Origin of the sequence: Paenibacillus abyssi, assembly GCF_014640295.1 — a bacterium.
GTDB classification, from domain to species: Bacteria; Bacillota; Bacilli; order Paenibacillales; family Paenibacillaceae; genus Paenibacillus_D; species Paenibacillus_D abyssi.
The window spans coordinates 115,344-346,029 of the sequence record NZ_BMGR01000003.1 but is presented as its reverse complement, the minus strand read 5'-3'; the positions used below and the strand labels follow the sequence as shown (position 1 = coordinate 346,029).

Annotated in this window: 224 protein-coding genes, 5 tRNA genes, 3 pseudogenes and 3 riboswitches (2 of these 235 only partly in view); of the genes and pseudogenes, 66 read left to right on the top strand and 166 right to left on the bottom strand. The window is 49.6% G+C overall.

The features are described 5' to 3' along the window. Both mqnE and IEW11_RS06310 read left to right on the top strand, forming a co-directional pair. Positions 1-302, top strand: partial view of an aminofutalosine synthase MqnE gene (gene mqnE, locus IEW11_RS06315; RefSeq protein ID WP_188530033.1) — the end only. Its footprint begins 802 nt before the window's first position; only the last 302 of its 1,104 coding nucleotides appear in the window; its start codon lies off the left edge, out of view; it ends in the stop codon at positions 300-302. 81 nt (positions 303-383) lie between these two features. Continuing rightward, positions 384-1,445, top strand: coding sequence for an NAD(P)/FAD-dependent oxidoreductase (locus IEW11_RS06310; RefSeq protein WP_188530031.1), 1,062 nt, complete (start codon positions 384-386; stop codon positions 1,443-1,445). A gap of 6 nt (positions 1,446-1,451) precedes the next feature. Here IEW11_RS06310 and IEW11_RS06305 read toward each other — a convergent pair whose 3' ends face one another. Next, the gene (locus IEW11_RS06305; RefSeq protein WP_188530029.1) at positions 1,452-1,721 is read right to left on the bottom strand and encodes a YuzB family protein; all 270 of its coding nucleotides are present in this window, start codon (positions 1,719-1,721) and stop codon (positions 1,452-1,454) included. 81 nt (positions 1,722-1,802) lie between these two features. Here IEW11_RS06305 and IEW11_RS06300 point away from each other — a divergent pair, with 81 nt between their 5' ends. Then, positions 1,803-2,048 carry a NifU family protein gene (locus tag IEW11_RS06300; protein ID WP_188530027.1) on the top strand — a complete coding sequence of 82 codons (246 nt, stop codon included), beginning with the start codon at positions 1,803-1,805 and terminating at the stop codon, positions 2,046-2,048. A gap of 62 nt (positions 2,049-2,110) precedes the next feature. Here IEW11_RS06300 and IEW11_RS06295 read toward each other — a convergent pair whose 3' ends face one another. The 9 genes from IEW11_RS06295 to IEW11_RS06255 form a co-directional block, all read right to left on the bottom strand. Then, positions 2,111-2,881 carry an SDR family oxidoreductase gene (locus IEW11_RS06295; protein WP_188530248.1) on the bottom strand — a complete coding sequence of 257 codons (771 nt, stop codon included), beginning with the start codon at positions 2,879-2,881 and terminating at the stop codon, positions 2,111-2,113. Positions 2,882-2,935: 54 nt separating this feature from the next. Beyond that, complete coding sequence (locus IEW11_RS06290; RefSeq protein ID WP_188530025.1) at positions 2,936-3,646, bottom strand: Cthe_2314 family HEPN domain-containing protein; 711 nt, start codon at positions 3,644-3,646, stop codon at positions 2,936-2,938. Positions 3,647-3,688: 42 nt separating this feature from the next. Then, positions 3,689-4,615: a COX15/CtaA family protein gene (locus IEW11_RS06285; RefSeq protein WP_308422707.1), complete on the bottom strand. Its 927-nt coding sequence runs from the start codon at positions 4,613-4,615 to the stop codon at positions 3,689-3,691. 152 nt (positions 4,616-4,767) lie between these two features. Further along, the gene (locus IEW11_RS06280; RefSeq protein WP_188530021.1) at positions 4,768-5,115 is read right to left on the bottom strand and encodes a thioredoxin family protein; all 348 of its coding nucleotides are present in this window, start codon (positions 5,113-5,115) and stop codon (positions 4,768-4,770) included. 3 nt (positions 5,116-5,118) lie between these two features. Next, entirely contained in the window at positions 5,119-6,723 is a 1,605-nt protein-coding gene (locus tag IEW11_RS06275) for a copper amine oxidase N-terminal domain-containing protein (RefSeq protein WP_188530020.1), read from the bottom strand. Positions 6,724-6,806: 83 nt separating this feature from the next. Next, positions 6,807-8,456, bottom strand: coding sequence for a putative polysaccharide biosynthesis protein (locus tag IEW11_RS06270; protein WP_188530018.1), 1,650 nt, complete (start codon positions 8,454-8,456; stop codon positions 6,807-6,809). Positions 8,457-8,458: 2 nt separating this feature from the next. Further along, positions 8,459-9,181 (bottom strand): ThuA domain-containing protein, encoded by a 723-nt coding sequence (locus IEW11_RS06265; protein ID WP_188530016.1) that lies wholly within the window; start codon positions 9,179-9,181, stop codon positions 8,459-8,461. Positions 9,182-9,208: 27 nt separating this feature from the next. Then, a complete protein-coding gene (locus IEW11_RS06260; protein WP_188530014.1) occupies positions 9,209-9,688 on the bottom strand; it encodes a DUF456 domain-containing protein in 480 nt (159 codons plus the stop codon). A 16-nt stretch (positions 9,689-9,704) separates the two neighbouring features. Continuing rightward, complete coding sequence (locus IEW11_RS06255; RefSeq protein ID WP_188530012.1) at positions 9,705-10,448, bottom strand: Cof-type HAD-IIB family hydrolase; 744 nt, start codon at positions 10,446-10,448, stop codon at positions 9,705-9,707. A 451-nt stretch (positions 10,449-10,899) separates the two neighbouring features. Between IEW11_RS06255 and IEW11_RS06250 the strand changes: the two genes are divergently transcribed. Together IEW11_RS06250 and IEW11_RS06245 are read left to right on the top strand one after the other, a co-directional pair. Beyond that, positions 10,900-12,120, top strand: a complete 1,221-nt coding sequence (locus tag IEW11_RS06250) for a transposase (RefSeq protein WP_188530010.1) — start codon at positions 10,900-10,902, stop codon at positions 12,118-12,120. Positions 12,121-12,237: 117 nt separating this feature from the next. Next, on the top strand, positions 12,238-12,609 hold the full coding sequence (locus IEW11_RS06245; RefSeq protein WP_268237366.1) for a transposase: 372 nt from the start codon (positions 12,238-12,240) through the stop codon (positions 12,607-12,609). 574 nt (positions 12,610-13,183) lie between these two features. On the opposite strand, the gene IEW11_RS06240 is transcribed toward IEW11_RS06245, so the two are convergent. Then, complete coding sequence (locus IEW11_RS06240; protein ID WP_188530006.1) at positions 13,184-14,359, bottom strand: transglutaminase domain-containing protein; 1,176 nt, start codon at positions 14,357-14,359, stop codon at positions 13,184-13,186. Positions 14,360-14,459: 100 nt separating this feature from the next. Next, positions 14,460-14,912 (bottom strand): hypothetical protein, encoded by a 453-nt coding sequence (locus IEW11_RS06235; RefSeq protein ID WP_188530004.1) that lies wholly within the window; start codon positions 14,910-14,912, stop codon positions 14,460-14,462. 160 nt (positions 14,913-15,072) lie between these two features. Here IEW11_RS06235 and IEW11_RS06230 point away from each other — a divergent pair, with 160 nt between their 5' ends. Both IEW11_RS06230 and IEW11_RS06225 read left to right on the top strand, forming a co-directional pair. Continuing rightward, positions 15,073-16,329, top strand: a complete 1,257-nt coding sequence (locus IEW11_RS06230) for an MFS transporter (RefSeq protein WP_188530002.1) — start codon at positions 15,073-15,075, stop codon at positions 16,327-16,329. Positions 16,330-16,434: 105 nt separating this feature from the next. Beyond that, on the top strand, positions 16,435-16,809 hold the full coding sequence (locus tag IEW11_RS06225; protein WP_188530000.1) for a toprim domain-containing protein: 375 nt from the start codon (positions 16,435-16,437) through the stop codon (positions 16,807-16,809). Here IEW11_RS06225 and IEW11_RS06220 read toward each other — a convergent pair. Genes IEW11_RS06220 through cyoE form a run of 3 tightly spaced genes read right to left on the bottom strand, consistent with a single transcriptional unit; the run spans position 16,800 to position 19,273 of the window. Next, positions 16,800-17,741 carry an AEC family transporter gene (locus tag IEW11_RS06220; RefSeq protein WP_188529998.1) on the bottom strand — a complete coding sequence of 314 codons (942 nt, stop codon included), beginning with the start codon at positions 17,739-17,741 and terminating at the stop codon, positions 16,800-16,802. The genes IEW11_RS06225 and IEW11_RS06220 overlap by 10 nt on opposite strands. A 46-nt stretch (positions 17,742-17,787) precedes the next feature. Continuing rightward, complete coding sequence (locus IEW11_RS06215; RefSeq protein ID WP_188529996.1) at positions 17,788-18,384, bottom strand: SCO family protein; 597 nt, start codon at positions 18,382-18,384, stop codon at positions 17,788-17,790. A 28-nt stretch (positions 18,385-18,412) separates the two neighbouring features. Beyond that, the gene (cyoE, locus tag IEW11_RS06210) at positions 18,413-19,273 is read right to left on the bottom strand and encodes a heme o synthase (RefSeq protein WP_188529994.1); all 861 of its coding nucleotides are present in this window, start codon (positions 19,271-19,273) and stop codon (positions 18,413-18,415) included. Between the two features lie 283 nt (positions 19,274-19,556). On the opposite strand from cyoE, the gene IEW11_RS06205 reads away from it, so the two are divergent. Beyond that, the gene (locus IEW11_RS06205) at positions 19,557-19,979 is read left to right on the top strand and encodes a cell wall hydrolase (RefSeq protein ID WP_188530245.1); all 423 of its coding nucleotides are present in this window, start codon (positions 19,557-19,559) and stop codon (positions 19,977-19,979) included. Positions 19,980-20,028: 49 nt separating this feature from the next. Continuing rightward, positions 20,029-20,571, top strand: a complete 543-nt coding sequence (gerQ, locus tag IEW11_RS06200) for a spore coat protein GerQ (protein ID WP_188530243.1) — start codon at positions 20,029-20,031, stop codon at positions 20,569-20,571. A 97-nt stretch (positions 20,572-20,668) separates the two neighbouring features. Here gerQ and IEW11_RS06195 read toward each other — a convergent pair whose 3' ends face one another. Next, positions 20,669-20,896: an alpha/beta-type small acid-soluble spore protein gene (locus IEW11_RS06195; RefSeq protein WP_188529992.1), complete on the bottom strand. Its 228-nt coding sequence runs from the start codon at positions 20,894-20,896 to the stop codon at positions 20,669-20,671. Between the two features lie 126 nt (positions 20,897-21,022). Between IEW11_RS06195 and IEW11_RS06190 the strand changes: the two genes are divergently transcribed. After that, positions 21,023-21,199: a DUF5325 family protein gene (locus IEW11_RS06190; RefSeq protein ID WP_188529990.1), complete on the top strand. Its 177-nt coding sequence runs from the start codon at positions 21,023-21,025 to the stop codon at positions 21,197-21,199. A gap of 27 nt (positions 21,200-21,226) precedes the next feature. On the opposite strand, the gene trpS is transcribed toward IEW11_RS06190, so the two are convergent. Then, the gene (gene trpS, locus IEW11_RS06185) at positions 21,227-22,213 is read right to left on the bottom strand and encodes a tryptophan--tRNA ligase (RefSeq protein ID WP_188529988.1); all 987 of its coding nucleotides are present in this window, start codon (positions 22,211-22,213) and stop codon (positions 21,227-21,229) included. Between the two features lie 485 nt (positions 22,214-22,698). Between trpS and IEW11_RS06175 the strand changes: the two genes are divergently transcribed. From IEW11_RS06175 to IEW11_RS06165, 3 genes are all read left to right on the top strand, one after another. Then, positions 22,699-23,712 carry a permease gene (locus IEW11_RS06175; RefSeq protein ID WP_188530241.1) on the top strand — a complete coding sequence of 338 codons (1,014 nt, stop codon included), beginning with the start codon at positions 22,699-22,701 and terminating at the stop codon, positions 23,710-23,712. A 32-nt stretch (positions 23,713-23,744) separates the two neighbouring features. Next, positions 23,745-24,644, top strand: a complete 900-nt coding sequence (locus tag IEW11_RS06170) for a TIGR03943 family putative permease subunit (protein WP_188529984.1) — start codon at positions 23,745-23,747, stop codon at positions 24,642-24,644. Positions 24,645-24,750: 106 nt separating this feature from the next. Next, a complete protein-coding gene (locus tag IEW11_RS06165) occupies positions 24,751-24,969 on the top strand; it encodes an alpha/beta-type small acid-soluble spore protein (RefSeq protein WP_188529982.1) in 219 nt (72 codons plus the stop codon). An 86-nt stretch (positions 24,970-25,055) separates the two neighbouring features. Here the strand turns inward: IEW11_RS06165 and IEW11_RS06160 are convergent, their stop codons facing one another. From IEW11_RS06160 to IEW11_RS06050, 23 genes are all read right to left on the bottom strand, one after another. Further along, positions 25,056-25,460, bottom strand: a complete 405-nt coding sequence (locus tag IEW11_RS06160; RefSeq protein WP_188529980.1) for an O-methyltransferase — start codon at positions 25,458-25,460, stop codon at positions 25,056-25,058. 224 nt (positions 25,461-25,684) lie between these two features. After that, positions 25,685-26,341, bottom strand: coding sequence for an SGNH/GDSL hydrolase family protein (locus IEW11_RS06155; RefSeq protein ID WP_188529978.1), 657 nt, complete (start codon positions 26,339-26,341; stop codon positions 25,685-25,687). Positions 26,342-26,352: 11 nt separating this feature from the next. Further along, positions 26,353-27,312 (bottom strand): acetylxylan esterase, encoded by a 960-nt coding sequence (locus IEW11_RS06150; protein WP_188529976.1) that lies wholly within the window; start codon positions 27,310-27,312, stop codon positions 26,353-26,355. Positions 27,313-27,450: 138 nt separating this feature from the next. After that, positions 27,451-28,176, bottom strand: a complete 726-nt coding sequence (locus IEW11_RS06145; RefSeq protein ID WP_188529974.1) for a CAP domain-containing protein — start codon at positions 28,174-28,176, stop codon at positions 27,451-27,453. 101 nt (positions 28,177-28,277) lie between these two features. After that, a complete protein-coding gene (locus IEW11_RS06140) occupies positions 28,278-29,429 on the bottom strand; it encodes a DNA sulfur modification protein DndB (protein ID WP_188529972.1) in 1,152 nt (383 codons plus the stop codon). Beyond that, positions 29,429-30,565 (bottom strand): DNA sulfur modification protein DndB, encoded by a 1,137-nt coding sequence (locus tag IEW11_RS06135; RefSeq protein WP_188529970.1) that lies wholly within the window; start codon positions 30,563-30,565, stop codon positions 29,429-29,431. Before IEW11_RS06135 ends, IEW11_RS06140 begins: the two co-directional genes overlap by 1 nt. Positions 30,566-30,765: 200 nt before the next feature. Then, complete coding sequence (locus tag IEW11_RS06130; RefSeq protein ID WP_188529968.1) at positions 30,766-31,287, bottom strand: DUF2179 domain-containing protein; 522 nt, start codon at positions 31,285-31,287, stop codon at positions 30,766-30,768. Continuing rightward, positions 31,284-32,183, bottom strand: a complete 900-nt coding sequence (thpD, locus tag IEW11_RS06125) for an ectoine hydroxylase (RefSeq protein ID WP_308422702.1) — start codon at positions 32,181-32,183, stop codon at positions 31,284-31,286. The genes IEW11_RS06130 and thpD overlap by 4 nt, the downstream gene beginning before the upstream one ends. 80 nt (positions 32,184-32,263) lie before the next feature. After that, positions 32,264-32,644, bottom strand: coding sequence for an ectoine synthase (locus tag IEW11_RS06120; RefSeq protein ID WP_188529966.1), 381 nt, complete (start codon positions 32,642-32,644; stop codon positions 32,264-32,266). 22 nt (positions 32,645-32,666) lie between these two features. Beyond that, positions 32,667-33,983, bottom strand: coding sequence for a diaminobutyrate--2-oxoglutarate transaminase (gene ectB, locus IEW11_RS06115; RefSeq protein ID WP_229724975.1), 1,317 nt, complete (start codon positions 33,981-33,983; stop codon positions 32,667-32,669). A gap of 31 nt (positions 33,984-34,014) precedes the next feature. Then, entirely contained in the window at positions 34,015-34,530 is a 516-nt protein-coding gene (gene ectA / locus IEW11_RS06110; RefSeq protein ID WP_188529964.1) for a diaminobutyrate acetyltransferase, read from the bottom strand. Positions 34,531-34,550: 20 nt separating this feature from the next. Then, complete coding sequence (ehuA, locus tag IEW11_RS06105; RefSeq protein ID WP_308422700.1) at positions 34,551-35,369, bottom strand: ectoine/hydroxyectoine ABC transporter ATP-binding protein EhuA; 819 nt, start codon at positions 35,367-35,369, stop codon at positions 34,551-34,553. Positions 35,370-35,461: 92 nt separating this feature from the next. Beyond that, on the bottom strand, positions 35,462-36,124 hold the full coding sequence (gene ehuD / locus IEW11_RS06100; RefSeq protein WP_188529962.1) for an ectoine/hydroxyectoine ABC transporter permease subunit EhuD: 663 nt from the start codon (positions 36,122-36,124) through the stop codon (positions 35,462-35,464). 5 nt (positions 36,125-36,129) lie between these two features. Further along, the gene (gene ehuC, locus IEW11_RS06095; RefSeq protein ID WP_188529960.1) at positions 36,130-36,780 is read right to left on the bottom strand and encodes an ectoine/hydroxyectoine ABC transporter permease subunit EhuC; all 651 of its coding nucleotides are present in this window, start codon (positions 36,778-36,780) and stop codon (positions 36,130-36,132) included. A 3-nt stretch (positions 36,781-36,783) separates the two neighbouring features. Continuing rightward, the gene (gene ehuB, locus IEW11_RS06090; RefSeq protein WP_229724974.1) at positions 36,784-37,704 is read right to left on the bottom strand and encodes an ectoine/hydroxyectoine ABC transporter substrate-binding protein EhuB; all 921 of its coding nucleotides are present in this window, start codon (positions 37,702-37,704) and stop codon (positions 36,784-36,786) included. 309 nt (positions 37,705-38,013) lie between these two features. Next, positions 38,014-38,823 (bottom strand): alpha/beta hydrolase, encoded by an 810-nt coding sequence (locus IEW11_RS06085; protein ID WP_188529958.1) that lies wholly within the window; start codon positions 38,821-38,823, stop codon positions 38,014-38,016. Next, positions 38,802-39,731 (bottom strand): aldo/keto reductase, encoded by a 930-nt coding sequence (locus IEW11_RS06080; RefSeq protein ID WP_188529956.1) that lies wholly within the window; start codon positions 39,729-39,731, stop codon positions 38,802-38,804. The genes IEW11_RS06085 and IEW11_RS06080 overlap by 22 nt, the downstream gene beginning before the upstream one ends. Before the next feature lie 16 nt (positions 39,732-39,747). Next, positions 39,748-40,737 carry a Gfo/Idh/MocA family protein gene (locus IEW11_RS06075; RefSeq protein WP_188529954.1) on the bottom strand — a complete coding sequence of 330 codons (990 nt, stop codon included), beginning with the start codon at positions 40,735-40,737 and terminating at the stop codon, positions 39,748-39,750. 209 nt (positions 40,738-40,946) lie between these two features. After that, a complete protein-coding gene (locus IEW11_RS06070; protein ID WP_188529952.1) occupies positions 40,947-41,198 on the bottom strand; it encodes a hypothetical protein in 252 nt (83 codons plus the stop codon). A gap of 19 nt (positions 41,199-41,217) precedes the next feature. Continuing rightward, a complete protein-coding gene (locus IEW11_RS06065; protein WP_188529950.1) occupies positions 41,218-42,333 on the bottom strand; it encodes a TolB family protein in 1,116 nt (371 codons plus the stop codon). A 53-nt stretch (positions 42,334-42,386) separates the two neighbouring features. Further along, positions 42,387-43,877: a sensor histidine kinase gene (locus tag IEW11_RS06060; RefSeq protein WP_188529949.1), complete on the bottom strand. Its 1,491-nt coding sequence runs from the start codon at positions 43,875-43,877 to the stop codon at positions 42,387-42,389. Beyond that, complete coding sequence (locus tag IEW11_RS06055; protein WP_188529947.1) at positions 43,874-44,563, bottom strand: response regulator transcription factor; 690 nt, start codon at positions 44,561-44,563, stop codon at positions 43,874-43,876. Before IEW11_RS06055 ends, IEW11_RS06060 begins: the two co-directional genes overlap by 4 nt. A 136-nt stretch (positions 44,564-44,699) precedes the next feature. After that, the gene (locus IEW11_RS06050; protein ID WP_188529945.1) at positions 44,700-46,508 is read right to left on the bottom strand and encodes an MHYT domain-containing protein; all 1,809 of its coding nucleotides are present in this window, start codon (positions 46,506-46,508) and stop codon (positions 44,700-44,702) included. A gap of 545 nt (positions 46,509-47,053) precedes the next feature. On the opposite strand from IEW11_RS06050, the gene IEW11_RS06045 reads away from it, so the two are divergent. Continuing rightward, complete coding sequence (locus tag IEW11_RS06045) at positions 47,054-47,281, top strand: 3-dehydroquinate dehydratase (RefSeq protein WP_188529943.1); 228 nt, start codon at positions 47,054-47,056, stop codon at positions 47,279-47,281. A 180-nt stretch (positions 47,282-47,461) separates the two neighbouring features. Continuing rightward, positions 47,462-47,683 carry a DUF2905 domain-containing protein gene (locus IEW11_RS06040; RefSeq protein WP_188529941.1) on the top strand — a complete coding sequence of 74 codons (222 nt, stop codon included), beginning with the start codon at positions 47,462-47,464 and terminating at the stop codon, positions 47,681-47,683. A gap of 27 nt (positions 47,684-47,710) precedes the next feature. On the opposite strand, the gene IEW11_RS06035 is transcribed toward IEW11_RS06040, so the two are convergent. The 9 genes from IEW11_RS06035 to IEW11_RS05995 form a co-directional block, all read right to left on the bottom strand. After that, positions 47,711-48,727, bottom strand: a complete 1,017-nt coding sequence (locus tag IEW11_RS06035) for a zinc-binding alcohol dehydrogenase family protein (RefSeq protein ID WP_188529939.1) — start codon at positions 48,725-48,727, stop codon at positions 47,711-47,713. A gap of 15 nt (positions 48,728-48,742) precedes the next feature. After that, complete coding sequence (locus IEW11_RS06030) at positions 48,743-49,690, bottom strand: aldo/keto reductase (protein ID WP_188529937.1); 948 nt, start codon at positions 49,688-49,690, stop codon at positions 48,743-48,745. A 14-nt stretch (positions 49,691-49,704) separates the two neighbouring features. Beyond that, positions 49,705-50,535, bottom strand: coding sequence for an amidohydrolase family protein (locus IEW11_RS06025; protein WP_188529936.1), 831 nt, complete (start codon positions 50,533-50,535; stop codon positions 49,705-49,707). Positions 50,536-50,548: 13 nt separating this feature from the next. Beyond that, positions 50,549-50,983 (bottom strand): L-fucose mutarotase, encoded by a 435-nt coding sequence (gene fucU / locus IEW11_RS06020; RefSeq protein WP_188529934.1) that lies wholly within the window; start codon positions 50,981-50,983, stop codon positions 50,549-50,551. 216 nt (positions 50,984-51,199) lie between these two features. Continuing rightward, positions 51,200-52,663, bottom strand: a complete 1,464-nt coding sequence (locus tag IEW11_RS06015) for a tagaturonate epimerase family protein (protein ID WP_229724989.1) — start codon at positions 52,661-52,663, stop codon at positions 51,200-51,202. Between the two features lie 144 nt (positions 52,664-52,807). Beyond that, on the bottom strand, positions 52,808-53,632 hold the full coding sequence (larE, locus tag IEW11_RS06010; protein ID WP_188529930.1) for an ATP-dependent sacrificial sulfur transferase LarE: 825 nt from the start codon (positions 53,630-53,632) through the stop codon (positions 52,808-52,810). A 75-nt stretch (positions 53,633-53,707) separates the two neighbouring features. Then, the gene (locus IEW11_RS06005; protein ID WP_188530231.1) at positions 53,708-55,225 is read right to left on the bottom strand and encodes a gluconokinase; all 1,518 of its coding nucleotides are present in this window, start codon (positions 55,223-55,225) and stop codon (positions 53,708-53,710) included. Positions 55,226-55,251: 26 nt separating this feature from the next. Continuing rightward, the gene (locus IEW11_RS06000; RefSeq protein WP_188529928.1) at positions 55,252-56,529 is read right to left on the bottom strand and encodes a nickel pincer cofactor-dependent isomerase, group 22; all 1,278 of its coding nucleotides are present in this window, start codon (positions 56,527-56,529) and stop codon (positions 55,252-55,254) included. Continuing rightward, entirely contained in the window at positions 56,526-57,293 is a 768-nt protein-coding gene (locus IEW11_RS05995) for an SDR family oxidoreductase (RefSeq protein ID WP_188529926.1), read from the bottom strand. Before IEW11_RS05995 ends, IEW11_RS06000 begins: the two co-directional genes overlap by 4 nt. Positions 57,294-57,459: 166 nt before the next feature. Between IEW11_RS05995 and IEW11_RS05990 the strand changes: the two genes are divergently transcribed. Both IEW11_RS05990 and IEW11_RS05985 read left to right on the top strand, forming a co-directional pair. Then, entirely contained in the window at positions 57,460-58,473 is a 1,014-nt protein-coding gene (locus IEW11_RS05990; RefSeq protein ID WP_188529924.1) for a LacI family DNA-binding transcriptional regulator, read from the top strand. After that, a complete protein-coding gene (locus IEW11_RS05985; protein ID WP_188529922.1) occupies positions 58,470-59,342 on the top strand; it encodes an AraC family transcriptional regulator in 873 nt (290 codons plus the stop codon). Before IEW11_RS05990 ends, IEW11_RS05985 begins: the two co-directional genes overlap by 4 nt. Here IEW11_RS05985 and IEW11_RS05980 read toward each other — a convergent pair. The 6 genes from IEW11_RS05980 to IEW11_RS05955 all read right to left on the bottom strand — a co-directional run bounded on the left by IEW11_RS05980 (position 59,332) and on the right by IEW11_RS05955 (position 65,678). Then, positions 59,332-60,090 carry a DeoR/GlpR family DNA-binding transcription regulator gene (locus tag IEW11_RS05980; RefSeq protein WP_188529920.1) on the bottom strand — a complete coding sequence of 253 codons (759 nt, stop codon included), beginning with the start codon at positions 60,088-60,090 and terminating at the stop codon, positions 59,332-59,334. The genes IEW11_RS05985 and IEW11_RS05980 overlap by 11 nt on opposite strands. Before the next feature lie 21 nt (positions 60,091-60,111). Beyond that, a complete protein-coding gene (locus tag IEW11_RS05975; RefSeq protein ID WP_188529918.1) occupies positions 60,112-61,584 on the bottom strand; it encodes a rhamnulokinase in 1,473 nt (490 codons plus the stop codon). Further along, entirely contained in the window at positions 61,581-62,801 is a 1,221-nt protein-coding gene (gene rhaI, locus IEW11_RS05970) for an L-rhamnose isomerase (protein ID WP_188529916.1), read from the bottom strand. Before rhaI ends, IEW11_RS05975 begins: the two co-directional genes overlap by 4 nt. Before the next feature lie 25 nt (positions 62,802-62,826). Next, positions 62,827-63,198, bottom strand: a complete 372-nt coding sequence (locus tag IEW11_RS05965; protein WP_188529914.1) for a sensory rhodopsin transducer — start codon at positions 63,196-63,198, stop codon at positions 62,827-62,829. A gap of 17 nt (positions 63,199-63,215) precedes the next feature. After that, positions 63,216-65,285: a bifunctional aldolase/short-chain dehydrogenase gene (locus IEW11_RS05960; protein WP_188529912.1), complete on the bottom strand. Its 2,070-nt coding sequence runs from the start codon at positions 65,283-65,285 to the stop codon at positions 63,216-63,218. Positions 65,286-65,483: 198 nt separating this feature from the next. Beyond that, positions 65,484-65,678, bottom strand: coding sequence for a hypothetical protein (locus IEW11_RS05955; protein WP_188529910.1), 195 nt, complete (start codon positions 65,676-65,678; stop codon positions 65,484-65,486). A 331-nt stretch (positions 65,679-66,009) separates the two neighbouring features. On the opposite strand from IEW11_RS05955, the gene IEW11_RS05950 reads away from it, so the two are divergent. From IEW11_RS05950 to IEW11_RS05935, 4 genes are all read left to right on the top strand, one after another. Continuing rightward, complete coding sequence (locus IEW11_RS05950) at positions 66,010-67,329, top strand: DUF2254 domain-containing protein (protein ID WP_188529908.1); 1,320 nt, start codon at positions 66,010-66,012, stop codon at positions 67,327-67,329. Positions 67,330-67,747: 418 nt separating this feature from the next. Continuing rightward, positions 67,748-68,224: a DUF2975 domain-containing protein gene (locus IEW11_RS05945; RefSeq protein WP_188529906.1), complete on the top strand. Its 477-nt coding sequence runs from the start codon at positions 67,748-67,750 to the stop codon at positions 68,222-68,224. Between the two features lie 10 nt (positions 68,225-68,234). Next, entirely contained in the window at positions 68,235-68,465 is a 231-nt protein-coding gene (locus IEW11_RS05940; RefSeq protein WP_188529904.1) for a helix-turn-helix domain-containing protein, read from the top strand. A gap of 15 nt (positions 68,466-68,480) precedes the next feature. Continuing rightward, positions 68,481-69,338: a DUF817 domain-containing protein gene (locus IEW11_RS05935; protein WP_188529902.1), complete on the top strand. Its 858-nt coding sequence runs from the start codon at positions 68,481-68,483 to the stop codon at positions 69,336-69,338. A gap of 359 nt (positions 69,339-69,697) precedes the next feature. On the opposite strand, the gene IEW11_RS05930 is transcribed toward IEW11_RS05935, so the two are convergent. After that, positions 69,698-70,507 (bottom strand): phytanoyl-CoA dioxygenase family protein, encoded by an 810-nt coding sequence (locus IEW11_RS05930; protein WP_188529900.1) that lies wholly within the window; start codon positions 70,505-70,507, stop codon positions 69,698-69,700. 177 nt (positions 70,508-70,684) lie between these two features. Between IEW11_RS05930 and IEW11_RS05925 the strand changes: the two genes are divergently transcribed. Further along, positions 70,685-71,488, top strand: coding sequence for a helix-turn-helix domain-containing protein (locus IEW11_RS05925; RefSeq protein WP_229724973.1), 804 nt, complete (start codon positions 70,685-70,687; stop codon positions 71,486-71,488). 10 nt (positions 71,489-71,498) lie between these two features. Here IEW11_RS05925 and IEW11_RS25300 read toward each other — a convergent pair whose 3' ends face one another. From IEW11_RS25300 to IEW11_RS05900, 5 genes are all read right to left on the bottom strand, one after another. Then, positions 71,499-71,585: a hypothetical protein gene (locus IEW11_RS25300; RefSeq protein ID WP_373289308.1), complete on the bottom strand. Its 87-nt coding sequence runs from the start codon at positions 71,583-71,585 to the stop codon at positions 71,499-71,501. Between the two features lie 254 nt (positions 71,586-71,839). Beyond that, positions 71,840-73,006, bottom strand: a complete 1,167-nt coding sequence (locus IEW11_RS05915) for a glycoside hydrolase family 172 protein (RefSeq protein WP_188529898.1) — start codon at positions 73,004-73,006, stop codon at positions 71,840-71,842. 71 nt (positions 73,007-73,077) lie between these two features. Continuing rightward, positions 73,078-74,370, bottom strand: a complete 1,293-nt coding sequence (locus IEW11_RS05910; RefSeq protein WP_188529896.1) for an ABC transporter substrate-binding protein — start codon at positions 74,368-74,370, stop codon at positions 73,078-73,080. A gap of 103 nt (positions 74,371-74,473) precedes the next feature. Further along, positions 74,474-75,316 (bottom strand): carbohydrate ABC transporter permease, encoded by an 843-nt coding sequence (locus IEW11_RS05905; RefSeq protein WP_188529895.1) that lies wholly within the window; start codon positions 75,314-75,316, stop codon positions 74,474-74,476. Next, positions 75,316-76,200 (bottom strand): carbohydrate ABC transporter permease, encoded by an 885-nt coding sequence (locus tag IEW11_RS05900; RefSeq protein ID WP_188529893.1) that lies wholly within the window; start codon positions 76,198-76,200, stop codon positions 75,316-75,318. The genes IEW11_RS05905 and IEW11_RS05900 overlap by 1 nt, the downstream gene beginning before the upstream one ends. 167 nt (positions 76,201-76,367) lie before the next feature. On the opposite strand from IEW11_RS05900, the gene IEW11_RS05895 reads away from it, so the two are divergent. Both IEW11_RS05895 and IEW11_RS05890 read left to right on the top strand, forming a co-directional pair. Continuing rightward, positions 76,368-78,182: a cache domain-containing sensor histidine kinase gene (locus tag IEW11_RS05895; RefSeq protein ID WP_188529891.1), complete on the top strand. Its 1,815-nt coding sequence runs from the start codon at positions 76,368-76,370 to the stop codon at positions 78,180-78,182. Further along, positions 78,179-79,789, top strand: coding sequence for a response regulator (locus tag IEW11_RS05890; protein WP_188529889.1), 1,611 nt, complete (start codon positions 78,179-78,181; stop codon positions 79,787-79,789). Before IEW11_RS05895 ends, IEW11_RS05890 begins: the two co-directional genes overlap by 4 nt. 40 nt (positions 79,790-79,829) lie before the next feature. Here IEW11_RS05890 and IEW11_RS05885 read toward each other — a convergent pair whose 3' ends face one another. The 19 genes from IEW11_RS05885 to IEW11_RS05795 form a co-directional block, all read right to left on the bottom strand. Continuing rightward, on the bottom strand, positions 79,830-80,570 hold the full coding sequence (locus IEW11_RS05885; RefSeq protein WP_188529887.1) for an urease accessory protein UreH domain-containing protein: 741 nt from the start codon (positions 80,568-80,570) through the stop codon (positions 79,830-79,832). Between the two features lie 12 nt (positions 80,571-80,582). Beyond that, positions 80,583-81,296 carry a cytochrome c biogenesis CcdA family protein gene (locus tag IEW11_RS05880; RefSeq protein WP_188529885.1) on the bottom strand — a complete coding sequence of 238 codons (714 nt, stop codon included), beginning with the start codon at positions 81,294-81,296 and terminating at the stop codon, positions 80,583-80,585. A 206-nt stretch (positions 81,297-81,502) separates the two neighbouring features. Then, on the bottom strand, positions 81,503-82,033 hold the full coding sequence (locus IEW11_RS05875) for a TlpA family protein disulfide reductase (protein ID WP_188529883.1): 531 nt from the start codon (positions 82,031-82,033) through the stop codon (positions 81,503-81,505). Positions 82,034-82,063: 30 nt separating this feature from the next. Next, the gene (locus tag IEW11_RS05870) at positions 82,064-82,915 is read right to left on the bottom strand and encodes a M56 family metallopeptidase (RefSeq protein WP_188529882.1); all 852 of its coding nucleotides are present in this window, start codon (positions 82,913-82,915) and stop codon (positions 82,064-82,066) included. After that, positions 82,912-83,334 carry a BlaI/MecI/CopY family transcriptional regulator gene (locus IEW11_RS05865; RefSeq protein ID WP_188529880.1) on the bottom strand — a complete coding sequence of 141 codons (423 nt, stop codon included), beginning with the start codon at positions 83,332-83,334 and terminating at the stop codon, positions 82,912-82,914. The genes IEW11_RS05870 and IEW11_RS05865 overlap by 4 nt, the downstream gene beginning before the upstream one ends. A 119-nt stretch (positions 83,335-83,453) precedes the next feature. Further along, complete coding sequence (locus tag IEW11_RS05860; protein WP_188529878.1) at positions 83,454-83,924, bottom strand: C40 family peptidase; 471 nt, start codon at positions 83,922-83,924, stop codon at positions 83,454-83,456. Positions 83,925-83,928: 4 nt separating this feature from the next. Further along, positions 83,929-84,063: riboswitch (cyclic di-AMP (ydaO/yuaA leader) on the bottom strand. A 199-nt stretch (positions 84,064-84,262) separates the two neighbouring features. Then, positions 84,263-85,390, bottom strand: coding sequence for a glycoside hydrolase family 88 protein (locus IEW11_RS05855; RefSeq protein ID WP_188529876.1), 1,128 nt, complete (start codon positions 85,388-85,390; stop codon positions 84,263-84,265). 22 nt (positions 85,391-85,412) lie between these two features. Beyond that, a complete protein-coding gene (locus IEW11_RS05850) occupies positions 85,413-86,765 on the bottom strand; it encodes an FAD-dependent oxidoreductase (RefSeq protein WP_188530227.1) in 1,353 nt (450 codons plus the stop codon). Between the two features lie 237 nt (positions 86,766-87,002). Next, positions 87,003-89,819 carry a heparinase II/III family protein gene (locus tag IEW11_RS05845; RefSeq protein ID WP_229724988.1) on the bottom strand — a complete coding sequence of 939 codons (2,817 nt, stop codon included), beginning with the start codon at positions 89,817-89,819 and terminating at the stop codon, positions 87,003-87,005. Positions 89,820-89,862: 43 nt separating this feature from the next. Next, the gene (locus IEW11_RS05840; RefSeq protein WP_188529872.1) at positions 89,863-95,619 is read right to left on the bottom strand and encodes an S-layer homology domain-containing protein; all 5,757 of its coding nucleotides are present in this window, start codon (positions 95,617-95,619) and stop codon (positions 89,863-89,865) included. 134 nt (positions 95,620-95,753) lie between these two features. Continuing rightward, positions 95,754-97,280, bottom strand: coding sequence for an extracellular solute-binding protein (locus tag IEW11_RS05835; RefSeq protein ID WP_188529870.1), 1,527 nt, complete (start codon positions 97,278-97,280; stop codon positions 95,754-95,756). A gap of 98 nt (positions 97,281-97,378) precedes the next feature. Next, entirely contained in the window at positions 97,379-98,293 is a 915-nt protein-coding gene (locus IEW11_RS05830) for a carbohydrate ABC transporter permease (protein WP_229724972.1), read from the bottom strand. Between the two features lie 11 nt (positions 98,294-98,304). Then, the gene (locus IEW11_RS05825) at positions 98,305-99,225 is read right to left on the bottom strand and encodes an ABC transporter permease (RefSeq protein ID WP_229724971.1); all 921 of its coding nucleotides are present in this window, start codon (positions 99,223-99,225) and stop codon (positions 98,305-98,307) included. Between the two features lie 344 nt (positions 99,226-99,569). Further along, positions 99,570-100,004 (bottom strand): PHP domain-containing protein, encoded by a 435-nt coding sequence (locus IEW11_RS05820; protein WP_308422699.1) that lies wholly within the window; start codon positions 100,002-100,004, stop codon positions 99,570-99,572. Positions 100,005-100,037: 33 nt separating this feature from the next. Next, on the bottom strand, positions 100,038-101,768 hold the full coding sequence (locus IEW11_RS05815) for an alpha-glucuronidase family glycosyl hydrolase (RefSeq protein WP_188529869.1): 1,731 nt from the start codon (positions 101,766-101,768) through the stop codon (positions 100,038-100,040). 50 nt (positions 101,769-101,818) lie between these two features. Next, positions 101,819-102,844, bottom strand: a complete 1,026-nt coding sequence (locus tag IEW11_RS05810; protein WP_188529867.1) for a LacI family DNA-binding transcriptional regulator — start codon at positions 102,842-102,844, stop codon at positions 101,819-101,821. 232 nt (positions 102,845-103,076) lie between these two features. Further along, a complete protein-coding gene (locus IEW11_RS05805; RefSeq protein ID WP_188529865.1) occupies positions 103,077-103,382 on the bottom strand; it encodes a Dabb family protein in 306 nt (101 codons plus the stop codon). A 223-nt stretch (positions 103,383-103,605) separates the two neighbouring features. Then, positions 103,606-103,824 (bottom strand): hypothetical protein, encoded by a 219-nt coding sequence (locus IEW11_RS05800; RefSeq protein WP_373289307.1) that lies wholly within the window; start codon positions 103,822-103,824, stop codon positions 103,606-103,608. A 35-nt stretch (positions 103,825-103,859) separates the two neighbouring features. Continuing rightward, a complete protein-coding gene (locus IEW11_RS05795; protein WP_188529863.1) occupies positions 103,860-104,117 on the bottom strand; it encodes a hypothetical protein in 258 nt (85 codons plus the stop codon). Positions 104,118-104,199: 82 nt separating this feature from the next. Here IEW11_RS05795 and IEW11_RS05790 point away from each other — a divergent pair, with 82 nt between their 5' ends. Further along, positions 104,200-104,670 carry an Hsp20/alpha crystallin family protein gene (locus tag IEW11_RS05790; RefSeq protein WP_188529861.1) on the top strand — a complete coding sequence of 157 codons (471 nt, stop codon included), beginning with the start codon at positions 104,200-104,202 and terminating at the stop codon, positions 104,668-104,670. Between the two features lies 1 nt (position 104,671). On the opposite strand, the gene IEW11_RS05785 is transcribed toward IEW11_RS05790, so the two are convergent. Further along, positions 104,672-104,899: a hypothetical protein gene (locus IEW11_RS05785; protein ID WP_188529859.1), complete on the bottom strand. Its 228-nt coding sequence runs from the start codon at positions 104,897-104,899 to the stop codon at positions 104,672-104,674. Between the two features lie 99 nt (positions 104,900-104,998). Here IEW11_RS05785 and IEW11_RS05780 point away from each other — a divergent pair, with 99 nt between their 5' ends. After that, positions 104,999-105,436: a hypothetical protein gene (locus IEW11_RS05780; protein WP_188529857.1), complete on the top strand. Its 438-nt coding sequence runs from the start codon at positions 104,999-105,001 to the stop codon at positions 105,434-105,436. Positions 105,437-105,474: 38 nt separating this feature from the next. Here IEW11_RS05780 and IEW11_RS05775 read toward each other — a convergent pair whose 3' ends face one another. The 6 genes from IEW11_RS05775 to IEW11_RS05750 form a co-directional block, all read right to left on the bottom strand. Next, positions 105,475-106,644, bottom strand: coding sequence for a response regulator (locus tag IEW11_RS05775; RefSeq protein ID WP_188529855.1), 1,170 nt, complete (start codon positions 106,642-106,644; stop codon positions 105,475-105,477). A 28-nt stretch (positions 106,645-106,672) separates the two neighbouring features. Further along, the gene (locus tag IEW11_RS05770; protein ID WP_188529853.1) at positions 106,673-108,505 is read right to left on the bottom strand and encodes a cache domain-containing sensor histidine kinase; all 1,833 of its coding nucleotides are present in this window, start codon (positions 108,503-108,505) and stop codon (positions 106,673-106,675) included. Between the two features lie 50 nt (positions 108,506-108,555). Continuing rightward, positions 108,556-109,449, bottom strand: a complete 894-nt coding sequence (locus IEW11_RS05765; protein ID WP_188529851.1) for a carbohydrate ABC transporter permease — start codon at positions 109,447-109,449, stop codon at positions 108,556-108,558. 19 nt (positions 109,450-109,468) lie between these two features. Continuing rightward, positions 109,469-110,362, bottom strand: coding sequence for a carbohydrate ABC transporter permease (locus IEW11_RS05760; RefSeq protein WP_188529849.1), 894 nt, complete (start codon positions 110,360-110,362; stop codon positions 109,469-109,471). A gap of 103 nt (positions 110,363-110,465) precedes the next feature. Beyond that, a complete protein-coding gene (locus tag IEW11_RS05755) occupies positions 110,466-111,800 on the bottom strand; it encodes an extracellular solute-binding protein (RefSeq protein ID WP_188529848.1) in 1,335 nt (444 codons plus the stop codon). Positions 111,801-111,984: 184 nt separating this feature from the next. Then, positions 111,985-112,935 (bottom strand): C40 family peptidase, encoded by a 951-nt coding sequence (locus IEW11_RS05750; protein WP_188529847.1) that lies wholly within the window; start codon positions 112,933-112,935, stop codon positions 111,985-111,987. Between the two features lie 186 nt (positions 112,936-113,121). On the opposite strand from IEW11_RS05750, the gene IEW11_RS05745 reads away from it, so the two are divergent. From IEW11_RS05745 to IEW11_RS05725, 5 genes and pseudogenes are all read left to right on the top strand, one after another. Continuing rightward, positions 113,122-113,433 (top strand): ArsR/SmtB family transcription factor, encoded by a 312-nt coding sequence (locus IEW11_RS05745; protein ID WP_188529846.1) that lies wholly within the window; start codon positions 113,122-113,124, stop codon positions 113,431-113,433. 16 nt (positions 113,434-113,449) lie between these two features. Continuing rightward, positions 113,450-114,862: an arsenic transporter gene (locus IEW11_RS05740; protein WP_188529845.1), complete on the top strand. Its 1,413-nt coding sequence runs from the start codon at positions 113,450-113,452 to the stop codon at positions 114,860-114,862. Positions 114,863-114,883: 21 nt separating this feature from the next. Continuing rightward, positions 114,884-115,309, top strand: coding sequence for an arsenate reductase (thioredoxin) (gene arsC / locus IEW11_RS05735; RefSeq protein WP_188529844.1), 426 nt, complete (start codon positions 114,884-114,886; stop codon positions 115,307-115,309). Positions 115,310-115,327: 18 nt separating this feature from the next. Next, positions 115,328-115,633, top strand: a pseudogene (locus tag IEW11_RS05730) (VOC family protein); the annotation flags it as partial. 12 nt (positions 115,634-115,645) lie between these two features. Then, positions 115,646-116,080 (top strand): protein-tyrosine phosphatase family protein, encoded by a 435-nt coding sequence (locus tag IEW11_RS05725; RefSeq protein WP_188529842.1) that lies wholly within the window; start codon positions 115,646-115,648, stop codon positions 116,078-116,080. A 269-nt stretch (positions 116,081-116,349) separates the two neighbouring features. On the opposite strand, the gene IEW11_RS05720 is transcribed toward IEW11_RS05725, so the two are convergent. Further along, positions 116,350-117,540: a KamA family radical SAM protein gene (locus IEW11_RS05720; RefSeq protein ID WP_188529840.1), complete on the bottom strand. Its 1,191-nt coding sequence runs from the start codon at positions 117,538-117,540 to the stop codon at positions 116,350-116,352. Positions 117,541-117,668: 128 nt separating this feature from the next. After that, positions 117,669-117,812: riboswitch (cyclic di-AMP (ydaO/yuaA leader) on the bottom strand. A gap of 136 nt (positions 117,813-117,948) precedes the next feature. Next, positions 117,949-119,022 (bottom strand): hypothetical protein, encoded by a 1,074-nt coding sequence (locus tag IEW11_RS05715; protein ID WP_188529839.1) that lies wholly within the window; start codon positions 119,020-119,022, stop codon positions 117,949-117,951. A 246-nt stretch (positions 119,023-119,268) separates the two neighbouring features. Next, positions 119,269-119,354: riboswitch (cyclic di-GMP riboswitch) on the top strand. A 126-nt stretch (positions 119,355-119,480) separates the two neighbouring features. Here IEW11_RS05715 and IEW11_RS05710 point away from each other — a divergent pair. Further along, a complete protein-coding gene (locus tag IEW11_RS05710; protein ID WP_188529837.1) occupies positions 119,481-121,064 on the top strand; it encodes an ATP-binding protein in 1,584 nt (527 codons plus the stop codon). Positions 121,065-121,135: 71 nt separating this feature from the next. On the opposite strand, the gene IEW11_RS05705 is transcribed toward IEW11_RS05710, so the two are convergent. The 6 genes from IEW11_RS05705 to IEW11_RS05680 form a co-directional block, all read right to left on the bottom strand. Further along, positions 121,136-121,221, bottom strand: a tRNA-Leu gene (locus IEW11_RS05705). A gap of 48 nt (positions 121,222-121,269) precedes the next feature. Beyond that, positions 121,270-121,345: transfer RNA gene (locus tag IEW11_RS05700), tRNA-Lys, on the bottom strand. 1 nt (position 121,346) lies between these two features. Beyond that, a tRNA-Glu gene (locus IEW11_RS05695) sits at positions 121,347-121,421 on the bottom strand. A gap of 198 nt (positions 121,422-121,619) precedes the next feature. Next, positions 121,620-121,710, bottom strand: a tRNA-Ser gene (locus tag IEW11_RS05690). A 5-nt stretch (positions 121,711-121,715) separates the two neighbouring features. After that, positions 121,716-121,791: transfer RNA gene (locus IEW11_RS05685), tRNA-Asn, on the bottom strand. 48 nt (positions 121,792-121,839) lie between these two features. Continuing rightward, on the bottom strand, positions 121,840-122,322 hold the full coding sequence (locus IEW11_RS05680) for a SprT family protein (RefSeq protein WP_188529835.1): 483 nt from the start codon (positions 122,320-122,322) through the stop codon (positions 121,840-121,842). A 104-nt stretch (positions 122,323-122,426) separates the two neighbouring features. Between IEW11_RS05680 and IEW11_RS05675 the strand changes: the two genes are divergently transcribed. Further along, a complete protein-coding gene (locus IEW11_RS05675) occupies positions 122,427-122,780 on the top strand; it encodes a hydrolase/acyltransferase (protein ID WP_188529834.1) in 354 nt (117 codons plus the stop codon). 90 nt (positions 122,781-122,870) lie between these two features. Then, positions 122,871-123,014, top strand: coding sequence for a cortex morphogenetic protein CmpA (gene cmpA / locus IEW11_RS05670; protein ID WP_188529832.1), 144 nt, complete (start codon positions 122,871-122,873; stop codon positions 123,012-123,014). A gap of 58 nt (positions 123,015-123,072) precedes the next feature. Here the strand turns inward: cmpA and IEW11_RS05665 are convergent, their stop codons facing one another. From IEW11_RS05665 to uptA, 6 genes are all read right to left on the bottom strand, one after another. Next, the gene (locus tag IEW11_RS05665; RefSeq protein ID WP_188530220.1) at positions 123,073-123,711 is read right to left on the bottom strand and encodes a nitroreductase family protein; all 639 of its coding nucleotides are present in this window, start codon (positions 123,709-123,711) and stop codon (positions 123,073-123,075) included. Positions 123,712-123,928: 217 nt separating this feature from the next. Further along, a complete protein-coding gene (locus IEW11_RS05660; RefSeq protein ID WP_188529830.1) occupies positions 123,929-124,363 on the bottom strand; it encodes an RrF2 family transcriptional regulator in 435 nt (144 codons plus the stop codon). A gap of 123 nt (positions 124,364-124,486) precedes the next feature. Then, a complete protein-coding gene (locus IEW11_RS05655) occupies positions 124,487-126,709 on the bottom strand; it encodes a Tex family protein (RefSeq protein ID WP_308422706.1) in 2,223 nt (740 codons plus the stop codon). Between the two features lie 171 nt (positions 126,710-126,880). Further along, positions 126,881-127,522: an MBL fold metallo-hydrolase gene (locus IEW11_RS05650; protein WP_188529827.1), complete on the bottom strand. Its 642-nt coding sequence runs from the start codon at positions 127,520-127,522 to the stop codon at positions 126,881-126,883. 1 nt (position 127,523) lies between these two features. Next, positions 127,524-128,090 (bottom strand): thioredoxin family protein, encoded by a 567-nt coding sequence (locus IEW11_RS05645; RefSeq protein WP_188529825.1) that lies wholly within the window; start codon positions 128,088-128,090, stop codon positions 127,524-127,526. Positions 128,091-128,164: 74 nt separating this feature from the next. Continuing rightward, positions 128,165-128,773, bottom strand: coding sequence for an undecaprenyl phosphate transporter UptA (gene uptA / locus IEW11_RS05640; protein WP_188529823.1), 609 nt, complete (start codon positions 128,771-128,773; stop codon positions 128,165-128,167). A 153-nt stretch (positions 128,774-128,926) separates the two neighbouring features. Between uptA and IEW11_RS05635 the strand changes: the two genes are divergently transcribed. Continuing rightward, positions 128,927-129,376, top strand: coding sequence for a cupredoxin domain-containing protein (locus IEW11_RS05635; protein WP_188529821.1), 450 nt, complete (start codon positions 128,927-128,929; stop codon positions 129,374-129,376). A 184-nt stretch (positions 129,377-129,560) separates the two neighbouring features. Next, positions 129,561-129,776 (top strand): hypothetical protein, encoded by a 216-nt coding sequence (locus tag IEW11_RS05630; protein ID WP_308422697.1) that lies wholly within the window; start codon positions 129,561-129,563, stop codon positions 129,774-129,776. 492 nt (positions 129,777-130,268) lie between these two features. Here IEW11_RS05630 and IEW11_RS05625 read toward each other — a convergent pair whose 3' ends face one another. The 6 genes from IEW11_RS05625 to yyaC all read right to left on the bottom strand — a co-directional run bounded on the left by IEW11_RS05625 (position 130,269) and on the right by yyaC (position 137,787). After that, complete coding sequence (locus IEW11_RS05625) at positions 130,269-132,374, bottom strand: O-antigen ligase family protein (protein ID WP_188529819.1); 2,106 nt, start codon at positions 132,372-132,374, stop codon at positions 130,269-130,271. Between the two features lie 303 nt (positions 132,375-132,677). Next, positions 132,678-134,357: a histidine kinase N-terminal 7TM domain-containing diguanylate cyclase gene (locus IEW11_RS05620; RefSeq protein ID WP_229724970.1), complete on the bottom strand. Its 1,680-nt coding sequence runs from the start codon at positions 134,355-134,357 to the stop codon at positions 132,678-132,680. A gap of 151 nt (positions 134,358-134,508) precedes the next feature. Continuing rightward, the gene (locus IEW11_RS05615) at positions 134,509-135,681 is read right to left on the bottom strand and encodes a class I SAM-dependent methyltransferase (protein ID WP_188529818.1); all 1,173 of its coding nucleotides are present in this window, start codon (positions 135,679-135,681) and stop codon (positions 134,509-134,511) included. A gap of 10 nt (positions 135,682-135,691) precedes the next feature. Then, positions 135,692-136,342 carry a DUF6483 family protein gene (locus IEW11_RS05610; RefSeq protein WP_188529816.1) on the bottom strand — a complete coding sequence of 217 codons (651 nt, stop codon included), beginning with the start codon at positions 136,340-136,342 and terminating at the stop codon, positions 135,692-135,694. 11 nt (positions 136,343-136,353) lie between these two features. Beyond that, complete coding sequence (locus tag IEW11_RS05605) at positions 136,354-137,181, bottom strand: alpha/beta fold hydrolase (RefSeq protein ID WP_308422696.1); 828 nt, start codon at positions 137,179-137,181, stop codon at positions 136,354-136,356. Between the two features lie 3 nt (positions 137,182-137,184). Then, positions 137,185-137,787, bottom strand: coding sequence for a spore protease YyaC (yyaC, locus tag IEW11_RS05600; protein WP_188529814.1), 603 nt, complete (start codon positions 137,785-137,787; stop codon positions 137,185-137,187). A gap of 144 nt (positions 137,788-137,931) precedes the next feature. Here yyaC and IEW11_RS05595 point away from each other — a divergent pair, with 144 nt between their 5' ends. Then, positions 137,932-138,159: a DUF1128 domain-containing protein gene (locus tag IEW11_RS05595; protein WP_188529812.1), complete on the top strand. Its 228-nt coding sequence runs from the start codon at positions 137,932-137,934 to the stop codon at positions 138,157-138,159. Positions 138,160-138,260: 101 nt separating this feature from the next. Here IEW11_RS05595 and IEW11_RS05590 read toward each other — a convergent pair whose 3' ends face one another. Then, positions 138,261-138,743, bottom strand: a complete 483-nt coding sequence (locus IEW11_RS05590; RefSeq protein ID WP_188529810.1) for a hypothetical protein — start codon at positions 138,741-138,743, stop codon at positions 138,261-138,263. A gap of 326 nt (positions 138,744-139,069) precedes the next feature. On the opposite strand from IEW11_RS05590, the gene IEW11_RS05585 reads away from it, so the two are divergent. Beyond that, a complete protein-coding gene (locus IEW11_RS05585; protein ID WP_188529808.1) occupies positions 139,070-139,606 on the top strand; it encodes a PilZ domain-containing protein in 537 nt (178 codons plus the stop codon). Positions 139,607-139,718: 112 nt separating this feature from the next. Here IEW11_RS05585 and IEW11_RS05580 read toward each other — a convergent pair whose 3' ends face one another. The 3 genes from IEW11_RS05580 to IEW11_RS05570 are packed head-to-tail and all read right to left on the bottom strand — an operon-like array spanning position 139,719 to position 143,548. Continuing rightward, positions 139,719-141,326, bottom strand: coding sequence for a UDP-glucose--hexose-1-phosphate uridylyltransferase (locus IEW11_RS05580; RefSeq protein ID WP_188529806.1), 1,608 nt, complete (start codon positions 141,324-141,326; stop codon positions 139,719-139,721). Positions 141,327-141,359: 33 nt separating this feature from the next. Continuing rightward, positions 141,360-142,352 (bottom strand): UDP-glucose 4-epimerase GalE, encoded by a 993-nt coding sequence (gene galE / locus IEW11_RS05575; RefSeq protein ID WP_188529804.1) that lies wholly within the window; start codon positions 142,350-142,352, stop codon positions 141,360-141,362. 23 nt (positions 142,353-142,375) lie between these two features. After that, a complete protein-coding gene (locus IEW11_RS05570) occupies positions 142,376-143,548 on the bottom strand; it encodes a galactokinase (RefSeq protein WP_188529802.1) in 1,173 nt (390 codons plus the stop codon). Positions 143,549-143,790: 242 nt separating this feature from the next. Between IEW11_RS05570 and IEW11_RS05565 the strand changes: the two genes are divergently transcribed. After that, complete coding sequence (locus IEW11_RS05565) at positions 143,791-144,666, top strand: AraC family transcriptional regulator (RefSeq protein ID WP_188529800.1); 876 nt, start codon at positions 143,791-143,793, stop codon at positions 144,664-144,666. 111 nt (positions 144,667-144,777) lie between these two features. Here the strand turns inward: IEW11_RS05565 and IEW11_RS05560 are convergent, their stop codons facing one another. Further along, positions 144,778-145,863, bottom strand: a complete 1,086-nt coding sequence (locus IEW11_RS05560) for an asparaginase (RefSeq protein WP_188529798.1) — start codon at positions 145,861-145,863, stop codon at positions 144,778-144,780. A 253-nt stretch (positions 145,864-146,116) separates the two neighbouring features. Between IEW11_RS05560 and IEW11_RS05555 the strand changes: the two genes are divergently transcribed. The 3 genes from IEW11_RS05555 to IEW11_RS05545 all read left to right on the top strand — a co-directional run bounded on the left by IEW11_RS05555 (position 146,117) and on the right by IEW11_RS05545 (position 148,265). Then, a complete protein-coding gene (locus tag IEW11_RS05555; RefSeq protein ID WP_188529797.1) occupies positions 146,117-146,650 on the top strand; it encodes a YtxH domain-containing protein in 534 nt (177 codons plus the stop codon). 59 nt (positions 146,651-146,709) lie between these two features. Beyond that, positions 146,710-146,910, top strand: coding sequence for a hypothetical protein (locus IEW11_RS05550; protein WP_188529795.1), 201 nt, complete (start codon positions 146,710-146,712; stop codon positions 146,908-146,910). 131 nt (positions 146,911-147,041) lie between these two features. After that, positions 147,042-148,265, top strand: a complete 1,224-nt coding sequence (locus IEW11_RS05545; RefSeq protein ID WP_373289305.1) for an NAD(P)/FAD-dependent oxidoreductase — start codon at positions 147,042-147,044, stop codon at positions 148,263-148,265. 110 nt (positions 148,266-148,375) lie between these two features. Here IEW11_RS05545 and IEW11_RS05540 read toward each other — a convergent pair whose 3' ends face one another. Further along, positions 148,376-148,915: a general stress protein gene (locus IEW11_RS05540; RefSeq protein WP_188529793.1), complete on the bottom strand. Its 540-nt coding sequence runs from the start codon at positions 148,913-148,915 to the stop codon at positions 148,376-148,378. A gap of 66 nt (positions 148,916-148,981) precedes the next feature. After that, entirely contained in the window at positions 148,982-149,140 is a 159-nt protein-coding gene (locus IEW11_RS05535; protein ID WP_188529791.1) for a hypothetical protein, read from the bottom strand. A 214-nt stretch (positions 149,141-149,354) separates the two neighbouring features. Between IEW11_RS05535 and IEW11_RS05530 the strand changes: the two genes are divergently transcribed. The 4 genes from IEW11_RS05530 to IEW11_RS05515 all read left to right on the top strand — a co-directional run bounded on the left by IEW11_RS05530 (position 149,355) and on the right by IEW11_RS05515 (position 152,228). Then, complete coding sequence (locus IEW11_RS05530) at positions 149,355-149,687, top strand: STAS domain-containing protein (protein ID WP_188529789.1); 333 nt, start codon at positions 149,355-149,357, stop codon at positions 149,685-149,687. Between the two features lie 28 nt (positions 149,688-149,715). Continuing rightward, positions 149,716-150,195 (top strand): anti-sigma B factor RsbW, encoded by a 480-nt coding sequence (gene rsbW / locus IEW11_RS05525; protein ID WP_188529787.1) that lies wholly within the window; start codon positions 149,716-149,718, stop codon positions 150,193-150,195. Further along, the gene (locus IEW11_RS05520) at positions 150,192-150,968 is read left to right on the top strand and encodes a sigma-70 family RNA polymerase sigma factor (protein WP_188529785.1); all 777 of its coding nucleotides are present in this window, start codon (positions 150,192-150,194) and stop codon (positions 150,966-150,968) included. The genes rsbW and IEW11_RS05520 overlap by 4 nt, the downstream gene beginning before the upstream one ends. Positions 150,969-151,166: 198 nt before the next feature. Beyond that, positions 151,167-152,228: a magnesium transporter CorA family protein gene (locus tag IEW11_RS05515; RefSeq protein WP_188529783.1), complete on the top strand. Its 1,062-nt coding sequence runs from the start codon at positions 151,167-151,169 to the stop codon at positions 152,226-152,228. 107 nt (positions 152,229-152,335) lie between these two features. Here IEW11_RS05515 and IEW11_RS05510 read toward each other — a convergent pair whose 3' ends face one another. After that, positions 152,336-153,499: a PP2C family protein-serine/threonine phosphatase gene (locus tag IEW11_RS05510; protein WP_188529781.1), complete on the bottom strand. Its 1,164-nt coding sequence runs from the start codon at positions 153,497-153,499 to the stop codon at positions 152,336-152,338. A gap of 48 nt (positions 153,500-153,547) precedes the next feature. Next, entirely contained in the window at positions 153,548-154,099 is a 552-nt protein-coding gene (locus IEW11_RS05505) for a DUF948 domain-containing protein (RefSeq protein WP_188529779.1), read from the bottom strand. A gap of 232 nt (positions 154,100-154,331) precedes the next feature. On the opposite strand from IEW11_RS05505, the gene IEW11_RS05500 reads away from it, so the two are divergent. Further along, a complete protein-coding gene (locus tag IEW11_RS05500; protein ID WP_188529777.1) occupies positions 154,332-154,499 on the top strand; it encodes a DUF1328 domain-containing protein in 168 nt (55 codons plus the stop codon). 84 nt (positions 154,500-154,583) lie between these two features. On the opposite strand, the gene IEW11_RS05495 is transcribed toward IEW11_RS05500, so the two are convergent. Beyond that, positions 154,584-155,558 (bottom strand): Gfo/Idh/MocA family protein, encoded by a 975-nt coding sequence (locus IEW11_RS05495; RefSeq protein WP_188529775.1) that lies wholly within the window; start codon positions 155,556-155,558, stop codon positions 154,584-154,586. Between the two features lie 227 nt (positions 155,559-155,785). Between IEW11_RS05495 and IEW11_RS05490 the strand changes: the two genes are divergently transcribed. After that, a complete protein-coding gene (locus tag IEW11_RS05490; RefSeq protein WP_229724968.1) occupies positions 155,786-156,577 on the top strand; it encodes a lipase family protein in 792 nt (263 codons plus the stop codon). Positions 156,578-156,667: 90 nt separating this feature from the next. Next, positions 156,668-157,525 carry an SDR family oxidoreductase gene (locus tag IEW11_RS05485; RefSeq protein WP_188529774.1) on the top strand — a complete coding sequence of 286 codons (858 nt, stop codon included), beginning with the start codon at positions 156,668-156,670 and terminating at the stop codon, positions 157,523-157,525. Here the strand turns inward: IEW11_RS05485 and trhA are convergent. The 3 genes from trhA to IEW11_RS05470 all read right to left on the bottom strand — a co-directional run bounded on the left by trhA (position 157,522) and on the right by IEW11_RS05470 (position 159,520). After that, positions 157,522-158,166, bottom strand: coding sequence for a PAQR family membrane homeostasis protein TrhA (gene trhA, locus IEW11_RS05480; RefSeq protein ID WP_188529773.1), 645 nt, complete (start codon positions 158,164-158,166; stop codon positions 157,522-157,524). The genes IEW11_RS05485 and trhA overlap by 4 nt on opposite strands. Positions 158,167-158,201: 35 nt before the next feature. Next, positions 158,202-158,429 (bottom strand): hypothetical protein, encoded by a 228-nt coding sequence (locus IEW11_RS05475; protein WP_188529772.1) that lies wholly within the window; start codon positions 158,427-158,429, stop codon positions 158,202-158,204. A 62-nt stretch (positions 158,430-158,491) separates the two neighbouring features. After that, entirely contained in the window at positions 158,492-159,520 is a 1,029-nt protein-coding gene (locus IEW11_RS05470) for an NADH:flavin oxidoreductase/NADH oxidase (RefSeq protein WP_188529771.1), read from the bottom strand. A 120-nt stretch (positions 159,521-159,640) separates the two neighbouring features. Here IEW11_RS05470 and IEW11_RS05465 point away from each other — a divergent pair, with 120 nt between their 5' ends. Further along, the gene (locus IEW11_RS05465; protein WP_188529770.1) at positions 159,641-160,603 is read left to right on the top strand and encodes a D-2-hydroxyacid dehydrogenase; all 963 of its coding nucleotides are present in this window, start codon (positions 159,641-159,643) and stop codon (positions 160,601-160,603) included. On the opposite strand, the gene IEW11_RS05460 is transcribed toward IEW11_RS05465, so the two are convergent. From IEW11_RS05460 to IEW11_RS05435, 6 genes are all read right to left on the bottom strand, one after another. After that, positions 160,600-160,953, bottom strand: coding sequence for a hypothetical protein (locus IEW11_RS05460; RefSeq protein WP_188529768.1), 354 nt, complete (start codon positions 160,951-160,953; stop codon positions 160,600-160,602). The two genes, IEW11_RS05465 and IEW11_RS05460, sit on opposite strands and share 4 nt — an antisense overlap. A gap of 37 nt (positions 160,954-160,990) precedes the next feature. Further along, complete coding sequence (locus tag IEW11_RS05455) at positions 160,991-161,689, bottom strand: pirin family protein (protein WP_188529766.1); 699 nt, start codon at positions 161,687-161,689, stop codon at positions 160,991-160,993. 25 nt (positions 161,690-161,714) lie between these two features. After that, positions 161,715-162,440, bottom strand: coding sequence for an alpha/beta hydrolase family protein (locus IEW11_RS05450; RefSeq protein WP_188529764.1), 726 nt, complete (start codon positions 162,438-162,440; stop codon positions 161,715-161,717). A gap of 176 nt (positions 162,441-162,616) precedes the next feature. Beyond that, a complete protein-coding gene (locus IEW11_RS05445) occupies positions 162,617-163,570 on the bottom strand; it encodes a TRM11 family SAM-dependent methyltransferase (RefSeq protein WP_188529762.1) in 954 nt (317 codons plus the stop codon). A 73-nt stretch (positions 163,571-163,643) separates the two neighbouring features. Further along, positions 163,644-164,147 carry a ferritin gene (locus tag IEW11_RS05440; RefSeq protein ID WP_308422705.1) on the bottom strand — a complete coding sequence of 168 codons (504 nt, stop codon included), beginning with the start codon at positions 164,145-164,147 and terminating at the stop codon, positions 163,644-163,646. 120 nt (positions 164,148-164,267) lie between these two features. Continuing rightward, entirely contained in the window at positions 164,268-164,492 is a 225-nt protein-coding gene (locus IEW11_RS05435; protein ID WP_188529758.1) for a DUF1450 domain-containing protein, read from the bottom strand. 209 nt (positions 164,493-164,701) lie between these two features. Between IEW11_RS05435 and IEW11_RS05430 the strand changes: the two genes are divergently transcribed. Continuing rightward, on the top strand, positions 164,702-165,400 hold the full coding sequence (locus IEW11_RS05430) for an MBL fold metallo-hydrolase (protein WP_188529756.1): 699 nt from the start codon (positions 164,702-164,704) through the stop codon (positions 165,398-165,400). A gap of 71 nt (positions 165,401-165,471) precedes the next feature. Here IEW11_RS05430 and IEW11_RS05425 read toward each other — a convergent pair whose 3' ends face one another. Both IEW11_RS05425 and IEW11_RS05420 read right to left on the bottom strand, forming a co-directional pair. Further along, on the bottom strand, positions 165,472-166,431 hold the full coding sequence (locus IEW11_RS05425; protein WP_188529754.1) for an acetylxylan esterase: 960 nt from the start codon (positions 166,429-166,431) through the stop codon (positions 165,472-165,474). An 18-nt stretch (positions 166,432-166,449) separates the two neighbouring features. Then, positions 166,450-166,911 carry a MarR family winged helix-turn-helix transcriptional regulator gene (locus IEW11_RS05420; RefSeq protein WP_188529752.1) on the bottom strand — a complete coding sequence of 154 codons (462 nt, stop codon included), beginning with the start codon at positions 166,909-166,911 and terminating at the stop codon, positions 166,450-166,452. Between the two features lie 168 nt (positions 166,912-167,079). On the opposite strand from IEW11_RS05420, the gene IEW11_RS05415 reads away from it, so the two are divergent. Beyond that, entirely contained in the window at positions 167,080-167,577 is a 498-nt protein-coding gene (locus tag IEW11_RS05415) for a glutathione peroxidase (protein ID WP_188529750.1), read from the top strand. Positions 167,578-167,630: 53 nt separating this feature from the next. Here IEW11_RS05415 and IEW11_RS05410 read toward each other — a convergent pair whose 3' ends face one another. Further along, entirely contained in the window at positions 167,631-167,828 is a 198-nt protein-coding gene (locus IEW11_RS05410; RefSeq protein ID WP_188529748.1) for a YwbE family protein, read from the bottom strand. 96 nt (positions 167,829-167,924) lie between these two features. Here IEW11_RS05410 and IEW11_RS05405 point away from each other — a divergent pair, with 96 nt between their 5' ends. After that, positions 167,925-169,304, top strand: coding sequence for a Glu/Leu/Phe/Val family dehydrogenase (locus tag IEW11_RS05405; protein ID WP_188529746.1), 1,380 nt, complete (start codon positions 167,925-167,927; stop codon positions 169,302-169,304). Between the two features lie 618 nt (positions 169,305-169,922). On the opposite strand, the gene IEW11_RS05400 is transcribed toward IEW11_RS05405, so the two are convergent. The 12 genes and pseudogenes from IEW11_RS05400 to IEW11_RS05345 form a co-directional block, all read right to left on the bottom strand. Continuing rightward, on the bottom strand, positions 169,923-170,444 hold the full coding sequence (locus IEW11_RS05400; protein WP_229724986.1) for a DUF4362 domain-containing protein: 522 nt from the start codon (positions 170,442-170,444) through the stop codon (positions 169,923-169,925). A gap of 229 nt (positions 170,445-170,673) precedes the next feature. Next, a complete protein-coding gene (locus IEW11_RS05395; protein WP_188529744.1) occupies positions 170,674-171,144 on the bottom strand; it encodes a GNAT family N-acetyltransferase in 471 nt (156 codons plus the stop codon). Between the two features lie 242 nt (positions 171,145-171,386). Further along, positions 171,387-171,800, bottom strand: a complete 414-nt coding sequence (locus tag IEW11_RS05390; protein WP_188530208.1) for a DUF4279 domain-containing protein — start codon at positions 171,798-171,800, stop codon at positions 171,387-171,389. Between the two features lie 184 nt (positions 171,801-171,984). Then, positions 171,985-172,149 (bottom strand): annotated as a pseudogene (locus IEW11_RS05385) (IS1182 family transposase); the annotation flags it as partial. Positions 172,150-172,480: 331 nt separating this feature from the next. After that, on the bottom strand, positions 172,481-175,081 hold the full coding sequence (locus IEW11_RS05380) for an exo-rhamnogalacturonan lyase family protein (RefSeq protein WP_188529743.1): 2,601 nt from the start codon (positions 175,079-175,081) through the stop codon (positions 172,481-172,483). 3 nt (positions 175,082-175,084) lie between these two features. Beyond that, a complete protein-coding gene (locus tag IEW11_RS05375; protein WP_229724966.1) occupies positions 175,085-175,771 on the bottom strand; it encodes a DUF1961 family protein in 687 nt (228 codons plus the stop codon). Between the two features lie 48 nt (positions 175,772-175,819). Continuing rightward, positions 175,820-178,030 carry a glycoside hydrolase family 88/105 protein gene (locus tag IEW11_RS05370; RefSeq protein ID WP_188529741.1) on the bottom strand — a complete coding sequence of 737 codons (2,211 nt, stop codon included), beginning with the start codon at positions 178,028-178,030 and terminating at the stop codon, positions 175,820-175,822. After that, positions 178,027-179,316: an FG-GAP-like repeat-containing protein gene (locus IEW11_RS05365; RefSeq protein WP_229724965.1), complete on the bottom strand. Its 1,290-nt coding sequence runs from the start codon at positions 179,314-179,316 to the stop codon at positions 178,027-178,029. The genes IEW11_RS05370 and IEW11_RS05365 overlap by 4 nt, the downstream gene beginning before the upstream one ends. A 225-nt stretch (positions 179,317-179,541) precedes the next feature. Beyond that, positions 179,542-181,119 carry an extracellular solute-binding protein gene (locus IEW11_RS05360; protein ID WP_188529739.1) on the bottom strand — a complete coding sequence of 526 codons (1,578 nt, stop codon included), beginning with the start codon at positions 181,117-181,119 and terminating at the stop codon, positions 179,542-179,544. Between the two features lie 122 nt (positions 181,120-181,241). Next, positions 181,242-182,126: a carbohydrate ABC transporter permease gene (locus tag IEW11_RS05355; RefSeq protein ID WP_188529737.1), complete on the bottom strand. Its 885-nt coding sequence runs from the start codon at positions 182,124-182,126 to the stop codon at positions 181,242-181,244. Between the two features lie 24 nt (positions 182,127-182,150). Then, on the bottom strand, positions 182,151-183,068 hold the full coding sequence (locus IEW11_RS05350; protein ID WP_229724985.1) for an ABC transporter permease: 918 nt from the start codon (positions 183,066-183,068) through the stop codon (positions 182,151-182,153). Between the two features lie 186 nt (positions 183,069-183,254). Beyond that, a complete protein-coding gene (locus IEW11_RS05345; protein ID WP_188529735.1) occupies positions 183,255-185,618 on the bottom strand; it encodes an AraC family transcriptional regulator in 2,364 nt (787 codons plus the stop codon). Between the two features lie 377 nt (positions 185,619-185,995). On the opposite strand from IEW11_RS05345, the gene IEW11_RS05340 reads away from it, so the two are divergent. After that, positions 185,996-186,391 carry a (deoxy)nucleoside triphosphate pyrophosphohydrolase gene (locus tag IEW11_RS05340; protein WP_188529733.1) on the top strand — a complete coding sequence of 132 codons (396 nt, stop codon included), beginning with the start codon at positions 185,996-185,998 and terminating at the stop codon, positions 186,389-186,391. On the opposite strand, the gene IEW11_RS05335 is transcribed toward IEW11_RS05340, so the two are convergent. Further along, on the bottom strand, positions 186,388-186,960 hold the full coding sequence (locus IEW11_RS05335; protein WP_188529731.1) for a TetR/AcrR family transcriptional regulator: 573 nt from the start codon (positions 186,958-186,960) through the stop codon (positions 186,388-186,390). The genes IEW11_RS05340 and IEW11_RS05335 overlap by 4 nt on opposite strands. Positions 186,961-187,213: 253 nt before the next feature. Here IEW11_RS05335 and IEW11_RS05330 point away from each other — a divergent pair, with 253 nt between their 5' ends. Continuing rightward, positions 187,214-187,483, top strand: coding sequence for a hypothetical protein (locus tag IEW11_RS05330; protein WP_188529729.1), 270 nt, complete (start codon positions 187,214-187,216; stop codon positions 187,481-187,483). 68 nt (positions 187,484-187,551) lie between these two features. Here the strand turns inward: IEW11_RS05330 and IEW11_RS05325 are convergent, their stop codons facing one another. After that, positions 187,552-188,280: a ThuA domain-containing protein gene (locus IEW11_RS05325; protein WP_188529728.1), complete on the bottom strand. Its 729-nt coding sequence runs from the start codon at positions 188,278-188,280 to the stop codon at positions 187,552-187,554. Positions 188,281-188,431: 151 nt separating this feature from the next. Between IEW11_RS05325 and IEW11_RS05320 the strand changes: the two genes are divergently transcribed. Continuing rightward, the gene (locus IEW11_RS05320; RefSeq protein ID WP_188529727.1) at positions 188,432-189,331 is read left to right on the top strand and encodes an AraC family transcriptional regulator; all 900 of its coding nucleotides are present in this window, start codon (positions 188,432-188,434) and stop codon (positions 189,329-189,331) included. A 35-nt stretch (positions 189,332-189,366) separates the two neighbouring features. Here the strand turns inward: IEW11_RS05320 and IEW11_RS05315 are convergent, their stop codons facing one another. From IEW11_RS05315 to IEW11_RS05295, 5 genes are read right to left on the bottom strand one after another with little or no spacing between them, the layout of a single operon-like run. Further along, positions 189,367-189,975 (bottom strand): ABC transporter ATP-binding protein, encoded by a 609-nt coding sequence (locus tag IEW11_RS05315; RefSeq protein WP_188529726.1) that lies wholly within the window; start codon positions 189,973-189,975, stop codon positions 189,367-189,369. After that, on the bottom strand, positions 189,965-190,888 hold the full coding sequence (locus tag IEW11_RS05310; protein WP_188529725.1) for an ABC transporter ATP-binding protein: 924 nt from the start codon (positions 190,886-190,888) through the stop codon (positions 189,965-189,967). The genes IEW11_RS05315 and IEW11_RS05310 overlap by 11 nt, the downstream gene beginning before the upstream one ends. A gap of 47 nt (positions 190,889-190,935) precedes the next feature. Next, positions 190,936-191,799 (bottom strand): ABC transporter permease, encoded by an 864-nt coding sequence (locus tag IEW11_RS05305; protein WP_188529724.1) that lies wholly within the window; start codon positions 191,797-191,799, stop codon positions 190,936-190,938. After that, complete coding sequence (locus IEW11_RS05300; RefSeq protein ID WP_188529722.1) at positions 191,796-192,785, bottom strand: ABC transporter permease; 990 nt, start codon at positions 192,783-192,785, stop codon at positions 191,796-191,798. The genes IEW11_RS05305 and IEW11_RS05300 overlap by 4 nt, the downstream gene beginning before the upstream one ends. A 24-nt stretch (positions 192,786-192,809) precedes the next feature. Beyond that, the gene (locus tag IEW11_RS05295) at positions 192,810-194,411 is read right to left on the bottom strand and encodes an ABC transporter substrate-binding protein (protein ID WP_188529720.1); all 1,602 of its coding nucleotides are present in this window, start codon (positions 194,409-194,411) and stop codon (positions 192,810-192,812) included. A gap of 266 nt (positions 194,412-194,677) precedes the next feature. Here IEW11_RS05295 and IEW11_RS05290 point away from each other — a divergent pair, with 266 nt between their 5' ends. From IEW11_RS05290 to IEW11_RS05280, 3 genes are all read left to right on the top strand, one after another. Further along, complete coding sequence (locus IEW11_RS05290; protein ID WP_188529718.1) at positions 194,678-195,349, top strand: cell wall hydrolase; 672 nt, start codon at positions 194,678-194,680, stop codon at positions 195,347-195,349. A gap of 31 nt (positions 195,350-195,380) precedes the next feature. Next, on the top strand, positions 195,381-195,599 hold the full coding sequence (locus IEW11_RS05285; protein ID WP_188529716.1) for a hypothetical protein: 219 nt from the start codon (positions 195,381-195,383) through the stop codon (positions 195,597-195,599). Positions 195,600-195,771: 172 nt separating this feature from the next. Beyond that, positions 195,772-195,978, top strand: coding sequence for a YrzA family protein (locus IEW11_RS05280; protein WP_188529714.1), 207 nt, complete (start codon positions 195,772-195,774; stop codon positions 195,976-195,978). Positions 195,979-196,135: 157 nt separating this feature from the next. Here the strand turns inward: IEW11_RS05280 and IEW11_RS24790 are convergent. Continuing rightward, positions 196,136-196,282: pseudogene (locus IEW11_RS24790) on the bottom strand (AraC family transcriptional regulator); the annotation flags it as partial. Between the two features lie 135 nt (positions 196,283-196,417). Between IEW11_RS24790 and IEW11_RS05275 the strand changes: the two are divergent. Continuing rightward, a complete protein-coding gene (locus IEW11_RS05275; protein WP_373289306.1) occupies positions 196,418-197,380 on the top strand; it encodes an MraY family glycosyltransferase in 963 nt (320 codons plus the stop codon). A gap of 181 nt (positions 197,381-197,561) precedes the next feature. On the opposite strand, the gene nikR is transcribed toward IEW11_RS05275, so the two are convergent. The 13 genes from nikR to IEW11_RS05210 form a co-directional block, all read right to left on the bottom strand. After that, positions 197,562-198,014 (bottom strand): nickel-responsive transcriptional regulator NikR, encoded by a 453-nt coding sequence (gene nikR, locus IEW11_RS05270; RefSeq protein ID WP_188529712.1) that lies wholly within the window; start codon positions 198,012-198,014, stop codon positions 197,562-197,564. Between the two features lie 49 nt (positions 198,015-198,063). Next, on the bottom strand, positions 198,064-198,852 hold the full coding sequence (locus tag IEW11_RS05265; RefSeq protein WP_188530199.1) for a nucleotidyltransferase domain-containing protein: 789 nt from the start codon (positions 198,850-198,852) through the stop codon (positions 198,064-198,066). Positions 198,853-198,869: 17 nt separating this feature from the next. Further along, positions 198,870-199,964, bottom strand: coding sequence for an AbrB family transcriptional regulator (locus IEW11_RS05260; protein ID WP_188529710.1), 1,095 nt, complete (start codon positions 199,962-199,964; stop codon positions 198,870-198,872). A gap of 331 nt (positions 199,965-200,295) precedes the next feature. Further along, a complete protein-coding gene (locus tag IEW11_RS05255) occupies positions 200,296-208,584 on the bottom strand; it encodes a glycoside hydrolase family 94 protein (protein WP_188529709.1) in 8,289 nt (2,762 codons plus the stop codon). A gap of 280 nt (positions 208,585-208,864) precedes the next feature. After that, positions 208,865-209,410: a GNAT family N-acetyltransferase gene (locus IEW11_RS05250; RefSeq protein ID WP_188529707.1), complete on the bottom strand. Its 546-nt coding sequence runs from the start codon at positions 209,408-209,410 to the stop codon at positions 208,865-208,867. Between the two features lie 52 nt (positions 209,411-209,462). Then, the gene (locus IEW11_RS05245; RefSeq protein WP_188529705.1) at positions 209,463-210,173 is read right to left on the bottom strand and encodes a class I SAM-dependent methyltransferase; all 711 of its coding nucleotides are present in this window, start codon (positions 210,171-210,173) and stop codon (positions 209,463-209,465) included. Between the two features lie 113 nt (positions 210,174-210,286). Further along, a complete protein-coding gene (locus IEW11_RS05240; RefSeq protein WP_188529703.1) occupies positions 210,287-211,123 on the bottom strand; it encodes a sugar phosphate isomerase/epimerase family protein in 837 nt (278 codons plus the stop codon). Positions 211,124-211,405: 282 nt separating this feature from the next. Beyond that, entirely contained in the window at positions 211,406-212,569 is a 1,164-nt protein-coding gene (mmsB, locus tag IEW11_RS05235; RefSeq protein WP_188529701.1) for a multiple monosaccharide ABC transporter permease, read from the bottom strand. After that, positions 212,562-214,103 carry a multiple monosaccharide ABC transporter ATP-binding protein gene (gene mmsA / locus IEW11_RS05230; RefSeq protein WP_188530197.1) on the bottom strand — a complete coding sequence of 514 codons (1,542 nt, stop codon included), beginning with the start codon at positions 214,101-214,103 and terminating at the stop codon, positions 212,562-212,564. Before mmsA ends, mmsB begins: the two co-directional genes overlap by 8 nt. 98 nt (positions 214,104-214,201) lie before the next feature. Continuing rightward, positions 214,202-215,284 carry a multiple monosaccharide ABC transporter substrate-binding protein gene (gene chvE, locus IEW11_RS05225; RefSeq protein WP_308422695.1) on the bottom strand — a complete coding sequence of 361 codons (1,083 nt, stop codon included), beginning with the start codon at positions 215,282-215,284 and terminating at the stop codon, positions 214,202-214,204. A gap of 261 nt (positions 215,285-215,545) precedes the next feature. Continuing rightward, entirely contained in the window at positions 215,546-216,772 is a 1,227-nt protein-coding gene (locus tag IEW11_RS05220) for a response regulator (RefSeq protein ID WP_188529700.1), read from the bottom strand. A gap of 3 nt (positions 216,773-216,775) precedes the next feature. Continuing rightward, positions 216,776-218,578, bottom strand: coding sequence for a cache domain-containing sensor histidine kinase (locus tag IEW11_RS05215; protein WP_188530194.1), 1,803 nt, complete (start codon positions 218,576-218,578; stop codon positions 216,776-216,778). Positions 218,579-218,628: 50 nt separating this feature from the next. Beyond that, complete coding sequence (locus IEW11_RS05210; protein ID WP_188529698.1) at positions 218,629-219,636, bottom strand: substrate-binding domain-containing protein; 1,008 nt, start codon at positions 219,634-219,636, stop codon at positions 218,629-218,631. A 236-nt stretch (positions 219,637-219,872) separates the two neighbouring features. On the opposite strand from IEW11_RS05210, the gene IEW11_RS05205 reads away from it, so the two are divergent. Beyond that, entirely contained in the window at positions 219,873-222,248 is a 2,376-nt protein-coding gene (locus IEW11_RS05205) for a beta-propeller domain-containing protein (protein WP_188529696.1), read from the top strand. Positions 222,249-222,308: 60 nt separating this feature from the next. On the opposite strand, the gene IEW11_RS05200 is transcribed toward IEW11_RS05205, so the two are convergent. The 3 genes from IEW11_RS05200 to IEW11_RS05190 form a co-directional block, all read right to left on the bottom strand. Further along, a complete protein-coding gene (locus tag IEW11_RS05200) occupies positions 222,309-223,415 on the bottom strand; it encodes an N-acetylmuramoyl-L-alanine amidase family protein (RefSeq protein WP_188529694.1) in 1,107 nt (368 codons plus the stop codon). A gap of 136 nt (positions 223,416-223,551) precedes the next feature. Beyond that, positions 223,552-224,958 carry an MFS transporter gene (locus tag IEW11_RS05195; RefSeq protein WP_188529692.1) on the bottom strand — a complete coding sequence of 469 codons (1,407 nt, stop codon included), beginning with the start codon at positions 224,956-224,958 and terminating at the stop codon, positions 223,552-223,554. Between the two features lie 32 nt (positions 224,959-224,990). Further along, positions 224,991-225,578: a TetR/AcrR family transcriptional regulator gene (locus tag IEW11_RS05190; RefSeq protein ID WP_188529691.1), complete on the bottom strand. Its 588-nt coding sequence runs from the start codon at positions 225,576-225,578 to the stop codon at positions 224,991-224,993. A gap of 220 nt (positions 225,579-225,798) precedes the next feature. Here IEW11_RS05190 and IEW11_RS05185 point away from each other — a divergent pair, with 220 nt between their 5' ends. From IEW11_RS05185 to IEW11_RS25115, 5 genes are all read left to right on the top strand, one after another. Continuing rightward, positions 225,799-225,972: a hypothetical protein gene (locus tag IEW11_RS05185; protein ID WP_188529689.1), complete on the top strand. Its 174-nt coding sequence runs from the start codon at positions 225,799-225,801 to the stop codon at positions 225,970-225,972. Positions 225,973-226,117: 145 nt separating this feature from the next. Continuing rightward, complete coding sequence (locus tag IEW11_RS05180) at positions 226,118-227,257, top strand: phosphodiester glycosidase family protein (protein ID WP_188529687.1); 1,140 nt, start codon at positions 226,118-226,120, stop codon at positions 227,255-227,257. 182 nt (positions 227,258-227,439) lie between these two features. Then, the gene (locus IEW11_RS05175; RefSeq protein ID WP_188529685.1) at positions 227,440-228,519 is read left to right on the top strand and encodes a lactonase family protein; all 1,080 of its coding nucleotides are present in this window, start codon (positions 227,440-227,442) and stop codon (positions 228,517-228,519) included. Positions 228,520-228,727: 208 nt separating this feature from the next. Next, positions 228,728-229,696, top strand: a complete 969-nt coding sequence (locus IEW11_RS05170) for a DUF4097 family beta strand repeat-containing protein (protein WP_188529683.1) — start codon at positions 228,728-228,730, stop codon at positions 229,694-229,696. Further along, positions 229,696-229,830 (top strand): hypothetical protein, encoded by a 135-nt coding sequence (locus IEW11_RS25115; protein ID WP_268237359.1) that lies wholly within the window; start codon positions 229,696-229,698, stop codon positions 229,828-229,830. Before IEW11_RS05170 ends, IEW11_RS25115 begins: the two co-directional genes overlap by 1 nt. Before the next feature lie 46 nt (positions 229,831-229,876). Here the strand turns inward: IEW11_RS25115 and IEW11_RS05165 are convergent, their stop codons facing one another. After that, positions 229,877-230,686: the 3' portion of an endo-1,4-beta-xylanase gene (locus IEW11_RS05165; protein ID WP_188529681.1), read on the bottom strand. Its footprint extends 225 nt past the window's final position; only the last 810 of its 1,035 coding nucleotides appear in the window; its start codon lies off the right edge, out of view; the stop codon is at positions 229,877-229,879.

The following is a 230,686-nucleotide window of genomic DNA, read 5'->3' as shown; positions in this document are numbered from 1 at the left end:
GCCGGCGCAACTCCGCCTATGAGGATCTGAAGACCATCGCGATCAGCAGGCTGATGTTGGATAATTTCCCGCATATTAAAGCTTATTTCATTAATATCGGCACACAACTGACCCAGATTTCTTTGACCATGGGAGCAAATGATGTGCACGGTACGATTGTTAAGGAACGGATCAGTCATGCGGCAGGCGCGCTTACACCTGAGGGTATTACGCGCGAAGACCTGATTTGGCTCGTTAAAGGAGCAGGGCGAATTCCAGTTGAACGAGATACATTTTACAATGAAATGAAAGTGTACGAATAATCAGTTTTTGTGCATACTAAGCCGCAACGAACTGAATACAAATGCTCATTTCGTGAGGCTTGAAGATAAGGTTGGGATACCATGAAAAGATTTGTTATTGTTGGAGGCGGCTATGGCGGCTTAACGATCGCTCAGCATTTATTGGAAGGCTCAATCCCTGATGATACCATGGTCATGCTCATTGACCGGATGCCGTTTCAAGGATTAAAAACGGAATATTATGCACTGGCTGCAGGCTCTGTTGCGGATGTCGATCTTCGGGTCGCCTTTCCCTCCGATCCCCGGCTGGTGATCACCTATGGCGAAGTAACGGATATCGATCTGGAGAATAAGCTGGTTCTGCTTCAAGGACAAGACCCGATCTCCTACGACTGGCTGGCAATTGGGCTTGGCTGCACAGACCGGTATCACGGCATCGAGGGAGCAGAGCAGTATTCCACCTCGATCCAAACGTTCTCCTCTTCAAGAGAGACGTACCGGCTGCTCGGTGATGTAAAGCCTTATGGACAGGTAACCATCGTCGGTGGCGGTTTAAGCGGTGTTGAGGTCGCTTCAGAGCTGCGGGAAAGCCGTCCCGATCTGAATATCCGCATCCTGGATCGTGGTCCGAGCATCCTGTCTGCTTTTCCAGACAAGCTGCAGGGATATGTTTCCTCTTGGTTCCGCGACCATGAAGTTGAGATGCGCGGCCATATATCGCTCACCCGTTTGGAACAAGGGGTGTTATATGACCAAGGCAATCCGATCGTAACGGATGTAACCGTATGGACAGCCGGCATTCAGCCTGTATCCATCGTACAGCGGCTCAACAAGCCGAAAGATTCCCAAGGCCGGTTGATTATCAACAAATATCACCAACTGCCCGACCATCCGGAAGTATTTATCGTGGGAGATTGCGCAAGCTTGCCATTCTCACCTAGCGCCCAAGCCGCTGAAGCGCAAGGAAAGCAGATCGCCGAAGTGATGTTTGCGTTATGGAATAACAAAACACCCCGGCTTGGTCAAATCAAGCTCAAGGGTGTTTTGGGATCGTTAGGCAAAAAAGCCGGATTTGGCATGATGGGCCGAAGGGCAATCAGAGGATACGTGCCACGAGTGCTAAAAAGTGGTGTATTGTGGATGTCCAAACGCCATTTCGGCTAATCCGTACTACATGTCATCCAGCAGCTTGTCCAGCGCGTCGCGCTCCGCTTGCTGCTCATTAATTGATGCCATAATTTTTTCGTACAGTTCATCTGCAGTCTCGGCTGCAACAATTTCACCGTTGACAAGAGCATACGGGAAAAGATAACATTCTCCACAATTGCCTAGACAGCCATATTCGATAACATCTAATTCCGGATCCTGCTCTAACTTTTTCATCACCTGATCGGTACCGTGATGCATATTAGCAGAGCAGAATTCAACGATTGATTTCATTAATTATCACCTAACCTTGTGAGATCCATTTTCATTTGGTCTGTTTTGTACTATAATAAAGAAAGAAAGGAGTTGATGGCAATGAGCGAGAACGCACAAATGACCATGTACGATGAAGTACTGGACGTGCTTGATAAACTTCGTCCGTTCCTTCAGCGCGATGGCGGCGACGTCGAATTAGTTGATGTAGAAGACGGCATCGTTAAGCTGAAGCTGGTAGGAGCTTGTGGCAGCTGCCCAAGTTCAACCATTACTTTAAAAGCCGGTATCGAACGCGCACTTCTTGAAGAAGTTGAAGGCGTTCAAGAGGTCGTACAAGTATTTTAACAATAAAGAGTCTTGCCTCGGAGAGGCTTTGCCAATCCGATGTGCGAGACTCTTTTTTTGTGTTATCCTTTTAAAGTACGTTTGATCGGATCAAGGCCCCCGGTAACATCCAGTATATTGCCGGTTATGAAATCTGATTTCGAGTCACACAGAAAGCCGATCGCTCTCGCAACATCCTCACCGGTTCCCGGTCTTCCGCGCGGTGATTCATCATCGATTTGCCATTGCACATCTTCAATCGACTTTTCCTTATTTACACCCCTGATATCACCAGGACAGACCATATTCACCGTAATGCCATGCGCAGCTTCTTCAACCGCCAGCGTCTTCGTGAACGATACGAGACCCGTTTTAGCCGCAGCATATACCGCACGATGTGGCCAAGCTCTGGCTTCGCCTGCATGGCCAAAGCCAAAATGAATGATTCTACCCCATTTGCGTGAACGCATCCCAGGCAGAACCCGGTGATCGAGCAGCATTACACCAAGCAGATTCCCATTAAGCAAGCCTACGATTTCTTCACGCTCATATTCAAGGAACACTCTCCGTTCCCGAATGAACGGCCCCGCGTTATTAATCAGAATATCGATACCCCCGTAAGCCGCTTCTGCCTGTTCTGCGAGCTGTTCCACTTGTTCCGGCACGGAAATATCCGCACGCAGCGCTGTTGCGCTGACGCCCAGTTGTTCAATTTCATCCTTCAGTTGAAGCGCTTCACTCTCACTGTTCACATAGTTCAACACGATATTGCACCCTTGGCGCGCTAACAGCATTGCCGTACTTTTCCCCAAGCCTTTGGCGCTTCCTGTAATCAAAGCTGTTCTGCCCTTCAATTCCACGGGCGCACTCCCCCTCGCGATGACCGTATGCTTCCAAGTATACCATATTTATTTTGTTTTCCTCATCATTCGGTGAGCATACTCAAATGTAAGCCGAAGCGTATCCATTACCATCTCACAGCCTTTGTCCAAATCGGCAAGCTGCAGCCCGATGTTTTCCAGAGGAACGTCTTTATCCGTCTTGATGTGCAGCCGCTGCAAATCATCATGCATTTCACTATTCATATAGTGGATTTCAGTATTTCTGCGTTTGCGAAGCCGGGCCATCGGTTCCTTATTCCGCTCTTTGATCTCATTTAGAGCCAACGTCAGTTCCATATGCAGGCTCCGGCCCCGCATGTTGCGCAGAACAGTGAAATACGAGAAATGCGCCTTAATGCGCCCCGTTTCCAGCTTAAACATCTCGTTCATCAGGGTACCCAGCTTGTCGAGCAGCGCAAAGATGCGAATAAACGCATTTTTATCATAATAGATGTGGCGGGAGTAGCTCATCAATTCCGCTTCGGATAGGTTGATCAAATAGGTCGACTTGATCTGCTCCGCATAACGATGAGCGGCATATTGGCTTTGTTCGAGCTCATCGAGCGATCCGATGAGTCCCAGCGTCCATATCTCATATTTCCTAAGCTTGATGTCCCCATCAAGCCCTTCGGAAATTTGCCGCTGAAGCAAGGAGACGAACCTTTCCATCGCTTGCAGTGCTTCCGCTAAACGTCCTTGAGCAATTCTAGGCGGTTCGTTAAACAACATGCGCAGCATCTCGCGGGGGCAGCCCCTTTCACTCTGTATTAGCGGAACTATCTATATCCGGCCTTCCCGATATTTCCAAGAACGTATGCACAGATCGGCAATAATCCCGAAGTAAGCTGAAACAATCAAATTATGAAGCAAGCCTGTAAAGATGAACACATTATCATTTGTCACAGTCATCGTCAGCAATGCCCCGCTGAAGATCTGGAACACAACGAGCCCGACGGTCCACTTGCTCGTTAACTTCAGTCCATCATGTCCGCTTACTTTATGAATATGGACCGCAAGTCCGATAACGGCTAATGCCAGGATTAACGCGGCTACACGATGGACGAATACAATTCCAGTTGCCCCGCTCATCTCAGGAATGACTTGGCCGTTGCAAAGCGGCCAACCAACGCAGCCACCGGCAGCATCCGTATGACGAATAAATGCACCGATGTAAACAACGACATACGTATATACAAATATGATCCATGACCAGCGGTATACTGAACGTGGCACACTAATCCTCACTTGATCGCTCTTTGCCTTTTTATTACGGTAAGCCCACATGACGATGAGCATTGTACTTGCAAGTGCAAGCAAGGAGAACCCAAAATGCAGTGCCATGACGGGTGGAGATTGCGGCCATTTCACGGCAGCTGCTCCCAATAGCGCCTGCAGAACGGTGAAAAATAATGCACTGGACGTATAGATGACAGCTTCTTTTGATTTACGATGATACATCATCGTTACAATAAACAATGCCAGAACAAGAAAGCCTACAATGGCACTGACGGCACGGTGTGAATACTCGAGCATGGATTCAAGCGTATAAGCCGGTATGAATTTACCGTGACAGAGCGGCCAATCATCCCCGCAGCCCCGGCCAGAATCCGTGTTTGTTACAAGTGCGCCAGCCAAGAGGACAAGCAGCATTCCCACACACGCTGCGATAGTAAGCATACGATAGCGGCTGGATACCAAATTGATCACCACTTTTCACAATTTAACCACACTCCATTATATCGATAAAAAACAGCAAAATCCATGTTGAAAATGTGACAATCCCCTATACATGGACAGAACGCCCGCATAGGATCGAATGAATCGATACCTGCGCGGGCGTTCTAGGTCAATGTATCTAATTAACTGCTTGGCAGTCCTGCGGACACTTCGATCGCCCGGTTAACGAACTGCTCGATTTCTTCACGCGTTTTCCGAAGCTTGCTGACAAAGCGAACCAGCTCTTTGCCATTGCGGAACGCAATAAAGCTCGGTATGCCAAGAATATTCAACTCACTGCATACATCAGGCATATCATCACGGTCGATCTGTAGGAAGGTGACTTGCTGTGCATATTGCTTCTCTAGATCCGGCATGAACGGTTCGATGAAATGACAATCTTTGCACCATGTTGTTTTAAATACGATAATTGTCAACGCATCACGTTGAATCTGCTCTCGATATTCAGCTTCCGTACGGATTGGTTCCATGTACTACAACTCCCTTTCGAGCAAAAGAATTTTCTCATCCATATAGAATGTGTCCCATTTAATCGTACCGCCAACCGAGGTGATGAAATCTCGGGCAGGCACGTACAATGTTCCGCCGATATTCGCGGCCGGGAAGGACCATGTTTTCTGCTCATTGTTTATCGTTACTTTTTTGCTGCCTCTGCTGAGCACGATTTTCGTGTTGGTTCCTTTATCGAGAATCGTATACTTCTTTGAGGATGCATCATAAGAAAGAGTGGCACCCAACTGGTTAAGCGTATCACGCAGCGGAATGAGAGTGATGCCGTCAGGCGTGATGATCGGTGGGTTTACTTCATACACCGGATGCATCATAACCGTCTGCTTCGTCATTCCCATATCCTTAAGTAGATTATAAACGACAGAGTCCGAATTAAACAAGCGCACAACCTCATAGGATTGCTTCTCCATCAATTCATCCAGTGTAACAGCATTAGCCGTTTGAACAGGCTGCACAGGCGAGACATTCCCATTGACATTCCACATCTCGCTTGTAGAGCGAATAAGGATTCCTTCAAATGGAATCTCGGCAAGCATCTCTTCATCGTCTTGCACTGTCATAGAAGGCTTAATAACAGCTTCCAATACCGACTTGCGAATGTCCAGCTTGGAATCCACATAAAGGTCAGCTTTCATGTACGTATCTTTATTAAGGATAATGCCTAATGATTCTGCTTCTTCTTGCTCTAAAGCAGTAAGCTCCATCTTGACATCATCGAGCAGTGTCAAAATGATTTCAACGTTCTCTTCAATGAATTCTTCCTTCGTCTGTCCTCCAGGATCAGCTTCCGCGAACGGGTTCGAAGTCCCCAGTGATTCCCAGATAGCAGATTCTTTAGACAGCGATTCGAACAGACCGGTCAGCATCGCCGACAGTCCTTCACGGTCGGCAATCAGTGCATCCAGATAGGAATGCAGCCAACCGACCAACTCTTCGCCGTTGATCTCAGCCTGTACGTGGAATACACTCAACGATTCGCCATTGATTGTTTCTTGTACAGGGTTGACTGAAAGCTTCGATGGATTCGGAAGATTATCAATCACATACCCGCCGACGTGATCGATAATCTGTCTGCCGATTTCAGTCAGCTCCGCTTGCGTTTCAGCATCAACAGAAGGCGCAGGCTCTTCCGCCATCGGCAGTATACCACCGAGTGATGCATCTGTCATATCCATTTCAAATGCACGATCCGAGCCTTCAATCTTCAGCACTGCCAGTTGTTCGGACATTTGAAGCGAGAAGCCGATATTGGATTCACCAAGCCACAATTGTCCATTTAGCGACATGTTCTGGGCATCCTTCATTTTAATATCGTTAAACTCCAATTTCATATTGGACAGCATATTCATCAATGCAACTTCTTCTTCGGGCATCCCCTCCGCCGCTCCATCCTTCAGCAGCAGTTGAAGCTCGATGCTTTGCTTGCCTTCCATTGAAGTTACCTTCAAGGATTGCTTAAGCATCTGGTTAAAATCAACGCCGCCTACCGCCTGACACCCCACTGCGATAACCAGTACTGCCGCCAGTAATAGCGCTAATAAGCTTTTCTTCCCCATACTTTTTTTCAATAGATAAATCCCCTCTCCTAGTCAGATATACCTATTTATAGTAGCATGAAAAGGGGATTTCTGGTAGAACTAATAATTAATGCTTAGCGGCTTTCCCTAACCGGGAACCTCCGCAGCAGTATACCGAATAGTTTGCGCAGCGGTCCTGGATAACTCTTCGCATCTTCTGCCGTGACGACTTTCAATGCTACAAGCAGCACCAGATAGAGGGTCAAAATGACTAAGCCCGTTAGGGCTGCCGTCACAAAGTACATCAGCTTGTCCGGCAGCGGCTGCAGCAGTGTCCGGCCGGCCGCATCCAATCCGAAGCCTACGCCTGCCGTAATAGCGATAACTGACGCATATCGCAGCCAACGGCCGCTGAGCACGTTCAGCGTGACCTCTCCACGGATCGTCCGCATATTCAGTACCGTTATGAGCAGAAAACATAAAGTCGAGGCAATAATTAAGCCATATACGCCAAGCAGAGGACCGAGGATCATACTGGCCACCAATTTGACGGCCATTCCCGCGATCGTGTGTCGCATTGGCGCCTTCGGATTGCTCAAGCCGAACAAGACAGAGTTAGTTGTCATCATTGTAATTTGAAAGACCGTACCTGCCGTCAATGCAGCGACAATTCCGCTGCCCCCCGTATCGGTAAATATGAATCCTGTTACGGAGATGGAAGCAACCGTAAGTGCGATGGAGACCGGAATTCCGGTAAACAACACGATGCGCATGACAACGGAACCCTGCCGCTGCACTTCGTTCATGTTGCGGACCGCAAAGGCTGATGAAATAACAGGTATAATCGACTGGCTGAGTGCGATCGCTAGAATAGGCGGGATTCCCGCTAATGCCTGAGCACGGTTAACAAGCCAGCCCAGAATATCCATACTCTCTGTTGCCGAATACAAAGAGCCTGTCAGACGAACAAAGAAAAAAGTATCAACCAAATAAAGGAACTGTACGGTCAATGCCGTAAATACAATAGGCAACGACATCCGAAAGATCTCGCCGTAAATACGACGAAGCTTAAGCTTGACGACTGCGCCGCTTATGGCACCCTTCTTCGCCTGAGCATCCTTAAGCTTTTCCGCAGCATCCTGCCGTTTCAGCTTGCGGGCGTACCAGAGCATGACCGCAAACGCGCCAATGCTGCCGAATACACTGCCTGCTGCGGCGCCCGCTGCAAGCCATTCATTGTCATATCCCCAGGACAAGAAAATAAACGCTAAAGCGACCCCGGTTATAACGCGCAGCACCTGCTCGATGATTTGCGAGATGCCCCCGGCTGTCATCATCTGGCGTCCTTGAAAATATCCGCGCATCATCGCAATGATCGGGAATAATAGAAGTGCCGGAGCGATCGCTTGTACCGCTAATTCAGCCCCCGGTTTCATGGCAATATTCGCTGTTGCAAATGGCGCCAATAGATATAAAGAGGCAGAGATGATCAGCCCCGTAACCGCCCCAAAAAGCAATGCCGCCCGATAAATTTGCTGGGCTTCCTCGATTCGGCCCCGCGCATATCGCTCGGATACCATCTTGCTGATCGTACTTGGAATCCCTGCTGTGGCAATGACCAGCAGGAACAGATAAACGTTGTTGGCCAGACCAAAATAGGCTCTGCCCGCCGAATCAAGCATGTAGTCAAGCGGTACCCTTTGAAACAAACCTAAAAAACGGGCGACCAGTGCGGCCGCCGCCAAAACAATCGTGCCTTTTAGCAAAGAATCTTTTTTAAGCATGTTCATTTCGCCTTAATCGGTTCTAATGGTTGATGATTTCCACGGATCGGCGCTGCTGTTTGCGATGGAGCCGCCCACTGAACACCGTTACGGATCACCTGCAGCACCTGCGGGTTGTAATAGGTCGGGTAGGTTTCGTGTCCTGGACGGAAATAGAAGATTTTGCCTTGGCCGCGATAGAATGTACAACCGCTGCGGAACACTTCCCCGCCTTCAAACCAGCTGATAAATACAAGCTCATCCGGCGCTGGAATGTCAAAATGCTCCCCGTACATTTCCTCGCTCTCAATCGTAAAATGCTCCGGCAGCCCAGCTGCAATCGGATGTGCGGGATTCACGACCCAGATCCGCTCTTTCTCGCCAGCTTCACGCCATTTCAGATCACAGCCCGTGCCCATCAGCACTTTGAAGATCTTTGAGAAATGTCCGGAATGCAGTACAATCAGGCCCATTCCCGCCAGTACCCGATCCTGCACACGCTTGACGATCGCATCGTCCACCTTGTCATGCCCCATGTGACCCCACCAGATAAGCACATCAGTATTGGCCAGCACTTCCTCAGTCAACCCATGCTCTGGCTGCTCCAGCGTCGCTGTTCGCACTTCAACCCCATCTCCTGTGATACCGCTGGCGATCGCTTGATGAATGCCGTCAGGATATACCGCTTTAACCTCTTCATGAACTTTCTCGTGCAGAAATTCATTCCATACTGTTACTCTAATCATCGTTCTCTGCCACTCCTCGTTAACTTGTTATATAATCCAAATGATAAATAAGACAATCATCACCAGCTGCAAAATGATCTTCACAACAATACTGGAAAACAATCCGACAACCGATCCAAACCCAACGCGCAATGATTGTCCCGTATTCGAACCGGCAAACAGCTCGCCAATGACAGCGCCAATAAACGGACCTAGCAATAGGCCGATGCCCGGTATGACAAATGGTCCCACAATCACGCCAACCGTACTCCCGATCACCGATGCCCGCGAACCGCCGTATCGCTTAACTCCCCATGCATTAACCGCATAGTCAGCCAGAAACAACACGGCAACGATTAACGTTTGCAGTGTCCAGAAAACCCATCCGAACGGCTCAAAGCTAATAAAAAAGCCGTAGATGAAAAATGCGAAATAAATTGCAAGCGCTCCAGGAAGAATAGGAAAAATCGCTCCCGCCATGCCTATGGCAAACAGAACGATAATGAGAATCCATCCTACGATCTCCATTAAGCTATATCACCTCTCAAAGGACATACTGCTCTATAACACGGGCAATTGCATCTTCGTTGTTCGTTACGGTCACGACATCAGCCGCCGCTTTTACTTCGTCCTGGGCATTTCCCATCGCTACGCCAAGTCCAGCCTCACGAATGGCCGCCAGGTCGTTTAGGCTGTCTCCAACCGCAATGACCTGCGACATATCCACATCCAGCAAACGACAAACCTCACGAATGGCATTAGCCTTCGAAACACCTTGCGGATTGATCTCAATGTTGGTCGTTGAAGAGTTAGTAATCTCCAAGCCTCCCCAGCTTTCAATCTCGCGGCGAATTTTGGCTCGCACCGCATCGTCGGGCGTATCAAAGCCGAATTTCAACCAGTGCTTTTCCTCCAGCGTCTCATCCGATCCGATCCATTTCTCCTTGTTGTATACATCTTCAATGGTATACGCCCAATACCACGTTTCATACTGCTGAGCCAACTGCTGCAAACGCCCCAGAACAGCCTCACTCATATACGTTCGTTGATGCAGCACATGCGGCTTATGCCATATCTCGCTGCCATTGACTGTTATCATCGGGGTATCCAGTTCAAGCTGTTCTGCATAAGGCAGTGCGCTTCGAAAGCCTCTGCCCGTGGAGAAGCATACGGTAACACCGGAATCCAGCGCCTTATGTATCCAAGCTGCGTTCTCTTTACTAATTTCACTACGATCATTAAGCAGCGTCCCATCCATATCCAATGCAACTAATTTATATTTACCCATCTCCGCCTCCTTGACTACAATACAGCCATTTTATCACATTTGAGCGATAAGCAAACCTCTCCCCCGGACATATCTTTAAAATATTTACACCTCACTCAAACATTTAAATTCAATTCGCGCAGACATAATGATTGCCTTTTTTATGCTGACAGTCTGCTAAAGTGATTGTTCACGCATCGCCATTTAAAGTGTATACGTCATAGTGTCACGCATCACTGTCTGTATTGTTACGTTTCATCGTTTGTATTGTTATCCATCACCGATTGTATTGTTATCCATCACCGTTTGTATTGTCACGTATCACCATTTAACCACTATCCCTTTTGCGCAGGAGACCGAAGTTACACTACTTAGTATAAATTTTTTTATGACAGAAGCTTCGAATATAGACAAAAGAACGTATGTTCTGTATAATATAAACAAGAACAAATGTTCCTATTTGGAGGTCTGTATGGGTAACAATCCTGCGAATAACGTGATCCCGGATCATGATTACAGAGTCAGATTCTCTGTGAAGAGCAAAGTTTCAGATCGCATCAAAGATAGGCTTGCCATGAATGCCGATAATTCAGATTATTCCTTTTCAGATCGCATTTCTGGGAATACTAACAATTCAGATTGTACTCTTTCAGACCTCATCTCTAGGGATACTGAAAGTTCAGATTGCGCTCTTTTAGTTCACATTTCTGGGAATACTAATAGTTCAGACTATACTCTTTTGGATCACATCTCCGTGGATGCTGATCATTTAGATCATGTTTTCAAGACCTTCCACAGTGTGTTCCCTTCAGAAGACGCTTGTGCCGCTTTTTTATACAATCTCAAATGGCCCTCTGGCTTCATTTGTCCACATTGCTCGCATAAAACCAGCTATCTCATTACATCACGCAGATCGCCGCTGTATGAGTGCCAAGCATGCCGCCATCAAACGACACTTACAGCCGGGACGATCATGGAAAGAAGCCGTACTTCATTGCGTAAATGGTTGTTCACGCTATTTCTTGTCTCCAGAGGTGAGTATATAAATGCTGTCAAACTCTCCGTCCTCTTAGAGGTTACCTACAAAACTGCTTGGTTGATGCTGCATAAGTTACGCCAAGCCATCAGCCTGACGGATACAGCTGTCTTGCTCAACGGTACTGTAAACGCCTCTCTTAGTATCTATGCAAGAAAAATGTACAGCCCTACATTCGCCATTGAGCCCCAGGAACAACCGGTGCTTGTCGGCCTGTCACAACCTGCAGATGCACCTCCTTATGTAAAGATGAAACTAATCCCGCATAACCATATGAACAGCAAATTTTCTATTCTTCCTATGGGTGTACAGGCCATTAAATCCCTATACTTATCCGATAAAGCGAGCCAATTAAATTTAATTACCAAACGCCAACCTATTTACTGCAAGGAAACAGAAATATCAATCCGAGACCAAAAGCTGAATCAAAACGTTTTTAATTTAGATCCGATCAAATATATTTTCAAAAGCGCTGTATCCTGGATTAATGCTATGTTCCACGGGATCGGTCCAAAATATCTGCAACATTACTTGGATGAATACTGTTTTCGTATGAATCAATCGTTTCGTCAGGTATCAGCTTACAACAGTCTTTGTGCGTTGTCTTCTCTATGCCTTAACAGCAGCGCATACTCTAATGCGATTCGCATGATTTAGTGGCTCTAAGCTTGTTTGCTAGCTGGTGTATCCTTCTGATTTAGGTCAGAGGAAAGGCTAAAGCGTATTGAAGTCAACTTGCTTGAATTGGCGAGCGAAGGTTCGCATGCGGTCATTGTGAAGGCTCTGCAGAGTTTGCGTGGGATGGCATTCCTCACGGCTGTCTCGTTAGCTGCAGAGATCGGAAGTTTCCGGCGTCTCGGTTCCCCGATGCAGCTTATGGCTTACTTGGGACTCGTGCCTCGAGAATATTCCTCAGGCCAGCTCATTCGCAGAGGGAAGCTTACCAAAGCGGGGAATTCGCATGCTCGCCGATTGTTTGTTGAGGCTGCGTGGAGTTGCAGGCATCGGCCTGCTGTAAAAGGGGAATTGTCCGAACGGCTGTCGGGAACGGATTCTGAAATGCAAGCAATCTCTTGGAAAGCGCAAAATCGTCTACACACGAGCTCTCCTGACGAAGCATATCCTGTGGACCCAATCCACGAATAGCAGAGTGCTAGCCGTCGACTTGTATTTTTGCCACCGTGCTCAGTAATTCAGGAAGTAAAGTAGTTAATTTGCTATGGGGTTGACAATTTCGTTCATAGCAGCTGGTGTATTTGCCTTCTGATTTAGTTATGCTTGTGTACAAGCTGTTGTATTTGCTAACCTATGCTTGTTTGCTAACTAATGTATTTGTTAACCTATGCTTGTTTGCTAGCTAATGTATTTGTTAACCTATGCTTATTTGCTAGCTAATGTATTTGCTTATACTTTCGTTACAAGCAGATTATATTTTCTTTCGATGATAGCCTTCTGGATTTAGTACCTTCTGATTGTTTGTCTTGTGATTGTTAGTCTTCAAGCTATTGTAACACCGCTTTGTTTCCTGAGTTAAAGGGATAGTGATGCAATGAGCGCTACAACGTTTGCCTGTACACCTAGAGTTTCAATGTAAGCCTCAACTCAAGTTCAGATCAGAGATGAACATAGCCGGCAAAAAACCTCTTTACCCGAACGAAACAGGTTCCTGTTCCGTTGCTTGTTACTGTTGGTTGACTTGTTATGCCAGTCCACTCACTTGTTAAATCTCACTTTCGGGGATATGCGTCGCATCGAAATCCGGTGGATTAAACCAATCTCCCGAGCTGGCCCAAGTTGCATCAAGCGGTATCCACTGTCTTGTTTCGCTTAGCAGCACCTCGTTCCAAGCATGCGGCCCATAACCACCTCGGCCGTCGGCCCCCAAACCCGTTACAACCTTAACCTCCAACCCCACGCTTCTCGCCATCATAGCATACAATCTTGCTACGTCAATGCAAACCCCTTTACGCGTTGCGAACGTTTCTTCTGGCGTCTGCTCCTTCCAAATCCCGCGTTCTTCGTAATTGCGAGCCTTATCCCAATCATAAGCAATGCGCGTGCCTGCCCAATCGTATAAGGCTCGCGCTTTATCCTCATCACTTTGAAGATCCTTAGTAATATGTGCAGCCGCTTGTTCAATTTCTGCAGGCACCGCATAATCGATAATCTCGTATTTACGCTGCAGAATCAGCCTAAACTCCGATTCCACCGCCTCCGTCAACACAGGTCCTTGCTCTGCAATCATATTGCCCGCAACAGGCTCAATCAGCTTTACAGCAGCTTCCTTGTATACAGGTGAACTTTGAATCGAGCTTACAAAGGGACCTGATGGCAGTAAAGATACATAAATGAACAGTACGGCCATTACTACCAAAGCCCGACCAATCCCGTGAACAGCGCCGATCGTTGCACCAGTTACACGGCTGGTCACAGCATGAAGCCAGCTTGGTTGATCGCCAGAGCCCCCCCACAGCCTCCTCATGCCCGAAAGACCGTTGAGCAATAAGTAAACCAGCGGTGTGAGCAGACTGAGCAGTAACCGCAGAAGCATATAGACCACTAAAAAGACGACGCCGAACCGCAGCAGTGAAAAATCTCTTAAGCCTGTCACAAATGTATACCATAGCTGAGAGAATGTGTTCAACTGCTCCTGCGGAACCGTGACATTCCGTTCAATCAACCACGACTGAAGTAGAGGAGATAGCACGGATGCCATACGGCCGGCAAGCACTAACGAGACAATGATTAATAAACCGTCCCAAATAAAATAAAAGAGGCGCCTCGCCGATCCCGATGCGCCCCTCATCATGCCTTGGATCAAAGATCCGATAAGCAGCAGCAGGATCAGAACGGAAACCGGTTCTACAACCGTAAACGCCTTTATCCAGTCCGTCATCCCGTTCCCTCCTCGGCTAATAATGAACTCTTGTTTGCCCCTTAGTCTTAGTAATCCTTGTTAACCAGTAAAAAAATCAAAATGTAACGCTGCAGCAGGTTTATCCGTTTGCCTTGGATTGATCAATCAATGCTTGAATGGTTTCATCAATCTTCCATTTGCCAAGCGGTGCGCCGCGGTAAGAGACGGCTACCTCGTTGTCTCCCAACTTGCCGTTCAATTCCAAATTATTAGTCGTAATCGTAAACGTTCCGTCATCATTCTGGATGTAAGCAGCATCCTCCGCTTCACCGACCATCGCCTGAATCGCTTCCTGCTTCACCGTATCCGCTACCTGAGAGCCCATTGTTTTGATTTCATCAAAATTATTCTCCAAATCTTCCAGGTTGTATCCACTATATACAACGATAGCAATAATAATGACGGCAACAATTGCCCATTTAATAACCGTCTTGACTACGCGCACCACAATGAAAAGCACGATGAGCGCGACAAGCAGCACCAACCAATTTTCTTGAAAAAACTGCGACCACATTTCCCAGTTATAGTCCATCTCTGCTCCCCCATTTTCTCTATGATTCTATCATCATTATACCCTACACAGCATGGACCGTAAACGAACAGGAAAGTTATGTATCTTCCAAGGCATAACCCGTCCGATTCTGACGTACAAGTTAGCTATAGGGAATGATGACCGACAGGAGGTAAGAAACGTGAGGACAGCCATATGGCTTTACTTGTTCTTGTTTGTGGCTTTTTTTGATTTGCATGCGCAGTATCCGATTCTAACACCGTTCGCGTTATCGCTTGGTGCCGCTCCATCCTTTATCGGATTGATGATGGGGTTATACTCCATTACTCACCTGCCGGGAAATTTGATCGCAGGCTTCAGCGTAGACCGCTTCGGCAGCCGGCTCTTTATCGTCTTCAGCTTGCTGCTTGCCGGCATTATACTGCTGCTTCAATCACAGGTTACCGACCCATGGCAGCTCTTGGTACTTCGTTCAATCAGTGGATTTGTGCTCGCGTTTTTATCACCTGCCTGTATGGCACTGCTCGCAAAAATCGGCAGGAACCAACTTGAGCAAGGCAAGCTGATGGCCGGCAACGGACTTGTTCATACGCTTGCATCCGTGGTGTCCCCAGCCGCGGGCGCTTTCCTGGTTGCTCAAATCGGATTCACAATGGCATTCTATGTGCTGGGCTGGATTCTCATCGTAACCGCATTATTCGCACTGTTATTCATTCGCGACAATGTTCATAACAGTTCGGCAAGCTTAAAATCGAGTGCCGCAAAACCCGAAGCCGTTACTTCAAACCAAGAAATGCCATCATCTGCTGCTTCAAGCCTTGAAAAACCATCATCTGCAGCTTCAAGCCTTAAAATACCATCATCTGCTGCTTCCAAGGATGAGCAGTCTGAGCAAGCCACGCCATGGCTCATTTATTCGCTGCCCATCGCAATGGCATGTGCCCAGGGCATTCTTTCGTTCGAGCTGCCGTTCATGGCCGTAACTGCCAATGCGATGATGACGACGGGGCTTCTGTTTTCCGTTGTCAGCCTCGGTGCGCTCATCACGTTAAGCATGCTCTTCCTTAACCGGTATTCCGCTTTTTATAGATCGCTGTGGGGTGCTGTGCTGCTCGCGATCACCTATTTCTTTGTTGCCGCACAAGCTCCGCTTCCGCTTGCGGTGTTATTGCTGTTCTTAGGTATGGCCAAAGGAATCATCTTCCCTGCTTTGACTACACTGCTCATCCAATCAAGCGGAGGTAAACGATACGGCCGCACGTTCTCGATCCTGTCAATTGCCTTTTCCATCGGCGCTTTTCTAGGGCCGATGCTCGCCGGTCAGCTGAGAGACTACATATCGCCTTATTTTATCGCTTTTCTTGTGTTGATGATTGCAGCTTTGATTTTACCTTTTCATTCGACACGCCAACCATCGGCAAATACCCATTTCACATGATTTCACATGAACCGCGCATATGCATAATCAACGCGGTCTGTTCGCTAACCCGCTAATTCGACATTTCCCAGGATTTCGTTACAATAAGGGGGAGGTGAAGAATCGATGGACATTGCGATCATCGTAGAAGGGAAAAACGACCGCAGCCGCTTAAGAAGAGTACTATCCGACGAGGTGCCGATCTACTGCACCTTTGGCACTCCCGGAACGCAGCAAATTGAGAAATTGAAAAAGCAGGCAGGCGACAGCGATGTATTTTTGTTTATGGATAACGACGCTTCAGGCAAACGGATTCGCGGCATGCTGAAAGACGCATTCCCCGATGCCGATCACATCTATACCCGCAGAGGCTACCCCGGCGTAGAAGGAACGCCTGAAGATTATTTGATTGAGCAGTTGGAAAAGGCAGGGCTGGAAGCGTACATCCTGTACCCTGAACCAGACCCTGCCTCCCGCTGGAGCAAGGACGATCAAATTTGAAGCATATAAATGACGACCGTAACCGTGACAATACTCAGTAAGGTGGATACAAATACGGACTGGGATGCGAACTCCGGCTCATTATCAAACTCCACGGCAAGCAGAACGCTGCTGAGCGAGGTCGGCACCGCGGACGATACGATCAATGCCGCTGCCATGAGCGGAGATATCTCCATGACCCATGCGTCCAAGCACCACACAACGATCCACGCCAATGCCGGACCGGCGAGCAGCCTGAGAAAGCAGGACAAGCCCACATCAGCCAACATGGAGCCGCGCAACTGCCATTTCATGCTGCCCAGCTGCACGCCCAGCGTAATGAGCGCCGTGCCGATGAACGCGCCTGCCAAATAAGTGATCGGCGTATCGATAAAACTTGGAATCGGCACCTGCATGCCCCGCAGCGCGAATGCGAGCGGTATGACATAGATTACCGGCATCGACGCAATCGTCCGCCATATCGCACGCAGATCGCTGCGATGAGCATTCACGCTATAGATGCCATATGTATTAGGGATGAGCGATTGCATCATCATGATCAATACCTGTATCGACAACGTATACGGATTGCCGGCAAAAGCCAATTGATTGAGCGGAATCCCGTAATTCGCGCTGTTATAAAACAATACGCTGTTGCGCATCGCAGCGCGCATGCCGCCTTGATAACCGCGTAACCGTACCACAATCTCCAGCACTACGTACTGCAGCAGCATGAACAGCATAAAAAACAACAGCACTTGGCCGATGACTTGCAGTGAGATATCGGTTTTGTATAGTAAATCAAAGATGATCGCCGGAGAAAATAGATAAAAGTTCAGCTTGGATAATGTTTTGATATCCAAAGAAAAAGCCCGCTGCAGAATGATGCCAATAGCAATCATGACCGACAGCGGGAGTACATTGTTCCATAAAATATGCCAAAATATCGTCATATTTCTGTCCCTTTTCTGTTATTCTTTTGAAGCTGCCCCGCAATTCCTATAATAAAGATTCGACATCTTGAATAATCTGTTCCGTTGTCAAGTCTTCATTAGCCATTAAATACTTCCTGATTTTCCCCTCTTGATCCACCAGAAAAATAATGTTTGTGTGGGAGTAGTTGCCATCCGCCTTAATGACGCTAAGTCCGAATTTCTGAGCAACTTCATGGGTATACTGCTCATCTCCGCGCAGCCAATTCCAACCGGCATAATCCACACCGAATTGATCGGCGAATTCCTTAATCCGCTCAGGCGTGTCGCGCTCAGGATCAATCGTGATCGAGGTGATCATGACATCCTTGCCAAACCGGCCCTGGCGTATCATTTCGTCCTGAACCTGTGCTAACTGGGCAGTCGTAGGCGGACAGACATCCGGACAATAAGAGAAATAAAAATAATAAAGCCGTACTTTCCCATTCGTATCCTCAAGTGTCACCTTGTTGCCTTCGAGATCGCTTAATTCAAACGAAGGGGCAGGACCAAAGTCTTTCAACGGTTCGACATCGCTCTTCATGGACAGCAGCAAATAGACCGCCATCGCAGCGCATAATGCAAGCACAGCGATTTTAAAGGAATGTTTTCGTATAAAAGCCATATACTCCGCTCTCTCCTTACTTCAGTTTTTAGGCAGTACCCGTTGTATTAAGAATCATGACAAGGAAGGCAAGCATCAAATAGTTGACTGATATCATGAAATTGGCCTTTGCCCATTTCTCATCATCTTTAGCCTGCAGCCCGATCAAGGTATGCCATAGCCACACAAGTCCGCCCAGTACGCTTACCACTAAAAACACATAGCCGACATAGTCATAATAGAACATCGCGATGCCCGTCGGTATGAGAAGCAGTACATAAGGCACCATCTGGAGCTTTGTACGGCGAATCCCCTTTACAACCGGCAGCAACGGAAATCCTGCAGCGCGGTATTCTTCCACACGTCTAATGGCAAGGGACCAAAAATGCGCCGGCTGCCATAAAAATAACAGGGCGAATAATAACCATGCGCCTGGGTCCACCGCTTCAGTTACAGCACAATAACCGATAACCGGCGGCATAGCGCCGGAAATGCCGCCTACCGAAGTGCTCCAAGTCGATGTTCGTTTCAGCCACATCGTATAGATGACAACATAAACAAACATCCCGAGCAAACCGAGCCAGCCTGTCAACGGATTGACCAGGACGAACAGGACAATTAAACCCAGCACCCCCAAAATGATGCCATAGGCCAGCACAACTCCCGGGCTGATTCTGCCCGTTGCCGTGGCGCGATCCTTCGTGCGGTCCATCTTCTGATCCAGCTCGCGGTCCCAATAATTATTGATGACGCATGCGGATGCCATTGTCAGAGCCGATCCGATCAACATGTAAATAAGCAACAACCAATCAATATTCCATTTGGATGCCACCCAGAAGCCACCGAAGCCGGCAATCAGGTTTAAACGTATGATGCGCGGTTTCGTTAGCGCTATAAAATCCTTAAGCACGGCAAGCCTCCCAATTCTAATGCATAAAAGCGCAATTCACTCGCGTTATTTGGTCTTGAATCGTACTTAATCATACCGAAAAAACAACCCTTTGACAATGTTCGCTCCAGGTGTTCATCATTTTGCCACGTATCGACATTCAATCCTTCGCCATAATCGGAGGAACTTACAATTGAACTGGAACCAAATGAACAGGAGGTCAATACAATGACTATGTAGATTTCAGCCTATCAACTAACGCCTACGGATCTCAGGCAAGTGGAGGGAAGTGAATAAAAGAAATATGGCAGTCATCAAAACAAACACGGAAGATACCAAAATGCTTGCCCGTTTGATGCGGGCCGAAGCCGAGGGCGAAGGCGAGCTTGGCATGCTGATGGTTGGCAACGTCGGGGTCAATCGCGTTCGGGGAAACTGTATTGATTTCCGCAATATCCGTTCCATTCCGCAAATGGTGTTTCAAAGCCCCGGAGGGTTTGAAGCGACACAAAAAGGTTATTTCTATCAGGGAGCTCGGGATAAAGAAATCCGGCTAGCCAAACGGGTCATTAATGGCGAAAGGCAGCATCCTGCTTCCAATGCGTTGTGGTTCTTCAGACCGGCGGGAGATTGCCCTCCCCAGTGGTATAACCAGCCCCACACTGGTCGATTTAAAGCGCACTGCTTTTTCGCCCCACGGCCGGAGGATTGTCCGAATGTTTATTAACTGGTTGTTGTCCATTATTTCCCCCAAATGAAAGCGAGGAATTTTTGTGATGTACAGTCCTTACAATTACAGAAATGTGCAAGGGAGCTATAACGCGCCATACACCGCCTATGCGCAAGGAAACGCTAACCTGCCTTCCGCTCCCCCTGCTGCACAACCGGTACCGACACCTTATATGGCGCAGGGAAAAATGATGCAGCAAGCACAGATGATACCGCCGCCTGTCCCAAGCGGCGCCACCGTAACGCCGAGCGGCACTACGATTGTAACCGCCCCTGCTGTTGAGGAATCCTACGTCGAGAATATTCTGCGATTAAACCGCGGGAAAATGGCGACCGTATATATGACCTACGAAAACAACCGGGAATGGAATGCCAAGATTTTTAAAGGCGTTATTGAAGCTGCAGGCAGGGATCATCTCATTCTCAGTGATCCGGTTACAGGAATGCGGTATTTACTGTTAACCTTGAATCTCGACTACATCACGTTTGATGAACCGATAAAATACGAATATCCGTTCCACGGCGGCATAGTAACGGATACAAGCCCCATCGGGACAACATCTGCAAGATCGCTCAAACCATCTCGCTAATCGTTCGCAGTTCCATTCCTTCATATAATAATTCCGGGCCTATTGACGGCAAAAGCCCCTTCCTGCACAATAGAAGGGGCTTTTGTATGAAAATTTATTAACGGGATTGACCCGCAAGTTGTTGTTCCGCAATTTGGACAAGCTTTCTAGTGATGTATCCCCCCAGAGAGCCTGCATCGCGTGTTGCAATGTTGCCGTAGTATCCGTCTGCAGGAAGCTGGATACCTAACTCTTGCGCCGCTTCCATTTTCATCTGGTTAAGCGCTTGGGTTGCTTGAGGTACCACCAATGTGTTGCTGTTACGGGATGAGCCTGAGCCTGCCATATGAATTCTCCTTTCGTCCTCTGCACGTTTAGTGTAATTCAAGCTTGCAAACTTATTATGCGACAGGATCGTAGAGAATATGCTGAAAAATAAAACAATCTTAAAATCAATAAGGAGAGATTTGAAATGTCCAAACCTTTATCGTTGTTATTCGCTGTTACTTCAGTGTTATTGATGAGCGCAACGGCTATTGCCATCAGCTATAACGGTTGGTTCGCCCTGCTGTTTTTCGCGCTTACAATCTGCAATATTGGCGCCGGTTTTATCGTGCGCGCCAGAATGCGGCGTAAAAACAATACATAACTTAACTGAAACGCTTCCTCCTGTCCATTACCGTGGCAGGAGAAATCCCATTCTTTCCTTCACCTCGAGCAGCGTTTTATCGGCAATTACCGCTGCCTGTTCGGCGCCGCTCTTAAGAATGTCATGAATTTGTCCGGAGCTGCGAATGTCATTGTATTTTGCCTGCAATGGTTCAATCACTGAAACGACATGCTCTGCTAAATCCTTCTTAAACGCTCCGTAGCCCTGCCCTTCGTATCTCGCTTCAATCTCTTCCAGCGTGAGCTCCGCGCAGTGGGAGTAGATACTCATCAAATTGCTGATTTCCGGCTTGTTGATCGGATCGTACTTCACTTCTTTACCTGAATCCGTCGTTGAACGGCTGATTTTTTTGCGGATGACATCCGGAGGATCAAGCAGCGCGATATAACTTCCCGGATTCGGATTGCTCTTGCTCATTTTTTTGCTTGCATCGTCTAATGACATGATCCTTGCGCCAACCTTTGGAATATACGGCTCCGGTACGGTAAAATAGTCGCCGAATCGGCTGTTGAAGCGCTGCGCAAGATCACGCGTCAGCTCCAAATGCTGTTTCTGATCGTCGCCTACCGGCACCAAATCCGCATTATAGATCATAATATCTGCAGCCATTAAGGTAGGATAGACAAATAATCCGGCACCGACGGAATCTTTCCCGGCCGATTTATCCTTGTACTGCGTCATCCGCTCCAGCTCGCCCATATAAGCCAACGTCGTAAACAACCATCCCAGCTCGGCATGCGCCCGTACATGGGATTGCATGAATACACTTGCTTTGGCAGGATCGATACCCGCAGCGACAAATAATGCGGCAACAGCCTCCGACTGCTCCCGCAGCGCTGCCGGCTCCTGCGGCACGGTAATCGCATGCAGATCAACGACCATAAAGAAGCATTCATGCGTTTGCTGCAGCTTTACAAAATTTTGCATTGCACCAATGTAGTTTCCGAGTGTTAACTGGCCGCTTGGTTGAATGCCGGACAATACACGTTTCATATGAAACGACCTCCTTCTGGATTTCCCGTTTTTAAACGCAAAAAAACCCTCGCCGCAAGGGACGAGAGCTCGTGGTGCCACCCTTATTCGTTCAATCGGCAGCGAAATACAGCACCGACCAAACCTTCAGATCCCTTAACGTGGGACAGCCCGGGAGTAGTATGATGACGGCAAAACGCCACTTTCCAACCCCAGCTCCAGACTCCATTCAGCAGCGGCAGCATGCACCGGTTCGCAGCTTCCACCGGCTCTCTGCTTGCAGCAGACCGCGCTTACTTGTTCCTGTCATCGCTATTTACAACGATTATACTCAGCACAAATAAATTGTCAAGCAAAAACGCAGAAAATACTCCTACAGTTGTCCTATGGACGCTCTTCCCAGCATACACTATAATGATCGTAATCTTTACTGAGAAGAGGTTGTGAGAGTAGTGAGATTCGTCCTGCGATTTGTTCCTCCTATCCTTACCTTATTATGTCTGTTCATGATTGGCCTTATTTTATTTGAACGCCAATTGGCCGGCCTCACGTTAAACGTCTCAGCTTTGCAGTCCTTTAAAATTTTATTTATCAGCTTGATTCTCGAGGCCTTTCCGTTCATCCTGCTCGGCGTAATCGTATCCTCGCTGCTGCAAGTCTTTGTCTCGGATCGGCTTATCCAGCGGTTAACGCCCAAAAATCCGATTGGCGGCGTACTGTTCGGCAGTTTGCTGGGTCTGCTCTTCCCGCTGTGCGAGTGCGGCATGATCCCTGTTGTCAGGCGTTTAATCCGAAAAGGGATGCCCGCCTATATCGGCCTTGTGTTTATATTGGCCGGGCCGATCCTTAATCCGATTGTATATACGTCAACGTACACTGCCTTCCGGTCACAGCCGGAAATAGCTTATTCACGTATGGCACTGGCCTTTGCCGTAACCGTAATGATCGGCCTGCTGCTCTATCGGTTTATGCGTTTTAACCCCTTGAGGCACGATAAGCCAACACTCGGCATCCAGAACGCCGGCCACTCACACAGCCATAACCATTCACACGTACATACACATTCCCATGAGCACGATCATTCCCATGAAATTTCCGGCACCGGCTTCCGTGGCCGTTTTACATCCGTATTATCGCACGCCTCGGATGAATTTTTCGAGATGGGAAAATACTTGATATTCGGCGCGCTGCTAACCGCATGGATCCAAACCTCGATCAGCCGTTCGACTTTGACCGGTATTGGCGACCATCCTTGGTTCTCCCATTTGTTTATGATGGGCTTTGCGTTTATTTTATCGATCTGCTCCACCTCGGACGCTTTCGTGGCCGCTTCATTCGGCGGAACATTCAGCTCCGGCTCGCTGCTCGCGTTTCTTGTGTTCGGACCGATGATCGATCTGAAAAATACATTAATGCTTCTGTCCACCTTTAAAACAAAAGTGGTGCTGTGGCTTATTCTGATGTGCGGCGTGTTTGTTCTGATCGGATCCTATCTCATTGAATATTTTTACCTGAACTGATACGTGACTATAAATTGAAGGGAGAATTATTGATGACAATGTCAGCGGAGGAGCGCCAAAAGATGATCCATCATCTGATTCGCGGTATCATCTTGACAGGTTTCGCTTTCCTAATCGTCTATCTTGTCCGCAGCGACAATCTTACCCTCTACATCGCCCCTCGTATGGCAGGTTATGTTAAGGTGTCCGCTCTGGTATTGTACGCTGCAGCCATTTATCAATTTTATGCGGCATTCCAGACGTGGATGGGACGGACGGCAGCGGTAGACTGCGGTTGCGATCATACCCCGTCCCATTCGCTTCTGAAGAACACGCTAATCTATGGATTATTCGTGTTTCCGCTTGCCCTCGGCTTTCTGCTTCCGGACACGATGATGGGAAGCTCGCTTGCAGCCAAGAAGGGCATTAGCCTAAGCGGGTCGCAAAGCATCAACCGGCCTGACGAGACGGCCTCGGCAAGCAGTCAAGAAGGCCCAATCGACGAATTGGACCGGCTGTTTCCTTCTGATATTTACACCGAGTCGTATGCGAAAAACGGTAAGAAGCTGTACCTGCAGGATGTGATCAAGGTGGAGGAAAAGCAGTTTATAGAGACCCTCACAACAATCGATCTGTATCGTGAGCAGTATATCGGCAAAACAATTGAACTCAGCGGATTTGTTTATCGGGAAGAAAAGATGTCCGAGCAACAATTCGTGGTCAGCAGGTTTGCGATGAACTGCTGCTCCGCGGATTCACTTCCTTACGGATTAATGATTTCATCTCCCGAAGCCATCCATTTCGATAATGATACTTGGCTTCAGGTTAGAGGAACCATCATGATCGGCACTTATAACGGAAATGAGATTATTATCGTCAAAGCGCAAAAGCTGGAGCAGATTGCAGCGCCGGACTCACCTTATGTCTATCCCGATTATGACTTCGGATTGTAATGCGATCCAATGGCAAGCTATCGTGGATGGAAAAAATTTACTTTCTTTCTTTTGTATAAATTGTGTCACTCCAACCATACTAAGGGTACAAAAAGGAGGTGACACGATGGCTAATCAATCCCGCAGCAGCAACACCTTGGTGGTCCCTCAAGCTAGTGCAGCCTTGGACCAGATGAAATTTGAAATCGCGCAAGAGCTCGGTATCCAACTTCCGCAAGACGGATATTACGGTTATATGGCTACACGTGATACGGGCGCGATTGGTGGATACATTACTCGCCGTTTAGTGCAAATGGCTGAGCAACAGCTTGCAGGCAGATACTAGAAAAAATGCATATGTAACGGCCTTCCATGAACATAACGAAACCCAAAAATGCTGCCCGGTGGATGGACAGCATTTTTGCTTACGCTTTAATTGGTTTCACGATACGGCTTGTTCTTCGGCTGATAGCGAAACAGCCAATTTGCTGAATTATAATTAGACTCATATTGAATGCTTGCAGACCACGTGTTAGCGCCCTTGCGAACGGAGAAATCATACATGATCTCGCCGTGCGTCCAGTTCCTTTTAAGCTTGAGCGCGTCAACAGCCATTTGGCGGAAAGCCTTCACCTGTACGGCCGTCATTCCTTTCTCACCTTCTTCCAACTGTCCATCCCGACTCTCAATTGGGTTATGGCGAACTCCAAATTTGCCAATTGTGTTGTTCCGAATCTGAATCGTAACCGTTCCAGCTATAGCGTCGGTCAACTCATCCTCTAACTGGCGAAAAACAAAATCGACTTGTCGCGCTAATGGCATTTCCTCCAAATTCATCATTATTCACCTCCCTCAACCCTTTTTTTCATTTTATTTACAAGTAGTTCACGAGACTCATTATAAATGGGACTTTCATTTTTATCAACCATTATTTTCATGAATAATAGTCCCAAAGACCCTTATTCCGACCTGCTTGGTATTAATGATTAGACAGCTGCGGGCCTTTTTCGACTTACAATGCAAAGCGTGTAGAAAAATGTAGGACATCGTCCTCATTGTCATTATTTTGTTTCGTATTGGTAGCCGATCGCTTTCAGGAATGCGCGGGCGAGCACAGCATGGCCGGTCATGTTCGGGTGAACACGATCCCAGGCTAATGTCGCCGGATAAATAGAAGTCATGACACGGTCGAATGCCGCCTGTGTATCAACAAACAACACCTCATGTTTGACAGCAAGGCGGCGAACGACAGCACCATACTCATCCATAGTTGCGCGCATGAGGTCTTCGCGGTTTGGTTCAATATAGAAAGGCGTCATTAAGATCAGACCTTGAACCTGCGGCTTCGTGCGTAGGATAAGCTCCTCCAGCGTCTGCTCATATTCAACCAGATACACATGCGACTCTGTCATATTCGGTTGATCGAATTGGCGCCATACGTCATTAATCCCGATCATAATCGACAGCCAATTCGGATTCAATTCCGACACATCGCTATCCCAGCGTGCTTTCAAATCCCTCACGGTGTTTCCGCTGGTACCCATATTAACCACCCGAATAGCAAGCTCGGGGTATGTCGATGTTAACAGCGCATCCACTAATGCCACATAACCTTTGCCTACCGCCTCGAACAGCCCTTCCCCTACCGGCTGCTTACGGCCGCAATCCGTAATGGAATCGCCAATCATCACAAGTTTGTCCTGGTAGTTAAGCTTCATACGATTTCCCCCTACTCTTCCAAGAACATTTGAATCGTTTTATCCAAAAATCCCGGCAAATTCTCATGGCCGAAATCGGGGTAGATCTCAAGTCTTTTAGAAGAAGTAATCTTGTTGTAAGCCGCAAATTGTGTTGAAGGCGGACAGATCGTATCCATCAGACCGACCCCCATCATGACATCGCCTTTTACCCGATGTGCTATGTATTGAATATCGATATAGCCAAGCTTGGTAAAAATCTCGTCCTCACGCACATGCTGTGGATCAAAGTGTCTGAAGAAGGTGCGCAGCTCTTGGTATGCATCCTTGGCCAAGTCCATCTGCCAGACTCGCTTATAATCAGAAAGGAATGGAAAAACCGGCGCCAGCTTCTTGATGCGGGGTTCCAAAGCAGCGCATGCAATCGTCAGCGCGCCGCCTTGCGACCCTCCCATTGCATACACACGCTCTGGATCAACCTCAGGCAGTTCCATCGCAATTCCCGCTAGCTGGGCTGTGTCCAGAAAAATATGCCGGAACAATAAGTTATCAGGATGATCATTTAAACCACGAATGATGTGGCCGTGATGCGTGGTGCCTTTAACCCCTCCTGTATCCTCCGAGTAGCCTCCTTGCCCTCTGCAATCCAGAGACAATACAGAGAAACCCAATGAAGCAAAGTTTAACTTATCGTGCCAGTCTCCAGAGCCGCCTGTATAACCATGAAATTGCAGTACTGCCGGGTGAGGCCCTGAGCTCCCTTTAGGACGCACGTATTTGGCATGAATGCGGGCATCTCTCACTCCAGTGAAATACAAATCAAAACATTCTGCATTCGGTGTTTGAAATGAACTTGGCACAAGCTCGACGTTAGGGGTAACTGATCTCATTTCCTCAAGAGCCCGATCCCAGTAAGCGTCTACATCATCCGGTTTTGGATTTACTCCAGCGTATTCGTACAACTGCTGGAGCGGCATATCGATTTGCGGCATGGCAGCTTCTCCTTTTCATTGATAAAATCTGGCACTTCCCTAATGGTAATCCTCTGCTATTGGGTTGTAAAGTGTAAAAAAAGACTTAACCGGCCGAAGCCGGTCAAGTCTTTTTGCACAATGTTTATAATCTGTAAATTAAGCAATGAACATCTGTACCCATTCACCTTTGTAATAGGCGACTCCGATTTTCTTGAAGTTTTTGCTCATAATGTTTGCACGGTGTCCGGAACTGTTCATCCATGAATTCATGACCTGCTGTGGCGATTGTTGTCCACTCGCGATATTCTCGCCCGCATACGAATATTGGATCCCATAGGAGCGCATCATATCAAAAGGCGAACCGTAGGTCGGAGAAGTATGGCTGAAATAGTTATTATTATACATGTCCTTCGCCTTATCCATCGCAACTCGGGTCAAAGCCGGATCAGAGACAAGCGCAGGCAGGCCTGCTTTGGCGCGCTCCTGATTCACTAATTTTACGACTTGCGCGGCAAATGCATCTTGATTCACAACGCTCCCGCTTCCCGCGTTGCCAGCAGGAGGCGTATTCACCGGTTTTTGAGTTACTGGTTTTTGAGTTACTGGTTTTTGAGTTACTGGTTTTTGAGTTACCGGTTTTTGTGTGACGGGTTTCCAATTTGGATTGTTAAGCAGCGGATAAGACGCAATCAGCTTATCCAGATCAACGCCGTATTTGTTTGCCAATTGGTATAACGAGTCACCGCTTGTTATCGTGTACGTATAAGGATAAGCGTTCACTGCCGCTGCAGCTTCCACAGGCTTTGCAGCCACTCCCCCTCCGGCCACGATCATCCCTGCGACCAACATACCCGCGATTCCACGATTAAGTTGTTTTTTCATGAAGACCTTCCTCCTCGTGTTCTGTGTAGTAGGTTGTCTAACTCGACGTCCTTCATATTAACACGCCAGACGGAAGGTTTCATGCCGTAAATATTGGAAATTTACTGGGAAACTAGATTTTTTTCATGCAAAAATTCGGCAAATCGGCTATGCTTACGCATCGATTTTTCGTGAACCAAATTCAATTTTCCGTTATCCATCCGGCCGAATCGCTGTTCAAGTTCTTCATTTTGATGCGTCCAATCGAAATCGGCGATAACATTCAAACATGCCGTCCAATCCGGATTGTATTTGCCATCCTTATACAGAAAATCATGAGCATATAATGCAATGCTTTCCTGCACAACCCGTGTAGATGTAATATATTGTGACAACCCGGGCTGTTCAGGCAGATGGGGCAGCACACCATTTATAAATTGATGCAGCATCTCCACATGCGATGCAAGATCGGAGCGAATCCGCCGCGCCATTTCATAAGACGGCTGCATTTTTCCCGTGAACAGTAAGGTTGCCGTAGAATAGAGCCAGCTGAAGCACGTATAATTTTTGTTAAATGAAGTCAGATTGTTTCTGCGTTCAATTCCCGCCGATTTGAGCAGTTCGTTATGATCGGCGACCTGCTGCATGACAAGATTCAGCGGATCGGTAGAGTCGAAGGAGTGACCAAGCTCCTTGCTCACAAGCTGCACCTTGGAGTTAATATCGCCGAACAGCTGCTTCTCTTCCTCCTCGTTCAGGCCAATAAATAATTGAACCGACAGCTCGCTTTCGGTTAAGTCCAGCCTTCTTGCCTCAATCTCGGCGATCAGCCCCTCCGTTTGCTCAAGCTCCTCCGCCAACGCAAGGTCCTTCGGTGCCCTGCGGCATTTTATCTTTAATTGGGAAGCTTTGCGCTCTACTTTGCGGACTTCCTTCAATAATTGTTCATTCACATAACCAAGCGCAAGAATACGATGCTGTCCATCGAGTATGCTCAGCTTTGAGCCATGCCTCAGAATAACTTGCTCACCATCGCGCGCAAGCTTGTTCACTTCCCTCAGCGATAAAGTTACCGGTCCGAAGAAAACGTGATCCAACTCCCGTTCCTGCAAATAGTTGGCAATTTTTCTAAGCTGCATCGCACTCAGCTTACGTTGGACCATCGGGTCAACCGAAGTGTAGTTCAACAAATCCTGCACACGCAGTGAGACAGTCGCTACCCCATATTTATCGCAGTATGGATGTATCGCCATTTGCAATCGTAATCCGTCCATTATTCAGCCGCCTCCTTATCAGTGATCAGAGACATATGCTGATCATTATAAAAGCCGCGGATAAACTGATAGGCTTTCATAATCCGGCTTCTGCGGGGCAGCCGGTCCTTCTCGTCATCCTTGTAAATTTCCTGCCATGGTATATGCGGTAAAATTTTCATAGAATGGGCTAATGCGTATTTATTAAACTGCAGCGATTTATAGGCTTCCTCATGAAAGAACAGTGCGAGCGCAATTTGAATATTTTCGGACCAGCATATGACTGATTTTTCGGGCTTAGGCAAATAGTGCAGCAGCATGCCAAAGTACTCGCCGGCTTGATCCATACCTGTTTTTAATTCATGCTCCGTATAATGGTAACCGTTATTCCGGGCCGCCGATTTCAATCTTCCTTCCTGCAGGGCAATGGCCAGTTCGATGACCAGATGGTAACTGAATAAATAGGACGGCGCTTTCCCCCGCTCAGAGTACATATCGATCGGAATTTCCTGCATCACCGGATATTCCTCCACAAGGCGTGTCGCCATGACATGATAATAACGGCGTTGATCACGCAGAACTGCAAGGTTACCGCCAATTTTTCGGGGCAGCTTATTAATGTCGGAGAACAATTGCCGCTCTTGCTTGGCGTTGATGTCCAAATATATCATGACGGACATCGGAAAGTCATACAGCTTGCGCAGCCTCTCCGTAACTTCTTCCATGCGTTCATATTCCCTGCGGTCTTTGGCTCTGGCCATATTGCTTTGAAGCGTTTCCATTAATCTGCGGAATGCAGCCAAACGATGCTGGCCGTCAACGACATAACATTTTTCCATCGGCTGTAAATTCAATGTCTTCGACTCTGCGTCATATTGGCCGGCCCCGCGGGCGGACAAGATAATTCCCGGGAAGTAAACGGTCTGTCTGTGTTCAAGATACAACAGGATGTAGTCCATTAATTTGGATAAATTTTGAGGGATAAGTTGGCGCTGTACTTCCAGATCAATTTCGTAAATGGAAAACAGCTTGCTCATCGGTAAAGTTGTAGACAACGTAGTCTGTCCGAAGGTTCGCGCTAATGCCCCCGGCACTTCCACATACGAGGCGCTCTTATGCTGTGAAATCAGATCGGATAAGGATTCAATCGTATCCAAAATAAATTCACTCCTTTTATATAATCACTGCTTTGCGTCACTCTTTAACTTCCAATTATAATAAAACGGTCTTGATATTTACATCATCATTTTCCGCTTTAGAATACGGATTTGTATGCTGATTTTTGCGCAATTATGATTTTTTAGACAAAAGAAAAAGGCATCCCCTTGGATAAGGATGATGCCCGTATTTCTTCCTATTAACGATTGGTGAGCTTGGCCCAAAAACCGCCCTTAAATTGCTTCGGTTCATGAGAAATGACAAAGGCCTTCGGTGCCAGCTGGTTCAATGTATCCATTAATCTTCGTTCATTGCTGCGCTTTACCAATACCTGCATGACAAGCCGCTTGCCGTCTCTGCCGTCACCTAACCACGACGTGACGCCGTAGCCAAGGTCTCTTAGCCTGTTGGGCAGATCTGTCGCCAATGAATCTACAATCACTTGTACCACCAAGTAACCTAGCGCCAAATATTCTTCAATCTTACTGCCAAGATATACACCTAGTCCAAAACCGATACAGTAAGCGGCCATATTAATCGGGTTATCCAGATTGCTGAGCACCAGATTCAAGCCGGTCAAATAAATGAACACTTCGGCCATAGCTAATAAAGAAGCCGCGCCCTTCCGGCCTTTGATGACCAGAATGAGGCGCAGCGTAAAGATGGAAACATAAACAACGTTAATGGCGACAATGGTCGCAATAAGTGTCCAGGATATCATCGATGTTCACGGGTTGCAATAAACCCGGGGCGTGGCTTCTGGCCGGAGAAAGGCTCTACCAGGCGGTTTTCCACACTATTATAGACCAAAAAAACGTTACTGCGGGGCAGCGGGGTAATATTGCTGTTGGAGCCATGCATCGTATTGCAATCAAACAATACAATCGAACCAGCTTTACCGACAGCGGTATCAATTCCGCCTTCCTGAACGATCTTCGTTAAGCTCTCCGGATCCGGAACACCATAATCCTGACGCCGAAGCGATTCTTTGTAATGATCCTCAGGCGTTTGGCCTACACAGGTAATGAATTTTTTGTGCGAACCGGGAACAACAAGCAGCGGTCCATTGTAGTGATGGTTGTCTTCGAGCGCGATGGAACAGCTGAGCGCCCGCATCGAAGGCATCCCATCCTCAACATGCCACGTTTCAAAATCGGAATGCCAGTAAAATTCTTTTCCAGTGAAGCCCGGCTTATAATTAATGCGGGATTGATGGATATACGTTTCGCCTCCGAGCAAATGCCCGATGACCTTTTTTAATCGCGGATGCTCGGACACACGCTTGAATACTTCATTGCTATAGTGAATGGCAAAGATCGAACGCACCTCATCGCCGCCCGGCTCCCGAATCACTTCATCGGCAGCTTTCGTGCGATATTCTTCCTGAAGGCGGGAGAGCTCCGCCCGCCACTCGGCGATCTCTTCATCAGAGAAGAAGCTCTCGATCATCAGGTAACCGTTCTGCTCATAAAAGTCCGACTGTTCCTTCGTGATCAAGCTGTCCTCCGTCCACTCCGAATAGACAACCGGATCTTTGCGGTCAATCATTTCCGGCTCGGCACTAATTCTCGATGGATACTTATCCACTATAGTTTTAACTTCCGTATTTACAGGCATGTTTTGAACATCCTCCTTTTTTCTTCCTTCAACTAATTAAACGTTTTGACAGAACATTTATATGGTTCAGCACCACTCCTCTAGTCAAGGAGCGGATAGATGCCTTCTTTATCATGTACCTCGCGCCCTGTAAGCGGAGGATTAAAAACGCAGATCATCCGCATCTGCTTTGTCGCTCTAAGCCAATGCTTCTCATGGCCGTCGAGCGCATAGAGCGTGCCCGGACGAATCGGATAAACCGGTCCGCCCTCTGGCTCAATCTCGCCTTCGCCTTCAATACAATAGACGGCTTCTACATGGTGTTTGTACCAGATCCATGTTTCTGTGCCTTCTTTAATAATCGTATCGTGCATCGAGAATCCCATATGATCCTTCTTTAACAACAATCGCCGGGCGTTCCATGTAGCGGTATCGATATCGTCCTGTGTATTGATAATATCTTCCAAATGTTTAACAATCATGCAAAGAATGTCTCCCTCCGATTTAGGTTTGCAGCTGTAGCTCCGGTGCGGACTTCTGTTTTTGCTCCATCATCTCGTTCATTGCTTCTCTCACAACCCGAAGGCCGCGCTCCAACAATTCCTGTTCAATCGTCAGAGGCGGCATAAGTTTGGCAACCTCGTCCCTCGGTCCGGAAGTTTCCATAATAATGCCGCGCTTGAAGGCTTCGGTGCACAGCTCGGAAGCGAGCTCAGGCTCAGCGAATGCGATCCCTTGAATAAGCCCTTTGCCTCTGATCTCAGCATCGACACCCGGATGCACAAGCAGCATTTGCTCAAGCGATCTGCGTATCATATTCGCTTTCCTGGCAATCTGCGGTTCAAAATCACTGTCGACCCAATAATCAAGCGCTTCCGACGCCGCTACAAATCCGAGATTATTTCCGCGGAACGTGCCGTTATGCTCGCCCGGATTCCAAATATCGTACTCCGGTTTGATCAGCGTTAACGCCATCGGCAAGCCAAAGCCGCCGATCGATTTGGATAAGCATACGATATCCGGGTTAATGCCTGCATCCTCAAAGCTGAAGAACGTGCCGGTTCTGCCGCATCCCATCTGCACATCGTCCACAATCAACATAATGTCGCGCTCGCGGCAAATCCGTTCGATTTCACGAAGCCATTCATCGCTTGCGGCATTCAAGCCGCCTTCACCTTGAACGGTTTCGAGTATGACAGCCGCCGGAATTTCAACGCCGCTACCAGGATCGTCCAGAAGCTTCTCCATATAAGCAGCCGTATTCACCGACTGGCCGAAGTAGCCGTCATACGGCATAAAGGTTGCATAAGGCAAATAGACGCCTGCCCCTTTGCGTTTAAATTGGTTGCCCGTCGCCGACAGAGAACCGAGCGACATGCCATGAAAGGCATTCGTAAAGCTGATGATCTCCGTCCGCCCTGTTACTTTGCGGGCGATTTTCATCGCGCTTTCCACAGAATTCGTGCCTGTCGGGCCGGGGAACATGATTTTATAATCCAACCCCCGCGGTTTCAGAATCAAGTTTTGAAAACGACTCAGGAAGGTTTCCTTTGCCTGAGTTGCCATATCTAAACTGTGCGTGACGCCATCCTCCAGCAAATAATCGATCAGCTTTTGCTTGATTCCCGAATTGTTATGTCCATAGTTCAACGCGCCTGCACCGGCAAAAAAATCAATATACTCCTTGCCGTTCGTATCCCATAGTCTGGCGTTCTGCGCCTTATGAAAGACGGTTGTGAAGCTGCGGCAGTAACTGCGCACCTCGGATTCCAGTTGTTCAAACACCTGCATCGACGGTTGTTCTTGCTTTTGGTTGCTCACCAAATCCCTCCAATTAGTTAAAATTTTATTTTCAAGTATTATTCTTATGAAATGGACCGATGCGAAGCAGCGGTTCATCTTCATGGGTATGACCTGACGGAAACAGTCCGGCTGGATAGCCCTCTTCATGTATAACTTCCAATGGGCAGCTGTGTGCTGCTGCGACCGATTGAAACAGCCGCCTGGAAGCTTCATTCGAAGGACTTACCGTTGCTTCCATAAATACAATACGCTGTGCACCGTGACGGCTCAGCAGTTCATTTAACATCGCTTTCCCCAAGCCTCTTCCCCGAACCTCCGGATCGACTGCAACCTGCCACACGAATAGCGAGTTTTCACGATCCGGCGGGAAAAAAGCGGAGACGAAGCCGACGGTTTGACCCTTCTCTTCCGCAATGACACAAGTGTCCTGAAAGAGATTGCAGAACATCAAGTAACAATAGGCGGAGTTCAGATCAAGCGTTCCTGCACTGCTTATGAGCTCCCACACGGCGGCGCCATCCTTCTTATCCGGAGGTCGCAGCGTAATCGTCTGTTCCTGTTGCATACGGCACCCCCTTTCACTACCTAGCGAATCCGTTTTAAGAACGACTGCAGCCGTTCGCTTTGCGGATTCTCGAAAATTTGCTCCGGCGGGCCCTGCTCCACGATATGACCTTCTGCGCCGAAGATGACCCGGTCGGCTACCTCGCGGGCAAAATCCATTTCATGCGTAATGAGCATCATCGCCATTTCGCCTTCCTCAGCGATCTCTTTAATGACGGCGAGCACTTCACCCACAAGCTCGGGATCAAGCGCCGAGGTCACCTCATCGAACACCATGACCTTAGGACGCATAACGAGCGCTCTGGCAATCGCTACACGCTGCTTCTGTCCACCCGATAGTTTGGCCGGATAGACATCCAGCTTATCGGCGAGTCCCACCTTGCGCAGCATTTCGATGGCACGATCATTTGCTTCTTCCTTGGACAAACCGAGCACCTTACGCGGCGCTTCCGTTACATTGCCCAGTACCTTCATATGCGGAAAAAGATTGAAATGTTGAAATACCATGCCGATCTTCGTCCGCATCTGATGTAAATGCGCTTCACTCGCCCGAACCAAACGACCTTTTTTCTCCACATGCCACAGATGCTCGCCCTCGACCTCAATCGTCCCGGATGTCGGTTCTTCAAGCGTCATCAGCATTCGGCCAATCGTCGTTTTCCCTGATCCGCTCGGTCCGATTAAAGCGATTTTCTCACCAGCCTGCATCTCCAGATCGATACCATGCAGCACTTCAAGGTCACCGAACGATTTCATGACATTGGTATATTTCACCATCGGAACTTTATTGACGGAGCCAACTGATACCTGCTTCGCCTGTTCTTCCATAGTCAAGCTCATCAGTCTCACCCCTTCCTTGCCTATACATATACCCAATTATTCAAATTTGAAAACTTAGAATTTGAATGCAAACATTCATTTGGCACTCCGGCTTAGCGGGTATGTCTTTTTCCCAGATGTTTTTCCATTATGCCGACAAGCAATGATACCAGCAGGCTGATCACCAAGAACAGCAAACCAATAATGGTGTATGGCTCAAACGGCCTCCAATCCATCGAGTTGATGTTTTTTGCTGTTGTCAGCAGCTCCACTACCGTTATCGCGGCCAGCAGCGGCGTTTCTTTAAACATGACAATCAAATAATTGCCCATAATCGGCAGAATCGGAGGGAGCGCTTGCGGCAGAACAACCGAGGTCCACGTACGCGCTTTGGAAAAATTGAGCGCACGCGCCGCTTCCCATTGTCCCTTCTCCACCCCGTCTATACCGGAACGATACACTTCCGACATGTACGTACTGTAATGCAGTCCCAGTCCGATTACGCCTGTCATGAACGCTGTCATAGAAAAGCCGAACAAGAGAGGAATACTGTAGAACAAGAAGAACAACTGCACCAGAAGAGGCGTGCTGCGAATAAATTCCACAAATCCGAATACGGCCATACGTATGGCCTTTACACGCGACCGGCCTAACACAGCCAGCAGCAGTCCGAATACACTAGCGAGCAAAAATCCCCAAAACGTAGCGTATAAAGTAACCTTTAATGCGCCTAGCAGCCTTGGAAGGATTGATAGGGCATAATCCCAATCCCACATTCAGATCACATCCTCCCCGCCGACAGTTTGCGCTCAAGCATTCGCGCGATCATTGAAATAATAGAAGCCATGATAAAATAAATCAGAAGCAGCAATCCGAAAATTTGCGCCGTTTGCGGCAGATAGAGACTGCGCAAAATCATCGCTTGATACGTTAAATCCGTAAGTGTAATAAAATAAATGAGTGAGGTGGCTTTCAGTAATTCAATCATCAAATTATTAAACGGCGGCAGCATACGCACCAGAGCCTGCGGGAAGATGACTCTGAACATCCTTTGGGTAGGTGTAAGATTAAGCGCTTGCGCCGCTTCCCATTGTCCTTTCGGCACTGCAAGTATGGAGCTTCGCACGATCTCTGCACCGAATGCGCCGAAATTCAGGCCAATGGCAAGCACCGCAGAGGTCATCTTGGATAGCTCAACGCCCATCAAAGGGAGCGCATAATAAACCCAAAACAGAAGGACAAGCAGCGATACTCCGCGGAAAATCAATACGTAAATATACGATATCCCGCGAATAATTTTAAATTTGGAAAGCCGCATGATTCCTGTCACCGCAGCGAGCAGCAAGGTCACGATTGCGGAGAGGAGGGTCACCTGGGCAGTGATGACCGTGCCCTCCCACAATAGCGGAATCCATTCCCCGATAGACCCCATTTGTTATCCGCACAGCTCCGCGGCGGTCATGTCGCCCGGCAGCTCTTCCTCGGTAAATCCGAACTGCTGGAGAATCGTTAACAGCTCGCCGGAATCCTTCAGCTTCTGCAGCTCCGCATTAAATGCATCGCGGAATTCGGTATCCGCTGGACGGAATGCGGATGCTCCGTAACCTCTAACGCTCTCGCCGTCAATAATGGGCTGCTCAAAATCCATTACCCGCTCAAGGTTATCATCCTGTGCTGCGTCCAAGCGGGACTGCAGTGCAGGGCCTGTCATGGTCATCACGTCTGCTGCGCCGGATTGAAGCGCGCTGACTGCCGCATCCTGATCCGGAACGATAACCATACGATCCTGCGGAATTCCCGATTTTTCGAGATATTCAATTTCAATCGCGCCGGTCATAACAGCAACCTTCGCCTCGCTGTTTGCGATATCTTCATAGCTGTTCAGTCCCAATGGATTGCCCTTTTTCACTGCAATCGCTTCACCGATGCTGTATTCCGGATCGGCGAACGCAACCTGCGCGCAGCGGTTAGGGTTGATGAACATCCCTGCTGTAATCATGTCGAAGCGGTTGGCCTGCAGGCCGCTGATCAAACCGCCGAATTCCGTCAATTCTCCGCGCATCTCCTCAATACCCAGATTGTTAAGAATAACGCGGGCGATTTCTACTGCTTCGCCAGTCAGCGTGCCGTCAGCTTCTTTGTATGCATATGGATTTTCATTAGCAAAACCTACGGTTATGTAGCCCTGCTCAATTGCTTTTGCCAAGGTCCCCTGCTCTCCTGTATTTTCTCCAGACCCCGTTGTGTTTCCATTTCCGTTACCAATTCCATTAGACGTCCCCTCATTGCCATTTCCGCATGCTGCAATCAGTGCGATCATCGACACCAACAGCACCATCCATAATCCCTTTCTCACTTGAATCCCACAACCTTTCTCTATTTTTTGGTTCGCACTAATAATGCTAACATGGATCAACAGGCGAGTCATTTCCAGCAAGTTTCCATATTTCCGGAGAATTTCTCCTCACTTGGTAAGTGAGGAGATTAACTGGCTGAAACTCCTTATTCCTCCAATATATTGCCATATCTTTATAGATACGGCGGTTTACCCCCTGCATAGATCTATGTTATAAAAGCGAGCCATGCTCAGAAAATAAACAAAAAAGCAATGAATTCAACCATAATCGGCTGAATTCATTGCTTTTTTTGTTGTTTTTGAAAAATATTAGCAAAACAATTGCGTTTTCAGCCATTTCCCGCAGACGGCTGTCCAATTCGCGATATGCTCGTCATGTTCGGCCATCCCGAGCCCATGCCCGCCGTGATCATATACATGAAGATCGAACGGTACCTTGGCACGGCTTAGCGCAGAAGCAAACATCAGGCTGTTCTCAACGGGTACCGCCTGATCTTCTGAAGTATGCCACAGAAAAGTGGGCGGCGTGTCTGCGGTTACGTGCAATTCATTACTTAATTGCTGGATGTACTCATCCTCAGGTGCCTCGCCGAGCAAATTCTGCTTGGACCCTTCATGGGTATACGGTGCCTTCATCGTAATGACCGGATAACATAACACGAGCAGATCCGGCCTGCATGATAACCGCTCCATGGGATCATCCGCCTGCTTGTTTCCCAGATCGTAACGGGTGCCTGCCGTAGAGACCAAGTGACCGCCTGCAGAGAAACCGAGAATCCCAATCCGCTGTGCATCGATCTTTAAGTCCGCCGCATGATGGCGAACATACCGGATCGCCCGCTGCGCATCTAGCAGCGCGCATGGATACTTATAAGGCGCCACACGGTAACGAAGCACAAAGGCGGAAATGCCAAGCGAATTCAACCAGCGTGCAATCGGCTCTCCTTCGTGATCGGCACGCCTTCCATATCCGCCTCCAGGGCATACGATAACGGCCGCGTGGTTATCGCCCTCCAGCAGATAAGGAAATAAAGCCGGACGGTCCTCATCCGCTGCTCCTTGAGCAAACGGCGCCCCGTCCGGCCATAATTCAAACATTACGCTCTCAGGTCGAGCCATCGAATTTCCTCGTTTGTCAGCTCGATAAGAGCCGCATCGCGGCAGGATACCATCTCTGCTTCATTGCGCGCGCCAATAATGGCCGCAGTAGGAAACGATTGATTCAGCACATAGGCCAGTGAAATTTGAATGGTCGCCACACCTTTTTCTTTACCGAGCTGCTCGGCCCGGCGGTAGCGTTCCCAGTTCTCATCGTTGTAAAATACGCGTACCAGATCGGCATCGGAATGATCGTCCGGGGAAAAGCGGCCGGTGAAGAAGCCCCTTGCCTGGGAAGACCAGGAGAAGATCGGCATACCGGTGCATTCATGCCACTCCAATATCTCTTGATCGACGCTGACGCAATCATGCCAGTAGGGCTCTTTTGCTTTGGCTAAGCTGAGATTCGGACTGTTAAAGCTAAATCCGCGAAGGCCGTGCTGCTCCGCATAGGCATTGGCCTCTTGAAGACGCTGCCACGACCAATTCGAAGCACCAAACGCCAGGATCCGACCGGCTTCGACATGTTCATTGAGCGCTTCCAGAATAACACCTACCGGAATGTCCGTATCATCGCGGTGCAGCGCATATAGATCAACGTAATCGGTACGCAGGCGGTCCAGGCTGATCATCAATTCTTCCCGAATCGCTTCAGGATTCACCCGCTTGCCGTCTTTGTTCGGATGAGCGCCCTTTGTCCAAAGATTGATCTCTTTGCGGTTTTTGCGCTCCTCCACCCACATGCCGATCGCCTGCTCGCTTTTTCCGCCGCAGTATACGAACGCGGTATCGATCGTGTTCCCGCCGATGGAGACGAATGCGTCCAGATTTGTGCTTACGAGGTCATAAACCTCCGGTGCAAAATAGTCCGACCCCATGATCAAACGGGAAACACCCTGATTCAATCCATCAATATGCAGTGTTTTCATTTGCATTCAGCTCCTTTTAGGATAGAGTAATACGTTTGCGCTCATACGCGGATTGCAAACAAGCATCAATCACCTTCATGCCCGCGACCGCATCGGCAGAAGCGAATTTTGCCGCCTGATCGCCCCACACTACCGAAGTAAAAGCGTCCGCTTGAAGTGCGTATTGGTTCAGCTCCGGCTGTTGTTCTTCGCGGCGGCCATCCTTGGTTGTCACAAAGAAATTCGGATTGCCAATATAAGCCGACGGAACCTCGATAATGCCATCTGTCCCGAGCACCTCAAGCGTATTGCGGAAGGCAGCCCACATGCCGCAATCAAACGTTAATCCGACAGCATTCGGGAATTCGACGATTCCGGAAGCCATCATATCGACATTGTCATGCTCCGGAGACAACAGCGCATGAACGGTGACCGCTTCCGGCTCTGCTTCGAGCAGCATACGAGCGGCACTGATCGGGTAACAGCCAACATCATAGATCGAACCGCCCCCCCAATCCTTACGGTAACGGACATTTGTTTTGTTGCTTGCATTATTAAAAGTGAAGGCGCCATGGATACCGCGTATTTCACCGATTTCACCTGATTGGATAATTTCTTTGATTCGGTCATAACGCGGATGATGACGGTACATAAACGCCTCAGCCAGATGAACGCCTGCAGCTGCACAAGCCTCCACCATCCGCTGCGCTTCCGCTGCATTAAGCGCGATTGGCTTTTCACAGAGCACATGCTTGCCTGCTTCGGCCGCACGAATGGTCCACTCCATATGCAGATGGTTCGGCAGCGGAATGTAAACGGCATCAATTGAATCATCGGCAAGCAGCTCTTCATAGCTTCCATAAGTCTTCGGAATTCCCAGCTTTGCCGCGGTTTCTTGTGCTTTGCTTAACTCCCGGCTTGCAATAGCGGCGACCTCGCCTGTTTCAGATTCCTGGATACCGGGAATTACAGATCGTATTGCAATGCTGGCACAGCCTAAAATGCCCCAACGTAATTTTTTGGCCATGGTACACTTCACATCCTTTCAAGATTTCGACTTTATTATAAAACAACTAACGCCAGCGCGATATAAAAGGGTTTTCATTCCGATAAAACAATATTCATCTCGTATACCTTTCTGACTTTACCATCATCATTGTGATAACGACGAAAAGAGAGCTGCCCCTTCGTAGTTATAAAACAAACTACATGGAACAGCCCTCTATTTACACGTATTTAAGATACCGTTGCCGCCATCGCTGATTCTGTCAATCGATCCATGGACGACCGGACCGCCTCCGCCTTCACAAGCTTTAGCCGCTGCTCATGGGAAGCAGAAGTGAAGAAGTGATCCTGTCTGTATAGACGAAGCAGAGCTTCCTTAGCCGCTTCTGCAGCACAATGCTCCGATTGCAGCAAATGGAAACAGATTCGGTAGCAGTCATTTTCTGCCTCGCGCAGGCATTGGATCCGCTGTGCTTTGTCCATCGCAGGCACTCCTCCTTTATTACTTCAATGTAATGATATGCGTTACAAATTGGTAGGCATTATCCACAATCTTCGTGCTCGTTGTCATAATCTGTTTGCCGGATGGACTCCAGCGCAGCGTATTGGCCGCATACTCCATATCGACGGCGATTTGCGTGATCTTCCCTGTTACCGCATCCGCTACGAATACGCCTTTGTCTCCTCCCGTCTCGGATATTGCATTATAGACCAGCCGAGTGCCGTCAGGCGACCAGCTTGTTCCAAAGATTTGCGTGGTGCTCATCGTCAGCGTTGTCTTCTCTTTTCCATCCAAATCGGTGATAAGCAGCGTCATTTCCGTTTCCGAGGTACGCTTAACAAGCGCCAGCTGCTGGCTATCCGGGGAAGGGATAATCCATACGACTTCATCCATTAATTTGCGCGGCTCTTCAGATTGACCTTCGATCATATACAAGACATTTCCCGATCCAATATAATAAATCCGGTTTCCTACCTTTTGGGCATCAAATGCATAATCGCCTGTATCCGCTGCAAGCTCGGTATCTCCGGTAATATTGGCCGTGTAGAGCTTTCCGTCCACTGTCGAGAAGATCACATTCTCGCTGTCCATCCATTCCCCTTCATAAACAGGAATCGGATCATCACTTAATTTGACGGATTCCTTTGTTGCCATATTCATGATCATGCCATACGCTGTTTCCTCGATCGATTCTTTATAGAACAGAAACTTTTTATCCGGAGACAGCATGGCAAAGCCTTGATTGATGCGTGCCGCCTGGAGCGGACCGGTCGATTCACCTTCGCCACCCAAATGATGGACATACAGGTTTTTCGGATACATCTCTTGGCCCTCTACGTTTAACGGATCCATATCAAAATTATCTTTACTAATAATGATCTCCTCTTCACTGATCCAATCCATCCCGCTTACGCCCTCGATCTCATTAATGTGATCAACGACAACCTCATCCGACCTTTGCTGTTCTTTGTTATCGATTACCGTTATTTCCTTGCCCGGCTTTTCAATGACCTGCCGTTCTTCCGCCTGCGGCTGGCTGCAGCCGGCTGCCGCAGCGGCCATCAGGCACGCTGCCGCACAAGCCAATACCATTCGTTTCATGTTAGATGCTGTCATATTACATACCCTCCTGTTTGTTATGACATCATCATAACCGGCAAATATTTCGTCTACATCTCAGCTTGTTTCGAAGTTGTAAACTTTTCAGCATCAATTGGAAAGGTAATCATAAATATCGTGCCCTGCTGATCTCCACTGTGTATAGTCAGTTCTCCCCGCTGCTTCTCAACCAATCGCTTCACAAGCGATAACCCCAATCCTGTTCCGCCGGAGCCGCGGGAACGATCCTTATTGACGGTGAAGAACGGTTCGAATATTTTGTCTCTTACTTCCTCAGGAATGCCAATGCCCGTATCGATCACCTGAATGCGCACCCGCCCGCTGTCAACCTCACTTTGAACCTTAATATGCCCATCCGGAACATTATATTTGATCGCATTGTCAATGACATTAATGAAGATATGCATGAGGCTCTCCCTGTCGGCCCACAATACAGCCGGCTCAAGCGAGATTTCAAGGCCGAGCCCGAATTTGGCGGCTTTGCCGCGCATTCTGCCGCAAATATCAAGCAGCAGCTCCTTAATTTCTACAGGCTCCGGCTGCATTTCAAAATCGTATTTCTCAAGCGCCGACAGCTGCAGCACTTTCTCCACCATCTCGTGCAGGCGCTCCGTTTCTTTGCCGATATTCATATGGGCTTCCTCAATCAGCTTTGGATCATCACGGTACATATCAAGCAGATCAACATACGCTTTAATCGAGGTCAGCGGTGTCTTAAACTCATGGCTGATATTTCCGATAAATTGCTTCTGCTGCTGCTCCAAGGCCTGCAGCTTCTCAATCGCCAGCTTCAGCTTGCGCTGCTCGTCTTCCATCGCCTTGATATGGTGCTCCATTTCTCTGCTCATATAGAAGATTCCTTGGCTGAGCTCGCCCAATTCGTCTCCGCGCTTGATCGGCTGCTGCTTCAGGAAACTGCCTTGGCGTATCGATTCCGCCGCATTTCGAAGCTTATAGATGACGGCAGCAAACCGGTGAAAATAAACATAACCGAGCAGAAAACCGGCAACCAGCACGACCAGCCCGGCGGTCAGAAACAAACGTTCAATCGCCTGGTAGAAGGCTTGATTGCTTTTTAGCGAGTAATGAAATTGAACGACTCCGATTTGCCCGGATGAACCGTATAAAGGAGCCATGTATACGAGGGATTCCCCTGAAATCTGATAGGCCGTTTTGCCCTGCAGCGCATAGGATAGCGTGTCCTCTACGCTTGGCATCTCGATGAGCTGCAGCGAGTTGCCGACTTCCCGGCCTTCCGCATTATAGATGATGACCGTCAAGCCGGACAGCCGGCTTATATCCATCGCCAGCTCTTGGCCCCGGCGCTGCAAAAAGATTCGATCCTCTACGCGCTCATACATCAAATAAGTTTGCCGGGCCCGCAGATTGGCAATCTCACTGTGCTTGGCCAGTTCATTTTCCACTGCAAGCCGTTGGTTCCTTTCAATCCCCTGCAGCACCAATTGGCTTAACACGCCCACGGTAGCGATCAGCAATCCGGCCAGCACGATACTAAGCTTAAGCTTTATGCTTATCTTCATAGCTGCAGATCTATTGCCTTATACCCCACGCCATATACGGTTTGCAGCAGCTCCTGATAAGTTTGGCCCAGCTTTTTGCGCAGGCGCTGGATATGGATATCCACAGTGCGGGTACCTCCTGCATAATCGATGCTCCAGACGAGCTCAAGCAACTCATCCCGCGTATAGACGCGTTCCAGGTGTGCAGCAAGCAGCGCCAGCAGATCGAATTCCTTTGGTGTTAATTCAATGGGCTGTTCCTTCAAATAAACCGCACGCTGCTGCAGCATGATGCGCAGCTCGCCGATTTTGACCGATAGCGGCGGCTCCTCCTGTGCCGAGCGTTCCATACGGCGAAACAGCGCTTTGGCCCTTGCCACCACTTCTCTCAGATCAAATGGCTTGGTCATATAATCATCGGCGCCAAGCTCAAGGCCGAGCACTTTGTCGACGATATCATTTTTGACGGTTAATAGAATGATCCCTACACCCTTGCGATTTTCAAGCCTCCGGCATACATCGTAACCGTTCAGCTTCGGCATCATCACATCCAGAACAATGACCTGGGGTTTAAAAACGGCTGCCTTGGCCAGCGCCTCTTCCCCGTCATAAGCAATCTCTACATTATATCCTTCACGGCGAAACGCATAAGCAATTGCCCCGGCAATGCTTTGCTCGTCGTCCACGACTAAAATTTTTTTCTCCATTACGTATTGCCCCTTAAGCGTAAACGGCTTTTATCCCAACACAGAATCCGCGCCGCGTTCGCATGTTTTCCGTTGTACGCATCATACAGTAAAACTATATCGCGAAGATGTCCAAAATGTTTCGAACTTGTATCCGTTATAAAGCCGCACTCATGTCATGCCAATTAACGGGAAGGCGGATCTGAATGCTCGTACCGCCGGCCTCTGCAGCCATCTCCAAATTCCCGCCATGTTCAATACAGGTGTGATAAGCAACCATGAACACGACCCCGGTCCCTTGTTCCTTCGTATTATAATGCAGCTCGCCTGCTGCATGACTCATCCAGTTCCCTGAGTCATCCGGGGAGCTGCGAAACCAAATGGACAGCTCCGCTTGGCCTCCTGCAGTCCGGCTTAAAGAAATAATCGGAGGCGATTCATCCGTGTGCATGTCCGATACTTCCATAAATAAACGGTTAAAAACCCGCCCAAGTTTAATTGGATCGCAAAAAACGGACGATGAAGGAAGGCCGGACCCCGGCTCATCTGCCTGGAGCAGCTTTGAAGCCGGGATTCCGGTTCGCTCCAAGGCCTTCAGGATCAGCGCTTTCAAATCCACCCATTCATATTGGGAAGGAGAAGATGCAGCCAGCATCAAAAAATCCGTTACAATCGATTCAATATGCGATACCTCGGACAGAATGGTCTCATAATGCAGAGGCTTTTGCGGTTTTGTTCTCATAAATTGCACGAGCCCTTTAACGGTTGTCAGCGGATTGCGTATTTCATGTGCGATCCCCGCCGCCAAATTGCCGATCACGGCCAGCTTTTCCGCTTTTTTAAGCTTCTCTTCACTCTTCATCTGATCGGTTAGATCCTTGCCGATTAGATGCACGCCTATCACTTTATCCTGATTAATAACGGGAATCGCAGTCATATTCAGATGTATGACCGCTCCTGCTTTATGTACAGCACGGATGTTATAATTTTGCGGAATTCCCCGGTACGTTTGGGATTCGAAGATTTTGAAATGGTCCCGGTCCTCTGGTACAAGCAAGGTCAGAAGCTCGCTTCCATGGAGTTCTTCCACGGTGTATCCGGTTAATTTTGTTACTGCAGGATTGGTCATTGTAATTCTCCCTTTGAAATCAAGAGAAAACAGCATGTCCGGGTGATGTTCAAACAGCGCATTCCAGCGAAGCGAAGAGATCACGGACCGCTCAATGGTGATGCGCCTGTCGAGAAATACGCCCAGAAATAATAATGCTGCCAATACGACCCCGGAAAGTCCCCCGGCTATGGCCAGAAAGCTTAGATTCATGGTATATGCTGCTGAAGACATGTGGCCCGTTTCGCTGCCAGGCACGAACACAGTTGCATAATTGCCCACATAATGCATGCCGGACACCGCTGCCCCCAAGCAAAGCGCATTGACAAGCTTCCATGGCACATTAATCGGCCTGGTTTGTTTTTTAGCCTGATAGAACTTAAATAAAGCCATATAGGAAAAAACAACAGCAAATAGAATGGATAAAAGGAAGGGAACAGGAAGATAAACAATACGTGAAGAGGTCACAATAGCCGCTATTCCTGTATAATGCATCGAGGCGATCGCCGCCCCCATAAACAAACCTGAGAGCAAATAACGCGTGGTGTTTACATTGCACATCAGCCAGAAAGTAATCAACGATACACCAACAGCAATGAACAAGGACGATACAGTCTTGAATAAATCATAATGTACGGGTTGCCCATAATGTTGTGCCAACATGCCGATAAAATGCATCAGCCATATTCCAATGCCCATTGAGGATGCACTGCTGAACAGCCAAAAATGATGATAGCCCGTCATCGACCAACTGCTTGCCCGCCCTGCCAACTCCAACGAAACATAGGCCATAACGATGGATACGACCACAGATAATACAACCAGCGGCACATGATATTCAATGGCATGCAGTTCCAAATTCTCACCCCATCTTCTCCTCGTGCTGAAGAACAATCCTTATCATTTATTGACAAAAGATGTCGAGTGACTCATTATATTACATTATCTATATTAATGAAATGCTATCATAAAGATATTAATGGAAATAACGACTTATGCACCATATGTTTCTATATAGACCAGGACTTTCTCTTCATTTATTCGCTTATGAATCTCCAAATAGCCGCATCGCTTGAACAGCGCTGCGGCTCATTGCAGCCAATCGGGTCCGTAAGCGGGACAGAAACGTCCCTTCCTCCGAGCCGACAACATAGGGACAATAATTGATTATCTCCCGTTTGCCTGGATTATAACAAAATTTTCCTGCTCTGTCTATTGGCTTCATTACAGTGAAAAGGGATTCCCAGGTCCGGAAATACCCAAGAATCACCCTATACGCTTCGTTAATCTGAATTATCACAATATTGTAAATAGTTTTTAAGAATCTTTTAATAATCGTAATGTATACTGTTATCAATTAATAATTGTTATTATGAAAAATTACGAAATTGGAGTGATCACATATGAGAACCATAATTCTATTTCAAAATAAAACAATACCAGTGTATCTTACAGAAGGCAACAAAAAAACAGTGGAAAAGCTCGCCGATACATTAAACCGCAAGTGGAGCACCGGAAAAAATGCGCTTAAGCATTGTCTCCGCTCATTGATCAGCGTAGAAGTTGTCGGCAGCGAAGCGACGCTGCATGCAATCAATGAGAAGGATACATTGACCATCTCTCTTTATTGATCTTTCCGAACCTATACAGGGCGATGCATCTGCCATCGAACGAAAATACAGCCAAGAGTGAAAGCTGTGCCGCATTTGCGGCCAGTAATCCGCTCTTGGCTGTATCTGTTTTTTCATAAGCTTGAGAAGAACTTGTTATATTATATAATAAAGGAAAACAGGAAAGGAGTAATTGCGCTTATGAGTTCCTTCCCCAAACTGCTGATCGTTGCTGGCATCGTCCTAATCGTTGTCGGTGTGATCTGGATGATTGGCGGCCGTTTTTTTAACCTGGGGCGGCTGCCCGGCGATATCGTCGTTGAAAAAGAAAACGTCAAATTTTATTTTCCGGTTGTCACTTGCATTATCATTAGTATAGTGGGCTCGCTGATTCTTTATTTAGTCCGCTTTTTCACGAAATAGGACTCGTATTTGTTATCCCGCAGGCGCTTAATTAAGCTCCACCATCGCCTTGATGACTTTCGATTCCGGCTTAAGCCACGATTCGAAATGCCCGATCATCTCGGAGAAGCCTGCGCGATGCGTAATAAAGCTGTCCACATCTATGCTGCCTGACCTTACCGCCCCGATCACATTGTCGAAGTCCTCCTTCGTCGCGTTGCGGCTGCCTATCAGTGTCATCTCCCGCTTGTGAAATTCCGGATCATTGAAGGAAATATCCGCTTTCACTAATCCGACGTACACAAGCTTGCCTCCGTGCGCCACATAGCCGAACGCATCAGTCATCGATCTTGCGTTGCCTGTCGCATCGAAAACAACGGTCGGATATTCTCCATTGGTTAATTCAGACAGCCGTTCCTTCGACTGCTGCAGCGCATTAACCGAATCGTCGACCTTCGCCCATCCCCTACAGAACTGCAGACGCTCATCGTTAATATCCATCACGATAACCCTTGCGCCCCGATGCTTGGCAAAGGCCATCACACCGAGTCCGATCGGGCCCGCTCCTATGACAAGGGCGGTTTCTCCTGCACGGAGCTCCGATCTTCTTACCGCGTGCGCCCCGATGCTGAGCGGCTCGAGTACGGCCGATTGGTCCAGCGTAAGCCCGTCTGTTCTGATCAGATGGTCGGCAGGCACTGCGATCAACTCGCTCATCCCGCCATCGATATGCACGCCGAGCACCTTCATGTCGGTACAGCAGTTCGTTTTGCCATTGCGGCATGCGATGCAATGCCCGCACTCCATATAAGGAATCACACTCACCTGATCCCCTTTGCGCAAGCTTTGGACATTGTCGTGAACCTCTTCGATGATCCCCGCCAGCTCATGTCCCAGCACGCGCGGGTAGGAGAAAAAAGGCTGATTTCCTTTATAGGCATGCATATCCGTTCCGCATATTCCAATTCGCTTGATCCGCACCAAGGCTTCGCCTGGATTGATAGACGGCGCTTGGACTTCCTCCATGACCAAGCGGTCAGGCTCTTTACATATAATCGTTTTCATCAAGCACTCTCCTTTCTAGGACTGCTCCGAAGCAAGATTATACTCCGGCCTGCCGCTTATCCAGGTTTGATTATGAATCGGCGCGAGTATGCCCAGTACTTCCTTCAGCAGCTGCTCGTCGATCGGCCCTTCTGTCCACTCGATGTTCCGGCGGATGTTATCCGGGTTGGCCGAGCTGACCAAGGTTGTCGGTATTCTTTCATTTGCGGTCGAATACTGGATAGCCAGCTTGGCAATGTCTGTTCCACGCTCCGCGCAATACTCGGCGGCATGATGGCAGATCCGCTTGATCTCTTCCGAGGCCGGGTGCCACTCCGCAGGCTTCCTTAGGTTTAGCAGCCCCATAGAGAGCGGCGAAGCATTAATCAGCCCGACCCCGCGCTGCTCCAGCAGCGGAAGAAGATGAAGCAATGAATGATCGTTTAATGAGTAGTGGCAGTAGGACAGCACCACATCAAGCTCTTTATGGGCGAGCGCCTTTTCGAATAAGCCCAGCGGCAAGCCGGAAACGCCGAAAAACCGGATTTTCCCCTGCTGCTTTAATTTGTCGAGTGCCGGATACGCGCCGTGCAGCACCTGCTCGAACGGCACAAATTCAATATCATGCAGCAGCAGAATATCCAAGTAATCGGTTCCAAGCCGCTGCAGGCTTTCATCCACACTGCTTAAGATGCGCTGCTCCGAGAAATCAAAATCATCGGATCCGTAACGGCCGGCCTTTGAGGAGAGCAGTAACTTGTCACGCGGAAGTTCCCGGATCGCCTCGCCGAGCACGGTTTCAGCCTTGGTCAAGCCGTAAAACGGGGAAACATCGATGAGATTGATCCCTGCATCAACCGCCGTATGTACCGCCCGGATGCCTTCCTCCTTACTGATATCCCGGAATACGGAACCGAGTGCGGAGGCGCCATAGCTAAGCACGGAAACATCTAAGCCCGTCTTTCCAAGCTTTCTATATTTCATCAAAGCACTTCCTTTTATAATTTATAAAATGCCTTCGCATTGCCTCCAAATAAACGTCCGCGTTCCTCATCCGTCATGGACGCAGGCAGCGCTTCAAAGAGCACCTCCATCACTTGATCGTAGCTGGCCGCCATATTGCTGACCGGCCAATCGCTGCCGAACAGGATGCGGTCCGTGCCAAAGTGCCTGATAATATGCTGTATATATTCCGTAAATTGTTCCTTCTTCCAATGCTGATGATCGGCTTCCGTTACCATGCCGGAAAGCTTGCAATGCAATTTGGAATGCGCTGCCAAAGCTTGCATCTGGCTCTTCCATGGGTCCATGATGCCGTCCGCAATTCTTGGCTTTGCGATATGATCGATGACTCCCCTCAGGTTCGGCACCAAATCCAGCAGCTTAACGAGCGCATCCAATTGGCGGGAAACAACCAGCAGATCAACCGGTACATCCAATGCGGCAAAATAATGGACAGCCTCCACAAAATGCGGCCGCAGGATGTCCTGCTCGTCCGCCATTTCCTGAATCATGATGCGAAAGCCCAGAAACTTCGGATGCCGGCTGAACCGCTCGTAGTGTATCCGATAAGCCGGATCGTTCAGATCGAGCCAACCGACAACGCCGGCAATCGTATCATCGGCTGTGCTAAGCGATAGGAGGTATTCCGTTTCTTCCAATGTTGGCGCAGCTTGAACTACGATCGTCTTATCAATTTGATGCTTCTTCAGATGCGGCAGCAGATCTGCCGGCAAATAGTTGCGATAGAGGACCGGCTGTTCGGGAGATAGCCAGCCATAATCGCCACGGTCGATCTTCCAATAGTGCTGGTGTCCGTCAATACGCAATGCAGGCTCCCTCCTAACCGTTCGTAATAACGCCTTTCTTCAATATAATATTCGCATATAGAGCGCTCTCGCCTGTTGCCACGATTGCGTAAGCTTGCTTTGATCTGTCATAGAACTCGAATCGCTCGACCATCTCGAATACCTCTTCGGGTCCGCCATGGCGCGAAATGATGTGTTGATATTCCTTCCAGATTGGCGTCTCCACCTTGTCTCCGGGAACCACTCCCATCAATGCCGCAGGCTTCGCCACATATTGATCCAGTGGGAACAACTGCATAATGGCATCAAGAAGCTCGGGGATGGGATGTCCGTCACAGCGTACTATCCGCTGTGCCATGCTTGCCGCCGGGAAATTGGCGTCTGATAACACAATCTCGTCACCATGCCCCATTTCCATCAAAATTTTTAATAGCTCCGGTGAAATGATCTTTGGGATTCCTTTTAACATCGTTATCGCTCCCTTCTAATTTCACAACCTCACAACCTCATTTTAACGGCAATCACTGATAATGAAATGCTTTATTCTTGCAGATTTATACCTTATTTTGATATTTGGATGGATGTACTACCTCTCGATCTTAGCGTATACATGGGTCAACTTAAAAAAGCAGGAGAGCCCGCTGCTGCGGACTCCCCTTAATTCTATATAGCCTATTATTAGTTATTATTTCCCGAGCAGATCCAAATGGCGTCCGATATGGGAGGATAAGGACTGGTCATACTGCTCCTCCTGCTCGATTAAGGTGCGGAAGAATTCTTCCTTAAATAAAGAGCCGCCTTCGGCGTTTCTGGCTTGCAGCAAAATACCGTACGTGATGTGAATCAACTGGCGGGCGTTATCTTCATTCATATAATCAGGCAGGTCTGCATCGGATACTTCCGACAACGGCTTGATCTTGGAAATGTCAGTTGTGACATGATAGTAGACCGTCGCTTCTTCGAAGTGCTCCAGCGCATACTGATGCATCGCACGGTACAGCCCCGGGTTAACTTTCGCAACGGTACGTACCGCCTCCAGCCAGTTGGTTCCCGCTGTCTTCACGTGGAAGCGTCCGCTGGTGTACTTGCCCACGAGTGGAAATACGCTGAATTTATCACTGCCGGAGTGGATGCTCAGCTTGTAACCGAAATGATCGGCGATCGCCGCGTGCAGCTTAAGCTCTTTTTCGAACTGGGCGATATCGCCGATATAGTCGATCCCTTTTTGGAATTCGCCGCAGAAACGGGGTGCCATGCTGAAAATGTCCACCTGGCGGTCATACAGCTCTTTGGCAACGAAATAATGGGATTCCGGCGCTGTCGGCGTCATCGTCTCGTCGATTGAAATTTCAAAATCGATTTCTCTGCCGGCGTTTTTAATAAACGTATCGTAAATATGCAGCATATACCCTACGGCTGCGTCATAGATCAACACGTTCTTCATCAGGCTGAGTTCGTTGAAGAAAACCGTCTCTGTCCCGATTGCAAAGGATTTGTTCACATATTTCGATTCATAATGGCTTCTTTTTTCTTCCGGCAGCAGGCCGTACTTTGCCTTTAACTCCGCTTCGCTAAGCCCTTCAATGCTGTTGTCGATATGCTCCGAGCAGTCCAGCGTCAACATCGTGAAGCCCAGCTCCAAGGACATCTGGATATCCTGCTCCAGCTTCAGATGATCGCCGTCTGCCCCGAAGCCGTCTTTGTAGCCCTCTTGAAATACAGCGAAGCAAGCCGCGTCGATGACTTGGCGGTAGTCGCGTCCTGTCAGTGCCAGCTCCCGGATGCTTTGCTGCGCCAGGACCGGCTTCACATCTCTGCCGCGGATCGTCTGGATATGGCCCGGGCTGGCCAGTCCAAGACGGTCGCCAAGTCCGAAGGTGGATATTTTCTTGCCGAACGCTTTCGGTACGGTGTAATCAAAATACCGATTCAGCACCAGACGGTTCTCATGCGTCAATGGGCATAATTTGTAGCCGTCCTGCTCCGTTCCTTGAAGCGTTTCGTACAGTTCTCCGCTGCCGCTGGCCAGCAGCTTCTTCTCGATGCCTTCCCGCACCATGACCAGCTTTGTATTTCCATTCTCGGAATAGGATTTCTCGTATACCTTTACTTCCTGTCCCTGAGGAACTGCCTTGCCTTCGGTAGCCATCGTCTGTGCAATCGCTGCGATCGAACTCATCATTATCCACACCTCTCATTAGTAATTAATTGAATGACCATTGACATATCAGTATTAAAATTTAATAACAACGTTGTTATTTTTGATAAAAAGAAGCTGCTTGGTGATAGACTACTACTTCACCAAGCGTTCAGCTTCTTTGTTCAACCCTCTGTTCATGCTGCCGCTTTGATAGCCCAGCAAATCCGCCGTCACATATTGAAATCCATAGGAGACCAGCCTGCTGCCAATCTCCTGATTTCGTTCCAGCAGCGCGCCGATTTCTTCGGGATACACTTCGATTCTGGCAATTACCCCGTGCACGCGGACGCGTACCTGCTTGAAGCCCAGGGAGCGCAGATAAGCTTCAGCCAGCTCGATCCGATTCAGCTTGTCTCCTGTAATCTGCTCTCCATACGCGACTCTGGAGGACAAGCAGGCAAAGGACGGCTTCTCCCAAGTGGACAGGCCAAGCTCGCGGGAAGCATCGCGGATCTCGGCTTTCGTCCAGCCCGCTTCCTGCAGCGGCCCTCTTACACCCAGCTCCTTGGCGGCCTGCACGCCGGGTCGGTGCTCATTCATGTCATCGGCAATTAGGCCGTAAATGATCCCGCCGCCGCCCCGCTGCTGCACGATGGGAAGCAGCACTTCGAATAAATTCTTTTTGCAGAAATAACAGCGGTTTGGCGTATTCTCCGAATATCCCGGAATGTTCAGCTCGCTCGTTTCAACCACTCGATGCGTCACTCCAAGCTCCTGTGCCAGCCGTTTTGCTTCTTCCAGCTCAGTTGAAGGATACGTTTCCGAATCAGCCGTAACGGCGAGCACCTTCTCCTTGCCGAGCGTATCGAGAGCGACCTTCAACAAAAACGTGCTGTCAACGCCGCCGGAGAAGGCGACAACAACGTCATCCAGCTCCAGCAGAATCCCTCTTAACTGTTCCATCTTGCTCATTGTCATCTAGATCACACCTTCGGCCGATATTTTCATGGACCCATCCGAGTTATGGAAACCACCTGTTTTTAACTACTCATTCTACCCCCGAGGCTGAAAACGCACGATCTCTGTAAATTGGCCTTTGAGCTGCTCATAAACCTGCTGGTATAAAGGAAGCAGTTGCCGGTAACGTTCATGGGTAACCGGATTCGGCACATAACGGACGCCTTCACGTTCATCACCGAACGAGGTGAGCGTGTCAACTTCGCCAAGCGCATATAATCCAAGTCTGGCCGCACCAAGGCCTGAGCTGTCCACAACCTTCGGTATGAGAACCGTCATGCCGAAGATGTCCGCCATCATCTGGCACCACAGAGCGGATCTCGCGAAGCCTCCCGAAGCGATAATCTCTTCGCCGGGACCGCTCATTTGCTGCAACAGCTCTTTAATCACCGCCAGTTGGAACATGACGCCTTCCAGTGCGGCGCGCAGCATATGAGCTTTGGTATGGGAAAGGGACAGTCCGAAGAATACGCCGCGTGCATCCGCATTCCAGAATGGCGCACGTTCACCGGTAAGCAGCGGCAGAAACAGCAGTCCGTCCGCGCCAGGATCAATCTTCTCCGCTTCCTTCAGCAGAACTTCATAGGGATCCTGGCCATTGCTTTTGCAAGTCTCCGACTCCATGGCGTACAGCTGTTCAATCACCCACTGCAGTACGATCGCACCATTATTGGAAGCTCCGCCGATTACCCAATGATCCTCCGTAAGAGCATAACAGAACAGCCGCCCCTTCGAATCGAGCGCAGGCCGGGGAACGACCGTACGGATCGCGCCGCTTGTTCCGATGCTCACCGCCATATGACGGGCATCAAGCACGCCTGCACCCAGATTGGCTAACACGCCATCGGATGCCCCCACGACAACAGGGGTGTCCGGTGACAGACCCATGAAATCCGCATACCCATCATGAATGCCAGTCATACAGTGTGTGGTTGGAACCGTCGTCGACAGCTGCTGCTCGCTAATTCCCGCTATGGCGAGCGCCTTGTCGTCCCACTGCAAGGATTCCAGATTGAAAAGTCCCGTAGCGCTTGCCAAAGAGTAATCGATGACATACGTTCCGAACAGCTTATAGAATATATACTCTTTGATGCCAATAAATTTATGGGCGGACTGATAAGCCTTGATTCCCTGCTCTTTCATCCACGCCAGCTTCACCAAAGGAGACATCGGATGGATCGGCGTACCTGTAGCATGGTAGACTTCCAATCCTTCTTCCCCCTGAAGCAGTTGCTCTGCAGCCTTCTGGCTTCGCGAATCCGCCCAAGTAATCATACGCGTGAGGAGCGCATTGTTCTCGTCAACGGCGATTAAGCTGTGCATAGCGGCACTGAACGAGACGCACACGATATCTTCCTTGGATACGTCCGGGGAAGCCATAACCTGCCGGATGCCTTGCAGCACCGCCTGGACAATCTCGTCCGGCTCCTGCTCGGCAATTTCCGGCGATGGCGTATGCAGTGGATAACCCACCGTATGGGATGAGACTACCTGTCCTTCCCGGTCAAGCAGCAGCGTCTTCGTGCTGGTCGTTCCGATGTCAACGGCAATAATCCGGTTCTTTTGCGGTTTCACTGTACTCACTTGTCCAAATATCCTTCCTCATCAAAGGTCCAGTCATAGGGCTCCGATAATATTTCGATTTGGGGATGGCGTCTGGCTTCCTCCAATAGCGTTTCCGAGATTTCAATTTCTCCCAGGTGAAGGGTGTCGCGGAAGCGGATCAAACGGCAGGTTGTGTAATCCAAAATGTTGCATGTTTTTACAGCCGCCTTAATCGCTTCCCTGTCGCTTGGCAGGGTGGTCGCCTGTTTGGTTGGCGCACATACCGTCGAGGTCAAGCCGTTCGCATAAGTCGAAGGCCAATCCGCTTTGTCCACCAGCCGTTGCGTCGTAAAATCCGCGGTTCCAACGCCATTGGCATTGCCCTTGGATTCTTTCGTCAGATCAAGCACGACGATTTTGGATACCTCGGGTCCTCCATGGGCATAAGGCGTAGGATACCGACCGACGACATTCGGATCAAAGCCGTCCCCGCTGATGTTTTTGCCGATGTAATCGATGACCAGCACATCAAGCTGGGAGAACAGTATTTTAGGCAGCCTCTCCTTCGCTTCCGCCAGCAGCCCCTGCTCCTTCGCTTCCATTTCTTCTACGCCGAGCACTTCTATCTTATAGATTTGGTCATAGGCATTCTCAACCACTCCGACCCCGAATACGATCGGCAGCTTGTCGATCATCACCTTGGCCATGGCCGGAACATTCTCCGCCATATATTTAAAGCCGAGCTGATGGCAAGCCTCTGCGCCTTTTTGCTTCCCTAATCCGATCGATATCATCTTCAGCAGGCCGCTCTCGATCGGTCCGCGAAACGCAGTATGCGGTTTGATCCGGTTGATGACGATAATCGCATCGGCTTCCGTTGCCGATATCCGGTCCACATAAACAGGAAGCCCATTCGGCAGATGGTCAAGCAGGATGACATCCATGGAAGACCGCACCGGCGCGCCCATTCTAGCTTCGTCGATGCCAAGATGGGCCAGCACCTCGGCCTGCCCTTCTCCTGTCGCTCCGCCATGGCTGCCCATGCAGGGAACGATAAAGGGCTCCGCGCCGGCTGCTTTTAATTCATCGATGACCGTCTTGGTCAATTCGTCGATCCTTGAGATCCCTCTGCTTCCGACCGCCACGGCTACGCGTTGGCCGCTGCGGATCTTGCTGATCTGGCCGCTGACATGCAGTTTCTCCTTGAGTTCTCCAAGCGGATCATTCAGCTTCGTGCCATCAAACTTCTGACGGATCTTGACCATCCGGGGTACCGGAATATCCGCCAATAACTGGCGCAGCAAATCACTCATATCGTCATCGCTCCAAATCCGCCGTCCACACGAATCAACGCGCCCGTGACAAAAGACGATGCTTTCGACGACGCCAGATAAACGACTGTTCCCTGAAGCTCTTCCGGATCACCGAATCTGCCCATCGGCGTATGGCCCATAATCGACTGCACCCGTTCCTCCGACAGAATCTTGCGGTTTTGCTCCGCCGGGAAAAATCCCGGGATAATTGCATTCACGCGAATCCGGTTCGGCGCGAACTCCCGCGCCAGAAACTTCGTGATGCTGTTTACGCCTGCCTTGGATGCGGAATACGTAAACACCTTCGATAACGGCGGGTCGGATGAAACGGAAGAAATATTAATGATGGAACCGCCCTGTCCCTGCTCGATCATAAACTTGCCGAAGATTTGGCTGGCCAGCACAACGCTCTTCAGATTCACGTCCATGATCCGGTCCCATTCTTCCATGCTGATATCAAAGAACGGCGTCGCGCTGTTCGTGCCGGAGCAGTTCAACAGCGTATCCACACGGCCGCTCCAAGCCAGCACCTGAGAAAGCACAGCCTGCAAATCCTCCGCCTTTGTCGCATCGGCGGCAAAGCAAGCGGCGCTGCCTCCCTTCTCCTCGATGCGCTTCTTCACTTCATTGGCTTTCTCCATATTTCTGCCGACAATGGCCACTTGGGATCCTCCAGCTGCAAGCGCTTCCGCCATGGCGCCGCCTAACACGCCGTTTCCTCCGATGACGACCGATGTCGTGCCTGACAAATCAAACATACTCATTCCTTGCACGTCCCTTCAACAAAATGGCATCCTATTTGCATGAATCATAATCAATGTAGTAGCAACGTTATTATTTTACACATTAAAATGAATAACAACGTTGTTATCTTGATTTTATTTGATATATAATAAAGTTGTCAATGACAGTTTTACTCGGGGGTTTATGATGACAGTTACAATCAAAGATATCGCCCAGCAAGCAGGCGTCAGCTTCTCGACGGTCTCCAAAGCGCTTCGGAACAGCCCTCTCGTACAGGAGAGCACCAAGCGGAAAATACTGCTGCTCGCAGAGGAAATGGGTTACCGGCCCAATACTGCGGCACAACGGCTCGTCTCCAAAAAAAGCTGGGCCATCGGTGTCGTCTGGCCGAGCGTGGAGAGGGTCACCCCTTCCATACTAATTACACTAATTAATGAAGAACTTGAAAAATATAATTACACTACGCTGCTCTCGATGAACAAGATCGAATCGGCGATCGACGTGTTCAACCGGTTCCAGCCCGATGCGATTCTCATCTTCTATGACCGGGATCAATCCTTCATCGAGCAGATGCCTTATCAGACCAATATTCCGATTCTTTATTACGGGATATCAGGGTTAACGCCTTATCCGACCATCGATGTCCTGCGCGGCAAGGCCATTCGCCTGGCTGTAAAACACTTGACCGGGCTTGGCCATCGTCGCATCGCCTATTTAGGCGACATGGCCCACTCCGATCTGCTGCAGAAGGAGAAAATCGCCGCTTATGAAGAAGAAATGAAATCCCTGGACTTGCTGCCGGGCATCGTCCCGATTCAAAGCATGGAATCACATGACGGTTATGTCGCGGCGATCAAGCTACTAGCCTCCGGCAAGCGCCCGACAGCGATCATCAGCGGCAGCTATGACCTGACCAGAGGGATTATCCGGGCAGCAGCCGAGCTAAAACTGGACATTCCAAAACAGCTCTCGATCGTAAGTTATGATCATATTCCGCAAATGGCCGAGTTGGAGCTGCCGATTACGACGGTCGGCGTGGAGGTTGCGGAGATTGCCAGAAGGACGGCCGAGCTGCTCGTACAGCTTGCCTCCAAGGAACCGGATGCCGGCATCGATGATCACATCCGGTTGGAGCCGGTGTTAACGGAGCGCGCCTCCACCTGCCGGGCTGATGAGGGCGATATGGGGAGCGAAACATGAATCCAATCCGGAAAACATTCAACTCCAGCAGCATCTTCCCGTTCGATCTCGCCTACCGGGACACAAAAAGCTCGCAAAGCGAGCTTCCGGATCATCTGCATGATTGGCATGAATTAGTGTATATCTACAGCGGCAAAGGCGTATTTTTCATCGATCAAACCTTATACGATATGGAACAGGGGAATTTGTTCCTAATTCCGGGCAATACGATTCACCGCGCATTTCCCGATCGCGATACGCCCGTAACATCGACCGCCGTCTTCTTTAGTCCGATACTGATCGGGCAAAATTCGCTGGGCGATGCGTTTTCCTACCTGGATCCCTTCGCGAAAAGCAGCAAACGAAAGAGCTACAAGCTCGAATGCTCCGTCTCGTTTCAACAGCGGTCACAGCTGCTGCTTGATGATATCCATGAGGAGATGCAAGCCAAAAAATACGGATACCGCAATGCGATCATACTCGGCCTGCAGCGCTTTTTGCTCGAGCTGTCCCGGGAATTGCAGCCTAACGATCCGCCGGATACCCGTCCATCGACTTCAGGGCCCCTATGGATGAGGGAAATTCTTGTATATATCGATGCGCATATCGCCAGTAACATCGGCTTATCCGCGCTGGCCCGCAGAGCTTCCGTGAGCCCGGCGCACTTTAGCCGCGTATTCAAGCAGCTGACAGGAATGAATGTCACCGAATATATGACAACAAAGCGGATTATTCATGCCATGGAGCTGCTGCTCGAAACCGATCACAACGTGAGTTATATTGCGTCCATGTGCGGCTTCGAAAGCCTGCCGCATTTTCACCGCGTCTTCAAAAAAATAGCCGGCATCACGCCGGCAGCTTACAAATCCAAAACACATATTATGCCCTGATCACGGGAATCCCGCGTTCCTCCAGCCCGTTCATGACCTCCTGTGAAGCTCTGCGGTCCGTAATGATCGTGCCGACTTGATTCAGATCGGCAACATGGGTAAACGCCTGCACGCCGAACTTGCTCGCATCGGCAAGCAGGATCACTTCGTCGGCCATGCCGATCATTTTCTGCTTCACGCGGGCCTGCAGCTCGTTGGATTCGCTGATTCCCCGCTCCAGGTGAACGCCCTTGCAGGAGAGGAACACTTTATCCACATGATAAGCGTCCAGCGACCGTTCCGCAAGCGGCCCAACATAGGACAGCGAGCGTGATGCCAGTTGCCCCCCGGTGGAAATAACCTCCACCTTTTCCTTCCCGCTGAGCTCCATGGCGACCTTAATCGAGTTGGTCAGCACAGTAAGCGGAATGTCAGGCAGATTGGAAGCCATATACCATGCGGTGGAGCTTGCATCGAGCAAAATGCGGTCCTTCGGCTGAATGAGCTTGATCGCTTCTTCAGCGATCCGCCTTTTCTCCTCCGCATGGGTAATTTCCCGTTCAAAGTAGGGTATTTCCGGCTGCTGGTCCTTGATGCTGACTGCCCCGCCATGTGACCGGCGCAGACGGCCCGCCTGCTCCAATCGATCCAGATCCCGCCGGATCGTCTCCTCCGTCACCTGGCACAGCTCACTCAGCTCAGATACCCGAATGCTTCCATTCTCATTGACCAGCTGTACAATTTTTTCGTATCGCTCCGCAACCAGCATACCCTACCTCTTTTCAACTCATTATTCTGAAAGGCCGGCGATAGACAGAAAACGTCCATACGCCTCTTCCCACGCCTGCAGTTGCGCAGGCTCATAGATTGTAACCGGGAACGATTCGCGAATCACTTTGCGCGCTTCCCAGATGTCCGAGAACATGCCCTGCGAGATCCACTGCACGGCGAGATTGCCGATCGCGCTGCCCTCAGCCGGGCCTGCCCATACGGGCTTGCCGATCGCATTCGCCGTCCATTGGCACAGCAGTTCATTCTGAATGCCGCCGCCAACCATATGCAATCCGTTAAATTGCTTGCCCGACAGACGTTCTGTCAATAACAGCACATAACGGTATTTAAGAGCTAAGCTTTCCAATATGCAGCGAACAATCTCACCCGGTTGTTCAGGCGGCTGCTGCCCGGTCTGTATGCAGTATTGGCGGATACGCGGACGCATATCCCCAGGATGCAGAAACAAAGGATCATCCGGATCGATGAACGCTCCGAATGCCGGCGCTTGCTGCGCCAACTTTACTAATTCGGGGAAGGAGTACGAAATTCCTGCTCTGTCCCACTCCCGTTTCATTTCCTGAAGAATCCACAGGCCCATAATGTTTTTCAACAGGCGGTAGCTGTGGCCCACACCGCCTTCATTGGTGAAATTGAGCTGCAGCGCCAGCTCGCTCATCACCGGTTCATCGACTTCCGTGCCCATAAGCGACCACGTGCCGCAGCTCAAATAGGCAAAAGAACGATCCAACGCCGGCACAGCGGCAACAGCTGAACCCGTATCATGCTCCGCGACGGCTATGACGGGAACAGCTCCGATTCCGAGTTCATCGCTCACCGATGGAAGCAGCTCACCCGCATATGTCCCGGAATATACTACACGGCCAAACAGCGAGCTTGGAAGCTCAAGCCTGGCAAGCAGTTCCGCATCCCAACCGCCGGTCCTCGGATTATACAGCTGCGTTGTCGTTGCATTGGAGAATTCGTTCATCATTTCCCCGGTAAGAAAATAACGCAGCAGATCGGGAATCATCAGGAAGCGGTCGGCTTCCCTGAAGATGGCCGGATTGCTCTGCCGATGAGCAGCCAATTGAAATATCGTGTTGAACTGCAGAAACTGGATGCCCGTCCTGCCGAAAATGTCCGCACGCGGAATCGTCCGGAATACCTTCTCCATCATCCCGTCCGTATGCTGGTCACGGTAATGATAAGGATTACTAAGCAGCTCGCCGTTTCTGCCGATCAGACCGTAGTCCACCGCCCAGGAATCGATTGCCATACTCTGCAGCTTGACGCCTTTGTGCTTGGCCTGCAGCAGGCCCTGCTTGATTTCGTGATACAACCGCAGGATATCCCAATGCAGGCGATTGCCTACCTTGACCGGATCATTGGGAAACCGGTGAAGCTCCTCGACCTCGATCTTCCGGTCCGACAAGCGGCCGAGCAGCGCGCGACCGCTGCTCGCTCCCAAATCGAATGCAAGGATGCTCACCAGCTCGCACCGCCCTTGCCTCGGGCCAGGATCTCCTTTGGATAACCGCTGCTCAGATAAGCCTTCATCGGGTCAAGCGGCAGCCCCTGCTCTTCGCGGATTGCGTGCAGCAGCGGCGTCACGTCGAATTCGAACGCCCTGCGGACCGCATCCTCAGCGGCAAGCACATCATTGTTCCGCTGCGCTTCTTCCACTTCCGCGTGGTTGATCAGCAGCGCCTTGGCGTATTGGGTCTGCACGTTCAATACCGAACGGAGCATGGCCGGAATTTTCTGCTCGATGTTGTGCGATTGGTCGATCATGTAAGCGATGTTATCCACGTTCTCGCGCACCGCCGGATCGGCATCCTGGCCTGCGCTCAGAATCTGATAGAAAATCAAGAAAAGTTCGTAAGGGTTCGTAGAACCGACGATAAGATCGTCGTCCGCATACTTGCGGCTGTTGAAGTGGAAGCCGCCAAGCCGCTTCTCGTCAATCAGATAAGCGACGATATGCTCGATGTTCGCTCCCTGCAGATGATGTCCGGTATCCACGAGCACTTCGGCTTGAGGGCCCAGCTTTAATGCCTGATTATACGCCATTCCCCAATCCGCCAGATCGGTATGGTAGAAGGCCGGTTCGAAGCATTTATATTCGATCAGCATACGCATGTGCGGAGTCATCGCTTTATACATTTCCGCGAGCGCTTCATGCATCCATGCTTTGCGCTTGCGGATGTCGCCCTGTCCCGGATAGTTGGTGCCGTCTGCAAACCAGAGGCTGAGATCGCGGGAGCCTGTTTCCTTGGCGATATCCACGCACTCGAGCAGATGGTCGGTCGCTTTGCGGCGGATCGCCGGATCTGCATTTGTCACACTGCCCAGCATGTAATCCTCTTCTTGGAACAGGTTCGGATTGACTGCACCGATCGATAAGCCCAAGCTTTCGGCATGGCTGCGGAATTTACTGTAGTCCTCCACCTTATCCCACGGAATATGGATCGCTACCGATGGACAGAGTCCTGTCAGGGCGTGCACCTGTGCGGCATCCTCGAACTTCTCGAATGGATTGCGGGGTACGCCCACCTTTTGGAATACCTTGAACCTTGTTCCCGAATCTCCGTAGCCCCAGGAGGGAGTCTCGATTTTGAGCGCTTTCAAACTCTTTTTCACTTGCTCCAGATTGATGCCTCTTGCCTGCTGCTGTTCTTCAAATAATTGATATGCGCGGTCCGTCATGCTCTACACCCTTTCCGGATTGTCATTATTTAATGGGAAAAGCCATCGTTGACATCAATGCGTTCTCCGCTTGGGTGGCATCCAAACGGCTGTACTGCACAACAATCGGGATATCGCTGATGACTTCTATGGCGTAGGGCACACCGATCGGTATCGGCGCCCCGTTCTTCATTAATGAGCTGGTTCGGATATGTCTGGTTCGTCTGGGCGGTACGGTTACGAGAATATCTTCCATCGGCTCGCGGTCCTCAAAGAAAATCGTAAACTTCAGCAGCGCCTCCTCGGAGGAACGGTTCAATACGCAGACCGATTCATGACTAGTCAACATGCCCGAGCTTACTTCCGGAATGTAGCCGTCCGGAATGAACCAATGCTTTTCCCCTTTTCCCTGATACATCCGCTATCAACCCTCTCTTATCTTGTAAATGCCGCCGGTACGCCGCCGTCGACGGTCAACATGCAGCCCGTCGTTTTTTCCGATTTGGATGAAGCGAAGAATGCAATGCCTTCGGCAATATCCTTCGGATAAATGTTCACCAGCAGCGTAGTCCGTTTGCGGTAGTACTCTTCCAGCTGATCCGGCTCAATACCGTAAGCAGCCGCCCGCTCGTTCCGCCAGCCTGAATTCCAGATTGCTGAGCCCTGCAGAATCGCATCCGGCAGAATCGTGTTCACGCGAATGCCGTATTCTCCGCCTTCGGCTGCAATACACCGCGCCAGATGGGCCTCCAATGCTTTGGCCGCGCTGTATGCGGTCGCGTTCTTGCCGGCATAGATCGAGTTCTTCGAGCCGACAAATACCATGTTGCCGCCGATGCCCTGCTGCTTCATCAGCTTGAAGGCTTCGCGGGCGACCAGGAAGTAGCCGGTGCCGAGCACGTTGATATTCAAATTCCATTCCTTCAATGACGTTTCATCGAACGGGCTTGAAGTGGCAAGGCCCGCATTGTTGACGATCGTATCTACGCCGCCGTAGGCAAGCGCCGATTCCGCATATGCCGCTGCTACATCCTCTTCCTTCGTTACATCCATTTTAACCGCAATGGCACGACTCTCGCCGTACTTTTCGTTAATTTCGGCAGCAACCTTCTGTGCGCCCTCCAGATTAAGATCCGCGAGCACCACATGCGCGCCCTCCGATACAAGACGGCGTGCTGTTTCGCTGCCGATTCCGCCGGCTCCGCCCGTAATGAACGCCACCTTGCGGGAGAATTCAGCCTCAGCCGGGGCAAGCGACAATTTGTACAGCTCAAGCGGCCAGTACTCCACATTGTAGGATTCATTCTCGCTCAGCGAGACGAATCGCCCCAATGCCGAAGCGCCTCTCATGACCGCAATCGCGCGATGGTATAATGCGCCGCTTACTCTGGACATCGCCCAGCTTTTACCGGTATTGATCATGCCGACGCCCGGGATCAGAATGACGCGCGGCGCCGCTTCGAACATGACGTCGCCTTCATTTTTGTTGCGTTCGAAGTAAGCTTTATATTGTTCTTTATATGCGGCAATGCCTTCCTTCAGCTTTGCTTTCAACCCTTCGATATTCTCTTCATTCGGCTCCCAATCGATATAAAGCGGGACGACCTTCGTATGTACCAAGTGATCCGGGCATGCCGCACCGACCTGGGAAAGCTCCGCTGCATCCCTGCCGCCTACGAACTGCAGCACGTCTGCCTCATCGTCAAAAGTGAGGATCATTTTCTTCGCGTCGCTAACCGCGCCGCGTACGGTCGGCATCACCTCGGCTGCAATCGTTCTGCGGGTCTCTGCCGGCAATGCTTCATATTTTACGCCGCCGAACAGCTTATCTTCATTAACGCGCGACTCTATGAAGCTCTCAGCTTCACTAATAATAGCAATCGTCTTCGCATAACAAGCTTCAGAGGTCTCACCCCATGTTACCAGTCCGTGCTTCTCCATCAGCACGAGCTCCGCATTCGGGTTGGCAAGGACGCCTTCGGCAATCATTTTGGAGAGTGTGAAGCCTGGACGGACATACGGCACCCAGACAAAACGCTCCCCGAAAATGTCACGGGCGATTTCTTTCCCGTTGTCCGCACAGCACAAGCTGATAATCGCATCCGGATGCGTATGATCCACATGCTTGAACGGCAGGAACGCATGCAGCAGCGTTTCGATCGAAGCGCGCGGATGCTTGGCATCGATCATACAGTTCGCCAAGTAAGCGACCATCTCTTCATCCGGCATCTCGCTGCGTTCGAACAAGGGCCTGATATCGTCCATGCGCAATCCTGTGAAGTTGCCCGCTTTCATTGTCGCCAGGTCGGAGCCGCTGCCTTTTACGTACATCACTTCCACATCGCGGCCGCGAAAATCCTTCACAATTGTTTTGCTCGATGTATTGCCTCCGCCCCAGTTGCATACACGGCGATCCGTACCAATAAGATTAGACCGGTAAACAAGCTCATCAAGCCCGCCCTGCAGCTCAGCTGCTTTGGATGTATCCCACAAACTTTGTACCATGATTGTACCTCCGAATTGTTTTGTTTATATGCTTTTTATGTTTTTTTCATTTTATCATCTTTGTTTATCTTTGAATAGCTTTATTTTTATCGGAAACAAACAAAAACAAACAACAAAAAAAACGGTCAGACAGCTGCCCACCAGCATACGTCCATACCGTTCTTCGTTACCGTGCCCTATGCACTATGCGACCAACACTCAAAACAATGCCTCGCCTTCTGCGGTGTACCAATCCCCGTTGACACTCCTATACATGGCTTGACGGTCGCAGATAAAACATTTGATCCGATGCAGCTCGAGCAGCTGCTCTTCCTTGACTAACTGCTTGACCTCGCAGCAGGTATACACGACAAAAAACGTTGCCAGATTCGTTTCGTTCAACCTGACCTTCAAGCCCATCGCCTCCTTAGCCGTTATCCGGTTGCAATTATAAGCGCCTAAAAGAGTGATTGCATCTGCTTCATACAATATATGTTTTAATCATACCATTGTATGCTTGGGGGTTCCATGCTGGTTTGCATTAGCATATTCCAGGAAACTGGAGCTGGTTATTTATTCTGCAAAGGGTTACGTGTAAGAAAGCGTGCATATTCGATCGGCTTACTATAAGAGTGATCTTGAAACGGCGGACCCGCCATCATTATCCGCTTTGGTTCAAAGAGCGTGGAGGAAGGGTAATCAAACAATAGCGAATACCACCTGCGAAAAGAGACGATTTAGTCAGTTGCCGGAAAGCGAGGGCTGCGTTATTTTAAAACTGTTGACCTTACGGATTAGAGAAACCATCTGGCTTACTCCTGCTGTCTACTGCCTGCTATCCTTTATGCTGGCGATTGGGGTCATTTTGGCCGATACGCACTATGCTGAGTATACAAAGGAGCTTGTGCCTTCTTTCCTATTGGTAAAAATCGGGTTGGGGCAAATGATTTTAGGCGTCATCGCCGGCTCGCTGCTGACCATGATCACGATTACGTTCTCCACGATAATGGTGGTTTTGACGACCTACTCCTCCCAATTTTCCCCCCGGACGCTGCCTAATTTCATAACGAACAGAATAACGATGCAAGTGCTTGGAATTTTCATGGGGGGATTTGTTTACTCCATCTTCTCTTTACTATTCATGAGGGAGGGTTATTCGCAAGATGTAATTTCGGCGACAGTCGGTGTCGTTGTCGCTTTTATATGCCTTTCGTTCTTCGCCTATTTTATTCATCATGTGGCGACCTCCATTCAAGTGTCCAATTTGATTGAAGAGCTCGCGGAAGATGCGATTCAAACCATGAACAAAAGCGAAAGAACTGCTTCTGCCGATTGTACAGCCGATATTACCTTTGAAAAGCCCGATCTGAAGGTGAACAGCCTGCTGATGACGCATGCCAGAAGCCGAAGCATCGGTTATATCCAATATATCGATTATTCGAAAATGGTAGCCGCAGCGGAGCAGCACGATTTAGTGATTGAAATGAATCAACCGATCGGCGCTTTCGTTACACCTTCGAAGCCTCTGTTAACGATTTATCACAATAATGATGAAGTCAATTTGGACACTGATTCTTTCATCCAGGTGGGGAGAGAGCGCACAACGTTGCAGGATGTTGAATTTGGTCTGCAGAAAATCGTGGAGATCACGCTGCGCGCCATTTCTCCCGGTATAAACGATCCGAATACGGCTGTAGCCTGTATTCTTCGCTTAGGTACGATTTTGGCAAAGGTTTGCAAAGAGGACGGCAGCTATCTCATCTATCGAAATAAAAAGGGCCGGGTGAGATTAATCGGGCGTCATCATAGTGTAGAGCAGCTTTTGTATTCAACGTTTTACCAGATATGCCATTATGGGCGAAAGGACATTTCCATTTTATTGGCTGTCTACGATGCGATTATATTGGTCGCTGAAGAAAACGCGGATAATATAAGGCAAAAAGTGCTGGCGTTCAGCCAGTATGTGGAGAAGGCGTTCGACCAAAGCGTTCTTCAAGCCTTGGATTTTGAACGCATTGTTGAAAAGAAGCGCCAATTGATGGCGACCGCAAGTCAACATACATAGGGATCCGAAAGATGAGGCGGCTCTTGCAAACCAGAAGACGATGTTTTAATGCTCTTGCGATCAGCAGACTACCCCTTAGTAATAAAATTATTCAATTCCACTACTACCTCTACCTTCGCTTTACCACTATTTGTGATACGGTTCACCTTACTCCCTCTAACGGCGAAAAAGGCACTCGCATGGAGTGCCTTACTTTATTTTTGAAGTATCGATAATAATGCCGCCTGTTTTCATAAAGTCAAAATAGTTTAAAGTAATAAAGCATTTCTTTGTAATGGGAATGCTTTTTATTTTTGTCTATAATCAAAAGGATATATTTATAACAATAATAATGTATTTTTTTACGATTATAATTTATTGTATTTCGATAAATTTTGTGTTAGGATCACATCAACAATACATAAGTGAGGTGCTCTTTATGAAACGAGGAACAACATTGTTTTTAAAGATAGCTGTTTTTCTTATTGGAACGCCAGTTCTTGCTTTGTGTATATTTGGGTTGCCTTGGGTAGCTAATAATCCAGCAAATTCACAATATGCCCATATACTATATCCCATTTTAATAGGTATGTATGTATCAGCGATACCGTTTTACATTGCATTGTATCAGGCTTTTAGACTTTTAAGTTATATTGACAAGAACAAAGCTTTCTCACAAATTTCTATTAAAGCTTTAAAGAATATCAAATACTGTGCAATCACAATCAGTACCTTGTATGTGGTCATAATGCCATTCGTTTATCTCATAGCTGAGAAAGACGATGCCCCAGGCCTCATAATAATCGGAATGGTCCCTATCTTTGCTTCAATGGTCATCGCAGTATTCGCTGCTGTTCTTCAAAGACTTTTACAAGAAGCGATTAATATTAAATCAGAAAATGATTTAACGGTCTGAGGTGAAAACAATGGCGATGATAATCAATATTGATGTGATGTTGGCTAAAAGGAAAATGAGCGTTACAGAGCTTTCGGAGAAGGTTGGAATAACGATGGCTAATCTTTCTATATTGAAAAATGGAAAGGCAAAAGCGATTCGATTATCCACCTTAGAGGCGATTTGTAAAGCTTTAGAATGTCAGCCTGGAGATATTTTGGAATACAAAAGTGATGAAGACACCCAGGGTTCAAACTTATAAAAGGGGAAGAAGCCTATGCAAAGACGCTTAAAGCATGCCCTGCAGCAGCTGGTACGCTTCGGCTGGCAGCAAGCGCTTTCCTGTGTATTTCCCGTGGTCATCTTTGCCTCGCTGGCTCTGACACAGCTCATCCCCCTTCCCTGGCTGACCCGTTACGACTGGCTGCTGATCATCTGCCTGGCCATGCAGTTATGGATGCTACGTTCCGGACTTGAAACACGCGACGAGCTGAAGGTAATCACCGTCTTCCACCTGATCGGCTTGGCTCTGGAACTGTTCAAAGTGCATATGGGGTCCTGGTCGTACCCGGAAGAAGGCTGGACGAAGGTCGGCGGAGTCCCCCTCTATAGCGGATTTATGTATGCCAGCGTGGCCAGCTACCTGTGCCAGGCCTGGCGGCGCCTGAATGTCGACCTTATTCGTTGGCCCCCACTCTGGCTGGTCACTCCGCTTGCCGCTGCCATCTACCTGAATTTCTTCACCCACCATTATTGGATCGACATTCGCTGGTGGCTGTCGGCCTTGGTGCTGATCGTATTTTGGCGAACATGGGTTACCTATCAGGTCGGCCGTCATCGCTATCGGATGCCGCTTGCCCTCTCGTTCGTCCTGGTCGGCTTTTTTATTTGGATTGCGGAAAACGTTGCCACCTTCTTTAGCGCGTGGGAATATCCGAATCAATCCGACACCTGGCGGCTCGTCGATGTCAGTAAGATCAGCTCCTGGCTTCTGCTCGTTATCGTCAGCTTTCTGATCGTCGCCGCGTTGAAGCAAGTGAAGGAGCAGCGACCTGTGGTTGAAAAGGATAGCCGCAGCTCCTCTCGAAATGGCAGCAGCTTGCATCAGAAGCCCGATGAAGCGGTGGACAATTAAGCGCTTTCTCCCAAGCTTATCCCACATTCTTTCATCCCAGCTCCTGCGGGTCGAAACCCATAGGAGCTTCTCAGAAAGCATCAAACTCTTTTTTGACCCGACCACACATAGCCATTTCCCTCGAATTTGTCGTGCTTTTTTGCGGCATTAAAGAGAGCCCGTCAAGGCATGATCTGCGCCTTGACGGGCGTTTTGCTTTCACCCACGCTCGGTTGTGCCCCAGCCTAACGGCTGGGGTTGGCACACCCCGAGTGTGGGAACGCAGGGGGACGGAAGGGGGAGGTTTTAAGGATTTTCCTTCTTATAGCAACCTTGAAAGATGTTGTAAATAAAGCTTCTTCATAAATACTTATCATTTATCAGTGCGGATAGGCGATGTCATATTCAACTCCACAAGGGCCTCCATCCGGATTGGGCTGCATATCGACCGGTGTGCCGTCAGCGCGGAACAAAGGCCGGTAATGCTCGCCGATGCGGGTGGCGGATTCATTGGCATAATGGCATATAAATGCCCGGCGGAAGCGGTCCTTCGTCTTGTTGCGGTATGATCCGTGAATCAGATTGCCGTTGAAGAACAAGACGTCGCCCCTTTCCATGACAGCGGGAATGGCCTTTTCCTCTTTCGGCGGCTTTACGTAATGGGTCGTGAACGATTCATTGGCATCGGCCACATCAGGACAGACAATGTCATACGAATTTGTTTTCGGCACGACAAGCAGTCCGCCGTTTTCCTCATCTGCCTCATCGACGGCTGTCCATGCCGCGATGCAGTTCCCCGGCTCGACCTTCAAATAGAAATTATCCTGATGCAGCGCTTGGCCTCGTGAACCCGGCGGCTTGTAATAGAACATGCTCTGCGCGGCCAGCGCTTCTTCTCCATACAGATCGGCCAATACATCCAACACCGGCTTATGCAGCATATATTTCATCGCGGTTTCATTGTACCGGTGGGGGTGCATGACACGTGGATAACGCCCCAGCGGATCGGACGAATCCGTATCCAGCTCCGGCTCAAAATAGCCGGGAATCACTTGATGGCTGATTTCCTCAAATGTAGCTTCGATCTCTGCAAGATCCTCCTGGCTGAACAATCCTTTGACGATCAAATAACCTTCTTTTTCAAACGTGTCTATCTGCTCTTTTGTTAGCGCGCGATAAGTGCTGGACATCTGAACTCCTCCTTGTAAACAGAGAATCATACTTGATGTCTTCATCATATCGCTTTCACACGTAGGATTGAATAAATAATGATGCTAATTAGTCACACAATCCTGCTATAATGTTAATTAATCTATGAGCCATAAGTAGATGATTGTGCTTAATATAAGCTTGAGGAGGGGAAGCAGGTGAGGGTGAACAGCTCTACGGAATTCGACGGCCAGGCCTACGGCTTTGTCATCGCAGGGCATTTCAATGAGGACGATACCTATGTCACCAAGCGCCCGCAGGGCATGAGTGACTGGCTGATCACCTATACGCTCGGCGGCGAAGGTTATTTCATCACCCCGGGACAGGAAACTATCTGCCGGGCGGGAGATGTAACGTTATTAAAGTCCGGCCTTCCTCATCAGTACGGCACCCGGAAAGGCCAGACCTGGCATTTTGTCTGGGCTCATTTCTCCCCGCAATTGATGGAGCCCAGCCTGCTGCCGGATGAAAACCTTTTTCTGCAATCGGTGACCATTGAATCGACGCGCAAGCGCATCTACCACGCATTCAGAAGAATTCTCTCGGACTCAAGGGCACGCGGCGATTATTGGCACGAGCTTTGCATGAATGCTTTGCGTGAGATCCTGATGCTCGTGGCGCAGAAGAAACGGCAAACCTACGATGACCGGATCGGAGAAACGCTGCATCTGTTATCCCGGCATATGAAGGACCCGCTTCGTATTGAACAGTTGGCCAGAACGATCGGCCTTTCTCCATCGCGGCTGTCCCATCTGTTCAAAGAAAATACCGGACAATCGATTGTCGATGCGCTCAACCAGATGCGGATTCGCCAAGCCGCCCTTCTGCTTCAGCACACGGAGCGCAGCGCTTCTGAAGTCGCACTGGATGTGGGCTTCAACAACTATAACCATTTCATCAATCAATTCCGCAAACGGTTTGGCGTCAATCCGAGCACATTCAAGAAAAAGATACGGGAGTAGTGCCCCCCCCTCATCTCATGATCCGGTAATCCTTGGGCGAGTATCCGGAGAAGGCTTTAAACAACTTGATAAAATAACTGGTATTATCGTATCCCAGTGATTCGGCAATGTGCTCGACCTCAGTACGTAGTCATTCACACCGAGCCTTACTGCTTTTTGCGCATAGTGGAACTCATCATGACAGGAGAGAATGATGACCTGCAAGGCCGGGTGACGGCCAAGAAGGCCTGGTGACGGCCAAGAAGGCCTGGTCGGGCAGGACGTTCCCGATTGATCGCGCGCTATCATAACAAAAACCGTCAGGGAATGTCCCTGACGGTCGAGCTTGTCGATAAACCCGAATGATACTCATTACAAGCTCTGATAAAACCTTCTCGCGCTTTCTTTCTCCGAGAGCGGCAGGCGCTGCTGCACAGGCAGAATTTCCGGGAACGCCTTATGCGGCTCTCTTTGATACCAATAGGCGACCGATGAATAATCATTCGACTGGCAGTTGGCATGGCCGTGCTCGATGCTGAAGAGCAGGGACTTCTCAAACAGAATCGGGTCTGTGATATGGAAGCGGTACGTCGTCCATTTGCCGGAGCAATCATGGAATGGGATGATGTTGCGGTCGCGCCAAGCTTCTCCGTAACCCCGCAGCGGAGCGGCTAAGGAGATGCCGTGAAACGGTCCGTCGTACTTGCCGGACGGATAACCCCATGCCGCGCAGAAATAATCCTCCGTCCCCGTGCCATGCAGCGTCGGCGGCCACGTTTCCCCGTCGATGAAGAACATGTCATCGCCTTCCCCCGGCCATACAAAACCCGGAATCGGATTAATATGATCAACGCTGAGATTGCAGCCGACATAGTGGCCTTCTCCGACCGCATCCAATATGACATAATTCTCTTTGCCGTCCAAATTCGGTACCGCGTTCACCTTGTCCTCCGAATGCCAAGGATTCCCCTGCCCGTCATGCTCCGGTTTCAACGACAGCAAATCCATCGTGCCTATCGTAATCTCCCTGCGCCAATGCGCATGAAAGTAGAAGCTCTCCGCAGGTACAGGCGTTTCCAGATAATCGATATAGAAGTACATAATGAGATCCTGCTCACAATCATTGGTTATCTCGATACGCGCTTCCTTGGCAAACGGCATCTCAAAAAAACAATTCATCGCCGCTTTATTTTCCACCACGCCCTGGGTAGTGATCATATTTAGCGGAAGGGAAACGTAATGGCTGGCTACCCCGTGGCCGACGCCGAAGAAATCTCCGATCGGACTCTCAACGCTGGGCTCGGTTTCGCCATCCCAATACATTTTCAACATCACTTTCCGGAAGGAGTACTGTTCATTAATCGCAATTGTCGTCCAGATATGCTTAATGATGCCTGGCCCCTTGATATCCGCGATAACGGCGGTTTCACCGCTCTTGATCGTGATATTATCTTTATTCCGCCCCGTCTTGTCCCAGCTGGAGACACGTCTGGATTTTCCTTGCTTACGCAAGCTAAGTCCTTGTAGATCGAAACTCATTTAGAAAACTCCTCTCTTGATAACAATCCCTTAAAGCATAAGCCCCAAGGGAATCGTTATTCCATTCAAAATTATTGAGCAGCAAATTCTTCCCACGTCTTTTGAAACTGCTCGAACATCTGCTCCCTGGAAACCTGATTGCCTACAAAGGCTTGCATCGTACTTGCCATTTGGGATGTATTCGCTTCGTAACCCGGATAACGCTGCCACACCCAAGGAATCGCCTTACCGGCGTCGCTGTAGGCGATAATGTCGGCTGCCAGCGGCCCAAGCTGCGACTCATCCGCAGAAATTGTTTTCAATGCAGGGATAAATTTAAATTCTTCAACGATGTATCGCTTTCCTACCTCCGAAGTGACCATCCAATTCAGGAACGTCTTCGCCTGTTCCTTTACCGCTGAATTTTTATGCACAACCCAGTTGTTCGGAACGCCGATCGGAAGCTTATCCATTTTCTCCGCATCATCGTTAATCGGCATCGGAAGGAACCCGTGCTGCAGATCAGGATTAATGTCCAGAAGCTGGATTTGCGTCCAGTTCCCCTGCTGCATCATTGCCGCTTTGCCATTGGCAAAATTAGTAACCTGGGTGTTGTAATCGGTTTGCAGCGAATTAGGCTGCCCGTATTGAACCGTCAACTCAAACAGATTTGCCCATTCATTCAATGTTTGGTTTCCAGTGATCGTCTCTTGACCTTGTTTTACAGCTTCGATATAAGCTACAGGATCATCCTGCTGCGCAAATCCAATGTTCATCAAATGGTTCCCTAGAATCCACCACTCTGCATAACCGTTTATAAAAGGAGTGATTCCGGCATCCTGCAGTTGTTTAGCTGCTGCTTCCAGCTCGGAAATTGTTTTGGGAAGCTCTGTAATTCCCGCTTGTGCAAATAAATCCTTGTTATAGATAAATCCCCAGCCTTCCAAATTGAGCGGCATGCCGTAGACCTTGCCGTCCTTCGTCATTGGAACCTTGGCAAAATCATGAATATCACCTACCCACGGCTGATCGGTCAGATCTTCAAGATGCTCCTCCCACAAATCAAGATCACTGTGTCCTGCCACAAAGAAGATATCGGGCTTGTCTCCAGCGCTGAATTTTGTTTTCAGAGCGGCACTGTAATCGCAGCCCCCGCCGCATGTTTCCGTAACGACTTTGATACCCGGGTTCTCGGCTTCGTATTCCTTGGCCAACCGGTCCAACTGCTCCGCCATTTCCACCTTAAAGTTAAACACTTTCAATGTAACCTCTTTGGTTCCGCTGGCATCTCCGCCAGCCCCTTCGCTTGCCCCATTGTTGCCGTTGCCGCATCCGGCAATAATCAGCGTAATGATCATACTTAGCAATAATAATGTTTTTTTCATCTGTATGCCTCCCTTTTCTTTCTATGATTGTGTGATCATTATATAAGATATTTTTTTCGCCAAATACATCAATTATTGAACAACTTTGTGCAATTTTGTGACGTTATCCTTTGACCGAACCCGCCGTAATCCCTTCTACAATATGCTTCTGCATACTTAAGAAAAGAAGGATAATCGGCAGAATCCCCAGTACCAGCGCTGCAAGAGCCAAATCCCACTGCTTCGTGTACTGCCCGAAAAAATCATAGGTTGCAAGCGGTATCGTCTGCAGCTCTTTCCCGCTCAGAATCAGGGAAGGAAGCAGAAAGTCATTCCATAACCATAAACTGTTCAGCAGTACAACCGTTACCGTCATCGGCTTCAACAACGGAAATACAATCCGCCAAAACACCCCATACGCGTTACATCCGTCAACGACCGCAGACTCCTCGATTTCCTTAGGAATCGATTTAACAAAGCCATGATAAAGGAATAGATTCAGCGGCACGCCAAAACCGAAATAACAAATGATTAAACCCAGATGGCTGTTCATTAATCCCGCTATACTGCCTACCTTTACCAACGTAATCATGATGGATTGAAAGGGAATAACCATAGCCGATACGAACAAAATAAACAGGATATTCATCGCTTTACCAGGTGTACGAACCATCTTGTAAGCCGCCATTGAACTGATGATCACGAGCCCGATGTTACTGAAAATCGTAATAATCAATGAATTAGTAAATGCCCTCGGATAACTCATAATCTCCCAGGCTCTGGAGAAATTCGTGAAATTCAGCTCAGCCGGAAGGCTTGCCGAGTTGGTTAACAGGTCGCCATAGGACTTCAAGGAGTTCACAATGACGAAATAAAAAGGAACTAAAAACAGCAGCGCCAAGCCAATCACAATCATTTGAACGGCAGCTTTTCCAAGAAAGGAGAAACGTTCAGATCGCCCAACCATTAAGCTTGCACCTCCTTCTTCTTGGTGTACATCACTTGAAGGACAGTGACTAACGCGACGATAACAAAGAAGATAAATGCTTTTGCCGTTCCTAATCCATACCGGTTATTCCGGAAGGCTTCATAGTAAATATTGAGCGCCACCGATTCCGTTGAATTAAATGGGCCGCCTTTCGTAAGCGACAAGTTCAAATCAAATACCTTGAAGCACCACGAAATGGAAAGAAAGAAACAGACGGTAAATGCCGGCATGATTAACGGAACCGTAATCTGTTTAAGCATCACCCACTTGCTCGCCCCGTCGATATGGGCCGCTTCGATGAGTTCCTTCGGGACATTAATCAAAGCCGCAATGTAGATGACCATGACATAACCTGCGAACTGCCAGCATTGCACGATGACCAGTCCCCAGAATGCAGTTGCTGCATCCCCTAGCCAGGGAAGTTGAAAAAATCCGATACCCGTTAATTCCCCAACCGTTGCAAAGCCTTTTACGAAAATGAACTGCCAGATAAAGCCCAGCAGTAAGCCCCCGATTACGTTTGGAAGAAAGAAAACCGTCCGGTATACGTTTCGAAGCTTCATTTTCCTTGTTAGCAGCATTGCCAGTCCAAATCCGATTAAGTTGGTCAGCAGCACCGAGACGACCGTAAACCGGATCGTGAACCAAAAATCCTTGCGGAACAAATCGTCATCCATAAATATCTTTTTAAAATTATCGAGTCCGATGAAGGTTGCTTTGGAACTGACGCCATTCCAATCCGTTAAGGAATAATACATGCTCATCAAGAACGGGATGATTACAATGAGCGTGAAAAAAAACATTGCCGGCCCGATAAATACGAGATACTCCGGCCATTTAGAGCGTTTGATTGCTTTTGCCATTCTTCCTCCCCCTTGCTGTCCATCTGAAAGTAAGATCATTATAAAGGAGCGAAGACACGTCAAATACAACCGTATGTGATCGATTTTGTGCAAATTATTGAACTATAGCAAACTATGAACCGAGGTGTTAAACTGGAATACATCTTTGGAAAGCGGGGCGACCACCAATGAAATTACTGACAAGCAGTCTTCGAAATAAGCTCATTTTATTCCTGGTGATTGCAATTGTGCTGCCTATGGTGACTTCCATTGGGATCTCTTACTTCTATACAAGAGAGTCGATGAAAAACGAATTTATTCGTGAGAACTCCAATACCGTCTATCAAGGTAAAATCAATCTCTCCGAATACTTGGAGCAAATGAACCAGATTTCGCTGTCCGCTTATAACAATTTGCAGGAAAAAAACAGCTTGTATAACATAGTCGCGGATGGGCGGGGGGATTACCAAACCGAAAAACAGCTCTATAATGCACTAAACTCCATCGCTTCTGCCAATAAAGATATATTACAGGTCTACCTGCACCGAAAAAAAACAAATGATTCCTTTTTGATTATTGACGGCTTCTTTAAACGCGCCGAAGGAATCGATATTCTGGGTGGCCGTTTCCCCCTGCCGGATAATCGATACGACCCCTATTTCGAATTTGCTCATACGGCGCATAATTACGGGATGAACGATTTCCCTTATGCGCCCTCCGATACGGTCTTTACGTTGCACCGTCCCATATATAGGGCCCCATTAAAAGAATGGATCGGCACCCTCTCCATCGATTTTAAATTAAACGCTCTGGCTAATCTTTCCGACCTGCTCTATATCAAAGGTTCAGAAGAAATCTATATGATGGATATGAATGGCATGGTCATCTATTCCTCGGAAGAGGAGCTTATCGGTACGACCCTTGAGGACAGCTGGACGTTGCACTTAAAGAGTATGACATCGCCCTCCGGTCATTTTGACTGGAGCAGTCAAACCTTTAAAGGCACGACTATCTATGAAACAATCGGCATGTTCAACACGAAATGGCTATTGGCCAAGCGTATTCCTAACGATGTGATGTACCGAAATGCGGAACAATTCGTCAGAATCAATGCCCTTGTCATTGCATTATCGTTAGTTGTTATTGTAGCGGCTGCGGTATATATCTCATTTAAGCTGACCTTACCGATAAAACAGTTAATTGCCTCGGTCAAAAAAATAAAGCTGCGTAATTTAAAATTGGATATCGACTCAAAGAGCACCGATGAAATCGGCTTATTGGCCGACACGATACAAAATATGGTCGGTACAATCGACAGCTTGATTACGAAGGAGTACCGCCTTGAAATCGCGAATAAGGATAACCAGCTAAAGGCGCTGCAGGCCCAGATTAACCCGCACTTTATCTACAACACGCTGCAATCGATCGGCTCAATCGCCTTGCAGAATAATGTACTGAGAATATATGATTTGACTTCTTCTCTAGGTAAAATGATGCGGTATAATATGAACACCAATGAAACCATCGTACCGCTATCCAAAGAAATCGAACATATAACCGCTTATTTGGAGCTGCAAAAGCAACGATTCAAACAGCAGTTAACGTCTCATATGACGATTGATGAACGGGCCAAAGATATTCAAATTCCAAAAATGATCCTGCAGCCGATCATTGAAAACTATTTCAAGCACGGCTTCGATCAGCAAATCGGCGTAGGTGAAATTTGGATTCATATTGAACAGATCGATGCATCCATGCTGAGAATCAATGTACAGGATAACGGCAAAGGCGTAGAAACAAGCCGTTTGCAGCAGCTGCAGCAGCAATTGCTCGAAGGAAATGAACAACCCTCCCATCAGGAGAGCATTGGATTGTTTAACGTATTGTCGAGATTAAAGCTATACTTTCATCCCGAAGCGACAATTGGAATCGCCAATCGTGAGCCGAACGGCTTCTCGGTTACCCTTTGGATTCCTTTACAGGAGGAGCGACAACCAGAATGAAGGTACTAATTATTGACGATGAAGAAGATGTGAGAGAATCGATCCGGCTTATCATTCCGTGGAAAGATTATCAAATCGATACGATATTTGAGGCAGCCGATGGCATCAGCGCACAAGAGATCATCCAAAACGAGAAGCCCGAAATTATTTTTACAGATATCATTATGCCGGGAAAGAACGGACTGGAATTACTCGAGTGGATCCAGCAGTATGCTCCTAAAAGCAAAACAATCGTCATTAGCGGACACGATGATTACCAGTATGTGAGGCATACTCTGCAGCACGGTGGAATGGATTATATTCTCAAACCCATTGATCGGCACGAGATCATCAAATCGCTGCAGCAAGCACTCTCGGATTGGACCAAGGACGAGAGCCACCGCCAGCAATTGCTGGAGAGGAATAAAGAAATGAACCACATCAAGCCCTTCTATTGGGACAAGCTGTTCAGCAGCTTGATCACGAATCCCGAATGGAATCAACAGACTTTACGTGAATTAGACAAAGAATTCAATCTTCAGTCAGCAGATACATGTCAGATCGCAGTGTTGAGCATGCATTCTCTGCACGAAAAAATCATCCGAAAATTCGGAAACAATGTGGATTTACTGTATTTTGCCTTAACTAATATAGGCAACGAAGTGTTGGGGCAAACAAAGGAAGGTTATATGTTTCGGCATGTGAATAAAGATCAAGAAATCGTTCTGCTGATCTGGAAGAACCATAAACAGTTTATCAATAAAATCAGGAAAATGAACGAGACCTTTAAGCAGCTCCTTCATGCTTCCTTTCATTTTGGAGTAGGAGAAATCCAATCGTTCTCCGAAGGATTGGCAGATACATATAAACAGGCAAAACGGGCACTGCGCCAAAGCAATTATTTAGAGGAGCAATCCTATATTCATGAATTTACTGAAACGGAATCGCTCAAGTCACACAAACTGTTTTTCGCCGATTACGCCAAATCGATTACGATTGCGATAAAGAGCAACGAGCTCGAGCAAATTAATCAAGCCGTCGATCAATGGATTGAGGCCGTAAAAGAATTGCGCGTCATCACCCTCGATCAGCTTGAATATTGGCGGCATGAATACCATTTGATGAAAACTTATTTGTTGAAAGAGATGTTTCCGGATGAAGATGAGCATCAGCTCTCCTCTAAAAATCTCTTTTTCCCTTTAAACAGCGACGGCATGTTTTCGATCACGTTATGGCGGGAGGAGCTCATTTCCAATTGTGCGCAATTCGCTGCTATTCTTGTGCAAACGCAGAAAAAAGAGAACAGCGTGATTCATGAAATAAAAAAATATATCGACGACCATTACAACGAGGACTTAATGCTGCAAACCTTAGCCGACCAATTTTTTATAAGCAGAGAATACGTGTCCCGGAAGTTCAAGCAGGAATTCGGACAAAATGTATCGGATTATATCGAGTCCAAACGTGTAGAAAATGCACGAATACTACTGCTAAATGATACGTTCAGCATTTCGGAGATCGCAGCTTCGGCAGGATATCAGGATGCCAGATATTTCAGCAAGGTTTTCGCAAAGGTGGTGGGCGTCTCCCCCATGAAATATCGGAAGAAAATGCGAAACGAAGGATGAGGCAAGAGGGGTCCCCCCTCGCCTCATCCTTCTTCATTCCCTACAATGTCCAATACGTAATGGTATCGCTGATGCCAAGAATCAAGAACAGCACACCTGCAAGCCTTTGAATCCATCTCCCCAGGCTTTTTGCTCTTTTGATCATAAATCGGTCTATGCCGAAGCCTGCGGCAAGCCCGGCAAACAGCAGGAAGGGCATCGCCGTGCCCGCTGCGAACACGGAAGGCAGCACAGCGCCATACGGGGCTTGCAGCGCAAGCGGCATGAGCGAACCGAAGAACAGAATGAACATCGTGGGGCAAAATCCGATCGAGAAGGCGATCCCCATCAAAAAGGCTCCGCCTTTGCCACCCACACGATCAGCCGCACGCTGCAAACCTCCGGACAGACGACTGTGAAGCTGAAAGGGAAGACGCACCCATCCAAGCAAAAACAAACCGATGATTATTAGCAGAGGCCCCAGCAATTTTCTCGCAAATGAAAAGAGCGGAATAAAATCGCGGGCAATCTGCTGTCCGAACATCCAAAACAGGATGCCCAGCAGGCTGAATAATACGATTTTTCCTAACACATACATCGCCGTTTCCGGCCAGGTAAGCTTCGATAACGCGTGGCGGTTCCCAAAGTACGTGATCGCCGCCACATTGGCCGAGATCTGGCAGGGCGCCACCGATCCGACAAATCCCAGCAACAGAGCGGCGATCAGCGCAGTACTTGATTCCGATGCATGCAAGAACGGCTCGCTTAGGAAGGAACTGATTTCACTCCAAAATGAATACATATCCGTCTCCTCTTAGAATCCTGTAAAACCGCCATACAGATCAATAAAGAAAATCGTAATATCGGTCATCTTATCGGTATAGAGCAAAATGCCTGTCACCACCATCAACCCGCCGCCGACTTTCATGAGGGCATTGGAATGCTTCAGCAGCCATCGCATCTTGCCCATGAAGAAGGCCATCACGAAGAATGGAATGGCAAAGCCAATCGTGTAAGCAGTGGTATAGATCATTGATTCACCTGGACTGCTGATTCCCAAGGCAAGCACGGCAGCCAGTATCGGTCCCACGCAAGGCGTCCACCCCGCCGCATAGGTAATGCCCACCATCACGGAACCGAAATAACCTACCGGCTTTTGCTTCCACTCGAACCGCACATTTTTCATAAGAATCTTTGGAGTAAACACTCCGAGCATAACAAGTCCAAAGAGAACGACCATTATGCCACCCAGCTGCCGGATTAAATCCTGATAGTCGGCAAACAGATTTCCGATTAAGCTTGCGGACAAACCGAGCGCGAAAAAAATGATCGAAAACCCGACAATAAAGAAGGCGGTGTGCAAAAGAGCCTGTTTCCTGAACGCCCCTTTGCCTTCTTTCAGATCCTTGACGGAAACTCCGGTTATGTAAGATAAATAAGCGGGATAAAGCGGCAGGCAGCAAGGTGAAATGAACGATAGAAATCCGGCGCCAAATACAATCCACAGCGTTAAATCAGCAGCATTCATGAGATGTCCCCTTTTTCAAACTATTCATTGTAGTGTATTTAAATAAACCCCTTCGCTTACCGCTGGCCTTACATGGAAAACACGGTAACTTGGCTGGGTCGATGCGTTTATTGACACTACAAATTGTAGTATATAAAAATCTTGAAGGTCAATTCTCTTCATTGGATTGGCAAATTTGAAATGACAATTGCGTGAACGTTTAAGCCTCAGGCCTCTTCCTTGGAGGCTTCAATCGTTTTCACGATGATCTGCTCGAGTGTTTCGGGTGAGACAACGCCGTTCATAACGTGGACAATCGTTCCACTGCCGTCGACGAAATAAGTGACCGGAATGGATCTGACATTGTAGAGCTTTTTTACTGTTCCCTGCTCGTCGAGCAGCACTGGAAAGTCGAATTGATATTCCTCCGCGAAAGCGGCCGCCCCTTCAATGCTGTCGTCAGACGTTAAATTAACCGCATAAAACTCCATCTCGCCTTTATACTTGTCATAGAAACGAACGAGATCCGGTGCTTCGATCCGGCAAGGAGCGCACCAGGATGCCCAAAAGTTAATTAGAACCGGTTTGCCTTGAAGAGACTCCAATGCGTAAGATTCGCCGTTAAATCCTTGGAGCTCAAACCCAGGTGAGGGATTGCCAGCTTTGGCAGGCAGATCTTTCTCGGGACGTCCCGATTGAATGACGGCTAAAATAACCAGAATAGCGATAGCGCTTAGCAATAACAGTTGTTTACGCAAGCTTCATGTTCCTCCTTTGTCGATACCGGGCTACATACAGCCGCTGGCCACAATGCTGCTTAGTATGAACATCATGAATGATGAGATGGTTAAAGGCATGAGTTTCAGCAGCGGCACATGTATTTTCTTTTTCGGATCAATTAACCGCAGCATCCGGTAGTTGATGGCTTGATCGGAGACAAAACCAATGCCGACAGGCAGCCTTTGGCTCATCCGGGAAAACCTTAATAATACGCTGGCTAGGTCTACCCGTGTTTGCATTTGCCTAACCGCGTAACCATCCGCCTCCAATTCGATCCATACTTCAATATAATGCGACAATCGTTTGAGGATAGGGATGTAAGGCAGGCTGTCTTTCATGACCTTCATGATTAACATGCGGGCAGGGTCGTAACTGCGGCAGTGGCTGCATTCATGCAGCACGATGGCTTCTATCTCGCGCGCCGAGAATTCGGATAGAAGAGCCGATGAGACAACAATTCGCGGCCGTATAAAACCTGAGGTTAGCGCCAGTACAGCGTTATGGCGGATCACGATAATTTCTTGCCCGTACTGTCTATACTTCCTGTTCAGCTGTTTGGACAACCGGTTATGCCGGGCTGCCTTGACGTAGATGTTCCATCTTCCGGCCAGTACAAGCTGCTTATACAACGACCACAGAAGCATTCCGAAACTGAATGCAATCAAGACGTGGATTCCAAGAACCATCATTTGCTGCGAGAGTGTTTGTCCATTTAATGCGGTAACACAATACTGTACGATGCCCCCTATCGGATCGAATCCGAATAATTCATGGAGAACATAGATTGCCATTTGAGTCCAGACAAAGCCGCTGATCAGCATCATAACAACCAGGACAACGTGATGTTTTTGCAGCTTCATGGCTTTCCACGCTTCCACTCATCCAGCCTGGCTTCCAATAAACTCATCAGCTCGGGGTCAGCTTGTACAGCGGCATCAAACATTTGATTAACGACCAGCTCACCGTATTCATGTACCAGCTCTTCGGTTACGATCCGGGTTTGCTCATGAATGAACTGCGCTTTACTCTGTATCGGCTGGTAACAGCTTGTTCGATTGCGTCCACTGCCGTTTACAGTCTTCTTGAGAAACCCTTTCTCATATAGACGGTTCAAAACAGTCATAACTGTATTAAAAGAAAGCTCTTCATCAAGCAAGGATTGAACCTTCTTGATCGTAATCTCTTCATGCTTCCATACAATCTCCATGATCTGAGCTTCCAGTGAGCCAAAAAAACGGTTCAATCCTTCTTCCCTTAGTTTCATGCGCTGTATTTTCAACGTCTGCGCCTCCTTTCCTTCCCTCGTATCATATCACATCCCATCAGCACACTAATACAATAGGCAAGCCCGCAATGGAACGCAGGCTTGCCTATATGTTTCGGATTATGTAATTGCGTTTAATTATTACCAATCATAGCTTTATAATCCTCTTCGCTCACAACTCGGCGTGCTGTTACATATCTTTTCTCATAATAGGTATCCGACATGTTGCTGATTCTTACGCCTCTACTGCTGGAGGAATGTGCGAATTGGCCGTCTCCTATGTAGATTCCCGCATGCGATACACCTTTGCCGCTTGTATTAAAAAATACAAGATCTCCCGGACGAAGGTTATCTTTGGTTACCCTGGTTCCTGTTTCTGCTTGCGATCTCGATGTTCTTGGAAGCTCTACATTATACTGATTAAAGATGTGCAGGATGAATCCGGAGCAATCAAACCCTGCTGTGGTCGTTCCACCCCATTTGTAAGGTGTGCCTACAACCTCGTCGACTGCATCCCTTAAGTCAGGGCGGTCAGCAAATGCGACTCCTGTGATGGATACAAACAACATCAAAGCTCCTAACAATGACACGACAACTTTCTTCAACGACAAGTTCTCCTTCCGGTGCCTACGAGGTTAGCTAAGGATTCGGTAGAAGGTTCCCTATAATCCCTCAACATCAGGATTAATTCACCCGCAATGGGTCCCCCGTTTTTCATTACTGAAAATTCGGCAATTATTATGTTTTATTTCACATAGAGTAGAATAATTCGGTTTTTGGTGTCGTTTTCCTTCTGAGAAAACATTAGAATACTTTCATTTTTTTCATAATTTTCTAATATAAAAGGCCTATTAAGGGCCTCCCAAAAAGGTGTACAACCTCGAAAATTGAAGCGGCCGGGCAACTGCCCGGCCGACAACTATTGGTTAATGTTCTCATTATTCTAATAAATGCTGATTCCTTCATTTTCCTTAAAAAGTGCTTCAAGATAGAAGTAATCGCCCCAGCTTGTGCATTCTATCTTCCCTTTACCGGCCGGATAATGGTAACAGCCCTCGATCAGCAATCCTTCCTGCCCATCCTCCAAGCTGCAGGCGCATTCCGCCTCCAGCGCTTCTAACATCCTCCTTGCGTGCGTTGCCCAGACCTTGGCATTCGACATAGAGGATTCCTGCTGGGCCAGCTCCAATAGTCCTGCAGCCGCAATTGCCGCAGCGGAAGAATCCCGCACTGTCTGATCCCCCTGCGGCCTGTCGAAATCCCACGGCGGAATTCGTTCATCGCCCTGCAGCAATTGAAGATACTTTTGCGCCGCTTTTCTTGACGCCTCCAAAAAAAGCGGTTCGTGCGTATGTTTATAGGCAAGCGCAAAGCCATAAATCGCCCAAGCCTGTCCTCTTGACCACGTGGAATCGGTGGAATGGCCCTGATGCGTACCAGGCCCGACAGTCTGACCGCTTACCGGATTGAAATCATACGTATGATAAAAAGTGCCATCCTCCCGCATTAAATAGCTCAGGCTTGTGTGGGCATGGCGAAGCGCGATTTCATGCAGGCGTGATTCTCCGCCTTCTTGAGCCGCCCAGAACAGCAGCGGCAAATTCATCATGCAGTCGATGATGATTTTCCCTGCATCCTCATCTGTATCTATAGCCCCCCATGCCCGGATGAAGCCGCCCCGTTCATTGTAGCGCTGAGCCAAATGTCCTGCCGCCTTTAAAGCAAGCTCACGCGCCGCGAGATCTCCTGTAAATTGGTAGTTCGCTTTGGCAGAGAGATAGAATTGAAAGCCGAGATCATGCCCGGAATTCGGACCGGTCCGCTCGAGCCACTCAGACAGGCTGCGCTCGAACACCACAGCCTGCTTCGCATATTCCCGCTTGCCGCCATGTGCGTAAAGCAGCCAAAGCAGGCCCGGCCAGAATCCCGCAGTCCACATTATTTTCCCGTGGAGGCCTTTGCGGTAGGAGTACCCTTCGGAAACATGCGGGTTTTGCAGTCCTGTATACCCTATCGTGTAATCTGCCGCTTTCACGGCACGGCGTATGATTTCAACAGTATTTGATACCATTTCCGACATCTCACTCATTCCATCAAGTTATTTTTGTAAACCCGAGGTTTGCCCTGCCTTCAAGAAGCAATTCTTGTAATTTATCGATCGGCACGTCGCCTGTCTTACAATCCAGCTTTGCCGCAAGCGCTGCAGCCGCTCCTGCCGCTTGACCGATCGCCATACAGCTCGGGGTTAACCGCGTCGTGGCTTGAGCCTCATGGGTGGTAGAAATACAGCGGCCTGCGAGCAGAAGATTTGTTATCGTCTGCGGCACGATACACCGGTAAGGAATATCATAAGCCCCGCCTTCTTTAATAAAATTCGAGGTGATGCCTGTTCCCTCCGGATTGTGGATATCGACAGGATAACCGCTTCTGGCGATGACATCATCAAAACGCCTGGCGCTCAGCACATCTTCCCCATTCAATATATACGCTCCTAATATCCGTCTCGTTTCCCTGATGCCGATCTGCGTCCCAACTTGTGATAGATAGGCATTCTCAAAACCGGGAACAGCATCCCGCAGAAAGCGCTCAAGCATCATCACCTGGTATCTTCCCTCAACCTCCGCGCTCGACAATTCCAATTGATTCAACGGATCCAGCCCCGATACGCGGGATACATTGACAAGCACCTCGTCCTCGCCGGGACCTGTAAATAACAGCACGCCATCCCTTGGGATCGGCAGGTCGGCTTTCTTCCACTGCCGGTAAAATCCCATTACGCCGGTTAATGGCAGTTCGTCGAGCTGGGAGATCAGCGATTTCTCATAAAACTCCTCCGGATGATCCTTCATGTACTGCTTGATTTGATCAATCCGAACGCCGCGCATCCGAAATTTCATCGTCAGGGGCTGAACCTTGTTCTCATCATTGCCTTTTTCCCAAGGCGCCCCAGCCAAATAGGCGACATCTCCGTCACCCGATGCGTCTACATAAGCGGATGCACGTATCGCAAACCTGCCGTTTTTCGTTTGAACCGTCACAAACTTAATCTCGCCTTGCTCCGATTCCACGTCCGCAACCATGGCATGCAGAAGCAATTGCACTTTGGCGTCTTCCAATAATTGAAAGGCTAGAACTTTATATACTTCCGGATTATAGGGTGTAAGCGTATGGACAAAACCAACCGTATCCCGCAAATGTCCGGGAGATGCGTGAAGCTGGATCAGCCGGTCGACAATTTCCTGAGCAATGCCGTGAATCACCTGCTCCCCTGATGCGGAATGAAAGGTCATCCAAGGATACACAAGCGCCAAGGTGGACATGCCGCCTAGGAAACCGTAACGTTCAACGAGAATCGTCTTTGCTCCTGCGCGAGCTGCAGCCAATGCGGCATTAATTCCTGCAGGACCTCCTCCAAGCACCGCTACGTCATAATGATGTTCGAGCATCGACACTTTTTTCAACTCCTCTTTTTTGGAGCGCTCCCATTTTGTTGTGCAGAAAACGGCAGCCGCCATCCCTTAACAGTTAGCGGCACCGTTTCTTGATTCTCACAAATCAGGTTTCCGGCTGCTCCAAAATTCCGAAAACCTGTAGATTCCAGTTATTTTTTACCAGTTAAGCTCCTGAATAATAAATCGGGAGCGCTCCCACATTCTATATTATGCGTGAATTCATCTAGGATGTCAACTCTCAGTTTGCTGGTTGCAAAGCGCTGTCACCCGGGCGGCATAGACATATTCGCCTTTACGCGTAAAGGAGACCTTCTCGCCATTAAGCATTACGCGATTCGCCTTCGGTGCATAAATGGCTATAGCCGTCTTATAATCCTCGTCAGCGATCAACTCTCTGCCGTTGACCGATAAGGTTGTGTCCTCCCATGAGAGGCTCAGATCTTCAATGGGCAGGGAAGATTTAATTATATCCCTATCCTTTTTACACAGTATAGAACCGGATACGATAAGTGCGCTTCTCAGCGCGCCACGGCCTTGTTCCTCTACATAGACGGATTTCCCGTCGAATCTGTAATCACTGAAGCCTCTTTCTCTCGGAGGATCGGCCTGTTTTTCATGAGATAAGTAATAGTAGCCGGTTCGCAGTCCGGCTGCGCTCGCCTTTTCAATTTTCAACGCTGTTGCTGTGCTGCGTTCCACATCCAGATTAAGCCGTTCTACCGTTACTTTTGTGTCATCGTCGTTTCGCACCGGATACAGAACGGTATCAAAAGTAACGTCACCCTCAGCTTGTTTTAGGTAAGACACATACTTGGCATCCGTAACCGTATAGAATCTCTCAGAGTAGTAACCGTTCGTTAAACCAGCATGGATATCCGCCGGATCGGCAGGCACGATCTGAATATTGGGCCCCCCATCCGCAAATGAAGTAGCCGCCGCTTTCGTACCGGGATCTATGGATACGCCTGCTTGTGGCAGCACATGCCAGTTTTGCTCGTAATTGTTTACTCCTGTACCGCCTGTTATATGATCCGATACGATCCAGAAGCCAGGTTTCACAAACAAGATGCTGCGTTCATGCTCATAGCCAGGAGTGCCTAACGTATTCCCCGCCAGGAAATCAAAGCCCTGATTATGAATCAACGTATGCACATCGCCATCACAGCCGACTTCCTGGGCTTTCCCGTTAATTTCGATCGTGTTGTGAGCTTTCGTCGTTTTGCGCAGCCAATTGGAAATATCATCTTCGGAATATGTGTATGCTCCCGGATCAACGATCAGCGGCCTGCCGTAACCATAGACGATCACACTGAGCTTATCCGGATGCTGATGAGCGCCGGCGGCAGTATTGATATGCAAGTACAGATCATTCTCATTCCATCCCGTTCTGAGCACTCCGCTGTTGTGGACAGGGTATAACGTGGAGGTATAAGGAGGCACCGCTCCTTCTTCGCCTCCACTCCCTGCATAGATCAGATAAGGATCATTGGTTTGCCGCCCGATCTCCAGCACCAATGGCTTGTGATCATTATATGCCCCGTCCCCCAGCATCGGATCTCTTCCGTTAGGAAACGAGATATCCATTACATATTTGCCCGCTCTGCGCAGCTGTTTGTCATAATCTTCAGAGAAACGCTTGTTGTTCAGCGTACCGAATCTCTTGATATTCAGAAACTCTTGGATAGCGATCGCCGCATAAGTCGTCGATGATTCGGTATAAGCCCCGTCCTTCAAGTAAATGCTGGAGAACAGGTGCTCAAGTCGCTGGCCGAGCAGCTTCTCCCATCGCTTCGACTGTGCAAATTCCGGAAAGTAAGCCGCGATATGATAAAAGCCTTTGGACTCGATCGCTCCCCAATTCGAGTTATCGGTAAACCGGTTCTCCAGGAATTGCGCTGTTTTCCATAATGTTTTTAAAATCGCAACATTGGAGGAAGGCGTAAGCGAGGGGCTTTCCCTCAGTACTTGGTACGCATTAATCCAGTTGTACGCCCGGATCGCCGAATCCAGCGTCCTCGGGTAGGAGCCCGCGCCCTGCTCCCCGCCATAAGATTCGGTGTCATAGATAAAATCCATCATCATCATGACCAGATGATCAGAATATACCCGATCCGATGTTGCCAGATATTCAGCCATTAACGGGTTCACAAAATAAAATCGCGGGATCTGAAACCCGTATTCCGCATCAGATGCCGGAGGTTCCTTCCAGTCCGTGCCGCCTGTAATGCCTTCCCAGGAAAAGGTCTTGCCATAATGATTATTCCAATTCAGCTCCTGCTCACTCCAGCCTGTGTTGTTCGTGCCGTACACCATCACCTGGAAACCGCCGGTCTGTGAAACATTCACTCCGTATACATGCAAAGATGCGCTCTCCACATCCCCTTCAAGCCCGCTCAAATCGAACTGGATGTAGGATTTGCTCGTCTGAGCACTGAATGGGGCTCCTGCATCCTGCACCAGCAATTCCTTAGCCGTGCCGAAATTAGTGCCGCTTGCTCCAGCCAAAACGTAGGTATCTTTGATCGCGCTGCGTTTATGAATTTGACCGTCGATCATAATCTCCAGCTGCGGCTGGTTTACAGACTGTTTACGGCTGTGGAACTTCGCCAGATCTCCTTTATGCCGGGCCATTAGGAGGAATGACAATTCGTTGCCGGAAGCGACAGCTTGCTTCACATGTTCCGTGACGTCGCCCTGCACGGCCTGATACTCGTTGCCGACTGTGATCGTCGTTGCGTAACTTTCCCCGGACAAGGTCAATATCCAGTCCATGAGCAGCTTCGTCACTTCCGTATTACGAGCACTCTCGAAATCCGCTAATACCCGATATCCGTGACGGGCTTGGTAATACGCGAGAAGAGCGGCTTTGGCTGTTTCATAATTCCCCTGTTTAACCGCAAACTCCACATCAGCAAGACTGAAGCAGTATTGATAATTGATCTTCCCTTCCATCTTCCAGAACTCGGACTGCGTATCCCATATGCCGAAAAATTCGCAGTCCGACATCGCGCTTGGTTCTTCCATATTCCGGTTAACCTTTGTAAACATCAATGAAATAAACCTCCGTCATACGAATGCCCTATTTCAACGATCAGCCCTCGAGAAGCTTCAGGAACCTCATGATGATCATCGCGCCTTGTGCTCGCTGTGCGCCGGACTTCGGAGCAAAAGTGCCGTCTCCCATCCCTTCAATGAGTCCGATGGAAGCCGCAGCCTTTATATCGTTTACAGCCCACACACTGACACTCGCCATATCATCAAACTCGACTGAAGGTGATTGCTCTGCTGCAGTATACAAGCCGCGGTCCGAGGCATATTGCAGCGCTCTAACGGCCATAACCGCCATCTCTTCACGTGTGACGTAATCGCCCGGCCGGAATAAGCCGTTTGCTCCGTGAACCAGCCCTGCTTCAACAGCCGCCTGAACCGGCAGGGCATACCACGCCCCGGGATCAACATCGTCAAACAAAGCGGCATGGTCGGCACCCGGACTCAAATTCAGCGCACGAACGAGCCATGCGGCAAATTGCGCACGGGTTACCCCGTCAACCGGCCCGAAGCGGTTGTCATCATAGCCATCTGTGATGTGTCGTCCGGCCAATAGCTCTACTGCGCTTTGCGCCCAATGGCCCTGAATATCCGAGAAGGTCTTGAAGTAATGAAACACAGCATATTTGCTAAAATGTCGGGCATTAAAGGTAATCCACGCTCCATCCTCACTAACCGAGCCGCCGACATACTCCCAAACGTTAGCAAGCTCATCGAAATGGTAGACGCCTAATTCCCCTCCTGTTCTATCCAAGAACGGATCGGACACAGGAAGCGTCACCTTTACTGCCGGTTCAAATGCTGTTATGAAATGATCGCCTGCAAAGATTTCAAATTCATAGATGTCGCCCGCTGCTTCCAGCTCTGCATAATCGTCCGCTTGATTCCTCCGTGCGGTCTGCGCATCACCAAGCTCCGATTCATCCGGTACAGTCGCACTGAATGTCAATTGTTTACCCATCCGATCGGCTGCTAAACCGGCAGCCAGCGATGGCTCAAGCATAAAGGAAACATTGCCCAATTGCAGATCAAGGGCGATGTTATGCTCCTCCAGACCTTTAAGCTCATCTACGGACAGATCAAGCATGACGCCGGTTTCATGCAGCGGCACTTCGATACGAAGCATTTGTTCCGCAGCCGGCATTAGAACGGAATATCCATTATCGCTTAAAGCCTGCCGTATATCTGCGGCCGTTTCCAAGTATAACTGCAGATGATCGGCCAATACGCCGTTAGGCAATGAAGCGCGGAGCGTTCGTCCTGATCTGTCCGTCCGAATAAGCGCGGCATTCAATGTCCCTGCATGGTTCAATGCGTTTTGCACCGCTTCAAGTACGGCGCCCGCTTCCGATCCTTCGGAGCGGATCAGCTCCAATGCCGATGTTAGAGCTCTTGCCGCTTCTGAAACCGGCGGGTTAATGATCGGTTCCAGGGATGTCGGACGATCTTCAACCGGAACATACTCGAACTTCACCGTATACGTTTTTGTCGTTCTTCCATCTTCAGCAACCACAGTCACGCTCGCCTCTCCAAGAAGAGCGTCCGCTTGCCTTATATGGATCACAGCACGGTCGCTTGATGAAACGGCCTCTACGGTTGGAATTACCGAAACACTGCGTTCCAACCGCACCGTATAGCTGAATTGATCTGCGGAAAATCCTGAGATTTGTAGTCCGTCAACCTTCAACTCAGCCAAATAGGCATTGTTGCTTTTAACCAGCGGAATCCGGTACAGCTTCGAATCCTGTCCATAATATATCGACCCGTCCCTGGCGATCACCATTAATGACACATTGCCCAGGTCATTGAAAACCTTGTGCTGCAGCGTTTCCGGATTGATAACGACCAGCTTCCTGGACAGTGTCGTGTACAACAGGCCGTCGTTGCCCCACCGCAGGTAATGCGGACGCCATTTGCTCGAGCTGTAGGTGCTCGGAAGGATGACCTTGCTCTTAACGACTTGTTTGGTTACCGGATCCATGGCAAATATCGTGCCGTCAACCGCCCCCCACAATAAACCGTCATGGGGACTGAACGATAAGGAACCAATCATCTTCGGTGACTGATCGATGCCGGGAATTTCCGGTGTAAAGGAATCAATAAGCTCGCCTTTCTCGACATCCCAGATGAACAGCTTCGCTTCGCTCTGGGATGGGCTGCCTCCTTGCCCGCCCCACACCGAAGTGCCGCCATAAAGCAAGCCGTTGCGATATGCCAGGCCAATGATGCTTTGATCCTGTACGACATTGCGGTGAGACTCCCAATGATCCCGGGCTTCATCATAAATGGCTAAAGATCCGCCCAGCAGACCATATCCCGGCGCACTTCCGACGAATACATGGCTGCCGCTTGATTCCACCACGAACGGCCGGTCCTGCTGGTCAGGCATTTTGTAGATAAATCCCGGATTATTCAATGGCGACGTTCCGAAATTATCAGGCCGTTCAGGATTATACCGGTAGATCTCAGCGCCTGTGTACGTTCCGAAATAAGCCACATTTCCTTTGAAGCCGATACCCTCGGCTTGACGGAAAATACCGAAGGATTTACCGGTTTGCCCGGTATCAGCGTCGACAATCGCTAATCCCCGCTGATATCCGCCAATATAAAGCTTATTGTCCGGACTGATTTCAAGGGATTGAATACTTACCGCCTGCGACTCGATTTCCAATGGGACGAACCGCAGTGTGTTCAACTGAGGATTATAAATAAAGTACTCTGAATATTGCGAGACAGCCGCAAGCACCGTTTGCCCTGCTTCTTCCCCTTGCGATAGCGTCAGCCACTGCAGGGACTTCATTCTAGGCGTATCCGGCAGGCGTGGAATGCCTTCTACTTTAACGACTTCATTGCTTGCCAGATTATACGTGTGCAGTTCATCTTCGGATTTAAAATAGATCAAATCGGGTTGGACCGGTGACGGCGGCGAGATCTGATCGTTCACGCTAAACGAATTTATAATCTGCAGCGTTGAACGGTCAACCACCAGAATGATGCTTGCGCCTGATTGAAGGAACAAACGGTCTCCATAGATCCACACATCGGAATAAAACCCGCTTTGTCCCGAAGTATGCTCCAAATATTTCGGATCCCCTTTGATGAGCAGCTCTTCTTTCGCCCCGGTAACCCGGTCGATTCGGATCAGATGTTTTGTCGATCCAATCGCCGCATAAATATGCGTATCGGTTGCCGTAATGCCCCGAACATACTGCTCTACCGGATGGACACGGCCATAATTTCTAAATGCGCCCGTTAGGGTGTCATATTCAAAAACTTCCGCTCCCGGCCAAGTACCGCCATAAATTTTGCCCTCCGGTGTCGCAGCTAAATCCCAAACTTTCGTATCCCCTGACGGTATGCTGGCAATGCGATGCAATTTCTTCTCAGCCGGAACATAACGATATAAAATACGTGAGCTTTCGCTGGCAAAGTAAACATCACCGGCGGCATCGATCGCCATCGCCCATACGGTATCGTCCCCGCGCTCCAGCACTTCCTTGAATTTCAAAACGCCTGTCTCGGCATCGTTCACATGAAATACGCCGGGACTGCCGTTGGCAACGACATAGACCTCACGGTCCCCCGAAGGTGTTGTTCCAATTAATCCGCCCTGAGCCAGCGGCACTTTTACCGGTTCCCCAAGCGATACCGGCGTACCCAGATTCGTCTCCAGCTCAGCCTCAGGCACTTGAGCGCTCCACTGCAAGTCGTCAAAGTAAACCTCTGTAATGCTGATTCCGCCCGAGTAGAAGTACAGCTTCGCATATACCGCTCCTTCTGGAGCTGTCGCGCTTATCGGGAGTGGTGTCCATACATTTAATGGCAGGTTATTAAATAGCGAGGTCTCCTTACCGACGGCCTCATCCCTCGCATTATAAAACTCCAGCTCCAGCACGATCCGATGGGATTGATATACGATATTGCTATTGATAGACGCATTGTATGTCAGGCCTGGCGTGACCCCAATCGAAGCACTCTGTACGCGCAGGCCCGCTTCGTTGTGATTATCAAAGAAGTGAAGGCTTTTGCTGCCCTCGCTGGCTCTTTGATCCGTTATGGCTAACGTTGAGTTCGGATGTGTCTCCGTAACCGTCCAACCCGGAATCCCGCCGCCTTCAGTCAGCGTTTCTTCAAAGCTTGGATTGACCGGAGCCTCAGGGTAGATTCCCGGCTCGGGTAGGGTATCCGGACGAGTCTTATCCAGATAGACATTATCGAAATATCCGTTAAGCGGTTCCGTACCGTTCGAAGCGATTGTCAGAGAAGCGAATACCGCACCTGCCGGAACAACCAGTTCCTCTGCCTGGGACCGCCAATTACCCGGCGACTGATCCTGGTTCACATCTATTACAGCCTCGCCGATTTTGGCATTGCCGCTGTCAAAATACGAGATCAGAATACGCGCTTTACTTTCCGGATCACTGAATAAATAACGGAAGGAAGCATAGTATGGCTTGCCGGCTTCCACCATGATCCGATCGCTCACCGCGCTCAGCTGCTCATTCCGCCTGTTATCAAAATGCAGGCTGTAGGTCCCCTCGAATCGCTGCTGGCTGCTTAACCAGATCCCTAATCCGTTTAAGGTCCATTTATGGATTGTAGGCTTCTCCTCAAAATCCAGATTGGGGTGGACAATGGCGGTTTCTGTTCCACCGGAAATTTTTGTGATCCGGATATTATCGACGTAGGCGATCGTTGCTGTCGGCTCACCGGTATACATGCGAAGCATTAGATACTGCGAGTTCGCAGGCAGTGTGGTTTCAAAGGAAATCTCCACCCATTCTCCTTGTTTGAAATCCGCTGCCCGAAACGCTTTACTGCCGCCTCCTATATCTTTGCGGTCGCTGTCATAACCGTGCAGATACCAGACAAAAGAGTTATTGACCATTTGATCCATCTTCACATGCGCATTCACACGGTACGTGGCTCCGCTCTCTGCCGGAATTAAAGGTGTACGCACATCCGTCCAAGTGCCGCTCGTGCTTGTTGCTACGAACTTCAAGCTTTGCGAGCCGGTAAAGGCACTTTCATCCGTCACATAAGGGCCGCCCCGGTCATCGGCAAAGTGCCATCCGGGAACGGTATATGCCGTAAAGCCTCCATTCTCCAGATGAAGCGGGACAGGTTCTATCGGCGGGACAGGCTCCTCAGCTCCTGGATCCGGCGCCGGGTCATTGCCATCCGGGGTCGTGCCGGTGCTCTCAAATCCGCCATTCACTAAAGGAACCGGAATTTTCGACTCGCCTGCTCCCTCGAAAAATTGAACATTATCAATATAACCGATCATCGATGTAGGATCGCCGGTATACATCCGGATGCGGACAGTGGATGCCCCTTCCGGCACCGTAACGGTATGGGCGATTGGCGTCCATTCCCCTGCTTTGAACGCGCTCGGCTGCAAGCCTACCCGGCCGCCGTCCCCAACCTCAGTGCCGGACTCATTATAAGAGGTAATATAAACCCCGAATGTTCCGCCTTTCAGCATTTCCTCCATGTATACGCTTGCAGTGACCGTATACTGCTGCCCGGCTTTAACCGGCACATGCTCGCTTCGCACATCCGTACGCGACTGGCCGGCGACTGTGCTCGCTTCAAACCGCAAGCTCTTCAAGCCCTCGTATGCTTGACTGTCCGTCACCCCAACTAAGCCTATTCCTGCCTCAATCACCCACCCTGGGATGACAAGCTTCGGGTCCGCTTGTTCCGCTTGCGCCTGAGCGCCCATCCAGGTGAACTGTGAAAACATGACTAAAAAGCATAGGCTTACGATTGCACTCCGACGATAGCCTTTCCAGTTCATTCTGTTCCACCCTTCTTATTCATTTTGTATGTTTTTTCCATGAAAAACGCAGCCGGATAGAGGTCAAAATCAGAGATTTTAACAGGTTCTACTCCGGCTGCGCAGCACTTCTTGTTTATAATACTCGTGATGAATTATTTCTTGTTCGCTTGATACCATTCATTAACTTCATCGACAATTTCTTGTCCGCCCCGCTTGTAATATTCTTCGACGAACTCGTCAAATTTGTCGATATCATACTCGCCGGTAATGATTTTCACTGCGTAATCCTGCCACAGCTTCGGTGTGAAGCCTTCGATATCCGGGTATTTCCCAACATGCGGAAGCGGCGGGATGCCTGCGGTCGCCTGGTTGGATATTCCCTCCTGCTCGGTGATTTCATACGTTTGCCTTGCCAGGTCCGCATATTCTTCGCCAAAAATAGATGTGAGCATTTCCGTCGTGTAGCCCGGGCGTTTCATCCAGTCGATATTCCATTTCTCACTAACTTCCGGAGAACCGTTCACATAGAAATCATGGCCTTCATCCGAAACAAACCAATCCAAAAGCTTAATGACATTTTCCGGGTTTTCCGTACCTACAGGAATGATCCACCCGCCTTGCTCAGGAGCTGTAACGATACCGCCGGAAGTCCCCGTCGGCCCGACAGGCGAAGGTGCCGGAACGAATTCCGCATTCGGGTCGCCCTTCTTCACATTTTCAGCCCAATAGGCAACGTCACCCGCCAGATGGCCTACGATACCTACGCGGTTGGTGAATACTTTCTGCTCCATGGACTGACGGTCCTGGGACAAGAATTCCGGATCGATCAGACCTTCTTCATACATCTTGTTCAACCAAGCAAGAGCATCCTTCATGCCAGGCTTCACTTCCGCTGGAAGCAGTACCCCATCTACTTCACTCCACGTAGTCGGCAGGGCGTCAAAAGCGCCGAACCAGATCCAGTTGGTCCAGTGGAAACCGCCGCGACCGGTGAAAGGATACGTGTCATTCTGGCCGTTGCCGTCCGGATCCTGATCCCTGAACGCTACCATGACCTCGTAATATTCATCAAGCGTACGGGGCATTTCGAGTCCTAAGTTATCGAGCCAGTCCTTACGGATAAAAGTGGCGCGGTTGTGGTTGCTGACAACCTGCGGCTTTGGAATAAAGAGGATCTCGCCGTCGTAGGTCGCATTATCCCACATTTCTTGCGGAATGTGCTGTTTCAGGTTAGGACCATACTCATCAATCAGATCATTGAGCGGCATAACCGTCCGATGGTCAGCATCCAGTGCTCCCGGATAATCGGAAATGACATAAATTTTCACCATGTCCGGGAGATTGCTGCCTGCGGCAAGCATTTGCAGCTTTGGTACATATTCTTCTGCCGGGTACATCTCCAAGTCCAATTCGGTATTGGTTTTTTGCTCGATAAAGCTGAAGGTTGGGTGTTCCGCTACATTTGCCGGCAGGTTCTGTGGATCTGTTCCGCCTGATGGAAACAGTGCTTTAACTGCCGCAGGCGCTGCGACGACCGCTTCTCCCCCATTTGCTCCATTCGCGTTCGTATTCGTTCCGGCGGCTTTATTGCCGCCTCCATTGTTATTCGCGCTGCTGCAGCCGGTAATAACCATGGATAAAGTAAGTAATGATGCCGCCCACATTTTCCAAGCTTTCATTGAGACGCTCCCCTTTCTCATAATCGATTCTTAGAATTGTCGTTTCTGTCACTCCCAAACAAGTCTTACGATAAAAATGAGAACAGCTGCTCTTCGAACTACTCTTTGATCGACCCGAGCATCACCCCTTTAGTAAAGTGTTTTTGCAGAAACGGATATACGAATAAAATCGGAACCATCGCAAATACGATCGTCGCGTAACGGATGCCGTCCCGGTTCAAGTACCCGATCCCCTCAACAAAGGCCCCGGCTTGCTCTTCTATCGTAAACAGCATCCGTACCTTGACCTGAAGCGGCCATAAGCTGTGGTCGCTAATAAACAGCAGCGCGTGGTAATAGCTGTTCCATTTCTCAACCGCATAAAACAGCGCGATTGTCGCTAATGCGGGTTTGGAGAGCGACAAGAATATACGGAGAAGAATATGGAAATCGTTGGCGCCATCCATCTTCGCCGATTCTTCCAGCTCCATCGGCACATTCTCGAAAAAAGACTTCAATACAAGCAGGTTAAAGGCGTTAATCGCCGACGGAATGACGAGTGAATGTACATTATCGAGCAGTCCGGTACCCCGAACCGCCAAGAAAAACGGAATAATCGGCGTCCCGAAGATCATGACGAACAATACGGCAAGCAATACCCCGCCCCGTGCGCGCAAGCGCGGCTTCGACAACGGATAAGCCATCAATATCGTACATATCATTGCAAACAGCACACCGGTCACCGTGATGTACACCGTAACCATAAACGATCGCCAAAGCGATAAGTCGCTTAAAATGTACCGGTACGAATTCAGATTAAAATCAACGGGGAATATCGTCACTTTACCGGAAACAATCGCAAATTCAGAGGAGAGCGACCCGGCAAGCACATGCAGAAAAGGAATGAGCATCAGTATGCCGGTTAAAACCAGCAATGTTCCGTTTACGATTTCAAAGAGGCCCGTTCGCTGATCAGGCAGACGATTCCGGGAATGCCGGCCTGAAGTTTTCAATACACCAGTCTTCGCCTTCAAGTTTCATCCTCCTAATACAAGCTGGAACCGGTCATACGCCGACTCATGTAATTCGCGCCCACCAGCAGCACAAACCCTACAACCGATTTGAACATGCCGATTGCTGCCGTGTAGCTGTAAAAGCCCTGCATGATCCCCGTCCGGTAAATATAAGTGTCTATAACGTCGGCTACATCATATACAGCAGGATTATAAAGTACAAAGATTTGTTCAAAGCTCAGATCAAGCAAGTGTCCGATTCGCAGCAGGAACAAAATCATGATCGTAGGCAGGATCGAAGGAATTGTAATGTTCCACATCATCCGCATCCGGCCCGCCCCATCCATCCGTGCCGCTTCATACAAAGCCGGATTCACGCCGCTCATCGCAGCCAAATAAATAATGGTGCTCCAGCCGACTTCCTTCCAAATGGAGGATGAGATGACAATGGATCGAAAGTAAGATGATTCCTGCATGAAAATGGTCGGCTCCCGCCCGAACATGCCCAAAAATTGATTGAGCGGCCCTCCCATCGACAGAAAAGCGGTTACCATACCCCCGACGATGACCCAGGACAGGAAGTGCGGCATATAAATGACACTTTGGATCGTTCTTTTAAACGCCATTGCTCTTACTTCATTCAGCATCAGCGAAAGCACGATCGCCGCCGGAAATACAATGAGCAGATCAAGGCCGCTTAAGATCAGCGTGTTTTTCGTGATGGTATAAAAATCATTGGATGCAAACAGATACTTAAAATGTCTTAACCCTGCCCAATCGCTGTTCATGATTCCCCGGTGAATTTTGTAATCCTGGAAAGCAATAACTAAACCGCCAATAGGGATATAACGGTAGACCAAGAAGAAAAGGATGCCCGGGATGAGCATGAGATACAACAGGGGATTCTTCTTCATGTTTTTCCATACCGATTCCGGCTTTACCGCAGAGATCATCTCATTCCACCCTTTGATTGTACTGTCTGTAAATAAAACGTTTTCACAATCGAGTAATTTTTGGAGCGCTCCCGAAAATTCCGATAAAAAAAGGCTATGATTTCTGTCATTACCTGTTGGATGGCTTTCGTTAAGTTTTTTGAGCGCTCCCAATTGCTATACTAGAATTATATTCTTTTTGTTAAAGATTAGTCAATAACCTTTTTGAATTTTCCTTGATGTTTGTCTGTTTACGGCCATTTATTCCGGTATAGGTACCATAATACGCTTTTTCTTGCGAAAAAATGCCCAATCGCGGTATCCGATTTCGCGCAGCGTCCTGCACACCTTATTCCAATCTCCCATCAAATGCTCCGGACGATGAGCGTCCGACCCGAATGTGACCTGGACCTTGTAATAATGAGCGAGCTCCAAAATTTCAATGGAAGGAAACCACTCAGCCAAACCAAGATAATGTAATCAAACGGATACCGGTCATATTCCTTCGCATATGCTTCGATCCTGCCGGCGATAATATCGGATTCCACCCCAATCAGCACCTCGATGCGTCCTTGGTACTTGGCTTTTAACCGAAGCGCTTCCTGTACATATTCAGGAAAGGCGCTCTTGGCCATCTTCAGCCGTGGAGTGGGGTGGTCTTGCAGGTCGTCGAAGCTTGGACAATGGTCCGAGATGCCGACCGCATCAAGCCCAAGCTCGAGCGCTTGCTCGATATAATCCTCCATCCTGCCGTAAGCATGGCCGCATCGTTCATGATGTGTGTGCAGATCAAAGCGCATAACAGTCCCTCCTAAGCATGGTGTACGATCGGCTTATTCAGCTGCTAACCAATGCTGCTCCAGCTTTCCTGCCTCTTCCTTCAAGCCATTCACATAAACAAGAAAGGCATGAAAAGCCCGCGAAGGTATAACATCCGGCGGTAAGCTTACCTCAGGCAATGATGCAATGCGTCGAAGCATCATTGTTATGCCGGCCCGGTCAGGCTTGCCCGTAATCTTCTCCGGATCAACCGCTCTTGCCGGAAAAAGCGGAATATTCCACTCGGTTACTTCAGACACTCTTTGTTCTATATCCGCCAATAAACGTTTTACTTCCGGCCGCTCGGAAGGCGTAAATACTGACAAATAATGCTGCAGCACCTCTTCAGGGCGATCTCCCCAGGCAAGCCGCGCGAACCCGAAGCTGTTACAGCCGTGCGCCCACCTCCAGTCATAACCGTCGCCCGGGCCGGCGCCGGGCAGATTCGGTTTTGGCACAAAGGGCACAACCAAATTAAGCAGGCCGTCTACACCCAGTTCGTTATATTCCCTCATATCGTGCGCCATCCGGCCCAGTAAGGCTGGAAACAACCAAGTCAGCATGAAATGATCGCTGTAATATTCGAAAACAGTAAAATGGCGTTTACGCGTTTTTGTTTCGGCGCGCCAATCCATCAGGCTATCCAAAGCCCGGCGTTCGAAGGCACTGCTGTTGTTCATCAAGCTTCTCCCGTAGCTGCGTCCCCAATAAGCAAACAGCGTGTCCACAGCGCCGGATCCGGCAATTTCGCCGCGTTCCAGCATATTCCATGATAATCCGGCATTATAAGCGATATGCTCCACCTCAATGTTTAAGCCTTGCCGTTCCAAAGCCTCCTTCAAGCATTCCGTAAATCGTATGTAACCGGACAGAAACCGGGAAGCATCTTCGGGACGATGCGAATTCCGGCCTGTTCTCTTCACGGCAACATCTTCCGGCCATAATGAAATACGCTCCAATCCGGCAATTCCTTCGCAATAGGACATTATCCGCTCACAAACCTCTGTCTGCCATGTCAGGTCATCATAATCAAACTGCCTTTTCACCCCATAAGGATCAGACTCCGTGAGCTCTTCAAGCCCGTCCGGATGCTCCTTGCGTGTGAAAAACTTCATGCTGTGGCCACCAAGCGTAAGCTTCATGCCGCGTTTATTTATTTCCGGAGAGATAGCGTTACGCAAGCGATCCCAGAGCATGAAGGTTACAAAGATTTCCGAAATCCGGTTTTTCGCCAGCCAATCGATCATACCCACCATATAGTCAACGTCATATATCGTTTCGAACACAAATCCGCGCCGTTGGAACAAAGGCGAATAATAAGCCTGTTGATCCCGATCATCGAATAAATCCCTGCCTGTTTCCCGGTCATATCTCATCCCAAACAAGTCAGGATACACGTAAGAACATCCCAAGTAACGCCGCCCATACTCATACACCGCATACAAAGTTGACCGTTCCGTCTTGCCGGCCAATATAATCCTGCCTTTGCCACCGGATTCCACCATCATATAATCATCGTCTCCGGCTTTCTCGGGCGTGTTTCCATTGCCAATAAATTGTTCGCAAGGAATGCCGGCCTGTTTGCAATCCTCCCAGGTGCCCACAAGGATGCTGTTGTCCACCATTACATCTTTACATGAATGGACAGCAGGCTTGATACCAGCTTCCTCAAGCATCCGAGCCAGCTCTTGCATGGCAAAATCCAGTGTTATATGCGACCGCAGTAAAATCAAATCCTTCTGCAATTGAACCCCCCCTTTTTTTGAGCGCTCCCAAATAAAAATAAGGAAAGCGGTTATTGAACAACCGAGCTTTCCCGAATCATTATTTGGTTGTCCACCATGATATCGAAGCCTGCTTCCTGCTCCGTTAATTCATTGCGCATCAGCTTTAACAACAGCTCCGTGGCTCTCTCGCCAAGCGCCTGCTTGTCCTGGCGCACCGTTGTCAGCTTGGGGTTATAATATGCGGCTGCCTGAATATCATCATACCCGACAACCGATACATCACGCGGCACCACCAGCCCACGATCCCGCAGCGCCTCGATCACACCGAATGCCATCAAATCATTGCCTGCAAAGATGCCGTCAATTAGAGTGCCTTGCCCAAGCGCGTTGTTTATCTGCGTCCTCGCGATCTCTTGGCGGGCTTGCCCATCAATGATCAGAGAGAAATCGAGCGGCAGGTCCGCTTCCTTCAATGCCCTTTGGTAACCGGCAAGCTTCTCTCCTTCATGATAGGTGTCCGGGTAGCCCCGAACAAAGGCAATATTGCGCCTTCCTTGTTCAATAAGGTGTTTTGTCGCCTCATAAGCGCCATTGCGGTAATCGGAGGTCGCACAAAATAACGGCACCTGGTGAAAGTGACGCTTTCCTACAAGCACAAATGGCAGCTTTTTCTCGTAGTAATATAACAAGTATTCTTCCCGGATGTTCTCCCCCATCACGATGAGCCCGTCTACCTTTCGTTTATCGCCGATCCGTTTCCAATACTCGTGGTCGCGTTCCGAACGATTCGCAAAGATGAGCAGATCGTATTGATTTTGAACAACCTTGTTCTGAATTCCCTGCAGAACCTCGTAGAAAATGTGATGCGTCAAAAAGTTGGCTTCATTGCCAAACACGACGACACCTATATTTTCAGTTTTGCCTCCGGCAAGACTTCGGGCCTGAGCATTCGGATGATACCCGGTTTCCTTGATGATTTTGATGACCCGATCGCGCACATCAGGCTTAACGCCTTGCTGATTATTGACGACACGGGATACGGTCCCGCGTGAAACACCTGCCAATTTTGCGATTGATTCCAAGGTATGGCTCATGATACTCCACCTTTCCAGACTTTAGAGCGCTCCCATACCTAACATTATCTGCGTCTGGAACGATAATGTCAATCTACCAATAGGACTTAATCCATAGCCGTCAAGTCCTTGGTTGCTTGAGGTCAGGCAGCAAACCTTCCGCTAAGAAAAAAAGGCTACCCCGCAAAATAGATCTCTTTGGAGTAACCTCTTTATCTCAGCTCGGACGTCCATTCACGCCAGCATTCGCTTATTATGGCAGAACCGGATAGTCCACGACAATGACATTGTCTATGATACCGTCAAGCGACTGCACGAACTGCTGATGAACCGGATGCGGCCCGTACTGCCGCAGCGCCTCCTGATTCTCGAACGTGACGCGAAGCCCTAATGTATAACCCTGTTGGTTGTCCGTTTCTTCCGTCACATTAATGCCGGCCGTCAAGTCGACGATGCCCGGGATGTGGCCTTTAAAGGAAAGCAATAAGTGAAGCAGCTCCTGCTGCTTCTGGGGTGTGATCTTGTTGTTGAATTTGAAGGTAACGAGATGCTCAAACATGTTAAAAAATCCACCTTTCTCGCTTATGATCTATTTATATTTCTATCTATTTATATTTCTTGCCGGTAACAGGAAATACCTTCTTCCCGCTTCGTTTTGAAACGTAATGTCACCGTCGTCGTCCCGGACATCTACTACAGCTCCGGACTCCGAGAGCATCGTATCTGCCAGCGATTGAAAACACCCCAGTCCGAACAAGAACAAGGACTGGGGTGTTTTCTTTTTATACGACGCTGCCCTTGGCGGAATTGGAATCATTGACATCCTGATCCAGAATGATCGATAGCGGAAAGAAAATTTGCACCACATCGCCGGTTTCTTCGCCAAACCCCTGATTGATTTTCGTTGAAACAAACAAATCGACCTGATGAGAAGGACCGATGCTCATCTGGGCCGCCCTGTCCATAATATTGATTTTGAACGCCAGCAGATTAACGACCATTGGAGAAAAACTCAACACGATCAACTCCTCCTTAATTATTCGTTATTCACCAGCGGCGCCGGCATCACCGGATGGAAAAACGAAGGCGAGTCGACCCCGTCTTTATCATCGACAAAACAACGCGGCTCCATAAAATCAACGCCGTCCCCGCTGTTTTGCCCGTATCCTTGATTTCGTTTATCCGAATTCGACCACTCGGCAAGAAAATTCTGGCCAATATTAACAGCTGAAGCATTTTCGAAGGAATTAATTTTTAATATAAAAATATTAATAACTGTAGAAGGCGTACTCATGTCATCACCTCATAGCTCAAAGATAGTAATAATATGACGATATCGTCCATCATATGACACAAGAACCGGGCGGGAGGAACGCATGGAAATTAATAAAATGAAGCAGTGGCTGGATATGGCCAAACAGTTTCATCAGGGACAATTTTGGGATAGTGTGTTTGACCAGGACTACACCAAGCAGGTTATGGAACAGTTCACTAATCCGGCAGTCTCCGTCAATCAGGCGGCAGCAGCTCCCTCATTCCCGCGGGCGGAGGTGCTAAAAAGCAATCGCGAAATCGTTATCCTGATCGATCTTCCGGGGGTCCGGAAGGAAGAGGTGGAGTTATCGATCATGGATGGCTCTTTGTATATTAAAGGTGTCTCCAATCAAAGCTATCCGGATCTGCAGGTCGTTCAAGCGGAACGGTTCAAAGGCGAGTTCGAGCGTGCAATACCACTTCCGGATAAGGTCGGCTCAGGGGCGAAAATTTCAGCAAAATTCGACAATGGAATGCTGGAAATCCGAATCCCCAGGCCGCAAAGGCCGAGGGAAAATATTCGGATTGAATAGGTTAAAAGTGATTTCTCATAAAGGCATCGGCATCCAGAATCTCTTGATCATCAATGGCGGTTTGGGGTAACACGATGCTCACGCGGTCACCGGTTTGCTGGCCGAATCCATGGTTTCTTTTATTGCTGTTCGCCTTTCTTACCTGCGATTGCTTACCGATGGCTATTCTACTAGCTCGAACAGCATTAATTTTAACGTCAAATAGATTCAATTCCATTCCTTTATCCATCTCTCACAAGCCTCCCTTGTCTATACATCGAACTGTTTACTGGCAGTATATTTAGGCCATTGGGGAATTATCACTTTAATGAATTGCGGGGTAGTCCATATGAACTTTCAATTGCGTCAATGGTTTCGCCGAAAGGACCCGTTCTCGCTCTACAAAAACAACCGGGAACAAGACAAGCTTTATAAGCAGCTGTTAACCAGGGTCTGTGAAATGGAAAAGGAGCTTTCCTTATTAAAACAAACCAATGGAAGAGAAAAGTCCGACGCGCAAATCGTGATTGAACATCTCCATATTGAACACTTTAAAGTGGACAAGGTCGACTACGAAAACAACTTTGGCGCACTCGGGATCAAGGAATTAAAAGGACAGCTGAACATTGGCGCAAATTACCGGACGGGGATGCCGGGGCAAGCGGAAGAGGTAAAGGAGGCGTCCCAAAAAGCGCCGCAGCCCCCAAAGCCAGGTGAAAGCCCGCGTTATACGATCAAAGCCCGGGAGCAGAAGATTCCCCCACAAAATAAAACAGCTTCATCCTAATTAGCGGACAAGCTGCTTCTGGCGTTCTGGTTATTTCGTTAACCGCTCTTCTCGGCACGGTGCTGGCTCGGCGTCATATTGTAATATTTGCGGAATACTTGCGTAAAATGCCTCACATCCGGGTAGCCCGCCAGCTCACCGATTCTCGTCACAGTCAGTTCCGTCGAAGCCAGCAGCTCCGCCGCGCGTTCCATGCGCAGCTGTGTGACGTATTCTTTATAGCCGGAACCCGTCCTCTGCTTAAACAGCTTGCTGAAATAGACCGGGTTAAGAAACACGACGGAGGCCACCAGTTCAAGCGATAAATTTTCCTGGAAATTGCTCTTTATATACTGCAGCGCAATATCGATCACATCATCCTTTGCCTCAGGTGAAACCGCTCCGATCCTCTCGCCTTCGAAGCCTACGTGAAGCTTACGAAGCTCGGCGGGAATCGCGTAGAAATCAGTGAGCAAGCCGCTCATCAGAAACTGGTAAGGAACCTTGAGACAACTGTTGAGATGCGATACGGCCCCTGATCGGAATTGTTCAGGCTCCACGCCTTCAGCCAGCGTCACAACGCCTGCGAGAAAGTCGCCTTCCACACTAACGATAAAACCTTTACCGTTCATGCCGATATATTCCGACATCACATTCTCGACGATGAAGTTTCGCAGCGTGAGCTCCCGGCTGCTCTCCAGCTTGACGGCCAGCAGATGAAAATGGTCATGTTCTTCCTTAATGGCCGTCAAATCAAAACGGCCGATATCCAGACCCTGAATCCAGCGCCTGAACACGGCTTCACGCAAATACTTCAAATTCGTTTCAAGCAGCACTTGATCTGACATCTGCCGCTGTTCTTCTTTCCATTCCGATTCCAGCACGGTAACCGCCTGAATGATCTGATCCTTCCCGAACGGCTTGAGGAAATAATCCCGCGCGCCCAAACGAATCGCCTCTTGAGCAAAGGCGAATTCGGAATGGGCGGATACGACCATCCATTTAATATTTGAATGCGTGGAACGCACCTGTGCAAGCAGTACAAGGCCGTTCATGCCCGGCATCATAATATCGAGGAAAACCGCATGAATCCGGTTATGCATCAAAACCTGAATAGCCTCCGCAGCGGAAGCGGCCGTACTCACAGTGATTTGTGGAAATGAATGATTGATTGTTCGTTTGATCCCTTCCCGGATCGCTCTTTCATCGTCCACCACCAAGATGTGCACTGGCAGTCCCCCTCTTTTGCAAATCTCTCTATTGCTGCTTCAAGACCGGAATGATTACCGTAACGGTGGTACCCGCATTCTCCTCGCTCTGAATCTGAAGTCCATAACCGGAACCGTATTCCAGAACGAGTCTGCGGTGAACATTGATCATCCCGGCTCCCGAACGTGCAGACTCCCCATAGACTGAAGTCTCTACTGTCTGATTTCGCTCCTCTTCCTCCGCCAGTTGGTTCCACTCCAGCATTTCCGCACGTTTCAATGCGTTTTGGAGCTCTCTCAGCTTTGGCCCGGACATCCCTTTGCCGTTATCATGAATATGAATGCAAAGCGTCTGCCCTTCTTCCCACTCCGTTGTATGGATCCGGATCAGGCCTTTTTCCGAATAATCGGTCAAGCCGTGTATGACGGCATTTTCAATCAACGGCTGAAGCGTCATCTTTGGCATAGAGTTTTGAAGTAGTTCCTCCGCAACCGAAAGCTCGATATCGATACGGCCGTCCGATCTTGCTCTTATGATTGTCATATAATGGTTGATCTGCTCCAGTTCCTGCCCCAAGGTAGCAAAGGAACTCCGCCAATCGCTGCTGTACCGGAACATCCGTGATAAGGAAAGGACCAGATTGGCGAGCCGCTCATCGCGCCGTTCGTCAAGCATCCAATAGATCATCTCTAGCGTGTTGTACAGAAAATGAGGATTGACCTGGGATTGAAGCGCATGAATCTGCGCATTCTTCTCACTCGCGGCCGCAATGCGCACCCGTTCGACAAGCTGGTTGATTTCACCGATCATCCGGTTGAAGCTGTTGTTTAAATAATTGATCTCGTCATAGGATTTTACCGCATCGAGCTGCGTTTCCAGATCACCGCGCTCCACCCGCCTCATCTCATGCACAATCGTCTTGATCGGTTTGGAGACCGACCTTGACAGGAAAGTAGCGAGCACAATGACAATCAGAAGCAAAGTGCCGATGAGAATAATGAAGTAACGGTTGGCCTTCTCCTGCTCCACTTGGGCAACCGGCTTGGGGGTGAGATTCAGCAGCTTCCAGCCGAACCATGGCTCCCGTCCCGTAACAATCATATGGCTGCTGTCGCTGATCACGGAAGCGTGATTGCGGAACGTATAATGCGACAGGTCAGTCAATTCCTCGGAAAATTCATCATCTGCGCTGGACGATACAAGCAACCGGTTGTTGGCCGAATACACGAATGTCCGGCTCTGCGGCGTGATGATCAGGTTGTTCATCGAGGATATGAGCGCCTGCGGATCCGCTTCGACCAACAGGACGCCAAGCGGCTGCCTGTTGTACAGATTGCGTATGACGCGGCCGAACGTAAACACTTTGTCGTCACGCAGCGTAAGCGGCTCATCCAGAATGCCGCCCCACACCATCGTGCCGTCCGTTTGTCCGAGCTTTTCGTACCAATCGCTCTGCAGGAATTTCTCATTAATCGGATAGTTGACGGTCTGGTAATTATACAGATGTCCCGAATTCGTAATGATGTGGATCCCTTTGACATCGTTATAGCTATACATAATCATGCCGAGAGCGCCCATGATCGTTAATTCCTTCTGGAATTGCGCGGCAGGATTCGTCTCCTCCACGGAGATCATGCGCTGGATCTCGACATTGTTCATCACCGATTTTGTCAGGCTGTCATAACTTCTCGCCAGCAGGGAAAAGCTCTCCAGCGCCTGGGACACGTTCCGCTCCGCAGCCTCTCCCACTCGCAGATCGATCTGCTGGGTGGTGTACCGGTAGAAGAGGCCTGACAGGATAGCAAGCAGTGCCATGGTGGAGAGCAGAAACCACAGGAATAACTGGGCGCCGAAAGAATTAAGCCGCAACCGTTTCATCATCGTATCCTCCTACAGCGAAACCAATCCCCTGCTTATCGGCGAAAGCAGACTCAGCCTTTGACTGCGCCGGCTACCATCCCCTTCGTAATTTTCTCTGAGAGAATGAAATAGACGATAATAACGGGCAGCGCCCCGAGCACCAGGAAAGCGCCGATCGCGCCGTAATTGGCTGTATACTGTCCGATAAAGCTGTTTAGTCCGAAAGGAAGCGTCTTAAGCCCTTCCGCAGACAGGAATGTAGCTGCGATAATAAACTCGTTCCAGATCGAGATGAACGTAAGAATCGTTACGGTCATGATCGGAGGTACGGTAATCGGTAAAATAATGAAAGCGAACGTGCGATAGATGGACGCGCCGTCGATCATCGCAGACTCTTCGATCTCATGCGGAATGCCTCGCAAAAAGCCCGACAGAATAAACACCGCAATCGGGATCGAGAAGGCTACATAAGGAATGATAATGGACAGATGCGTATTCAGAATCGACATGTTCTTGAAAATAACCATGAGCGGCAGCAGCGTCGACTGAATCGGGATCATGATGCCGATCATAAACAGCAGCAGCACGGTATTTCCGTAGCGCCATTTGAACCGTGTAATCGCATAAGAAACCATCGCGCTGAACAAAATCGTCAAAATAAGCGTGACGCCCGTTACAAAAATGCTGTTTGAAATATACCGCAAATAATTGCCTGCCGTGAAGGCGTCGGCATAGTTCTGCCACTGCCACTCTTTAGGCAGCGCGAAAAACTGTCCGGACATGATCTCGCTGTTTGTCTTAAATGAGTATAACAGAAGCCAGACAAGCGGGTAAAGCTGTGTGACGGCCAAAATCCCCAAGAAGATCCATGCGCCGGCCTTTCTTAACTTGCGCCGGTTGAAGATGCCGTTCTGTCCGACTGCCGCTTGCGGAGCCTTATTTGCTGCTGCGGTTTCCGTAATCATCGTAAGGCCAACTCCTTTCCTATGAGGCAGATGCCTCGGCACGCTTGAACATCCAGTTCAGCAGTACTGTCATGACCAGACAGAACACAACGAGAAACGTAGAGATCGCGCTGCCATAACCGTATTTAAACGAGTTGAAGGTCATCAGATACATATGGGTCGATATAACCTGCGTACTGTCGGCAGGCCCCCCGCCCGTCATGACCACAATCAAATCGAATGCTTTCAGAGATCCGATAACGGCCAATACGACCGAAATTTTGATAACCGGTGCAAGAAGGGGAAGCGTGATATAACGGTCCGCCTTAAAGCCTTCCGCTCCGTCGATGCTAGCCGCCTCATAAATATCGCTTGAGATATTTTGGACGCCGGTAAATTGAATCAGCACATGATAACCGATGAACTGCCAAAAGATAACGAAACAAAGCGCGAAAATCGCAATATCCGGATCCGCCAGCCACGTTCGCGTCCACGATTCAAGTCCGATCGAGGTTAAAAGCTTATTCAGCATACCGCCAAGCGCTGCCGGGTTGTAGATCGCCTTCCACAGCTGGCCAATGACGACGACCGACAGAATAACCGGCAAAAAGTAACTCGATACAAGAAAATTGGCCCGACGCACATAACGGCTGAGCAGAATAGCCACCACTACGGCAATCGGTATCTGCATGAGTGAGAACACGGAAATATATAACGTCCGCAATACGGATGGCCAGAAAACAGCATCCTGCGTAAACATGACGATAAAGTTTTCCAGACCTATGAATTTCGCTTCCCCCATACCCGACCATTCCATGAAGGAATAATAGACGGATACCAGTATGGGAGCGAAGACGAAGGCCAGGTAGAACAATAAACACGGAAGAACGAATACGGCGATCGTTCCTTTACTTACTCTCAATACACCATTCATCTGTTATTCCTCCCTGGCGATGCGCGTTCATGAAGCATGAACGGGTCTATAGCTTAGTAGCAAAGGGAACCCTTCGGTTCCCTCTGCAATTTTGCAATGCAACTTATTTGTTCGCTTCCCATGTCTTCTGATGCTCTGCAGCAAGTGCCGCCGGATCCGCTTCTTTGACAAGCAGGCCTTGCAGGCCGTTCAGATGAGTTTGCGTCGTTGCAGGCTCGATGACGTTGTCGAAGTTCATGTCGCCGCCTTGTACTTCATTGAACAGCGCCATCGCTTCAATCGCGAGATCGGAGTATCCGGCCGCTTTCATATCGCCTTCCACCTTCTGAGCCAGGCCGACTGCCGCTTTTTTCTCAAACGCGACTTTCGGATAGTTGAGCAGCAGGTATTTCAGGAATGCTTTGCTCTCATCCAGATGTTTGCTGTTCGCACCTAGCGCATAAGCTGTGCCTGGCGCGATGACAAAATCGCTCGCGTTTCCTTTGCCGCCGACAGTCGGGAACGGCAAGAAGCCAATTTTACCTGCGACTTTCTCGGATGAGTCAATTGTGGAGATTTCCCATGTACCCATGTAGTACATCGCGCCGATCCCGTCACGGAACTGCTGGGAGGTCGTGTTATAGTCATACGTCGCTGCGCCTTCTTGATAACCGCCGGCCTGAATCAATTCCTGCAGCTTGGCAATCGCCTCCACAAACACCGGATCGGTAAACTGCTTGTTGCCTGCTACGACATCATCCAGAAATTTAGGTCCGCCATTGACGCGCTGCAAAATGTTCGTAAACATGAAGGACAGCGGCCATCTGTCTTTGCCTGCCACCATCATCGCAGGAATGCCGGCTTCCTTGAACTTTGGAACGGAAGCGATGATGTCTTCGAACGTAGCCGGCGGCTCTACGCCTGCTTGCTCGAACAGCTCTTTATTATAGAAGATTCCTGCGATGTTCATGTTGTAAGGAAGTGCATATACATTGCCGTCGAACGTGTAGTAATCCAGTACGCCTTCGAGGAAGGTTCCCTTCAGTTCGTCATCGAGCATATCGTTCAATGGAGCCAATACTTTTCCATCCGCGAATGGCTGGAGCTGAGCGCCCGGGTTAACCATCGTGATGTCGGCCACTTCCCCGGAAGCCGCTTGTGTCTTCAGCTTCACCTTCTGCTGTTCAATATCCAGGCGGTCCCACTCGATCTTGATGTGCGGGTTTTCTGCCATATAGTTATTTGCGATTTCTTCCTCAACTTGATACTGAGGTGCGGATTTATCCGTCTGCAGCGTCTGGAACGTAATCGTGATGTTCTCTTTGTTCTGGTTTGCCGCCGGGGTGTTAGTTGCACCGTTCTCGCTGGCTGAGCCGCCGCCGTTGCTGCCGCCGCATGCCGTTAAGGTGATTGCCAATACCGTCGACATAATCATGGTTAACGTACGCCGTTTCTTCATTCTGTTTCCCCCTAATTCATATTGTAAACGTTTTATTTCACATTTTAATATTACAAGCTTCCCGCTCTCCGCGAAATGTAAAAATTAAAGAAATCATGTTTAATTTTTTTACTTTTTATAACGGCCAGGTACAGCGCGCTACATAAAAAAACGCTCTGCCTGAGCCTCGACAGAGCGTTTATATTTAATTCACTCGCTTTCCAAAAAGGAAGCGGCCTCTCCAATAATCGTTGAACTCGCTAATCGTTACCCCGGGTTCTCCGTACGTATGGATAATCTTCCCATCACCCTCGTAGATCCCCACATGCCCTACAATACGATTGCTGTCATACCGGCCGGGTGTATAGAAGAACATCAGATCTCCAGGCTGCAGTTGATCGGCGGATACGGTTTGTCCGACTTCCGCTTGCGAACGTGACGTTCTTGGGAGATTCACACCGTAGTGGGCATATACATATTGCACGAAGGAAGAACAATCAAAGGTACGCGCTGCTTCGTAATTACCTGCTGAAAATTGATATGGCGTTCCGATAAACGTCTCTGCAAACTGGATCAAATTATGTTTATCTGCCGTCGGAACGGAAAGGCTCCGCAGCCGGCCTGAGCCTGGCCCGGACTGTTCCGGCCCGGATGCGCTCTGCCGCTTCGGCAAGAAACCATCATCAATCGGAGCAATATTAATTTCTGAATGCTGTGCATCCCATTTTACGGAAGTGCCCAGCAAGACGGAAAATGCCTGCGTGGTCATGTAGGGCCTGCCGGCAATTACTTTGGGCGCATGGGGCAGCTCAATCGGCTGGTCGCCTGCATAGGCTAACTTTCGGTTCACTTTCACCGTATAGGCAGCATCTGTGTTGCCAATAGCCAAACTGTCTTTGGCCTTGTGCACATCTAAACCAAGCGACCTCGCGGATTCCCTGAGCGGAATCCAGACCAATCCGTTCTTTTCTTTAAATACAGGAACGTTATGATAGGCGGCATTATTCGCCACAAGCATGGTGGCGGTTTGCCCCACTGAGAATGCCTTTGGTTCAGCATTGCCTGCGGGCTGCTTGTTTGTACACCCTACGCTGCTGATGGCAATGATACAAAGAGCGACAGCCACCCCGCATTGCGATTTCTTTAGAAACAGCATACAAAAAAACTCCTTTTCCAATTGTTACTGGTTAGTTTTTTCTATATATCGATAATTATGCACGTTACAAACTCTTATCATTTTAATATTAGTATATAATTGAATTATTATATGATTATGTTATAATGCCAATGGTTGATTTTGATAATCTGAACGTTATGGGATTACAAAAGAAAGGAGGCACATATGGATCAAATTGAGGAAATGGCTGATAACTTAAAGCTTCTCGGTGACAAGACCCGCCTTTCCATATTAACGCTGCTGAAGGAAAAAGAGCTTTGCGTATGCGATATTGTTGAAGCTTTAGAAATTTCACAGCCGAATGCAAGCCAGCATCTGCGCAAATTGAAGGCAGCCGGCTTCGTTAATGAAACGAAAAAGGCCCAGTGGGTATATTACTCGCTGAAGACGGACGAGATCCCTTACATCAAAGCCGTTTTGGACCTCGCTCCTTCAATGCAAGAGAAATTAGCTCAATTACAAAACAATCACTGTTGACGTCCTGGAGGAATGTATGGCTTATATCGCATGTATTATTTTTCTGCTGACCTTGGTGTTTGTCATCTGGCAGCCTAAAGGCTTGAACATTGGCTGGTCAGCCACCGGCGGTGCCATATTGGCATTGGCGTTCGGCGTTGTTACCTTCCCCGATGTCATTACCGTTACCGGAATCGTATGGAACGCCACGCTGGCATTTGTCGGGATTATCCTGATCTCACTTGTGCTGGACGAGATCGGCTTCTTCGAATGGTCCGCCCTCCACATGGCCAGGCTGGCAGGTGGTAACAGCACATTAATGTTTGTTTACATTATTCTGCTTGGCGCGGCGGTTTCCGCCCTGTTCGCCAATGACGGGGCCGCGCTGATTATGACCCCGATCGTACTCTCGATGATGCGCGCGCTCAAGTTTGAGGATAAGCTGGTCTTTCCCTTTATAATGGCGAGCGGCTTTATCGCGGACACTGCTTCCCTGCCTTTAGTCGTCAGCAATCTGGTAAACATTGTGTCCGCGGATTATTTCAGTATCGGCTTCGCCGAATATGCGAGCCGGATGATCGTTCCGAACTTTTTCTCGATCATTGCGAGTCTAATCGTGCTGCGCTTGTATTTTAGAAAAAGTTTGCCCGGCAATTATAATTTCGCTGAGCTCAAACACCCCCATGAGGCCATTCGGGATAAGAAGCTGTTCCGGTTATCCTGGGTGATCCTGGCCGTCTTGCTGGCCGGTTATTTCCTTGGGGAGTTCGCAGGCGTTCCCATTTCCTTTGTCGCAGGAGCGGCAGCCATCGTCTTCCTTCTGGTTGCGCGCAAAAGCCCGGCAATTGATACAAGGAAGCTTGTTAAGGATGCGCCATGGGCGGTCGTTGTTTTTTCCATTGGGATGTATGTCGTTGTCTATGGACTTCGAAATGCCGGGCTTACCGATCTGCTTGGCGGCGTCATTGAAGCTGTTGCGGACATGGGCTTGTTCGCCGCTACTGTCGGAATGGGCTTTATCGCCGCGATATTGTCCTCGATCATGAATAACATGCCGACAGTCATGATCAATGCGCTTGCGATTAATGGAACGCAGACGGAAGGAATTATTAGAGAAGCTTTAATTTACGCCAATGTCATCGGTTCGGATTTGGGTCCGAAGATCACCCCGATCGGCTCCTTGGCCACCTTGCTGTGGCTGCATGTTTTATCCAAAAAAGGCGTGAGAATAAGCTGGGGCTATTACTTCAAGGTCGGAATCATCCTGACGGTTCCAACGCTGTTCATTACGCTCGCCGGCCTTTACCTGTGGCTGTATTTCATTTCCAATACCGGGCTTAATATCTGGATTTCAATCGCGGCTGTCACACTCGTTCTGATTATTGCGGGATTCATGCTTAAATTTCTTCAACCCAATCGCCAAAAACGCCAGCAGCGCGTAAACAACTAACATATAAAGGAGTTTTATATCATGGAGAAAAAACCTTTCGTTTACTTTTTGTGTACAGGTAATTCCTGCAGAAGCCAGATTGCCGACGGATTTTTGAAAGCACTGGGTGGTGACAAATACGAGGTGAAAAGCGCAGGACTGGAAGCGCATGGCTTAAATCCACGCGCCGTCCAAACGATGAAGGAAGCCGGCATAGACATTTCAACCCATACGTCGGATGTGATCGATCCTGAGATCTTAAACCGCGCAGACTATGTAATCACGCTTTGCGGACATGCCGATGAGCATTGCCCTGTCATTTCGAACCCGAATGTCGTGAAGTGGCACTGGGGCTTCGAGGATCCTGCCAAAGCAACGGGCACTGAAGAAGAAATTACCGCTCAATTCCGTGCAGTGCGCGATTCCATTCAAGCCCGCATCAAGCAGTTTGTGGAGACAGGCAAATGATGGTCCAGCCGATGCACATTTGAGAAGAATGGCGCATTGAACCATCTCGGTTTTCAAGTGAACAACACGGAAGAGGTTCTGGCTATCGGAGAGCGGCTTCGCCAAGCCGGCCTGCTCACCATTGACGAGATGGGAACGACATGCTGTTATGCGGTTCAAGACAAGGTATGGGTATATGACCCGGATGGGAACGCTTGGGAAATCTTCTTCACTAAAGAGGATTCAGAATTTGAATCCGCAGGAGAGCAGCGGGACTTGTCTCTATGCTGCGCGCCCCCATCCCAACCGATCAACATTGAAATGATGTCATTTAAGAAGAAGTAAGGGGCTGTTACGATGGATAAAAATTATCATAGCTTAATCAGCAACAAAATATTTATGGGCGGGGCTGCGGATATCGAACAGATGATTAAGAACGAGCAGGTCGAGGTCATTGTTGATTTACGGGAGGAATCCACCGGTTGCGCTTATCCGAGCCCAGACGTTCAATGGATACAAGTACCGATCGGCGACAATGCCCAAACCCCTCAAGAGGAGTTGTTTCAAGCAGCCATCGATCATGTGGTCAGTGCTTATAAAAAAGGCAAGAAAGTAGGCTTTCATTGCGGCGGCGGCAAGGGCCGCACAGGGGCCGTTGCGATTGGAACACTGATCTCGCTGGGCTTAAGCGGTACGATAGAAGAGGCTGAGGAAAAAGCTAAAAGCATTCGCCCTGTCATCCAAATTCGTCAGCCGCAAAGAGATGCATTGGAAAAATTGTATTCGAAATAAAACGGTATAAGCAATACTAATGGTTACCGGATGGTTTGTCTGTGACAAGCCTTCCGGTAACCTTTATTGTAATGATCGGTCTGGATCGACATTCACGATGCCATTAAACATAACAAAGAAGTGATTGCAAATCGGGAAGCGTCAATGGGGTTCTCCATCGAAAGAGAGACGTATGTGCTGGAGTTAGTGGCGAAAGAGCTGATCTAATCACCTACTGATAGACCAGCAGGTGATCTTGCAAGCTCCGCAAGTCATTCTAGAGGATTGTATTAATCGCTCATGGCCATAAAATATTGATTTTTCACCGGATACGGTATGCTCGGAAGCTCATTGACCGAAACCGTATCATTGTGCTTCTTCACGGGCTTTTCCCAATGCAGCTCATTTCCGGGAAGATCGTCGAACCACTCCGCTTCCTTCGGACAATCGAGGATCATCATTTTACCGTAATGCCCGTCTCTGGACTGATGATATTTCAGGTATGCTTTACCGTCTTCGATCGCCAGGATCTCGATTTTGCCGGAAGTATGGCTCATCGAAAGCCGCACTCTCTTGCCCAGGCCCGAGGTTCTGGCCTTTGCTTCTTCAACGAGACGGTACACTCTCTCAAGCGGAAGGACAAACTCCCTATTCCCGGCTACAGGACGGTTGACGAAAAAATAATAAGGTGTAACCCCGGCCCAAGAAAGCTTATCCAGCAGCTCGCCGAGCACGGCTGCATCATCGTTGATCCCGCGCAAGACAGGCGTTTGATTGACCACAACCGCCCCCGCCTGATGCAGGGCTTCGAATCCTTTCTTCGCTTCTTCCGTAATTTCGCGGGGATGATTGATATGCGCCATGACATAGATCCGTTTTTCCGGCGTGGAGTACTGCTTAATCAGTGCGAGCAGCTCAGGATCTTCATAGATTCTCATCGGATTAAATACAGGGATTTTTGAGCCGAGACGAATGATCTTTACATGTTCAATCTCGCGCAGCCGTTCGATAATACTGCGGAGCTTGGAAGTCGCCAGGATGAGGCTGTCTCCCCCTGTAAGAAGAACATTATTAATTTCCGGATGCTCTGCGATATAAGCCAAGCCAGGAGTAACATCTGCTAAGGCCTCTTTGACGTCGTTGCGAAACAGGCGTTTGCGGAAGCAATATCGGCAGTAGGCGCCGCAAACTTCGGAAACGAGAAGCAAAGCGGTCGTATCGTACTTGTGCTGGCAGCCTGGAACGACATAGTTGGTATCCTCGTCTGACGCATCCCAGCGGCCATATTCCTTGAGCTCTCCCGTGTTGGGAATCACCAATTTGCGGATCGGATCAGCAGGATCCTTCCAGTCAATCAGGTTTAAGTAATAGTCATTGACCCGAAACACAAATTTATTCGTGATTGCTTTCAGCTGTTCTCTTTCCAGCTCCGGGATCATCGTTAGCTTCCCGATGTCGGTAATATACTTAGCTTTCGCCATGTTTACTTCTCTCCTTTACTTGATCATCAGGGGATACTGTAAAACGGCAATGTTATAGCAGTCGGGTCCAAAGAACACAAAAAGACCCTTAAAATAAGGGTCTAGGCTCTACTTATAGTGGCAAGTAAAACGACCCATCTAACTGCTGACGAGGTTAGCTGACGGACTCGGGTAAGATGGTACCCTACATTCTGTCAAGAATGATTCGCCCCAAAATAACTGGTTCCCCCGCTTTCCGGACATTGCAACCGGAAATTAAGCGCAATTTCATAATAATTAGAAAAAACTCGTTTGTCAATTTCTAAATATATACAGCAAGCTCAACTTTAATGTCATCTTATTTCCGCGCAACAAAAAACTTGCGGTAGTCCTTAGCAGACTGTTGCAAGTTCTTTTAAGAAATAATCTTTATATGGTTGTCACAAAGATACCGATCGGGAGCATTGAATCTCCGGCATGCATGATTTGAAATGAAAATGTGCTTGTCCCGACCGGAGCGGTGTAGTCGGCGAGATAGCAGCCTTCCGTGTTGTCTGATAATGTCGGAATCCCATACACCCTACCATCGATAGCTGCTGCCCCGGCATATTTACCGCCACGGGCATTCAGTGAGATCCGTATCATCTTAGACTCATTCGTGTTGTTTATGATCGGGATGTTCACCGTGTAGTTCACGCCAAATTGGCCGATGTTATTGACCGCACCCTCTTTCATTTCACTCGTGACGGAAGTAAACAATAAATCTGCAGGAGCTGCTCCATCCAGCGTTGCTTTGGTGCAAAGCCGGCAGAGCTTTTCCTCCCCAACGGTATAAGGCGACATTTGCGCGATTGTCTCCGAATAAGGCCAACTTCCGCGCGGATGGGCATGTATACTTGGAAGAGGCTCGGAAGTAATCGATCTTATGTCTGCTTCCTGTTCTTGGCTGGCAACCGTGCGGATAATATAATCGAGATTTCCGGTCCCTGATGTGCGGACGATCGTAAATTCATAGATGAATCCATATAAAAGGTCGTCGGATACAGCAGTAGACTCGACTAGCGAAACGCCTTTTGCAAAAGGTTGATGATCATCAGCGGTAAAGGCTTCCATCATTCCGCTAAGACATAATGTTGCCAGGCTTTGTCCAATATGTATGAGCCAATCATGGTTATGTAGACGCAATTCCCGATGTATCTGCCTGATTTGAATCTGATTCGTTTCCGATGTATTTTCTATGATGAGTCCAATATGAACCATTCGGCCCATCTTGTTATGATGCCACCCGAATACACGATGCGTTACCGAGCGCTCAGAGGTGTTCACTTTATCATACCAAAGCGTGCCGACCGCAGCCGGAAAGCTCGCGGCATCCAGATTTTCAGGATTATCGCTTACCATTAATCGTCTTTTGCTGCCCGGTTCCGCAGACGAAATTTCTGTAAAGGCAGTACTTGGCACATTCATCGTGCTAATATTAAGATCAGCATGCAAGCTCGTCATCCCTTTCCCTCCCAAAATGTTACGTTAAAACAATCTTATCATAAAATACAATCAAACCTTCGCTCGCCAATTCAAGCAAGTTGACTTCAATACGCTTTACCCTTTCCTCTGGCTCATGGATAACATGAAGATATAGTGAGCTGGACTTTTCGTTCATCTTAACTAGTTGAACCAGTTTTTGTAAAAGTTTATTGTAAAGTTTGTAAAACACAAATATAATAAAAATAACTTGATCGACATAATACGCTATTGAAACGGCAAACCTACTGAAAATTAGGGACGCAAAACTATGGGCCTAAGGAAGATCATTCTATGGCTGCCAAGTTACCAAATGTGTGATGAACGTCTAAAAACATCACTTTTTTCATGATGTTTTTATTTTTATATCCGGTTGAAAACGCATTCATATCGAACTCGAATAAGTGAATTCCATAAATCAGGAAGGAGGCATTCTAATTATGCCCGTAGACCATTCACAGCAATCTTCATTCCATCCTGAAAACGAGTGGAAACGTATAAAGGCTTTGCAGCGGTATCAGATACTGGATACACCCCCTGATGGGGCTTTCGACCGGATTACAGCCCTCGCTGCCCAGCTCTTAAATGTGCCGATCGCAATCGTCAGTTTAGTGGATACGGATCGGATATGGTTTAAGTCTCATCATGGATTGAGCGTTCAAGAGATTGACAGGGATCCGGGACTCTGTGCTTCAGCCATCCTTGAGGGGATCCCCTATGTCCTTACCGATGCCAGCATTGATCCTCGATCACTCTCCAATCCGCTGGTGGCGGGAGAGATGGGTTTCCGCTTTTATGCCGGCATCCCGCTGAATACCCATGACAGTTATAATCTGGGCGTATTGTGTGTCATTGACCTTCACCCGCGTACGATAAGCGATCAGGAGCTCAATATCCTTAAGACCCTCTCTCAAATCGTCATGGACGAGATGGAGCTCCGCTTGGCCGTGCGCAGCATTGATCGGCTCAATAAAGAGAAGGAACTGCTGATTCAATCATTAGGAGAAGGCATTTATGGATTTGATCAGAATTTAAATACAACCATCTGGAATCAAGCAGCGGAAAAAATGACCGGATTTTCAAGTGAAGAGATGTTAAATCGTAATAGTGAGATCATTCTTCATAATCCAAAAATAGATGGGGCTTCTTATAAAAAAAAGGAGTTCCCTATTTATCAATCGTTCAAGGACGGCGTAGTGATAGAAGTCGCTGAGGATATCTTCTGGAGAAAAGACGGCACTTCGTTCCCGGTCGAATATGTCAGCACCCCTATTGTACAGGAGGGTCAAGTTACTGGAGCTGTTGTCATATTTAAAAATATTGAAAAGAAAAAGCAATTAAATGAATTATGGAGAAGAGCAGACAAATTAAAAACGGTAGGACAATTAGCTGCTGGAGTGGCTCACGAAATTAGAAATCCTTTGACAACGTTGAAAGGATTTTTACAAATATTAAGCAAAGACAGCGACAACCAAGATTATTTCAATATTATGAAAGAAGAGTTACTTCGCATCGAATCGATCACGAGTGAGTTTTTGGTGTTATCCCAACCACAAGCCGTGCAATTAGAGAAAAAAGCGGTGGTTCCCTTATTGCTTCGTATGAAGAAGCTGCTTAAATACGAAGCACGCCTTATGGAGATGTCCATTGAATTGCATTTTGAAGAACATATGCCCAGCATATACTGCGATGAGCAGCGATTAACACAAGTATTTATCAATGTCGTCAAAAATGCAATGGAAGCGATGCAAAAAAGAGGCATCGTCTCCATTCAATGCAAAACAGTAGATCATAAGGTGCTTATCCGTTTCATCGACCACGGCTGCGGGATCGCTGCCGATCGCCTCAAGCATTTGGGTGAGCCGTTCTACAGTACAAAGGAAAAAGGTACAGGGCTAGGCTTAATGATGAGTTACAAAATTGTACAGGAGCATAATGGAGAGATTCTCATCCATAGCGAGGTGGATAATGGAACAACGGTAGATATTTATTTGCCTGCTTATTCACCAGTAATGGATGCATGATATTCAAGAAATGCATATTCTCAAAAGAACAAAAAAAGCCTTGGATATCAAGGCTTTTTCGTTGTTATGTATGGTGCGGTCGAGAGGACTCGAACCTCCACGGGTATACACCCACTACCCCCTCAAGATAGCGTGTCTGCCATTCCACCACGACCGCATGCTTGTTACTTGCTTATTATACATCTGCGACTGAGGAAGAAGCAAATGGTGAGCCATGTAGGACTCGAACCTACGACACCCTGATTAAAAGTCAGGTGCTCTACCAACTGAGCTAATGGCTCATGGTGACCCGTAGGGGATTCGAACCCCTGTTACCTCCGTGAAAGGGAGGTGTCTTAACCCCTTGACCAACGGGCCATAATTCATGAATGTGTAAGTGCTCTCTGATGACAACAAAAATGATTATATCTGAAATCCGAGACGATAGCAAGTCCTTTTTTTCATCTTTCTTTGAAAAAATTTCTTCCATTATATACCCGAAAATCAATCTTTTTTTCGCATCAATCAGGCAAACAAAAAGGACCGTTGAAACGGCCCGTCCGTTTTCGTAAAATATGGCGGAGAGAGAGGGATTCGAACCCTCGCACCACTTGCGCAGTCTAACCCCTTAGCAGAGGGTCCCCTTGAGCCACTTGGGTATCTCTCCATGAATGGCTCCCCGAACAGGACTCGAACCTGTGACAACTCGATTAACAGTCGAGTGCTCTACCAACTGAGCTATCAGGGAACGTCTACAATATAAACTCGATCACTTAAAGTGACAAGAAATAATTTATCACGATTCGTTTTTAATGTCAAGCGTGATTAATAATAATTTTCCGCTGCATTTGCCGCACGCATATCTCCGTGGATCCAGCTTACGCTTGCGCAAATATTCCAGGCCGCATTTCTTGCATACGAGCTTATATCGATAGGGCTGCACACGCCTTTCCGTGCGGCTTCCGGGCAGAGAATTGCAAAACCGCGTACCTCCGACCTTGGCCAACAGCCTTTTAAAATCTGCATCCTTATGCTGATACCCCCGCTTTAAAATATGAAGGTGATAGTGGCATAATTCATGTTTTATAATCTTCTCGGTTTCTTCCGCCCCGAAGCTTTCCAACTGGTGTGGATTGATCTCGATATTATGAGATTTGGTGAAATATCGGCCGCCCGTTGTCCGCAGCCTCGGATTAAACGTAGCCCGGTGACGGAAAGCCAGCCCGAACGATTCGAGCGATACCTTCTCCACCCAAGCTTGCAGCATTTCATCATTCATGGTTATTCTCCCCCAACTACTTGAATTTATAAGGCTTTTTGCGCTACACTGTCAAGTAGTATTTATGTGTATTAGATTAGAATTTGAGGGGAGTCAATTTACATATGCCTACAATGCGCTACATAATCATGAAGAGCGATGCAGCCATCTCCGTGGTGGAAATGCCCGCCTCTCACGCTTACCAGCTAAGCGCGCTCAATCTGAGGCTGCATAAAGAGATCGATAAGCTGACAGCGGACAACGTGCCCCGGCTTCCCTATGCGATTGCCGAATGCGCGGATTTGGAGCTGCACAGCCCATCCATCACCGTAACTGGCGGTTTGGATTATATGAATGCGCTGGAGAAGGACTTCTCCGGTATTCAGGAAAAATCATACCCGCTGATTTCCTTATTGACCGAAATTCGTGCCCTGCAAGCGCAGCTTGAGCAGTGGTATGAAGAAGAAATGGACATGTAACTGCAAAAAGCGTCCTCTTGGACCTGCACGGACATTCGCCCAACTCCATATGCTTAATCATACATCCGATTCCGGAGGAGGGCGATTCGTATGCCGCAATGGCTTTGTAACCAATTAATGCGCGCATTTCTGAAGAAGGACCGCCGGCAGATCCGACTTCTTAACGATTGCTGGTTTTTTTACCGTACAAAATCCCAACCGGCCGATCAGCATTCAGCTGGATTCATGCCATGACAAGAAAAAGCCAGTGATCTCTCCCGTAGAGAAATCATTGGCTTTTTTATATCAACGATTAGAACGTATTGAAATAAGCAACTTCGTCGACCGTCAGACGAGTTGTAGCGTGGCCTGGCTTCGCTGCTTTACCTACGGCAATCAGCATGACCGGCACGTAATGCCCGGGCACCTCAAAGGCTTGGACAAACTGCGCCTTATCGTATCCGCCCATAGGCACGGTATCGTATCCCCTGGCCTTTGCCGCCAGCATAAGCTGCATAGAGACGAGGCCTCCATCTATCAATGCTGTCTCACGGTATACTTCCGGCTTTCCTTCATAAGCCCCTGTAAGGCGTGTTACGAAAGCATCCTTCGTCGCCTCTGTCATGTAACCTGCTTCAACCGCGCGTCCATAGATGGTCTCCGCTTGCTTATACGCCTCCATGTCTGCAAACACAGCCACGATAGCCGATGCTTCTACAACCTGCTGTTGATTGTATGCAATGGGCAGCAGCTTTGCTTTCAACTCCTTGCTCTGAATGACAAGAAACCGCCAAGGCTGTAAATTATTCGATGATGGCGCAAGAATCGCATCGCCAAGCAATTCCTTCATTTCCTGCTCCGAAATTTCATGGGATGGGTCATAACTTCTGACCGAATGGCGATCCCGAATAACCGATGAAAAGTCTTGTTTATTTTCCACTTGGGTTTGCATCATGTTGTCCTCCTTTGTCTGGACCAGAAGTTCTGTGTAATTTTTAGCACAGTTATAACTAAAAAATAAGTCTCCAATGCCGACTATAACAGGGAACCCATCCTGTTATTCTGTGGTAAAACCATCACAGTTATATAAATTAAAAACAAAACAACACTAACTGTTGTATATATTGCACAGTATAGGGCGGGCTAAACGAAATGTCAACACCCTCCGTTCACTTCGTTCTTTCCGCCAAGTCAGCAATTGTGTATCGCTCCAGCACGCTAACAATTTGCTGATCGATCTCTGATGTAATGTCGGCAAATGCCGCCTTCATCTCCTGCCCAAAAGGGTGAAATCCAGTCGTATCGATCATTCCGTTGCACAGCGGATCTCCGACTTGAAGCGCGCAATAGACATCGGCTAACGTAATTTCATCCGCCGGCTTCTTTAGCCGGTATCCGCCCTCGCGGCCCTCGCGAGTTTCCAGCAGATTTTCCTTCGCCAGCTTTGCAAGCACGCGCCGCAGCAGCGTCGCCTCGGAGTGAAGCAAACCGGCAATCTCCGAGCTTGAACAGGTGCAATCGCTGCGTGTCATGACAACCATCGCCTGCAGCGACAACCCGTACCATTTATGGTTTGGCGATCCTGAACATCGATCTATTTTCATTCGTTTGTCCCCCTCTTCCCATGAGAACTTTATGTTAAGGATACTCTAAAATGTTCCCGAAATCCTGCATATTGTTCAAGAAGAACAGCCAGTTTTTCCAGCTGCTCCCCTTGAAAGCAATGTCTAATCCGGCTTGCGCATCGTCAAGCTGACACGTCCTTTTTTCAGGTCAACGCTCAGCACCCAGACCGTCACATTGTCGCCGACGGAAACAACATCCATCGGATGTTTGACAAAGCGATCGCTCATCTGAGAAATATGGACAAGACCATCGTTCTTAATTCCGATATCCACAAATGCCCCGAAGTCAATGACGTTACGGACCGTTCCCTGCAGCTCCATGCCAGGCTTCAAATCTTCAATTTGCAGCACATCGGTATGGAAAATCGGAGGCGGAAGCTCTTCACGCGGATCGCGGCCTGGACGAAGCAGGCTATCCACGATATCCCGCAGCGTCGGCACACCGACGCCAAGCTGCGGCGCTACGGCCTCGGGCTCGATCTGGGAGAGCTTATCGGCCAGTTCCCGCGTTCCAAGCTGCTGCAGCTCCAGACGCAACTCTTTGAATAACTGGTCAACAACGCCATAGGATTCAGGATGGATCGGTGTCCGGTCGAGCGGGTTGCTGCCGCCGGGAATGCGTAAGAAACCGATGCACTGCTCGAATGACTTTGCCCCCAGCCTAGGCACCTTCTGCAGCTGCTTACGATTCTCGAACTTCCCGTTCTCCTCACGGAATTTGACAATGTTCTTCGCAATCGTCGCATTTACGCCCGCTACATACGATAGCAGCGAAGGCGAGGCTGTATTGACATCCACGCCGACATGGTTAACCGCCGATTCAACAACGCCTCCCAGGCTCTCTTCAAGGCGCTTCTGGCTGACATCATGCTGATACTGGCCGACTCCGATGGCCTTTGGTTCAATCTTTACCAGCTCAGCCAAAGGATCCTGCAAACGGCGGGCAATCGATACGGCGCTGCGCTCAGCAACATCCAGCGCGGGGAATTCTTCCTGCGCAAGCTTGGATGCCGAATATACGCTGGCTCCGGCTTCGTTGACAATAATATATTTCAACTGCTGCCCATTCCCGCTTTTACCACTGCGCTTGGCGATCAGACCGGCGATAAATTGCTCTGTCTCTCGCGAAGCTGTGCCGTTGCCGATTACGATAAGACTGACCCCATAACGGTCAATGATGCCGTTGATGATCTTCTCAGCTTCTGCAACTTTATTGTTCGGAGGCGTCGGATAGGTCACGGCAACCTCCAGCAGCTTGCCTGTATCGTCCACTGCGGCCAGCTTACAGCCTGTGCGGTATGCCGGATCGACACCGAGTACGACACTGCCCTTAACGGGCGGCTGCAGCAGCAGATTGCGCAAATTAGCGGAAAAAATTTGAATGGCATGCTCTTCCGCTTTCTCCGTCATTTCAGCGCGCACTTCTCTTTCAATGGAAGGTGCGATCAATCTTTTGTAAGCATCCTGAATCACGCTGACCAGCGCCGCTGCGATCGACGGCGTGGTGTGATTGCGCAGGACTTGACGGTTGAAATATTCATGAATCCGCTCTATGGGAACATCAAGGTGTACGCGCAGCATATCTTCCCGTTCTCCGCGATTGATCGCCAGAATCCGATGAGGCGGCAGCTTGCGGACAGGCTCTTGATAACTGTAATACATCTCATAGACCGACTCAGCAGCAGCGTCCTTCGCTTCTGTACGGAGCAGTCCCTGGTCAAACGTAAATTTGCGAACCCATGCACGATACTTGGCATCATCCGCCAGGTTCTCCGCTATAATGTCCATCGCGCCCTGCAGCGCTTCCTCCGAAGTAGCGACGCCTTTGTCCGCATCGATATATTTCTGCGCCTCAACAAGCGGCTCACCCTGCTTAGGCTGAGCGAACAACCAGTCCGCCAACGGTTCCAAGCCGCGCTCTTTCGCGACACTGGCACGGGTCTTGCGCTTCTGGCGATAAGGACGGTATAGATCCTCAATTTCCTGCAGCTTGACCGATTGCTCGATCGACGCCCGCAGCTCGGCTGTCAGCTTGCCCTGCTCGTCAATCAGCCGGATAACTTCCCGCTTGCGGTCTTCCAGGTTATTTAAATATTGTAATCGTTCTTCGATGCTGCGCAGCTGATTCTCATCCAGCTCACCGGTCATTTCCTTCCGGTAACGCGCAATGAATGGTATCGTGTTCCCTTCCACGAGCAGGCTTACTGCCGCTTTCACTTTTGTCATCGGAATTTGCAGCTCTCCGGCAATCTGCTTTTCTATGCGCTGCTGCTGATTTGCTTTTTGTTCTGGAGTAAGCTCTGTCTTGCCACCCAAGCCATCTATAATTTCATCGATTGATTTCGTTTCAGCCACGCCGTTAACACCATCCTTTATTCCTTGTCGATTGACGACCTTATCACTTTCATTTTCGCAGATTTGTGGATATATTACCAGAAAAAGCCGCCAGCTGGGGCGATCACTCGTCCAGTGGCGGCTTTGACCGCTCGCAGCCGATCAGGATTGCTGGGCTACATAGGGGTTATTTATCATTTCATAACCGATTGTCGTCTGCGGTCCGTGGCCGGGATACACCCTAACCTGCGGATCCATCTTGTACAGCTTGCCGCGAATGGAGTCGAACAGATCCCGTTCGCTGCCTCCCGGCAGATCCGTCCGGCCCACTGATTGGCGGAACAGTACATCCCCTGAGAACAGATGCGTGCCGCACAAAAAGCTTACACTGCCCGGCGAATGGCCCGGGGTATGGGATACGCGAAACTCCAGCCCGATCAGCTTCAAAACCTGGCCTTCGTCCAATGCGTATTCGGCAGGCCCGGTCGACAGCGGTTCCGTCACATCGCTCCAGCGCATCGACCCGTTCTTGCGGGGATCCGTCAGCCAATCGGCTTCCAAGTCATGAATATAGACCGGACAGCCGCAAGCTTTGCGAACTTCCTCCACGCCGCCCATATGATCAAAATGCGCATGCGTCAGCAGAATCGCCTCTACTTGCACACCGCGCTCCCGAATCCGCTCGAGCAGCTTTTTCGGATTCATGCCCGGATCGATTACAATGGCATGTTTTCCGGATTCCTCTGTAATGAGGTAGGCGTTTGTCTGCAGCGGCCCTAATACGAACGTTTCAATATTCATCATCTTATAACGAGGAAATGAGCTCGCGCAGCTCTTTCAGAATAACCGCTTGATAACCGGTGCCTTCCCCGTAACGGCGGCCCATTTCCTGCCGTGCTTCAGCCAGCTTTTCTTGATAATCCGGCGCTTCCCGATCGGGGTTCGCCAGCTTGAAGGCTGTCATCGCTTCTTGAACGTGGGACGGGCGCGGACCCCATTGCCCCAATACAAATCCGCCGGTATCGGCGATAATAACGATCGGCACTGCTTCGCCGCCCATCGTCAGGAACTGCTGCATCGTATCCTGATGCTCTTCCTTGATCAGCACTTCAGTTGGCACGCCGCTGATCTCCAAAGCACGGAACACGACCGGAATATTTTTCACTACATCTCCACACCAGTCCGCCATCAGGATGAGACAGCGCAGATCATCGCGGTTGTTCAGCGATTCGAAGAACTCCTTCTCTTCCTCATTCGGCCATTCGAATTGCTCATACAGGGAAACAAACGTTTCCTTGTTGCGCGTCATGCCGTCGATAAATTGCTGCGGGCTAATCCCTTTGTTAAGCTTCTCACTCACATTTTTACCCATTCCCGATTCTCTCCTCGTCCATCTTTTTATTGTTATTGTAACAAAACCGCAGTGATTTCTACAATCGGAACCGGTTAGACCGTTTTTCCTCTGCTTCGCAAAAATTTGATCATGAAATAAACGATCGCAAGCGCAATGGCTCCAAGAATGGCCGGTTGGACATAAGGCGCTGCCTTCTCGTCAATCAGCTCCCACTGCTTGCCAAGCTGCATGCCTAGATAAACAAACAAAATCGTCCAGGGAATAACCGCCAATGTCGTTAAAAGCGTAAATTTCCCAAGCGGCATCCGGGTAATACCGGCAGGAATCGAGATCGCATGCCTGATCACGGGAACAAACCGGGCGAAAAAAATCATGCCTGTGCCATAACGGTTAAACCATTCCTCGGACAGGTCCAAATGCTTCTTATTGATGTGGAGGTGCTTCCCGTATTTCTCCAGAAAAGGACGTCCGCCATACCGGCCAATCCAATACACGAACAACTGCGCCAACGTTCCTCCAATCGTTCCGAACACGACTGCGCCCAAAAACGATACGCTGCCCAGATTCACCAGATAGCCGGCGTATGCCAGTACGATTTCACTTGGAATGACTTCGACCATAAGACCAAGCATAACCCCGAACACACCGAGCTGCTGAATCCATTCAAACAGCAAATGGACAACATTTGAAATCCAATCCATCACTTTCCCGCACCTGCCATTTTAAATTTAATATGTACTACCGTTAACGTATTCTAACCTATCGCGAGACATTCCTTCAAGAGGAGTCATGCCTTGACAAGCCCAAGCATAGACTAGCTGTGAGAACGATACAAGAAAAACGAGGTGTTCGTCATGTCCAAAGTGTTTGTAATTAGCAAAAAGCAGATTCGCCTGTTCGCCATTCTCGCGCTTGTCGTAATTATGGCGGCCGCCTATCTGCGATGGGATCAGACCAAAACGGCAAGCAGCACGCCGGGTACGGAGCGCGTTATCCATTTGATCACGACCGAATTTAAAACCAAAACGGCAGACGGCAAAGAACTTGAAATCTACCGTTTTGATCCCGGAACGATCGTCGTTCAGCGCGGCGAGTTAATCCAGTTGAACATTACGGGGATTAACGGACAGAGCCATCCTTTTGTGATCGAGGGGCTCAATGTGAAAGGTGAAGTGAAGAAGGGCCAAACCACCGTCGTCCGCTTTACCGCCGATCAGCCCGGCACCTACCCGATCCTTTGTCTGACCCACACCGAAATGAAGCACGGCGGACCAATGGTTGGCTACCTCGTAGTACAAGAATAAAAAGCGGTAATATACAATAGCCCCTCCCTCAATTGTAGCCACACCTATACAGGCAGCATACCTATATAGTGGAGAGGAGAGGGTCGCTATCAAGCCAACAAACGAAAAGCATCAGCCCCAATATCCGACCGCCCGCAAAATCCGCCGCGCTTGCAGCAATGAGCTTTATCGGGCCATCAAGCGGTTGAAGCTTTGGGTTCCCCAGGATCGTCTGGAATCGGCCGAGCAGTTATACTTCAAGAAGGTTATCCTTAATCTTCAATGGATTACGGAAAATCACAGCAACCGCAAGCTGCTGGCCAACTGGTGGGACGATAACGTCAGCGCCGAAATGGCTGAACTGTTGAACGTTGACCGCAAACGGTTGTGCGAGGCCTTCCGGGAAGCATTTGGCGGATAAAAGCAGCATAAAAGGGGTGAGGATGTCCGATAAGTATATGCTTACGAAGCGAGGGCTCTCCCATAAGTCATCGATGATGACGATGGGATAGCTCCTTTGTCTTAAAAGCTTTGGTTTTACCGCATTCACTGCGCAGTCGAATGTTCTTCCGATCGCTGTTGTTCCCGGATTCCCTTGCATGAATAGGCCGAGGTGGGAATCCGGGAACAAAGGCGAAGCTTCTCCAGAATCATTCGATCCGCTTCGTTTAGGCGTAACCGTTTCTTTCCTAAAAACAAACAAAAAAAAGCCTTTCCTTGTTAACATGTAAGTACGACCAAACATGAACAAAGGAGAGGCTTCTTTTGTACGTCGAATAGCAAGATCGACAACTGGACCTACCTGACTGAGGAAGACAGCCGGGTTTGTCCGGCGGGTCAGCGACTGACCTTCCGAAGAGAAAGCCAAGAGTGGACCGAGGACAAACTCCCGTGGCAGCTGCCTTTTTTATGGCTATTCAGGCTTGATCAAGCTCGGATCGGTCTGTTCAAGCAGCTTGCGGGACAACTCCGCCGCCGTCCGCGCTGCCGCCGTCAACTCGAAACGGCGGTCATTGGACAGGCGTACCATAGCTTGGACCTCCCGGTCCAGCGCCTCGTACGCCCCATACAGTGACAGCGCCGCCTGCGCCGCAAGGCGCGCGTCGGCTTGGCGCCCGGCATCGCGCAGCTCCAGCGCGAGCCGCGTGAGCAACTGCACCGCTTCGGTCTGCTTCGCCTTATCGAAGCGGTCCAGCCGCAGTGCCTCGCGCAGCAGCTCCTCGGCCTGCGGCACATCCCCGAGCTCGGCATACGTTCTGCCGAGCTCCCAAAGCAGCAGCGCGGACTGCGGTTCATAGCGCAGTCCTGCTGAAAGCAGCTCCGCCCGCTCCTGCGGCGGGGCGAGCGGCGCCAGATCGAGGCGAATCCGCGTCGAATACGGATTCGCTTCGAGCCCCGCGCGCAGCGCAGATTCGCGCGCGGCGCCGGCGGCCGCGCTTGCGGCTTCGCGCGCTTGGCGCGCCCCATCGAGCCGCACGCCGGCATAAACGGCTGCGGCCAGCAGCACCACGGCGAGCGTTGCAGCCAGCACGCTGACAGCGATGCGGCTGCTGCGGAGTGCGCCGCCTCTTAACATTAACGTAAATGCTTCGCTTGGTTCACGGGCAAAGGGCTCCCTGAACGACGGTGCCGTCACGAAATACGCGATAAATGCAAACAGAAGCAGCCAATAAAACCCGTAAGCCATATCAAAATCGATCGCCGCATGCGATAGCAGTACAACTGCCGGAATCAACCCTTCCCGGTTCAATTTCCAGAGGCGCAGCAGCAGCATGGTCAGCATAATACAGAACAAAGCGAATCCGATGACGCCAAGCTCAAGCAACATATCCAAATACCCGCTATGCACCTCATTGCCGACATAGGGCTGCTGCTGAATCCGCAGAAACTGCAGCCGCCAAACGTCTCCGCCCCTGCCAAACCAAGGCGCCTCCTTGAACAGACGCCAAGCATCCTCATAAAACAACCTGCGCGCGCCGGCTGTTTCATAATGCCCGCCCCCCAGCCTTCCTTGAATCGAGGCCGGAAGCAGCGTTACGAAAGCAGCAGCGCAGGCAATCCCACAGATAGAAGTCCGCCAAACCCCGTCAAATCCACCTTTTAACATAATAAATCGCAATACAGCAAATCCTGCAAAGCACGCTGCCAGCAATACGAACAGCGTCACCCCTTCGGCCCGCATATCACGATCAACTGCCGCGATGCCGGCGCCTGCTCCTACAGTATTTCGATACAGAGCGGCAGCTGCCGCCATCGTATAGCCAGAATACAAAATCCACTTTTTCCTGCCTTCGCGCCCGGTCAGCAGCAACCCCGCAGCCCACCCGATAGCAAGGGCAACCCATGCCCCTCGCGACTCAGTAAGCAGCAGTGTAAGCCCGACGGGAATCACTTGTGCCATGAGAAACAAAAAAGCCCGCCACGTTTGAGCGGCCAGCATCCGCAGCCAATACCACACGAGAAACGCGGATAACACCGCGCCCAGCATATTCGGATATTGAAAAAAGCCCGCAAGCCTCGCACCTACAGACGAAAGCTGCTCATCTCCGGTGTACATCACGATATCCGGAAATGTTGACCATCCCATCCACCCGGCAAGTGATCCCCATCCGATAAAAACGCCCGCGCCATGCAGTCCGAATTCAATCCCTTTATAAGATTGTCCGATTTGGCCAATGAACAGCAGCACCATCAAAAAAGCGCCGTACGCTGCCCAGCGGAGCGCTTGTTCGAGCGAGCCCAGCATCGAGACCGGCGTCCCTGCAAACTGAATCACATAACAAGCCGAAATCAAAAACGGCGCACACGTTACCAGCAGCACATTGCGATATTTACCCAGATGATTTAAAGGCATAACAAAACCGGATACGGCTATGGCCAAAATAACACTAATAGCCAGGACATATAAAATAATTTCCAACCGATACAACGAGACATCAAAATACATTCCATAGCGATAAACCGCATAGCTTAATACGACTCCGACACCCAGTGCAGCATAAGCTAGCCGTATATTCACCAAGACAGTCCCACCATAAACCGCATCCTTTACATAATGATTTGCAATCGAAGTCTCTTAATAACACGCCATTCTGTCGATTTCCCGGGAAATAAGAGAATCTTGTCGTAAACATGAAACGGCTCTCGCCGTCTTTACAGCGCGAGATTCTATTACACCACTCATTATACTAGGATAGTCCAAACTAGCGAGCGTAAAACCTGTTTTACCCGGAAACACATAATGTTGGCGTCTGCTGCCCCGATCCTCGTGAAGAGCAAATGCTGAAATGCACAAAAAAGCAGCTTCCTGAAAGGAGCCGCCTTAATTGTGCACCATGCTTGCATTTACAATTTGATTGCGCCCGCCGTTCTTTGCCTCGTACAGGGCCGAATCCACTTGCGCAAACAATTCACGAAGATATGCTTTGGGATCTTCTATCCCTGTTTTTTCATAAGCTTCAATGGCCAACACGCCCATGCTAATTGTAACGGACACTTTTTTCTGGCCGCCCCCTATCGAGATGACGTTCCGCTCAATAGACTTCTTGATCCGATCCGCCAGAATCTCCGCTTGCTCACTGTTCGTGTGGGGCAGATAAACCGTAAATTCCTCGCCCCCGTATCTCGCAAGAATATCGGTTCGACGTAAAGCGCTCTGAACAATCTCTGCCGTACTGCGTATCACTTCATCACCGGCCACATGACCGTAAGTATCGTTAATCCCTTTAAAATAATCAATATCGAATAAAAATATCGCAAACGGAATTTGATACCTTATATTCGTTGTCACTTCATGCTCCAGCTGCTGCATGAGATACCGCCGGTTATAACACCCTGTTAAGCTGTCCGTGATCGCCATATGCTCCAGTTTCTGGTTCGCTTTGTACAAATCGTCCTGCATAATGATCAATGTGCGGTTACGCTCCTGCAGCATTTCATTATGCCGATGGGAGGCATCGACAAGACGGCGCAGCTGACTGACATCTTGAAAAGTGATTACCCGGCCGATCATCGATAAATATTGGTCAAAGATCGGTGCCGCATAGATTGACGCATGTTGATAACTGCCTCTTTTCATGGTCACTTCAATCAGAGCCCGCTGAGGCGGCTGACTGTAATAAGCCTCCATAAACGCTTGTAAATCGCCTTCAATCTGCAGCGGAGCGAGAAATTGCTCCATGTCCAGCCGGTCTCCAATACGGATATCCACATATGGACGAATCACCTTGTTGACCTCGAGCACGACGTCATATTGGTTAAGAACGATAATCCCGGTATTGATGCTGTCAAGGATGCCCTGCTGTGCAACCTCTACAATATTGAACATCTTATAGCGTTGGATCGCCATTAAAAAACAGAATCCAGACAACAGGATGCCGAGGGATGTTAAGCCTGCAATTAACGAAAACCTAGAACCAAAAACAACATTTACTATTACATCCGCCGACGCAAAGCCCGCCAATATCAACATCCCGATCGCCGCCACTCTAATCTGTGCCTTATGACGCGATGTAATGTCCGAAATATACGTTTTGATCAAATGGTTGAAGGATACAATGCCATAAAAAACCAATGTTGCAATCAAAAACCAGAAAAGCGGTCCGTACTCCCGTAGTGCGTACGTACCATTAATTGTCCCCATAAACAGATCACCCGGATTGACGATCACCCCGAGCGAGGACAGCAAAGAGGGAAGAGAGATAAGGAATATCGACCTATGACCCAGAAAATAAGATTGACCTGTGAGAAAAATGGCAAAGATCAGCCACCCTGCACCGAGCAAGGACAAGCCGACAAACGAAACGGTGATGTAAAAAAGCTGATATTGGGGGTTGTCGGTGGTTTGAACGGCGAATTGGCACAAAGGCCACAGCATCATCAAAAAATGAAACAAAAGATACACTTTATGCAATACTGTGATTGTATTGAACATAAACACACAGGCAAACATGAACAGCATGAATAAAAAGATCGTGAATTCCAACCAAATGATGAGTCCCAAAACCGTTCACCCATTCAAAATAAGTAATCATACTAAACCTGGGACCAGCCTAAAACACTATGGTATATATCTTATCACACTATGTTTTTTGTACACAATCACAAAGAGCTTGGAATTCTTTGTTTTTATGCTAAAAACAGCTGATTTTTAATCAATCTTTAGGCAATAAGTCATGCAAAGTTCTCTCTAAGTAGGGATTCAGACATAAAGAGTCCCGGAATGCAGTATATTCTCGCCAATGCTTCTCTTGAGTTGGCAAGCTGCTCCTAAAGGCCCGGATTAATAAATTTTTAGGCGTATGCTCCGGATCGATAAACTCGACCATCTGGGTCCTGTAGCCGATAACCTCCAGCAGTTGCGCTCTAACCGCATCCGTAGCAAGCGCGGAAAACCGTTCCTTTAATAATCCATGAGACAGGATAGGCTTTAACATGTCATTGGAGATTTGTCCAAACAGCTCATGCTGACAACAGGGCACAGACAAAATAACGGATGCTCCCCAGCGCACCGCTTTTGCCAAGGCGGCATCAGTAGCCGTATCACAGGCATGCAGGGTAACGACCATATCGACTTCCGAATGACCTTCGTAATCCGCGATATCTCCATGCAAGAATTGCAGCCGCTCATAACCCAACGTATCCGCCAAGCTGGAACAGAAAGCAATCACATCCTGCTTGAGATCCAAACCGACAATCCGAATCTCTCTCTTTTGGACGATTGCAAGGAGATGATAAAGCGCAAAGGTCAAATACGATTTGCCGCAGCCAAAGTCCACGATCGTAATTTCCCGATTTTGCGGCAAATGCGGCAGCACATCCGATACAACCTCAAGAAACCGGTTGATCTGGCGAAATTTATCCTGCTTCTGTGCGTGCACTCTGCCCTCCTTTGTCATGATGCCCAGCTCAACCAGAAACGGAACCGGGGTGCCTTCCTCCAGAACGCGCTGCTTGCGCCGGTTATGCAAAGCGGTATCTCCGCTTTTCACGGACGTAGGAGGCTTACGCAGCAGGCTTGCTTTCCCTTTCTTGCTCATCAACAGCTGAACATCGGCTTCAACTGTTTTGAACAGGCCTTGACGATATGCCTCTTCCATTAATCGCACGGCATGATCAGCGGCTTCTTCGGGAAGCAGATTCTCATGTGTGACCTTATTCAATTCATGATATTCAAACTGATAATGCAGACCCGACTTGAGCTCTACAGGACGGATCACGGTCTTAGGAGAATAAGACGTATCCTTGCGGCGAAGCTGGCTAAGCGTCGCCTGAATGAGTGATTGTTCTTTTATCCATTGACCGATCTGCGGTTTCCAGTTATCCATAACTCTATTGTTACACTCCTTGTTTTTGCAATTCCAGGATGCCTTCTTCTACTTCTTCTCTGGACAAACCGCCATTTTCCAATTGATCATCCGATAACCACTGCAGCATGGTATAGAATTGGACGGCTTCCTCAGCCGATATCTCCTCATCCTCCAACAGCTCATATAGTACATTCTCGGCCTGATCGTAAGCGCCATCCAGTTGATACCACTCCAGCAGCAGCCTTTTCGTATCCGGCGGCAGCTCGTACACCTCCAGCATGGCCAGCAGCAGCCGCACTTCCTGTTTAGGATCGGCTGCGATCGCATCGCATTCCGCAACGGCCGCCCGCAGGAACAGGTTCAACGACTTCAGCCGAAAGATATAGCTTAATCCTTCCTCGCCCTTCTCTTCATAGATTTGCCCCTTTTCTTTAAACAGCACGGCGATGGCTTGCACACTGGCGAAATCAGTCACGCCGTTTGTCGTAAGAAGCTCCGTCAAATCCTTATCCGACAGAGAATGAATGAGGCGCGAGTTCAACCTGAACTGCCGATCGAGCAACTCGTCTATCACCTGCAGCGCCTCCAGATGCTCTTTGCGCTCCCGCAGGCCGATCACCTGGCCGATCGCGCCGGCCATTTGCTCAATCATACGCATGAAATAGTCACGCTGAAACATTGTTTTACCTCCTACAACGACCTAATGAACCGATCAAGCGCCGACGCCAGTTCAGGAGCCGCTTCCACCATCCCCATATGACCCGCATGTTCAAGGACAACCGTACTGATATGCTCTTCTGTTGCGCTGAAGGTGCGCTCCGGCGGGATGACTTTATCCTCTTCACCGGCCAGCAGCAGCACTGGAAGCTCTGTCTCCCGCAGCACCGCATTCCGATCCTGTCGCTCCTTCATCCCAAGCGCAGTCGCTGCTGCAGCATGAACAGAGGTTGCGTAACCGATCTCTTTTATTCTCGCAACCTCCAAAGCCATCTTCTCCACATGATCCGGAGCAAACAGCTTTGGCACCAATCCGTCAACAAACACGCGAATGCCTTCGCCGCGGATCGTTTGCGCCGCTTTGTCGCGGTTTTCTTTGGCTGCCTCGCTATCGGAGTGCGCAGTTGAATGAACAAGCGCAAAGCCGTTTAACCGCTGTGGAAAGCGTTCCGCCGCCGCTAAGGCCACATAACCCCCCAACGAATGTCCTATGATGCAAGCGCGTTCGATCTTCAGGTGATCCATAAGAAGTTTAACGTCATCTGCGAAGTCTTCTATTGCATAGATTTCATCCTCCGGCGCAAAGGAAGCGCCGTGACCTCTCATATCAAGCGCAATGATCCGGCCTGCAGCTTGAAGATAAGGAAGCACCTTCTCCCAGTAAGCCGAGCTTCCGCAGTAGCCATGCAGCAGGATAACCGTCCCGCCTGTATTTTCCTTTACTCCGCTGTCATAAAAAGCTAACTCTCCACCGCTGCTTATGACCATTTTTTCATTGGCCAATGTCGTTGGTTTCATCATTAATCACCCTCTCGATTCAAAGTTGGATTGCGGCCATGCAGTATGTATGGCCTCAGCTAAGCTCTTCGCCATTTGCATAACAGTAAAAAGTGAAGTCGTCTGAAGTGTTGTATACGGCTTAGGACCATATACGTTTACAACGCCGGCAATACTATAATTACCCGCTTCGGGCATTGTTGTACCTAATGCCTGTGCAGGAATCAGAGGACCGCGCGCGACCAGATAAGCGCCGACGGATTCCGGTTTTCCCAAACAGGCATCTATAGCAATCACAACTTTGTCCTCGGGAAGGGAACTCAGAGTGGTTAACAATTGCTGCGCATCGCATGGCCGCTTTAACGTTCCTGTCACATGCGGCCAGCCTTGCTCCTGCAGCAGATTTCCTACCAAAGGACCAAATGCGTCACCTGTAGAGCGATCACTCCCGATGCACAGAAATAAAATATCGTCTTTACAGGGATGCCTCTCTGCAATGGAAGCCAAAAAAAGCGTGAGCTTGGCACCGTCTGCCCTTTCCCGTTTTGTATTCTGTATTGCAGGCGCCCTTACTATTGTACGCCGTTTTCTTATCTCATCATCACGGGTGCTGACACGAAGTCGTTTCATGTGCAGAAGCCTCCTGTACTGCAAATCACTGATCCATCCTACCTTTTTATTGTATCGAATTTGCGCAGCGGCAGCAATTTATGGCGATGTGACCCCGATCATGTTAAAATATCGATGGAACCAGTCCAAGGAAGGATGATAATAATGGCAAATTTAAACGAACCGACCCAAGAGAATGTGGAGTATATGATAGAGGCGATTAAGTCTAAGCTGAAAATGGCTACAGCGGCCGCGATGCAAGCCTCGCATTTCAACGTGAAGCAGTATGACGATATCAAGGATCTGTATGATGTAGTAGCAGATAAAAATAATTTCAGCATTAGCGAGATCGAGGCACTCGTATCCGAGCTGGGACGGTTAAGAAATAAATAAAATAAATATTATCCATAATATACCATTATTTAATACATTTCGACATTATTATTGATGAAAAAACGAGGATATTGTCGATCCTCGTTTTTCTTTGTCGTGTTTTATTCTTTCAAGTTTGTACGGATCGCCATGGATTCATCCCTTTCCAGTCCATCTTCACTTTCCGCGGCAAGCGTCAGCCGTACCGTTACCTGCTTGTGCTCACCTCTCAAAAAGTAGGCGATCCGCTCCAAGCGATCCGCGATCTCCGGGCCGCTAAGCGTCGTATTCAACTGGTAGTCAAAATGATCCTCACGAAATTTGTAAGCCGGCTGAGCAGCAGGCGTTTGATAACCATAATAAGGTTCGGAGCCCGTTCGGGACGGCATCATCTGCTCTGGGAAGAACTTGTCCGATTTGTTCACAACGCGCTCATAAATCCGGAGTTTCTTCAGCAGCATGTAATACTGTGCGGAATGCTTGAAGCCCCAAACCTCCCGAATGTCCTTTAATGTATAATCCATCTTCCATCTTTTCAGCTTTTCGACTTGTTCCTCCGTCTCCAAATTCATAAAGTCGTCAAGCGGCATAATTTGCAATGACATGCCGTGACCTCCAATTCATTATTTTTTTCTAAACTTATCCATATATAAATTCGTTAATCACATCAAGAATCCTCCAAGTGATGTTTAAAATCGCCTCATGGGGTATATCCCGCTGATATTATCTACCCTGCGCATATTTTACAAGATTAATAAATTCCTGATTGGACCTGATTGTATTGTCATTTAGGCTCGATTATAATAGGTATATTGTACTAATTGTTTCTTGATTAAGGTAAATCTGCAGAAATCCGGAGATTGAAATCGTTGATACTCCGGGCAAAGATGCCATTTTATAGTTGTGCGTATATCAATGGGGAGTTGGAATCATGAAAAAAATCAGGTTGCTGCACAATGAAGAGCAACAGGAGCTAGGGCTGATTTGTCTGAGCGGCGAGCTGATGGAAGCTGTAGCTTTCACCGCTTGTTCCATGGAAGTTGGCGATGTTGTAACCTGTCACATCGATGAGCGTTATTACGAATGCAGGCTCATTCGTGTAACTGGAGAGCATTTATTTTTCTTTGTTCCCTCCACCCAGTTTATTGAAGAGGACACAGCATGCCTCCCCTCCAAAATTAAAAGTCAAATGTCGGGGACACTGATCAGCAAGGATACGATCATTGCCGCCGAGGTGGTTGATTTAAGCTCGCAGGGTATCGGGTTTATCTCCAGCCGGCATGAGCTGCAAATCGCTCAAACCTACTTTATATTGCTTGAATTTAATGCCAATTCATTGTTCTTTCAGATCATTATTATGAACCGTAACGATGAGACAGGCCGATACGGCGCCCTGATTGATTATATTGAACCTGCTGAGCGAAAAAAGTTCAACCAGCTTATATTCCAAGCCTTATTAACCCCTTAATAAGCACAAGCGAAAGTGGCATTCTTTATCGGTGAACTGCAGCATATCACAGTGAACAGCTTCAGAAAAATCCCCTTAAGGCGATCAACCTTGCCTTAAGGGGATTTTTCTGCTAACCCTCTTGCAATCCTATGCTTGCAAGGAAGCGACGGAATGCATCCGCACCCGCTTTCGTCCCTTTGTACACGCCCGCATCCATGAGCACCTGCAAAAACTTCTTGCCTGTCTCATCCTCAACGACTGCCGCGGCTTGCTCTGCATTAAGCGAGGTCCCGTACTGGCGCTGCAGCGTTTCGATCCATTCCGCATGGCTGTGCAGCGGATGTCCTGCCGTGCGTACCGCCGATGCCTCTTCATGGGCCTCTCCAGTCAGATAGGCGGCAATCTGTTCGAGCTCGGATCTGAGGCGGCCGGGCAATACAGCGAGTCCCATCACTTCAATCAGGCCGATATTCTCTTTCTTAATATGATGCAGATGCCGGTGCGGATGGAAAATACCTTCCGGATGCTCATCGCTGGTTCGATTATTGCGTAATACAAGGTCCATCTCATATTCGCCATTATCCCGCAGCCGGGCGATTGGCGTGATCGTATTATGAGGTACCCGTTCACCGCTCGGCTGCTGTGACCAGGCGATAATATCGGCATCCGGGTCGCTGTAATCGCGCCACGAATCAAGGAGCAAATTAGCAGCCTCCAGCATTTCCTGTTTGTTGGTTCCGTTAATTCGCACGACCGACATCGGCCATTTGACGATTTGAAAACGCACGCCAGGCAGCTCCGGATGGCGGAACATCGCCTCGACCGGGGCGATTTCCATCGCAAACGTATGGTTGCCTGCCTGAAAATGGTCATGGTTCAAAATGGAACCGCCGACAATCGGAAGGTCCGCATTCGAGCCAATAAAATAATGCGGCAGCTGCTCTACGAAATCAATCAGCCGGGCAAAGGTGGCTCCGGATATTTTCATCGGCACATGCTCACCGCAAAATACGATGCTGTGCTCATTATAATAAACATAAGGCGAGTATTGGAAAAACCATGCTTCATGCTGAAGCGTCAGCGGCAGTACACGCAAATTTTGCCGGGCCGGATGATCCGGCCGTCCCGCATAACCGACATTCTCCGCACATAACAAGCATTTCGGATAACGGCTGGGCGGCAGCGTCTTCAGCAGCGCTATCTCCTTTGGATCCTTCTCCGGCTTGGATAAGTTGATCGTTATTTCCAGGCTGCCATATTCCGTTGGCTGCAGCCACTGTTTGTTTTTGCGGATCCGGTCCATCCGGATGTAATTCGAATCGATGTTCAGCTTGTAAAAATCATCCGTCGCCCGCTTTATTCCTTCGGCTGCCGCAGTACGCCGGAAAGCTTCCGCTGCCGCCGAAGGGCGCGGCATCATCAATCCCATAATGCGCGCATCGAGAAGGTCACGCCATGTGACCGTATTGTCTGGAATTAGGCCGATTGAACATCCGTAATCAAGCAGCGCTTCGAGCGGTTCGAGCGGACTGCACGGCACTTCCCCAGGCAGCTCGCCCTCATAAGGCTCCGTGAAACGGAATAGATCAAGCAGCGCATTGCGGGTAAACCGCTCATCGAGCGGTGCAATTAGACCGTTCTTTCTTCCAAAACGAACCAACTGTTCGATTTGGAGCAGCGCTTCCTCCTGTGTCGGCGCTGCCACCAAGCTCTCCGCATCGGCGATCTCCTTTGTCATGTTGCTATCCCCTTTCTTCTTGGGATTGATATGTTAGTCTTTGGCGGAATAACCGCCCGGATTAGCCTGATGCCATGTCCAAGCGCTGCGGATGATATCTTCTAATTGATTGCGTTTCGGATTCCATCCCAGCTCATTGCGGGCACGGCTTGATGAAGCGACGAGCACCGCAGGATCGCCGGCACGCCTAGGCTCGATGATCATAGGAATCTCACGGCTTGTCACCTTGCGGGCGATCTCGATGACTTCCTTAACAGAGAAGCCTTGCCCGTTGCCCAAATTGTATACGGCGCTGTCTGCTCCGCCGCGAAGCCGATCGACGGCAAGCACATGCGCGTCTGCGAGGTCGCTTACATGAATATAATCCCGGATGCACGTGCCGTCCGGTGTCCCATAGTCATCCCCGAATACGGAAATGTGTGGACGCTGCCCCAGTGCGGCTTGCAGCACGATCGGCACCAGATGGGTCTCCGGAGCATGATCCTCGCCAATCCGGCCGCTCTCATGTGCACCGGCTGCATTGAAATAACGCAGCGATACGAATTTGATGCCGTGCGCGGTATCAAACCATTTCATCATCTTCTCCATCGCCAGCTTTGTCTCGCCGTAAGCATTGGTCGGAACCGTGCGGTCCAGCTCATCGATCGGCACATTTTCAGGCTCCCCGTATGTGGCCGCCGTTGAGGAAAACACGATTTTTTTGACGTTGTATTCATTCATTTTCTCAAGCAGACACAGCGTTCCGTATACGTTATTGTGATAATATTTTCCCGGGAGCTTCATGCTCTCGCCGACGAGCGAGTTTGCAGCAAAATGAATGACCGCATCAATATTGTTTTCTTTAAATACCGTGTCCAGAACATCCGCGTCTCTTAAATCGCCTACATAAAGCTTGCCGCCGATCACCGCTTCGCGGTGTCCCTGCTGCAAATTATCGATAACCACAATCTCTTCGCCGCGCTCAACCAGCGCAGCAACAGTATGGGAACCGATATATCCTGCTCCTCCGGTTACGAGTACTGCCATCGTTCATCCACTCCTCCGCTATGTTAGGATAATTGCTCTACTCCATTACCGATGTCGCATACATAGAAGTCCGCTTTCAGCCCGGTAACCTCGTTATATTCCCGCCCTACTTCATCGATGAACCGATCCACACTGTCTTCGTGCACAAGCGATACCGTACAGCCGCCAAAGCCAGCGCCTGTCATACGGGAGCCGAGCACGCCCGGCACCTTGCGGGCCGCAGCAACCATCGCATCGAGCTCCGCCCCCGTCACTTCATACAGGTCGCGCAGCGAGTCATGCGAATCGTTCATCAAACGGCCAAACATTTCCAGGTCATCCTGCTTGAGCGCTTCAACAGACCGGACCACACGTTGAATTTCTTCCACGACATGGCGCGCGCGATTGCGGGTGATCTCATCGTTGATCAACTGCTCATGTGCGTTAAATTGCTCCAGGCCAATCTGGCCCAGCAGCTCCAGCTTCGGAAATTGCGCCTGCAGGTCTTTCACTGCCTGCTCACATTGGCTGCGGCGTTCATTGTACTTAGAGTCCACCAGCCCGCGCCGTTTGTTCGTATTGCCGATGACCAGCTTGTAGCTGCCGCTGTTAAACGGCACCAGCTCATAGGCTAATGTGTCGCACATCAGCATAATTGCATGGTCCTTCTTTCCGTTGGCCACGGCAAATTGATCCATAATGCCGCATTTTACGCCATTGAATTCATTCTCCGATTTTTGGGAGAGCAATGCGATTTCCACCGTGTCCGTCGGATGTCCGCTCAGTGCCAGCAGCGCATAAGCCGTTACGACTTCAATGGAAGCAGAGGAGGATAAGCCAGCGCCGTTCGGAATTTCGCCATGATAAAGCAGGTCAAAACCGGCAGGCAGCGCATATCCGCGCGATTGCAGCTCGTTCACGATGCCTTTGGGATAATTCATCCAATCGTCCGCTTCGTCATAAGCGATCTCATCGATCGCAAATTGCTTCTTGAGTTCAAAATTCGTCGAAGCCAAGCCAAGCAGTTTGTCGTCACGCTCGCGGATCAGAAGAGTCGTGCCAAACGTCAATGCCGCGGGAAATACATAACCTCCGTTGTAATCGGTATGCTCGCCGATCAGATTGACGCGCCCCGGCGCGTGGAACGTATGCAGTCCTTGCTCTGTACCGCCGTATACTTGCAGAAATCGTTGTGTCAGCTCTTGTAGGTTAGCCATGTTCACACCACTCTCTCATCGTTATTATTTCATTGTCTATCAGATTGCTTCTCAACAACTCTTGCTTTTCTTAGTATAAAGGAAGCCGGATGGCAAAGAAATGGCCGGATGTGAAGTTGACATGTCTAAATGTGACTTCTTCTTATGACGAAATACATAAGTTATGATAAAATTTTGTAAATAATATCATGAGATTATTATGTTTGTGTTGTTAATTTAGGATGGAGGAAAGGGGCACTTCAATGCATAAGGAATTTACATACTCCGTCGTTTCCAATCCGGTGTCCATCGAACACGGCAGTCTTAATGTGTTATTCGCGGGTGAGAGCCAGACGAAGCCTTCGCATAAGCTCGGGCCTAAGGTATACGATTTTTATTTGCTGCACCATGTGTTATCCGGAGAAGGGACATTCACCTGCCGGCAGACGGATTACCGGATACGGGCCGGGCAGAGCTTTATCATCGAGCCGGAGCAGCTTGTCAGCTATGCCTCCGATGAAAGCGATCCCTGGCATTACCGTTGGGTCGCATTCGCAGGTACGGAAGCAGCTAATCTGGTTCATTCTGTTGGGTTCGGCTCTGCCCGGCCTATCGCCGATACGGGGCGAAACCGCCGGATCGGCGTTTTGCTGCACAGCATTCAACAGGCCTTCCGCCGTGCCGGTAACGCTGCGCATCTTCAAGCGGCGGGGTATTTGCAGCTGCTGCTTGCGGAATTCGGGGATGCAATGGGCGAGAAATCAGAAGGGGCGGTGCGCACGGGAGGGGACGGCGGCGAACACCTTATACAGCAGGTCGTGCACTACTTGTCCACCCAATACGCGGAACCGGTATCCATGGAACGGATGGCCCAGACGCTCGGGTACAACCGGGCCTACCTATCACGCATCTTCAAGCTGCGGACGGGCATGTCCCCGGTGACCTTCCTGTTAAAGCTGCGGATCGACAAAGCCCGCCAGCTCCTGCGCGAGCGGCTGGAGCTGACGGTCGAGCAAATCGCCGCATCGGTCGGCTTTCAGGATCCGCTATACTTCTCCAAGCAGTTCCGCAGATTTTACGGCCTGCCGCCGACCGCTTACCGTGAATCGATGCGCACGGGACAGCTGAAAGAGCGGTGACAGATCACGGGCATAGCGGACAGCATGGTGAATGATAACGCTTCGCCTGACCTTAGCCCGTCGATTCCTGTGCCGTAAAGAACGGTCATGCGGCGGCAGTCTGCCGCACAGCTACATAAACTTGGAGCGCGGGTAACGCTCTCCATAGCTCAGCCGCACCACGGACTCGAAACGTCCGACTGCGTCGCCCGCATCGGTGCGCACTTCGGCGGGGAAGCGCTCGCGCACCGCCGCGGCAATGTCTTGCAGCCCGCGCTGCCGCGGCGGGCCGGAATGGGCGGATGCGGCGAGCGATTCGAGAATCGCCGCAACCGCAATCGGCAGCGCCGCTTCGGCGCCGTCCGTCACCTTGACGGCGACTCCAAGGCGCTGCCGCCGCAGGGCGAAGGCGAAGACGCCCTGCGCCCCGCTCTTGGCGAGGATATTGTCATCGCCAAGGAGCAAGCTTGCGAGCCGCCCGGGGCCCTCGACGAGGGCCGGGTGGCGGTTCATCGCCGCGGCTGCGCGCTCAGCCGCGGCACGCAGCGCCGCGTCCGCCCAGCCGCTCGGCGGGGCGGCCAGGCGCGCGTATGCGAGCGCTAGCCGCCATAACGGCAGCGCAAAAACCGGGAAGCCGCAGCCATCCGTCGCGCGGCCTACCGCACCTTCGCCGATGCCAGAGAACTCGGCAACCCGGCGCAGCATCTCGCGCTGAGCCGGGTGATCCGGCTGCGTATAATGTTCAAGCGGCCAGCCCTGCCGCTTGCATAACGCCAGTGCACCGATGTGCTTGCCCGCGCATCCGTGATACAGCTTGCGCGGCGCGGCGCCTTTGCGCAGCAGCGCATCGCGTTCCTCCTGATCTGCCGGATATACCTTCGGCAATGCGAGGCCATCTTCCGTCACACCAATCTGTGCCAGCATACGCTCCAGCTTGGTCACATGCTCCGGGCCGCCGCAATGCGAAGCGGCCATCATCGCCACAGCTTCATCGTTCAAGCCATATTCCTTGGTCACACCACCCATCAGCACCGGTATCGCCTGAATCGGTTTCGCCGTTGAACGCATAAACGTGATTGCCCCGGGATCGCCTGCCCATGCCAGCAATCGACCATCTGCGTCGGCAATCGCCACATGACCGTTATGCACGTTTTCCGTCCATTTTCCTCTTGTTACTTCAACTAGCGGTGTTCCCTCGCTGCGCAGACCTGCTCCCATATCCGATTCCACCCTTCATCTGATAAGGTCCTTATGAATCTGCAACTTTACCGACAGCAATCCATCATTTTTCTCCATTGTATTCTTGATCGTCTGAAATAATCATCGCTTTCTTTTCCCATCCAAAAATTGCGATCTTTATTTAAGCAACAGGTTGCTCTCCTTTAGAAAACCCGCGTTTCATTTTCCTCTTATTAGGTTAATAATAAGGCAAGACGTTTGAAATGAAGCTGAATTAAAGGAGATGACCGATATGGAAAACATGGAAAAGGAACTTCCAATAAAGACCGAAAACGGTATGATGAAAGGCGCACTGATCGGTGGATTAATCGGCGCAGCGGCAGCCCTTCTTTTCGCTCCGAAGGCAGGACGTGAGCTGAGAAGCGATCTTCGCGTGAAGGCAGGTGAAGCGACGGATGTTGTTAAGGCTAAAGGCGCTATAATGGCCGAAACCGCGCAAGGTGCGGTAAAAGCAGTCGGAGAGCAGGCCACTTTACTGAAAGGTAAGGTTCAGGATATTGCGGCATCCGCCAAACAACGCGCTGCCGACACAGCTTCGCAAGCGCATGAGCTGGTTGATACCGTCGCTGATAAAGCGCGTGAGACAGCTAACGTTATCGGCATGCGCGGTAAAGAGGCCATCGATACCGCTGAGAGCAAAGCGCATGAAACCATTGACCAAGCCGAGAGCAAGGCAGAGGATCCATCAGCAAATAAATCTCCCAATAAGGCGAATACCGCAGCAAACACAACGAATACAGCAGCAAAAACAGCGGAAAAGCATTAAAACGATTGAATCTGAATCGCGAGAGATTGCTTGCAGCTCTAATTAAGGAGTGGATGATAATGAGCAACAAACAAAAAGGTTCTCCAAACAATACAGCCGGACAGGCCGGTCAAAAGAGTAAACCGGTCGATCAAGCCAATAACGGCTCCATGGTTCAGGATGAGCAGGATATGAAGCGGCTCGGAAAAGACATGGAATCCATGAAAACAAATCAACAACTACAGCAGGACGGGCTTGTTCCCGATCCCATTCAAGAATAAACACATACAGCTTTATAAAAAGAAATACCGGACCCTAGTGTTCCGGTATTTCTTTATCTCTTTCAGCATAATTATATACGTGCTCATTAATCTGGCTAATTTGTACATATTAATTATTAGGAGTGAAGACGTTGGGATTGTTTACAGGAAACTTATATTGGCCCACTACAATGGATACGAATGCCCCCTTCCCCGCTCTAAAACAAAACCTTCGCAAACAGGTCGCCATCATCGGCGGTGGAATGTCCGGATCTATCTGCAGTTATGTGTTGACGAACTGCGGCTTTGCTACCGTTATGCTCGAGAGGGAGCATGTAGCAGGAGGCAGCACATCCGCTAATACCGGATTGCTCCAGTTTTCCAATGACATCATGCTGCATGAGCTAATGAAACAGATCGGCCATCACCAGGCCATACGTTTCTATACCGCCTGCCGTGAGGCTGTGCTGCAAATCGGAAATATCGCGATGAACCTCGCGCGAGATACCGGATTTCATAAACGCAGCAGCCTCTATTATGCAAGCACGGAGCAGCATCTTCCCAAGCTGGAGAAGGAATTTCACACCCTGCGTCTTCAAGGATTCGATGTTGAATTCTGGACCGCGGACGATATTTCCGCCCGCTTCCCTTTCTGGAAACCTGGAGCCATTGTGACACATGGCGATGCCGAGATAAACCCTTACCGGTTCGTCCGAAGCGTTACGGAGGCGGCCGTACAGTCCGGACTGGAGGTATACGAAAATACGGAAGTCGTACTCCATGATACGAGGGATGGAATTCACCGTTTGGAAACGGCCGATGGATGTGTTATTGAAGCGGATTATATTGTCTATGCCATTGGGTACGAACCGGACGAGCTGCGCGGCAAATTGATCAAAGCGAGCCTCAATCGCTCGTTTGTGGCAGTAACCGCACCGCAATCCACCCTAACTCCCTGGTATGGAAACTACCTGATTTGGGAGACAGCGCGCCCCTATCTTTATATGCGAACAACGCCCGATGGACGGGCAGTCATTGGCGGTTTGGATGAGAATAAGCGAGATCCGATTCTGAGTGAAAGCGCCCGTGATCATCGGATTGATATACTTTTAAAACGCATAACGGATCATTTTCCAATGTTTGATGCTTCTATCGAATATGCCTGGAGCGCCACTTTTGGCGAGTCCCGCGATAATTTGCCGTTTATTGGCGAAGATCCCCTATGGCCTGGCGTTTATTACTGCCTCGGATACGGTGGTAACGGGACAGTCTACAGCATGCTTGCCGCTAACCTGATCCGCGATGCCATCCGGGGCGATAAGAATCCTATCGCCGATATCGTGAAATTGGACCGCCCCTCCCTAATAAACAGTTAATCGCAAAAAAAAAGCCGCCCAATCCTGTATCAGGAAAGGCGGCGTGTGCTTCACGTCCATGCATAGGACGGCCTATACTGCTCAAAGTCGATATGATCAAATATCTAATGTTAATGCACCATCTCGGCTCCATTGCTGCGGAGAGCGACTTCCGCCTTTTCTAGGCGGCCGATCTCGCTATGCGGCTCGTCCGAGTTGTCTTTGTCTTCTTCAACCATGATTATCAAAGATCCTGCACGGATGGCTTCTCGGCATTCTTTAGCTTCCTTTTTATCCAGCCCAAGCGCCATCAGCGTAGATCCGATCCCTTCCTCGTCATTGCCAAGGACTGAACCGGTAAACCAGCCAAATATACCGCCGGCTCCGTTACTCGCAGGCACTGCGCCTGCTGCACCGTTCATTGTCCCGTTCGTTGCGCCTAGCCCTGCTGCAAATAAAGGAAATCGTCCCTCGTTGTATTGATCGCGGGTTTCGGCAAGCTCCTGCACTTCATCCGCATCCACATCGGTTTCTGCTTCCAGCCTGCGGGAGTGCTCCTGATCTTTAGCCAGAACTTTCAACTCAGTCGGGCCAAAGCCGATATCCTTCAGCACCTCGATAGCTGATATCGCCTGCTGTTCATTGGAGAATATGCCTATTTTTTTTGCCACTGCCATCACGCTCCTTTCTATTCGTTATACCCTTCTTTGCCTGAAATGCCAGGATTCAACCACCACTTAAAACATTGGAAATACGTAGGCGACCAAGAAATACAAAACTCCGAAGAAAATGATGAGATAGGCCGCATACTTAATAAATGTCGAAGCTACAAGACTGGAATCCGACTTTTTCTCTACATGGCGTTCCTCAACGTCTACCGTTTTATTTTGTTGCATGACGATCATCCCCTTATCGAATAGTGATGTTGTGTTGCCTTTTTTTACCCGGCTGCCGCAACTCTAAAACATCGCTTATCGTCCATTTCATGCAAATGAAAATTTTTTTGTTTTGTTCTGAAAAACTGTTTCGTTATAAAAAAGACTGGTTAATGAATTCTAGAATACGATACAATAATCTTCAACAGCATTTCTTTAGTCAGGAGAGGAAAAGATGAAACAGACGGATAAATTTCAATTACGCACCGAGACAAAAGAAGGAAGGTGTATCGTCTATGTGAGCGGTGAGTTCGACCTTGAAGTCGCAGCGCAAATGCGTGCAGCCATGGCGCCGCTCGTTGAGCTGACTGACCGTGAGCTTACCCTTAATCTAAGGGATTTAAAGTATATTGACAGTACTGGAATCGGAATTTTGGTTTCTGTTCTGAAAGCCCGTAATGCCAAGCAAGCTTCCTTTACGGTAGAAGCGATTCCGCCTACCATCCGGAAACTGTTTGACATGACCGGCATAACTCCATTTCTTACTAGACAAAATCAGGAATCTTAAGGCAGAGAAAGGATCGAGGATGAACGCGATGAATGCACATGAAGAGCAAGTGACCCTTGAGGTACCGGCAACCGCTGAATATGTGGACCTTGTTCGGATCACCTTATACGGAATTGCAGCCAAGATGGGGTTCACTTTCGAAGAAATTGAAGATATGAAAGTAGCAGTTTCCGAAGCCTGTAACAATGCAGTATTACACGCTTATGGCAACCCGCCTACGGGTACGACCTCCCAAGCGCCCGCTATACAGCCAAAGATGGAAATCCGTTTTATCAAAAAGGAAGACGCTCTTTCAATCATTGTAAAGGATGAAGGACAAAGCTTTGATGCAATGGCAGTAGCCCCGCAATCTTCTCCGTTGCACGGCAAATCGATCAGCGAAATCAATGCCGGCGGGCTCGGTCTTTATCTCATGCAGGCGTTAATGGATCAAGTGGAGGTGCACAGTGAAGAAGGCACCCAAGTCATCTTGACCAAACGCCTTGTCAGGAGTGAAGAAACGGCATGAATATCCAACCGGCCAATCAGTCGCCGCTGACGCCAGCCGAGCTTATTCTGGCTTACCAGGATAATCCGACAAATGAAGCGGCTACACTGCTGATCGAACATTATGAACCGATGGTTCGAATGGCTGCCGGCAAAATTTCGCGAAACCGTCCCGATTTGTATGAGGACTTATACCAAGTCGGGCAAATGGCATTGCTTCGCTTATTTGCGCAGTATGACGCCTCTGTCGGAGTCCAATTCGAGCCGTACGCCATGAAAAGCATTATCGGACATATGAAAAATTACTTGCGGGATAAATCCTGGTATGTCCAAGTGCCAAGGCGAATCAAGGAAAAAGGCATTGTTGTCCAGCAAGCGATCGATGAGTTGACCGTGAAGCTGGAGCGCTCGCCTAATGTGGAAGAAATCTCTGCACATCTGTCATTATCCTACGAGGAGACGTTAGAAATCCTCGCAGGAAGGGACTTATACCATTATGTTTCTCTAGATACACCGATCTCCGAGGAAGAAAGCAATACCACGCTGGGAGAATTAATCGGCTCTCAAGCGGATGATTACGATTCCGTCGACAAGAAGCTCGACCTTCAGGCTGCAATGTCGAAGCTTAAGCCCGAGGAGCGACGAGTATTATTGCTTGTATTCGAGGAAGGATTGCCGCAGCGAACGATCGCCGACCAGCTTGGCGTATCACAAATGAGCATTTCCCGAATTCAAAAACGGGCAATGGACAAATTAAAACAGTACTTAACGGAAGAAACGAAGAAAGAATCATGAATGACCAATCCAATGCAAAATCGACTTATTCGTCAACATCATTCTATTAAAGGCACGTACAAGCCGAATTCGGCGAAGACGTGCCTTTGTTATGAACTGTTTTACAATCGCTTCCGCTTTGGAGTATGATGGTTACATACTATTCTATTATTCAATGGATCGGACAAGATGGCCTTGTGGCCTTGGAGGACTGGACCGATGTTACATCGCAAGCTTCGTTACGCCACAGGTTGGGAATGGCACCTTGTGCTTCAAACCGAGGATCAATCGGTTCAACAATTGAAGCGTGCATTTCCCGAATGTGCAAGCTGGATAGACGAGTGTATAAATCGTGAAAATAATAATATTACCGTATATGAGCAGGCTGGCGGAGAATCGGTGCTGCATGGAACCTTGCTGTTCCAAATGGCTGAAGGCGAAGATGTTCAGTCCATGCATTTTTGGATGGTAAAGGACAGGCTCATTACCCTGCATAAAGATCTCCGTTTGTCCATCCGTCTGCAAACTCCCCCTTGGGAAGAGAAGCTCGAGCGCTGCGTCAGTGCGCCGGAGGCTTTTTTAGTCATAACCAGCGCGATCCTGGAAACGTTACATACCGGATTAGATGCTTTTGAAGCAAGGCTGAGCCGATTAGAGGCAGCAATGCACCGGCGCAATCGTACCGGATTAATCGATGAAATATTTGAACGCCGTTATGATCTGCTTCACTGGAGCCACTTGTTCATCCCCATCCGGGAGATTCACGGCGCAGCTAAGGAAGGTTTTGTGAAGACGCTTGGACAGACGGACAGCTTTGAGCGATTCGAATACAAATTAGAGAGAATCGAAACGCTGCTGCGGTATTACAACCAGGAAATCGATACGCTCATTTCCATGGATGATGCGATTGCCACTTTCCGCGGAAACGACATTATGAAGACGTTAACGATTTTTACGGCTATGTTCACGCCGGCTGCTGTGATCGGAGCGTTATGGGGCATGAATTTTGAGCCTCTGCCATGGTCAAATGAGATGTGGGGCTTTACCGCCATGTGCGGTATTATCCTTGTGTTGACGCTTTGTATCTACGCTTGGCTGTGGAAAAAGGGCTGGACAGGCGATCTGCTGAAAGGCTCCAAGAAGAAACAGCCAGGTACCGGCAGCAAGAAATCAAATTCCAGAAAGAGCAGACATGCCCGCTCATCTTCCAAAAAGAACGCTGCCCCTTCCGGTTTTTCAGGTGAACCAGAACCATTGCGCCGATCCAGACGGCATTCCTGACAAACATAAAATTAAGCAGCTGTGGCTGCAACGAAATAGAGCATTTGCGAATTTAGCCGTTTTTCCACCGGCTATACTCGCAAATGCTCTTTCTTATTCAAACGTTATTATTTGATTTTAACCCAGACAAGACAACGGTCATCAGGCCGCTTCACCTGTACGCTATCAGCGAAAAATGATTCCTGCCATACGGTAAGAGCCTCATTCTCATGTGCGGCTGCAATTTGTTTGAACAGCAGATCCAGCTTTTCATCTTCTTCAGCATCCATAATATCGACAACGCCATCGGTTACCATGATAAGACGGTCTTTCTGGCCGACCTCGACGGTTTGTTTCTGGATTTTCATCTCCTCGAACATACCGATCGCTGTAGTTCCGCTCTCCATCCTCTCCGTTGTTCCATCACTTCTCAGCAAAAGACCTGGGGGATGTCCAGCATTAACATACTCTGCTGTTCCCCTGCTAACATCAACGACCATATAAATCGCAGTGTAATAGTATTGAATGAGCTGATCGGCAAATTGCAGCTGCAGCGCTCTGCGATTCAGCTCATGGATAACACGTACCGGATCGATGAGCTTTATCATAGCGTCCTTCAGCACCGATGCAATAAACATGCACACGAGCGATGAAGAAATGCCGTGTCCCATTGCATCAATGACCGCTATGCCATATCGGTTATCATCAATGCGGTGCCACGCGTATAAATCGCCCGCAAGCTCTTCAGAAGGGCAAAAAATGGATCCAATCTCGATATGCTCTTCAGCAATGGGTTGGGGAAGCACAGCAGACTGTACTTCTCTGGCAAGCTGAAGCTCTTCACGCAAACGCCGATCACGTTCTTTGTGCCAATCCTTCTCTTCTTTTAGACGCAGTGCTACCCGGATACGGGCTAACAATTCGATTTTGTTAATCGGCTTCGTAACATAGTCAATTGCTCCTGCGTCGAGCGCTTCGGCAAGCTTCTTGGAATCACCGATCGCTGTGACCATAATAATCGGTATATCCCGCAGCCTCTCCGAGTTTTGAACCGCCCGGCAAGCGGCAATGCCATCGATGCGCGGCATCATCATATCCAGCAGTATAAGATCATAGCCCGGATCCCCAAGCGACTGGTTCTCCGGCTCCTCTCCATTTTCATTCAACCCTACCAGTTCAAAGAGCTCTAGTCCGGAAGATGCAGAATGAACATCCCGGTAACCCGCTCGCCTGAGCATTTCCTGAATAACGGTTACGTTCATGGGATTATCGTCAACAATCAGTATTCTCATCTTCCAACTCCTTGATTTCCGTTCCTGTCTCTCCATCTGTGGTATCCCCTATCCTAGCTTAACCGCCTGTTCATGTCTATTTTTGCTTTCATGATCAAGTGGGCTCTTCGCTGTCATGTTCGTATATACCGTCGTGCTCGCATCATGAGTTTTACGCTGTTCTGAGTACAGCACGTTTCTGATCACTTTTGCTGTTTTGATCCCTGTTTCAATCCAATCAAGCCAAGCCGCCGCCTTCGGCGCCTCTGCCGGCGTTACCGCAGCCGTCTGGGCTCTACGCTTTACCTTGTCTATCCAGGTTGTCGACACTTCTTTAGCCGCTGTTGTTACTTCATTGACAGCCACGCCGACATCCTTGATGGAGGACATCAAAGGATCAACTGCGCTAACCTGATGGTTCACTTGATCAATCAAGCTGCGCACACTAATAACGAGCTCCTCAACATCATCCTTCGATCTATGGATAAGATCCTGAGCTTCTTTTAATGTTTTATTAGCTGTATCAATAGACTCCTGTGCCTTGCGTAAGGTTTGCACCAAATAAATAACTAACACCGCTACCGATATGGCCATAATCATAACACTGACTTGCATTAACATCTTCTCATCCCCCTCCGAAATCATCCGGCCTCAACCGTACTCTCATAATAATGTTACCCGAGCACAAACTCGCTGAATCAGCTGGCAGAGACCGATAAAGGAAGTTAAAGACAATTTTTAAACCGCCTGTTTCATCTTCGAAAGATGCGGTTAATCATCCCACAAGCGGGGCTAACCGGTTAGCCTGAATTCCCGATCACAAAAATTCTAAACAAAAGGATGGGTGGTTAATATGTTAAGATGGGCAGCAATATTCTTTATTATCGCCATTGTCGCAGCTATTTTCGGTTTTGGAGGCATTGTAGATGCGGCTGCAGGAGTTGCTAAAGTCCTGTTTGTTGTCTTCTTGATCCTGTTCGTCATTTCCCTTATTACGGGCAGACGTTCAGCCAGGCCTTAAATAAGCAGCATTAACAAAGGTCAAACATCAGATCTCAAAGAACCGCCATCACGTTTGTCTGCGATGGCGGTTCTTTCTGTTCGGTTACACCCCCAGCTTGACTGGCAAGCCGCTTTGCGCAGATTCATTAGCCGCAACTGTGACCTGTTGCGTCCGCCAAGCATCTGCATAGGTTGAAAGGATACCGGAAGAGTCTCCTGTACGAACAGCATGCAGAAATGCTTTATTCTCATTTTCATATGGATTGGAAACATTCTTAAACTCTGTGGCACGTTCACCCGATCGATCCGATAACGCTCCGCCCGTCAGCTCCAAAGTCCCTCCATTCGTATAAATCTGCAGCCCTGAAGAAAAACCCTCCGACAATATGCAGGTATTCACAATCGCCGCTACCGCTCCGCTTGCCAGCTTCATCGAAACGGTGCCGACATCGGGCACGGTAACGGCTTCTTCCTTATTATGCATGACCTGTTGTCCGTATGCCGCGTACACCTCTGTCACTTCACCTAACAAGTAACGAAGCAGATCCACGATATGCGTCGTCTGCTCGACCATCTGTCCGCCGGAGCTGTGCAGATTTCTCCACCAATACACGCTCGGCATATTGCCCATCCAGCGCCCCACTGCCATGCCTATCGTACGATCTTCAAGTATTCGCTTGGCCTGTGCAGTACTGTCCATATAACGAAAATGGTATCCGACAGATGTCAGCAGCTGTTTTTCCTCAATCGATTTCAAAATCTTGCTTGGAGTGGCGAGATCGACGCCAAGCGGTTTTTCAACAAAGAAGGGAATACCGCGTTCGACCAGTTCACGCTCGATGTCCCCATGTGCAAAAGGAGGCACACAGACGTACACTGCATCCAGCTTCTGCGCATCCAGCATATCCTGAACCGTTGAGTAACCTCTGGCTCCATCGAAATAGCCCGCCATAAGGTCAGATTTCTCCTTGCTTGAACCGCAAATGGCGCTGACTGTTACTCCCTCCATGCCTGCCAGCATCTCCCCGTGCATTTTGGCAAACCAGCCGGTTCCTATTAATCCAATATGTAAGGTCATTATAAGCTCCCTCCAGCATGTAATGCTACTACATGTTCCAAAATTTTGATTGCTATCTTGATTGTAAATCAATGTGGATCAGAATGCCAAAACAGGAATTCACCGTCTACAATTAGGCGCATCACCCCATCCCCATTCGCCCAACAAAGACATAAGATAATCTATCGGAGCATGTATAGAACAGTTAAAGCATCTTCGGATCATCGCTCATTTCGGGAGGGGAAATCATGGCGAAACAAACCATGCCCATTGGAAACGCATTGTTTTTGGCAGCCGTTTGCGGACAGACTTATGTACAGCACAACAATAAAGACGGATTGTTTCTTGCTCCCCACAGCTACAGCTCCGTAGATGCGATCGAGGCACAGTCCTACAACAGCGGATACGAACGATTCGGATTCATTCTCGAATCCGATCAGGCATTAATCGTGGCATTTCGGGGCACCAGTACTGCAGTTGAATGGGTGTCCGATTTTATCGCACGGCAAACCCCATACCTTCCGGTAAAGGATTTCGGCCTCACACACAAAGGGTTTACCGATATTTACATGTCTGCACGCGAGCAGCTGCTCCGGGCTTTAAATAAGTATTCCCATCAAAAACCATTGTTTGTTACAGGGCATAGCCTGGGAGGCGCGCTTGCGACTCTTGCCGCTCCGGACATCGCCGCCAATACGCCTTTCCGCAATCCCCATGTCTACACATTTGCCTCGCCACGAGTGGGAAATCCTCAATTTGTCCGTAATTATAACCAAATCATTCCGGTCAGCTGGCGGATTTGCAACGAACATGATATCGTTCCCCATTTACCCCCGCTTATCTATCGATCCCCAAAAACCGACAAAACCTATTACTATCTTCATGTGAAGGACGAATACAAGTTCAGCTTCCTGGCAGGCTCAGTTCCAGGCAACCATGTGATCCGTAATTATTTTAGCAAGTTAAGCAAAGAAGATCCCCACTTCACCAAAGCAATGTGCAGCTTTCCGCCCGCATGGTGTCCGGATGGAATAGATTAAATAAGTCCATTGTTAACGAAAGGGCATATTCCGTGTACAATGATAGCTAATCCTTATTTCTTTGCACCTATTATTCTTTGGAGGAATACGATGAAACCACGTCCAATTGCCATGATTACCGGCGCTTCAAGCGGCTTTGGTCTGCAGACCGCAATCGCTTTGGCTAAGAACGGATTTATAGTTGCCGCTACAATGCGCGATACTCAAAAGCGGGACAAACTGCTGGCCACCGCTGTGGAAGCGGATGTCACTGACCTTATTCACTGTTTAAAGCTGGATGTGACGGATCACGAAGCTGTCCGGACCGTCGTTCAATCTATTATTGAAGCCCACGGTACGATCGATGTGCTTGTCAACAATGCGGGGATGGCTGTCGGAGGTTTTGTGGAGGATGTCACGATGGAGGAATGGCGAAGGCAGATGGAGACCAATTTGTTCGGTGTCGTTGCGGTAACGCAGGCGGTGCTGCCTTTCATGCGTAAGCGGAAGAAAGGGCTGATTATTAATATCAGCAGTCTAAGCGGCCGGGTCGGCTTTCCCGGTTATGCGCCTTATGCCGCATCAAAATATGCGCTGGAGGGGCTAAGCGAAGCATTACGTCACGAGATGCTGCCCCACGGGGTCAAAGTGGTACTGGTCGAACCCGGCGCCTATCGGACGGAAATATGGCAGAAGGGTTTTGATTCCATCCCGCTGCATCCCTCTTCCCCATATTATGAGCAGCTTTCGTCCGTGCTCGCGTATTCCAGAAAGGCTGCTGCCACCGCCCCCGATCCCCAGGAAGTCGCGGAGACGATTGTGCGTATCGCCAACCATCCGGCCCCAAAGCTCCGCTATCCGATGGGCCGCGGCGCGAGACTTTCGCTATGGAGCAAAGCGCTGCTGCCATGGCGCACTTTCGAGCGGGTAATTGCCAAGCTGCTTCACAACAAAAAAGCTCCCAATTAATTTGGGAGCACGTACAGCAACATCATAAAGAAGTGAAGAATGGAGCCGGCAAGCACGAACAAATGCCATACCGCATGATGATAAGGAAAGCTGCGCCACATATAGAATACAGTGCCGAACGTATATAGCAATCCGCCGCCAATTAACAGCTTCAAGCCGCCGGGAGCTAGATTTTCGACCAGAGGCCCCCAGGCAAATACGATGATCCAGCCCATTGCGATATAAATCAGTGTAGAGGTAAATAAAAATTTCGACGCAAAGAACGATTTGAACACGACCCCTACGAGCGCAACCCCCCATACGATGCCGAACAGCACCCAACCGAGCGTTCCCTGCACCACGTTAAACAGGATTGGCGTATACGTGCCTGCGATGAAAATGTAGATGCAGGAATGGTCTGCGATCTCGAACCAATTCTTAACCTTTCCTTCCGGAAAGCTGTGCACCAGCGTAGAGGCCAAGTACAGCATCAGCATGGCGCTGCCGTAGATGGTAAAACTGACCACATGCCATGCCGTGCCTTTCAAAGAAGAAAAAACGATAAGCAGCACCAGAGCGGCTACGCTGAGCGCCGCCCCAATGCCATGCGTAATTGCGTTGGCGACCTCTTCTTTTCGGGTATAGGTGTGTGTATTCGCCACTGTTTATCACCCTTCCAAACCAAGGCTTTCCTTCACTATACGCCCATACGTTTCCTTTGGTTATTGATTTTTTTGGTATTCTGGCTTTTCATCTTCGGCTGGTTGCCCGCAACCTGATGTTTCTTCTGGTTGTTGGCATCCGCTTGCGCTTGTTTCTTCTGAGCAAGCTTCTGTTTCATTGCTTCAGCAAGAGAAACTTTCCGCGGCGCGTTCTCCGCTTGGCCAACTTCTTCATGTTCTGCCATTTTATTCTCTTCGGTCATGACTATTCACCTCATATGAGCTTTGTAATTCTAGTTTAGCGCTTTTTCAGTAGAATTTCCACTCAATATGCTCGTTCGTACTGTACAGGCACACTGCCTTCTACAACGCCGCTCACTTCGGCCAGCGCATGTACAGCCCAATATGGATCCTTCAGCATGCCTCTTCCAACAGCTACCAAGTCGGCTTTGCCCTCTGCCAATGTCGCTTCTGCAAGCTGAGGATCATCCAGCATGCCTACCGCAATGACCGGCATCTCCAAAGCATCCTTTAACGCTTTGGCAAAGTCCACTTGATAACCGGGAGCGTATTGGGGCTTCCGTGTCGTGCCTACAGGACCTTCGCCTCCGGTGGAAACATGGAAAACGTCCACGCCTGCAGCTTTGTACTTAGATGCGATCTCAATCATATGATCCACATCATAACCGCCATCCATATATTCAACTGCCGACACCCGCATGATGAGCGGCATATCCTTCGGCATGATCTCCTTAACTGCCTTGATGACTTCTACGCCGAACAAAGACAGGTCCTTTCCGTATTCATCGTCACGATTGTTGATTCCAGGGGAATGGAACTGGTGGATCAAATAACCGTGTGCACCGTGCAGCTCGATCGTATCCACTCCGGCTTCCAGAGCACGCCGAGCGGCCTCTTGATATTTCAGGACCATTGCTTTCACTTCTTCCGTTGTAAGTGCACGAGGAGTTTTGAACGTATTGTCTACTGCAATAGTCGATGGACCAACCGGCTGTGGGGCATCCTCCGCTTTACGGCCGGCATGCGCGATTTGAATCGCCACTTTCGCTCCGTATTTCTGCGCTTCCTTAATAATGCGCGCGAACTTTGGCGTATGCTCGTCCGACCACAAACCAAGACAATGATCGGTAATGCGGCCGTCCGGCTCCACATTGGTCATCTCGATGATAATCAAGCCTGCGCCGCCGACAGCACGGGAGACATAATGTACATAATGCCAGTCGGTCGGCATGCCGTCTTTGGCTAGTGCGGAATATTGGCACATTGGCGGCATGACAATCCGGTTTTTCAGCGACAAGGATTTGAGCTCAAAGGGTGTATTTAGATGATTCATATCGTTATTCCTCCTGAATGTAGCGCGTTGGCTTTTCTTTTGGCGCATTTCGTGTTAAACAATAATAGTGAAACCTACAGTTGAATCGATGAACCGAAACAGGAAAGGACTGAACAAGCTATGCGGAAAATGATCTGTCTGCACGGTTTTACGCCGGAGCAGCAGGAACAGGTTCGTGCGATTGCAGCGCCTCCGGAATGGGAGGTTGTATTCGGCAAAGCAAGCGAGATCGACCCGCAGCATTTTCGGGATGCCGAGGTTGTATGCGGCTGGAGCTCCAATGTTGTCAAAGAGACCCTTCATTCACAATCGAAGCTTCGCTGGGTGCAGGGTTGGTCAGCCGGCGTCGACAAGCTTCCGCTTGAGAAACTGGAGCAGCACGGCGTGCTGCTGACCAATGCAAGCGGCGTTCATCCGAAGCAAATGTCCGAGACCGCCTTTGCGCTGCTGCTAGGATTAACGCGTAATATACATCAAGCGGTGCGCAACCAACAAGCGAGGCATTGGGATCCAAGCGGTTCCTATGGAGAAATCCACGGCAAAATCATTGCCATCATCGGGGCAGGCGAGATCGGCGTGGAAATCGCAAGGCTGTCCAAAGCGTTTGGGATGCGTGTCTTAGGCGTTCGACGTTCGGGCAAGCCTGCCGAGTTTGTCGACCATATGGTCGATTTGAACGGCTTGAATGGCGTACTCGCGCAAAGCGACATCGTCGTCAACGTGCTGCCCTCAACCGACGAAACGAAATGGCTGTTTGACGAAGCAAGATTCGACCAATTCAAGCAAGGCGCCTGCTTCATCAATGTTGGCCGTGGAGCGACAGTAAAAACCGATGCCCTTGTCGCCGCTCTTCAGGATGGCCGTGTGGCAAGCGCCGGATTAGACGTGTTCGAGGCCGAACCGCTGCCGGAGGACCATCCGCTGTGGACGTTGGGGAACGTTATTCTGACTCCCCATATCGGCGGGGCAACTGATCGCTATAATGAAAGGGCCGTTTCCTTGTTTCTGGATAATCTGACCTTCTACCTGAACGGCCAATTGAACGAGATGATTAACCGGGTCGATTATAAAAAGAACTATTAATTCGCAATCACCTTGTCATTGGAATAGGCAACTCTGGTATCTACAATAACCTCCAAGCGTTGTGCGGCCGCGTCATATTGAAGACGCGGTCTTTGTTTGTCGTATAACCACCATTTCCGCACCTTGGAGGGGTCACTCTTAAGCTCTTCGAAATAAAACAAATTCAAATCATCGATCAGCTCCTGCAATTCGTCGACGAGCGGCTGCCCGACCTGCTCGATGACCACGCGCCATCCACCATCGGCCTCAGCCAGCTCGAATGGGTTCGAGCCCTTCGAGGTATCGAACAACAACCGTCCAATCACTTGTTTGATCAGCAATCTGGGCACGTACTGCTCTTGCTCCGTCATCCCTAGTTCCTCCTTTATTAAACAGCTGCAGCAACGGTTAAGGCAAATCGATCAGCATAAACCGCGCGTTCTCTTGCGCTGTAATCGTAAGCTCGGATACCTCCGTAATGCGGGCGGAATCACGGCGATTCAAGCGGTGCTCATCCGACAGCAGAACTTCCCCTTCAAGAACAAATACATAGATCCGTCTGGATGCTGGTTGATGAGTGCGCAGCGTTTGCCCTGCCTCAATATCCGATAAATAGATCGTCAGATCCTGGTTAATATGAGCGATACCCGGGCCGGATTGCTTGGATACAACCGGAAGCAGCGCGCCCCGCATCTTCGCAGGTTCATATTGTGAGGTTTCGTAAGACGGCGGCAATCCTTTGCGTTCGGGTGTGAACCATAATTGCAGCAGCTTTACCTCTTCATCTCCCGGGTTCACCTCGGAGTGAATAATGCCTGTTCCCGCACTCATTCGTTGGATGCCGCCAAATCCAGTGACCGCGACATGCCCTGTGCTGTCTTCATGCTTCAACTGGCCGCTAAGCACGATGGTAACGATCTCCATCTCACGATGGGGATGTCCCCCAAAGCCGCGGTTGCCTGCTACAATGTCATCATTGAATACCCGGAGGGCTCCAAAGTTCTTATTCTCCGGATCATAATGCTCCCCGAACGGAAAGCTTAACCGGCTGTTCAACCACCCCAGATCGGTATGAAATCGGGATTCAGACGAATAAATCTTAATCATAAGACAACCTCCCTCTCCCTGATAATTACTCCGCCATTGTACGCCGCGGCATGCTGTCATGCAGCCACTGCCAAGCGCGGCCCAGTGTCCGTTCCATATTCGAAACCTGCTCGGTATCGACAAAGGGATGGTCATGGCGCAAATAATCCGCGTGTCCGCCTACTAGCGTTAAGCCTTCAACATGTCCAGGCGCATACTTGCGGTTGTTCCAGCTTGGCAGCTTGAACCGCGATGCCGTCCAGCCTCCCCAACTGCCAAGTCTTGTAATCGGATCGATGAATTTGCCGTTTACATCAACCAAATGAATATAATAGACATGGCGGCGATAATCCGGATGAATGGGAACCTTAGGCGAACCGATCTGTATGATGCGGTACTCGCCCAGCTTTCTTTCCTTGGAAAGGATCCGGATCGCCTGATAGGCTGCCGCGCCGCCACCGCTATGTCCAATCAGAATGAGCGGCTCGCCTTCATAAGTATCCCGGATCTGCTGCGCTACATATCTGCCGCCGACACAAAACCCGGTAAACCGCTGCGTTAAATCCCCCGCTACCTCTCCAACCTGCGCGTATACGCTGCGGCTGTTATCCCCATAAGGAAACAGGACGCGTACACGTGACTTCCACCCTGATTGACGGCTGAGCTGCTCCACCGTTTCACAGCATTTATGAAAGAAATGCGGGGCAGTCGCCACGCCTGCCAGCAAGTAAATGCTTACCGTCTCGTTTGTTTGGGCTGTCTGGCTTTCCATCCTCATCCGCTCCGTTTCTGCATGTTGATCTGGTTTGTATGAGGGTTAGTATGCGGCAGGATTCCACATATTCATGCATTTACCGTAGCGGTCAGCAATTTGAAACGCCTAGTATAACTTTTCCAATCACTTACCTTATTATAGTATATTAACGTTTGAAAATAAAATGAATATCGTTACTCACACACAATGATTTGGCGGGCAAAGGAGCTTTTGTGGACAATACAACGATCTTGAATCATCCACCCTGATGATTGTATGAAACGATCAATCGGTTCCACCGTCACAAAAACTGCCCGCTGAGCGATTTTTCTTGCCTGCTGCAGCATCCGGATAAGCTCGTCGTTTGTTATTATCGAGCATACATTATAAGGAAAATCGACGATAACGACGTCAAAATCTCCATTTAACTCACCTAGATCAGCTACTCGGACCACATCCGGGTATCCGTAATACGTCAGGTTTGCCCGGGCACCCCGCACGGCAAGCGGATTGATGTCATAGCCTATGATATTTATGTTCATGGACAGCGCCTCAAGCAGCACTGTCCCGATGCCGCAGCACGGGTCGACCGCTTTTATGCCTTCCGGCTGCGGTACAGCGATATTCGCTACCGTACGGGCGACTTTGTCGCTAAGCGCGGTTGAATAGCGCTGCGGTTTATCGTGATGCCGCTGCCAGCCCGTCTCAATCTGCATAAGCTCTCCAAACAGCCAGCGGCCTTCTACCGAGGCAACGCCGAATAGCTGGTCAGGGTGCCTCATATCCGCTATACCGCGGATTTTCGCGCCGATCCGCCGTTCTATACTGCGCTGTTCCCCGTATGTTACCTCACGATTTGTTTTGAGACAGACAACCTTGAACGTTCCCTGAAGCGGCTGGAATCCATCCATTAGCACATCCATCTCATCAAGACTCGCGGCTTCTTTAGTTACTAACAGCCTTTGTTTGATGAAAGGGCTCCTGTCCGGCTCGATTCGCCTGGAGCTCTCAAAACACCGGTCGTTTCTCCAGATGATGTCCCCGAACAATGTACGAAGCTCCAGCTTGCACAGATCCTCTTCATCCTCATGGCAGATATAGGTATACAGATAATGATTCCGTTGCACTTTCCCGCTTAGCGGTGCCATAACAAAACTCCTGCTTTCCGAATTTAAAAAAGACGTCAACAATCGACGTCTTCTGTACTATCTATGCCGTTTATTATTCTGCTGGAGGCGTAAATTTACGCTGTGCAAATTCGCTATCGAGCATAAAGAATGCATTGCTGTCCTTATCGATCCGCTTCAGCTTCTGAATGATCGAATCGAACATCGCCTCTTCCTCCACCTGCTCATCGATAAACCATTTCAAGAATTGGATCGTTGCGTGCTCACGGTCATTCATTGCCAAATCGGACAAATGATAAAACCGCTTCGTGACCTCAATCTCGTGTTTGTAACCATCCTCGAACACCTCAAGAACGGAATGATAATCGTTGTTCGGCGTATCCATTCCATAAATCGTGGCACGTTTGCCGCGATTATTGAGAAATTGATAAATTTTCATCGCATGAAACTTTTCTTCCTCCGCCTGGACGATGAAGAAGTTTGCGAATCCATCCAAGCTTTCGCTAGAAAGATAAGCAGCCATGGATAAATAAACTTGCGAAGAGTAGAATTCAAAATTCATTTGATCATTTAATGCCTTATGCAGTGCATCGTTCATCATGCGCCAGTCACCCTTTCTAATCAGGTTAGTCCATTATCTTCTATCATATATTATTAATAAGGCAACAGCAACAATCCGAAACGCTTGAATGACTGACTGCAGCTTTAATAATACCGTTTATCCGATTTCTTTGCGCAGCGCCTTTAAGAGCTTTTTCGCCGTAGGCTCGCACACAATCTTTTTCTTCCCGATCATGACAAAGCATTGCTTGGTGCACAGCTTGCAGCTTCCAAGGCAGTCCTGTTTCTTATGCTTCAATTCCGGGAACGCTTCTTTCATCGCTTTGTATACCGGCTTGGTTCCAAACTTAAGGTTTCTGCAGCAGTACTTGATTTTCTTCATCGCTGTTGTCCCCCCGCTTTATCCGTTCTTGCTTCTCTTTGTATGATAATGGTTCTCATTATCATTTGTCAATGCTATTTTTCGATGCTATTTTTCGATGCTATTTTTCGATGCTATTTTTCGATGCGATAAATAACAGTTGCAAAAACTAATGTGATTAGTTATATTAAAACTAATACAATTAGTTTTCGAAGGAGAAGAGATTGACTATGCGAATAACACGCGAAAATAAAGTTTATCAGCTCTCTTTTTTACCCCGATTCTTTCCTGTTAACTGCTACTTTATTGAAGAGCATAATGAGCTTACATTAATTGATGCCGCACTGCCCTACAGCGCGAAGGGCATTATCCAAGCAGCCGCACACATTGGAAAGCCGGTTACACGAATCGTGCTGACTCATGCGCATGGTGACCATGTCGGCGCACTAGACACGCTGAGAGAGATGCTGCCGGATGTAACGGTGTTTATCTCCAAGCGTGATGCCCGGCTGCTATCAGGCGACGTCACGCTTGATCCGGAAGAAGCTGGCACCCCGATACGAGGCGGCGTACCGAAGAATATCCAGACGATTCCGGATGTGCTGCTGCAGGATGGCGACCGTGTCGGTTCGCTGCTTGCAGTCTCCGCGCCGGGACATACGCCGGGATCCATGGCTTTTCTTGATACTCGCAGCCGTGCCCTCCTTGCAGGCGATGCCTTCCAAACGCGCGGCGGCATAGCCGTATCCGGTCAACTGCGGCCTTTGTTCCCTTTCCCCGCAATGGCGACGTGGAATAAACAGGCTTCTCTTGACAGCGCCACCAAGCTGGCCGCACTGAAACCTTCACTGCTTGCTGTCGGACACGGACCAATGCTGAAACAGCCCTTGCCGATGATGGAGCATGCGATCGCGAAGGCAAAAGAGTAACAGAATAGCTAAAAGAGGCCATCTCTCCACTCGAGAAACAGCCCCTAAAGCAATCGTATTCTTAAGAACAGTTATTCGTTCGTAAAATGACGGATAAATGCAACTTGCTTTTGGAAATGCCCCCCGCTTGTGAAATGGCCGTTGAACGGATATATGTGCAGCTGTTTGGGCGCTTCCATGCGGTTGTATACTGCGAAGATCGTCTCCGGCATGCAAACCGGGTCCTTCAAGCTCGCCGTAACCATAACCGGCACTTTAAGCTTCCCAACCAGGTTGAGCATATCAAAGTAGCTTAAGGTACGCAGCACCTGCTCCAGCTTATCCGGAAACTTCGATACAAACGAAGCCGCTTCCGTTAAAGAGCCTTGAGCGTGCATGATGCCATAATCCATATGGCACATATTCGGGATATCCGCAATAACCTTGCTAGGTATATCGCTCAAAGCGCCAGTAATTAACGCCAAACCACCGCCCTGGCTGCCTCCCACGACATAAATTTCCTGTGCATTGATCTCCGGCTGCTGTGCCGCCCATTCGACCGCACGGATCGCATCGACCGTGATCGCCCGGTAATAGCTCTGATTCGGATCCAGCAGCCCTTGCGTGATCCAGCCGCCGCTCATCCCAAACGTCTGAGGAAGCGCATTTCCGGTCTCTCCGCCTTGGCCCCGGACATCGATTGCAAATACCGCATACCCCTGCAGCAGCCAGTGTGCATAAACTTCCGGGCTGCCTTTGCCCCCATGATAACCATGATAAAAGACGATACATGGCAATCCGTCCTGGCCGGCTTTGGCAAATTGCGGGAGCAGAAACCATCCGTGAATCGGCGTCTCGTCAAAACCCTGATATGTAACGTGATACTCCTCCGTGTAGGGCGATAAGCCCTGCTTGCGTTCCTTCCGATCCAACAGCGGACGCTGCTTCGCCTCGGCAAGGGTGCGTTCCCAGAACTGGCCCAAGTCCTCGGGAGAGGTTTGGGGTGCGGAATAGGCTTGTAATTCCATTACTCTTTTATCGATGAAGCTCAAGTGATCACGACCTCCCATTTAAGGCTGTTGAACCTTGGTCAGCAGCTCGGTTATGCGCTGCCGCAAGGAATGAATCTCCTCCAGTGAAATTCCCGATTGCCCGTAAAGCTTTGCAGGAATCTCCCTTGCCTTTTCCTTCATCTCGGTACCCTGCTTTGTAAGCGCGATGATGACGCTGCGTTCGTCCGCCTTATGACGCGAACGAGTGATCAGACCCATCGACTCCAGCTTCTTCAGAAGCGGCGTAAGCGTTCCGGAATCCAGATACAATCTGGCGCCAAGCTCCTTAACCGTGACTTGATCCTTCTCCCACAAGGCCAGCATCGTAACATATTGTGTATAGGTAAGGCCAATTTCCTTCAGCAGCGGGTGGTACAGCTTCGTCATTTCCCGGGAACAGGCATACACGGCAAAGCAAAGCTGATTCTCCAGCTTTAATGCCGCATCCCGCTCTTCATCCGAGACATTCCCATGTTCCATCCCTCTTACCTCCATTCTAACCTGCGGGCCATTTTAGATTGCATACAACCTAATCGGAGCCATTATAGCACCCTCATTAATAGGTGTCAAAACCGTTTAAAAGTTGACAACCACCTTTTAAATTTTATACAATTTAATTGCGATAAATTTATCGAGGAGGTTTTTATAATGTCTCTGTATGATATAAAAGTAAACACCATTCGCGGTGAGGCGCAGGACTTGTCCTCTTGGAAGGGCGATGTTCTGCTTATTGTCAATACAGCTACCAAGTGCGGTTTTGCACCCCAGTTCAAAGGGCTGCAAAAGCTATATGAAGAATATAAGGATCAAGGATTTGCCGTCCTCGGTTTCCCAAGCAATCAATTTGCAGGTCAAGAGCCAGGAGCTGAAGAAGAGATTGCTCAGACATGCGAACTAAATCACGGCGTGACCTTTCCGCTGTTTGCAAAAATCGATGTCAACGGCGCTAATGCCCATCCTCTTTTCCAGCACCTTGCCAAGGAAGCGCCCGGCCTTCTCGGCTCCAAATCGATCAAGTGGAATTTCACCAAGTTTCTTGTCGACCGCGATGGCCGTGTCCTGAAACGGTTCGCTCCCACTGACAAGCCCGAGCAGATTGAGCCGCACATCAAACAGCTTCTGCAGCAGTCTGCCGCCAAACGTTAGGTTTCACCGGGGATGGGCTTGAGCCCTCCGGCCGACCGATTCCATCCCCACATTTACGATGAAATAATATCTTTTACCCTCCCTACCTGGCCATCCTGCAGACGCACTTTAATGCCGTGAGGATGAGTAGGCGAGTTAGTCAAAATATCCTTCACGATCCCTCGTGTTAATTTTCCGCTTCGTTGATCCTGCTTCAATACGATATCTACCGTAATGCCCGGTCTGATCGATGCTCTGTTGTTTCCGTTCATAATAGGCTCCTTTTGCTTGTTTCTTTGTTTTTGGTTCGTTTCCCTCACTATGATAAAATGAATGGGAGACAAAGTAAAATTAAGGAGGAGATGATTATGGCCGGCCCTACAGGCGCAATCGTACAGCAATCCTTAAATGCGCTGCTGGAGGACACTTCCTTCCTGCCGAATTTGCAAGATACGGCACGCAAGCAAGCCTTCACATCGCTAGCTTCCATTCTTTCCACACCAAACAAGGTTCACAAATCATTTTTGCGAATCCCCCTTGATAATGGCAATGTCGTCCGTATTCCCGCCTTTCGTATTCAGCATAATGATACATTAGGACCATACAAAGGCGGCATCCGGTTCCACGAATCGGTCAATGAAGACGAGGTCACTAATCTTGCCGCATTGATGACGTTGAAAAATGCGCTGCACGAGGTTCCTTTCGGCGGAGGTAAGGGCGGGGTCGTCCTTAACCCGCGGGAATACTCCATGAAAGAGCTCTATTATATATGTAAAAAGTATGTGCAATACTTCAGTGATGTGATCGGACCCGACAAGGATATTCCGGCGCCGGACGTTGGCACAGGCGAACGGGAAATGGATTGGATGATGTCGGAGTATAAGAGTATTCATCCAGGCAAGCCATACCGCGGCAGCTTTACCGGCAAAAGCGTCATGAACGGCGGCTCGCTCGGGCGCAGAGAAGCGACGGGAAAAGGCGTCTACTTCACGTTCCGTTATATGATCTATGATTTCTTGAAGGCGCAGAGCAGTTGGCTTAACGGCAGCAGCAATCCCTTCGCGAAGACCGCCCTCGACCATACAAACCTGGCGTTAAAGCTTGCGGTCCAGGGATTCGGAAATGTGGGCTCGGTGGCCGCATTAGAGGCTTATCACTGCACTTCCTTGCAGAACAAGGTCGTTGCTGTTAGTGACCGCAACAAGACTTTATATAATCCCAATGGTTTGGATATCCCGGCACTTGCCGATTACACCTCCAAGTCCGGGGGCGACCTGCCGGCAACAGACGAGCAGCTTACCGAGTCTGGCATCAAAGCCGAGCTTCTGGACCGGGAAGAAGTGCTCTACCTGGACGTTGATGTATTGATCCTAGCCGCACTGGAGGACCAGATCCATCAAGATAATGTGGATCAGATTAAAGCGCGAATCATCGTCGAGGGCGCCAATGCTCCGGTAACCGGTGAAGCGGACCAAGTGTTAAATGATACAGGCGCCATTGTCATTCCCGATATTCTGGCGAATGCGGGCGGCGTGATCGTATCTTACTTTGAATGGCTTCAGGGAAGAGAGACGCAGTTCTATAGCGAAGCTCAAATTTTCGAAATGCTCTATAGCAAAATGAAAGGCACGATGAATGCCATTCTGCCGCAATATTTTGGCGATTCATTCCCGCTGCGCCACAACTGTTACACCCATGCGGTAATGAAACTGTCAACGAATCTGTATATTCAAGGGAAGCTCTATTAACGTCCAAATAGCGCCGCATCGGGTATGCGGCGCTCCTGACTATCGATAACTCGAATGATGAGCATTAGAGCCTTTTTGGGGCGGGGTATCCGATTCCGTGAAGGGAGGACCAGAAGGCCATCATGTACATTTGAAGAGGCTGTCCCAAAGGGATCTTCAATGAGAATATTGAAGCTTGATAGGTACCTCTAGAACGGTAGGTCTCCTATCTGTGGCGCCATTTATCGTCTTCGGTCAACTGCGGCCTTCTTCAGCAAATGATGGGCAAGCAAAAGCCACCCGACCTCTAAACTTACTTTTTGTAAGCCGCGATGTCATGTGAAAATAAAGTTTTAGACTGAGGGGCCCGATTTAACGCGGTTTTTTGAGTTTAAAAATCGCCAGACTTCGAAAATAAGTATTAGACTACCTATAAAAATGAAACAGTAGCGGACCAAGACTTGAAAAATAAAGTCTTAGACTGCCGCTGTCTTTGTTCAACTAACGTTCCCCGTTAGGAGTTTAACGTCGAAAAGGGTATTTGATCAAATATTCATTGATAATATTTGACGAACTACATCACTGTTTTAGAGGCTCTGTTAATCTAGTGTTGATTTCGTGTAATAGGAAAATACGCCCTTAGCTTCCCTGCTCGGCTTCCTCCGCTATGTTCATGAACCAGAACGTATTACCGGTTTCATCATCATCGCATCCGATTAGCTTGTAATGGGAGCCGGACTCCTTGTTCTCCTCGAGCTCAATACCCCGGCACACCGTGCTCGGACGACCTGCATCGCTGCCAAATCCGTCCCTCGAGTTGTCGTACGTATAGGCAATCACCTCAGCCCCATCATAGACCAGCTCATAGAGGATCGGGTCACCTTCATCAGTATACTGCGTAATACGCACCTGATTCGGCACACCCATATCGAGATTCGCCAAAAACAGCTGCCACTTGTCGAGATTGTACATCTTCCCGTGAACGTTCACCACATCGCCATTCGCAGCTGCTTGGTCAGCATCATAAGGGTCTGACACAGCGGGGAACGTTTTCGGCTTCGCTCGGGGTGTAACCGTCTCCCCTGGAGCAGGTGCAGTAGAAGGATTGATAGTATTGTCGCTAGGTCTGCCGGACTTCTCACTGCAGCCCGATAGCAGCATCAAGGCAGGCAGCTGCTAATGTTAACACCCATTTGATCATGAAAGATCACCTCACATTTAAGAACGTTGCCGCGAGTACGAATGTTTCACATGCGAGTAATATACATTAGCTCCATGACAGATCTTATAGTATTATTTGCATAAAACTACCCCTTACTTCAATAAAAACCAGGGAGCAGCTACCGATGCGATCTGCTCCCTGGTGATTCACTATCGTTCTCCGTTAATCTTAAAGAATCTTTTCCATATGTATACCAGCAATAAATTCCCCTGATGGCTTAACTCTTATAGAGATATCGAAAGGTCTAAACCCATGCTTTTTATAAAATAAAATTGCCCGTGTATTAGTGTTATGACAGACCAGTTTCAGTTTATTTACATTCATATTTTGTTTCGCAATTGATTCCATAGTTTCAATTAAAAATTGAGACACACCTTTTCCTCGATAATCCTGGGAAACAATGACATTGCCTAGCCAACAAGATTCGCCATCATGATCATAAAAATTAGCGTAGGACACAACTTCATTATTAAACAAAACAACAGTGGGTTCCAATCTACTTTTAACGGCTTCCTCAATTTGTTTTGGTGTTAACGGGTATGTCGCTTTAGGGAACATATAATATAATTCCTCTTCGCTTTTCGGAAAAGAGCAAATAGTTTCAAGATCATTTTTTTGTAAAGATCGATAGTTATACATATGTTCCTCCCCATTTAAGAATTAGAAAATCAGCCTAGATTACCTATAAAAAAAATCAAGACCCGCGGATCTTGCCAAATTTGCCCGTCTCACCCGATTCGCCGCGCGTGGAGTAATGCAAAAAAGCAGCCCATTCCCGCAAGGAACGAATTGCTTTTTTCTTTGATTGCTCGTGTTTTTGTAGTCTAATTCCGAAAATCCGGCTGCCGGTTAAACTAACGTTTCCCGTTTAGCTCAACCAATTAGCTAAAAATGTACAAGTCAAAGTCCACACCCGCATTTATCGTATGCACAAAGCTAATAAATCTCTGTTCTAAACACATAGCTGGTGTTTCATTATTTTCGATATTTATCACAATCATAAATGTGAACGAAACTTTATACTCATCTTTGATTCTAATTAATTCGCTCACCTTATTTTCCAATGTATCTAAGAGTAAATACAATTGGTCATTAATATCAGTGGACTCTTGGTAACCTGTACTAAGTTCCCAATCAGTTTCTTTTCTGTAAATGGTGGTGGTAATAATCACATTGTCATTCTTCGGTCTGACAATAACTTCGCCTTTCTTGTACGATCTGGTCGGTTCAATATTCAGTATTTGCGTAACTTTATCTAATGGAAAGTCGTCCCCAAAGATGCTGAAATACGCCATTACACTGGTCTTATCCATTCTCAACCACCCCAGTTTAACTTAGAAATCCCTTCAAGTCGATTGTATCACTGACTAAGCAAAACTGCCCAATAGCTTAATGCACGCGGCCAGTCTACAACTTTATTTTCATGGTCTAATACTTGATTTTCAGTCTAAAACTTTATTTTCAATGAACACGCGAAGCAGGAATCTTCTGATCTCGACCGCCGCCGGGATAAGCTTGAGTGAAGATCTTCATAGGTAGGCGATTGACGGCATCATTGATAACGCGGACGAGATGGTTTTCGGGGATATCTTCCTGCAAGTCCATGGGCAAAGTAAGCTGGTCCATGGTATATTCGATGTACAAAAGAAGCCTCTCCTTTGTTCATGTTTGGTCGTCCTTACATGTTAACAAGGAAAGGCTTCTTAGTTTTTAGAAAAGAAACGGTTACGCCTTAACGAAGCAGATCGAATGATTCTGGAGAAGCGTCAGCGGTCGCCTTTGTTCCCGGATTCCCACCTCGGCCTATTTATTCAAGGGAATCCGGGAACAACAGCGATCGGAAGAACATTCGACTGCGCAGTGAATGCGGTAAAACCAATACTTTTAAGAGAAAGGGGTTATCCCGTCGTCATCATCGATGACTGATGGGACAGCCCTCGCTTCGTAAGCATATGCTTATCGGACACCCTCACCCCTATTTGTCATTCCGAGCTTCCAAGGCGGCAGGCAGGTGCCTGCCGATCAGCTCCAGGCATACGATCAGATTGATCGACCACTGGGACGCCGTGTTGGTGGAGATCCAAGGAATTTCCCGGACCGGCCTGACATACTCCGCAATCGGTACCGGCTCGCTCTGCAGGGCCGTCCCGATGTGCCAATGGGACCGGTCGTTAAGCAGAATGTCCCATGCCTGCCGCGCGAGCTGTACATCGCCGGAATGGGCGGCCGAGTAGCCCATCATGGCTGTTGAGAGCATGGGAATGTTCCAATCCTTGCCGTTGATCGCTCCAGCGGTCCGTCGGCTTTTCTCTTCCGGAGAGAGGTTGTAGAACTCACCAAACTCCGCAAGCATGCCGCTCCACTCCGGATCATTCAGCAGCATCGCCATCTCCGTCCATACTTGAGCGCCGCCCATACAGATGATGAGGTGATGCCCGTAATTCTCATGCCCCATATGCTCAAGAATCCCTGTTTTCGGATCATAGCCGAATACAGGTCCTGTCAGCAGCCGGTAAGGCATTTGCTTCAGGCATTCAATGCCCCTCAGCATTTTATCGCGGTAAGCCGTATCCTCATAGCGTTCCCACTGCAGCAGCCAATTCGAGCAGAAGGCCGACCAATCGGGACCGCTGCGCGTATGGGTCGGGAACTCATCCTTCGGATAATAGGCCCGCATCGGATCGAGATTTAGCGTCGTAAAGTCCGAGTCCTTGACTTCGTCCATAATGTCGCCGATCCTCTCATCCGTCGTCAAGTAAAAGTAGAACTTATGCAGCCCGGCCATGCCGATCCGCGCCTCCTTGCACCCGCAGCCCCAATGCAGCACATTGTGTCTGGAACCGAGTCCCGCATACTCGCCGATATGATAGACATCGGTTTCACTCGTATGCCTTGCCATCGCTTCAGCCAGCCGGAAGATATCCTCCCGGCCTGTGCGCAGGAAGGAATACCAGAGCCATATATTGGGCGCCAGCTCGGTATTCTGCCAGGCGCAGCCGCCGATATCGTATCGCCACGTATGGCGCACCGGATCGTAGCTGTGCATCACATCGCCGTAATCCCAAAAGCCATACCAGCCGCGCTGCTCAATCTCTTCCTGATAAAATGCAATGATGCTGCCCAGCGTGTCCTCAAGCTGGGCCTTCAGCGGCGTGCTGCGGTCCGGCAGGCTCCACACGCCGAGCGTCCGGGAAGCATGATAGTGCTCCGGCTCGCAAATGAGCAGCGGCGGCGACTCCTTTAGCTCCGTCATCGCGTCCAGTTCGGAAGCACCCGGCGTGCTACCGCAGCACCAAATGACGCATTCGCTCGTGTTGCCAACCCCGTAAGGCGTACTGCGCAGCTCATCCGCACCCTCATATGCAGAGGCCACATGTGTCTGCGTATCATAATGCCGAAGATCCATCGCCCCGGCATCCGGAGACCAGAACCAGGCTGTCATCCTCGCTTCGTCCGTGGCCGTATCATCAACCTCCAGTGCGGTGGGCGATTTTTGCCAGAAGCTGCGCACGCCAACCGCCAGGCCGCCCCCCTCTCCGCCCGCATACAGCAGTCCGCGGGCACGCCTGCCTACCGCCGAGCGGATCCAGCTGCAGCCCTCCTGCGTACGCTTTGTGATCGTATAGGAGTCCGCCGATAACTGGACCTGCTTGAAGCCGTTCCATACGGCGGAATCGTTCAGCAGCTTAAGGAACGCTTCATCCTCTTGATCATCAAACTCAATTATCTCGCCGTTCATTTGTCTCCGGTAATATTCAGCCACCCTGTCGGATAACCGCATGGTCATCAAGCCTTTTGGAGATTCGCTGAACCATCCCGTATCGCCCGCTAACCTCACATGCCGATTATAAAGCGGTCCCCTCATCGGAACGCCAAAGGAGATGCCAAGTCCTTTGATGAAATCCTGCTGCGGGTTGCCGTCATACAGAAACGTGTGCATGACCCGAATCGAAGCCTGGCCGGCGAAAAAATACAATCGGAGTGTAAAGGGCAGCCACTGCCTCCCGCCACCGTGTATCTCATGCCGACCGGTCATCTTGATCACGGTGCGCAAGGGACCTCGCTGCTCCACCTTGGCAGTGAGAATGACACTGTGAAACGTCTCTTCCCTGACGGTTTTCTGGCCAGATATGACGGAAGCAGCTTCACGGATCGCAACCAGCCTGCCGTCTGAGCAGATGCGGCTGCCGCCACGGACAATCTCCCGGATCAACGAATTTCCGCTGCGGTTCAACCGGCAGATAATAACGCCGGTATCCACCTCGATCCCGTTCTCTGTTTCTGTGACAAAGATCGGCTGGTCAACGGATGACGGGGTTCCTTTCGTTATCTTATAATCGCCTGCCGAAGACGCTGGCAATACGGCGGCGTGAGCTGTCCATTTCACACTGCCATCCGGCCAATATGCCGCTGACCAGCTCTGTACCGGAACGCTTACTCCATCTGGCCCAAGCAGTGCAAGCTGTTCCTCCCGCTGCAGCGTCCCTGCCGCCCATGGGATGCCCCAAGTGCTGCTCACTGTTCCAGCTGGAGGCTCGCCGAGCCACCCTAATTTTACATGTTGTCCTTCGCCCATAAGTTATCTTCTCCTCACTTTGTAGATCTCCAGATCAGAGTATTCCGCGACCAGCGGCGCCATCTGCCGGAAGCCGATTTTTCCCGCTCCAAGAACAGGACCATAAGAAACAGCATCATCGGTAAAGTGAAATATAGGTATGTCTTCAATTGAAAATACAATGTCCGCGCCGCATTTAAGCACTTCCATGCGGTAGGGCGGGTCGCAATCGACCACGTGAGGGATCGGGTCAGCGCCCTGCGCCACCAAGTGGAAGCCGTAGCTTTTGCGCAGGTTCGCCGTTTGCAGCCTCCGCTCAGACGGGTAGCTCTTGCGGAAATACGAGACATGATAAGCGTTGATGTCGCCATGATGATATTGGTCGTAGATCCCGTTTCGCTCCTGCAGCGAGGGATCGAGCACATCCTGTCCGTTTCGCCCTGCCCCGCAGAAGAACATAATGGCCAACCCGGGCTGGCCAATCGGCCAGAAGCGCCAGCGGATCGCAATGTCGTCCGGGAATGTCTGCGGGCACCAATACACGACATTTGCAGCCTGGCCCTCTTCCGGACTGCGCGTGCTTTCCAGGCGCATCCTGCCCGTCGGGAAGGTAACGCTCCCGTCCCCTTCCATCACAAAGCCATCGATGTCTTTCGGACTGGCCAGAGCGTTCGTATAGAGCAGCTCCTCATCCTCCACCTTCAGCCGCAAGCGTCTCCCTCCTTTTTTCTTTGTTATGTGTGGCTTCATTTCATCCAATCAATGCTGTTTTTCCACCAGCCCTGCTGTTTTCCCGCCAGCCTGCAGCTTTCTCTGCAGCTTTAACACCTCGATGCCAGCCAGCATCACGATTCCGATTCCATGGGTATCATTCAAATTCCAGGTCAGTTCATCCTTATAGTAAAGCGGGGAGAAGGCATACCCGGAGCCTCTGCACACGCCATAAATATTGCCGCTGCGATCAATGGATACTTTGGCAAGACCTTCCCATCCCTTCAAAACCGCTTGAATATAGGGGTCTTGATCCTTCAGCCAGCCGTATCGCAGCCCTCTCGCATAAGCATACAGAAACATCGACGTGCAGGACGTCTCCTCGTACGATTCCGGTACATTCAATACCTGATGCCATAGCCCATTCTCACCTTGCAGCTTTAAGTATCCCTCGCACAGCTCATTGAAGAACGACATCAGCTCAGACCGCCGATGGTGATCCTCAGGAAGCACAGCGAGCAGCTCGGTCAGCGAAAATAACACCCATCCATTGCCGCGTCCCCACGGCACACTGGTCGGTTTGTTGAATTTAAAATCATACACATGCGACATGATCTTCTCCTGCGGCATAAACAAATAGTTCTTGTACAGCAAAAATTGCAGCGCCGCGTCATCCACATAAGCCGGATTGCCTGTCAGCTTGTAATACCGGCTCAGGAATGGGGTGCTCATATATAAGTCATCACACCACATCGTCTGCTGCATGAAATCTGTGCTGCCATGCACCCGGTATAACGCTCCATCCTCGAGCCGGTCCTGCTCATGGCTGATATATTCCGCGATCCGGTCTGCGACGGCACGGCCGCCCTCCAGCTCTCGCTGTTCCATCGCATAAAGCATCGTTGCGGCAAAAGAGCCGCAATCATCCAAGCTATCGATTGCCGATAGCTGATGGTTAACGCCGGCTGCGCCATAGGCCGCTTTATCCCATAATGCATAGCCGTCATAGGCCGTGCACTGTTCAATATGGCTCAGCGCATAATCGACATAATCGCTTCGTCCCAGCTCTCTTCCTGTCTTAAGCAGGCCATAGAGTGTGACGCCAAGCGGATAGTTCCATCTGCCGAAATTCGTTGCCTCCGCAAACGGTCTCACCACGGTATTGGGCTGATCGACCCTCCAATACCGGCCGCCTTCTCCTTCCGCCGTTTTGAACAGGGTATCCATTGCAGGGATATCGTGAAGATCCGGTTCATCCCCCGGTTCGAAGACACCTAAATACAACCACTGATCATCCGAGCCTAATACTTCGTGAGGGCTCTTCAGTTGAAAGCCTGCGGCTGGCGGCTGGAAGCTTATCCCCCAGCTTTCATCCGCGCATACCGAGCGTACAAGCAGATCATGATTGCCGAAGGTGACGGGAAGGGAAATCCGGAACCTGCCCGATGTCTCCGGGGATTCATAGACCGGCATTCCGTCTAGGCAGATCGTGATTGGGCCTTGATGATCGCCCTCCAGCTCGATCAGCCGCTCGCCAGGGAACGCACTGGTCAGCTTCGTCCACGCCCAAGCGGACTTGCCTTTCTGGTTGCCGAATAATCGGGCAAATACGCCCGCAGCACGCTCATTATCCGTCCAAGCCCGGTTTGGCAGCCACTCCAGACCGGTATCCGCCTCGGACATGTCCGGACCTGGCAGCTCAACCAGCTCCTGATCCAGCCCTTCCGTGAAGATCCAGCCTTCTTGGCCTTCGCGCTCGGTGGACGGTACGATAAAATGAAGCGGCAGCCCTTTGATTGAGCCCGTGCCAAAACACGCACCACAGCCGGTTCCAGTCTTCTCGAACTGCAGCACAAAATGATTCCAGCCCTGCTGAAGTTTAATGCGAAACCAGCTTCGGCGGTCTGGAAAGACATCCTCCTGAATATTCGATTTGAATGCCTGCCGGCCATTCACGTGAAGCCGGGTCGGTCCAAAGCAGCTGACGCTGAACGCCCACTCCGACTCCTGCTCGCACCAGCATTTTGCCCACGCATACACAAACTGGCCTAAACGCAGGCCAGGCAGCTTAACATCCATATTCAATTCATAACGGTAATCCCCGCTCCGTTTAAATCCGTTTAAAGAGGATGCCCGATAGACAAAAGGATGCTTCGGGTGGCTGCCGATATAACGATCGGCAATCAACCGAAGCGTCTCTTCGATATTCCCTTGATAAACCGCATAGCTGCTGTGTGAAGGCGGGTGGATATAGCTCATCGTGGGTCACCTTCCAATCGCTTATATTCTCCGCCAGGATATAATGTGGAGCTGTACAGCCGCTTGGGCTGCTGCAGCGTGATACCCGGCCGGAGTGTTTTAAGACCACTCTCTCTGCTTCCGAATATGGATACAGTCTGCTGATTGTAGATCAATACTTGTTCTCTTCCTTCTCCCGTCAAATCGGCATGGGCCGCATATCCGTCTACCGGAAATGTCACGACCGCATTCATATGGCCGTCATAGAGCGTCGGGTTCACACCGCCGCCGCGGCGGTACGCCAAAATATAATCAAGCGGTCCTTCGTCCCAGCTGCGCACCGTCTCGATAATTGTAAGCCAGCCGTCTGTCTTCCTGTCTTCCTTCCATAACTCTTTACCGGCCGCATCGAGCAGGAACAGCCCATCCTTGCCGCGCTTCTTTACCGCCCCGCCCATATCCTCGCGGACAATACGGTCCAGTCCGGCAACCTGCAGGCCCGGCAGATCATCCCTGAATTTGCCGAGCGCCACATGCTGCGACTCAATCGAGCCGTCATAGCGCCAAAGCTCTTTGCCTTCAGGATCATACATGACCGTCACGCTGCCGCCGATGATGATCTGATCTCCGCTGCCATCCACATTGCCAACCCATATACAGTCCGCATGGTCATCCAGGTCCTGACATGACCAGAGCAATGTGCCGTCATGGTCGAGCAAGTCATACCCCGCCATGACCTCGTCACGTCCATCGCCATCGAAATCATAAACCCAAGGATAGTGGCCCGGGTTGCCGCTGAATGTCCATAACAGCCCAAAATCACGGTCAACGGCCCACAGGTTTCTGTACCGGTCCTTCAAAATGATGTCCTGCGGAAAGTCATTGCCGCTCAAGTTCGCGATAATAATGCAATCATGCGCCTCCTCGGCAGGCAGCTCAAACGAGCGTTTCTCCTTGCCGGTCTGACCGTCCAGGACGAGAAACCGTTTATTCATCACGCACAATATTTCGTTGTATCCGTCCCCGTCGATATCATAGATTTGAGCCGGGTAATCCGAGCCGGGCCCTCCTGCATTCGAATCGGGAGTGCCGGCCTGCCACAGCTTATTGCCGTCCAGATCAAAGGCCGTCAAACACTGGACCTGATGCGGAACATAACGGTCGTCGATTCCCCCGTCAGGCTGCACCATGACGATTTCCATCCGTCCGTCCCCGTTGATGTCGCCCAGCAGCATCTTACAGCGCAGCCCGGCCTCTTCAATGTTGATGGTTCCCAGCAAGTGCGGCTCCTGCCGCAGCATCCGCATTAGCCATTCCTCCCTCCTTCTTCCTTCTAGCCTGATTAGAATAGCGACTTTCTTTGATCCCTTTAATGATGAGTTAGAACACATAAGGGCGAGGGTGTCCGCAGGGTCTGTGCTATCGATGCAAAATTTCCCGGATCCAACAGCGGCTGAAGCGGACACCCCGCCCAAAAAAAGTTCTAATTCTCATCATCCGGGTTTAAAGAACTGTTAACTCATCAGGCTTATTTATTTCGCTTCCTCATACAGCTTATTGATTTCCGCAATATAGTCGTCGCCGCCGCTGGAGCGCCACAGCGCAATCGCCTGGTCGAGGCCGTTGTCGTCGATTTGGCCGACAATATACTTAATCCGCGCGTCAGCGATAATGTTGTCGAGTTGCTGCCCCTTCTGCGCATACACCTCGGAGACAAGCGGCTCTGCGGGGTTGCTGACAACGATCTCCTCATTTGCCGTCTGAACCTGCATCACCTTCTCATTGATAACGGTCATCTCAAGCTGCGGCGTTACCGGCCCGATGAAGGTCAGCATTTGGTTCATGCCTTCCAGCTCTTTGACAAGCGCAACGTCTTCCGGTGTTGTGAGCGGCTTGATATAACCGTCTACCATCTCATAGTGGCGGCCTTCGATGCCGTAACCAAGCAGCATTTGCATTTCCACATCGCCCAGCTTATCCAGGAACTCCAGCACGCGCTTCAGCTCTTCCTCGGTTTTTACCGCGGATTTGGAGATCGCGATCACGTTCGCATAACCTGAGGTCGGCATATCTCTGTGCCCCTTCGGTCCAACCGGAGCCTGGAACACGTCGATATACGGCTCTTCTCTTTCCGCCTTTTCCTGCATTCTGCCGTCGATGCGGCGGGCGGCGTCCGCCACGTCAACCATGACGCCGGCTTGGCCGTTAACAATCGGGTCCAGCCATACCGCAGGGTCCATAACCGCAAAATCGGAGTTCACAAGCCCTTCATCATACAGCTTCTTGAAAAATTTAAGCGCTTCCTTATATTCCGGCGTCATATGCGTCGGCACCAATTTGCCGTCCGCTCCCTCGCCCCATTTGTTCGGAGCGCCGAACCATACTTGCATAATGTCCCAAGGACCGGCGTATTTGGTAATGACCGTCCCGTACGTGTCATCCTTGCCGTTGCCGTCCGGATCCTGCTCTTTGAACGCTTTCAGCAGGTTGTAAAATTCATCAATCGTCTTCGGCTCCGAGAGGCCGACCTTTTCCATCCAATCCTTATTAATCGATACGCCCATCCGGCCTAGTGTCCGGCCCCGGTAAATGCCGTAGGTTTTTCCGTCCACGGACGAGTTGTTCAAAATAATCGGATTCGCCTGGCTCAGGTTCGGATAATCCTGCAGGTAAGGGCCTATCTCCCAGAAAGCCCCGGTACGGGCGGCATTAATATAGCTGGCTGAGTTACGGTCTACGACCATCAGATGCGGAAGCTGCCCCGATGCAAGCGTGATGTTCATTTTGTCCCCGTACGAGCTGTTAGGCACAAATTGCATCGTAATATCCGTATTCGTGTACTTTTCCAGCTCTTGAAGAACCGGGCTGCTGCCATCCGGAAGCTCTGTGCTGAAAGCAGGGACCATAATGGTGAGCTCCAGCGGCTCTGCCTGCGCAGCATTTGCATTTCCTTCTCCGGCGCTTTGTCCGCCGGTGTTAGCTGGCTCCTGCGGCGCAGGATCATTACTGCCGCCATTTCCTCCCGAGCATGCGGCAAGCACAGATAACATCATCACAACCGCACAGAGCAAAGCGATCTTTCTTTTTACACCGAGCACCTTCACATTCATCTTTTTATCCTCCCTTTTCATCTTGAACTTTGCGCTGCAATTGCAGCATCTATAGATATCCCGCAGCGGTATCCTGAGCACACACCGGGCAACGCTGCGCGATGATCCATCAATCGAACTTGTTATCCTTTTATCGAGCCTAACAATACCCCTTTGGCAAAATGTCTTTGCAAGAGAGGGTACACCAGCAGAATCGGAATGGTGCCTGTTACAATCACGGCCATCTTGACCGACTGCTCCGGCGGCTTCACATAATTGGGGTCCATATTGTTGATATCACCGATCGCAAGCTGCGACAGCATGACAATCTCGCGCAGCATGACCTGCAAAGGCCATTTCGTATGATCGTTAAGATAAAGCAGGGCCGAGAAGAAATTATTCCAGTGACCCACTGCATAAAAGAGACCGAATGTCGCAATGACCGGCATCGATAACGGCAGCACGATCCGCCACAGGACGCCCAGATCTGTACACCCGTCAATCCGCGCCGACTCCTCCAGTCCGGGCGGCAGCTGCTGGAAAAAATTTTTGATAATGATCAGGTTGAAGGCGCTGATCGCTCCCGGCAAAATGAGCGCTCCGTAGCTGTTGAGCAAGCCAAGCTCTTTCACCACAAGATAGGTCGGAATCATGCCCCCGCTGAACAGCATCGAGAAAATGACCAGATTCATGATCAAATTACGGCCCAGCAGATCGCGGCGGGACAATGCATAGGCCATCGTCAGTGTAAAAGCCAGATTCGTGATCGTTCCGACAACGGTAATGTAGATGGATACACCGATGCTGCGGAAAATCGTATTCGATGAGAAAATATATTGATAAGCGCTAATCGAGAAATCCCTTGGGATTAGAAAGAAAGAACGTTCCGACAGCTCGGCCTCGGTAGCGAACGAGCCTGCAAAGATATAGATGAACGGCAGTACTGTGATTACTGCGAAAATAGACAGAAACAGGTAATTGAAGCCGTCGAATACTTTCTCGCCTAATGAGTCATGATTGGATCCCATGAAATCCCTTCACCCCTTTCATAATCAATACAGCCCTTCCTGGCCGAACCGTTTGGCGAGCCAGTTGCTTCCGTAGATGAGCACAATGCCGACAATCGATTTAAATAGGCCAATCGCGGTACTGTAGCTGAATGCGCCCTGCGTGATCCCTACGAAGTAAACATACGTATCGAACACATCGGCGACCGTTCTGTTCAAGGAGTTCGTCATCAGGAAGATCTGTTCAAACCCGTTGTCCAAAAAGTTGCCTAACCGCAAAATCAGCAGAATGACGATAACGCTGGAAATCGCCGGCAGCGTAACATGCCATAACCGTTGAAACCGGTTGGCCCCGTCCACTACAGCAGCTTCATACTGCTCCACATCGACCGAGGCAAGCGCCGCCAGGAAGATGATCGTCCCCCAGCCGGTTTCTTTCCACATGATCTGTAGAATGATGAGCGGCCTGAACCAATCGGGATCAGCCAGAAAGTCGATCCTCCTGCCCGTAATTTGAAAGACAGCTTCATTCAGGACGCCGCCTTGCGTAGTCAAAAATACATACGTCATACTCGCAACGATTACCATCGAGATGAAATGCGGCACATAGACCATCGTCTGAATAAAACGCTTGATGACGTTGACGCGAATTTCATTGAGCAGCAGCGCAACGATAATCGGTGCGGGGAAGAAAAATACCAGATCGTACACAGCCAATATAAAGGTGTTGCGCAGTAATCGGACAAAATCCGGATTAGCGAAAAAGTTGCGAAAGTTTTCCAATCCTACCCATTCACTGTTCCAAAAGCCGACAAACGGCTGAAAGTTCTGGAAGGCGATGAGCACACCCCACATCGGCAAATATTTAAATACGAGAAAATAAATTAGCCCCGGCAGCAAAAGCACATACAACCATCGGTCCTTCTTTACCTTGCCGATCCAGGATGGTCTTTGTGATCCCAAGACGGTTGCTTTGGACTTCTTCGCCTTCACAGCTGCGTCTGGCCCGGATTGTAATGTTGAGTCCACCTGTTTCTCCCTCTCTATTGTGGATTTGCCTGCCTAGCAGCACGGCTTTGTGATTCTGAGTATCGTCCAAATTTCAAACGCTTTCAATTCTACATTTTTGCATGGAAAAAGCCTTGATATTCAAGGCTTTCTCACGGCTGTGGTACTCTTTTGGCGGATGTCGTCTTTCTTGTAATCCGGCGTAAAATCCCGGTATTCGGTTGGCGTAATGCCTGTCTGCTTCTTGAAAATCCGGTTGAAATACCGCTGTTGGTAGCCGACCGCTTCGGCTATATCATTGATCTTCCAATCGGTGCCCCGGAGCAGCTCTTTCGCCTTGACAAGCCGCAGCTCGGTCACATAATCAATAAAATTGACACCCGTATTCTGCTTAAACAGCTTGCTAAGCGTATATGAGTTCGTTCCGGCAAGGTCAGCACAGCTTTCCAAGGACAGATCTTTCATATAATTCGCTTGAATATAGCCAACGGTCTGTTCGATCATCTGCTTCGACTGAAGGTTAGCGCGCGACTCCCGCTCCTGTATAAACGGAACAACGACCTGTTCCTTCATCCAGTGCTGCATCTTGTCCGGGTCGCGAATGTCGGATAATCGTTCAAACAGATTGGCTCCTCTGAATAATCGAAACGGATTGACCCCGGATTGCAGCATCATATGCTGGATACTGCCGAGCAGCTGCAGCATACTCTGCTGCACTTGAATTTCTGTGCCGTGATAGGACTGGATCACTTTCAAAAATTGCGCAATCAAGTCCTCCGCCGTTGCCAACTTCCCGCTGCGCATCGATTGAATGATATCCAGCTCCAGCGCAAACGGATAATTCGTCTCGTGATTGGCCTCAACGGCGGATAATTCCTCCATATTGAGAATTTGATTCTGATTCACAAATTGCCGGAAGCCGGCAGCCCGTTCCACCTCCATGAAGGTCTCGGCCATTCGCCTTACGGTGTCCGTCTGCCGGCTGATCGTTATGGTGACCTGGAGCTTGAGAATGCGGTTAATGGCCGATGTAATCTCTTCGCCATAAGCATTTAAGCACTCGGAGAGCGGCATATCGGCCGGCGACATAATGAACAGGCCAACAGACAGATCGTGAAAATTCATGACACTGAATTGCTCGAACCGATGGGCGGCCAGCTCTTCCATAATATTAGAAGCTGCGAACGTGACTAAGCTTTGATCGCCATGTGCATATCTCTCATTTAAGATGCGATCTCCCGTCAGCCGGATGTGCAGCACATGGAAGCAATGATTCTCGACATTCCATCCGTAACGTTTCATCCTCTCCCTCAGATCTTCTTCGCTATAAGCATGCAGATGGCCTTGAAGCAGCTGCAGCAGAAACCCGGTCCGCAGGCCAGGCAGTTGATCGTTAAGCTTTGCCTGCAGATTGAGACTTTCACTAGCTGCAACGTTCCACTGATTCTCGATATATTGAAATTCATCCATGCGGCCTTCATGTTGAAAATCCGAATCGCCGCTAAACCTGCGGATCAACCGGGCAATGGGCGAATACATGCGGATGGACGCAAGCCACGACAGCATCAAGGCAAGCAGCAGTCCGGCCAAGCTCACAATTAGAATAATATTGGACAACGCCATCACCGGCGAGGTGATCGCTGTCATCGGCGCAGCGGATACATAGGTCCAAAGTTTATCGACCCGCTTTAATTGCCCGTAAGAAACGGAATAGGTTTTATCCCCTTGCTGCCACATGAACGTTCCGGAGGGCTGCTCCCGGTTCATCACCTCCTGCCGCAGCAATACATCAACGTCATTCCCGGCGCTGTTGTCCGATAAGAGAATATTTCCGCTATCCTCCATCAGGAAAGTCGCGCCTTCGTTATACGGCGTTAATGTTCTGAGCACATTCACGAATCTTTCCCGGTCCAGCGTCACCGTCAGCACGCCGAACGGAGAGGCGCTCCCGCCGGGAATTTTGTGCACGATGGTAACCGGGTCATGCAAACCGGATGGCCGCTGCCCGTTATCGCCTTCTGCTTCCGAGACCCGGTCAGTCCAATAAATGCTTCGATTATCATCCAATAGCTTGCGATATTCCGAGAGTATCGATGGATCGTCAACTTTATAATGCTCGGGCTTAAAGAGGACGGGCTCGTTCCGTTCAATATACAACGACACATCCTGAATTAACGGATTCGAGCCATGCAGCACGACCAGCGATTTGGTTACATCACGCGTATCCTGAAAGTGATAGACGAAATCAAGCTCCTGCAGATCCGCTCCGTAACGCGGGCTGAATGCCCAATGCGACAAGCTCAGCTCGAGATACATCAGTTGGTCATCGACGTTTTTTACCCGTTCTTCAATCTGACTCTGATGAAGCGCGCTTAGGTCATTCTCGATCTGGCTGACCGAGAACCAATAAATGCAGCCTGCCGTAATAAATCCTGGAATGCTTGTGATGAGCAGCAGCCAGATCAGGCTTTTCCGGTAAAAGCTTCCCCGTTGTCTTCTCTTCAACCTGTCCATCCTTGTTATCCCGGCCCGGAACCTCTTTAACAACTTGAGTCACCCGCCTTTTCGTTTAATTTAAGCGCTTTCAAAACACTTCCGTTTCATTTATTTCATTGTATGGGGAGATGTGGAAAGACTATAGTGAATTAACCGTCTTGTTTGTTCAAAAATCAGTGTAATATGGCGGATAGCCTATATTTATCGCACTTTAGGACGGCCTTCAATTGCACTTTTTTGCATGAAGCTGTCTTCTGCTTAAATCGCTGAACAGGAGGTGGTGCACAATACACGGCAGACACGAATCCCGCTCCCAAGCAGGCGCCAGCCATTTTTGCACGCATATCGGTTATAATGATTAAAAATAAAACAATTTGAGGTCATATATGAAAACAGTGGATGTTGTTGGCGCGGTCATTATAAATGAAAAGAACGAAGTGTTATGCGCACTCCGTTCAACCGACATGTCGATGCCCGGTTTGTGGGAATTTCCAGGGGGGAAGATCGAACCCGGTGAAACGCCCGGGGAGAGCCTCACCCGGGAAATAAGAGAGGAATTAAACTGCTCGATCGCAGTTGGCGAGCTGGTGGCCGATGTCACACATGTCTATCCTGCAATCACGGTACGATTAATGACTTACAAAGCAATCATTGTAGATGGCGTACCCAAACCTAATGAACATGAAAAGCTGATCTGGCTGCCATTGGAACAGCTGCATTCTCTGGAATGGGCCCCTGCGGATATCCCAACCGTGGCTCGGATCATTCAGACAAACACTTAGTTTGAGGTCCCGGAATGGATACCTGCAAGAAAGGTATCGATTAAGAGGAGAAAGCTTTTATCCAGATCAAGAGGCAGACCGAACCCGCCCGCCAGCTCAATGGAAGCAAATCCGTGCAAAATGCTTCGAAAGCCTCTAACCGTATGCAGTGCCGCTTCATCTTTCAATCCATACACCTGCAGCACTTGAACGACAAGCTCCACCACCTTGTGTTGGGCTTGTTGAAGCTCAGGATCATCAGTCTCCGGTGCACGAAAGGTCGCATCATACAGTCCGGGATGATTTCTGGCAAAGCTTACATACGCTTCGCTTAGCGCCCGAACGGCTTCATCGCCGGAGCGCCCGACAGCCGCATACACCATCCGCTCATGAAGGTTATGAAGTCCGTGGATCGCGAGCTTTTGCCGCAGCGCCTCCAATCCTTCGATATGGTTATATAGCGATGGCGTGCGAATCTGCAATCGTCTGGCTAATTCTCCGAGCGAGAGATGATCAAGCCCCTTTTCATCGACTATTTCTCCCGCTTTTTGCAATATCGTCGGCAGATCCAATCCCATTCGTGGTGACATGTTGTCCCTTCCTTTCGTTTCGTTTTCCGGTCAGAGCTATTTCTATTATTATAATAACTAATTACATTAGTTTTCACAAGAGGAAAGTCTGTTAAAGGCCACCCGTAATTGGATGGCCTCATTCACTTGATGATCAACCTCTTTGTCAGCTCATTATTGATTATTCATCGCCCGCTCTATTGCCCGATGAATCTAATTCGCTCGTTTGGGGTAAGGAGGAGAAAGGCTCTCTATTTTTAAGGAGGCGGTCACTTTGAAAAAGGCCATTAACGAACTCAAAGCCAATATCGATAATATCAAGCAATCGGTGGATGAAATGAAAGGCGATATACAGGAAACCGCAGAGGATGCCAAAACAACAGCGGACAAAGTAAATGGAACCATAGATGATGCCAAGGGAGCTGCACAGGATCTGAAAGCTTCAATGGCAGTTGCGAAGGCAAATTTGCGGGATACGGGTAAAGCCATCAAATCGCTGCGGCCTCGGGATAAAGAGGATACGCCGGATCGGCCTTGGGATTGAAGGACGCTGTGTGGGCTATTGAGGCCGCCTTGAAGGCAGCCCCTAACCTTATCTTTATTAATAATAAATTAAATATTCTCCAAAGGCTTCGCGTTTCCGTATACCGGTGCGGCGCTTGCAACCGGAGCGGCCCAGCCCACTGCATTGGCGATCACGCGCTGAACATCTTTGTTGAAGTAAGTAGGAAATGTCTCGTGGCCCGGACGGAAGTAGAACACCTTGCCTTGTCCCCGGTTCCAGCAGCAGCCGCTGCGGAATACTTCGCCGCCTTGGAACCAGCTTGTAAATACGAGCTCATCCGGCTGTGGAATGTCGAAGTGCTCCCCATACATTTCCTCATTCTCCAGTTGGATATATTCTCCGATGCCTTCGACGATCGGGTGGCCGGGGCGTACGACCCATAACCGCTCGCGCTCTCCGTTTGGCTCGTGCTCACGCCATTTCAGATCGCAGGAGGTACCCATCAGCTTTTTGAAGATTTTCGAGAAATGTCCGGAATGCAGCACGATTAACCCCATCCCTTTCAGGACCCGCTCATATACCCGCTGTACAATGCGGTCATCGACTTCATCATGAGCCACATGTCCCCACCAGATCAGAACATCGGTCTCCTGCAGTCTTTCCTCTGTTAATCCATGCTCTTCCTCATCTAATGCTGCATAGGTAACCGTATAGTTCTCAGGCATTGCTTGGCCAATGACCGTATGCATCCCTTGCGGGTAAACCTGCATCACTTTCTCATTGGTTTTTTCATGCCTGAATTCATTCCAGATCGTAACCTTGACTGAACGATTCAATACTTTCACGCTCCTCTATTTAGGATGGTTGCTTGGTTGCTGCATCAGTAGTAAACTACATATGACTTTGTCCATCTTATAGGAAAATCGGCAGTAAGCCTATGTCCATATCTGTTATTTATTTATTCGATTTTGTGAAGAGGGATCATCTATGTATAGTGAAGCGCTCCATGAGCAAGTCCATTACCAGAACCCTGCCTTAAGATTAAAAGTATGGCCGATCCTCAACCCTGCAGCAACCGATTCCGATACGCTCGATAAACCATGGCATTACCACGAGCAGGTGGAGTTTCTATATATTTTCGAAGGCAGCATGCTTGTTCAATTGGAGCAGCAATTGATCAAGCTTGAGAAGCACGACGTCATGATTGTCGATTCCAACCAGCTGCACCGCACCGCCATGCAAGGCAGCGGCCCGCTTTCCTACCTGGTGCTCCAGGTCGATCTTCAGGCCTACTATGATTCGGCAAGTATGATGTATTACAGCTCTTTTTCCCACCCCTTTCGCAAGTTAAGCAGTCTTAACAACATGCTGCAGGAGGATCCGGAAGCACGCCAAGCGATGGGCAGGTGCCTGCTCGATATCCATGAAGAAACCTCTGCGAATCGCAGAGGTTATGAGCTGGCGGTAAGCCACAATATAAAACAACTGATGTTATACATGATTCGATACGATCGGGATGGTTTGATCCAACCACATGATAACCGCGAAATGCTGCGTTGGAAGCCTGTGCTGGACTATATTGACGAGCATTTATCCGAGAAGCTCGACATAAAGGATTTAAGCAGAATGGCGTTTATGAGCTATCATTATTTTTCCAAAAGCTTTACGCAAACGATGGGCATGCCGGTAACCACCTACATTAACTGGAGGCGCATCAAGAAAGCGGAGCAGCTGCTGCTCACCCAGGATATCAGCATTCACGAAATAGCGGAAACGGTCGGACTTATCAACCTTTCCCACTTCTACAAGATGTTCAACAAGTTTAACAATATGTCTCCCAAGCGTTACAAAGAAGTCATGCTCGGAGGGCTCTCAACGATGGAATAAACAGCAAGGGCCCCCGCACAGGGCCCTTAAGCATGCTAATGAACAAGGCTTTCCCATTCAATCACCCGGTCGCAGAGCCTCCGAATCAAGCTTGGTTCATGGCTGATGACGAGCAGGCCGAGATTACGCTGTTTGGCGATAGCAAGCACACTATGCCAGACCTGCGCCTGACTGACCGCGTCGAGCATCGTTGTCATCTCGTCTGCAATGAGAAAACGGGTTTGCGGACCCAACGCCCTGGCCACGCAAAACCGCTGCAATTCCCCGCCGCTGAGCTCCCCCGGCCACCGCTCCAGCCACCCCTGATCAATGCCCAGCTCCTGCAGCAAGAAAGGATCCGGCTGCCCGCCCTCATTCAGGATGCGTCCTATTCGCCAGCGGGGATTCACCGCTTCCTCTGGATGCTGGAATACCAATTGCACTGGATGATAACCGCGCTTTGGCAGCGGCTGGCCATCCAGCATTACCGTGCCTTCCAGCGGGGTATCATAACCGGCAAGGATCCGGGCGAGCGTCGTCTTGCCTCTGCCGCTTGGTCCGACGAGGCCGACCGTCTCCCCCTGCTGCAGGCTCAGATCAAACTTCCGGAACAGCCATGCATCGTTTGCATAACGATATCCCAGTTTTTTTGCTTCAAGACGCATGAATACACCTCACCATGCCGCCGCGCAGCTTCCGCATATCCGGTTTGATTTCGGAGCATTCTGCAGATGCTGCAGGGCATCTCGGGGCAAATACGCAGCCGTCCGGCAGCTGGCCGGGAAGCGGTTGAGCGCCCGGAATCGGCTGGAATTGATTTTGCGGCAGCGCATTCCACAGCGCTCTGCTGTATGGATGCCGAAGCCGCTCGCCATGACCTGCGAAATCTTCTGCTGCGGCGATTTCTACTGTTGTTCCGGCGTAAAACACGGCCACTTTATCTGCCACTGTAAGCGCGGATTCAATATCATGCGTAATCAATAGAATGGAGCGTCCTTCATCGGCCAGCTCCCTGAAGTGAAGCAGCGTTTCGCGCGCAGCCTCATGATGAAGCCCCGGCGTCGGTTCATCGGCGATAATCAAGCTGGCGCCGCTCAACGTCGCTGTAGAGAGCAGCACTCTTCTGGCCATGCCTCCGGATAGCTGGAACGGATAGAGCTGTTCTACTCCCGGTTCCAAGCCATAACGCTCGAACAGGTTTCTTTGCTGTGCTGCCTGTACCTGATCCGCTCCCGGTATACGCACCTGCTGTCCGACCCGCATCAGCGGATCAAGATAATTGACCGACTGGGGGACCAAAGCCATTTCTTTGCCCCGCAGCGTTGCCTGTCTCTGCGCATTCAATGTCTCCCCGCCATAACAGATGCGGCCGGCCATTACCGCATTACCGGGAAGGATTCCCATAATTGCATGCGCTAGCAGGCTCTTGCCCGAGCCGCTGGATCCGACAACCGCCACGATCTGGCCTGCCTTGATCGATAGGCTTAGCCCGTGGATGACCTCAACCATCTGCTGCCTAAGGCCTCTGTCATAATGGGAAAATGAGACGGACAAATTTTCAACTTCTAGCTTGCACATGAGACTTCCCCCCCTTCTCTTTGTTCCATCAGGCAATGCACTGACATCTATTCCCTGGACCGGCGGGGATCGACAAGCCCGCGAAGGCGTTCACCCAGCACATCAAATGACCTTACGACAAGGAGCAGGCACAGCCCCGGAAAAAATGCCAGCCACCACATCCCCATCGATAAATATCGCATGGATTCGGAAAGAATAATGCCGATCGCGGGCTGATGCGGCGACAACCCCAATCCGATGAACGAAATGGCTGCCTCGTGAAGAATCGCATGCGGGAACATAAGCAGCACGCCCACGAACAGCTGCGGAAGCAAATGCGGCACCATATGCCTTGTCGCAATCCACCAGCTTGACCTGCCCATACGGCGGGAAATTTGCACATACTTTGCCGATTTCAGCTGCATGACCTCCGCACGGATAATGCGCGCCAGGCTTGGCCAGTGTGTGAGCGCAATGCCGATTACCACGCCTTTCATGCCTCCGCCCATCACAAAGGCGAGCAGAATCAGCGAGACCAGATGCGGCACACTTAGGAATGCATCGATTAACCATGACACTATACGGTCGGCGATTTTTCCCATTGAAGCTAAAAGACCGAGCATAACGGCGATTACACCGCTCGATACCGAGGCAAGCAGTCCAACCTGGATGCTCAAGCCAAGGCCTTTGACCGTTCGTGTGAACATATCCCTGCCCAGCCAATCCGTTCCGAACAGATATTGCAGTGACGGAGCATGATTACGCGATTGAAGATTCGTGGCAAGCTTCTCCAGGTTGACCAGATAACCACCGAGCCAAGCAGCGATAATAAAAGCCGCTGTGCATACGATCACCGTCAATGTCCGCCGCCTGCGATTGATTTGCGGGCGGGGCGCGGCGCTTGGCCATTGGCCGGCTTGATGAGCGCTCATCTTACACCCGCCTTCCGGATTCTCGGATCAATGAACCGGTACAGCAAATCCGCGATTAAATTGCCCGTGAATACAAACAAGGCGCTGAACAGGACGATGCCAAGCAGCAGCGGCACATCGCCGCGTAAGCCCGCATCCACTGCCGCTTGTCCCAGGCCGGGATAGGAAAACACCTGCTCTGCCAGTACAGCGCCGCCAAACAGTTCGCTGAACGAAGCGAACTGCAGGGACACAGCCGGCAATGCAATATTGCGCAGGCCGTGCCGCCAGAACAATCGGAATCCCGTTTCTCCCCTTGCCCTGGCAAACAGCACATAATCGCTCTCCAGCACATCGACCAGCTTTTGCCTTGTATGAAGCGCAATATTCGAAATGCCGACTACACTGAGCGTCAGGGCCGGCAGGATTAAATGCCGGATCCGGTCAGCCATCGTCACTTCATCGGCCAGTACCCCGGCCGGTACCCCGAGTCCTACCGGGAACCATCCCAGCCAAACGGCAAAAATCATGAGCAGCAGCAGGCCCAGCCAAAACGCCGGTGTCGAAGCCAACGTATAACAGTACCATTGGATGCAACGATCGATCCAGGTATCCTTCTTCATTGCCGCCACTACCCCTGCGATAAAGCCAATTATGCCTGACAACAGCCATGACACGCCCATAAGCGCGGCAGAATTCAAAAATCTCTCCCCGATAACTTCCTCTACCGGCTGGCGGTAGATCATCGAAGTACCCATATCGCCCTGCAGCAGGGCCGAGCTCCATATGACGAACCGTTCCAGAGGAGGCTTCTCAAGTCCCCAGTAGGCCGCAATCTGCGCTCTCTGCTCCGGGCTTACCCTCACCGCATCGGCGCCGACATAAGCTTGGACAGGGTCGATGGGCGAGTTTTGGACCAGCATGAACGATATTAAACTAATGGCAAACATCAGTGATGCCAACCGCACCGCCTTAAAGCCCAAAAATGCCAACAGCTTGCGAATCATGTCAGATGCCTCATTTCATTTCGCCTATTCGATCCATTTCCACTCTTCGATATTGTCCGTAACAGGCCACCCGTGGCCGTGCGGATGAATACGCTGATTTCCGATATCAAGCTTGTCCTTAACCAAATACAAATGATCGATGTTCACAAGCCATGCCCATGGCGAGTCTCCTCTGGCACTTAAGCCTGTCGTGCCGTCCCATTGGGCTTTTTTCCAGTATTCCAAAGCCTCTTCCTCGCTCTTTGCCTGCAGTGCTTTATTCATCCATTCGTCCACCGTCTTGCTGCTGTAGCGGCCTACATTATAAAAATCCTCGCCTTGATAGCTGCTGCTGTATAGATTATACATTTCCAGCGGATCATGGCTTCCCCAGCCGAACAGCACCGCATTGGCGTACATCGAAGCAGATAGATCGTCCCAGCTTTTTCCTTCCACATCGATCTGGATGCCAATCGGCTTAATCATGTCCGCTGCAGCCAGTGCGAGCGATTGGCGGGTCATATCACCGGATGGATACTGAAGCGAAAAACGGGCCTGCAATCCATTTTTCTCCACGATGCCGTTGCCGTCCGTATCGCTCCAGCCGGCATCCGCGAGGATTCGCTTCGCTTCCTCTGGATTGCCGTCTGGAATCACAGAATCGGGATTCCACCAAGGGAGACCGTCGTTAACGGAATATGCGGGTGAACCGAAACCTTCTAATATACCCTCTACTAACGCTTCCCGGTCGAGCGCGGCGTTGACCGCTTTCCGGATTGCCAGATCCGCTGTAACATCGTTACCGATTGGATAGCCCTCTTCCGTCTGCAGCCCCGAAGGAACATACGGAAACAGAATGCCGCGATTATCCACGGTTTTTACGGCCTCCAGCCGCATGCCATCCACAGATTGCTTATTAAATGAGGCCGGAATATAAGCGACATCAACCGCCCCTGCTTTAGCAGACGCAAAAGCGGCGTCCTCGCTCAAGAACAGAAAGGTGATTTTCTTGAAATAAGGTTTCGCGCCGTAGTAGTCTTCATTCGCCTCAACGATTAACTGCTGCCCTTTATCCCACTGAATAAGTTTGTATGGTCCCGAACCGACCGGCTGCTGTGCGTAATCATCAGAATAGGCATGCTCCGGCACAATGCCGGTCGTAACCAGCAAGCTGATAAACGTGGATTGCGGCTGCTTCAACGAAAACTTAACAGTGTACTCGCCATCTGCCTCAACACGAGCCATATTCATCAAGTCCACCACGCTTCCGCCTGCGGCCGCTGTTTTAAAAGTGAACTGAACATCTGCCGCGGTTAATGGCTCCCCGTCGGAAAATTTCGCATCATCGCGAAGCTTGACGGTCCAGAGTTTTCCGTCATCGCTCACCTCGTAACCGGTAGCCAGATCGCCTACCGGCCTCAATTCGTTATCGCGTTTAAATAATGTGCTTTGGAACAGCGGCGATCCATAACGTCCCCAGCCGGTTGTCGGATCGAAGCCTGCTTCAGGCTCCGCCCCGACCGCGAGCACGAGCTCATCTTTACTGCTGCTGGCTCCTGTTGCATTGTCCGAGTCTGAGACACAGCCTGTCAGTAAAATGGAAGCTGCAATAATTGCTGTACCAATGAACTGCCATTTGCGCTTCATCGCAAGAAAACCTCCTAATGTCTGATCATGCTAACAGCACCGCATAATCGTGTTACTATTTATATTTATGGTAACACATCATCTAAAAATGATCACTCATTTTATAGAAAATACTGACAAAAAATAAAATCAGGGGGTGATGAGAAAATTTTAAGAAGATTATAAAACGTTTAGGATTGTTAATTCTCACAAAGTGCTGTGCTAGAATCAAGACTGTCGATGACGTCGTTCCAAAAAACACCAACAAACGGAGGGATTCATTCATCATGTACAGGCTTTTAAGCTTAGTCGCGTTACTCTTATTAATTGTCGTAGCCGTCGAACATAATAATGCCGATGCCAGATCATCCTCTATCTTAAGAATAGGCAGTGAGGGGTCGGAAGTTAAAATATTGCAGCAAAGGCTGAAAACACTTGGTTATTACAAATTAGCAGTAGACTCGCAATACGGTAAGGCAACCCGAAACGCAGTCCAACGATTCCAGAAAAAAAACAGGATTGTAACTAATGGTCTAGTAGGACCGCACACATGGTCGAAGATCAATAACAAAGCAGCGATTAAAACCAGAGCTTCGAACAAAGTTTCGAACACAGAGCTTTCCTTGCTGGCCCGAATCATTCATGCCGAAGCAAAAGGCGAAAGCTATAAAGGCCAAGTGGCGGTTGGTGCGGTAATCATGAACCGGATGAAATCTCCGCAATTTCCGAAAACATTAAAGGGAGTCATCTACCAGCCGAATGCATTCTCCGTCGTGAGGAATGGCCAATATAAAAAAGCGCCGTCTCCAACGGCGGTCAAGGCAGCAAGAGCCGCACTACAAGGAACGGACCCGACAAATAATGCATTGTTTTTCTACAACCCGAAAATTTCCAAATCGAGTTGGTTCAAATCTCGTCCCGTGACAAAAAAAATCGGCAATCATCAGTTTACGATGTAAGTAAAGTAACATATAGAATGGGAGAAAAAACATGAGAGTTGTCAACAAACACCAACTGGAGGCTAGAGTGGAGGCGGTAATAGAAATCATCCAAGAAGTTACTGGAAAAGAGACCGTTTCAAACGCCATCAAGAGTAGACTAAACTCGATGAGCTATGAAGAGTTGGGCATACTCGCGATGAATATCGTCAAAACAAGGTCAATCGAAGAGATTCTTGGAGTAAATGAAGAAAACATGCCTGGCGTTTGATGACTGCTGTTTCACAAAGTGGCCATAAAAATGACGTGCAAACTGATTACAGTTTGACACGTCATTTTTCTTTGTGCTTCAAAACGAACCGGTAAATGGATAAATAGTTGTGAAGTGCCGGCAGTCTATACTAAAATAATTGCACAAGCGTTGAACGAGGAGACGATGACAAATGAGTTTTTCACTGAGCAGAATCGAGAACAAAATCGAGTTTTTCGAGGCATATGATCTGATAACATTGGAACAAAAAATAAACATTCAGATCGAAAATAACAAAGCGCTGCTGTTGGATGTTTTCTCGATCAGCCATAACGCGGTATTTGACCCGAACGCGAACAAAATGCTGTACAGCGCGGTTGTACACTTCAAAGCAAAATAAATGACAAAACAGGCTGCCGCACATGCTAAGATCAGCACATCACTATGATGATAACCAAAGCAGAGGCTTGGTCATTGATTGACTAAGCCTCTATTTGTTACGGCTGCCCCTCTATCCGTTTTCGTGTATTCCCCTTTCCCTCGCTAGTTGCCATCCGTTACCCTATTTTATCCTCGAATGACAGATTAATCGGTTCATCCAGAAGCTCCTCATGAATTTCCAAGTTTGTCGATGCAACCGATTCATCCACCTCCACAAATGAAAACTGATCCATCCAAACACTCCCCTGTCCGGATAAAAGTACGCATGTTTGACCCTCCTCTCATTAAAAATATAACGAAATTCTAATGAAGCTTTTTGATCTTTTTTGCTATGATTATCGTATTGTTATTAATCGACATTATTTTTGTGTGCATAATCTTTTTTGGTGGTGAGAGACATTTTATACGTTTTAGCATTTGTGGTATCGTTTCTCGTAGTCTATCTCTTAATTCCCCCATTTGGGAAGCTCGCATTTCGATTGGATTTTGTGGACAAGCCCCGGAAAGACACGGAACGCAAAATTCATCGTGAACCGATTCCTTTGACAGCAAGCTATGTCATCTTCATTGGTTTTTTTGCAGCCTATTTGCTCGTAACACGAGAATTCAACTTGCAGACAGCAGCTCTTTTTGCGGGTGGGGTTTTGCTGCTGATTATCGGTACGATCGATGATTGGTATAAAACAAAAGGAAAAGATTTTCCGGCTCTTCCCAAGCTTGTCGTACAGGTATCGGCAGCCGTCATCGTCTATGCTTCCGGGATCGCGTTCACCGGTTTTTACAACCCTTTTACCGGCGATTATGTATGGCTACCGGTCTGGCTGCAATTTATCTTAACGATATTGTGGATTTTCGGCGTTACCACCGTTATTAACTTTACAGACGGCATGGATGGACTTGCCGGAGGAATTACCGCGATCTCTGCGGTCACTTTGTTTATCGTTGCACTCACCAAAGGACAGCCCAACTCAGCCATTATGGCTATTATACTGGTTGGTGTCTCGATCGCTTACTTACGTTATAATAAACCGCCTGCCAAAATTTTCATGGGAGATGCAGGGGCTACTTTCCTCGGTTTTATTTTAGCGGTTATAGCGTTAGACGGCGCCTTCAAACAAGCCACCGTATTGTCGCTCTTTATTCCGATTCTGGCTCTTGGCGTGCCGATTTTTGATAATCTGTTCGTTGTCATCAAACGTTTCCTGCAGGGGAAATCCATCTATCAAGCCGATGCAAGCCAAGCGCATTATCGTCTGCTTCGCGCGGGCCTTAATCATAAACAAGCTGTTATGGTTCTTTATTTAGTAAGTACGTGCCTATGCTTGTCATCGATCATATTACTGCTCATCGCTGAAATATGATGAAAACTGCCGAGAGAAGCCTCCAGGCAGTTTCAGATTGAGGACAAAGCCCTTGTGCTGGTTCGAGCAGCCTATAAGCTGTTAAAACCAGCCAATCATAAGAAAAAACGCCTCACTATATCTGGTGTCCGGATACAGTGAGGCGTTAGTGATTTAATTAAGGAATGCTACGATTCCGGTATTAATCATGATGATGTCCGTTCATGCCCGTGTCCTTTTCATCGGCGTAAGTAACGGAAAGCTCGGCATACAGCACCCCTTTTTGTACCTGAATCTGCTGGTGCAGCATCCGGAGGCGGTTCAGCTTACCCCTGACAACGATGACCTCGAGGCATTGATTATGATTTAAATGAACATGCATATTCGAGATTATGTCGTGGTGAAAACGATGCTGAAGCTCCATCAGCAGCTGCGGCAGCTCGCTGACATGATGATCGTAAACCATGACCACGGTCCCCGCGACAAATTGTTCCGAGTGCATCCCCGACGGCTCAAGCAGCGCTCTGCGGGCGAGATCCCGGATCGCTTCAGAACGGTTCGTATAGCCCTGCTCGATAATATATTGATCGAATTGCTCGATCAACGGAGCCGGGAAGGACACGCCAAACCTGGTCAACTCTTCTTTATCTGCCATCGGAACCACCTAACTTGGTTTGTTTCATATTACAGAAAGTGTAACACAGTTATTCGGAATTGAAAACTTCCGCTAGTGCCTCACGAAACAGCTCATCCAATTGCTTATCCAATCCGCCTCCATTTGCAGCCAATTGAACAGCGGTCTTTTCGAAATGCGCGATCTGCTGCTCCAGGAACTGATTAATCGGCTCAATCCGCGGCTCGTAATCAAGCTCCTCCCCTGCCTTCTTTCGCTCCAATAGGCGCCGGATCGAACTTTTCAAGGAACTGCCTTCAGGAATTAGCTGTGCAACCAGCTCATCAAATTCCATTGGCGGCATCGTGCCTTTCTGCTCGATCCATGCACAGGCCAGAATCGGCCGCAGCACGTAGAAATATTTCTTGATTTTCACCTGCTCCCCTTGCAAATACTCACGGTAATTGCCTTTGGCCATATTCAAATAGTGAAACATACACGACTTCGGGGAAAAGGTAAACGGCGAAATTGCGCGTATACGTTCGGCCACGCTGTACTTCTCCAGATAGACAATCGGAGATGACAGCCACTCCAGCAGCGGCGGGTTCGACCTGCGGAACAGGTTCAGCGCCTTGCGCAGATCCCAGCCGTTTATATCGAGCATGTCGCTGATCGGCCGCTCTATGACATCGCGTTTGTCAAAGATGGACAGGTACCAATCCACTGGCCTTACATAGATGAAGCGAACGTCATAATCGCTGTCCTGCGACGGGAATCCCCACGCCCTGCTGCCCGATTCGCAGGCGTACAGAATACGGACTTGCTCCTGCTGTTCGATCCTTTGAAGCTCTTTTATGATTTGTTCGTTGATATTCACAATATAACCTCCCGCTTCATTTAACCGGATGAAGACAGCCGCGTCAGCCTGCCGATTGCCAGCCGCACAATGGGCGGAGCAACAAGAAGCACAAAGAAAAGCCGGGTCAGCTGGTAGGCCGTCACCTGGGAGACATCCGCGCCAAGCAGAAGAGCCGTTACTGCCACTTCTCCTAAACCGCCGGGAGCAAGCGCAAGAAACCAAGTGACGATCGTTGGAACGGTCCACGTCGAGATCAACCATGACGCGCCGGCAGTTATCGCTACAAGTAAGCACGCTGTAGCCAAGGATAGCGGACCGAGCCGTTTGTTGATCCATATCATCCGCAATTGAACCCGTTTACCGATAAAAATGCCGATGAGCAGCTGTGCCGCTGCAAGCAGCGGACCCGGTACATCAGGCCAAGGGTTACCCATTATTGCAAGTGCCCCGACAACAAGCACGGGCCCGAGAAATTCCCCTGCCGGCAAGCCCAAACGGCGCGTTATCCAAGCGGATAAGGGAACAAGCGGCATAAGCAGCCAGCCCAGGAACGGCGGCCATTGACTTGCGGCCGCTTCGTTTAAGATGCTGCCGGCCCCCGCGCTGGCGGCCGCTGCCGCTTGCATCGCCTCCGCCGGCGCCGCTATCCAGGTCGCAAGGAACGGCACCGTATACAACACGACGATCAAGCGGGAAGTCTGCATGATTGCGACCGTTCCCGGATCGGCCTGCTTGAAATGGTCAGCGATCAGTACCATCTGCGTTAATCCGCCCGGCACGCAGCCGAGCATGGCGGTTGCGATATCAATGCGGGCAGCTCTGGCAAACCCCCATCCCACAAGCAGACACACTGCAACCCACAGAGCAGCGGCCGTGAGCATCCATGGGAGATCGTGAAGCATCATGATCACTGTCTCCAACGTCATTGATTGCCCTAACAGGTAGGCGACCACAACAATGCCCGCATATCCAATCCAATCCGGCCACTCAATGGTTCCTGGACGCAGCGCATTTAAGACCATGGCGGCAAAAGCCGGGCCCAATATCCAAGGAAGCGGCAAATGCGCCGCATGAAACAAACCGCCCCCCGCCAGTCCGATCAAGAATGTAAGAATAAACTTGTTATAATTCACAGATTCTTGCTCCCTCAGTTGGAAATGTTAGTCATCACTAACTTTACCAAAAGAGCCGAGACTTTGTCACGGTCGAAAAAAACCGCCATGGAAAGAACGAACTTTGCCGCCAAAGTTGGTCACTTCTAGTCAGCTTCACACATTGCTGCGCTTCCGCCCTGAACCTATAAGTGATATATTTTGCGGAACAGTTCACTTCCATGACGGCCCATTGTGCAATTCTACCTCTGTAACCCGCTATCGCTTTTGTTTATGATGTTTTTCATCCGTAACGCGATTGGATCTGCCTAGGCATACCACCATCGCTTGACGGGTGTTTTCCATCATCCGCCTACATCGTAAGTACGATCCGGTGTTCCTTCCCATCGTCCAGCAAATCCACGTAGAGCCCTTGCTGCCCGTCATCCTTCACAATCGCCGTATCCCTTCCATCCACCTGAAGCGCGCTTGCTCCTGACGATTTGCGGGATGGATTGCTGATCGTGATATGGTAATGCGATGTGTCAAAGCGGTAGCTGACGGAATATTCCGGCCACTCGGAAGGAATGCACGGGCATAGATGCAGCCGCGCTCCTTGGCGCGTAATGCCGAGAATCCATTCCACACCTGCCTGATACATCCAGCCTGCGGCTCCGGTGTACCAGGTCCATCCCGCATGTCCCCGATGCGGATCAGCGGTGTAAATATCCGCCGCCATTACGTACGGCTCGCCTGTATATTGCCGTACCTCATTGGAAGTCAGCGCATGCGTGATTGGATTTAACAGATGGAACAGCTCGAATGCTTTGTCCCCCTTGCCGAGGCGGCACCAGGCGACGATACTCCAGATGACACCGTGAGTATACTGCGCACCGTTCTCGCGAATACCCGGCGGATAACCTTGAATGTAACCGGGGCTCGGCTTCGTATTGAAGAACGGCGGGGTTAACAGGCGGACAAGCCTCAGATCCCGGTCCACCAGCTCGCGGTCGAATGACTGCATCGCCTGCATCGCTTTGTCCATCGGCGCTCCTCCCGAGATTACTGACCACGACTGGGCGATCGCATCGATCCGGCATTCCTCGCCGCGAATCGTACCCAGCCACTCGCCATGATCCGTGAAGGCCCTGCGGTACCATTGGCCATCCCATGCATGCGTATCCAGCGCTGCGGTCAGCTTTGCCCTGACTGCTTCGTAGTGATCAGCCTTCTTAGCCAGATCATGCTCCCTGCATATCGCTTCAAACCGTTTCAGCACTTCAATAATGAACCATCCGAGCCACACGCTCTCGCCGCGCCCTTTGGAACCGACATGGTTCATGCCGTCGTTCCAATCTCCAATTCCGATGAGCGGCAAGCCGTGCTCGCCAATCCGCTGCAGTGCCCGGTCAATCGCCCGCAAGCAATGCTCGAGCACTGTCCCGCTCTTTGGAGATAACACGGTTTCCTCATATCGCTCATGCTCTCCCTCTTTCAGCAGTTCACTGCGAAGAAACGGCTCCGTCTCCCCTAATATGCTGTCATCCCCTGTATGGACAATATATCTGGATACCGCATAAGGCAGCCACAGCAAATCGTCGGAGAAATGGGTACGAATTCCGCGTTTTGTCTCTTCATGCCACCAGTGCTGTACATCCCCTTCTTCATATTGATGAGCGGCATGCAGCTTGATCTGGGAACGGGTCAGATCAGGCCGGGTGTGCAGCATGGATAAGGAATCCTGCAGTTGGTCTCGATAACCATATGCACCCCCCGCTTGATAGAAAGCGGAACGCGCCCACATTCGGCAGGCAAGCGACTGATAAAGCAGCCAGCCGTTCAGCATGATATCCATTTCCTTGTTAGGTGTAGATACCTTCGTCTGCCCCAGCGTGCGCTCCCAGAATTGCCGCACCTCGGCCAAAGACTGTTCGCATACCGCAGGCTGGCTGTACTTGCGCGCAAGCGCAGCGGCAGCCTCGCGAGAATGCTCGCAGCCCAGCACAATCGGCACGATACGCTCCTCGCCCGGATCCAATACCATTTTAGCCTGTACCGCGCCGCACGAATCATAGAGCGTTCCTGTCTGTCCCGACAAATACTGGCGGCTCATCGCCGCAGGCCGTTCGATCGTACCGTTACGTCCGATAAATTCGCTCCGGTCGGCTGTCCAGGACAATGCGTCACTATCGTCTGTCGAACCATCCTCCCCGTACACACTTACAAATGCATGGGCATCACGGAACGTCTCCTGATAAGTGTTACGGGCCAGCAGAGCACAAGCCGCCTCATCCCACTCCGTTACGATAAAGGAAGCATTCGTCTGGCGTTTGACACCTAGCACCCATTCCGCATAATACGTAATGGATAGCCTTCTTTGAACCGATGTTCGATTGCGCAGCCTCAACAGCATCACTTTAACCGGCTCAGCCAGCGGTACAAATACGGTCAAATCGTGTGAAATGCCATTTCGTTCATGGCAAAAGCGCGAATATCCGTGGCTGTGCGTTGCGCTGTACGGCATAACCGAGGATGCTTCGGACGGCGTCAAGGACCACAGCTCGCCGCTCTCTTCATCCCGTAAATAACCCTTCTCAGCCGGCGGATCAAGCACAGGATCATTAGACCAGGGCGTTAACTTGCACTCGCGGCTGTTGCGCCACCAAGAGTATCCCGTACCCAGCTCCGAGACAAGACAGCCGAACTTCTCATTCGCCAGCACATTAATCCAGGGTGCCGGCAGATGATTCCTGTTCTTGATAACGATCCGGTACGCTTGTCCATTCTGCTCCGGCACGAATCCTCCCCAGCCGTTGAAAAAGAGAAGGTCGGAAGTATCCTCATGCTGCCGGGCCTCTGCGCTGCCGAATCGATCTTTTAACGCGGTCGGAACAAGCTCAGGCGGCAGCTCGGCCGCTCCGCGAAGCAGTTTCATTTGCGCCTTCAGACTAGGACCGTTCGCCCGCAGCTGTACGCGCGCAGCCGCAATTAATAAGGTTCGATCCTCTTCCGGCAACTGATTGGCAGGAATAACCGCGATGCCTGCAGGTTCCGCCCCATGCCGATCCACATCCTGCCTGACCGCACGCATTAACGCATCCTGCAGATCCTGCTGATAGCCGCCCGCCGATTCGTTCAAGATGATGAGATCGAATGCAAGTCCGGCACGACGCAAATATTCATGGCCGTACAGCAGTTTTACGATGAACCCCATATGGGTTTGGTTATCAATCCGCACAAGAATGATCGGCCGATCGCCGGATACGCCATAAGCCCACAGGCCGGACTGCCCCTTTGTATTATCCCTGATCCGGTCCGCGCGTTCCTTGCGAAGCGGCGGCGTGTACAGGATCTGGCCTGCAAAGGATTGAAACGACATCGCTTCGGACGGCATCAGCTGCAGATGCCTCAGCTCGATATTTCCGCGTGTCCAAGCAAGCTGGAAAGACCGCTCCACGACTTGCTCCGTCCTGTAGCGCTGGACAGTGTTAACGGCCTCTTCCTTCGTGTCCGCGACAGCGGTGACGGCATACAATCGAATGTTTTGCCCGGGTTCTATGTTTATACGTCGCCGAATGATAAACGCAGGATCGGCGACCGAGCCGCACGTTCCGGTCAAGCGAGAGCGAAGGCCCCTGGGATCGGACAACGAATGTCCGCGCCCGACAAACCGGGTCCGGTCAGTCTCAAATTCCACCGGCCCCAAAGCATGCCCCTCCACCATTAAAGAGTGGGCGGCGCATAAGGTCTGCTCCTTTTCATCGCGCGGACGACGCCTCGCAACAATACATTCCTCCTGCTCCGCGTATTCCGTATTAATGAACAGCTTGCTGAAAGCAGGATGCGCATCGTCCGCAATCGGGTGTGCCAGAGCAACCTCCAGAAAAGTGGTAACCTCGATGATTTTCGTTTCTTTGCCTGTGTTCGTAAGCGTTAACCGCCGTATCTCGGCGTTCGATTCCGGCGATACCGTAATTTCAAGCTTTGTCTGTATCTCGCCATCCATACGCATGAACAAGGCTTTGTCCAACCCGAATTGAATCCGCTGCTCCGCGGAAGGCACCCGGCATGGTTGATACGATGGAGACCATACCTTATCTGCCGCGACATCCCGAATATAAAGGAAGCTGCCCCAATGATCCGTTACCGGATCCTCCCGCCAACGCGAGACAGCCACATCGCCATACCGGCTGAATCCCCCGCCGCTTGCCGTTATAACTGTTGAAAAAGCGCCATTGGAAAGCACGCATACCTCCGGCGTTCTTGTATCGGCATTTGGATACTCGCGGACAGCCGTCTCTTCAGCCGATTTTGCCGCAGGCGAATGCACCCGCGTCATTGCAGGATGTTGAATGACTTTTGGCTTTACAGGAACCCGCTCCTGCAGCAGCAGCTCTGCAGCACGCACTCGTTTATCCCGGTGGAATCTGCCCTGCATCGTTTGCGGGAGCAGCAGGTTGGAAAGCGTAAGCAGGCTCATTCCTTGATGATGGGCCATAAAGCTTTGGATCGTCATATGTTCTTTATCTTTGGGCATGCGGTCCGGTGTAAAATCAATCGCCTCGTAGTAGCCGTATTTACCGCGTCCGCCAAGCTTTTCCATCCTGCGCAGTGTCTCAAGCGCTTTGTCTTTGGCAAATGGCAGCGCAAGCACCGTCGCATAAGGCGCCACCACCAGATCCTCCTCCAAGCCGCGCTTGAATCCGAGGCCGGGAACCCCGAATGCCCGGTATTGATAGTTCATTTGGAAATCGTAAGCGTAATATCCCGACTCCGATATGCCAAACGGAACTCCCCGCTGCTCGGCATATTCAATCTGCCGCTGCACAACCGCCTGATAGGTGCTGTCCCAAAGCGTATTTCGATAGGATTTCATCAGAAGGTGAGGCATCAGATATTCAAACATCGTACCCGACCATGACAGCAGGGCGGTCCGTTTGCCGGCTTTCGTCATCGTTCGCCCGAGCATGTTCCAGTGCGCCACCGACACCTGGCCCATAGCGATCGCCACGAAGCTGGCCTGCCTGGCCTCAGATGCCATCAGATCATAGAGCACCTGATCACGCCTGCCTTCTCCGGCATGGTAGCCTAAAGTAAACAGCTTCGACTTCTCATCGTAAAGCGGCCGGAAATTCGTCCCTTCGACTAAAGCCTCCAAACGCGTTAATAAACGGTTACCCCGTTCAGTCCATTCATTGTCATCATTCCTTCCCGACCTCGTCCGCTCCACCGCCGTTATTTTGTCTTTCTTCATAACAGGCGTCAGCTCTTCAGCGAATGCGACATTCAGCGCTTGTCTCGTATCCAGGCCCTCATCCGGATGGCGCTGCGGCATAAGATCCGCAGCAAGCCACTCGGTCAACCCTTCTTTAACCGTCAGCAGACACGCAACAAAGTTACCGGAGTCCACGGTTGATACATATAAAGGAAACAGTGTATTCAGTGTTGAGGTGTCGTACCAGTTATACAGATGCCCTTCCCATTTATCGAGCCGTTCAATCGTATCCACCGTCCGCTCCAAGCGTTCGATCAATTCTGCGGTCGTAATGAACTCAAAATCCCTTGCGGCCAGCGCACAGGCCAGATACAGCCCGATGTTCGTAGGCGAGGTCCGGTGCGCAATGCCGTTCGGGGGCTCGATCTGCACATTATCAGGCGGCAGCCAGTGTTCATGCTCCGTCACATAGTCCTCAAAGAACAGCCAGATTTGCCGGGATAATGTCCGCAGCTCAGTCGCCTCCGCCTCGGATATCGACGGCACAGGCTGGTCTACCGGTTGGTCCAGCCAGCGAATAACAAACGGTGCGCAGGCCCACAGCGCACTGAGAATCAAACCGGTGAATTGCACTGAAATCTCACCATGCCGGAACGCCGCCCCTGCAAAAATCAAAATCAAGGCATATCCGGCCAGCATACCAGTCAATGCAGGCTGGCTGCCGCTTTGGCTGTGGCGTTCGATCTCGGCCGAGCTGACCCACTCCAGCAATCTGCGCTTGGTGAAAAGCAAACGATTCACCGTTGTGAAGATTGCACTAATTAGCAGTACACACTGGAAAGGAAGAGTGATCAAGGTAACGGCTGCTTGTCCAAGCGTAACGAGCAAGCTCTTGGGATACCGAATAACCTGCCGCAGCGATATCAATTGGCGGATCACCGGCAGTAACAAGGTTGCCAGCACAAGCGTCAGCCAAACACCCGGCGAGCCGGGAAGTCCGATCATGGCCAGCAGCGCGATCGCAAACAGCACCGGAGGAAGCAGGCTGCGCCTCATATTATCGATGATTTGCCAACGGGATAACGGGGTTAAATCAACCGGCGCGCGTGCTCCCCGCCGATCCTCTACGCGGGGCAGCAGCCATAAGAGCAGCTGCCAATCGCCGCGTACCCAGCGGTGCAATCGTTTCTGATAGGCACTGAAAGTAGCTGGGTGACCATCGATCAATTCAATATCCGACAGCAGTCCCGCACGCAAAAAACCGCCTTCTAGCAAGTCATGGCTGAGCACGCGGTTATCGGGAATACGATCACACAACACCTGATGAAACGTATCCACATCGAATATTCCCTTCCCGGTGAAAATCCCCTGCCCCACTCCATCCTGATAAGGATCGGAAACCGCGAAAGCATAGGGATCAACGCCTGGATCAGAAGACCACAAATAAGCCAGCCGTGAACGCAGAGCCGACTCATGGCTCATGCCAATACGGGGCTGCAGCACGCCATAACCTTCGACAACCCGTGTCTTGGTATCATTTAATCTCGGATGATTGTAAGGCAGGTGCAGCGTTCCGATCATCCGCTGCGCACTGCCCAGAGGCAGCTGCGTGTCGGCATCAAGCGTAATGACGTAACGAATCGACGACAATATCGACGAGTCTGAGGCAATGGCATTATAAGTTGTTTCCCTGCTTCCCTTCAGCAGCTCCACGAATTCCACTAATTTACCGCGCTTGCGCTCCCATCCCATCCAGACACCCTCGGAAGGATTCCATAAACGGCGCCGTTGAAACAGATGAAACGTACTGCCGGGGTACGCTTTATTCAGCGCCTCGATACCCGCTCTTGCCGCGTCGATAATGCCTTGGTCTTTGGCCTGCTTTTCTTCCTTGGCGTCAGTGAAATCACTGAGCAGAGCAAAATGAATATTCGCATCGCGGTTAGCCAAGTAATGAAGCTCCAGCTTCTCCACCATTTCTCTGACTTGTTCAACGGTCGACCAGATCACAGGAATGACAACCATGGAAGCTGCTTCAGCCGGAACTTGCCGGGAGAAATCATAGCGGAGCAGCGGCAGCGGACGTTTCACACATTCGATCAGCCAATGCGCCCCCGCGATCGCCCATTCCATGGCAAGCGGGGCCAGCACGAGCAGAGCCAGCATCCATTCCAGCGGAAGCAGCCCTTCCCCGGTACCTGTCCATAAAGCAAATCCTGTCAGAAAGAGTACAAATGCGACGGCAATCAAATTGAAATACGTACCTGTAGCGCGCCGCAGTATCCCCGCCTCCGGCATTGCCCTCGGAGCGCTGCACGCGGTAAGTGCGCGCCGCAGGTCGTTAACGCCAACGGGATCTAGCAAATAGTAGGCGACAAAAGCTTGTCTCGGCATCTGTCTGTGGTCGGCTTGGGCAAGGTCGCCCAATTCTCCCCATGTCTTCTCGTAGGCTTGCGCAGCCAGCTCCACCGCCTGGACCGCGATTAGATTTTCCGGAACCCGCAGTCGTCCTGCAAGCTGCTCGACCCGTTTGCGCAGTGAATCACGGCTTGAGAAATCCAGCAGCTTATAATCGCCTGACGTTTCTTCACGCAGCGTTTGTTCAACGATATTGATCCGTTCAAACAATTCATTCCAATCCAAACGCGACAAAAATCTCAAACTTCCGATGAGATTGCCGGTTGTCAGATGAAACGACGCTTGAAGCTGATATTCATAGGAGACGATCCTGTCAAGACTCTCTGCCCCGTTCTCCAATTTGCAGATGAGCCAATCACGCACCTCTGCCGTATCCTCAGACCACTCGCGCAGATGCTTGGTCAAATGGGCAATTAACGGCCCGGAGAGCGGCATCTCCACTCCGGCCCCTTCGAGAGACTTGTTCAGCCGCTCCGGCGACAGGCTGGACGGTTCAATCCCTTTCAATAATCGTTCGACGGTACCGCACAGCTGCCGGCGCTCCTGAACCACATCCATCGTACCTGCCAATTTGTCGATCAGGGCCATACGCATCATAAGCGGAATTGCCCATACCTCGGCAATCGTCAGGACGGATACTTCCTGATAGGATTCGATGTAAGACATAAATGAGTACTCGTCCAGGCTGCCGTCCATATGATCAAGATAATCACTGCAAATCGCCAGCACCCTGGCTTCACCGGTCTTATGCAAATGCGGCAGCTTTCGCAAGAAATCGGTCGAGGATTGCTGGAACACAACCAACACTTGCTCTTCGATAAACTCCGCATGATCGAGAAGCCATTCTTCCGCAGGCTGCGCGCAAGCCGAACGCTCCGCCCGCAGCTCGCTTACGAAAGCTCGTAATCGTTGGACATCGGCATCCATCCTGCCCCACCAATGCTTAGACGGCTTTCTTCTTATATAAGGGTCGTGGGTAAGCGCAAACTTGTGCGCATGTTGCCTGAGCTGTTCTCTATTTAAAATCATCATTTTCCCCCAGGTAATGGAAATGTGTTTGGAAAACCGTAACAGTTTAAACATGTCCATAAAGGGAGGAAATTATGAGTTTTTAGAAAAAAAGAGCAGCATGGCATTCAAATGTTACCCGCTACGTGCGCCTATGACCGTTAAAAATGGAAAGTTGATCCATTACATATCTAAGTGTCCGTGGCGGCCATTACGCGAATGTGGCGAATTGACCGGCAAAACAAAAAAGACCTGCGCGATTGAGCACAAGTCTTATGGTAATTCTACTATTCTTATAGGCTTATAGTCTTCCGTTATTATTAAACGACTGAATCGGACCATTCCAGCGCTCGTCTTGCTGATCGATTTCCTGATACCCGCCGTTGGTGTATTCATGAATGACATTTCTCCAAAACTGCTGCGCATTCACGTTCTCGCGCTCCTGCCTTATTTCCCAGTGGCCTTGATAATTATCAAAAATTTCAGTTACGATGGCCTTCCCGATCTGGCGGCGGCGCCATTTGCGCATAATGAAAAACTCGGCGAGATGGCGGGTTTCCAACGTTCTGGGAACAACCAGGCTGAAGTTATTAATTAGCGCAAAGCCAGCCAGCAGATCGTTGATCTGAATGAGAATCGGGATGCGGCCTTCTTCCGCTCTTCCGTGCTCTGTCCAATAATGATCCAGATATTTATAATCGAATATCCCGTGTTTGTCCGGGTCTTTGCCATTGAATTCACTTGTATCGTACCGGTAGAGCTGCAGTAAATTCCGAAATACAGGCTTGTCCGCAACCGCTCCATCTAATAATTTAATCTGATAGCCATTATGGTTGATCGAGATCATTATGCTCACACACCTCTCAAGTAACGATCTTAGATCTCCATTATAAATCCTTTCATGGCTTTTGAACAATGTAAGATAAACTTACCGCCTTTAGAATGACAGGCTCTTTATCCCGGTTAATCTCCAGCTCAAGCGGTTCTTCACCGACATGAAGCTCCTTCCATCCCTTGTATTCCCGGCGAAATGCCGATAAAGCCTTCTCTTTGTCCAGGATGACCTCGAAAAGCGTTTCGCGTTCGGTTCCATCCTTCTTATTGAATTCTTTAATATTGGTATTCATAAGAATACAGTTTATTCCCTTCTCTCTCGTCCCTTTCGCCATCCTTTGAAGAACCTTCTGCAAGAGATCCTCCGAACGGACGTGTTCAAGGCTTGAGCCTGCAACAATGTAGTCATAGCTATTCTCTTGAATTTGATAGTCGCTGATATCGCCTTGCTCCGTGCGGATCGCATCATCAACACCGTAACGCCGGCTGTATTGATTCAGCTTTTCCAGTGCCTTTTCAAGCAGATCAACACATTGCACATACCCGCCTGTCACCCGTACCTTGTCGGCTAAAGGTATGCTATGACGACCGACGCCGCAGCCCAAATCGAGAATAGAGAGCGGCTTGTCGGTCTGTAAATAATCAAAGTGATCCATGACCAAATCTACGGGTTCATGCAGCCATGTGCCCTTTTGATATAATTTAACATTTTCAAAGCATTGTTCGTGGTATTTGCGCTCCTCCTTGCGGATCCGCTGTAATCGCGATGCATTCATGACATCTCCTCCAATCCAAAATTTTTTTTACGAATCTCTTACGGAAAAGATACTTGCTTTTCTCCATACGATTCATGTTATTCCGCGTTTCCATAGCTTGAATGCCATCGCGCTTATCGCTCCGTTGAAGCCAGTACGCCGTCCATCATGGACCTCATTTCACTAAGCTTCTCCCATGGATCGCCGCTGCCGAGATATGTCAAAGAATAAGGACCTTCCAAGCCTGCCTCCTTGCAAAGCTCCAGACAACGGCGGAAATCTTCCGTATTGATCATTCCCTGGCTGTCCACTTCCGCTTTCGCATGAACCGTATCGGCATAAGGGAGCACGCGCGCAAGCTGATTATATTTGTCCTGCTTAAAATTGCCGAAATCGCAGGTAAATCCGACTTTTCCTTGACAAAGCTCGAGCAGTCTCAAGCAGTTATCCGCATTAGACAGCAGCTGCCCGAGGTTCTCCGTAACGAGTTGAATGCCGGCTTCAGCGGTGTATTCATACACCTTCATCAGACCCTCTGACGCACGGATAAGCGCAGCCAGATCATCCGGCGGCGACTCTCCCGCTCCGATTCGCACACGACGAAAGCCAGCCTGTGCAGCAATTTCAATCCACTTTCTGAGCCAGGCGATATCTGCCTTCGTACGCAGTGGATCCGTAGTCGAGAGATCACCGTAGTCGAGCAGTAATGAAGTTAACTCCACGCCGGCCGCTTGCGAGTTGTTTCGCAGCCTGCTCAGCTCCTCTTTTGAGGTCTTATGCAGCTGGGCATAACTAAGCTCCAGCCCGCTGTAGCGCTCTGCTTCAAGCTTTATCAAAAGCTCATCAAGCGTAATCTCCTCCGGATAGACTTCAACTTGCAGCACATGCTCTCTGCTGCCTTCGTTCCATTCCGTCATCCGCAGCGGTCCCATCATTTTTTCCAATGACCAGCTATTAAGTGAAATCATCATTCTGCCGCCTCCCTGCCGGGGTTGAATGTGGCTTTGGTTGTTCACATAAACTCGAGTGACCGCCTGAATGGCAGCCAATCTCCTTTACTAAAGTTATGTTCTTTATAAACGCCCGAGGGAGGCATGAATCATCTCTGCATGGCTCTAACCTGAAAGCTTTGGGAACAACAGCGATCGGAAGAACATTCGACTGCGCAGTGAATGCGGTACAACCAAAGCTTTTAAGAGAAAGGGGGCTATCCCATCGTCATCATCGATGACTTATGGGACTGCCCCCTCATCCTAGGAAGATTTATTTTTGTTATAGATATCAAACCCTACCGCCAGCAGCAGCACGAGTCCCTTAATTCCTTGCTGCCAGTCGATGCCGAGGCCGACCAGCGACATCCCGTTATTCATGACACCCATCACGAGACCGCCGATGATCGCACCGATAACGGTACCGACTCCGCCGTAGGCTGATGCGCCGCCGATGAAGCAGGCTGCGATCGCGTCAAGCTCGAACAGGTTGCCGGCCTTCGGTGTCGCCGCGCCCAATCTTGCCGCATAGATCAACCCGGAGAGCGCTGCAAGCACACCCATGTTGACGAATACCCAAAACGTTACGCGTTTTGTTTTTACGCCGGACAAGCCAGCCGCTTTTTCATTTCCGCCAAGTGCGTAGATATGGCGGCCCATAACCGTCTTTTTCATAACAAACGTGTAGACAATAACAAGGACAAACAAGATGATCAGAATGTTCGGAATGCCTTCATAATTAGCCAAGATGTACGTGAACGCATTGAGTACCGCGATCATCGCCGCCAGCTTGGCGATAAGGAAACCTATCGGCATCACTTCAAATTCATATTTCTTCTGTATTCTGCGATTGCGCAGCTCACTAAAGATGAGAATAACGGATAACACGACGCCGAGCGCTAATGTTGCATTATGCATCGTCGCTCCGCCCAGAAAATCAGGCAGGAAGCCTGTGCTTATTTTCTGGAAGCCGGATGGGAATGGAGAGATCGATTGTCCCTCGAGAACAATCATCGTCGCTCCCCGGAACAACAGCATGCCTGCCAGGGTAACGATAAATGATGGAATCTTCACATAAGCAATCCAAAAGCCCTGCCATGCTCCGATTAAAGCGCCTACTGCCAGTGAGATCGGTACCGCGATCCATGGCGACATCTGCATATCGACCATAAGAATGGCCGAGATCGCGCCGACAAACGCCGCCACCGAACCGACGGATAAGTCGATATGCCCGGTGATGATAACAAGCACCATCCCGATCGCAAGCACCAGAATATAGCTGTTCTGCAGGATCAGGTTTGTTACGTTGAGCGGTTTGAGCAGTATGCCGTCCGTCAACACCTGAAAAAGTAACATAATAAGAATCAGTGCAACGAGCATCCCGTATTGACGGATATTCGCTCTAAACATTTTTGACAAGTCAGCCATGTTGGGACCCTCCCGTTCTGGTCATAAATTTCATCAGTTTCTCTTGTGTCGCTTCTTTACCATTAACTTCACCGGTGATCCGGCCCTCATTCATGACATAAATCCGGTCGCACATGCCTAAAATTTCCGGAAGCTCGGAGGAGATGAAGAGGATCCCTTTCCCTTCCGAAGCCAATTGATTGATGATGCTGTAGATCTCGTATTTGGCTCCGACATCGATTCCACGCGTCGGCTCATCCAGCATAAGCAGATCCGGTTCCGAGAAAATCCATTTGCTGAGAACGACCTTTTGTTGATTTCCGCCGCTTAAGTTTCCTGTTTTCTGCAAAATGCTCGGCGTTTTGATTTTTAACTTCTTACGGAACGATTCCGCTTCTATTACTTCTTGATTTTCATCGACAACCATATTTCTCGAAATTTTATTTAAGCTCGCGAGCGTAATGTTCCGTTTAATATCGTCCATCAGGATCAAGCCGTAATGCTTCCGGTCTTCCGTTACATAGGCAACCCCGTTATCAATCGCTTTATTGATATCCGTCAATGAAATTTCCTTGCCGTCCTTCACCAGCTTGCCTGAGATTTTCTTGCCGTACGATTGTCCGAATATGCTCATCGCAAGCTCCGTGCGGCCTGCACCCATCAAACCGGCGATCCCTACGATCTCACCTTTACGAATATGGATATTCACATCATCAATCACCTTGCGTTCGGAATGCAGCGGATGATAGACATTCCAGTTCTTCACTTCAATGAAGATTTCACCGATGTTCGGCTCCCGCTTAGGATAGCGGTTGGTCAGGTCCCGGCCGACCATGCCTTTAATAATCCGATCCTCTGTGACTTGATCCTTCTTCATGTCCAGCGTCTCGATCGTCTGGCCGTCCCGAATGACCGTCAGCGCATCGGCTACCTTCGAAATTTCATTCAATTTATGGGAGATAAGAATCGATGATATGCCTTGCCGTTTGAATTCGAGCAGCAGCTGCAGCAGATTTTCACTGTCATCTTCGTTCAGGGCCGCTGTCGGCTCATCCAGGATTAGCAGCTCTACTTCCTTGGCCAGTGCTTTAGCAATTTCTACGAGCTGCTGTTTACCGACACCGATGTTCGTGATCAAGGTGTTGGGGGCTTCCAGCAAGCCTACTTTATTGAGCAGCGTCTTCGTTTTCATTATCGTGTCATTCCAGTTAATGATGCCGCTCTTGGCCTGCTCATTACCCAGAAAGATATTTTCCGCAATCGATAAATAAGGAATCAAAGCCAGCTCCTGATGAATGATAACAATCCCTAAGCCTTCGCTTTGTTTGATGTCTTTAAATTCGCATACTTTCCCTTTATACAAGATGTCCCCCGTGTAGCTTCCATGCGGGTAAACACCGCTCAAAACTTTCATCAATGTGGATTTTCCGGCTCCATTCTCACCGACTAAAGCGTGGATCTCGCCCTTCTTTACCTTCAGGTTGACACCGTTTAGCGCCTTAACGCCCGGGAACGTCTTGGTAATATCCTTCATTTCCAATAGGATGTCGGTCATCATGCTCACCTCTAGCTTCACAATATAATAAATGATTTAGTGACGGTCGCTTGGCCATCACTAAATCATTTAAATCTTCACATTGGTAATACTTCGTACTACTTCAGCTGATCTTCCGTGTAATAACCGCTGTTCACGAGTACTTCCGAATAATTAGTGGCATCAACCGATACCGGCTCTAACAGGTAAGAAGGGACTACCTTAACGCCATTGTCATACGTTGTTGTGTCATTGACTTCCGCTTCCTCGCCTTTCAGCAGGCTGTCAGCCATTGCTACCGCTTTTTTCGCTAATTCGCGGGTATCTTTAAATACCGTCTGCGTTTGTTCGCCGGCAATGATCGATTTGATCGAAGCAAGCTCCGCATCCTGGCCGGTAATGATCGGCATTGGCTTGCTCTCGCTGCCATAACCGACACCTTTGAGCGAGGAAATAATTCCGATGCTGATGCCATCATATGGGGACAGAACCGCATCCACTTTCTCTGTGGAATAATTCGCGCTCAGCAGGTTGTCCATTCTGGACTGTGCAAGCGAGCCGTCCCATCTCAAGGTTGCCACTTGTTCAATCGTCGTTTGGTTGCTGCGGACGACCAGCTTGCCGGAATCGATGTAAGGCTTCAGAATCGACATCGCGCCATCAAAGAAGAAATAAGCATTATTGTCATCCGGTGATCCGGCAAACAGCTCAATGTTGAATGGACCCTTTCCATCCTTCAAGCCCAGCTTTTCTTCAATATAGGATGCTTGCTGCACCCCTACTTTGAAGTTATCGAAGGTTGCATAGTAGCTGACATGCTCGCTTTTCTTGATCAAACGGTCATAAGCGATAATTTTAATGTCTTCGTTGTTTGCTTTATTCAGTACATCTGTCAACGCTTCTCCGTCGATTGGAGCGATAACGATGACATCTACGCCTTTGGTAATCATATTTTCAATCTGGGACACTTGGTTCTCCACAACGTCTTCCGCGTATTGCAGGTCAGCCGAGTAACCCAAGGCTTCAAATTCCTTCTTCATATTAGCCCCGTCGCCAACCCAGCGCTCGGAGGATTTTGTCGGCATCGAGATTCCTACGCTTCCAGCCTCTCCGCCGCCGCTGCTGCTTCCTCCGTTGCCGCCGCAAGCCGCTAAAGCCAGCACCAATGTTGCCATTACCAATCCGGTCCATACTTTCTTCATCTTTTTCTACCCCTTTCATTCCTTGCCTGAAGTAATAACTTGATTATAGTGAGAATCGAATAACGGGTCTTTGCAATAAAACTACTCTTTTTATAAAAAATCTACTTTTGTGAAAACGCTCGCATAAAAATGTGCAAACGAAGCAGATCGAATGATTCTGGAGAAGCGTCAGCGATCGGAAGAACATTCGACTGCGCAGTGAATGCGGTACAACCAAAGCTTTTAAGAGAAAGGGGGTGTCCCATCGTCATCATCGATGACTTATGGGACACCCCCGTCTTCTGTAAATGCGGCGCCTTTGCGATACTGATTCGGCGATGCGCCGGTCACCTTCTTAAAAGCCGTGCTGAAATAATGCTGTGTGTCATAACCGACGGCTTCTGCAATTTCCTGAATCTGCATGGTTGTCGTATTTAAAAGCTGAATCGCTCTTTGGATCCGCAGCTGCGTGAGCAGGCTGACGAAGGAAATGCCCAGCTCCTGCTTGAGAACCCGGCTCAAATACACCGGCGATACCTGCAGCGATTGGGCCACCAGCTCCAGCGTCATTTCGGGATTTGTGAAGTGGTCACGTATATATTGGCGGGCCCGGCGAACCATCGGCGAAATGTGCGCTTCCCGGTAAACATTGGTTTTGCAGCGGCGATATGCGGCAGGCACGGCCGTCACGCCATCCTCTACCGGTTCAAAATGCAAATAAACGGCGATTTTCAAGTAGGTTTGAACCGATCTCTCAATTTCCTTCAAGACAGATTCCGGGATCCCTTCCCAAGCAATTAGTACGATAAGTCCGGAGTGGTCTCGAAACATCACTTTTTGATAAGGCTCCAGCCATTCCGATACGATATTCTCGATCGCATACAAGAGCAATTGCCGATCGCTTTCTTTCATCAACGGTTGATTCACGATCAATTCCGGCCAGCGAATGACGCCGCATAACTTCGGACAGCTAACCGGAAGCTGCAGAAATTGAAGCTGCTCCGTAATTTCCTCCCTGGTCAGATCGCCTCCAAGCCATTCATGGCAAAACCGTTCTCTAAGCAGCGGAAAATTTTTATTAATCTGCTGCGAGGCCATTCTTAAATGCTCATTCTTCTGTTCCATCAATTCCAAATCGCGGCGGGCATTTTCAAGTACCTTTACTAATTGGTCAGGACGAGCAGGCTTTAGAATATAATCGTCGACACTAAGCCGGATCGCTTCCTGTGCATATGTGAACTCATCATGTCCTGTAATAATAATAATTTTGCAGTCGGCATGTTTCTCCCGAATATGCTTGATAAGCGTGATGCCGTTCATGATCGGCATATTTAAGTCGACCAGCATGATGTGAACGCGATGCAGCAGCGCCAGCTCGAGCGCCTCCTCCCCATCCTCGGCTTCCGCAGCAACCTCCATCTGGAGCGAGCTCCAATCCACCGCTTCGCGAATGCCTTCTCTGATGATCGATTCGTCATCAGCGATCAAAACCTTCCAAGCTTGTTCCATGGCTTACTTCCCCTCTTCCAAATCAATAGACTGTCTCTTGTCCATGCGGATGATTGGATGGACAATCGTAACCGTTGTTCCTTGCCCCAGCTCGCTCTCAATCGAAAGTCCGTAAGGGTCTCCGAACGTCAGGTTGATTCTTGCCTGAACATTCATAATCCCGTACCCGCTGGAATCCTTTTCTTCATTGACCTCATCCTCTGTGATGGAATCGGCCAGCTTGCGCCTTAACAGCTTAAGCTGTTCCTCCGACATTCCCTTTCCATCATCCTCTACTCGAATGACAAGATTCCCATCCTGCTCCTCTGCGGAAATAAGAATATGCCCTGGTCCTCTTCGCTCCTTGATCCCATGGTAGATCGCATTCTCTACAATCGGCTGCAGCAGCAGCTTTAGAACCGACAGCTCCTGAACCGACTCTGCGATCTGCACAGAATAGTTCAGCTTATCCCGATACCGGGTATGCTGAATCTTGAGATAGCTGTGAATATGCTCAAATTCATCAATGATCGTGATCATATCATTTCCTTTGCTCAGGCCGATCCGGAATAACCGGGACAGGGCATCCACAACCTCGGCTACGTCGTCGGCTCCTTTTTTGCGGGCCATCCAATGAATGGTATCCAAGGTGTTATAGAGAAAATGCGGTTTAATATGCGCCTGCAAGCTTTTCAGCTCGGCTTCCCGCTTCTGCCGCTCCTGCAGCTCAGTTAGGGATATCAGCTTGTTAACTTGGGTCAACATGTTGTTGTAGCTGCGTCCAAGCTGTCCCACTTCATCTGTCCGGCTTCCCCAATAACGTACTGTCATATCGCCGGATTCCGCTTTGTCCATGAACGACATCAACTGCCCGATCGGTCTGGAAATGCTGTGTGATAAATACAATGATGCCGCACTCCCCAGCAAGCAAACAAAGAAAACAAAGCTGATCACATAGAAACGAATTTCCTGCACCTCGAATACCGAGCCCTCCGTAGAGAACACGCCTACAGCTGTCCAGTTCGTAAAGGAAGAGGTGCGGAACAGGAATTGCAGCTTTCTCCCTTCTACTTGCTTGGAGAAGCTGCCTGATGGATTCTCATCCAGCCATTCTTTTGGAATATTAGTAATATAGGGCTCGGAAGGGGAGTAGATCATCTCGCCGCGGTCATCCATTATCGTAAGATAACCGGTCTTTCCCAGCCGCACATCCTTGGCAGCTTCCGCAATCACGCGAATCTTAAGGTCGATGAGCACGACACCCTGCACCTGCTGTGTGTCAGGATCCAAAATTGCCCTCACGACTGTAACGACCTCGTTGTCTTTATAGTAAATATGCGACGTAAGGTTGCGTCCAACAGGCTGTCCGATAATAGTAAAGATCCCTTTCTTGTCCACCGCATCCTTGTACCAATATTCCTCTGTCAGCGGTTGATCAGTTCGTGCATAAAGCTCGTTGCTGATATAGTCTCCCCGGCTGTTCACAACCAGAATGCCCGCAATTTCCGAATGCAAATTCGAGAAGCCCTGCAAAAACTGGCGAATATTATAATCTGTCCCCGCTTCCCGCTCCGCCTCCTGCTCCGTAAGAAATTGCTTTACCTCCGGATTGAATGCAATAAAGTACGTAATATTTTGCATATTGTCAACGTAGGATTCCAATGTTTTATTTACCTTGCTGATCAATTGGAGCGTGTTGTCAGCCACCTGCCGTTCAATAATGCGATCCACGGTCCAACTGATCAACAGTCCCAGGCCAATGGACGGCAATATGCTGATCAGCAAGAAATGAGTGATCAGCTTGTACCGTATCGGCAAATTATTCATCTCAAACCTTTCCCGCAAACGCAAAGCCTTTCACCCCTTATCCATAAACGCTACTTCGCAATATAATCGTCAACGTTCTCTTTAGTCACAACCGTAATGCCGGTATCAACATACACAGGCAGCGGATAAGTGCTGGAGGACGATTGGCCGTTCATCGGTCCAGCCAGCCCATGATGGAGATGGAACAAAAACTGAAGTGACCAATATCCCATATTCCATGTGCCCTGCGCAATCGTTGCCGAGATTGTACCTTCCTTAATCATATCCAGCGTTCCTTTGTCCGTATCAAATGCGATGATCTTTAAATCTTTCGCCCGCTGCTGCAGCCACGCCGCTTCCCCGATTCCGATCCCGCCGATGGCATCGGTATTAAAAATCCCTTTCAACTCCGGATACGCCGTCATCATATCAACCGCACTTTGTCTGGAAAGCACCTGGTCTCCCTTTCCATCCTTAACGGCAACGACACGCATCTTGGGATATACGCTGCGGATCGTTTCTTCAAACCCGAGCGTCCGCTCTTTATGATTCAGTTGATTAGGAAGCGTAACAACGCCAACCTCACCGGAACGCCCCACCAGTTCGGCCATTTTGTGGGCAGCAGCCACTCCGGCATCATAATTGTTGGTAGCGAGTAAGGAATACGCTTTACTGTTCATAACGCCCGAATCAAAGGAGACGATCGGAATCCCCGCATCGATAGCTTTATTGATCGTTGGCGTCAGCGCATCGGGATTCATCGATGAAATCGCAATGCCGGCCGGCTTCTTGGCAATGACCTGCTCCAGCACCGTGATCTGCTCCTGCAGATCATAGCGGGTCGATCCGCGGTATTCAACAGAGACGTTCAAGGTTTGTGCAGCATCCTCAAAGCCCTTCAGTATGCTTTTCCAATAGTCAATGCCCGCTTGAAAGGTAACCATCACGTATTTTTCATCAATACTTCCCTGCAAGCCCGCCTGAATCTGTTCATCTCCCGAAGCGCCGCGCAGATAAGTAAATAAATAGAGCAGAAAGCTACCAATTAATAGAACATAAACAAAAATTAGCTTTTTCAACGTTGTAACCCCTTTCAATATAAACCGTTCGCAAATGCATAAAGTATAGTAACATGAAAAATGGACATAGAAAAGAACCAATCGCTTGATTGGTTCTATGCATATCTTTCGCCATCCAAGACGGCGGCAATATTAATCGAATGGACTGCAACCTTGCTCCCCAGGAGTTCGTCAAAGAGAATAACATCTTATACGAACTTAAGCGCTAAACGAATCTATTATGGGGAGGTTTATACATGCGAAGAAAAGGAGCAGTCGCCGCATTGCTGGCGTTCATCCTGTTCATATCGCCTGCCGCAGTTGGGCAACTAACAAAATCGACAGCCGCTCCGGCCAACGTTGAAATCATCATGCACGGCCAGCCGATACAGCTGGCTACTCCGGCGATTATGGAAAACAAGACGACCTTAGTTCCACTGCGCGAGGTGGCCGAGGCGCTTGGCGCTGCAGTGAGCTGGAACAAAGACAATGGGGACAGAACCATTATCCTCAGCCGTGAGGAAAGATCTGCAGCGGTCAGGATAGGATCGACCGCGCTTATTGTAGATGGAAGAATCATCGAGCTGGATACCGCTCCCCGCTTGCAAGGCAATGTGACCATGGTACCGCTGCGGGCGATATCCGAATCGCTTGGAGCAGTCGTCGCTTGGGACGGAATCAACCGGATCATCCGGATTGACGATCCTGCCGTGTTGCCAGTCATCGGGACAGCCGAAAAGCTGAGTGAGCTGCTGAAGCAGCTGAACAACAATAATATGAAAGTATACAGCCGCAATGAGATAGCGGAGGAGAGCGCGGCAGACAGCGGCGCTGCCGCCTCTGCGGCATCAGGCGGGGCTTATTCAAAAACAAACGTCCAGGTCGATGGAGTAGATGAGGCAGATTGGGCGAAGACCGACGGCCATTTCATCTATCAGCTCAGCGGTTCCCGGGTGTTTATCTCGGACATTTCTAATCCCGCTGCACCGGTGCTTGCCGCAACGATCGACTACACGGAAGAATCACAATTTTTCCCGCAGGAGCTGTATGTCGACGATAATCGCCTGATCGTCATCGGCCAACATAACGTAATGATGGCCATGCAGGACGAGGAAGTTACCGGCAATGGTAAGGAGAGTTCCCTGCAAAAGGATAGCCTTACCGCAGAATCCAAAGCAAGCATCGGCATTTGGCCGCCTAGGCATCCGATGCGCAGCACGGTGAAGGCAATGATCTACGATGTGGACGGCGAAGGTCGCCCACAGCTCTCGCGAGAAGTAGAGCTGGAGGGGAGTTACATTTCCTCGCGCAAGGTTGGCAGTGCCTTATATCTTGTAACCAACAAATATAATAACATATACCATATCATGGAATCCGGCGCCAATGACTTGAATGCCTCAACATTCGAGCCGGTGTACAAGGATAGCGCTGCATCCGGCGAGCTGATGACATTGCCGCTGGAAGACATTCGTTATTTCCCGGCATCACCCGAAAGCAGTACGCTAATGATCGGCGCCCTCGATCTGGAGCGTCCGGATCAAGCGATGCAGGTATCCGCGTATCTTGGTTCCGGCCAGACGATCTATGCATCGACTAAACATTTGTATATCGCGATCGGCAGCTATTTGCAAGATGGGGATACCTATCGCCAAGAGACCCGGGTGCACAAATTCCGTCTGGACCAGGGACAGGTCGTCTACATCGGCGAAGGTACCGTTCCGGGAACGATTTTAAACCAATTTTCGCTTGACGAGTATGAGGGTTACTTCCGCATAGCCACAACCGATGGCGATATGTGGGCGAGCGGTGAAGCAACCTCCAGGAACAACCTTTATGTGCTTGATGAGCAATTGAAAACAATCGGCAAGCTGGAAGGACTCGCTCCGGGGGAACGAATTTACTCTGCCAGGTTTATGGGCGGACGCGCTTATATGGTCACATTCCGCAATGTTGACCCATTGTTCGTCATTGACCTGAACAACCCTGCCAGCCCTAATGTATTAGGCGAGTTGAAAATCCCCGGATACAGCGACTACCTTCATCCGTATGACGAGAATCATCTGATCGGTTTCGGTAAAGAAACGATCGAAGTTCCTTCCAGCGGCATCGGGCCTGATGAAACGATGGCGTTCTATCAGGGCATGAAGATTGCAATGTTCGATGTATCGGATGTCAATCATCCGAAAGAAAAATTTAAAGAAATCATCGGTGACCGGGGGACCCACTCCGATCTGCTCTATGACCATAAGGCACTCTTATTTTCCCGCAATAAAGGACTGATGGCGTTCCCTCTGCAGCTTATGGAGATAAAAAACAAAAAACCAATCGAATCTGGAGAGTTTCCCGGCTACGGGAAGTTCGCTTATCAAGGCGCTTACGTGTATCACATCGATCCTGAATCCGGCTTCACGCTGCGCGGACGCATCTCCCATCTATCGGATGAAGAGCTGGCTGCAAGCAATCGAAACGGCTACGATTACCGCAAAGCCGTTCGCCGTATCCTGTATGCGGGCGATACACTGTACACCCTGTCCGAACGCAAGCTTATAGCAAGCGATCTGGGTCATCTGCGGCAGCAGGGCGAACTCATATACCCTGAAGAGAAAAGTCCGCTGAATAAGCCAACGCGTTAACAAAACAGTAAGGCCGGGAATTGAATCCCGGCCTTAGCTATTGTCGGTAAGCCCGACTTCTTATAATGTTAAATAATCGATTAGTCCTTGTGCGATTGCCTCTGTCGCTTTTTGTTGATAATCGGATGTACGGACAATTTCCTCATCCTTCTCATTAGACAAAAATCCTAGCTCGACTAATGCAGATGGGGTGCTGTTCTCCCGCAGCACATGATAGTTGCCAAATGCGATGCCATTGCTCTTCAAGCCGGTCCCTTGGGACAACCGCCCTTCGATCGCCCTCGCCACGCGTTCATCTTTATCCGCGTAATAGAAGGTCAATGTTCCGGAGGTCTTCTTTGTCGAAGAGTTGTAATGAATGCTGACGAATACGTCCGCTGCCGCAGATTGGCTTACCTTTACCCGCTCGGAGAGCTTGGGCTTCTCATCGTCCCTCGTTCTTGTCATGACCACCTGGGCGCCTTGATTGCGCAGCTTCTCAGCCAGCAAGAGAGCCGTTTGCAGATTGAGCTCCTTTTCCAGCGTCTCATGCTTGGCGCCGATCATCCCCGGGTCATTCCCCCCGTGTCCGGGGTCGATCACAATAACCTTGCCTTGCAGCTTTCCGGATTGTATCTGCTGTGCACCGGCTTCTCCAACATATTGGCTGGATACCCAGCCTGCTTGTCCATTCGAAGATTCCACCTGATACCAGCCCTCTTTGCCATTCAAGACAATCAGCGGATCCCCCGCATATACAGAGCCTAACACTTTATGATTGGTTCCCGGACCTTCTCTAACCCGTAAAACATCCGCTAATACGGTTACTTGTTTCGTTATCGGCTCAGCAGGCTTGGCCTCTGGCTTCGCTTTCAGTTCAGCGGGCTTAACCGCTGCTTTCGCGTCTTTGCCGTCTACCTTTTTCAAATAGTAACCAGCCACCCAACCGGACAGTTGATCTGTGGAGATGCTCAGCCAGCCATGCGCTTCCTTGGATACGGAAACAACGTCGCCAATTTTCAATGAACCTATTACCGCTCCTTTCGAGCTAGGCTCACTACGGACATTAAGCGAGTCGGCATATACCTTGTAATAACCGCTAATGCCGCTAGCCTCGGCTTTGCCCGGAATGGACCAAACCGTACTCAGTAAAAGACAGATCAAAATGACAGAAATCAAATTTTTCATCGATTACCTCTCTGCTATGTATAGAATGATTATTGCTATTATAGCAACTTTAGTAGAATAATGGCAGATAATAATAGATTTTGCACAAAAAAACTCCTCCGGTAATACCGGGGAGCTCAGTAAATCGATCGTTAATCTATCCTTCATGGGCTCTTTCCTGCCTGATAACCGGGATCGTACGCTCCCGATCAAGCTTGGCAAGGATGTACACAATGTTGATGATCGTTAGAAGCGTAAGGATGAAATATATTGTACCATAGGTGGAAGGCATGCCGACTGCCGTAACGTTCAAAACGCTCCAATCAAACTCAGCCGCTTTGCTTACCATCGCTCCGCTGATGGCCCCCGCCATAAAGTTAACCAGGTTAAAGACACCCATGCCAATTCCAGTCTGTTCTTTCGGAAGCGCCGAGGAAACCGTCTTCGCCAATGCGGCTTGCACGAACGTAAACGAAATATTAACAAAAGGCAGCGCCAGTGCGATTACCCATGGTGAGAGCCCTGTAACCGAGGATAGGCTCAGCAGTCCAAAGGAAAGAATTATAAAAGCAATAAACAAGGTATACCTGCTGCCGCGGGAATCGACTAATTGACCTCCGAACCTCCCCATTACCGCAGCCAGCATCGCCGCAGGAAAAAGCACATATCCGATGGATTGGGCGTCCAGGCCATGAATGCCCTTCAACATAATCGGTGTAATCAGAAAAATGCCAAACACCGCAAACAAAGCGATGAAGCCAATGACCAGCCCATGCACAAAAGCGGATATACGAAACAACGATAAACGGATGAACGGATTCGGCACTTTGCGGACCCTCATAATGAACAATCCCATCATAATGATGCTCCCTGCCAACCACCACACGTTAAACTGGGTGACGGACAGCATAAATGCCGCTACGCTTACGCCAAGCAGGCCCGCTCCGACAAGATCGATCTTCTCCCCGCTGCGAGGCTCTTCATCGGGAAGCGCCTTGCGGATGAAAGGCAGCGCTACAGGCGCAGCCAGCGAGATAAGAAATAATCCGGTCCAATGGAAATGCCCGGCTATAAAGCCGCCGACAATCGGGCCCAGCCCTGATGAGAATGCAATCGTTGACGCAATGACGCCCATGACCTTACCGCGCTGTTCCGGCGGAAAAAACCGTACCGGGATCAGCATCACCAATGCCGGTACACACGATGCTCCAGCAGCTTGGATGAACCGGGAAATCAACACAAGCGCATAAGAATTCGAGAAAAAGCCCAGCGCCGAAGCTCCGGCAAACAACAACAGCCCGATCGTAATCAATCTTTTCAACGGGTATTTGTCAGCCATCTTGCCGAATAACAGGGAGCCCAGCGCATACAGAACAGAATATCCGGTTACAATCCAACTAACAGAGGAAGGACGCAGTTGGAATTCAGCCGCGATTTCGGGAAGAGCAACATTAAACATCGTCGCGTTCATCACCGAGAAGAAAAGCACGAAACAGAGCGCTTGAACCAGATGCCTCGACGGTACCGGCCTTTGTTCATTACGTATACTTTCGAACTGCCCCATTCTTTTTCTCTCACCTCTTTGACCTATATTTTTCAAGGCGTTAAGCCTCTTACAAATAACGCTACACTATCAACAACAAACTGTTCTTCCGATATGGGAGTGATAAGCTCATTCGCATACAACCGGCCGATAAAGGCGCCGTAATTGGTCCATATAAAAAGCATTGCCTGCGATTCAGCAGAGCATGGAATCATTTTGCCTTGCTCCTGCATCTGTACGAAGTAGGCAATCAGCAATTCCTTTAACCTTCGCGGATGCCTGGAGACTGTCTCCTGCATGCCCGGCACACTATGGGATTCCTTGAGCAGGATCAGAATCAAGTTTCGATTTCCGGTCATATACGACTGGTACTTGTTGCTAATGCGGGTTAAGTCCGACCGCAAATCCCAAGAGAGCTCCGCTGCGAACAGCTCCTCCATCGATTTCGTATAATATAAACGGTCGATCACCTGCTCCAGCACGGTCTGCTTGGTACCGAAATATCGGAACAATGTCATCTCACTGACGCCTGCAGCAGCAGCGATCTCCTTTGTCGTAACGGCTTTAAACCCTTTTTCCGCCATCAGCTCCGCTGCTGCAGCCAGCAGCTTGTCGGCTGTATTATTCGTGCACTCGTTCATGCCATCACAACCTGTTCATCGGAATGATCTATGTTAGTGAGCACTAACATCACAACCATTATCATACCCCAGCACAGAAAAGCTGTCAAAACAAAAAGGCTGCCACCGTCCATAGGCGAGCAGCGATATTTCGCGCGTTAAAATAAATAAACGTTGTCACATATTTTCACTTCCCAGCATATATATGTTCTGTTTGAATACTTTATCCGAGGTGATGATGGTGGTACTGGCAACAAAAGAAGCGGAAAAAGAAGCAGTCATAAATAAACTGAAGGAAATGGGCCTTGATCAAATCGCAATCTGGATTGATCGGCTGCCTGACGACAAATGGGAGGGGCTTCTTCAAGCCACTTGGCCGAGTTTAGCCAAACAATGCGGCCTTCAGAGGGATTAACTTGCAGTAAATCCCTCTACACACTCGCATTTTTTATAAGATACATAGCATAGGTTCGATACGAATCGGCTTTAAAAATATCTCTCTTTATCCGATATTACAAAGGGTAGGATTACGTAATGATGCAGAGGAGAGAATACTTGTAATGAAAAAAATCGTCACACTATTTGTACTAGTATGTATCGTCTTTCTTGTACCGACTGACTGGGCGGCAGCCGGACCCAAAAACTTCGGTTATGTCGATCAGCAGAGCAATCGCACCTTTGTGCCCATCCGCTTCCTGAGCGGATATGCGGGCGCCGATGTGAAATGGACCTCCGCTGAACAGCGGATTGATATCATGAACGAGCAGAAAAAGGTCACGCTGTACGTCGGCAAAAGAGCAGCTTACATAAATGATTCCCCGGTCGTTTTAGAAGACGTCCCTTTCATTGATAACGGCATAACCTACGTGCCGCTTCGTTTCGTCAGCGAAGCCCTTGGCGTGCAGCTTCAGTGGAATGCCGATATCGCTTCGGTAATGGTCACCTATGCAGATCGTTCGACTCCGCTTCCGGTCATCAAACGAGGCTTCGGACATCACAGCTCCAAGCCGATTGTCAGCGAGCGGAAAACTTACAGAGTCGCCGGCCGATCGTTTAGCGTACAGCAAGTCACCCTCTCGCTTATGCATTCCAAAATTCATCTTGATGTTGCATTAGCCGGCAATACGATAGGCAAGGTAGAGAATTTGAACAGCATTGCCAAACGTAACAACGCCATCGTCGCGATCAACGGCACATTCTTTGACGCATACACAGAGGCGGATTTCAAAACGCCATACGGATATATTGTTAGCAAAGGGCAAATGAAGCGGAAAAGCTCGGGAGACCGCCGGACAATCTTCACCTACGACAAAAACAATCTGGCGGAGCTGATTCCGGGACCGGGCTTCAATGACCGGTTCGCTTTAGGCACGATGGAAGGCGGCTTGCAAGCGGGCCCCCGTCTGCTAAAAGATGGGAAAGTCGCGCTGAACGTCAAGGAGGAAGGCTTTAAAGATCCGAAAATATTGACGGGCGGCGGAGCGAGAAGCGCTCTTGGCATTACCCGTGACCACAAGCTGATTCTTCTGACAACAGGCGGGGCTACAATTCCACAGCTGGCGGAGATCATGAAGCAGGCCGGCGCCCACCAAGCGATGAATCTGGACGGCGGCGCTTCAAGCGGGCTTTATTATAATGGAAAATACCTGACGACGCCTGGCCGCCAGATCAGCAATGCACTCATCGTCAAATATCAGTAAGCGGCCCGAAACAGTTTGGAGCAATTGTTCCAAGCCGTTTCTTTCATTTCTGCACAAACAGCATAAGCTGCCGTCAGGTTATGCCGGAAAACTTCACATCCAATGCTGTCCCCGATTTGCCAGCCGGAAACGTATTTGCGATAATGCTTATAATACATAAATGGAACAGAGGTGTACGTTATATGGACAATAATAAGAAGATCTTTGCTTTTGTAGGTTCCTACGCCGATTCGGCTCAGCCTGGATTATACACTTGCAGGTTCGATACGGAAACCGGAATTCTCGAGCTGCTCGATCAAGCGGACGGCCTGCAAAACCCGACTTTTCTGGATGTAAATGCAGACAGCCTGAAGCTCTACGCCATCACGGAGGGAAAAGACGCTGAAGGCCAGCGCACCGGAGCAGCCGCCGCATATGACATCAATCCTGCAACCGGACAATTATCGCTGCTTAATAAAGAGATTACCGTTCCGGCGCCAACCTGCCATATTACCCTGGATCATACGCGGCAGTGCGTTATCGTATCGAGCTACCATGGCGGCATGATCGGACTGTCCCCCCTGCTTGAAGACGGACAGATCGGTTCGATAGCTGATATCCACCAGCACGAAGGCTCCAGTGTCCTTCCGGTTCAGAGCCAGCCGCGTGCGCATTCTGTATTTATTGACCGGTCCAACCGGTATGCTGTCGCTTCTGATCTAGGAGCGGACCGCATCTTCATCTACAAGCTGGATGTCCCTGCCCGTCAGTTAATTCCGCATGGAGAAGTCCAGATCAGTCCTGGGTCCGGACCGCGGCACTTCGCCTTCCATCCCTCGCTGTCTTATGGATACGTGATTAATGAGCTGAATGCGACGATTACTGCTTTCGCCTATGATGAAGAGCAAGGAAAATTGAGCGGAATCCAGACCATATCTACACTGCCTGAATCTTATGAAGGGGAAAATGCATGCGCCGATATTCACATTTCTCCGGACGGCAAGTTCCTTTACGGCTCTAACCGCGGACATGACAGTATCGTAGTCTATGCGATCGACCCATCAAGCGGAAAGCTCACCTTAGTCGAGCATGCCTCCACGCTTGGCGGCCACCCGCGTAACTTCGGGCTCTCGCCGGACGGACGATTCCTGCTCGTTGCCAATCGGGATGCCAATAATATTGTGACGTTCGCTAGAAATGCACAAACAGGAAAGCTGGGGCCTACCGGCAGCATATTGGAAGTTTCCAAGCCGGTTTGCATTAAGTTCGCCGCCCTGAACTGACGCGGCTGGTCCATCCTCTGATAAAATCCCCCGCCGCGCGGGGGATTTTTGTATTCCGCATATTCTCCTCTCCTCTCCTCAACCTAGACCTGAGACGGGTAAATATTCATTCGTGAGCCTGATGTTTGGAATCCGCATGAATTGTAAGATTATAACTAACGAAGAGGTTAGTCTTCTTAGAAGAAACTAATAGAGCGGGGTAAAAAACATGCAGAATCGAAAGGTGAAGGGTATCATCCTGGTTGCAGTGGGCATTGTTGCGATGTGGTTTACATTTAGTCCGATAAATTTGTTTCCCAGCGCATTTTCATTCGATACGGAAAATATTCATGTTGAACGTTCCGTCGAGGCAGATGCTTTTAAAAACATCGTCATACACACCAGAAGCACGGACGTAAATGTTGTACGAAGCGATTCCGAGCAAATAAACGTGCTGCTTCAGGGTTCGGCAAGCGATAATGCTGCAGATAAGCTGGACTTAAACATTGAACCAAAAGGTGATACGCTTGAACTGGGACTGAATGTGCCTGGAGGGTTCTTGATCAGCTTTAACCGTTCCAATGTCGATCTTACGGTCGAGCTGCCCGAAAAACAATGGAACAAAGTCGTGGTGAGAACCGGGAGCGGCGATATTGACCTGAAGAAGATCGAAGGAGCCTCCTTGGAAATCGAAGCTGGCAGCGGCGATGTCCAAGCTTCTCAAATTAAAGGTGAAGTACTCGTTGTAAATACCGGGAGCGGCGACATAAACATAACAGAGTTTGAAGTAAATAAAGCCAATATAATGGTCGGCTCCGGAAATATAACGGGAAGTGATTTCATCTCCCAAGAGCTTAAATTCACTGCGGGAAGCGGTGACGTAAAGCTGGCCAACGGTCAGTCGCAGCTCATCGGGGAAACCGGTTCGGGCAATGTTCGCATCGAGTCCGATGATCTGCTGTATGATGCGGATTTGCATGCCGGGAGCGGTGATATTACCGTAAATCTGAGCAATCAGCCCCAATCGTTGGCGCTCGATTACTCCGGAAGCTCCGGTGAGGGCCGTATTGAATGGGATGGGATCGCTTACGATGAGAACAGCGAAGATCGGGACCGGATTAGGGGCTCCTTTGGCAGCGGTAACGTCCAGCTCAAAGTCCGCACCAGCTCAGGAGATTTCACATTGGGGAAAGGTTGATGGACAACGTAGAATCGGGCTATCTTAAAAAACCTCCAAACCCACTTTTTAAAGTGGAGTTGGAGGTTTTTGAAAAAGCGGGTGTAATAGCAGGTCGTATCCATTCCCGCCGCTGCCGGGAAACCCAAGCGTAAAGCTGGCAAAAGCGCCGATCGGGGAGTGATGCGCGTTAAAGAATTGTTAGCCATTGTATTCCTTTCTCCAATCGGCAATTTTCCAATAGGATTCTTTGGGCTGGTGTTTCTCGTCAAACACAAAAGGCCAGTTTTTCCTGCCCTTGACCGGAAAATCATCCAGCCATGTATAGTCGTCGGCCGCTCCCCAGAAGGTAACCGCTGTAATGACATCCTTGTACTCGCGGAAGATCCGGAATATTTGGCCATACCGCTCTGCTTGCTGTGCCAGCATCTCTTCCGCCGGCTGTCTCAAATCGGTACGTCGATCATTATAATCAAACACGGAAATATCCAGCTCTGTGACCTGTAATTGCAGACCTAACGCTGCATAACCTTCAATAGCCGCCCGGATATCGTCCAGGCTTGGGCCGTTCAAATTCCAATGGCCCTGCAGACCCATGCCGTGCACGGGAACCTCCTGCTCCTTCAGCATTCTCAACAAGCGGATGATCTTCTCCCGCTTCTCGGGATGGCACTCGTTGTAGTCGTTGTAAAACAAGATTGCTGACGGGTCTGCCTCATGGGCGTAACGGAAGGCTTGGGCGATGAAATCCTCGCCGATCTGATCCAGCCATGGCGAGCTGCGCAGCCAAATATCGCTCTTGTCCTCGATCACCTCATTGACGACATCCCAGCCGTAAATCCGGCCTTTATACCGCCCTGCCACCGTCTCGATATGGGATTTCATCCGCGCGAGCAGCGTGTCCCTGTCCGCCGGTTTCCCATCTGCGCCTGTGAATACCCAAGCCGGGGTTTGGTTATGCCATACAAGCGTATGGCCCCGCATCTTCATGCTGTGCTGACGGGCAAACTG

Coding starts and splice junctions, on each gene's coding strand:
- IEW11_RS06310 (WP_188530031.1), top strand. CDS start 384: ATGAAAAGATTTGTTATTGTTGGAGGCGGCTATGGCGGCTTAACGATC.
- IEW11_RS06305 (WP_188530029.1), bottom strand. CDS start 1,721: ATGAAATCAATCGTTGAATTCTGCTCTGCTAATATGCATCACGGTACC.
- IEW11_RS06300 (WP_188530027.1), top strand. CDS start 1,803: ATGAGCGAGAACGCACAAATGACCATGTACGATGAAGTACTGGACGTG.
- IEW11_RS06290 (WP_188530025.1), bottom strand. CDS start 3,646: ATGCTGCGCATGTTGTTTAACGAACCGCCTAGAATTGCTCAAGGACGT.
- IEW11_RS06280 (WP_188530021.1), bottom strand. CDS start 5,115: ATGGAACCAATCCGTACGGAAGCTGAATATCGAGAGCAGATTCAACGT.
- IEW11_RS06270 (WP_188530018.1), bottom strand. CDS start 8,456: ATGCTTAAAAAAGATTCTTTGCTAAAAGGCACGATTGTTTTGGCGGCG.
- IEW11_RS06265 (WP_188530016.1), bottom strand. CDS start 9,181: ATGATTAGAGTAACAGTATGGAATGAATTTCTGCACGAGAAAGTTCAT.
- IEW11_RS06260 (WP_188530014.1), bottom strand. CDS start 9,688: ATGGAGATCGTAGGATGGATTCTCATTATCGTTCTGTTTGCCATAGGC.
- IEW11_RS06255 (WP_188530012.1), bottom strand. CDS start 10,448: ATGGGTAAATATAAATTAGTTGCATTGGATATGGATGGGACGCTGCTT.
- IEW11_RS06250 (WP_188530010.1), top strand. CDS start 10,900: ATGGGTAACAATCCTGCGAATAACGTGATCCCGGATCATGATTACAGA.
- IEW11_RS06240 (WP_188530006.1), bottom strand. CDS start 14,359: ATGACGGACTGGATAAAGGCGTTTACGGTTGTAGAACCGGTTTCCGTT.
- IEW11_RS06235 (WP_188530004.1), bottom strand. CDS start 14,912: ATGGACTATAACTGGGAAATGTGGTCGCAGTTTTTTCAAGAAAATTGG.
- IEW11_RS06225 (WP_188530000.1), top strand. CDS start 16,435: ATGGACATTGCGATCATCGTAGAAGGGAAAAACGACCGCAGCCGCTTA.
- IEW11_RS06220 (WP_188529998.1), bottom strand. CDS start 17,741: ATGACGATATTTTGGCATATTTTATGGAACAATGTACTCCCGCTGTCG.
- IEW11_RS06215 (WP_188529996.1), bottom strand. CDS start 18,384: ATGGCTTTTATACGAAAACATTCCTTTAAAATCGCTGTGCTTGCATTA.
- IEW11_RS06205 (WP_188530245.1), top strand. CDS start 19,557: ATGGCAGTCATCAAAACAAACACGGAAGATACCAAAATGCTTGCCCGT.
- gerQ (WP_188530243.1), top strand. CDS start 20,029: ATGTACAGTCCTTACAATTACAGAAATGTGCAAGGGAGCTATAACGCG.
- IEW11_RS06195 (WP_188529992.1), bottom strand. CDS start 20,896: ATGGCAGGCTCAGGCTCATCCCGTAACAGCAACACATTGGTGGTACCT.
- IEW11_RS06190 (WP_188529990.1), top strand. CDS start 21,023: ATGTCCAAACCTTTATCGTTGTTATTCGCTGTTACTTCAGTGTTATTG.
- trpS (WP_188529988.1), bottom strand. CDS start 22,213: ATGAAACGTGTATTGTCCGGCATTCAACCAAGCGGCCAGTTAACACTC.
- IEW11_RS06175 (WP_188530241.1), top strand. CDS start 22,699: ATGATTGGCCTTATTTTATTTGAACGCCAATTGGCCGGCCTCACGTTA.
- IEW11_RS06170 (WP_188529984.1), top strand. CDS start 23,745: ATGACAATGTCAGCGGAGGAGCGCCAAAAGATGATCCATCATCTGATT.
- IEW11_RS06165 (WP_188529982.1), top strand. CDS start 24,751: ATGGCTAATCAATCCCGCAGCAGCAACACCTTGGTGGTCCCTCAAGCT.
- IEW11_RS06160 (WP_188529980.1), bottom strand. CDS start 25,460: ATGAATTTGGAGGAAATGCCATTAGCGCGACAAGTCGATTTTGTTTTT.
- IEW11_RS06155 (WP_188529978.1), bottom strand. CDS start 26,341: ATGAAGCTTAACTACCAGGACAAACTTGTGATGATTGGCGATTCCATT.
- IEW11_RS06150 (WP_188529976.1), bottom strand. CDS start 27,312: ATGCCGCAAATCGATATGCCGCTCCAGCAGTTGTACGAATACGCTGGA.
- IEW11_RS06145 (WP_188529974.1), bottom strand. CDS start 28,176: ATGAAAAAACAACTTAATCGTGGAATCGCGGGTATGTTGGTCGCAGGG.
- IEW11_RS06140 (WP_188529972.1), bottom strand. CDS start 29,429: ATGGACGGATTACGATTGCAAATGGCGATACATCCATACTGCGATAAA.
- IEW11_RS06130 (WP_188529968.1), bottom strand. CDS start 31,287: ATGATATCCTGGACACTTATTGCGACCATTGTCGCCATTAACGTTGTT.
- thpD (WP_308422702.1), bottom strand. CDS start 32,183: ATGCCTGTAAATACGGAAGTTAAAACTATAGTGGATAAGTATCCATCG.
- IEW11_RS06120 (WP_188529966.1), bottom strand. CDS start 32,644: ATGATTGTTAAACATTTGGAAGATATTATCAATACACAGGACGATATC.
- ectA (WP_188529964.1), bottom strand. CDS start 34,530: ATGCAACAGGAACAGACGATTACGCTGCGACCTCCGGATAAGAAGGAT.
- ehuA (WP_308422700.1), bottom strand. CDS start 35,369: ATGAGCTTGACTATGGAAGAACAGGCGAAGCAGGTATCAGTTGGCTCC.
- ehuD (WP_188529962.1), bottom strand. CDS start 36,124: ATGTGGGATTGGGATTATGCCCTATCAATCCTTCCAAGGCTGCTAGGC.
- ehuC (WP_188529960.1), bottom strand. CDS start 36,780: ATGGGGTCTATCGGGGAATGGATTCCGCTATTGTGGGAGGGCACGGTC.
- IEW11_RS06085 (WP_188529958.1), bottom strand. CDS start 38,823: ATGGCTCGACCTGAGAGCGTAATGTTTGAATTATGGCCGGACGGGGCG.
- IEW11_RS06080 (WP_188529956.1), bottom strand. CDS start 39,731: ATGAAAACACTGCATATTGATGGATTGAATCAGGGTGTTTCCCGTTTG.
- IEW11_RS06075 (WP_188529954.1), bottom strand. CDS start 40,737: ATGGCCAAAAAATTACGTTGGGGCATTTTAGGCTGTGCCAGCATTGCA.
- IEW11_RS06070 (WP_188529952.1), bottom strand. CDS start 41,198: ATGGACAAAGCACAGCGGATCCAATGCCTGCGCGAGGCAGAAAATGAC.
- IEW11_RS06065 (WP_188529950.1), bottom strand. CDS start 42,333: ATGACAGCATCTAACATGAAACGAATGGTATTGGCTTGTGCGGCAGCG.
- IEW11_RS06060 (WP_188529949.1), bottom strand. CDS start 43,877: ATGAAGATAAGCATAAAGCTTAAGCTTAGTATCGTGCTGGCCGGATTG.
- IEW11_RS06055 (WP_188529947.1), bottom strand. CDS start 44,563: ATGGAGAAAAAAATTTTAGTCGTGGACGACGAGCAAAGCATTGCCGGG.
- IEW11_RS06045 (WP_188529943.1), top strand. CDS start 47,054: ATGAGAACCATAATTCTATTTCAAAATAAAACAATACCAGTGTATCTT.
- IEW11_RS06040 (WP_188529941.1), top strand. CDS start 47,462: ATGAGTTCCTTCCCCAAACTGCTGATCGTTGCTGGCATCGTCCTAATC.
- IEW11_RS06035 (WP_188529939.1), bottom strand. CDS start 48,727: ATGAAAACGATTATATGTAAAGAGCCTGACCGCTTGGTCATGGAGGAA.
- IEW11_RS06030 (WP_188529937.1), bottom strand. CDS start 49,690: ATGAAATATAGAAAGCTTGGAAAGACGGGCTTAGATGTTTCCGTGCTT.
- fucU (WP_188529934.1), bottom strand. CDS start 50,983: ATGTTAAAAGGAATCCCAAAGATCATTTCACCGGAGCTATTAAAAATT.
- IEW11_RS06015 (WP_229724989.1), bottom strand. CDS start 52,663: ATGGCTACCGAAGGCAAGGCAGTTCCTCAGGGACAGGAAGTAAAGGTA.
- larE (WP_188529930.1), bottom strand. CDS start 53,632: ATGACAATGAGCAAGATGGAACAGTTAAGAGGGATTCTGCTGGAGCTG.
- IEW11_RS06000 (WP_188529928.1), bottom strand. CDS start 56,529: ATGAGTGATTTGCTGCGCCAGTTATTGGCGGATATTCCGGTACCCCGG.
- IEW11_RS05995 (WP_188529926.1), bottom strand. CDS start 57,293: ATGAGTATGTTTGATTTGTCAGGCACGACATCGGTCGTCATCGGAGGA.
- IEW11_RS05990 (WP_188529924.1), top strand. CDS start 57,460: ATGACAGTTACAATCAAAGATATCGCCCAGCAAGCAGGCGTCAGCTTC.
- IEW11_RS05985 (WP_188529922.1), top strand. CDS start 58,470: ATGAATCCAATCCGGAAAACATTCAACTCCAGCAGCATCTTCCCGTTC.
- IEW11_RS05980 (WP_188529920.1), bottom strand. CDS start 60,090: ATGCTGGTTGCGGAGCGATACGAAAAAATTGTACAGCTGGTCAATGAG.
- rhaI (WP_188529916.1), bottom strand. CDS start 62,801: ATGACGGACCGCGCATATCAATTATTTGAAGAACAGCAGCAGGCAAGA.
- IEW11_RS05965 (WP_188529914.1), bottom strand. CDS start 63,198: ATGTATCAGGGAAAAGGGGAAAAGCATTGGTTCATTCCGGACGGCTAC.
- IEW11_RS05960 (WP_188529912.1), bottom strand. CDS start 65,285: ATGGTACAAAGTTTGTGGGATACATCCAAAGCAGCTGAGCTGCAGGGC.
- IEW11_RS05945 (WP_188529906.1), top strand. CDS start 67,748: ATGAAACGAGGAACAACATTGTTTTTAAAGATAGCTGTTTTTCTTATT.
- IEW11_RS05940 (WP_188529904.1), top strand. CDS start 68,235: ATGGCGATGATAATCAATATTGATGTGATGTTGGCTAAAAGGAAAATG.
- IEW11_RS05935 (WP_188529902.1), top strand. CDS start 68,481: ATGCAAAGACGCTTAAAGCATGCCCTGCAGCAGCTGGTACGCTTCGGC.
- IEW11_RS05930 (WP_188529900.1), bottom strand. CDS start 70,507: ATGTCCAGCACTTATCGCGCGCTAACAAAAGAGCAGATAGACACGTTT.
- IEW11_RS05915 (WP_188529898.1), bottom strand. CDS start 73,006: ATGAGTTTCGATCTACAAGGACTTAGCTTGCGTAAGCAAGGAAAATCC.
- IEW11_RS05910 (WP_188529896.1), bottom strand. CDS start 74,370: ATGAAAAAAACATTATTATTGCTAAGTATGATCATTACGCTGATTATT.
- IEW11_RS05905 (WP_188529895.1), bottom strand. CDS start 75,316: ATGGTTGGGCGATCTGAACGTTTCTCCTTTCTTGGAAAAGCTGCCGTT.
- IEW11_RS05900 (WP_188529893.1), bottom strand. CDS start 76,200: ATGGCAAAAGCAATCAAACGCTCTAAATGGCCGGAGTATCTCGTATTT.
- IEW11_RS05895 (WP_188529891.1), top strand. CDS start 76,368: ATGAAATTACTGACAAGCAGTCTTCGAAATAAGCTCATTTTATTCCTG.
- IEW11_RS05890 (WP_188529889.1), top strand. CDS start 78,179: ATGAAGGTACTAATTATTGACGATGAAGAAGATGTGAGAGAATCGATC.
- IEW11_RS05885 (WP_188529887.1), bottom strand. CDS start 80,570: ATGTATTCATTTTGGAGTGAAATCAGTTCCTTCCTAAGCGAGCCGTTC.
- IEW11_RS05880 (WP_188529885.1), bottom strand. CDS start 81,296: ATGAATGCTGCTGATTTAACGCTGTGGATTGTATTTGGCGCCGGATTT.
- IEW11_RS05870 (WP_188529882.1), bottom strand. CDS start 82,915: ATGAAGCTGCAAAAACATCACGTTGTCCTGGTTGTTATGATGCTGATC.
- IEW11_RS05855 (WP_188529876.1), bottom strand. CDS start 85,390: ATGGTATCAAATACTGTTGAAATCATACGCCGTGCCGTGAAAGCGGCA.
- IEW11_RS05850 (WP_188530227.1), bottom strand. CDS start 86,765: ATGCTCGAACATCATTATGACGTAGCGGTGCTTGGAGGAGGTCCTGCA.
- IEW11_RS05845 (WP_229724988.1), bottom strand. CDS start 89,819: ATGTTTACAAAGGTTAACCGGAATATGGAAGAACCAAGCGCGATGTCG.
- IEW11_RS05840 (WP_188529872.1), bottom strand. CDS start 95,619: ATGAACTGGAAAGGCTATCGTCGGAGTGCAATCGTAAGCCTATGCTTT.
- IEW11_RS05835 (WP_188529870.1), bottom strand. CDS start 97,280: ATGAAAGCTTGGAAAATGTGGGCGGCATCATTACTTACTTTATCCATG.
- IEW11_RS05825 (WP_229724971.1), bottom strand. CDS start 99,225: ATGATCTCTGCGGTAAAGCCGGAATCGGTATGGAAAAACATGAAGAAG.
- IEW11_RS05820 (WP_308422699.1), bottom strand. CDS start 100,004: ATGCGCTTTGATCTGCACACACATCATGAACGATGCGGCCATGCTTAC.
- IEW11_RS05810 (WP_188529867.1), bottom strand. CDS start 102,844: ATGAGCCATACCTTGGAATCAATCGCAAAATTGGCAGGTGTTTCACGC.
- IEW11_RS05805 (WP_188529865.1), bottom strand. CDS start 103,382: ATGTTTGAGCATCTCGTTACCTTCAAATTCAACAACAAGATCACACCC.
- IEW11_RS05800 (WP_373289307.1), bottom strand. CDS start 103,824: ATGGTCGTTAATCTGCTGGCGTTCAAAATCAATATTATGGACAGGGCG.
- IEW11_RS05795 (WP_188529863.1), bottom strand. CDS start 104,117: ATGAGTACGCCTTCTACAGTTATTAATATTTTTATATTAAAAATTAAT.
- IEW11_RS05790 (WP_188529861.1), top strand. CDS start 104,200: ATGGAAATTAATAAAATGAAGCAGTGGCTGGATATGGCCAAACAGTTT.
- IEW11_RS05785 (WP_188529859.1), bottom strand. CDS start 104,899: ATGGATAAAGGAATGGAATTGAATCTATTTGACGTTAAAATTAATGCT.
- IEW11_RS05780 (WP_188529857.1), top strand. CDS start 104,999: ATGAACTTTCAATTGCGTCAATGGTTTCGCCGAAAGGACCCGTTCTCG.
- IEW11_RS05770 (WP_188529853.1), bottom strand. CDS start 108,505: ATGATGAAACGGTTGCGGCTTAATTCTTTCGGCGCCCAGTTATTCCTG.
- IEW11_RS05765 (WP_188529851.1), bottom strand. CDS start 109,449: ATGATTACGGAAACCGCAGCAGCAAATAAGGCTCCGCAAGCGGCAGTC.
- IEW11_RS05760 (WP_188529849.1), bottom strand. CDS start 110,362: ATGAATGGTGTATTGAGAGTAAGTAAAGGAACGATCGCCGTATTCGTT.
- IEW11_RS05755 (WP_188529848.1), bottom strand. CDS start 111,800: ATGAAGAAACGGCGTACGTTAACCATGATTATGTCGACGGTATTGGCA.
- IEW11_RS05750 (WP_188529847.1), bottom strand. CDS start 112,935: ATGCTGTTTCTAAAGAAATCGCAATGCGGGGTGGCTGTCGCTCTTTGT.
- IEW11_RS05745 (WP_188529846.1), top strand. CDS start 113,122: ATGGATCAAATTGAGGAAATGGCTGATAACTTAAAGCTTCTCGGTGAC.
- IEW11_RS05740 (WP_188529845.1), top strand. CDS start 113,450: ATGGCTTATATCGCATGTATTATTTTTCTGCTGACCTTGGTGTTTGTC.
- arsC (WP_188529844.1), top strand. CDS start 114,884: ATGGAGAAAAAACCTTTCGTTTACTTTTTGTGTACAGGTAATTCCTGC.
- IEW11_RS05725 (WP_188529842.1), top strand. CDS start 115,646: ATGGATAAAAATTATCATAGCTTAATCAGCAACAAAATATTTATGGGC.
- IEW11_RS05720 (WP_188529840.1), bottom strand. CDS start 117,540: ATGGCGAAAGCTAAGTATATTACCGACATCGGGAAGCTAACGATGATC.
- IEW11_RS05715 (WP_188529839.1), bottom strand. CDS start 119,022: ATGACGAGCTTGCATGCTGATCTTAATATTAGCACGATGAATGTGCCA.
- IEW11_RS05710 (WP_188529837.1), top strand. CDS start 119,481: ATGCCCGTAGACCATTCACAGCAATCTTCATTCCATCCTGAAAACGAG.
- IEW11_RS05680 (WP_188529835.1), bottom strand. CDS start 122,322: ATGAATGATGAAATGCTGCAAGCTTGGGTGGAGAAGGTATCGCTCGAA.
- IEW11_RS05675 (WP_188529834.1), top strand. CDS start 122,427: ATGCCTACAATGCGCTACATAATCATGAAGAGCGATGCAGCCATCTCC.
- cmpA (WP_188529832.1), top strand. CDS start 122,871: ATGCCGCAATGGCTTTGTAACCAATTAATGCGCGCATTTCTGAAGAAG.
- IEW11_RS05665 (WP_188530220.1), bottom strand. CDS start 123,711: ATGCAAACCCAAGTGGAAAATAAACAAGACTTTTCATCGGTTATTCGG.
- IEW11_RS05660 (WP_188529830.1), bottom strand. CDS start 124,363: ATGAAAATAGATCGATGTTCAGGATCGCCAAACCATAAATGGTACGGG.
- IEW11_RS05650 (WP_188529827.1), bottom strand. CDS start 127,522: ATGATGAATATTGAAACGTTCGTATTAGGGCCGCTGCAGACAAACGCC.
- IEW11_RS05645 (WP_188529825.1), bottom strand. CDS start 128,090: ATGGGTAAAAATGTGAGTGAGAAGCTTAACAAAGGGATTAGCCCGCAG.
- uptA (WP_188529823.1), bottom strand. CDS start 128,773: ATGGATTGGATTTCAAATGTTGTCCATTTGCTGTTTGAATGGATTCAG.
- IEW11_RS05635 (WP_188529821.1), top strand. CDS start 128,927: ATGTCCAAAGTGTTTGTAATTAGCAAAAAGCAGATTCGCCTGTTCGCC.
- IEW11_RS05615 (WP_188529818.1), bottom strand. CDS start 135,681: ATGGATAACTGGAAACCGCAGATCGGTCAATGGATAAAAGAACAATCA.
- IEW11_RS05610 (WP_188529816.1), bottom strand. CDS start 136,342: ATGTTTCAGCGTGACTATTTCATGCGTATGATTGAGCAAATGGCCGGC.
- IEW11_RS05605 (WP_308422696.1), bottom strand. CDS start 137,181: ATGATGAAACCAACGACATTGGCCAATGAAAAAATGGTCATAAGCAGC.
- yyaC (WP_188529814.1), bottom strand. CDS start 137,787: ATGAAACGACTTCGTGTCAGCACCCGTGATGATGAGATAAGAAAACGG.
- IEW11_RS05595 (WP_188529812.1), top strand. CDS start 137,932: ATGGCAAATTTAAACGAACCGACCCAAGAGAATGTGGAGTATATGATA.
- IEW11_RS05590 (WP_188529810.1), bottom strand. CDS start 138,743: ATGTCATTGCAAATTATGCCGCTTGACGACTTTATGAATTTGGAGACG.
- IEW11_RS05585 (WP_188529808.1), top strand. CDS start 139,070: ATGAAAAAAATCAGGTTGCTGCACAATGAAGAGCAACAGGAGCTAGGG.
- IEW11_RS05580 (WP_188529806.1), bottom strand. CDS start 141,326: ATGACAAAGGAGATCGCCGATGCGGAGAGCTTGGTGGCAGCGCCGACA.
- galE (WP_188529804.1), bottom strand. CDS start 142,352: ATGGCAGTACTCGTAACCGGAGGAGCAGGATATATCGGTTCCCATACT.
- IEW11_RS05570 (WP_188529802.1), bottom strand. CDS start 143,548: ATGGCTAACCTACAAGAGCTGACACAACGATTTCTGCAAGTATACGGC.
- IEW11_RS05565 (WP_188529800.1), top strand. CDS start 143,791: ATGCATAAGGAATTTACATACTCCGTCGTTTCCAATCCGGTGTCCATC.
- IEW11_RS05560 (WP_188529798.1), bottom strand. CDS start 145,863: ATGGGAGCAGGTCTGCGCAGCGAGGGAACACCGCTAGTTGAAGTAACA.
- IEW11_RS05555 (WP_188529797.1), top strand. CDS start 146,117: ATGGAAAACATGGAAAAGGAACTTCCAATAAAGACCGAAAACGGTATG.
- IEW11_RS05550 (WP_188529795.1), top strand. CDS start 146,710: ATGAGCAACAAACAAAAAGGTTCTCCAAACAATACAGCCGGACAGGCC.
- IEW11_RS05535 (WP_188529791.1), bottom strand. CDS start 149,140: ATGCAACAAAATAAAACGGTAGACGTTGAGGAACGCCATGTAGAGAAA.
- IEW11_RS05530 (WP_188529789.1), top strand. CDS start 149,355: ATGAAACAGACGGATAAATTTCAATTACGCACCGAGACAAAAGAAGGA.
- rsbW (WP_188529787.1), top strand. CDS start 149,716: ATGAATGCACATGAAGAGCAAGTGACCCTTGAGGTACCGGCAACCGCT.
- IEW11_RS05520 (WP_188529785.1), top strand. CDS start 150,192: ATGAATATCCAACCGGCCAATCAGTCGCCGCTGACGCCAGCCGAGCTT.
- IEW11_RS05515 (WP_188529783.1), top strand. CDS start 151,167: ATGTTACATCGCAAGCTTCGTTACGCCACAGGTTGGGAATGGCACCTT.
- IEW11_RS05510 (WP_188529781.1), bottom strand. CDS start 153,499: ATGAGAATACTGATTGTTGACGATAATCCCATGAACGTAACCGTTATT.
- IEW11_RS05505 (WP_188529779.1), bottom strand. CDS start 154,099: ATGTTAATGCAAGTCAGTGTTATGATTATGGCCATATCGGTAGCGGTG.
- IEW11_RS05500 (WP_188529777.1), top strand. CDS start 154,332: ATGTTAAGATGGGCAGCAATATTCTTTATTATCGCCATTGTCGCAGCT.
- IEW11_RS05495 (WP_188529775.1), bottom strand. CDS start 155,558: ATGACCTTACATATTGGATTAATAGGAACCGGCTGGTTTGCCAAAATG.
- IEW11_RS05490 (WP_229724968.1), top strand. CDS start 155,786: ATGGCGAAACAAACCATGCCCATTGGAAACGCATTGTTTTTGGCAGCC.
- IEW11_RS05485 (WP_188529774.1), top strand. CDS start 156,668: ATGAAACCACGTCCAATTGCCATGATTACCGGCGCTTCAAGCGGCTTT.
- IEW11_RS05475 (WP_188529772.1), bottom strand. CDS start 158,429: ATGACCGAAGAGAATAAAATGGCAGAACATGAAGAAGTTGGCCAAGCG.
- IEW11_RS05470 (WP_188529771.1), bottom strand. CDS start 159,520: ATGAATCATCTAAATACACCCTTTGAGCTCAAATCCTTGTCGCTGAAA.
- IEW11_RS05465 (WP_188529770.1), top strand. CDS start 159,641: ATGCGGAAAATGATCTGTCTGCACGGTTTTACGCCGGAGCAGCAGGAA.
- IEW11_RS05460 (WP_188529768.1), bottom strand. CDS start 160,953: ATGACGGAGCAAGAGCAGTACGTGCCCAGATTGCTGATCAAACAAGTG.
- IEW11_RS05455 (WP_188529766.1), bottom strand. CDS start 161,689: ATGATTAAGATTTATTCGTCTGAATCCCGATTTCATACCGATCTGGGG.
- IEW11_RS05450 (WP_188529764.1), bottom strand. CDS start 162,440: ATGGAAAGCCAGACAGCCCAAACAAACGAGACGGTAAGCATTTACTTG.
- IEW11_RS05445 (WP_188529762.1), bottom strand. CDS start 163,570: ATGGCACCGCTAAGCGGGAAAGTGCAACGGAATCATTATCTGTATACC.
- IEW11_RS05440 (WP_308422705.1), bottom strand. CDS start 164,147: ATGAACGATGCACTGCATAAGGCATTAAATGATCAAATGAATTTTGAA.
- IEW11_RS05435 (WP_188529758.1), bottom strand. CDS start 164,492: ATGAAGAAAATCAAGTACTGCTGCAGAAACCTTAAGTTTGGAACCAAG.
- IEW11_RS05430 (WP_188529756.1), top strand. CDS start 164,702: ATGCGAATAACACGCGAAAATAAAGTTTATCAGCTCTCTTTTTTACCC.
- IEW11_RS05420 (WP_188529752.1), bottom strand. CDS start 166,911: ATGGAACATGGGAATGTCTCGGATGAAGAGCGGGATGCGGCATTAAAG.
- IEW11_RS05415 (WP_188529750.1), top strand. CDS start 167,080: ATGTCTCTGTATGATATAAAAGTAAACACCATTCGCGGTGAGGCGCAG.
- IEW11_RS05410 (WP_188529748.1), bottom strand. CDS start 167,828: ATGAACGGAAACAACAGAGCATCGATCAGACCGGGCATTACGGTAGAT.
- IEW11_RS05405 (WP_188529746.1), top strand. CDS start 167,925: ATGGCCGGCCCTACAGGCGCAATCGTACAGCAATCCTTAAATGCGCTG.
- IEW11_RS05400 (WP_229724986.1), bottom strand. CDS start 170,444: ATGCTGCTATCGGGCTGCAGTGAGAAGTCCGGCAGACCTAGCGACAAT.
- IEW11_RS05395 (WP_188529744.1), bottom strand. CDS start 171,144: ATGTATAACTATCGATCTTTACAAAAAAATGATCTTGAAACTATTTGC.
- IEW11_RS05390 (WP_188530208.1), bottom strand. CDS start 171,800: ATGGCGTATTTCAGCATCTTTGGGGACGACTTTCCATTAGATAAAGTT.
- IEW11_RS05380 (WP_188529743.1), bottom strand. CDS start 175,081: ATGGGCGAAGGACAACATGTAAAATTAGGGTGGCTCGGCGAGCCTCCA.
- IEW11_RS05370 (WP_188529741.1), bottom strand. CDS start 178,030: ATGAGCTATATCCACCCGCCTTCACACAGCAGCTATGCGGTTTATCAA.
- IEW11_RS05365 (WP_229724965.1), bottom strand. CDS start 179,316: ATGCGGATGCTGCGGCAGGAGCCGCACTTGCTGGGAACCATCAACATT.
- IEW11_RS05360 (WP_188529739.1), bottom strand. CDS start 181,119: ATGAATGTGAAGGTGCTCGGTGTAAAAAGAAAGATCGCTTTGCTCTGT.
- IEW11_RS05355 (WP_188529737.1), bottom strand. CDS start 182,126: ATGGGATCCAATCATGACTCATTAGGCGAGAAAGTATTCGACGGCTTC.
- IEW11_RS05340 (WP_188529733.1), top strand. CDS start 185,996: ATGAAAACAGTGGATGTTGTTGGCGCGGTCATTATAAATGAAAAGAAC.
- IEW11_RS05335 (WP_188529731.1), bottom strand. CDS start 186,960: ATGTCACCACGAATGGGATTGGATCTGCCGACGATATTGCAAAAAGCG.
- IEW11_RS05320 (WP_188529727.1), top strand. CDS start 188,432: ATGTATAGTGAAGCGCTCCATGAGCAAGTCCATTACCAGAACCCTGCC.
- IEW11_RS05315 (WP_188529726.1), bottom strand. CDS start 189,975: ATGCGTCTTGAAGCAAAAAAACTGGGATATCGTTATGCAAACGATGCA.
- IEW11_RS05310 (WP_188529725.1), bottom strand. CDS start 190,888: ATGTGCAAGCTAGAAGTTGAAAATTTGTCCGTCTCATTTTCCCATTAT.
- IEW11_RS05305 (WP_188529724.1), bottom strand. CDS start 191,799: ATGAGCGCTCATCAAGCCGGCCAATGGCCAAGCGCCGCGCCCCGCCCG.
- IEW11_RS05300 (WP_188529722.1), bottom strand. CDS start 192,785: ATGATTCGCAAGCTGTTGGCATTTTTGGGCTTTAAGGCGGTGCGGTTG.
- IEW11_RS05295 (WP_188529720.1), bottom strand. CDS start 194,411: ATGAAGCGCAAATGGCAGTTCATTGGTACAGCAATTATTGCAGCTTCC.
- IEW11_RS05290 (WP_188529718.1), top strand. CDS start 194,678: ATGTACAGGCTTTTAAGCTTAGTCGCGTTACTCTTATTAATTGTCGTA.
- IEW11_RS05285 (WP_188529716.1), top strand. CDS start 195,381: ATGAGAGTTGTCAACAAACACCAACTGGAGGCTAGAGTGGAGGCGGTA.
- IEW11_RS05280 (WP_188529714.1), top strand. CDS start 195,772: ATGAGTTTTTCACTGAGCAGAATCGAGAACAAAATCGAGTTTTTCGAG.
- nikR (WP_188529712.1), bottom strand. CDS start 198,014: ATGGCAGATAAAGAAGAGTTGACCAGGTTTGGCGTGTCCTTCCCGGCT.
- IEW11_RS05255 (WP_188529709.1), bottom strand. CDS start 208,584: ATGATTTTAAATAGAGAACAGCTCAGGCAACATGCGCACAAGTTTGCG.
- IEW11_RS05250 (WP_188529707.1), bottom strand. CDS start 209,410: ATGATCTCGATCAACCATAATGGCTATCAGATTAAATTATTAGATGGA.
- IEW11_RS05245 (WP_188529705.1), bottom strand. CDS start 210,173: ATGAATGCATCGCGATTACAGCGGATCCGCAAGGAGGAGCGCAAATAC.
- IEW11_RS05240 (WP_188529703.1), bottom strand. CDS start 211,123: ATGATGATTTCACTTAATAGCTGGTCATTGGAAAAAATGATGGGACCG.
- mmsB (WP_188529701.1), bottom strand. CDS start 212,569: ATGGCTGACTTGTCAAAAATGTTTAGAGCGAATATCCGTCAATACGGG.
- mmsA (WP_188530197.1), bottom strand. CDS start 214,103: ATGACCGACATCCTATTGGAAATGAAGGATATTACCAAGACGTTCCCG.
- chvE (WP_308422695.1), bottom strand. CDS start 215,284: ATGAAGAAAGTATGGACCGGATTGGTAATGGCAACATTGGTGCTGGCT.
- IEW11_RS05220 (WP_188529700.1), bottom strand. CDS start 216,772: ATGGAACAAGCTTGGAAGGTTTTGATCGCTGATGACGAATCGATCATC.
- IEW11_RS05215 (WP_188530194.1), bottom strand. CDS start 218,578: ATGAATAATTTGCCGATACGGTACAAGCTGATCACTCATTTCTTGCTG.
- IEW11_RS05205 (WP_188529696.1), top strand. CDS start 219,873: ATGCGAAGAAAAGGAGCAGTCGCCGCATTGCTGGCGTTCATCCTGTTC.
- IEW11_RS05200 (WP_188529694.1), bottom strand. CDS start 223,415: ATGAAAAATTTGATTTCTGTCATTTTGATCTGTCTTTTACTGAGTACG.
- IEW11_RS05195 (WP_188529692.1), bottom strand. CDS start 224,958: ATGGGGCAGTTCGAAAGTATACGTAATGAACAAAGGCCGGTACCGTCG.
- IEW11_RS05190 (WP_188529691.1), bottom strand. CDS start 225,578: ATGAACGAGTGCACGAATAATACAGCCGACAAGCTGCTGGCTGCAGCA.
- IEW11_RS05180 (WP_188529687.1), top strand. CDS start 226,118: ATGAAAAAAATCGTCACACTATTTGTACTAGTATGTATCGTCTTTCTT.
- IEW11_RS05175 (WP_188529685.1), top strand. CDS start 227,440: ATGGACAATAATAAGAAGATCTTTGCTTTTGTAGGTTCCTACGCCGAT.
- IEW11_RS05170 (WP_188529683.1), top strand. CDS start 228,728: ATGCAGAATCGAAAGGTGAAGGGTATCATCCTGGTTGCAGTGGGCATT.
- IEW11_RS25115 (WP_268237359.1), top strand. CDS start 229,696: ATGGACAACGTAGAATCGGGCTATCTTAAAAAACCTCCAAACCCACTT.